This window comes from Actinomycetospora soli, from assembly GCF_021026295.1.
GTDB lineage: Bacteria > Actinomycetota > Actinomycetes > Mycobacteriales > Pseudonocardiaceae > Actinomycetospora > Actinomycetospora soli.
Genome location: NZ_JAJNDA010000012.1, coordinates 1 through 216,039 on the forward strand (window position 1 = coordinate 1; position 216,039 = coordinate 216,039).

The following is a 216,039-nucleotide window of genomic DNA, read 5'->3' on the forward strand; positions in this document are numbered from 1 at the left end:
ACATCGCTCCGCGCGTCCGGATCTCGGACCTCCACGACCCGTCGTCGTGATCACCGCGCACCTGCGCCCGGGTGTCGAGGGGGCTCGACGACCCTCGGCCGGCCGGTCGGGTGGGCCGCGCGGCCGTCGTCAGGACCCGGGATCGACCGCGATCAGGGCCCAGACGGTGTCGACGACGCGCTCGGCGAAGGGACGGCCCCCGGGATCGCCGCGCAGGAACGCCCCGAAGAAGCTGCCGAAGCACATCGTGGTGAGCGCGTCGGTGTCGAGGTCCGCGCGGACGTGCCCGCGCTCCTGCAGCCCGGTGAGCACGTCGAGGAGGAGCCGCAGCCGGGGTTCGACCGCCCGCTCCCGCAGCAGCTCCAGCAGCTCGGGCGCGCGCGGCTGCTCGCCCATGAACCCGCCCTGCAGGACGATCGCCTCGGGGTTGGCGTAGCAGGGATCGACCCGGCGCACGGCCTCGGCGAACGCCTCGCGGGGCGGGAGGGCCTCGAGGTCGAGCGGCGGGTAGCTGTCGAGCTGGGCCCGGAAGCCCCAGTCCAGAGCGTCGACGACCAACGCGAACTTGCCCGACCAGCGCCGGTAGAGGGTCGGCCGGGACACACCGGCGTCGGAGGCGATGTCCCCGAGGGTCATCTTCGAGTAGCCGTCGAGTACGAGCCGTCGACGGGTCGCACGGATGATCGCCTCATCGAGCGCCGGGTCGCGGGGGCGGCCGCCGGGGCTCGGTTCGCCGGCTGCCGCTCCGTCCACGGCCCGCACCCTACGAGCCGTGGAACGTGGCGAACGCGGAGACCGGCTCGCGGGGCGTGACCACGTCGTCGAGCGGGTGGTCGTGGTCGGCGTGGCCCAGGGCGAGGCCGCAGACCACGATCTCGTCGTCGGCGATGGGGAGGTGCCGGCGCAGCACGCGGTGGAAGTCGAGGAACGAGGCCTGCGCGCAGGTGTCCAGCCCCGCCTCGCGCGCAGCGAGCATGAGGCCCTGCAGGAACTGCCCGGCATCGACGAGCGCCCCGACGAGCGGGTGGGCGCTCACCGTCAGGATCATCCCGACCGGCGCGCCGAAGAACGCGTAGTTGCGCCGGTGGTGGCGGTCCCGGCCGTCGGCGTCGTCGTGCTCGACGCCGAGGGTGCGCCGGTAGAGCCGGTCACCGAACTCCGCGCGGCGGCTCCGGAACGGCTCGACCCACGCGTCGGGCGCCGGCTGGTAGGGGTAGCCGGGCTGCCGGTCGCGTCGGCCGGCGTCGAGCGCCGCCCACAGGTCCTCGGTCAGTCGCCGCTTCGCGTCGCCGGTCACCACGTGCACCCGCCACGGCTGGACGTTGGAGTTGCTCGCCGCGCGGGACGCCAGGGCCAGCAACTCCTCGATGACCTCGCGCGGCACCGGCGTCGGCCGGAAGGCGCGGACGCTGCGCCGGGTCCGCAGCGCGTCGGACACCGAGGCGGCGGTGCGCTGCGCCACGGTCACGAGGCGTCCGGCGCGTCGATGTCGTAGGAGATGCGCCCGGCCGGCAGGAAGAAGAGGGCGATCACGGCGCCGCCGCGGACCTCGGGGTAGTGGTGACTCGCGGGCTCCGGCGCGGTCCACCCGGCGCCCTGCCAGCCACGGGGGCCGCCCAGCTGCGCCCCCTCGTCGAGCGGGACCACCATGTTGATCTCACCGTAGGGGTGCTGGTGGTACTGGCCCCGGAACGCCTCGACGCTGTCCATGTAGACGGCGGTGACGCTGAACCAGCTCAGCCGCTCGCTCGGCTCCGAGATGCGGCTGCGCCGGTAGTGCGGCCCGTCCACCTCGACGTTCGCGGCCCAGCCCTGCTGCACGCCCTCGGTGATGATCGCCGCGAGGTCGTCCCACACGGGGTCGCCGGGCCCGTGGTGGGTGTTGAGGTACGCCTCGAGCTCCTCTCCCGCGGTCTCGTTCCTGATCGTCTCGAGGAAGGGGATGCTGCGGGCGATCAGGTCCTCGGCGGTGGCGCTCACGGGGGCTCCTCGGTGCTCGGCGGTCGCCTCACGGTAGGAGCCGGTTCCGTTACGTGCAAGTCATGTAACGTAACTGCCGCGACGGCGGCTGCCGCGCGACCCGTCGTCAGGAAGGAGTGGCCGCCAGCGCCGCGAAGCGCGTGACGTCGAGCTGCTCGCCCCGCGTGGTCGGGTCGATCCCGGCTGCGCGGAGCCGCCGCTCGGCCTCGGCCGGGGAGCCGGCCCATCCGGCGAGGGCGGCCCGCAGGCCCTTGCGGCGCTGCGCGAACGCGGCGTCGACGACGGCGAACACGGCCCGCCGGTCCCCCTCCGGCTCCGGGCGCCGGTCGAAGGCCACGAGCGCCGAGTCGACGCCGGGCACGGGCCAGAACACCCCACGCGGCACGGGCCCGGCGCGCCGGGCGTCGGCGTACCAGGCCAGCTTCGCGCTCGGCGCGCCGTAGGCGGCCTCGCCGGGTCGCGCGGCGAGGCGGTCGGCGACCTCCGACTGCACCATGACGAGGCCGCGCCGCAGCGACGGCAGCTCGGCCAGCAGGTGCAGCACCACCGGCACGGCCACGTTGTAGGGCAGGTTCGCGACGAGGGCCGTGGGCGCCACGGGCAGGTCGGCGGCGGTGATGCGCAGCGCGTCCGCCTGCACGACGTGCAGGGGGCGCTCCGGGGCGTGCTCGGCCGCCGTCGCGGGCAGCCGGTCGGCGAGCGCCGGGTCGATCTCCACCGCGACCACGGCGGCCGCCTCGTCGAGCAGCGCGAGCGTCAGGGAGCCGAGCCCCGGGCCGACCTCGAGGACCACGTCGTCGGGGGTGAGCTCCGCCAGCCGCACGATCCGCCGGACGGTGTTGGCGTCGTGCACGAAGTTCTGGCCGAGCTTCTTGGTGGGCCGCACGCCGAGCTCCGCGGCCAGGCCCCGGATCTCACCGGCCCCGAGCAGACGGACGGGTGCCGGGGTCACGCCGCCATGATCCCAGGCGCCGCTGCCGGTGAACGCGGACGGCCCCGGGACCACGTGGTCCCGGGGCCGTCCGACGATGTGGCGTCCCTGGCGTTCAGTGCCGGCAGTGACGCATTGCTTGCACCCGGAGGGTGCTACTTCTTGCCGCAGACCGGCCAGGCGCCGTAGCCGCCGCGGGCGTCCCGCACCTTCTCGGCGACCGCGATCTGCTCCTCGCGCGAGGCCAGGTCGGCCCGCGGGGCGTACTGGCCGCCGCCGTAGGCGTTCCAGGTCTGGCGGTCGAACTGCAGGCCGCCGTAGTAGCCGTTGCCGGTGTTGATGTTCCAGTCGCCGCCGGCCTCGCACTTGGCCATGCGGTCCCACTTGGCGGTGGAGCCGATGGCCGGGCCCGCCTTCTTGGTGCCCTTGCGCATCACGCCGCCGACCGGCGCCTTGGTGACGGTCGGGGCGCCCGCGGCGGTCCGGCCGGTCTCCTTGCCGTTCGTGGTGTTGACCGTGAACGTCTGCACCTGCTCGCCGGCCTGGCCGGGCTGGTCGACCTTGGTGGTGCCCGCGTCCATCGTCGCGTCCTCGATCGTCTGCATCGGGGGCGCGATGGGCTGGGTCTCGGTCACCTGGGTCGTGGCGTTGCGCACGACCGTGATCGCGGCGCCGTTCACGAGGTCGCCCGCGTTGACCGTGTCCAGCGGGCCCATCTGCAGACCGCGCTGGGCCAGGAACTCCTGGACCGAGCTGGCGGTCGTCGAGAGCTGCTGCGGGGCGTTGCCGCCGTCGGTGAAGGTGACGTTCTTCGGCAGCTGGACCGCGAGGTTCATGCCGCTCGACGGGATCAGCGAGCCCAGCGGCGCGGACGCGGCCAGCGCCTGGGTCGGCATGCCGAGCTGCCCGAGCGCCTCGGCGACCGTCGTGGCGGTCGTCGTGATGGTCTGCGGCTTGCCGTCGACGACCAGGTTGACCTGGCGCGAGTGGTTGACGACGAGGCGGTCGCCGTCGCGGATCGACGCGGTCGGCGAGGGGGACATCTGGTCGGCCGGGCCGACCTCGATGTCGCCGGAGGCCAGGGCGCCCGCGACGGTGCCGGAGAAGGTGTGCACGACCTGGTCGACGCCGTCGACCGTGACCGTGACCTCCTTGTCCAGCGCGACCGCGGTGCTGCCGCCGGCGGCGACGGCGATCAGGGCCGCGGCGACGCCGCCCTTGACGGCCAGCGAGTAGCGGCCGGTGTCGGTGAGGTCGCGCTCGCGGTAGGTCTCGGGGTCGAGACCGGCCGGCGCGGCGGCCGGGGTCGGCTCGGCGGTGACGGTGGAGCCGGTGCCGGTGAGCCCGGTCCGCGTCTCGAGGTCGTTCCACTCGTCCAGGTCCGGCACGGCGAGCGCACCGGTGCCGTTCGCGGGGCCGGGGCCTGCCCAGCCCGGCCCCGCGATCGGCAGCGGGCCGGTGATGTCATCGGCCCAGGTGGGGAGCGGACCCGTGCGGGGGGCGTGCGACGTGCGGCCGGCCTGCCACTCGGCGGTCCCGGCGTTCAGACCGTCCCAGCCGTCGTCCCAGCTCTCCTCGAGGGAGTCGAACCAGCCGGTGTCGGCGGTGCTGGTGTCGTCGGCGAGCGCGGTGCGCCTGGCGTCGGTGCTCATCGGGCGACCGCCGCCGGGTGAGCAGCGATCAGCGCGAGGGGGGAGCGCAGTACGGCCACAGAGGAATCCGCTTCATCCGTGCTTCCGGGCAGGAACCGCATCCGGGTCGGAGCCGACCGGAACCCTGGGGAAGGTTCCGGGTCATCCCGGATGCCGGGGGTTGGTTCCATCCCGGCGAGTCACAGCACGGTAACGACCCGGGTGTCAGAACCATCAAGCCGACACGAACGTGGTGCGCCGAACGGCAGGCCCACGACGACGAGCGCGGTCACCGCGTGCACCTTCGTTCCACGGAGGGTCACGGTTGAGGCTGTTCGGCCAGCCGGAAGGCCCGCTGGGCGTTCCGGGTGGCCGCTGCCGCCAGCTCCTCGACCGGCTCGTCACGGAGCTCCGCGAGGTCTCGGACCGTGTGGGGGACGACGTACGGCTCGTTCGGCCTACCGCGGTACGGGTGCGGGGTCAGGAACGGCGCGTCGGTCTCGGTCAGCACGAGGTCGGCCGGGGCGTGGGCGGCCGCCTCGCGGAGATCGACGGCGTTCGCGTTGCGGAAGGTCGCGGTGCCCGAGAACGACATGAGCCACCCGTGCTCGGCACAGATCCGCGCCAGCTCGGGCCCGCCGGAGAAGCAGTGGAAGACCACCGTCGCCGGGGCGCCCTCGGCCCGCAGGACGTCGACGATCCCGTCGTGGGCCTCGCGGTCGTGGATCACGAGCGGCAGGCCGGTCCGCTTGGCGAGGTCGACGTGCCACGCGAACGCCTCGCGCTGGACCTCCAGCGGCGCGCAGTCCGCGCGCCGCGTGGTCCAGTAGTCGTCGAGCCCGGACTCCCCGACGGCGACGACGCGGGGCAGCGTCGTGAGGCGCTCCAGCTCGGCGCGCGCGGCGTCGTCGAGGTCGTTCGAGCGGGTCGGGTGCAGCCCGACCGCGGCGAACACGCGCGCGTCGGTGCCCGCCGCCCACGCCGCCCACCGCGCCGAGGCGAGGTCGTCGGCCGTCGTCACCATCGCCGTCACGCCGGCCGTGGTGGCCCGGTCGAGCACCTGGGCGAGCACGTCCGGCTCGCTCGCCCCGCACGCGTCGAGGTGGGTGTGGGCGTCGATCACCCCGCCCCGGATCGGCTCCGGGACGGGGGGTGGGACGTTGCGGTCACCCTTCGGCATGGATGGGCGCCCAGGACGGGCCGGTCTCCCCCAGCGCGGTGTCGAGCTTCGCGAACAGCGGCGTCGGCCGCGACAACGGCCGCCCGACGGGGATCGGGGTCGACTCCCAGCGCGCCTGCTCGTGGGCGTAGTCGCCGGTGAGCACGGAGTGGGTGGTGCCGAGGTCGGTGGTCCCGCCCTCGACGCGCTCCGGCTGCGCCGCCCACACGCCGGTGCCGCCGAGGGCCTCGTGGACCTTCTGCGCGGCGTGCGGGAGGAACGGCGTCAGCAGCGTGTTGGCGTCCTGGACCACCTGCAGGGCCGTGTGCAGGATCGTGTCCCGCCGTGGCGGGTCGTCCTTGCGCTTCCAGGGCTCCTCGTGGCTCAGGTAGGCGTTGGCCGCCCCGACCACGCGCATCGCCTCGGACGCGGCCGCCTTGAACCGCGAGCGCTGCAGGTGCGCGCCGACCGTGGTGAACGCCGCCCGCGACTGCGCGAGCAGCTCGGCGTCGGCGGCCTCGGGACGCGTCGGCTCCGGGACCGCGCCGACGTTCTTCGCGGCCATGGACACCGAGCGGTTGACGAGGTTGCCCCACTCGTTGGCCAGCTCGAAGTTGGTGCGGCGGACGAACTCGTCCCAGGTGAAGTCCGTGTCCTGGTTCTCCGGGCCCGCGACGGCGATGAAGTAGCGCAGCGCGTCCGGGCCGAACTCGCGCAGGAAGTCCCCGACGTAGATGACGGTGCCGCGGCTCGTCGAGAACTTGGAGCCGGACATCGTCAGGAACTCGCTGGAGACGACCTCCGTGGGCAGGTTGAGGGTGCCGAACTCGCCGGGCGTCCCGCCCTTGTCCCCCGCGCCGTTCTGGCCGAGCAGCAGCGCGGGCCAGATCAGCGAGTGGAAGACGATGTTGTCCTTGCCCATGAAGTAGTAGGCGCTGGCCTCCGGGTCGCACCACCACTGCTTCCAGGCGTCCGGGTCGCCGGAGCGCTCCGCCCACTCGACCGAGGCCGACAGGTAGCCGATGACCGCGTCGAACCAGACGTAGAACCGCTTCATCGGCGCGTCCCGCCAGCCGTCGAGCGGGACCTTCACGCCCCAGTCGAGGTCGCGGGTGATGGCGCGGGGACGCAGGTCGTCGAGCAGGTTGCGGCTGAAGTTGAGGACGTTCGGCCGCCAGTTCGTCCGGGTGTCCAGCCACGACGCGAGCGACTGGGAGAACGCCGGCAGGTCGAGCATGAGGTGCTCGGTCTCGCGGAACTCCGGGACCTCGCCGTTGATCCGGCTGCGCGGGTCCTTGAGGTCGGCCGGGTCGAGCTGGTTGCCGCAGTTGTCGCACTGGTCGCCGCGCGCACTGGGGTAGCCGCAGATCGGGCAGGTGCCCTCGATGTAGCGGTCGGGCAGCGTGCGGCCGGTCGACGGGCTGATCGCGCCGAGGGTCTTCTCCCCGAACACGTAGCCGTTGCGCCAGAGCCCCTCGAACATCCCCTGGACCACGCGGTGGTGGTTGTCGGTGGAGGTGCGGGTGAACAGGTCGTAGGACAGCCCGAGGCCCACCAGGTCGTCCTGGATCACCCGGGAGTACCGGTCGACGAGCTCGCGCGGGGAGGTGCCCTCGGCGTCGGCCTGCACCTGGATCGGCGTCCCGTGCTCGTCGGTGCCCGACACCATGAGCACCCGGTTCCCGACCATCCGCTGGTAGCGGGAGAACACGTCGGAGGGCACACCGAAGCCGGACACGTGGCCGATGTGCCGGGGGCCGTTCGCGTAGGGCCACGCGACGGCGGTCAGCACGGACTCGCTCATGTCCTCATTCTCCCGGTGCGCGCCACCGGGCTCCGCGCGGGCTACATGGCGCCGAACTGCCGGTCCCCGGCGTCACCCAGGCCGGGGACGATGTAGCCGTACTCGTTGAGCCGTTCGTCGACCGTGGCGGTCACGACCCGCACCGTGGGGTGCGCCGCGCGGAGCCGCTCGACACCCTCCGGTGCCGCCACGACGCACACCGCGGTGACGTCGTCGGCGCCGCGCGCGGCGAGCAGGTCGATCGTGTGGGCCATCGAGCCGCCGGTGGCGAGCATCGGGTCGAGCACGAAGACCGGCCGACCCGCGAGGTCGCCGGGCAGGGACTCCATGTACGGCGTCGGCTGCAGGGTCTCCTCGTCGCGGGCCACCCCGACGAAGCCCATGAGCGCACCGGGCACCTGCGCGTGGGCCGCCTCGGCCATGCCGAGACCGGCGCGCAGCACGGGCACGAGCACCGGCGGCGCGGCCAGCGCGGTCCCGGCGGTGTCGGCGACCGGCGTGGTCACCCGCGTCTCGGTCACCGGCGCCTCGCGCAGCGCCTCGTACACGAGCATCGTCGTGAGGTCGCGGACGGCGGCGCGGAACGCGGCACGGTCGGTGCGGGCGTCGCGCAGCGCGGTGAGGCGCACGCGCGCGAGCGGATGGTCCACGACGAGCAGCATGTCGCCGCAACCTAGTCGCCGACGCGTCCCGGCACACCGCGGCCTGGCATCCTGCGGGCCGTGGTCGCCGCCGCCTACCGCTCCGGTCACGCCCGCGTCGTCGCGCTCCTCGAGGGCCTTCCCGACGACGGGTGGCGCCGGCCGGTGCCCGCCTGCCCGGACTGGACCGTGCGCGACCTCCTCGCGCACCTGGTCGGGACGTCCGCCGACGTCGCCGCCCGGCGGACGGCCGGCTTCGCGGGTCCGGACTGGACCGCCGGCCACGTCCGCGACCGGGCCGACGCCGACGTCGGGACCCTCCTCGCCGAGTGGGAGGAGAGTCTGCCGGCGACGGCGGAGGCGCTCGACGAGCGCCGGGTCCCCGCCGCCGTCGTCGGGGACCTGACCGTGCACGAGGGCGACCTCGTCGAGGCGCTCGGGGCGCCGCGGCCGCCCTGGGACGGGTGGGCGCCGACCGCCTCAGTGCTCGTCCGGCAGGTGGTGAAGGGCATCCGGGGGCCGCAGGCGCTGGTGGTGCGGGCCGGCGGGACCGAGTGGCGCAGCCCGGAGGACACGCGCGAGGACGTCGTCCGCAGCGTGTTGCGGGTCGACCTGTACGAGCTCTACCGCGGTCTGAGCAGCCGGCGCAGCCGGGCGCAGATGCGGGGCTGGGACTGGGAGGGCCCGACCGACCCGTGGGTCGACGGACTCCCGGTGCACGGCCCCCGTGACGACGAACAGCCGGTGCCCCCTCCTCCGGTCTGAGGAGCGGGCACCGGCTGCACGGTGTGGCGTGGGTCAGATCGGGAGCAGGCCCGTGATCGTCTCGACGATCGAGGAGGTCTCGGTGACGTCCGAGTTCTCGGTGCGGGTGTCGCCGTTGACGACGTCGCCGCCGGCCACGTTGTTCGCCGAGCCGATCTGGTTGCCGTTGAGGATGTCGCAGACGTTGCTGGCGTCGAGGGCCTGGTCGCCGCCCGTGGTGTCGCCGAGGCTACGGCCCGAGCCGTTCTCCGTGGAGGCGGCGACGGCGTTCGAGCAGCCCTGGGCGGCGTGGCCCGACTCGTGGGCGGTGGCCACCCCGGTGAGGGTGCCGAGGCCGGCGCCGACGATCAGGGTGCCGATGGCGGCGGAGCGGAAGATCGACATGGTGTCTCCTTGAGAGGTGGGCCCGGGACCGGGCCGCGAACCGTCCGGGATCGGGGCCCGGACGGGGAGGTCATCGGTGCGCGTCGCGATCGTCGGATCGCGTCGCGAGGGAAGCGGAGCGGCCGGCGGTGCCGGACCGCGCTCCGATGAACGACCGGGGTGCTCCCGCGCCGTCCGACCCGCGGGCCGACGCGTCGCGTCGGCCGTGGGACTCAGAGCCCGAGCAGGTCGCCGAGGATCGGCAGGCCGCCGCCCGCGCCGCCGTCGACCGGGGCGGCCGGGACGGTGGTGGTGCTCTCCTCGGTCGTGGTGGTGTCGCTGGTGCGCGTGATGTCGGTCAGGTCGCCGTTGCGGATGTCGCCGCCGGCCACGTTGTTGCCCGACAGGACCTCGTTGCCGTTCGCGATGTCGCAGAGGTTGTCGGCCGCGATGTCCTGGCTGCCACCGGTGGTGTCGCCGAGCGTGCTGCCGGCGCCGTTCTCGCTGGCGGCCTTGACGCTGTTGGAGCAGCTCTTGCCCGCGTCGCCGTGGTGGTCCCAGGCCAGCGCCGAGCCGGACATGGCGCCGAGGCCGGCGCCGACGACCACGGTCGCGAGAACGGTGTTGCGCAGGATCGACATTCTGATTGCCCCCGAAATGTGTCGGTCTGACGAAGAGCGCCGGTCCGCGGCAGTGCGCAGCACGGTCACATGGCGGTCAACGGACGGCCCAGGCGGTGGTCACGGGACAATCACGACGATCCCCCGTTCGTGATCGGCGAATCGTTCCGCTACCCGATCGCCAATTTTGGAACACCTTTTCACACACATTCTTTCGAGTGGCGGAACGACGACGGGCCGGCACCCGCCCCGGAGGCGGGTGCCGGCCCGTGGCGCGGCGGGGAGCGGTCAGCCGACCGTCGAGGTGCTCGTCTCCGTGGTGTCGGTGGTGACGGTGCGGGTCACCGAGCTCGTGTCGCCGTTGACGACGTCGCCGCCGGCGACGTTGTTGGCGCTCGCGACCTTGTTGCCGTTGAGGATGTCGCAGGTGTTCGAGGCCGACAGGTCCTGCGCGCCGCCCTCCGTGTCGCCGAGGCTGCGGCCGGACGAGTTGCTGCTCTCGGCGGAGACGCCGTTCGAGCACCCGCCGTCGTGGTGCGACGCGTGGGCGCTGGCGACGCCGGCGGTGGACGCGAGGCCCGCACCCAGGATCGCGCTGGCGAGGACGGTCTTGCGGAAGACGGACATGGTGTGTGGACCCCCGATGACGTGGTTGGACGGGCCCGGGGAGCGCCAGGTGGCGGACCGGGTCCGACCGGTTCAACGGGTCCCGGGCGCCGGTCGTGACGACCATCGACCCGACGTCGCCCGAAGGTGGACACGACGACGGCCGGCCCCCGGGATGCTCGGGGACCGGCCGTCGGAGGTGGCGCGGGTCGGGCTCAGAACGGGAAGTTCGGGCCGAAGAACGAGTCGAAGGTCAGGGTGCGGTTCACCGTGGTCGTGCGGTTCACGGTGGTGGTGCGGGTGGTCGTCCGGGTGTTCCCGTTGACGATGTTGCCGCCCGCGATGTTGTTCCCGCTGCCGATCACGTTGCCGTTCCCGTTGCCGCACGAGTTCGAGGTGCGGATGGTCTGCGACCCACCGGTGGTGTCGCCGAGGCTGCGGCCGGAGGAGGTCTTCGAGACCGCGGAGACGTTGTTGGAGCAGGAGCTCGAGCCGGCCGACGCATTCGGCGCGGCGGTCGCGATACCCGCGGTGGAACCGAGTCCGACACCGATGACGGCGGTGGCGAGAGCGGCGCGCGCAATGACGTTCTTCATGGTGGGTCCCCCCGGTGCGATGTGCCGGAGACGATGTCGTGCTCCGGACTCGTGCGGGGTATCGCCGCGTTCCGGCCGGCTGGTACGCGCATTTCCTGCGTTCCGCCGATCGTGTGACGGCACGAAAAAAAGCCGGACCCGGTCACCACGCCCTCGAGTGCGAGGGGAGCGAACCGGATGGCTCCCGGAGGAGCCGTCCGGCCTGGGCGTGGTGACCCGGTCCGGCGTCGTGCGGTGATCCCCGGAGATCAGAGGGGGAGCAGGTCCAGGATCGTCTCGGAGGTCTCCGTCGAGGTCCGCGAGTCGTTGCGGATGTCGGTGTCGCCGTTGACGATGTCGCCGGCGGCCGCGTTGTTGCCGCTCAGGACCTCGTTGTCGTTGAGGATGTCGCAGGTGTTGGAGGCCGACAGGTCCTGGTCGCCACCGACGGTGTCGCCCAGGGTGCGGTCCGCACCGTTGCTGCTCTTGGCGGCGATGCCGTTGGAGCAGCCCTTGCCGGCGTCGCCGTGCTCGTGCGCCATGGCGACACCCGCGGTCGAGGCGAGCCCGGCGCCCAGGATGACGGTGGCGACGGCGGCCTTGCGGAACATCTGCATCTTCGATTCCCCCGAATCGTGGAGCTTGCTCGGTCCGGCGGCGAAGGGAGTCGCTCGCCGGTCAGTCACAGTCGGCTCAACGCGAGGGGACGAACCGAGGTCACGGCTCCGTCACGACGTTCCCCCGTTCGTGACGAAACGATCCGCTGACCTGCAGCGATACGTCGGGGATCGAGCCAGGTCTCCGCTGGACGCACGTGGTGGCGATGACAGTGCGTCACCCTTCCGGGATCTTCAGGTGAACCTGCTCCGCGCCGGGAACCTCGCCTCGTGGGGCCCGCCTTCTCGCGAGGGGCACACCACGCATCCGCGGGCCGCCACGGACCTGCCCTGTGTGCACCTCGCGGACGGCGGCGGGCAGCCGCACCCCGGAACGACGAAACGGCCGGCCCGGAGCGGTGAGCTCCGGACCGGCCGTGGGTCGTGCGCGCGCTGCGATCTAGCCGATCGGCGTGGTCGTCGTGCCCTGGGGCACCGAGGACGGCGCGGCGAACGTCTGCGCGGGGGCCGCCTGCTGCACCGGCTGGGCCTGCTGGACCTGCGGGGCGCTCGTGCCACCGAGCAGGCCGCCGAGGCTCTGACCCACCGACACCGACAGGTGGTTGCCGTTGAGGTTGTTCTTGACGTTGTCGTTCAGGATGTTGCAGACGTTCGACGTGATCGGGGCGTCGAGGACGTTGCCGATCCCGATGAGACCGTTGCCCTGCTTGTGACCGGTGCCGACGCCGTTGGAGCAGCTCGAGTCCACGTCGGTGCCGTCGTGGTGCTTCGAGTGGCCGTGGTGGCCGGAGTCGTGGTGGCCACCGGAGGGAGCGTCACCGGCGAAGGCCGCGCCGGCGGTCGTCACGAGGCCGGCGCCGATGATGGCGGACGTCAGCACGGTCTTGCGGAACATGGACACGCTGTTCTCCTGCTCGCAGAACTCGGGGTGCGGGCCGCGACGAGCGCGGGCCGGAGCGTTCGGCTCCGGCCCGCGGGCCCGTTGTCTCACTGTCACCACCGGCTCGTCGGTACGAGCGGACGATCGGGGGTCGTCCGCGACGACGAGCCGCGAGGGCCTCAGAGGAGGTCGAGCGCCAGGGTGTTGCCGTTCAGGTTGTCCTTCACGTTGTCGTTCAGGATGTTGCAGATGTTCGAGGTGATCGGGGCGTCCGCGACGTTGCCGATCCCGAGCAGACCGCCGTTGCCCTGCTTGTCGCCGGTGCCGACGCCGTTGCTGCAGCTGTTGTCGACCTTCGTCACCGACTTGTGGTCGCCGTGCGACTTGTGGTGGTGACCGCCGTCGTGGCCGCAGTCGCTCGCGAAGGCCGAGCCGGCCGTGGACGCGAGGCCCGCGCCGATGATGGCGGTGGTCAGGACGGTCTTGCGGAACGTGGACACGCTTGGTCTCTCCCCTGGTCGTCTGGACACGCGCGCGACCGGACGGGTCGCACACCGTGCGTCGCGACGCGGTGACGCATCACGACTCGGTGACTCCAACGCCTCGATCGAGTGAAGGTCACGGTCGGATGTCGATCCGGGTGACGACGGCGTCCACGATCGGGTCTGGAGCAGGGGATCCGCGCACGATGTTCACCCGCTCGGAGCAACAACGGCAGCGACGACCGCGGGAGAAACGGTGTCGGGAACGACGACGGGCCGGCACCCGCGGGAGAGGTCTCCCGGGGTGCCGGCCCGTGGTCGTGCGGGTCGTGCGAGGTCGTACCGGTCGTGCGGTCGCGGCCGTCGGTGGCCGCTGACTGCCTGCCCGCAGTCGGGTGGCTCGGCTCAGCCGGCGGCGCCACCGATCGTGCTGGTGATGTCCTCGGTGACCGTCGAGGACGAGGTCCGCGTCGTGGTGTCGCCGTTGGTCACGTCGCCGAGCAGCGAGATGTTGTTGTTCGACAGCACCTCGTTGCCGGTCAGGATGTGGCAGAGGTTCGAGGCCGACAGGTCCTGGTCGCCACCGGTGGTGTCGCCCAGCGAGCGGCCGGAGCCGTTCTTCGACTCGGCGGCGACGTTGTTGCTGCAGCCGCTGTCCGAGGAGTTGCTGTAGTGCTTGTCGTGGCTGCCGTGGCCACCGTGGTGCCCGCCGTCGCCCGGGTCGTCCCCGGCGAACGCCGCACCCGACATCGAGCCGAGGCCGGCACCGATGATCGCCGTCGCCAACACGGTCTTGCGGAACATCGACACGTTCATTCCCCCATGGAAGTCGAGGTGTCCACGGGCCCACCGGTCGTGGGTCCGCGCCATCACGATCGACCAACGCGGGGGGACGGCGGTGGGGCACGGCTTGTCCGGTTACTTCATTCGTTCGAGCGTTCCTCGCTCGCCGGGCTCAAGCCTTACGCCGATCGCACTAATGGGCGACCTGACGGACCAGCCCGACGACCACCGAGCCCAGTTCGCTGCCCGCGTCCTCCTGGAGGAAGTGGCCGGCCCCGTGCAGCACGGGGTGGTCGAGCCCCGCCGCGCCCGGCACGTGTTCGCGCAGCGCCGGCGCCATCGGCCCGGTGATCGGGTCGCCGTCGGAGAAGGCCACCAGGAACGGCCGCGTGAACCGCCCCAGCGCCTCCCACGCGGTCCGGTTGGCCGCCGTCTCCGGGTCGTCCGGCCGGGTGGGCACCAGCAGTGGCATCGCCCGCGGCCCGGCGGTGTAGGAGTCGTCGGGGAAGGGCGCGTCGTAGGCGGCCCGCTCGGACGCCCCGAGCCCGCGCACGCAGCCGGACGCGACGAAGCGCCCGACGTCGAGCCGTTCCGCGCGTTCCACGGCGTGCCGGAAGCGCCACCACGGCTCGGGCATGTCGGTGTCGCCCGTGGGCAGCCCCGTGTTGGCCGCCACGACGGCCCGGAAGCGTCCCGGTGACGCGGCCACGAGCCGCAGCCCGATCAGGCCGCCCCAGTCCTGCCCGACGAGCACGAGGTCGTCGAGCCCCAGGGCGTCGAAGACCGCCTCGCGCACCCACTCCACGTGGCGCGCGTAGGAGTGGTCGCCGACCTCCGCGGGCTTGTCCGACCGGCCGAACCCGACGAGGTCGACCGCCACCGCGGGCACGCCGGCGCCGACCAGCGTGTCGAGCACCGAGCGGTAGAGGTAGGACCAGGTCGGTTCGCCGTGCAGCAGCAGCACGGTGGGTCCGGGGCCGGCGGGCCCGACCCGGTAGGTGGCGACGCGGATCGGGCCACCCCCGCCGTCGGGATCGGTGACCTCCACCCACGTGGGCTCGTGGCCGAAGCCCGCGAGCCCGGTGAACCGTTCGTCCGGGGTCCGCAGCAACCGCACGGGGGCAGGGTGCCGCATCCCCGCGCGCGAGGCGAGCCGTCCGGCGTCACCGGGTGGTGGACCGCCCCGAACGGCCTGGTCACCCCCGGGCCCCTAGGGTGGCCGCCGCACGTGATCACCCCGCAGGAGACACCGGAGGCCGACCGTGGCCCAGGACATCGTCCCCATCACCCTCGCGCTGACGGGCGGGGACCTGGTGACCCTCTGGGCGCCGCGGTGGCGCGAGGACGGTGAGGAGTGGGAGGCGTTCCTCGGCGACGACGACCACGTCTTCGCCTTCGCCGACGCCGCCGACCTGGCCGCCTGGATCCGCACCAGCGACGCCGACGGACTCGACCACGACCTCGTCGACCACCCCGCGTGGCCCGTGGTCGGCGGGCTGTCGGTCGACGAGCTGACGCCGGAGGACATCCAGCGCTACGACGTCGTGGGCGTCCCCGAGCTGGTCGCCGAGGAGCCGGACACCTTCTCGGTCGACGACCTCGCGGAGATCACCGCGATGACCCGTTCGCTGGCCGACGTGTGCGACCTCGAGGGCGTGCTCGCGGTCCTCGACTCCACGCCGGCCTTCGCCGCGCTGCCGGACGGCCTCGCCGTCTTCGGCGGCCGCGACGGCGCGGCGCTGTGGGCCGAGCTGGCCGACGTGGTCGCCGAGCGCTGGGACGAGGTCGTCGACGCCCTCGACGCCCTCGTGCGCGTCCCCGAGGTCGACGTCGAGCTGGCGGCCAAGCTGCGCGCCACGGCGACGCCGCCGGCCGGGGCCGACGACGACGAGACCGATCCCGACGACGGGTCGGGCGGCTCGGGCAGCGCCGAGGACGCCGAGAACCACCCGGCGGACCCGGCCGCCGTCGTGCAGGACCCGCAGGACTCCGCCGTGGACGGCCCGCTCGCCGACGCCCCGGAGGAGCTGCGGTCCGACGCCGCCGGGGAGTCGGTGCGCACCGACCTCGTCGACGCCGCCGAGGAGCCCGAGCCGGGGTTCTGGGAGGAGGTCGGCATCGACCCGATCTCGATCCTGTCGGCCGAGGGCGAGGTCATCACGCTGCGCTGCTTCCTCGACGACGAGCCCGTCTTCCTCGGGCGCGACGGCCGCATCGAGGTCTTCTCGAGCAGCCGCGCGCTGCGGACGTGGATCGCCGGCGAGGGGTCCGAGGGCCACGACCTCGCGGAGGTCTCGACCTGGGCCGACGTGATGACGGCGGCGGTCGGCGGTGACCTCGAGGTGGAGGTGGCCCCGGAGAACCGCTACGTGCTCGTCGGGCTCGGCGAGGACCTCCTCGAGGGTCCCGAGGCCGTCGACCCCTCCCAGCTCGAGCTCGCCGTCGAACTGCTCCTCGACGCCGCCGACTGGGCGGGCGACACGCTCACGCGGGAGGCCCTCGCCCCATCCGAGGCGCTCGGCTGGCTGGTGTCGTTCGTGCTGCGGCCCGACCCGAACCGGCTCACGCCGTCGCCGCCGTTCACGCGCGAGGCGGCCCGGTGGCGTGAGCTCGAGGACCGGCTGGTGGGACGCCTGCGTCAGCCGTGACCCGAGTGGCGCACGGGACGCCCTTCTCCCACCGGTGGTAGGGGCGCGTCCGAAAGGGTCACACCGCCTGGCTAGCCTCCGTGGTCGATGACCGAAGTCGAGATCGACCGCGCGGCGTCGAGCGACCTGGCCGTGTCCCCGCGAGGAGTGGGCTCCACTGTGATCGACACCAACCAGACCATGTCCTTCGACCGGATGCGCAGCATGCTCGTCCGGGCCGCCGAGGTCAGGGACTCCGAGCAGCAGCAGATCTTCGACTCGCTCGACGAGATCCACGGTCGGCTCGCGGCACTCGACGCGCTCGGCGCGATCCGCAAGCGGCTCGCCGAGGTGCCCGACCGCACCGAGATGAGCGTGCTCGCGGAGCGCCTCGACGAGACGGTCGCGAAGCTCGACGCCCAGGAGTCCGCGATCTCCTCGCTGGCCCGCCTCGTCGAGGGCGTCGTGGACCGGGTCGTCGACAAGCTCGCCGCGCCGTTCGCGCAGCTCGACGGCCGTCTCGACGGCGTCACCGGCCGGTTCGAGGGCGTCGCCGGTCGCATGGACGGCCTCGAGGACCGCATCGGCGGGCTGCACAAGCGCCTCGACGACCTCGACAACCGCCTCGACCGGCACGAGATGCGCCTCGACGGGATGCCCGCCGCAGTGACCGGTCCGGTGCGCGAGCGCCTCGAGGGCGTCGAGTCCTCGCTGCGCGGCCAGGTCGAGGAGACCTCCCGCGCCCTCGCCGAGACCTCCCGGGCGCTGTCCGAGGAGCTCGCCGCGACCCGCGACGCCGCCCGGACCGACGCCGAGACCTCCCGCACCGAGGCCGGCTCCACCGCCCGCGAGCTCACCGGACGGCTCGAGGAACTCGCCGGCCGCCTCGACGGGCTGAACACCCGCGTCGAGGGCGTCGAGCACTCCGTCGTCGGCCGGGTCGAGGGCGTCGAGCAGTCCGTCGGCACCCGCCTGGACGGCGTCGAGGGTTCGCTCGCCGGCACCCGGCAGGACCTCGAGACGTCGATCTCCGGGCTCGGCGCGCGCGTCGACGGCGTCGAGACCACCCTGCGCGACCGGGTGTCCTCGCTGGCCTCCTCGCTCGAGGCCTCGCTGGACAAGCTGGACGGCACGCTCGTGAACCGGCCCGACCACGAGGCCGTCGTCGCGCTGGTCAACCGCTCCAACGAGGAGTCCGAGCTGCGCCAGGCGGGCCAGCTCGACGAGGCGCTCTCCACCTTCGCCGAGATCATCCTCGGCTCGGGCGGGCAGCAGCAGGGCCCGGCGCCCCGCCCGGCCGCCCGCCGCGGCGCGCGCAAGCCCGCGCTCACCTCCGGCCGCGAGATCAGCCTGAACGGCGACCACGCCCCGGACGACGACGAGGGCTGATCCCCTCCCCCGACGACGGCCCGTCCCCGGCTGGGGGCGGGCCGTCGTCGTCGGGTCCGCCGCACCACCCGTTAGGGTCGGACACCGATGCTCCACCGCTGCGCAGCCCTGCTGGTCGTCGTCCTGCTCGGCCTGCTCGGCGCCGCACCGGCCGCCCTGGCGGCGCCGGCCTCCCCGGCCGCGCCCGACCAGACCGCGTGCCCGCAGGTGAACCAGCCGGGCCCGCCGGTCGACGCGTCCGAGGCACCGCGTCCCGGCGGGGCCGCGCCCGCGCCGCTGCCGGTCCCCGCCGAGCCCGTGGGCGGCGAGCAGATGGGCACCTGCGACGTCGCGGTGCCGTCCGGGGCGCCCGCGCCGCCCGAGGTCGGGGTGCAGTCCTACGTCGTCGCCGACCTCGACACCGGCGCCGTGCTCGCGGCCAAGGTCCCGCACGCGCGGCTGCGGCCCGCGTCGCTGCTCAAGACCCTCACCGGCCTGCTCGTCGCCCGGCAGGTGCCGATGGACCAGGTGCTCACCGGCACGCAGGACGACGCGAACCAGGAGGGGACGCGGGTCGGCATCGGGCCGGGCGGGCAGTACACGGTCCGGCAGCTGTTCGACGCGATGCTGATGGCGTCGGGCAACGACGCCGCCCACGCGCTCGCCGTCCGCCTGACCGGCTCGGTACCCGCGACCGTCGACCTCATGAACCGCACCGCGGCCCAGATCGGCGCCCTCGACACCCGCGCCGCCACGCCCTCCGGGCTCGACGGCCCGGGGCAGAGCTCGAGCGCGTACGACCTGGCCAGCATCTTCCGGCTCGGCATGCAGGAGCCGGCGTTCGCCCAGGCGGTCGGCACCCGGCAGATCCAGTTCCCGGGGTTCGGGCCGACCCCGCCGTTCGCGGTGGACAACGACAACAAGATCTTCCGGTACCCGGGCGCCCTCGGCGGCAAGACCGGCTTCACCGACGACGCCCGCCACACCTACATCGGCGCGCAGGAGCGCGGCGGGCGCCGCCTCGTCGTCGTGCTGATGCACGGCGAGCAGCGACCGGTTCCGATGGTCGAGCAGGGCCTCGCGCTGCTCGACTACGGCTACGCCCTGCCGCGCGACGCGTCCGTCGGGCAGCTCACCGAGCGGGGCCCCGGGAACGTCGCGGCGAGCTCCGACGCGTCCTCGACGACCACGGTGGACACCCCCGACTCCCCTGCCACCGGCGACACGAGCTGGGGCACCTGGCTCGCGCTCGGCGGCGTCGTGGTGCTCGGCCTCGTCGTGGTGGTCGCGCGGTACCGCCACCGGGTCTGAACCGGAGCCGGGGCGGGGTGGGGAGGCCCCCACCGATCAGCGGCGGCGCCGCATCCCGTTGATCCCCAGCACGGCGCCGAGCACGGCCCCCGCGCCGAGCAGACCCGCCGTCGCGCGGGCACCGGGGCCACGGGCGACGGTAACGGCCGGCCGGACGATCACCGGGGCGGGCTCGGGGAGGTCCTCGCGCTCGTTCTCCTTGAGCGTCGCCGCCCAGGCGGTGACGAACAGGATGAAGCGCGAGACGAAGTTGACGAAGACGAGCAGACCGATGATCGGCCCGAACGCCGCGCCGGCGGGCGAGCTGGTGACGCTCGTGATGTAGAAGGTCATGACCTGCTGGAGGATCACGAAGCCGACCGAGGCGAGGATCGCCGCCCGGCCCGCCGAGCGCAGCGTCACGGGCTCGCGGGGCAGCCGGGCGATCACCCAGAGGAAGACCAGCCAGTTCGCGACCAGGGTGATCACGAGCCCGGCGGCGAACAGCACGACCTTCACCCACGCCTGGTCGGCGAGCCCGAGGAACTCCGCCACGGCGTTGGAGGCGCCGGTGGCGATCGCGGTGATCGCGAAGGAGACCGCGAACGCCAGGCCGAGGCCGATCATCGCGACGAGGTCGCCGGCGTAGCGCTTGACGACCGTCGGCGGCTCGCCGCGCTGGTCCCACTGCTCCGAGAGCGCCTCGCGCAGGTTGCCCATCCATCCGAGCCCGGAGAACAGGGCACCGAGCAGACCGATGATCCCGACCGCGTTGCGCTGCTCGATGGCCTGCGAGATGACCTGGTTGAGCAGGTCGCCGAGCCCCGGAGGGGCGGCCTGGGTGATGCCGAGCGAGAACCGGTCGAGCAGGGCCTGGTTGTTGGCCAGCACGAACGCCAGGGCCGCGAAGGCGACCATGAGCAGCGGCACCAGCGCGAGGATCGAGAAGAAGGTGATCGCCGCGGCGTAGTGGTCACCGTGCTTCTCGGTGTAGCGCGTGGCCGCCCGGACCAGGTGGTCCAGCCACGGGTTCTGCTCCCGGATCTGCTCGAACTTCGTCTTCTGCGGCGGCTCCGCCGTGCCGTAGATGGTCGCGCTCATGCCCGCCTCGTCTCCCCGACGCCCGATACGGGGAGTGACCTACCCAGCGGGCCGGGCGATCACGCCGAGGCGGCCCCGGCCGTACCGAGATAGGGGCGGGGATCGAACTCGGCGTTGCGCTCCCGGAACGAGCGCGCCGACCCCGGCCACAGCAGCGTGAGGCGTCCGCTGGCCTCGTCGACGTACCAGCTGCGGCACCCGCCGCGCAGCCACACCGTGTCGCGCGCGGCCCGGTCGACGTCGCGCACGTAGGCGCGCTCCGCCGCGGCCGACACCTCCAGCGGGCCGCCGGTCGTCCCGAGGTGGGCCAGGGCGCCGAGCACGTAGTCGATCTGCGTCTCGATCATGTACACGGCCGAGTTGTGGCCGAGGCTCGCGTTCGGGCCGTCGAGCACGAACATGTTCGGGAAGCCGTGGACGGCGGTCGACGCGTAGGCGCTCATCCCGTCCGCCCAGTGGTCCTCGAGCGATCCGGTACGGCCGTGCACGCGTCCGGCGTAGGGCTGGCGCGTCGCGTGGAACCCGGTCGCGAGCACGAGCACGTCGAGCTCGTGCCGGCGGCCGGAGCCGGCCACGGCCGTCGAGCCGTCCACCGCGACGAGCGCCGAGTCCTCCACGGTCACGTGCGGCCGGTCGAGCGCCGGGTAGAGCTCGTCGGAGAGCACGATGCGCTTGCAGCCGATCTCGTAGCCCGGCGACAGGCGTCGACGCAGGTCGGGGTCGGTGACCTGTGCGTGCAGGTGGTCGCGGGCGCGGGTCCGCAGCTCGTCGATGGCGGGCCGCAGCCGCCGACGGGCGGCGATCCCGCGCTCGGCCTCGTCGAAGATGTCCTCGCGGTGACGGCGGGCGGCCACCGGGTCGCGGGTGAAGCGGGCGCGTTCCTCCGCGGTGTAGGCGCGGTCGCCGCGCGGCACGACCCACGTCGGGGTCCGCTGCAGCACGACGAGCTCGCGGGCCCGGTCGGCGAGCTGCGGGATCACCTGCGCCGCGGACGCGCCGGTGCCCACCACGCCGACGCGGTGCCCGTCGACCGGCGTCGCCGGGTCCCACCGGGCGGTGTGGACCACCGGCCCGTCGAAGGTGTCCAGGCCGGGGATGTCCGGCACCCGCGGGTCGGTCAGCCGTCCGGCCGCGAGGACGAGCACCCGGGCGCGGACGGTGCCGGCGTCGGTCCGCAGTTCCCAGCCGCGGCCGGTCCAGCGGGCCTCGCGCATCTCGGCCCCGAAGCGCACGTGACCGGCCACGCCCTCCTCGACGGCGGCCGTGCGCAGGTACTGCTGGATCTCCGCGCCCGGCGCGTAGATCCGCGACCAGTCCGGCGCCGGCCGGAACGAGAACGAGTAGAGGTGCGAGGGGACGTCGCACGCCACCCCGGGATAGCGGTTGTCGCGCCACGTGCCCCCGACGTCGTCGGCCCGCTCGAGCAGCAGGAAGTCGCGGTGCCCCTGTCGACGCAGCCGGATCGCGAGGCCCAGCCCCGCGAACCCGGCGCCGACGATGGCCACCTCGACGTCGGTCGTGCCGGCACGGCTCATGCCACCGTCACCCGCTCCGGTGCCACCTCGCCGTAGAGCGTCGTCCGCTGCCGCACGGGGCGGCCCAGCGCGGCGGCGAGGTCGTGCACGTCCGCGACCGCGAGCACCCGCCCGGCCTCCGGACCGGCCCCCGGGTCGAGCGTGCCGTCGAGGAGCAGGCCCCCGAGGTCGTCGGCGCCGCCGCGCAGCACCGCGGACACGGTGTCGCGGTCGAGCTTCGGCCACGCCGCCTGCACGTGGTCGATCCGGCCGGTCAGCAGGAGCCGGGCGACCGCGTGCAGCGCCCGTGTCTCGCGCGGCGTCGCACCCCGCGCGTCGACCCCGGGCGGCACGTCGACCAGCGGCATCGCGATCAGCTCGGTGAACCCGTGCGTCTCGTCCTGGATCGCCGCCAGGGCCCGCAGGTGCGCGACCTGCTGCGCGGGGGTCTCGACGTGGCCGTAGACGATCGTCGCGGTCGACCGGAGGCCCACCCGGTGCGCGGTGCGGACGAGCTCGGTCCAGCGCGCCGCGGGGATGTCGGTGCCGCCGCTCAGCAGCGCGCGGATGCGGTCGTCGAGGATGCGCGCGGCGGTGCCCGGCACCGAGCCCAGGCCGGCCGCGCGGGCCGCCGTCAGGAACGCCTCCGGGGACGACCCGCGGCGCACCGCGGCCGCCTCGACCTCGGCGGGACGGAAGGCGTGGACGTGCAGCGGCGCCCGGGCGGTGATGCGCCCGACGAGCTCCACCGCCGCGTCCGGACCGGCCTCGTCGGGCAGCGGGCCCTGCAGGCACACCTCGGTGGCCCCCAGCGACCACGCCTCGTCCACCAGCGCGTCCAGGTGGTCGGGCTTCGTGACGAGGCCCGGGTCGAGGTTGCGGTTGACCACGACCGTCAGGTCGTCGCCGACCGTCCGGCGCCGGACGGTGTCGGCGAGCGCACAGAGCTCCTCGAGCTCGTCGCCGTCGGCCCCCAGCAGCGCCGCGTACCCGTCGTCGGGAAGGCCCGCGGGGTCCTCCCGCGCGGCCCGGAGCCAGGAGCTCACCGCGGCGCCATTTCCACCGGTCGGGCTCCCCTGTCGGCGTGCTCCCCTCGATGCTGCGTCTCCCGCAGCCCGTCGGCGTCCGCCAGCTTCCCGACGACGGGCGCCACGGCCGGGTCGATCCAGCCCGCCTCGCGTTGGTAGCGCGGGTAGACGGTCAGGCGCGGGCGCAGGGTGAAGCCGGCCCGGGCGGTGACCGCGGCCAGCGCGTCGAGGCCCGGCCAGGGGCGCTCCGGGTTCACGTGGTCGGGCGTCACCGGGGACACGCCGCCCCAGTCGTCGATGCCGGCGCGCAGCAGCAGCGCCTGGTCCTCGGCCGCGTCCGCCGAGTCGCCCAGCTCGCCGGCGAGGTTCGGCGGCGCCTGCACCGTGACCCCGAGCGGCATCAGCAGGCGCGCGACCGCGACCGCGGCGACGAACTCGTCGAACTCCGCGTCCGGCTCGCCGCGCATCGCGGTGTCCGGCTTCGCGCGGAAGTTCTGGACGATGACCTCCTGTACGTGCCCGAACTCCTCCGCGAGCCGGGCGAGCGCGAGCAGGGACTCGGCGCGGTCGCGCAGCGACTCCCCGATCCCCACGAGGATGCCGGTGGTGAACGGCACGCGCGCGCGGCCGGCGTCGGCGATCGCGGCGAGCCGGACCGCCGGGTCCTTGTCCGGCGACCCGAAGTGGGCCCCGCCGGGCTCGATCAGCAGCGTCGAGGTCGACTCGAGCATCATGCCCATCGACGGCGCCACAGAGCGGAGCGCGGCCAGCTCGTCGGGGGTCATGACGCCGGGGTTGAGGTGCGGCAGCAGCCCGGTCCCGTCGAGGACGGCCTGTGCCGCGGCGCGCACGTAGTCGATCGTCGAGGTGTACCCGCGGGCGGCGAGCCAGTCGCCGGCCGCGCGCCAGCGGGCCTCCGGACGGTCGCCGAGGGTGAACAGCACCTCGGTGCAGCCCTGGTCGGCGCCGGCGCGCGCGATGTCGAGGACCTCGTCGAGCTCCAGGTACGCCGCGGGCAGCCGCCCGGGGACGGTGGCGAACGTGCAGTAGTGGCAGCGGTCGCGGCACAGCCGGGTGAGCGGCACGAAGACCTTCGGGCTGTAGGTCACCACACCGGGGCGGCCCTCGTGCTCCAGATGGGCTTCCCGCCGGCGGGTCGCGCGGCTCAGCAGCGCCTCCAGCTCGTCGCCGCGGGCGGCGAGGAGCCGGACGACCTCCTCTTCCTGCATGTGATCACCCACCACCCGAACGTACGCCCGCCCGGGTCGCGACCGCATCGACGGCGGCCGGGAGGCGCACCGTGACCGTCGTCCCCTCCCCCGGCGCGCTGGTCACCCCGACCGTGCCCGACATCGCCTCGACCAGCCCGCGCACGAGGGCGAGCCCGAGGCCGGACCCGCCGGCGTCCGCACCGAGCTGGTCGAACGGCACGAAGAGCCGGTCCATCAGGGTCGGGGCGATCCCGGGCCCACCGTCGCGGACGGCGAGCACGACGTCCTCGTCGTCCTCGTGCGCGGTGACCTCGACCCAGCCGTCCCGGTGGTTGTGCCGCACGCCGTTGGTCACGAGGTTGATCAGCACCTGCCGCAGCCGGCGGCCGTCGCAGAGCACCGCACCGCACCCGGCGTCGGGAACGGAGACCGTGATCCCGCGCTCCGCGGCGAGCGGCGCGAGCAGCTCGGTGACCTCGGCGACGACCGCGCCGGGATCGACGGGCGCGGGCGAGAGCGGCAGCGCACGCGCCTCGAGGCGGGCGAGGTCGAGGACGTCGCCGACGAGGTCGAGCACGTGTCGGGCGGCGGTGTCGATGTGCCCGAGGGCGGCGCCGCGGCGCTCCGGGGGCAGGTCGAGGGTCCCGAGCAGTTCCGAGAAGCCGATGATCGCCTGCAGCGGGGTGCGCAGCTCGTGGGAGAGCGTCGAGAGCAGCTCGGACTTCGCGCGGCTGGCGTCCTCCGCCACCCGCGCGGCGAGCTCGGCCTCGCGCCGGGCGACCCGGTCGCGCTGCGCGGCCCGGCGGGCGGTCACGTCGACGACGTTGAGGCTGAGGTGGCGCCGGGCCCCGGACCCGACCACGGACGCGGAGAGCGCCGCGATCAGCGTGCTGCCGTCGGCGCGCACGAGCGTGACCTCCAGCGGACCGGGCGCGGCGCCGAAGACCGTGGGGCCGCCGCGGCCGGCCAGGGACCGCAGCAGGAGGCGGGCACCGGCGCGGTCCTCCCGGCGCACGACCGCGGAGAGGTCGGCGGCGAGCAGGTCCGTGGCGTCGCGGCCGAGCATCCGGGCGAGGGCGGGGTTGACCTTGAGGAACCGGCCGTCGAGGTCGGTGAGCGCCATCCCCACGGCGTTGTCCTCGAACGCCCGGCGGAAGCGTTCCTCGCTCTGGGCGAGCGCGCCGTAGAGCCGGTCGTGCTCCAGCGCCAGCGCGGCGAGGTCGGTGAAGCGGGCGACCAGGCGCCGCTCGCGCTCGTCGGGCCGGTGCCCGGCCTCGTGGTAGACCGCGAACGTCCCGAGGACGGCCTCCTCCTGCGCCTCCGCCCGGCCGAGCCGGATCGGGCTGGACCAGCACGAGCGCAGTCCGTGCGGCAGCGCGAGGGCCTTGTAGCGCGTCCACCGGCCGTCGACGGCGATGTCCTCGGCGACCACCGCCTCGCCCGTGTGCGCGGCCGTGCCGCAGGACCCGGCGTCGTGCCCGATGGCCATCCCGTCGATCGCCGCCGAGTACGCGGCGGGCAGGGAGGGGGCGGCGCCGTGGTGCAGCGTCCCGGCGACGGGGTCGAGGACGAGGACCGAGCAGCGGCTGCCCGGGATCAGCTCCTCCAGCGACCGGGTGACGGCCTCGAGCACCTCCCCGCGCGTGGCCCCGCCCGCGAGCAGCTCGAGGACCCGGTGCTGGTGGCCGAGCAGGACGCGGGTGTCGTCCACGGGCGTCACGGGTCGAGCTGGTAGCCGACGCCGCGCACGGTGCGGATGCGCGGGCGGGCCGCCGGGTCGGGCCGCAGCTTCTGGCGCAGCCGGTGGACGTGCTCGGTGACGGTGGCCTCCCCCTGCCAGCCCTCGCTGCGCCACACCTGGGCGAGCAGCTGGGCGCGGGAGAACACCTGCCGCGGGTGGGCCACGAGGAACGCCAGCAGGTCGAACTCGCGGGCGGTCAGCTCCACGGTCTGGCCGTCGAGGCGCACCTCGCGGGCCGCGACGTCGAGGGCGAGGTCGCCCGCCACGACGGGCGCGGCGGGCCGCGAGCGGCGCAGCACCGACCGGACCCGGGCCGCGAGCTCGCCCGGCGAGAACGGCTTGACCAGGTAGTCGTCGGCGCCGAGGTCGAGGCCGACGATGCGGTCGGTCTCGCCGCTGCGCCCGGACAGGACGATCACCGGCAGCGCCTCGGTCGCGGGCTTCGCGCGGACCCGCCGCAGCACGTCGAGCCCGCCCACCCCGGGCATCGTCAGGTCGAGCACCACGAGGTCGGGCGGCGTGCCGTCGATGGCGGCCAACGCCGCCGCGCCGTCCCCGGCCTGGTCGACGGCGAACCCGTCGGACTCCAACTGCCACGACGCGACCGTCCGCACGGCCTCGTCGTCGTCGACGACGAGTACCCGCGGGGCGACGTTCGGGTCCACGGCGACCCCCTCCGCACGACTGATCGTCGATCGTGCCGGGCGGCACGGGCGGCGGACAAGTACCGGGCCGGGGCACCCGCCGCCGTTGTGCCGCCGTTGAGAAAGCGTTGTCGGTCTTGTGAGGCGGGTCACCCATGGTGTCCGCTGCAGGAGCAGCGTCGCGACCCCCTCGCGGTCGCCGCGCCCCCGCACCGACGTCATCCGACCCGGACCGACCCTCCAGGAGGACCCACGACATGAAGCTCGCCCTCTACCTCCCGAACTTCCGCACCGAGGTCTCGGTCAAGGAGCTCGAGGACCTCACGGCGCTCGCCGAGGAGCTCGAGTTCGACTCGGTCTGGACCCTCGACCGCATCGTGGTGCCCGCGGCCTCCGACCGCGAGGAGCTGCAGTACTCGTTCGGCATGATGGACGGCCTGCCCAACGCGCTGCCGGTGGCCTCCAAGGGCAAGTGGTTCCAGGGCTACCCGCTGCTGCCGTGGCTGGCCGCGAAGACCTCCAAGGTCCGCATCGGCCAGAGCATCATCGACACCCCGTTCCGCTCGCCGGGCGTGCTGGCCGCCGAGCTCGCCACGATCGACCACCTCTCGGGCGGCCGCCTGAACGTCGGCCTCGGCGCCGGCTGGATGCCCGAGGAGTTCGCCGCCGCGAGCGCCGCGCACATCTTCCCGAAGCGCCACAAGCACGTCCGCGAGACCATCGAGGTCCTGCAGGGCGTGTGGGGCAACGACCACTTCGAGTACCACGGCGAGTTCGCCGACTTCGAGCCCTGCGGCTTCGGCCACAAGCCGCTCCAGTCGCCGCGGCCGCCGATCTTCATGTCCGGCCTCAAGGACCCGCTGCGCTCGGCCAAGCGCATCTCGAAGTACGACCTCGACGGCTGGATCGGCATCCAGGACTCGCCGACCACCCTCGGCAAGTGGATCCGCGCGATCGACGAGCAGTTCGAGGAGATCGGCTCCGAGAAGCGGGCCTCCGACCTCGAGATCTGCTCGATGATCTGGACGGTCATCACCGACACCGAGACCGACCAGTCCGACGTCGGCGTCCCGTCGAACCTGCTCGTGGGCACCGAGGCGCAGCTGACCGACCGCCTCAAGGCCTACAAGGAGGCCGGCATGACGATGCCGCTCATCTGGCCGCCGTTCACCGACGTGCCCACGTCGAAGACGCTCGACGACCTCAAGCGCATCAAGAACGACATCATGCCGAAGGTCGAGGCCTCCTGATCTGACGCGCACTGTGGCACCGTCCGCGGGCGATGGACGCTCGCGGACGGGGCCTGGTGGCGCTCTGCGTCACCGAGATCACGAGCTGGGGCACCCTCTACTACGCGTTCCCCGTCCTGCTCGGGCCGATCGTCGCCGACACCGGCTGGTCGTCGACGGCGACGGTGGGCGCGTTCTCCCTCGGCGCGATCGTCTCGGCGCTGGCCGGCGTGGTCGTCGGGCGGCTGCTCGACCGGATCGGGCCCCGCCCCGTCATGACGACGGGCTCGGCGCTCGGGGTCCTCGGGCTCGTCGGCGTGGCGTCGGCGCCCGGGCCGGGCTGGTTCTACCTCGCGTGGGCGGTGACCGGCCTCGGGCAGGCCGCGACGTTCTACCCGCCCGCCTTCGCGGCGATCACCGGCTGGTTCGGTGCGGACCGGCTGCGGCCGCTGACCACGGTCACCCTGGTCGCCGGCTTCGCCTCGACCGTGTTCGCACCGCTCACCGCCGCGCTCGTCGGGTTCCTGACGTGGCGTGACAGCTACCTCGTGCTGGCGCTGGTCCTCGCCGTGGTGACGCTCCCGCTGCACGCGCTGGCCCTGCGCGTGCCGTGGACGCCGGTGCGGGTGCGGCCCGGCGCGGTGGACGACACGGCGCGGGCCGTGATCCGGTCCCCGCGCTTCGTCGGGCTCGCCGCGGCGCTCGCCCTGGCGGGGTTCGGGCTCTACTCGGCGACGATCAACCTCGTCGGGCTGCTCGAGGCCCGGGGCGCGTCGCTCGGGCTCGCGTCGGTGGGGCTGGGCCTCATCGGGGCCGGGCAGGTCGGCGGACGGCTGCTCTACGCGCCCCTCGCCCGTCGGACCTCCCCCGCCGTGCGGGTCGCGGCCGTGCTCGCCGTCGGCGGGGCGCTCGTGGTGCTGGTCGGGGTCCTGCCCGGCCCGCCGGGCCTCGTCATCGCCGTCGCGGTCCTCGCCGGCGCGTGCCGCGGGATGCACACGCTGCTGCAGGCCTCGGTGGTCGCCGACCGGTGGGGCACGGCCTCCTTCGGCCGCGTGAACGGCGTCTTCACCGCGCCGACCACCGTCGCGGTCGCGCTCGCGCCCGCCGGCGGGGTGCTCGTCGCGGAGCTCGTCGGCGGCTTCCCGACGGGCTACGTGGTGCTGGGCGGCGTCGCGCTCGTGGCGGGGCTCGCGGCGCTGCGCCTGTAGGCGGCCCGGCTCAGAGCCGGCGACCGACCGCCGGCGCCTCGCCGCGCACCCACACCCGCCGCACCGCGCCCTGCAGGGCCATCCCGGCGTAGGGCGTGGCCGTGTGCGGTTCGTGCAGGTCCGCGGGGTCGACCTCGGCGATCTCGTCGGGGGCGAACACGACGAGGTCGGCGTCGCGGCCGACCGCGATCGCGCCCTTCGCGTCGAGCCCGGCGAGCCGGGCGGGCGCGGCGGCGGTCCACGCCGCGACGTCGTCGAGCGTGTGGCCGCGCGCGGCCGCGGCGGACCACAGGACCCGCAGCGCGACCTCCAGCGACGCGATCCCGGGCCGGGCCTCGTCGTACCCGCCCCGCTTCGCCGCCGCGGGGAGCGGGGCGTGGTCGGCCACGACGGCGTCGAGCCGTCCGGCCCCGAGGGCGCCCCAGAGCAGTTCCCGGTTCGACTCCGACCGCACCGGCGGCCGGCAGGCCGCGACCGGGCCCGGCAGGGTCTCCGCGGCGAGCGCCAGGTGGTGCGGGCACGTCTCCGCGGTCAGGGGCACCCCGGTGTCGCGCAGCGCCCCGACCTCCTCGGCCGCCTCGAAGGCCGAGAGCCGGCGGACGTGGACGTGCGCGCCGGTCCGGGCGGCCACCGCGCCCAGCCGCAGCACCGCGGTCGTCTCCGCGCCGGGCGGCCGCGAGGCGAGGTAGGAGCGCAGGTCCGGCCCGGCGGGTGGCGCCTCGGAGAGCACGCCGTCGTCCTCGGCGTGCACCAGCAGCGGCAGGCCGAGCTCGGCGCACGTGGTCGCGGCCCGCACGAGCTCGTCGTGGGACAGCGGCGGCGAGCCGTCCCCGGCGTCGGTCAGGGTCCCGACGAAGCCGCGCACCCCCTCCTGCGCCGCCGTCCGCATCCGGTCCGGGTCGGCGACCGCGCCCCAGCGGGCGAGGTCGACGACCGGGCCGTCGCCCGGGGCGTCGACGGCGACGAGCGTGGTGACGCCGCCGGCCGCCGCCGCGGCCGTCACCGTTGCGAGGTCGTCGACGCACACGGAGGTGTCGACGAGCCCCGGGAGCAGGACCTCGTCGTCGGCGAGCTCGACGAGCGGCCCGTCCACCGGGGCCTCGTACGGCGCCACCGTCGTGATCCGGCCGGCCGAGACCGTCACGACGGCGGGTGCGGTGCCGCCGGGCAGGACGGCGCGGCGGGCGCGGATGACGAGGTCGGCTGGCATCGTCGCCCGACCCTAGGGGGACAGGGGCGGTGCGCTCGCCCCGACCCGCGCCCGGCCGCCGGGGCGGATCAGGGCTCGGCGGTCCCGTCGGCGGCGGGCGTGGGCTCGGGGACCCGGCGCCAGCGGGCGAACATCCCCGGACGGCGCCGCGGCGGTTCGGCCGCCAGCAGCTCCGCGTCCGTCGGTCGGGGGTCCTGCGACGGGTGCTCGTCGTCGGAGCGGGCGCGCAGGTCGATCTGCTCGTTGACATAGCGCAGGATCTCCGCGGCGACCGCGACGGCGGGCACGGCCAGGAACGCCCCCACGATCCCGGCCACGCTGCTCCCGCCCGCCACCGCGAGGATCACCACCGCCGCGTGCAGGCCCAGCCCCTTGCCCTGCACGAGCGGCTGGAGCAGGTTCCCCTCGATCTGCTGCACCGCGAGGATGAGCACCGCGACGATCAGGGCGTTGGTCAGCCCGTTGCTGACCAGGGCGATCAGCACCGACAGCACGCCCGCGGTCAGGGCGCCCACGATCGGGATGAACGCGCCGAAGAAGGTGAGCACCGCCAGCGGGAGCGCGAGCGGCACCCCGAGGATCACCAGGCCGACCCCGATGCAGGCGGCGTCGACGAGCCCGATGATCGCCTGCGAGCGGATGAACCCGCCGAGCCGGTCCCACGCGCGGGAGCCGACCTGGGCGAAGTGGACACCCGCCGTCGTGCCGACCTGGCGACGCAGCCAGGGCAGGAACCGGTAGCCGTCCTTGACGAACAGGAAGGCGAGGACCAGCGCGAGGACCAGGTCGATCAGGCCGTTCGCGACGACGGTCAGGCCCGCGAACACGGTGCCGGCGATCATCGTCGCCGAGCTCTGCAGCTGGTCGACGCCGGCCTGCACGGCCTGGCCGATCTGGCTCTGCCCGAGCCCGAACGTCCCGGTGAGCCAGCGCTGCACGTCCTCGATGCCGCTCGTGGCGCTCGAGACCAGCTCCGGGACCTGGTCGGCCACCGACGGCGCGATGGCGGCGATGATGCCGCCGACGACCGCCAGCGCCCCCACGACCACGATCACCGCCGCGAGCAGCGACGGCACCCGGTGGTGGCGCAGCCACGTGGCCGGGGGCTCGAGCACCGTCGCGATGATCAGCCCGAGCAGGACCGGCAGCACGACCGACCACAGCTCGCCGATGATCAGGCCCAGGGTCACCGCGCCCAGCGCGGTGAGGATCAGCCGCAGGCTCCACCGGGAGGTCCACGAGAGGCCGTCGCCGATGAGCTGCCCGCGGGTGCGTCGCGCGCTCGACCGGGCGGTCACGGCGGGGCCGGTGCTCTCCTGTGTCACGGTGGCGGTCCTTCCCGACCCGGAGGTCGGGGGACGTCCCCGCGGGCCGCGACCACGTACCCGGAACCGGGGGTCGGCCACCCCCCGATCGGGGACCGGCTCAGCCGTCGGCGCGTTCGGCGGAGCCCTGCTCGGAGGTCGGGGCAACCGGTTGCTCCGCGCGGCCCGCGTCGGGCTCGTGGGGCCCGCCGGACCCGCCGGACCCGTCGGACCCGTCGGACCCGTCGTCGGGATCGGCCCCTGGATCGCCCTCGCCGGTCCGCCGGGCGACCTGCTGGTCGAGGTAGCGGACGACCTCCGCGACGACGGCCGCGACCGGGACGGCGAAGAACGCCCCGGCGATGCCGAACAGGCTGCTGCCGCCGGCCACGGCGAGGATGACGACCGCCGAGTTCAGCCCGAGCCCCTTGCCCTGCACCAGCGGCTGGAGCAGGTTCCCCTCGATCTGCTGCACGGCGAGGATGAGGATCAGCACCCCGATCGCGACGGTGGGCCCCTGCACGACGAGCGCGATCAGGACGGCCAGCGCCCCCGCCACGAAGGCGCCGATGATCGGGATGAAGGCGCCGAAGAACGTGAGCACGGCGAGCGGCAGCGCGAGCGGCACCCCGAAGATCACCAGGCCGATGCCGATGAAGATCGCGTCGACGAGGCCGATCAGCGCCTGCGAGCGGATGAAGCCGCCGAGCCGGGCCCACGCGCGGCGGAAGACCTCCTCGAGGTGCGACCCCGCCGTCGTGCCGGCCCGGCGACGCACCCAGGGCAGGAACGACGGGCCGTCCTTGACGAACAGGAACGCGAGGATGATCGCGAGGACGGCGTTGATCACGCCGTTGGCCACGGTCGTCACGCCCGCGACCACGCCGCCCGCGATCTGCACCGCGCTCTGCTGCAGCCGCTGCACCGCGAGGTCGACGTACCCGCCGATCTGGCTCATGCCGAGGTTGAGCGGCGGCCCCTGCACCCAGGCCTGGATCTGCTGGATGCCGCCGACCGCGCCCTGCACGATCTGCGGGGCCTGGCCGGCCACCGAGGGCGCGAGCAGGACGACGATGCCGACGAGCACCGCGAGCCCGCCGACGACGACGAGCAGCGCCGCCAGCGTCGAGGGCACGCGTCGTGCCCGCAGCCAGGCGACCGGTGGCTCGAGCACCGTCGCGATGATCAGCCCGAGGAAGACCGGGAACATGATCGACCACAGCTGGCCGATCACGAGGCCGAGCACCACGAGCGCCGCGGTGACGACGAGGAAGCGCCAGCTCCAGCGGGCGGTCCACGCCAGGCCGTCGCCGATCACGTGGCCGCGGCTCGGGCGCTCGGGTTCGATCACGCCCGGGAGTCTCGCAGGCCCCGGAACGAGCGAACGGCACCCTCGCGGCATCGGTGTGCGCGGGGGTGCCGTCCGGTCGTGCCGTGTGTGGCCTAGGCCATCGCCTTCTGCAGGCCCTCGTCGATCGCGTCGAGGAAGTCCTGGGTGTTGAGGTACGGCGCGTCCTTGCCGATCAGCAGCGCCAGGTCCTTGGTCATCTTGCCGTCCTCGACGGTCTGGATGCAGACCTGCTCGATCTTCTCGGCGAAGTCGACGAGCGCGTCGTTCTTGTCGAGGCGACCGCGCTGGGCCAGACCCCGCGACCACGCGAAGATCGACGCGATCGGGTTGGTCGAGGTCTCCTTGCCCTGCTGGTGCTGGCGGAAGTGCCGGGTCACCGTGCCGTGGGCGGCCTCGGCCTCGACGGTGCCGTCCGGCGTCATGAGCACCGAGGTCATGAGGCCCAGCGAGCCGAAGCCCTGCGCGACGATGTCGGACTGGACGTCGCCGTCGTAGTTCTTGCAGGCCCAGACGTACCCGCCCTCCCACTTGAGGGCCGCGGCGACCATGTCGTCGATCAGGCGGTGCTCGTAGGTGAGCCCGGCCTTCTCGAAGTCCGCCTTGAACTCGGACTCGAAGATCTCCTCGAAGGTGTCGCGGAACATGCCGTCGTACGCCTTGAGGATGGTGTTCTTCGTCGACATGTAGACCGGGAAGTTGCGGTCCAGGCCGTAGCGCAGCGAGGCGCGGGCGAAGTCGACGATCGACTGCTTGAAGTTGTACATGCCCAGCGCGACGCCCCCCTCCTCGGGGAACTTCGCGACCTGGAACTCCATCGGCTCGCCGCCACCGTCGGGCTGGTAGGTGATGGTGACGGTGCCCGGGCCGGGGACCTTGAAGTCCTGCGCCAGGTACTGGTCGCCGTGGGCGTGACGGCCGACGACGATCGGCTTCGTCCAGTGCGGGACGTAGCGCGGGATGTTGGAGCAGACGATCGGCTCACGGAAGATCGTGCCGCCGAGGATGTTGCGGATCGTCCCGTTGGGCGAGCGGTACATGCGCTTGAGGCCGAACTCCTCGACGCGCGCCTCGTCCGGGGTGATCGTCGCGCACTTGACGCCGACGCCGTGCTTCTTGATCGCGTTCGCCGCGTCCACCGTGACCTGGTCGTCGGTCTGGTCGCGGTACTCGATCCCGAGGTCGTAGTACTCGAGGTCGATGTCGAGGTACGGGTGGATCAGCTTGTCCTTGATGAACTGCCAGATGATCCGGGTCATCTCGTCGCCGTCCAGCTCGACGACGGTGCCCTCCACCTTGATCTTCGCCACTCTTCGGGCTCTCCTCTCGCGCCTGGTCACGGCGCCGCACGGATCTCGGGGGCGCGCGCCGGGCCCGGCCAGATTGGGGAGGCCCGTGCGTTGCCTCTTCCCGAACGCTATCAACGCGACACGTCACGTGACCGCGCGTGGCGGGTCGTTCTCCTCACCCGTCTAGCGGGACGCGAGCGGACCGCCGGTGATGGTCAGCGACAGCAGGATGACCACGACCCCGAAGACGGCGTAGGTGATCACGTCGGTGCGCCGGGGCCGGACGGCGAGCAGGCCCGCGGTGCGGTCGGGCAGCGCGACCCGCAGCACGGCCGCGAGCAGCAGGGCGATCCCCAGGATCGTCGTGCCGTCGCGCCAGTGCTGCAGGCCGATCCGCACGAATGCGACCAGGGCGACGCCGAGCACCGCCGCCAGCGGCGCCTGCGCGCGCAGCCGGCGCAGCAGCGCGCGGCCGTAGTCGGCGACGGTGCGCGGGGGGCGCGCGTGGCGGGGTCCGTCGGCCTCCTGCTCCTGCCGTTGTGGCAGGAAAGCGTCGTTGCTGTCATCCAGTGGCAGGGACGCCGCATCGTCGGTCGTCGTTCCCGACGCCGGGTCGGGGCCGGCGTCCGGCGTCGACCCACCCGCCGTCATGAATCTCAGGCCCCCTCGGCGCGCTCGACCACGTTGGTGAGCAGCATCGCGCGCGTCATCGGGCCGACCCCACCGGGGTTCGGCGCGACGAAGCCGGCCACCTCGCGGACGTCCTCGGCGACGTCGCCGAGGATGCCGTCGGGGCCGCGGGAGACGCCCACGTCGAGGACGGCGGCGCCCGGCTCGACCATGTCGGCGGTGACGATGCCGGGGACGCCCGCCGCCGCGACGACGACGTCGGCCGCCCGGATCTCGGCGGCCAGGTCGCGGGTACCGGTGTGGCAGAGGGTGACGGTGGCGTTCTCGCTGCGGCGGGTGAGCAGCAGGCCGAGCGGGCGCCCGACGGTGATGCCGCGGCCGAGGACGGTCACCTTCGCGCCGTCGAGGGGCACGTCGTAGCGACGCAGGAGCTCGACGATGCCGCGCGGGGTGCACGGCAGCGGCGCCGGCTCGTTCAGCACGAGCCGCCCGAGGTTCGTCGGGTGCAGGCCGTCGGCGTCCTTGTCCGGGTCGATCCGCTCCAGCACCGCGTTCGCGTCGAGGCCCTTCGGCAGCGGCAGCTGGACGATGTAGCCGGTGCACGCCGGGTCGGCGTTCAGCTCGTCGACGGCGCGCTCGACGTCGGCCTGGGTCGCGTCGGCGGGCAGGTCACGGCGGATCGACTCGATCCCGACCTTGGCGCAGTCGCGGTGCTTGGCCCGCACGTACGACTGCGACCCCGGGTCGTCGCCGACCAACACCGTCCCGAGGCCGGGCGGGCGCCCGGCGGCGGCGAGCTTCGCGACCCGCTCGCCGAGCTCGGAGATGATCGTGGCCAGGGTGGCCTTGCCGTCCAGGATCGTCGCGGTCACGCGCCCATCATCGCGTGCCGGACGCCCGGCGTGCGAGTACGTGGTCCGCTCCGGCGACGCCCGCCGCGTACACGACGTGCTGCAGGACGCTCACCGTCATCAGCCGCGGCGTCCACCGCCACGGAACGGGCGTGTCGCCGAGGACGGGGAAGAGCGACAGGGCCATGGTCTGGCAGCCGACGAAGAAGGCGATCCCCGCCGTCGGCTCGCCGTGGCGGTGGCGCAGCTCGGCGTGCGCGGCGCCGACCGCCGAGCCGTACCCCCAGTGCACCAGCCAGAAGAGGGCGCGGCGGGCCCGCGGACGCTCCGGCGCCCGCCCGGTGACGGCGCGGAGCAGCGTCGACGCGGCGATCACCACGTGGTCGCTGTCGTCGTAGTCGAGGATCTCGGTGACCTCGGACGGCGCCTTCCCGCGACGACGGGCGTACACCTCGCGGTAGAGCCGCCCGGTGGTCGTCATCGCGGCGGTGCCGGCGGCGCCCGCGAGCACCCCGGCGAGGAGCCGGCGGGCGGGCGCCTGCCCGGTGCCGCGTCCCTCCCCGGCGCCGTGTCCCTCCCCCGTGCCGCGGTCCGACCGGGGGGAACGGGGCGCGCGACTCATGACCGCGAGCATGCCTGAACCGATGCACGGGCCGTCATGGCAGGCGCTTACCCCTACGGACGGTCGGTTCCGCGTGTGCGGTGCGTGAGATCACACTCGATCAGTCAGCGGGCAACCGTCCGACGTCCGGAACAGCCCGGACGTCGCGACTGTCCGTCACCAGCGGCACGAAGGAGTGGCGATGACCACGGTCGACGAGAGTACGGGGGCGCACGCCGCCGATACCCGGGCGGCTGACGCAGCGGCCGCCGAGGCGGCCGCCAACGCGGCGAACCCGGCCCTGGTGGGCGTTCCGACGTTCGTGATCGGGTCGGTCGCCCTCGGGCTGTACCTGATCGGCTTCACCGGGTCCTCGGCGAACGCGGCGATCGGCATGGTGCCGATCCTGATCATGTGCAACGGCATCGGGCAGCTCATCGCCTGCGTCTGGGCGATCCGGCTCGGAGCCGGACCGGTCGCGGCGATCTTCGGGATCTTCGCGGGCTTCTGGCTGAGCTTCTCGACGCTCGTGCTCGGCCTGGGCCACAACTGGTTCGGCGACGCCTCCGGCGACGCGGCGGTGGCCGCGCAGGAGACGTTCCTGCTGACCTGGCTGATCGGCGTCGTGGTGCTCACGCTGGCCTCGCTGCGGCTGCCGAGCGTGTTCACCCTGCTGTTCGTCCTGGTCGACATCGCCCTGCTGCTCGTGCTGCTCGGCACGTCGAGCGGGTCGACGGGCCTGCTGTTCGGCGGCGGGATCGCGGTGTTCGCGTTCTCCCTGGTCGGCGTCTACCTGTTCTTCGACGCGATGAGCGTCGCGAACGGTGGTTCGTCGCTGCCGATGGGCAAGCCGATCATCGGGGGCTGACCCGCCCCACCGCATCGATGGGGGTGTCCCCGGCCGTTCGGACCGGCCGGGGACACCCACATCAGTGTGCCGGGGGCGGACGATCTCCGGGCACCGACCGTGACAGGTGCCCCAGATCGACACATCTCGGGCTCGCGGCGGGCTCGCACCCACGCCGAGGTGCACATCAGGCGTGGCCCCGCGCCCACCGACCTGCCGGACGGACCTCTCGCGACACGCCCGAGCGGCGGGACGTCCGGGCACGGGAACGAGGCCGGCCCCGGGAGCGGGACCGGCCGCGGCGCGTCGGGTCAGCGGAAGTCGCGCGACCGGGACGGGACGACCAGGTCGAGGCGTTCGACGCGGTCGGCCACGAGGTTGATCACGCTCGGGGCGTCGTGCGCCCGCTCGACGCGGCCCCGGATCACCAGCGCCGCGCTGGTCCGGGCCACCACCCGGTGGCGCGCCCAGAGCCCCTCCGAGCACACGACGTTGAGCATGCCGGTCTCGTCCTCGAGGTTGAGGAACGTCGTCCCGCCCGCGGTCGCCGGGCGCTGCCGGTGGGTGACGACCCCGCCGACCTCGATCCGCTCCCCCTCGGGCACCGCAGCCACGCCGGCGACGCTGTAGGCGCCCCGCCGGTCCAGCTCCGCGCGCAGGTGGGCCACCGGGTGCCCGTCGGGCGTCAGCCCCGTGGCCCACACGTCGGCGATCGTCAGCTCCACCGCGGACATGCCGGGCAGCGCCGGGGCGTCGAGCCCGACCGCCGAACCGGGCAGACGGTCCTGCCGCGCCCCGCTGCGGACCACCGCCGTCCCCGCGGCCGCGGCGCCCGCCGCCCACAGCGCCTCCCGCCGCTCGAGCCCGAAGCAGGCCAACGCCCCTCCGGTCGCGAGGGCCTCCAGGTGGGCGGTGGTGAGGTCGGCCCGGCGGGCGAGGTCGGCCGGACCCTCGAACGGGGCGCCCGCACGGGCGGCGACGATGCGGTCCGCGACCTCGTCGCCCAGGCCCCGCACCGAGGCGAGCCCCAACCGGACGGCCACCCCGCCCGTGCTGTCGGGGTGCGGCTCCAGATCGGGTTCGGCCCGGCTGCAGCTGACGTCCGGGCCGTGCACGACGACCCCGTGCCGCCGGGCGTCGGCCACCAGGCTCTGCGGGGAGTAGAAGCCCATCGGCTGGGCCCGCAGCAGGGCCGCGCAGAACGCCGCCGGGTGGTGGAACTTGTACCAGGCCGACACGTAGACCAGGGACGCGAAGCTGATCGAGTGGCTCTCCGGGAAGCCGAAGTTCGCGAACGCCTTGGTCTTGGCGAAGATCCGGTCGGCCAGCTCGCCGGTGATCTGGTTGCGGGCCATCCCGGCGTAGAACCGGTCGCGCATCCGCTCGAGGCGCTCGGCCGAGCGCTTCGCCGAGAGCGCGCGCCGCAGCTCGTCGGCCTCCGCCGCGGAGAACCCGGCGACGTCGGTGGCCAGTTGCATGAGCTGCTCCTGGAACAGCGGCACCCCGAGGGTCTTGCGCAGCGCCGGCTCGCACAGCGGGTGGTCGTAGATCACGCGCTCGTCGCCGTTGCGCCGCCGGATGTAGGGGTGCACCGACCCGCCCTGGATCGGGCCGGGGCGGATGAGCGCGACCTCCACCACCAGGTCGTAGAACTCCCGCGGCCGCAGGCGGGGCAGGGTGGCCATCTGCGCCCGAGACTCCACCTGGAACACGCCCACCGAGTCGCCCTTCGCGAGCATCTCGAAGACCAGCGGGTCGGTGGGCTGCAGCTCGTGGAGCTCGATGCGCCGGCCGTGGTGGGCGGCCACGTAGTCGCTCGCGTAGTGCAGCACCGAGAGCATCCCGAGCCCGAGCAGGTCGAACTTGACCAGGCCGACCGCGGCGGCGTCGTCCTTGTCCCACTGGATGACGCTGCGCTCCTCCATCCGCGCCCACTCCACCGGCACCACCTGGTCCACCGGCCGGTCGCAGATCACCATGCCGCCGGAGTGGATGCCGAGGTGGCGCGGGAAGCCCGCGATCTCCTCGGCCAGGGTCGCCACCGCCCGCGGCATCCCGGGCACCTGGTCGCCGAGGTCGGCGCCCGGCCCCCACCGGTCGATGTGCTTGCTCCACGCGTCCTGCTGGCCCTGGGAGTGGCCCAGCGCGCGGGCGGCGTCGCGCACGGCCGAGCGCGGCCGGTAGGTGATGACGTTGGCGACCTGGGCCGCCCGGTCGCGCCCGTAGCGGCGGTAGACGTACTGGATGACCTCCTCGCGCCGGTCGGACTCGATGTCGAGGTCGATGTCGGGGTAGCCGTCGCGCTCCGGGGAGAGGAACCGCTCGAAGAGCAGGTCCATCCGGACCGCGTCGACGTGGGTGATGCCGAGGGCGAAGCAGACCGCCGAGTTCGCCGCCGACCCGCGGCCCTGGCAGTAGATGTCGGACTCGCGGCAGAAGCGCACGATGTCGGCCACGATGAGGAAGTAGCCGGGGAACCCCTGCCCCTCGATGATCGCCATCTCGTGGTCGATCACCTCCCAGGCGCGCGGGCTGTCGGCCCGGCCGCCGTAGCGCTCCCGGCCGCCGCGGTCGACGAGGTGACGCAGCCAGCTCGCCTCGGTCTCCCCGGCCGGGACCGTGAACGGCGGGAGCTCGGGCGCGAGCAGCGCCAGCTCGAACGCGCACTCCCGGCCGAGCACGGCGGCGTGCGTCACCGCCTCCGGGTGCCGGGCGAACCGCGTCGCCATCTCGGCCCCGGAGCGCAGGTGGGCGGTGCCCGGCGGCAGCCAGCCCTCCGCCTCGTCGAGGCTGCGTCGGGCCCGCACCGCGCCGAGGGCCGCCGCGATCCGCGCCCGGTCGGGCGTGGCGTAGTGCGCCGCGGTGCTCGCGACCGTGGGCAGCCCCGCCCGCGCCGCCAGATCCGCGAGCAGGTCGTTGCGCTCGACGTCGGCCGGCAGCCCGTGGTCGGTCAGCTCCACGGCCACCGACTCCGCCCCGAAGAGCCCCACCAGCCGGTCGAGCGCGGCGGCGGCCGCCTCCGGTCCCCCGGCCGCCAGGGCCCGGCGGACGTGGCCCTTGCGGCAGCCGGTGAGCACGACGACCCGGTCGCGCAGCGTCGCCGCGGTGCGCTCGAGGTCGTACACCGGGTGGCCCTTCTCCGCCCGCGGGTCCATCGCCGCGTCGGTGATCGCCCGGGAGATCGCGCGGTAGCCGTCGGGGTCGCGCGCCAGGACGAGCAGGTGCTCGCCCTCGGGGTCGGCCACCCCGTTCTGCGGCGCGGTCAGCCCCAGCGAGAGCTCGGCGCCGAAGACCGTGCGGATGTCCAGCTCGTGCGCGGCCTCGGCGAAGCGGACCACGCCGTACATCCCGTCGTGGTCCGTGAGCGCGATCGCCTCCAGCCCCAGCCGGTGGGCCTCCTCCACGAGCTCCTCGGGCTGGCTCGCACCGTCGAGGAAGCTGTACGTGGAGTGGGCGTGCAGCTCGGCGTACGGCACCGCGACCGTGGGCTCCGGACGGGACGTCCGCGGCGGCCGGTAGGGCGCCCGGGTACGGCTCCAGGCCGGCGAGTCGCCCCCGTCGCCGGGGTGCGTCTCGTCCCGCGAGGGCCGGCGCCGCACGGGGGCCGCGGTGACGTCGGCGGGGTGCACGGTGCCCGGCCCGTCGACCACCTCGCCGGTGCGCTCCCGTGACCGGGCGCCGCTCGACCGGACCGGCTTCCCCGCGAGGATCCGCTCCATCTCCGACCAGCTCACCGCCGGATTGCCCCAGCCCATCTCCCGGCCTCCCGACCTCGATGTCGAACACGTGTTCGATGCGTTCGACTGTAGCGGGAGGGTCCGACAACGTGCCGCGCGTTCACCGGATCCAGGATCGGTACGCTTGACCAACTCGATGGTCCTGTTACCGTACTGACCATGGCTCCGGTGATCCTGGCCCTGCCCACCGACGACCGCGTCCGGGCACACGCCTTCTACCGCGACCTGGGGTTCGCCACGGTCGGCACGCCCGCCGAGGACGGCGTCCCGGAGCCGTTGCAGGTCGTCGTCAACGACGGGCTGCACCTGATGTTCGTCCCGCGCGGCGGGTTCGGCTGGGTCACCGGGGGCCGTGCGGTGGCCGCCCCGGGGACCGTCGAGTGCCTGCTCGGGCTGTCCGCGGCCACCGACGCGGAGGTCGACACCGTGTTCGCCCGCGCGGAGGCGGTGGGCGCCGCGGTGGTCGAGCGGCCGACCGCACCGCCGTGGGGCGGGTACTCCGCCACGTTCGCCGACCCGGACGGGCACCTCTGGCAGGTCGCCACCCCGCCCGGTCAGTCGTAGATCCCCTCCACCGCCCACCGGTCGCCCCGCAGCACCAGCAGCAGCGCCAGCCCGGCGGCGTCCGCGGAGGACTCGACCGGATCGGGGGCGAGGTCGGCCGCCGGGTCGGGGTCGGAGTCGTCCTGCACGCACACGACCTGGATGCGCAGGCAACCGGCCGGCGCCGTCGGGTCCCACCAGCGCCCGTCCTCGGGCCACGGCCCACCCCACGCACGGACCGGGGCGTCCTCGCCGTCACCGATCCCGACGAAGGCCGGGGCCCCGCTCAGCCGCCCCCGCGCCGCTGCGCGCACCGGCCGTCCCGCCGCGTCGAGCACCCGGGCCGGCGCGGGCTCCGGCGGCACCGTCGACGGCGACGGGGCCGGGAGCGCCCCGGGCCAGGGTGCCTCCGGGTCGAGCGCCGGTGTGCGCTCGTCGCCCCACGGCACGGCCCGGATGCGCTCGGCGGGGCCGCGCCCGCCCCCGGGCACCCCGGTGAGCACCTCCTCCGGACCGAGCAGGCCCTGCACGCGCACCAGCGCCCGACCGGCGCGCTCGTCGGCCGCCCCGGTCTCGCCCCAGAGCCCGAGCTGCAGCCGCCCGGCGTCGACGACCTCCTCGGGCACCAGCCGCAGCACGGCCAGCCCGTCCCCGCTGCGCCCCGACCCGGCCCGCCGCGACAGCCACCCCTCGAGCTGCCAGCGCACCCGGTCGGCCGTGGCGGACGGGGTGAGCGGCTCGGCGCAGCGCCAGGTGCGCGCCAGCTCGTCCCCGCCGACGGTCCGGGCCTGCACCCCGAGCCGCGTGCAGGCCAGCCCCGCCTCGCCCAGCACGTGGTGCAGCCGCTCGGCCAGGGCCCGCGAGGCGAACGCGGCGGCGTCGACCCGGTCGACCGGCGGGTCGAGCGGCACCTCGACGGTGAGCTCGTCGGGGATGCGCCGCCGGGACGGCGGGCGTTCGTCGAGGCCGCGGGCGAGCCGGTGCGCCCGGACCGCCGCGGCGTCGAACCGGGAGGCGACGTCGACGGCGGGGAGCTCGGCGAAGGCCCCCAGTGTGGTCAGCCCGAGGCGGCGCAGCAGGCCGATGAGCTCGGTGCGTGCGGTGGCCGCCGGGACGTCGGCGCCCGCGGTGTCCGGCTCCACCCCCGGTTCCAGCTCCAGCTCGACGACCGGTCGCGGCGCGAGGAACGCCCGCGACCCGCCCGGCGGCACGATCACGCTGCGGCGGGCGGCGAGCGAGGCGGCGAACACCCCGTCGGCCACCCCGACCTGGCACTCCACCCGTGCCCGCGCGGCGACGTGGTCGACCAGCCGCTCGGCCACCGTCTCCTCGCCCCCGAAGTAGCGCGCCGGCCCCCGCGCGGCGAGCACCACGAGCCCCGGCCGGATCACCTCGACGCCGGGGGTGAGTTCCTCGACCGCCGCGGCGACCGTCTCGAAGGCCCGGGCGTCGCGGTCGGCGTCCCGCCCGAGCACCGCCAGGTCGGGGCACCGGGCCTGGGCCTCGCGGCGCCGCAGCCCGCGCCGGATCCCCTGCGCCCGCGCCGTCGCCGAGCACGCCACCACCCGGTGCCCGACCAGCACCGCCGCCGGGCGGTCGGCCGGGATGCCGGACTCCGCGCAGGCCGCGACGACCGGCCAGTCGGGACACCAGAGCGCGACGACCCGCAGCGGCCCCCCGGCGCTCACCCCGTCCTCGCGGGTACGAGATCCACCTCGACCGGACCCACCGCCTCGGCGGGAGCCGGCGCACACCCGCCGTCGGGACCCGGCAGGAGCACGTCGGAACGCAGGTCGCGCGCCCGCCCGCGGGCGGCGCAGCGCAGGTGCACCCGCCGCGACCGCAGCCGCCCCGCCCCGTCGCCCAACAGGCCCGACCAGGTGCCGCCGGTGGCGTGCAGCTCGACGTCCGCCCCCGGCCACGCCCCGACCGGGACGAGCACCGCCCCCTTCTGCCGGACCCGCGCGGCGAGCCGCTGCCGGTCCCCCGCCCGCCACGCCGACGCGCCCCCGAGCACGACGACGTCCACCCCGTCGACCAGCGCCGCCACCACCGTCGCCGGGCGTGGGCCGGGCCGCGGGACGAGGGCCGTGCGCGCGAGGTCGAGCCCCGCCTCGTGCGCGGCGGCCACCCCGACCCCCGGCAGCCCGACCAGCGCACACCACGAGCCCGCGCGCGACGCCGCGGCCACCAGCGCGAGCAGCAGGGCGGTCGACCCGTGCACCGACACCGTGGACCCGCGCCGCAGCCCGCCCCACGGGAGGAGCCCCGCGAGCGGCCCGGGCACGGGCAGCAACGCCTGCTCGGGATCGTGCGCGGGCTCCGGCGGCTCCGGTTCGGGTGACGGCGGACCCGACGCCGGGACCGGTGTCGGCCGGGTGTGCGAGGCTGCCGCCCGGGCACCCCGCGCGGGCAGCTCCGAGGCACGGACGAGCCCCAGCTCCGCAACCCGACCGGCGAGCAGGTCGTGGGCCACCGCCATGGGAACCTCCTCGATCATCGAACACCTGTTCGAACGAGGAGAACGGTAACCCACCCCACCGACAGTCCGCCACGACGCCGGGAGCGACACGGCCCACGTGCTCGGGTCGGGGGAACCCCGACCGGTGAGCGTCCCGGGCTGCGCCGTCCCCGGCTGCCGGGGTGCCGCGCCCTGCTGCTCCTACCGCTCCCGCCTCGTCGCGGCGGCTCCCCGCGGACGGGCCTGCGCGGCGGCCCCCGGACCGGCACCACCCGCCGTCGGGGAGGTGCACGGCCTGTGAGTACTTCTGACGGTGATAGCCGTCAGAAGTACTCACGAGGCCGAAGGCCACCTCAGTGCGCGAAGTGCCGCGTGCCCGTCAGGTACATCGCCACGCCCGCCTTCTCGGCGGCCTCGATCGTCTGCGCGTCGCGCACCGACCCGCCCGGCTGCACCACGGCGGCGACCCCGGCCTCGGCGAGCACCTCGAAGCCGTCGGGGAACGGGAAGAACGCGTCCGAGGCGGCCACCGACCCGCGCACCCGGTCCCCGGCCCGCGCGACGGCGAGCTTCGCCGAGTCGACCCGGTTGACCTGCCCCATCCCGACGCCGACGGTCGCGCCCCCGTGCGCCAGCAGGATCGCGTTGGACTTCACCGCGCGGCACGCCCGCCACGCGAACGCGAGGTCGGCGAGGACCTCGTCGGACACCGCGGAGCCGGTCGCGAGGGTCCACGACGACGGGTCGTCCCCCGGCGCGTCGACCGCGTCGCGCTGCTGCACGAGGACGCCGCCGGAGATCGGCCGCTGCTCGGTCGCGGACGGCGCCCACTCCGCCGTCAACACCCGGATGTTCTTCTTCCGGGCCAGCACCTCGACCGCGCCCTCGGCGTAGGACGGCGCCACCACGACCTCGGTGAAGATCTCCGCGATCTGCTCCGCCGCCGCGACCGTGACCTCGGCGTTCACCGCGATCACGCCGCCGAAGGCCGACGTCGGGTCGCACGCGTGGGCCCGGGCGTGCACCTCGGCCACGTCGGCGCCGACCGCGATCCCGCACGGGTTCGCGTGCTTGATGATCGCGACGCACACCTGGTCGTCCGCGTGGTCGTGCGCCGCCCGCCACGCCGCGTCGGCGTCGACGTAGTTGTTGTAGGACATCTCCTTGCCGTGCAGCTGGACGGCGCCGGCGATCCCCGAGGTCGACTCGGGGTCGGCGTAGAGAGCCGCGGCCTGGTGCGGGTTCTCGCCGTAGCGCAGGACCGAGCGGCGCCGCGCGGTCGTGCCCACCCAGCCGGGGAACGGCACCGTCGCGCCGTCGGAGGAGGTCGCCGGGTCGGGGGCGAGCACGTTGCCCATCCAGGAGGCGACCGCGACGTCGTAGGTCGCGGTGTGCCGGAACGCCTCGGCCGCGAGCGCACGCCGGTCGGCGAGCGTGACGCCGCCGTTCTTCGCCTGCTCCAGCACCCACGCGTAGCGGGTCGGGTCGGTGACCACGGTCATCGTCTCGTGGTTCTTCGCGGACGCGCGGATCATCGCGGGGCCGCCGATGTCGATCTGCTCCACGCAGTCGTCGGGCGAGGCGCCGGAGGCCACGGTCTGCGTGAACGGGTAGAGGTTGACCACCAGCAGGTCGAACGGCGCGATGCCGAGCTCGGAGAGCTGGCGCACGTGCTCGGGCAGCCGCGAGTCGGCGAGGAGCCCCGCGTGCACCCGCGGGTGCAGGGTCTTCACGCGCCCGTCGAGGCACTCGGGGAAGCCCGTCAGCTCCTCGACGCGCGTCACGGGCACGCCGGCGTCGGCGATGCGCGTGGCGGTCGAGCCGGTGGAGACGATCTCGACGCCGGCGGCGTGCAGGCCGGTCGCGAGGTCGAGCAGGCCGGCCTTGTCGAACACGCTGACCAGCGCGCGGCGAATCTGACGGCGGCCCTCGGTGGCGTCGCTCACGGGATCCTCACTGTCCGTCCGGTGGTGGTGGCGCCGTGGCGCACCAGCGCCGCGACGGTCTCGACGAGCATGCGGCGCTCCACGATCTTGATCCGCTCGTGCAGCGATTCCTCGGTGTCGTCCGGGTCGACGACGACGGCCTCCTGGGCCAGCACCGCGCCGGTGTCCACGCCGTCGTCGACGAGGTGCACCGTCGCCCCGGTCACCTTCACCCCGTACGCGAGCGCGTCGCGGACGCCGTGCGCACCGGGGAAGGCGGGCAGCAGCGCGGGGTGGGTGTTGATCGTGCGCCCGCCGAAGCGGGCGAGGAACGCCGGGCCGAGGACCTTCATGAAGCCGGCCGAGACGACGAGGTCCGGCGCGGCCGCGGCCACGGTGTCGGCGAGGGCGGCATCCCAGGCCGCGCGGTCGGGATGGTCGGAGACCGTCACGACGACGGGTTCGACCCCGGCGGCGCGGGCCCGGTCCAGGGCCACGATCCCGGCACGGTCGGAGACGACGGCGACGACCTCGACCCCGCACGTCCCGGCCTCGTCGAGCAACGCCTGCAACAGGCTGCCGGACCCGGAGGCGAGGACCACGACGCGCGCGGGCGCGGGGAGCTCGAGGCGGTGGTGCGTGCTCAGCGGGGACTCCTTGCCGCCGTGCACAGACCTGGGCTCCGGCGTCTCGACGATCCTCGCCGATCACCCTAGCCCTGCTCGGAATCCTCCGGCGTGTCGCCCTCGACACGCTCCGGCTCCTCGTCCTCCGGGGCCTTCCCGACGGCGGGTGCGGGCGTCGGGGTCCTCCCGACGGCGGGTGCGGGCGCCGGCGCCGCGAGGGCGGCGACCACCGCGCCGGGCAGCCCGACCCACGCGATCCCGGCGAGCAGCACCCAGCCGGCCGGGACGACGACGGGGTCGAACGGCCCCGTGCCGAGCCGTCCGCCGGCGAGCAGGGCCGCGACGGCGAGCAGGAGGCCCGTGGTGCCCGCGGCGACGGCGACGGAGCGCAGCCGGGTCGCGGTGTCCGGGCTCGAAGGCGCCAGCGTCCAGCCGACGAGGCTCCCGACGGCGAGCGGCAGCGCGAACACCAGACCCGCCCAGCTCGCGGGGGCCCCGGTGGGGAGCAGCGCGGCGAGCGGGAACGGGGGCACGAGACCGGCGACCGCCCCGGTCGGGGCCGCGCTGACGGCGCCGACCGCGTAGCCCGGGCCGAGCGCCCAGGAGACGGCGGCGACGACGGCGTTGGGCAGGTACGCGACGTCGAGCAACCACAGGCCGGCGCCGCTGCCCGCCTCCGGGGCGACGGTGGTGAACACCGCCGCGACGGCGTCGGCGTGCGCGAGCATCACGATCAGCAGCAGGGCCGCGCCGGTGACGACGAGTGCGGTGGTGGCGGCCAGGCCCGCGCGCAGTCCGCGGCGCAGCCAGGCGGGCAGGGTCGCGACGATCGCGGCGAGCCCGCACGGCCCGACGACCCCGGACGTCGCGGCGACCGCCGCCAGCAGCCCGGCGACCACACCCGCCGTCGCCGGCGAGGCGTCGGCGGGGACGGCGGCGGTGTCCGGGGTGAGCAGCGCGGCCGCGAGCACCCCGCCCGCGGCGTGCACGGCGGCGGACGCCGCGACCACGGGCACGGCGCACGAGGTCCAGCGGTGCGCCTCGGTCTCGGGGGTCCGGAGCCGGGTGACGCCGCGCCGGGCGACGAGGGCGATCAGGACCCCGACCCCGATCGCCGGACCCAGGGGCAGCACGCCGAGGGGCGCGCCGGAGATCGTGAGCGGCACGAGGTGCACGGCCAGCCAGAGCGGGACGCCGGTCGCCAGGGCCTGGCCGAGCCCGGGGTCGCCGCCGGGGGTGGTCCCCGAGGCGGCCGCGGTGATGAGGGCGGCGAGCACGACGACCGCCAGGTAGGAGACGACGACCGGGACCAGCGCGACCTCGGCCAGCACGGTCAGCCGGGGCCGCACCGCCCCGGGGCCGGCCGGGGCGTCCCCGGTCTCCTCCGTGTCGTCCCTCGCCGGAGCACTCACGCACGCCGACGATTCCAGGGCCGGGCGACCCGGTGGGGGCGCCACGCCGCACGTCGGCGGTGGCACATCACCGACATCGGACGCCAGGTCGCGCCCGGCCCCGGGTCAGCGGTGGCCCACCACTGACGTCTGACGTCAGCCCGGCGCCACGCTCGTGGCACATCGAGCGCGCGGCGGCGACGGCCCAGCACCGACAGCACCGACAGCACCGACAGCCCGGCGCCACCTCGCACGTCCCGGCGGGCCGACGACGTCAGCGCTCGTGCGCTCCCGGCCGGTCACCCTGCGGGCCCGCCCCGTCGGTGCGGTCCGGCACGCCCCAGCCGGTCGGCCGCTGGAAGCCCGACGGCGGGGTGTCCTCGGACTCCGCGCCCTGCTGCGCCGCGGGAGCCGTGCCGTCCATCATCGCGGTGGCGGGGAGGTCGCCGCCGCGGGCGGTGGCCCCGGGCGACCCGGACGGCGGGGTGGACGTCCCGGCCGCCGACGCGGCGCGGCCGTCGGTGACCGCCGGCGGGGGCGACGAGGAGGCTGCGGCCGCGGAGGGTGCACCCGACGAACCGGGAGACGAGGACGGCGCGGCCGGGACGGACGGGTCCGTCGACCCCGCCCCCGACCCCGACGACGGCGCGCCCGGTGAGCCCGGAGCCCCGGCACCCGCGGACGCGGCCGACGACTCGGGACCCGACTCCGACGGGCCGGCCGTCCGCGGCACCACCTGGGTGCGGGCGGCCGAGTCCTCCGGCGACGGCTGCCCGGCGCCCTGGGGCCCGGTCGACGGGCCCGTCATCGAGGCGGCCTGGGTGGTCGCCGCACTCTGCGGCCCGGGCTGCCCGGGCTGGCCCGGTCCCTGCGGACGCGGCCCCTGACCCGGCGCGGCGACGCGCTGCGTGGCCTGCTCCGACGGGGCCCCGAACGGCCCCGACGGCTGACCCGACGGCCCGGACGCCTGCCCGAACTGCTGACCGAACGGCTGGCCGGTCTGTTGCCCCGACTGCTGCCCCGACGCCTGGCCCGGGAACGCGCCGGAGGTCGACGACGACGTCGTCCGGCCCCCGACGATCCCCGCCGCCGACAGGGCCGCCACCACCGCGGCGGCGGCCGTCAGCACGGCGAGCACCACCACGACGACGTCGAACCCGTCGGTGACCGACAGGGTCTGCAGGCTGACCAGGGCGGCGGTGACCGACACGACCGCGCCCGGCACCACCGTGCGCGGGGCACCGGGGAGCACCGCGGCGCCCACCGTGAGGCCGCCGCCGACGACGAGCGCGGGCAGCAGGCCTGCCGGGTCGAAGCTGGTGAGGAACGTCGCGATGAACGTCAGGAGGCCGAGGCCCGCGGCGCCGAGCGCGGCGAGCCGTCCCGGCCCCGTCGGGATCCCGTCCGGACCGGGCGGAGCCGCGCCGGGGACGGACGACGGCGCGGCCGGCGCGGACGCCGGCACCGTCTGCGGCGTGTACGGGTTCGGCTGCGCGACCCCGCGCGCGGGCGTGGGCTGCGCCGGCGGCCGGCCCCACCCGGGGCCCTGGGACCCGCCGGGGGCGGGGCCGGACCCGGGGGCGCCCGCACCGGCCCACGACGACCCGCCGTAGGGCGAGACGCCGCCGAACGGCTGGGAGGGCGTGCCGACGGCGGGGTTGGGCTGCGACGACGGCGCCTGCCGCGGCTGCCCCGGGGCGGGTGCTGCGTAGGGCTGACCGCCCCAGCCGGGCTGGCCGCCCGCGTTGCCCCCTGCACTCGGTCCTGCACTCATGGACGAGCCCTCCCGGATGACGACGCCGTCGAGCCGACCGCGGAGATCGTCCCCGCGGTCGGCCCAGCCTGCCCCAGATCGAACCTAGGAGACCAGCGAACGCGCGAGGTCGGCGGTCTCGGTCGGCGTCTTGCCGACCTTCACGCCCGCCGCCTCGAGGGCCTCCTTCTTCGCCTGCGCGGTGCCGGCGGAGCCGGAGACGATCGCGCCGGCGTGGCCCATGGTCGTGCCCTCGGGCGCGGTGAAGCCCGCGACGTAGCCGACGACCGGCTTCGTCACGTTCGCCTTGATGTAGTCGGCGGCACGCTCCTCGGCGTCGCCGCCGATCTCGCCGATCATGACGATGGCCTCGGTCTCGGGGTCGTTCTGGAACGCCTCGAGCGCGTCGATGTGCGTGGTGCCGATGATCGGGTCGCCACCGATGCCGATGCCGGTGGAGAAGCCGATGTCCCGGAGCTCGTACATCATCTGGTAGGTCAGCGTGCCCGACTTGGACACGAGGCCCATCTTCCCGGGGCCCGAGATGTTCGCCGGGATGATGCCGGCGAGCGACTTCCCGGGCGAGATGATCCCCGGGCAGTTCGGGCCGATGATCCGGGTGCGGTTGCCGTTGGCGGTGGCGTGCGCCCAGAACCACGCCGAGTCGTGCACCGGGATGCCCTCGGTGATGACGACGGCGAGCCCGATGCCCGCGTCCACGGCCTCGACGACCGCGTCCTTGGCGAACTTCGGCGGCACGAAGATGACCGAGACGTCCGCCCCGGTCTCCTTCATGGCCTCCTCCACGCCGCCGTAGACGTTCACCGAGGTGCCGTCGACGTCGACCTGGGTGCCGGCCTTGCGGGCGTTGACGCCGCCGACGAGCTGCGTGCCCGCGGCGAGCATCTTGCGGCCGTGCTTCATGCCCTCGGAGCCGGTGAGCCCCTGGACGATGACCTTGCTGTTCTCGTTGAGGAAGATCGACATCTCACGCACCAGCCTTCGCGGCAAGCTCGGCGGCCTTCGCGGCCGCGTCGTCCATCGTGCCCACCACGGTGACGAGCGGGTGGTTCGCCTCGGCGAGGATCCGCCGGCCCTCCTCGACGTTGTTGCCGTCGAGGCGCACGACCAGCGGCTTGGTCGCGTCGTCACCCAGGATCTTCAGCGCCTCGACGATGCCGTTGGCCACCGCGTCGCACGCGGTGATGCCGCCGAACACGTTCACGAAGACGCTGCGGACGTCGTCGTCACCGAGGATGACGTCGAGTCCGGCCGCCATGACCTCGGCGGACGCGCCGCCGCCGATGTCGAGGAAGTTGGCGGGCTTCATCCCGCCGTGCGCCTCGCCGGCGTAGGCGACGACGTCGAGGGTCGACATGACCAGACCCGCGCCGTTGCCGATGATGCCGACCTGGCCGTCGTCGAGCTTGACGTAGTTGAGGCCCTTGGCCTTGGCCTTCGCCTCGAGGGGGTTCTCGGTCCGCTCGTCGACGAGGGCGGCGTGCGCCTCGTGGCGGAAGTCCGCGTTCTCGTCGAGGGTGACCTTGCCGTCGAGGGCGATGACCCGGTCCTGCGGGTCGCGCACCAGCGGGTTCACCTCGACCAGCGTGGCGTCCTCGCCGACGAAGGTGTCCCACAGCTTGACGATGACGTCGGCGGCCTCGTCGGCCACCTCGGCGGGGAGGTTGCCCTTCGCGACGATCTCCTGCGCCTTGGCCTTGTCGACCCCGGTGATCGCGTCGATCGGCACCCGGGCGAGGGCCTCGGGGCGCTCGACGGCGAGCTCCTCGATCTCCATGCCGCCCTCGGCGGAGCACATGGCGAGGAAGGTGCGGTTCGAGCGGTCGAGCAGGAAGGAGAAGTAGTACTCCTCCGCGATGTCGCTCGCCTCGGTCACCAGCACGCGGTGGACGACGTGGCCCTTGATGTCCAGCCCGAGGATCGCCTGGGCCTTCTCCTGGGCCTCCGCCGGGTCCTTGGCCAGCTTCACGCCGCCCGCCTTGCCGCGGCCACCGGTCTTCACCTGGGCCTTGACGACGACGGCGCCACCGATCTCACCGGCGGCGGTCTCGGCGTCGGACGCGGTGTCGACGGTGCGGCCCGGCAGCACCGGGACGCCGTGGGCGGCGAAGAGGTCCTTCGCCTGGTACTCGTACAGGTCCACTCGTGAACTCCTCCATCACTGACCGGCAGCATCCGTCGGTGGACTCCGGCGGTGGCCCCGCGGGTCGCACGGACGGCGATCTGCGCCATCGGCGACCGAGGGGCGGCGAGGGCGACCCTAGCGGCGTGTCGCGGTCCGGGGCCCGGTACCGGGGGCGACCCCCGCCACACCCGACCCTCACGGGCCGGGCTCAGCCGTCGTCGCGACCCCAGCGCTCCTCGCGGATCTGCATCACCGAGACCACGGCCGCTCCCAGCGCGACGACGAGGCACACGATCGCCGCCCACGTGCCGATGCCGACGCTCTCACCCGGACGGGGCGGGGTGAGCACCAGCGCGGAGAGCCGGACGACGAGCAGCGCACCCGCGGCGGCCAGCAGCGCGAGCGCCCGCGCGGGCCGGGCCCGCGGCGCGAGCAGCACCGCGATCGCCACCCCGACGACGCCCGCGAGCGAGCCCCACGCGGCGGCGCCCGGGTTCTGCCAGGCCCCGCCCGCGGCGTTCGCGGCCAGCGCGTCGCGGGCCAGCGGTCCGCCGAAGCCGGGGACGGCGAGCACGGCGGCGAGGGCGCACATCGGCAGCATCGTCGGGTCGGGCTCGACGGTGTCGGTGCCGTCGGCGGGCCGGGCCCCGAGCGGGGTCCGCGCCCCGGCGACGTCGCGCCGCTCGGCGAACCCGGCACCGACCGCGAGGACCGCGGTGAGCACCGCGAGCACGAGCGCACCCACGACGGCCCAGCCGCCCGCCCCGACGCCCACACCCGTCGTCGGGACCGGGACGACCGCGCCGAAGGCCGGGTCCGCCGCGGGGACCGCGCTGTCGACGGCGGAGAGGACGACGTCGAGCGCCGGTCCGGCGGCGAAGGGCACCGTCAGCCAGGCGACGGAGAGGGTCGGGCGGGCTCGGACGACGAGGCGCGGGGTCCCGACGACGACGAGCAGCGCCGGCAGGGCGAGCACCGCGGCGGCGGGCAGGAGGAGCAGGCCGGTGCCGGTCTCGACGGGCGCGCTGTCGGGCAGCGTGGTCGTCGGGAGCAGGGCGCCGAACAGGGCCGCCCCGGCCGCGAGCAGGGCCGCCACCCCGGCGGCACGCGAGCGCAGGACGGCGGTGCGGGCGGGGATGCCGATGAGGAGCAGACCGCCCGCGACGGCGAGGACGGCGCCGGGCGAGACGTCGAGGCCGACCCGGGCGATCGAGGCCGCGACGGTCGGGGCCACCAGCGCGACCACCCCGGCCCCGAGGGCGGTGTGCACCGCGCGACGGACCCGCATCCCGGTCTCCGGGTCGGCGGCGGGCTCGGCCGGCCGCAGTCCCGGCAGCACCGCGACGGCCACGAGGGCGACGGCGAGCAGGGCGACGCCGATCCCCGCGGGCGGGGCGGTGTCGAGGACCGCGTGCGGGGCGAAGCCGCTGCCCGGGCCCTCCATGCTGAACGGGGCGGCGGCGACGCCGAGCGCCGCGAGGACCGCGCCCGCGACCGGCCGCACCAGCGTGCCCGGCGGGTGGGCACCGAACACCGCGGCGCCGCCGGTCCGGCCCAGGCCACGCAGCGCGCGGCCGGCGACGAGGGCCGCCACCACCAGGGCGACGTCGGCCGCCACCACCAGCGCCGCGAGCGCCGGTGGGAGCACCGACGTCCCGGAGGTCAGGAGGTCAGGCCGGGCGGCCGCCACCGGGTCGACGAGCAGCGTGAGGTCGACGAGGAGACCGCCCGCCCCGAGGACGCCCAGGGCCGCGGGCGCGGCGAGCGAGGCGGCGCCGGGCCGGCGCCCGGCGCGGCGGGTCGCCAGGCCCGGCGCCAGCGCCGCCACGAGCGCGACGAGCGGGGCGAGGACCCCGGCCGCCCGCGTGGGCGCGCCGATGGGCCCGGGGGCGAGCACGACGACCAGGATCCGCAGCGCCGTGGCCACGACGACGGCCGTGGCGGCGACCCACCAGGCCGCGCCGACCCGTCCCGTGTCCGCCTGCGCGGCCGGCCCGGGCGGGCTCGTCCGCGGCTCGGCTCGTGAGGCCGTCATCGCGGGCAGAGTAAGCCGGTACCCGTTCGCCCCCTGCGCTCACCCGCCGATGCCCCGGACGATTCACCGAGATCGTCTCTGGATCGATCTGATGACGCGCCCGGGGCGACACGCCGGTGAACGTCGCCTAACGTCGAGCACATGGACGTGACCCCGGTCATGTCGTCGGCGTCGGAGCCGGCGGCGGGCCCCACCGGCTCCCTCGCCGCGATGGCACAGCAGGCCTGGGGCGCCCTGTCCTACGCCGCGCGCACCGTGGGCGTGCCCGCCGGTGTCCGCGGACTCGCCGTCGAGCTCGCCTACACGGCGGTGCACCTGTCGGTCTATCCGCTGGGACTGCTCGACGAGGCCCTGCGCCCGGGCGGCGTGCACGCCCACCACCGCACCGACACCCTCCCGCCGGGCGAGCGCTCGCTGCTGGTGTCCGACCTCGACGGGTCGGCGATCCCGGTGCTGCTCGTGCACGGCATCGTCGACAACCGGTCGATCTTCCACTACCTCGCGCGCACCCTGCGCCGGCGCGGCCACGGCACGGTCCAGGCCGTCAACTACAGCCCGCTGACCGCCTTCACCGGCGACATCCGCACCGCCGCGCGCGATCTCGGCGACCACGTGGAGCGGCTCTGCGCCGTCTCCGGCGCCGACCGCGTCCACATCGTCGGGCACTCGCTCGGCGGCCTGATCTCGCGGTACTACGTCCAGCGGCTGGGCGGCGACGCCCGCGTCGACACGCTCGTGACCCTCGGGACCCCGCACCGCGGGTCGGCGATCGCCCACCTGCTGCCGCCGACGCTCGTCCCCCGCCAGCTCCAGCCCGGATCGGACCTGCTGCGCGAGCTCGAGGAGCCCGCGCCCGACTGCCGCACGCGGTTCCTCGCGGTGTGGAGCCGCATGGACCAGCTGATCATCCCGCAGCGCAACGCCCGGCTCGAGCACCCGGACCTGCAGGTGGAGAACGTCCGCCTCGCCCACGTCGGGCACATGGCCATGACGATCGACCCGCAGGTGGTGCACCTCGTGGCCTGCCGTCTCGGCCGCACGCGCCCGCCGCGCGAGCGGATCGCGGCCGTCACCGCCGCCGCGGGCTGACGTCCCGCCGCGCGGCCGGTTGCCGCGCTCACCCGACCGTGTGACGACCGCTCGGCGCGCACGAGCGCTCACACGGCGTGCGAAGTGGGTGTTTCCGGGGCTGACGTTTGCCCAGCTTTGAACGACATGGCACCGTCCGGTCGTCCAGCATCACGGTGCGGTCACGAACGGCTCACGGATCGACCCCGACGATCCGTGACGGCGCCCCCACGCCACCGCCGTCGCGTCCGGCCCCGACCTGCGGAAGGAAGGTCTTGGCGCGTCACAGCTCCCCCCGCCCGGCCGTCCCCTTCGCTCCCCGGCTCGACGGATTCGCCGGCTTCGGCACGCCCGCTCTCGCGGGTGCCGGAGGCCCCGGTCTGTTCGGCGGCGGCCCCCGCTTCGCCCCGGCCCGCCCGGTCGCCCGCCCCGCGGACGACGGTCGGACCGCGGCCTTCGTCGGCGGTTCCGGCCGCGCCCCGGCCCTGCCGTCGCGCGCGCCGACCGGTCTGCGTCCGGCTCCCGCCGGCGCTCCCCGGCCCGACGACGGCTCCCGCGGCCCGCGCCGCGGGACTAACCCGCTGACCGGCCGGCTGGCCGTCGCCGCGGTCGCGGCCGGCGCGCTGGCCACCGCGGGTCACAGCGTCGTCTCCAGCGGCCTCGACGCCCCGACCGGCGAGACCCGTGCCGACCTGGCGCTCTCCGCCGGGACGAGCGCGGCCCCCGCCGGCACGAGCACGGCCGCAGCCCCAGCCGCTCCGGCCGCCGCGAGCAGCGCCCTCGACGCCGCCACCACCGGCGTCATGGCCATCGCGGCGACGCCCTCGGCGCCGAGCCAGGTCGAGTCGCTGTCGAAGTCCCGCAAGGTCGCCGACGCGGTCGCGGCCCGCGAGGCCGCCGCCCGCGCCCCGAAGTTCGTCAAGCCCGCCGAGGGCCGGTTCACCTCCGGGTTCGGCGCGCGCTGGGGCACCTCGCACCGCGGCATCGACATCGCGAACGCCATCGGCACCCCGATCGTCTCCGTCGCCGACGGCACCGTGCTCGAGTCCGGCCCGGCCAGCGGGTTCGGCATGTGGGTCCGGGTGCAGCTCGAGGACGGCACGATCAACGTCTACGGCCACATCAACCGCTCCTACGTGAAGGAGGGGCAGAAGGTGAAGGCCGGCGAGGAGATCGCCGAGATCGGCAACCGCGGTCAGTCGACCGGCCCGCACCTGCACTTCGAGGTGTGGACCCCGGGCGGCACGAAGATCAACCCGCTGCCGTGGCTCGCGGAGCGCGGCATCTCCCTCGGCGCGTCGGCCGACTAGCACCGTCCGGTCCGCACGGACGGGCCGTTCGTCACGATCCTCCGGGACGAACGGCCCGTTCGTGCCGGACGAGGGTCAGGCGCTCCGCACCAGGTCCCGCGCCCGCGCGGCGCGCGGCGGCATCGGCGGGTCGGGCAGCAGCGTCGTCGCGCCCCGGGTGAGGCGCAGCGCGGCCGTCGTCGCGGCGTCCGTGGTCGGCAGCCCGGGCAGACCGTACATCCGTCGGGCCCACCGCGGCAGCGTGCCGAGCGCCAGGCCCGCGATCGTCGAGAGTGCGACGGCGATACCGGCGGGGGCGTGCGGCTGCGGGCGCAGGAGGCCCCCGACGCCGAGCCGGGCCTCGTCGGTCATGCGGAGCCCGGGCCGCATCCGGTCGAAGTAGGCCGCCATCTCCGCGCGGGAGGACGGCACGATCGCCGGGTCGAGTCCCACCACCTCGGCGGCGCGCACGTTCTCCGCGACGTAGGTGTCGGCGTCCGCGTCGTCGAGCACGCGGGCGCGGCGGGCCACGTCGACGTAGGAGTCGATCTCGCAGACGTGCACCCAGAGCAGGTGCTCGGGCTCGTCGAGCCGGAACGGGGTGCCGTCGGGGTCGTACCCGCGCAGGGTGGTGTGCAGCCGGCGCACCCGGCCCGCGACGGCCTCGACCTCGGCGGTGCTGCCGAAGGTCCGGGTGCCCACGAACTCGACCGTGCGCTGGAACCGCGGCCAGGCCTTCTTCGGGTCGAACAGTGCCGAGTTCTGGTACGTCCCGCGCATCACGCGGGGGTGCAGCGACTGCAGCAGCAGGGCGCGCATCCCGGCGATCCACAGCACCGGTTCGACGTGCACCCGCCAGGTCACCGAACCGGGCCCGAACAGCCCCTCGTCGTGGACGTCCACTGCACTCCCGGGGGTCGACGGTCCGGAGCCGGCGGCACCGGGTTCGACCGCTCCCCTCCAGACCTACCCGTGGGTCGGCATCGCGGCAACCGGGCGTCGGCGCACCCCACCGCCGCGAGTGGCACACGGCGCAGGTCCGCCCTGTGCGGTCCCTCTCGCAGCAGGACGGGCCGGGACCGGCCGTCCTACAGCTTCTGCATCGGGACGCCGCCGATCAGCATCAGCCGCACCGTGCCCGAGGAACCGAAGTCGATCGTGGCGGTCTGCTTGCTGCCCACCCCGTCGACCACGGTGACCAGGCCGAGCCCGTACTTGTCGTGGCTGACGCGGTCGCCGACCTCGAGCGAGAGCGCCGGGGCGCTGGACGCCGAGCGCATCGGCGACGGGCGCGAGCGCGACCCGGTGAGGTCGCGGCCCCAGGACCGGCCCGACCCGAACCCCGTCGACGCCGACGGCGCGGACCGCTCGGGCGCCGAGCGCCGCCAGTCGACGACCTCGGTGGGCACCTCGTCGAGGAACCGTGACGGCGGGTTGGCCTGGGGCTGCCCGAACGCCGACCGCATGAGCGCCCGGGAGAGGTAGAGCCGCTGCTGGGCCCGGGTGATCCCGACGTAGGCGAGCCGGCGTTCCTCGGAGAGCTCCGCCGGATCGGCCAGCGCGCGCTGGTGGGGGAAGACGCCGTCCTCCCAGCCGGTGCAGAACACCACGGGGAACTCGAGGCCCTTCGCGGTGTGCAGCGTCATGAGCGTGACCACGCCGTCCCCGCCGTCGGGGATCGAGTCGGCGTCCGCGACGAGCGAGACCCGCTCGAGGAAGGCCTCCAGCGACCCGGGGTCGGTCGCGTCGTCCGCGGCCACCACCACGCCGGCCGGGACCTCCGCGGCCCCGTCGGCCTGGGCGGCCTCGGCGACGGCGGCGTTCGCCCGGGCGTCGCCGACGAACTCGCGGGCGACGCTGACGAGCTCGGTGAGGTTCTCCAGCCGCGACTGCTCCTGCGGGTCCTCGGAGTTCTCCAGCTCGGCGCGGTAGCGCGACATGTCGAGCACCGCGTCGAGGGTGTCGGCGACCTCCTGGCCGCCCGCCACGCCCGCGGCCAGGGCGTCCATCATCTCGACGAAGTCGGCGATGTTGCGCTGCGACCGCGTGGCCAGCCCGTGCACCTCGCCGGCCGCCGCGCGGCGCAGCGCGGCCGCGAAGGTCACGTGCTCGCGCTCCGCGTGGTCGGCCACCACGGCCTCCGCGCGGTCGCCGATCCCGCGCTTGGGCACGTTGAGGATGCGGCGCAGCGAGACGGTGTCCTCGGGGTTGGAGAGCACCTTGAGGTAGGCGAGCGCGTCGCGGACCTCCCGGCGCTCGTAGAACCGCACGCCGCCGACGATCTTGTAGGGCATGCCCAGACGGACGAACACGTCCTCGAAGACCCGGGACTGGGCGTTGGTCCGGTAGAACACCGCGACCTCGCCGAAGCGGACCTCGCCGCCGTCGACGAGCCGGTCGATCTCGGCCGCGACGAAGGCGGCCTCGTCGTGCTCGTTGTCCGCGACGTAGCCGACGATCTTCTCGCCGTCGCCCTGGTCGGTCCACAGCCGCTTGTCCCGGCGGTCGGGGTTGCGGGCGATGACGCCGTTGGCCGCCGTCAGGATCATCTGCGTGGAGCGGTAGTTCTGCTCCAGCAGGATCGTGCGCGCCTCGGGGTAGTCACGCTCGAACTCGATGATGTTGCGGATCGTGGCGCCGCGGAAGGCGTAGATCGACTGGTCGGCGTCGCCGACCACGCACAGCTCCGCCGGGGGCACCGACCCGTCGGGCGAACCGCTCGCCAGCGCCCGGACCAGCTCGTACTGGGCGTGGTTGGTGTCCTGGTACTCGTCGACGAGGACGTGGCGGAAGCGCCGCCGGTAGTGCTCGGCGACGTCGGGGAAACGCGTGAGCAGGTCGACCGTGCGGGAGATGAGATCGTCGAAGTCCAGCGAGTTCGACTCCTGCAACCGCTGCTGATAGGTCGTGTAGACGTCGGCGCAGCGGCGCTCGTAGTCGTTCGCCGCGGCCTCGGCCGCCGTCACCGGGTCGGTCAGCTCGTTCTTCCACGCGCTGATCTGGCCGAGCAGCCCGCGCGGCGGGAAGCGCTTGGGGTCCAGGTCGAGCTGCTTGGTGATCGTGGCGACGAGGCGCCGCGAGTCGTCCGCGTCGTAGATCGAGAAGGTGCTCGACAGGTCCAGGTGCTTGTACTCGCGGCGCAGGATCCGCACGCACATGGAGTGGAAGGTCGACACCCACATCGCGTTGGCGCGGCGACCGACCAGCGACGCGACCCGCTCCCGCATCTCGGCCGCGGCCTTGTTGGTGAACGTGATGGCCAGGATCTGCCCGGGGTGGGCCCCGTGGGCGAGCTGGTAGGCGATGCGGTGGGTGAGCACGCGCGTCTTGCCCGACCCGGCGCCGGCCACGATCAGCAGCGGCGACCCGCCGTGCGTCACGGCCTCGCGCTGCTGCGGGTTCATCCCCTCGAGCAGCTGCTGCCCGCGGTCGTCGCGGCGCTCGGGCCGTCCCGACGACGGGTGACCGGGCCGCGCCGTGCCGCCCTCGTCGCCCGGGCGCTCCTCGGACGATCCGGTGCGGCGCAGGGCCGTGGTGCCCGCCGCGCCCGCGAGCCGCGCCGCGAGCCCGGCGGCGGCGCTCGGCCGGGCCGTCCGTGGCGTGGACGGTCCCGTGTCAGTGCTACTCATCGCCTCGCCACGCTACCCGGCACCCCCGACAGCCCGGGGCCTCCTCGGGGTCGGGCCGGGTCGAGCGGTCCTGCTGACACACCGGCGCGGCCGGACTACGCTGCTCGGCGTGCACGCGACGCGGCGATTTCCCTACGGGACCCGGACCCCGGTTCCCGTGGACGTGCGCTGAGCCGCTGCCCACCCCATCCGCCCCGGAGTCCTCGCGACCCCGGGGTTTTCTCGTGTCGGGGTCGCAGCGCTCCGACACCCCCGGAGGACCACGACCGTGACCGACACGCCGACCAGCAGCGACGCGACCGGCGAACTCGCGCCCGCGAGCGCCGAGGAGATCCCCGACCTGCGGGTCGAGATCGACGCGATCGACGCCGAGCTCCTGCGCCTGATCAAGCGCCGCTCCGAGATCTCGCAGCGCATCGGGCTGGCGCGGATGGCCGCCGGCGGCCCGCGCATCGTCTACAACCGGGAGATGCAGGTCCTGGCCCGCTTCCGCGACCTCGGCAGCGAGGGCCGCGAGCTCGGGATGCTGCTGCTCCGCCTCGGGCGCGGACGCCTCGGCGGCGGCCGGTAGAGCCGCCCGTCCGGATCCGGCACGGACCACACCCCCGCGCTGGCATCCTGGAGCCATGGGAACGGTCATCGACCTCATCGCGACGATCGTCGCGATCCTGGGTCTGCTCGCCGCCGTCGGCTACGGCGGCTACCTGCTCATGCTGCGGTCGGTGGCCACGAAGCGTCCCGGCGCCTCGCACCTCGCGGCCGACGCACGCAAGCGCCTGCCGGCGGCGGCCGGGCTGACGGTCGGGGCGCTCGTCGCCCTGCTGTTCACCAACGGCGGCGTGACGCCGGACGTCATCGGGCTGCTCCTCGGCGGCGGCATCGGCCTCGCGTCGGTCAACCAGCTGCAGGGCGCCCGGAAACGGCTCGCCAACCCGCCGTCGTCCTTCTGAGACCACCCGTTCGGGCGCGTGCGGTCCACGGTGGCGCGCCCGGGCGGAGCCTCGCTCCGGACACCTTCGGTGAGCGACTGCTCCTCGTCGTCGCCGAGCGGCACGGAACCGGCGCCGAACGACCGTCACCGGCGCCGGTCGTCGTCGTTCGGAGGAGTGGAGAGCCGTCGCTCTCGTCGGTGCCCGCAACACGCCCGCACGGCGACGGAGAACGGTCGATCGGCGGCCGGGCCCTCCGGAGCGCTGGGCGTGCGTCACCCGTCCGAGTAGACAGTCACCTCACGACGAACCGTTGGCGGGGGCTGACTACGGGAGTGACGACGTGACTGTGTCCGCCTCGACGGGCCGGGACGACCGGCACCGCGGCTGGTACGGCCTCTCCGGCACCGCGGGCTCGCAGGACCCGGCGCTGCCGCCCCTGCCCGACGCCCCGCGGCAGCGCGGCCGGGACCGGGGCCGGCACTCCTCCGGCGTCCCGGTCACCGACCTGGTGCTCCGCGACGACACCGGGGAACTCCCGACGACGGGTGCGATCCTCACCTCCGGCGGGCGCATGCACCGGCACGCGGCCCCGCTGTCGATCCGCCGCGGCACCGCCGCCTCCCGCGTGACCACCGCCGCCGTCCTCGTCACCGGCACCGCGATCGGTGTCATCGGCGCCGTCGCGGGCCCGACCTTCCTCCCGCCGGTCGACGACTCGCCGCTCCACTCGCCCGTCGGTCCGGACGGCGTGACCCCGATCCCGGGCGCCCCGGGCTCCGCCGTGGTCGCCGCCCCCGGGTCGGTCGCGTTCGCCTCCTTCGCCACCTCGGCCGAGAGCCTCGGGCTCGGCGGTGGCCCCCTGGTCGGGGGCCCGCTGGCCGGAACGTCGTCGCTCCCCGGCGCGACCGCCGCCCCCGTCCCCGGTGTCGTGACGCCGGGGACGGGGGGCACGGCGCCCGGGATCGGCGGTGGAGCCGGTGGCGGGACCGGCGGCGGTGGGTCCGGTGGGGGCCTCGTCCCGACCCTCCCCGGCCTCCCCGGCGGAGGTGGCGGTTCCGGTGGCGGCTCGACCGGCGGCGGCACGACCTCCCCCGGCGGCGTCACCCCCGTCGTGCCGATCGTCGGCGGGGCCGTCGTCGACACCGGCAACACGGTCCGGCCCCTCCCGGTGGTCGGCCCCGTCGTCGGCGGGGTGACCGACGTGGTGGGCGGTGCCACCGACACCCTGCAGAAGGGCGTCGTCGCCCCGGTCGGCGCGACCGTCGGCGGCGTCGTCGACGGTGTGGGTGCCACCGCCGCCCCGCTCCCGCTGGTCGGCAACACGGCCCAGGGCCTGACGAACACCGTCACCGACGTGACCACGATCCTCACCGGCGGCGGCCAGACGCCGTCCGGTCCGGGCGTCGCCGGGGCCGCCGGGACGCTCCTCTCCGACACCGGCGCGACCGTCGGCGCCGTCGCCCCGCCGCTCGCGGGCACCGTGGCGATGACGACCAGCACCGCCGCGCAGTTCGTCGAGAAGACCACCGGCACCGTGACCGCGCCCGTCACGCAGACCGTCGAGGCGGTCGGGGACGCAACGGAGGACGTGCCGGCCGTCGGCCCGACGCTGAAGAAGACGACCGACACCGTCTCGACGACCGTCGGCACCCTGTTGAACGGGGCCTCCTCCTCCGGCTCGTCGTCCTCGTCCTCCTCCTCCTCGTCGTCCGGCGAGACGTCGCAGAAGAGCTCGACCTCGTCCGCGAAGGAGTCCTCGAGCTCGAGCGGCTCGTCCAGCTCGTCCAGCTCGGACGACTCGGAGGGCTCGTCCGACTCGGACGACTCGGACGACTCCGACAGCTCGTCCGACTCGAGCGACTCCGGCAGCTCCGGCAGCTCCGGCAGCTCCGACGACTCGGGCAGCGGGTCCTCGGACGGGGACGGCTCGTCGTCGGGCGGGGGCGACGTCGTCTCCGCCGCGACCGGCGCGGTGTCCGGCCTCCTCGGCCGCTAGGCGGAGGCGCACATCGCCGCCGTGACACGTCACCCGACCGTGGGACCGCACACGTCCCGCCCTCTACCCTGATGCCCCACGGGGGCCGTCGGGCCCGTGAGTCTCGGGCGGAGGGAGGCCGGTGACACCTCGTCGTGTCGTCGCCGGGCGGTATCGCCTCGAGGAACGCATCGGGTCGGGCGCGATGGGGGTCGTCTGGCGCGGGACCGACGAGCGTCTCGGCCGGGTCGTCGCCGTCAAGCAGGTCTTCCTCAACCAGGGGCTCGACGAGGCCGAGGCCGACGAGGTCCGCCAGCGCACCCTCCGCGAGGGGCGCATCGCCGCCCGGCTGCAGCACCCGCACGCCATCTCGGTGTTCGACGCCTCGATCGAGGGCGACGAGCCGTGGCTGGTCATGGAGTACCTGCCGTCGCGCAGCCTCTCCGCGATGCTCGCCGAGCAGGGCCCGCTCGACCCGCGGCTCGTCGCGCGGATCGGCCGCCAGGTGGCCGACGCGCTCGACGCCGCCCACCAGGCCGGCATCGTGCACCGCGACGTCAAGCCCGGCAACGTGCTCATCGGCAGCGACGGCACCGTCAAGATCACCGACTTCGGCATCTCCCGCGCCACCGGCGACCTGACCCTGACCCGCACCGGCATGCTCGCCGGCACCCCCGCGTACCTGGCCCCGGAGGTCGCGCGCGGGGAGGACTCGACGTTCGCCTCCGACGTGTTCTCCCTGGGCGCCACGCTCTACGCCTCGGTCGAGGGCATCCCGCCGTTCGGCTCGGACGACAACGCCCTCGCCCTGCTCCACAACGTCGCCGCCGGGGCGGTCAACCCGCCGGTCCAGGCCGGGCCGCTCACCGCCCTGCTGATGCGGCTGCTGCGCTCCGACCCCACCGAACGGCCCACCGCCGCGCAGGCACGCCGCGAGCTCGGCCGGATCGCGCACTCCGCGGGCTCGGCGTCGACCGCGAGCTGGGCCCGCGCCGACCTCGACGAGGCCCGCGTCCCCGACTCCCGCCGCTCCACGGAGTCCGACCCCGTCGCGTCGGGCTCCCGCGGCCGCTCGGGGAGCGTCCCCACGCCCACGTGGCGCGGCAGTCCCTTTCCCGACGCCGGGTCGGAGGACCCGGGCCCGACGCTCGGCGACGCCGACCGCGTCGGCCCGCCGCCCCCGCGGACGAACGGGTCCGGGCCCCGGAAGGTCGCGGCGGCCCCCTCCCGGGCGTCCACGGCACCTCGCCGCCGGCCCACGACGGCCATCGTCGTCGCGGTGCTCCTGGCCGCCGTGCTCGCCGGGGTCCTGCTCGCCGTGGCGCTGACCCGCGGGTCGACCGGCACCGAGGGCGCCTCGCTCGGCTCCCCCGTCTCCACCGGGGTGCCGGGACCGGCCGACGAGCGCACCCAGATGGTGGCCGCCGTCCGCGACTACTACTCGATCGTGACCGCCAACCCCGGCGCCGGCTGGGCCCGCCTCGGCGCGACGATGCAGGACACCGCCGGGGGCTTCGCCGGTTACCAGAACTTCTGGTCGACGATCGCGTCCGTGCAGGTCACCGACGCCACCGCGGTCGACGACGACACGGTGCGCGCCACGCTCGTGTTCTCCCCCCGCAGCGGCTCGACGATCCGCGAGACCCACGAGCTGGGCATGTCCCGCGGTACCGGCGGCGCCTGGCTCATCAACTCGGACCGACTCGTCTCCAGCGGCTGACGACGCGGCGTACGGTTCCCCCGTGAGCGCTCGGATCGTCGACGCGACGACCCTCCCGGTCGGACGTGGACCCCATCCCGCCGCGAGCCCGTTCGAGAAGCGCGTGGGCGAGGCCGTCGGGGTGACGGCCTTCGGGCTGTACCAGGTCGAGCTGCCCGCGGGCGAGGAGACCGTCCCGCACGACCACACCGACGATCACGCCGAGGACGCCTACGCGATCCTGCGCGGGACCGGCTGGGTGGTCGTGGACGGGGAGGAGATCCCGGTCGGCCCGGGGCGGTTCGTGGCCGTGACGGAGGGGTCGACGCGCTTCCTGCGGGCCGGGCACGAGACGCTGGTGTTCATCGCCGTCTGTGCCTGATCAGCGGTCGGCCGCCCCGGGCAGGACGACGATCTTCCCGACGTGGGCCGAGCGGGCGAAGTCGTCCTGGGCCGCGTGGATGTCGGCGAGGGCGTAGCGGGCGGCGATGCGCGGCGCGACCCGTCCGGCCACGGCGTCGGCGGCGAGCCGGGCGAAGTGCGCGGGGGTGTGCATCGACGAGCCGACGAGCGCGACGTTGTGCAGGTACAGCCGCCGCAGGTCGAACTCGACGACCGGGCCGCCCATCGCCCCGGCGATCACCCAGCGGCCGCCGTCGGTGACGAGCGGGAGCACCGTGGCCAGGACCGGGCCGCCCACGACGTCGGCGACGGCGTCGAGCCCGTCGGGGGCGACCTCGGCGACCGCCGCCGCCAGCTCCTCGGCGCCCAGGTGCCGGTCCACCGTCGCCGTGGCCCCGGCGTCCCGGACCGCCGCGGCCTGGTCCGGCGTGGTCAGGGCGAGCACGCGGGCTCCCCGCGCCGCCGCGAGCTGCACCGCGGCGAGGCCGACACCGCCCGACGCGCCGGTGACGAGCACGGTCTCCCCCGCGCCGATCGCACCGCGCTCGAGCATGCCCGTCGCGGTGCCGAAGGCGACCGGCAGGCACGCGAGGGCCTCGTCGTCGAGCGGGGAGTCGGTCATGTCGTGCACCCGGTCCGCGCCGACGACCACGGCGTCGGCGAACCCGCCGTCGGCCTCGCTGCCCAGCAGGCCGACGGGGCGGGCGTCGTCGCCGGGGCCGTCGTAGAACGCCGGGTCGACGAGCACCCGTCGTCCGCGCCACGCGGCGTCGACCCCCTCCCCGACCTCCCGCACGACGCCCGCCATGTCGCCGCCCTGGATGCGCGGGAACGTCACCGGGCCCCGCCATCCGGCGGGCGCGTCGGGGCGGCCGGGCAGGCCGTAGGCGCCCTGCCGCGTCCAGAGGTCGGTGTTGTTCACGGCCGCTGCGCGGACCTCGACCAGGACCTCGCCGCGGCCCGGGCGCGGTTCCGCGACCTCACGCACCTCGAGGACCTCCGGACCGCCGAACGCCGTCAGGACTGCTGCCTGCATCTCCCCGCACCCTTCACAGGTCTGTGAACCTCGGTCGGCGCTAGACTACACAGACCTGTGAAGGAGGGGCCCGTGATGCGGTCGACGACCTTGACGCCGGGTGCGCGGCGCATCCTCGACGTGGCGTCCGCCCTGTTCTACGAACGCGGCATCCACGCCGTCGGCGTCGACACGATCGCTGCGGAGTCCGGGGTCACGAAGCGCACGCTCTACGACCGCTTCGGCTCGAAGGACGCCCTGGTCGTCGCCTACCTCGCCGAGCGCGACCGGCGGTGGCGCGACCGCGTGGTCGCCGCCCTCGACGGCGCCCCGGACGACCCGGTCTCCCGGGTCGACGCGGTCTTCGCGGTGCTGGCGGCCGGGACGGCCGAGAGCTCACGCGGCTGCTCCTTCATCAACGCCGCGGCCGAGTTCCCCGACCCCGACCATCCGGCCCGCACGCTCGTCCGCGAGGAGAAGCAGTGGCTCCGGGAGCGCCTCGTCGAGGCACTGGCCGGCGTCGCGGACGCGGAGCGGGTCGCCACGACCCTGCTGCTCCTGCACGAGGGCGCCTTCGTCGTCCTGTCCGCCGCACAGGACCCCGACGCCGTCCCCGCGGCCCGGTCGGCCGCCCGGGCCGTGGTGCAGGACGCCGTCGGACGGTGAGGACGCCGACCGGAGGCGCTGGGGCGCGTCAGACCCGGCGGGTCGTCCCGGGCGCGGGATCGGCGGCGGGGAACAGGCGGCGGCGCAGCCCCAGCGAGACGTGGACCCTCCACGCGACGGACCGCGCCCACCCGGGCACGGCGGGAAGTACTGCTTGACGCCGCCCTCACGGTCGCCCTCTACTTGGTTGGTCTACCAGTCAAGATCGAAGGAGGCGGTGGTCGTGGACGACGTCCTGGTGATCGGGGCCGGGCCGGTGGGGCTGACCACCGCGTGCCAGCTCGCGCGGTCGGGCGTGCCGGTGCGGGTGGTGGACGCCCTGCCGGAGCCGACGACGGAGTCGCGCGCGGTCGGCGTCCACGCCCGGAGCCTGGAGATGCTCGCCGCGCTCGGGGTGCTCCCGGCCCTCGAGGCCCGCGGCCGGCGCATGGGGTCCCTCGCGATGGTCGACGGCGAGACCGGGGAGGACCGGGCACGGATCCCGCTCGACGGCGTCGCGAGCCGACACCCCTACGTCCTGGACGTGGCGCAGCCCGACACCGAGGCGGTGCTCGCCGACCGGGCCGCCGAGCTCGGGGTCCCCGTGGAGCGGGGCGTCCGGATGACGGCGCTGACCCAGGACCGCGACGGCGTGACCGTCACGCTGACGTCGGACGACCACGAGGACGTCGTGCGGGTCGGCTGGGTGGTCGGTGCCGACGGCGGCCACAGCACCACCCGGCACCTGCTCGGGACCCGACTCGAGGGCGACTTCCACGGGCAGCACTTCGCGATGGCCGACGTCGACATCGACACCGACCTCGCCCCCGACAGCATCCGCGTCTTCACCCACCCCGAGGGCCTGGGCCTGCTGTTCCCCCTCGTCGGCGCGCGCGCCCGCGTCATGTTCCTCGTCGACGACCCCGGTTCGGGTGCACCCGACCCGACCCTGGCGCAGATCCAGGACCTCGCCGACGCCCGCATGGCCGGACGGGTCCGGGTGCACGACCCGCGGTGGCTCACCTGGTTCGAGGTCCACCACGCCCAGGTCCCGCGCTACCGCCACGACCGGGTCCTGCTCGCCGGCGACGCCGCCCACATCCACAGCCCGGCCGGGGCGCAGGGCATGAACACCGGCATCCAGGACGCCGCGAACCTCGCCTGGAAGCTCGCCCTCGTCGCCCGGGGCGCAGCCGCTCCGCGCCTGCTCGACACATACCACGACGAGCGCCACCCGGTCGGCGCCGAGGTCGTGCGCACCACCACGCGGCTCACCGACGTCGGGACGGCCTCCGGCGCCTTCGGGGCGGTCCGCGATGCCGCCCTGTTCCTCGTCGGGCACGTCGGCCGCGTCCGCGACGCCGCCGCGACGCGCCTGGCCGAGGTGTCGATCGGCTACCGCCGCAGCAGCCTGTCGCAGCAGGCGGGCCGTCCCGGCCCGGTCCGGCCCGGCGACCACGCCCCCGACCCGCAGGGCCTGCGCCGGGCGGACGGGACGCCCGTCGCCGTCGAGGACCTCCTGACGCGTCCCGGCTTCCTCCTCCTGGTGCACGGCGACGGGCCGGGACTGTCCGAGGCGCTCGGGGACCTGGGCACCGTGGTGCGGCTCGGCGTGGACCTGGTCGATCCCGACGCCGCGTACGGGGACCGCGGGATGGTGCTCGTCCGCCCCGACGGCTACGTCGGCCTGACGGCCGAGGACGCCGACCCGGAGGTCCTGCGCCGCTACCTGACCGAGGCCCTCGGCATCCCGACCACCGCGGCGGTGTAGGCACCGTCCCGTGTCCGACAAGCGCACCGCCATCGTGGAAGCCGCTCTCGAGGTGATCGGCGAGACCGGTCCGGCCGGGTTCACCCAGCCCCGGGTCGCCGCCCGCGCCGGCCTCCGACAGAGCCACCTCACCTACTACTTCCCGACGCGCGACGACCTGCTCGTGGCGGTGGCCGAGGAGGCGGTGCGCCGACGGGTGGCCCTGCTCCGCGACGCGCAGGACGGCGCCGACGGCATCGACGGGCAGGTCCGGGCCCTGGCCCGCATCCTGACCTCGCCCGAGCAGACGCGCGTGCTGCTCGCCCTGACCCAGGCCGCCGACCGGAACGAGGCCGTGCGCGAGGCGTTCGGCGGCCTCGCCGCGGGCGTCGGTCCGATCGGCTCCCGCATGCTCGCCGACGCCGGTGCGCCGGTCGACCGAGCCGCCGTCGGCCTGCTCCAGGCCACCGCGACCGGCATCGCGGTCCTCGCCCTCGCGCGCGGCGGAGACGCCCCCGAGGCGGTCGTCGCCCTCGCCGAACACCTGATCCGCACCCTGCTCGACGGGCTCGCCCGGAAGGACACGTCATGACGCTGCAGATCCCGCTGAAGCGCTCCACCGCCGGTCCGCAGTACGCCGGCTGGACCCCGCGGGCGGTCGCGCGGGAGGGCCTGGGGAGCCGCACCCTCGCCGGGCAGCGCGTGCCCGTCACGGGCGGCGTCACCCTGAACGCCGACGTCTACACGCCCGCGACGCCGGGGCGGTACCCCGCCGTCGTGAGCTTCGCGGCCTACAGCACCGAGTGGCACACCGCGGGCATCCCCACCGGCTCGAACGAGATCGGATCGCCGCCGGTGTTCACCGACCGCGGCTACTGCCCCGTGATCGTCGAGCGCCGCGGCATGGGCCGCTCCGGGGGCGAACCCGGGATGTTCTTCGCCGAGCAGGACGTCGACGACCACGAGGCGGTCATCGCCTGGGCCGCCGAACAGCCCTGGTGCACCGGCGAGGTCGTGCTCTTCGGGACCTCCTACTACGGCATGACCCAACCCCTCGTCGCCGCGCGGAAGCCACCCGCGCTCAAAGCGTTCTTCGCCAACGAGATCTGCACCGACTTCGTGCGCCAGTTCCAGCAGTTCGCGGGCGTGCCCAACAGCTTCTTCCTGGCCCTCTGGCTGGGCGCGAACTTCACCGACGCACGCGACGCGGAGCGGATGTCGCCGAACCGCCGTGCCCTGATCAGCCGCCTGACCAACGGCCCGCTGCACCCGCTGCTGGAGAAGGTCGTCCACCGCAACGTCGGCACGATGTTCCGGCGGTTCATGGCCGCGACGCCCAGCGCGTGGGCCCGGGAGATCTACGCGCGCTGGACGTTCGACGAGAAGTCCCGCGAGTCCGCGACGATCCCCGAGGGCTCCACGGGCGTCCTGGGCGAGATCGACGTGCCGTTCACCGTCGTGCAGAACCTCGGGTACTTCAACTTCCACCAGTACGGCACCTACGACCTCGTCGAGAACGCCGGGACGCCCGCCGACCGGCGGTGGATGATCCTCGCGCCGGCCGAGTACGACCTGCCCGTGTTCGCGTGGCAGGGCGAGGCGCTCGCCTTCTTCGACCACGTCCTGCGCGGCACCGACAACGGCTACGGCGACCTGCCCCGGGTCCGCTACTGGGTCGACGGGGCTGACGACTACGCGACGGCCGAGGCGTTCCCCCGCCCGACGGCGAGCCGCGGCGGCTGTACCTGTCCTCCGCCGGCGCCGATCACGTGACGCACCGGCTCACCACGCAGACCGCCCCCGCCGGGTCGAACTCCTGGGCCGCCGTCCCGCTCGGCGTCCCGCTGCCGGGCGGGCTCGACGAGCTCGCCAACCAGACCCTGTCCTTCGAGCTCCCGGTCACCGAGGACGTCCGGTTCGCCGGGGCGGTCACGGCGCGGCTCTCCTTCAGCAGCACCGAGATCGACTCCTTCGTCCTCGCCCGCCTCAGCCGTATCGACGCGACCGGCACCGCGCACCAGCTCTCGCTCGGCGCCGTACGCCCCGTCGCCCGCGCCGAGGACACGGCACGGAGCACGTCGGTCGAGATCGCGATCGACCCCGGATCCCGCGAACCCCTCACCCCGCACGAACCCGTCGTCCTCCGGTTCAGCCTCACCCCCGGCCCGGTGCAGCTGCGCGCCGGCGAGATCCTGCGCCTCGACCTCGCCAGCCGCACCGACCTCGTCCGGAAGGGCCCCGAGGACGGCTACCCGCAGTTCGACCTCCCCGTCCCGCCCTACCTGGCGCGCAACACCGTGCACCTCGGTGGGGAGAGCTGGCTCGACCTCACCGCGGTGACGGTTCGTCCGTGATGACTGTTTCCGACGTCGTCCGCGGTCCTACGGTGACCGACGAGGGGGAGGGGGTGGGCCGCGCCGTGGCCGACGGGCAGGGGCTGCGCTTCCGGGATCTCGGCGCGGTCGAGGTCGACGCGGACGGCGTCGTCCGGGCGCCGGGCGGCGGGGTGCTGCGGCGCCTGCTCGCGCGACTGCTCGTCGACGTGGGTCGACGGGTCGACCCGGACGCGCTCGCCGAGGCCGCGTGGGACGACGGACGGCTCCGAGCAGCGTCGACGCTCGAATCCCACCTGTGGCGGGTGCGCCGCTTCCTCGAACCGGACCGCCCGCGGGGCGACGGCCCCGGGCTGCTCGTCGCGGACGCCGGCGGGTACCGGCTGACGCCCGCTCGGGGGCAGGTCGACTCGCTGCGCTTCGCGGACCTGATCCGCGAGGCGGAGGACCTCCTCCCGACGAGCCCGCGGACGGCGGTCGACCGGGCGACGGAGGCCCGGGCGCTGTGGCGCGGGCGTCCGTACGGCCCGTGCAGCGACGAGGCGTGGGCGCTCCCGGCCGTCGCGCGGCTCGAGGAGCTGCACGACCAGCTGCTCGACACCCTCGTCGGGGCGTTGCTGGCCGCCGGCCACCCCGACCGCGCGCTCGTCGAGCTGGAGCCCGTCCTCGCCGGCGCCCCGCTGCGGGAACGGCCCTGGGAGTACTACGTGCTCGCGGCGGCCAGGGCCGGCCGGGTCGACGAGGCACTCGGCGGGTATCGCCGCTTCGAGCGCCTGTTCCGCACGGAGCTGGGCGTCGACCCGAGCGAGCGGATGTGCACCCTGCACGCCGGCGTGCTCTCCGGCGACCTCGCCCCCCGGGCACGCGTCGACCTCGCCGCACCGGCGACCTCACCGCGCGACGTCCACCTGCCCCGCGAGCGAGCCCGCCTCGTCGGACGCGACGCCGACGTCGCGGGCGTCGTCGCGAGCCTGCAGCGACCGGGGCTGCACACGCTCGTGGGCGGCGCGGGCTGCGGCAAGACCGCGACGGCGGTGGCGGCCGCGCACCGGGCCGCGTCCGGCTTCGTCGACGGCGTCTGGTTCGTCGATCTCACGTCCGCCCTCGACGACACCGACGTCGCCCCCACGGTGTCCTCCACGCTCGGTCTCGCCGGGGACGGCGGCGCGATCGGGGCGGTCGCCGGGTTCGCCGCCCGGCGCCGGATGCTCCTGGTGCTCGACAACTGCGAGCACGTCCTCGACGGGGCCGCGGAGCTCGTCGAGCACCTGCTCACCGCCGCGGACGGCCTCACCGTGCTGGCTACGAGCCGCGAACCCCTCGAGGTCGCCGACGAGACCGTGGTCGACCTGCGTCCCCTCCCGCCGGGCCCGGCGGTCGAGCTGTTCACCGAACGTCTCGCCCAGGCCCGCGGCGGCACCGCGCCGAGCGACGACGAGGCGACGCTCGCCACCACCGTCTGCGCCGCCGTGGACGGGGTGCCGCTGGCCATCGAGCTGGCCGCCGCCCGCGGCCGGGCCTTCGCGGTGGCCGAGATCGCCGAGCAGGTCCGCGCCGACCCGAGCGCCCTCGCCCGGGTCGGCCGGGGGCGTCGCGGCCAGCAGACCGTCCGGGCCGCCGTCGACCGCAGCGTCCGGCTACTCGGGCCGGTCGAGCAGGAGCTGCACACGGCGATGTCCGTCGTGCCCGGCCCGATGACCGCCCGGATGGCCGCCGCGCTGGTCGACCGGCCGCCGGCCGAGGTCGACGCCCTGCTCGCGAGCCTCGTGCACCGCTCGCTCGTCGTGGCCGAGGGCCCGCTCCGCCCGGGCGGCCCCTCGCGCTTCGCCCAGCTCGCGATCGTCCGGGGCCACGGAGCGCACCAGCTCGACACGGACGACGCGGAGCGGATCGCCGACCGGCGCGACGGGGCCGTCGTGTCCCGCGTCGTCGCGCGCCCCCGGCTGGGCGCCCGGGGTGACCGGGCGTTCCAGGACGCCCTCGACGACGACCTCCCCGCGGTCCGGGCCACTCTGCACCGCACCCTCATCGACCGTCCGTCCTGGGGCGGCCCGACCCTCGCCGCCGGGCTGGGCATGTACTGGTACTACCGCGGGATGCTCCTCGAGGGCGGCCGCTGGATCGGCCTGGCCTTCCGGCACCGTGCGCTCGCCCGGCCCGTCGACGACGCCGTCCTGGCGTCGGCGGGGGTCGCCCTCGGCGTGATGTCGGGGGATCTGGACACGGCCCGCTCCCACCTGGACGCGCTGTGCCGGCTCGCCGACGGCCTCGAGGGCGAGGACCTGCTCCACGTCGGCGACGAGTTCACCGGGCTGGCACCGCCGGCCCTCCCGACCGCGGACCGCGCCCTGCTCGGGACGCTGGCCGACCGGGCCCGCGACGTCGCGGTCCGCACCGGCGACCCGACGTCGAGGCTGATGGCCCGCGCCGCGGCGCTCAAGGCCCACCCCTTGGAGCCGGTGGACCAGCTGGCGGAGGCGGCGGCGGTCCACGCGGCGGCGCTCGACCGCGACCACCACTACCTGGCGTGGATGGCCGCCTCCGACGCGATGCGGGCGTGTCTGGCGGAGGCCGACGTCGACGGCGCCTTCGCGTGGTCGGTCCGTGCGCTGGAGGGCGCGCTCGCCCTCGGGGCACGGGAGAGCCCCGCGCTGATGGAGCTGCACGGCACGCTGCACGCCCGCCGCGGTGAGGACGAGGCCGCGGTCCGGGTGCTGTCCGGCGCCCGCACCCAGAACCGGCGGGCCGGGATGCGCTGGCCCACCCGTCCGGAGACCGTCGCGGTGCTGGACGAGGTCGCCGCCCGGCTCGGCCCGGAGGCCTACGACCGGGCCTGGCGGGAGGGCAGCGACCTGCACCTCGCCGACCTGCACCTCCCGGACCCCCCGGCCGTGCCCGCCCCGCGGTCGGCCTCCTGACCCGCTCCGGAGCCGGTTGGAACGACATTGGAACGGACCCGGCGAGGGTGGTCGTACCGGTCGCCCGCAGGGGGCGGTCCGTCCGAAGGGCCAGGACATGGCGGTCGAGCAGCTTCTCCCCGGGCTTCCTGCCCCCCACCCGCACGCAGTCGGCACACGCCCGGCCCCGGTCGGGCCCGACGTGCACCTCACCGGCCCGTTCGCGCCGGTCGTCGCCGAGGTCGACGTCGCCGACCTGAGGGTCGAGGGTGAGCTGCCGGCCGACCTGGACGGGTCCTACGTCCGCAACGGCCCGAACCCCCGGTTCTCCCCCCTGGGGTCCTACGTCTTCCCGCTCGACGGCGACGGGATGCTGCACCGCGTCACCCTCGGCGGCGGGCAGGCACGGTACGACAACCGCTTCGTCCGCACCCCGATGGTCGTGGCCGAGGAGCGGGCGGGACATGCGATCTGGCCCGCCGGCCCGATGTCGGACTACCGGCCGGGTACCGACGAGGTCGGGCCGGAGCTGGCCGGGACGAGCCGCGAGCTGCCCGACATCAACGTCGTGCGCCACCACGGTCGCCTGCTCGCCCTCGCCGAGTGCGACCGGCCCTACCGGATGGGGCCCGAACTCGAGACGCTCGGGTACGAGACGTTCGGCGGGGCGCTGCCGGCCGGCATCTGCGCCCACCCCAAGATCGACCCGCGGACCGGGGAGATGCTCGCGTTCTCCTACCACTCCGGCCCGCCGTTCCTGACCTGGACGACGATCGCCCCCGACGGAACGGCGACGCCGCCGCGGGCGGTGCCCGGTCTCGACCGCGCGAGCATGATCCACGACATGGCGATCACGGCCCGCTACGTCGTGCTGGTCGTGTCGCCCCTGTACTTCGACGTCGCGGCCGCCCGCGACGGTGGATCGATGCTGGCGTGGCACCCCGAGGACGGGACCCGCATCGCCCTGGTACCGCGGGACGGATCGGCCGTGCGCTGGTGTGCCGACGAGACCTTCTGGCTCTGGCACACGGTCAACGCCCACGACGACGGGGAGCAGGTCGTCCTGGACTACGTCGAGTGGGCCCGGCCGAGCGGTCTCGCGCCCGGTCCTCCCGCGGACCCCCACCTGACCCGCGCCGTGATCGATCCCGTTCGGGGGCAGGTCCGACGTCGCCCGCTCGTGGACGACCTCACCGTCGAGTTCCCCCGGATCGACGACCGCCGGCTCGGGACCGGGTACGCCGTCGCGGCGACGGTCACCCGCACCGGACGCGACCTCCCGCACCCCGGGTGCTGGGACGCCCTGGCCTTCCACGACGTCCGCAGCGGCGACGTCCGCCGGTGGACGCCCGCCGACCTCGCGCTCGGCGAGCCCGTGTTCGCCCCCGATCCCCGGAGCAGCGACGACGGCGACGACGACGCCGGCTGGTGGCTGGTGCTGGGCAGCAGCTTCAGCAGCGGGACGAGCAGCCTGTTCGTGCTGCCGGCCGCCGACCCGGCCGCCGGACCCGTCGCGACCGTCCGGCTGCCCGTGCGCGTGCCGCTGGGGCTGCACGGCAGCTGGCTGCCGAGCTGAGCTGCGCCGCTCAGAGGGCCGCGAGGTCGACGAGGGTGAGGTCCCCACCGGAGCGCCAGGCGCGGTCGAAGACGGCCGCGCCCAGGCGGCGTGCCGCGCCCTCGAGGACCGTCGTGCTCTCGGCGAGGAACGGCCAACGCATCCCGTTGCGCTCGTTCTGCGCCCGCGCCCCGGCGAGGGCCCGGACCGCCGCGGCGTCGTCCCCGCGCCGCGCGCACAGCACGGCGTGCTGCTCCATCTCCGGTTGGGCCTGCCGGCTCCCGAGCGCGAGATGGTGGCCGATGCCGCGGCGGGACCACCGGAGCGCCTCGTCGAGGTCCTCGGCGGCCTCCGCCGCGTGTCCCCCGAGGATGGCCACCATCCAGCCGATCTCCCGGTTGTCGACCCGCTCGGCCTCGGTGTGCACGGCCTCGGCCGCGGCGAGCCGCAGCGCCGGGTCGGGATCCGGGGACACCGCCAGCGCGACGAGGCGGGTCTGCAGCGTCGTGATGGGGTCACCGGACCGCTGCGCGACCTCGCCGAGGCGCCCGGCGAGGCGGCGCCGGACCTCGTCCGCCGGGAGGCGGATCGTCGCCCACAGCGTCCCGACGAGGATGTCGCCGACGTGCAGCAGGTCGGTGCCCGACAGCTCGTCCACCGCGGCGCACAGCGCGTCGAGGTGCGGCTGTGCCCCGTCGAGATCGCCCGCGAAGAGCCGTCCGCGGGCGGCGGCCGCGTGCAGGTGCGCGGCGTCCACCGGTCGGGCGAGCGCCAGGTGGCCGAAGGCGAGCCGCACCCAGCGGGCCGCCTCGAGCAGCATCCCGCGGTAGTACCAGTAGTTGCCGAGGGCTCCGGCCAGCGCCGGGCCCCGCCACGAGGGCATCCCGACGAGGCTGCGCTGCAGCGTGGCCCGGACGGCGGGCAGGTCGTCGTCCAGCGACTCCCGGAAGTCGCGCAGCGCGGGGGATCCGACGCGCGGGCGGGCCGCGATCCACCGGGTCACCGACTCGTCGCGCCGCTCCGCGACGCGCTCCGCGTCGACGTCGCCGAGCTCGTGGGCGCCGTGGCCCCGGACGATCGCCAGCTGCGCGAAGCGGGACGGCCCCCCGGGACGCGTGATCGGGGCGGGGACGAGCAGCGAGCGGTGGACGAGCCCGGCGAGCGCGGTCTGGACCTCGACGCGAGGGGCGTCGACCAGGGCGGCCGCCGTCGCGACCGTCATCGGGCCCGGGACCGCGGACATCGCGGCGTGCAGGTCCCGTTCCCCGGCGGGCAGCAGCCGCACACTGCGGTCCACCGCGGCCCGGACCCCCCGGTGCCCGCCCCGCCGGCCGACCCGGGCGAGGGCGCTCGGGTCCTCGCGGACCTGGGCGTGGATCTCGGCGAGGCTGAACGCGCGACCGCGGGCGGCGGCCAGCTCGATGGCGAGCGGCACCCCGTCCACCGCCGCGCAGATCGCGCTCGCGGTCACGAGGTCGTCGGCCCCGAGCCTGCCGTCGGACCCGGTCTCCGCGTACCGCTCCAGGAACAGCTCGACGGCGGGCGCCGACGTCTGCCCGACCGCGAGGGGGACGACGTCGACCCGGACCTCGGACGCCACCTCGAGCGGCTCGCGGCTGGTCGCCAGGACTGCCGTGGCGCCGTCGGGCAGGTCGAGGCCCTCGACGAGGTCGGCGACGGCGTCGAGCACGTGCTCGCAGTTGTCCAGGACCAGCAGCATCCGGCGGGTCGCCACGAAGGACCGCACCGCCTCGACCGCGCTGCCACCCGCGAGCCCGAGGGTGGAGGTCACCGCCGTCCCCACCTGGTCGGCGTCGAGGGCGGAGGTCAGGTCCACGAACCGGACGCCGTCGGGGAACCGGTCCGCGAGCCGTTCCGCCGCGGCCACGGCCAGCGTCGTCTTCCCGCACCCGGCTCCTCCGACGAGGGTCGTCGTCGCGTGGCGGGGGATGCGGTCGACCAAGGCCGCGAGCTCGGTGTCCCGCCCGACGAGGCGGCCCCGGCGGGGCGGGAGGACCACGGTCGGCGCCGGCCGCCTGGCGGCCTCCGGCGGCGTCGCGGGCACGACCGCCGCGACCGACGCGACCGCCGCGGGCGCGGTCCGGCCGCCCCCGAGGAGCTGTCGGTGGATCTCCTGGAGCCCGGGCCCCGGCTCGACCCCGAGTTCGTCGCGGAAGAGCCGATCGGCGCGCCGGTAGGCCGCGAGGGCGTCCTCGATCCGCCCGACGGCGCCGGTGGCCCGCAGGTACTGCTCCCACGGCCGGTCGCGCAGCGGGGCCTCGGCGATCACCGGGCCCAGCTCCGCGAGGGCGGCCTCGGGCCGGCCCGCGGCGAGGTAGCCGTCGACCAGGGTCTCCGTGAGCTGCCGTCCCCGTTCCTCCAGGCCGGCGGCGGCCGCCTCCGCCCAGGGCTCGTCCGTGTACGGTGCGTAGGGCCGGCCCCGCCACAGCGACCGCGCCCGCTCCGCCTGCCCCACCGCCCCCGGGGCGTCGCCCGCGGCGAGGCGCTCGGTGGCCTCCCGGGCCGCCCGGGTGAACACCACCGAGTCCACCCGGTCCGGGTCCACCACGAGCCGGTACCCCTTGCCGCCCTCGGCGACCAGCCACCGCGACGGACGCCCCCGACCGCGGCCCGGCTCGAGGAATCCGCGCAGGCGGTGCAGGTGCGACTCCAGGGTCGACACCGCCCGGCCCCCGGCCCGATCGCCCCAGACCGCCTCGACCAGCTCGGAGATCTCCACGCGACGACCGGCGTCGACGAGCAGCCGCGCGAGGAGCCGGGTCAGGATCGCCCCGCCCGGCGTCGCGTCCACGCCGTCCCGCTCGAGGGCCACCGCCCCGAGGTCGCGGAACCGCGGTGCCCCGCCCCCGGCCTCGTCCACGCGTCCGATTGTGCCCTGGTGGTCCGGTCCCGGACGTACATACAGTGACCGGATTCGGCCGGAACCGCCCGGAAGGGGCTGGAGTGGACTCGACAGTGTTCTCGGTCGTCCTCCCGATCGTCCTCGCCCTGGTGATGTTCGGGCTCGGCCTCTCGCTCACCGTCGCGGACTTCGCGCGCGTGCTCACCGCGCCGCGGGCGGTCGCCGTCGCCCTGTTCTGCCAGATCGTGCTGCTCCCCGCGGTGTGTCTCGGCCTCGTGCTGGCGCTCGGTCTGTCCCCGGAGCTCGCGGTCGGGATGATGGTCCTCGCGGCCGCGCCCGGCGGGGCCATGGCGAACGTGTTCAGCCACCTCGCGGGCGGCGACGTCGCCTTCAACATCACCCTGACCGCGGTCAACTCCCTGCTCTCGATCCTGACGCTGCCGTTGGTCACCGTCGCCGCCCTGCGCTTCTTCGCCGGTGGCGAGGCCGCCCTCGTCCTGCAGCCCGGCAAGCTCGTCCAGGTCCTGCTCGTGGTGCTCCTGCCCGCTGCCGGGGGGATGCTCGTCCGGCGGGCCCGGCCCCACCTCGCCGCGCGCCTGGACCGCCCGGTCCGCGTCGCCTCGGTGGTGGCCGTGTTCCTCGCGATCGTGGCCGCGATCCTGCCGAGCCTGAACGGCTTCCTGGCGGGGCTGGCCGCGGTCGGCGTGGTCTGCGTGCTGTTCAGCGCCGCGAGCCTGACCCTCGGCTACCTGATCCCCCGCCTCCTGCGGGTCGCCCCCCGCCAGGCCGTCGCCGCCTCGATGGAGATCGGCATCCACAACGCCGTCCTGGCCATCACCGTCACCGTCACGGTGCTCGGGATGCCCCGGGCCGCCATCGCGCCCGCCATGTACGGGGCGATCATGTTCTTCCCGGCCGCCCTCGCCGCGCGCATCCTGGCGCGGCGGCTAAGGGCCACCTCGGCGGCCGTGCCGGCCTCGTCCTGATCAGCCGCCGGCCGGGCCCGGCGCGAGGGGGCCCGCGGCGGCGACGCCGGCCCGCATCCCGTCCGCCGCGGGCGAGCCCGCCCGCAGGAACACCGGCGGCTCGCCGAGCGGGCCCGGAACCTCCGTCCACCGGCCACCGGGGGCGGCGATCAGCGGCCGGGTGAGGATGCCCTTGATCCAGGTCCGCGCCGCCGGGTTGGAGAGATCGACGAGCCCGGCGCCGAACCCCGGCGTTCGGGATCGCCACCGGCGCGCCCGAGGCGGAGCGCACGAGATAGCCGTTCGCGAGGGCCTCGCGGTAGAGCTGGTCGTGGCCGGGCTGGTCGGCGAGGAAGGGGTTGACGTAGACGAGCATGCGGGCCCCACGCCGCGCGGCCAGCTCGCCGAGCAGGGCCGGCCAGCCGGGGTAGAGCGTCGTGTCGAGCTGCCAGTCCCACCACAGCTGACGACCGGCCGGGGTGGTGCGCTCGCCGACCCAGTCCTGGATCCACAGCGCGGCGAGGGGCACGTCCGCCGCGACGAGGGCGTCCAGCCGGGCCCGGGCCCGGTCGGTCCCGCCCTGCACCGCGACGACCGCCCCCTCGTGGAGCCAGTCGGGCAACGGCCGCATCCGGCCGGTGTAGGCGGTGTAGCTCTCGACCAGGCCGAGACGGGCGAAGCGGTCGGGGGCCTCGACGTCGACGAGGTGTCCGGCGCCCTCGACGGTGACCGCCCGGGCGTCCGGGATCCCGCGGCTCAGCATCGCGGTGTCCTCGGCGGTGACCAGCCGGTCCTCGGCGCCGCGGACGACGAGCGTGGGGGCGGCGATGTCGACGAGGCGGTCCCGGCCGTCGAACGCCTGCTGCGCGCGGTACTGCGCGAGCCAGCCCGCGGTCGGCTCGTCGTCCTCCGGCGCGGTCAGCCAGGCGGCGTTCGCCGGGTCCGCGAGGAAGTCGACGGAGAACAACCACGGACACACCAGGGGGAAGACCGGGCGCAGGGTCCCGCCGGCGACGACGACGTCCCGGACCGCGTCGAGGAACATCCGCGCCTGCGGGTTCATGACGGCGTAGGTCGAGGCGAGGACGAGCCGGTCGACGCGGCCCGGGTGCCCGGTCGCGAGAGCCTGGGCGACGAGGCCGCCCATCGAGAACCCGACGACGTGCGTCCGGGCCACGCCGGCCACGTCGAGGACGTCCCGCACGGCGTCCGCGAACCCCTCGATCGTCGCCGGCCCGTCCGGGACCGGCGACGATCCCGATCCGGGGAGGTCGACGGTCAGGACGCGGAACTCCGCGGCCCAGCGCGCGGCCCCGGCGGTCCAGAAGCCCGCATCCCCGCCGAGACCGTGCAGCAGCACCACGGGCGGGCCGTCGCCGGTCTCGCTCCACTCCAACGCCGTCACCGCGGGTCGGCCGGGACGGTGTCGTCGAGCCAGTCGAGGATGCGCTCGCCGCGGAGGGCGGGCGCGAGGGGTTCGCAGTGCCGGTCGGCCCCCTCCGCCGCGGTGAAGGGCAGCACGGTCACCGGGCAGGTCAGGGACCGGGCGAGCTCCGCCGACTGTCCGGGCCAGAACTGCTCGTGCTCCGGGTCGGTGATCAGCATCGGGCAGCGGATGCCGGCGAGGTCCTCGGGCGTCAGCCGGTACTGCTGGGACGCGGTGAAGAAGTCGTAGTACGAGTCGACGCCGTACGGCCGCATGCGCCAGGCCAGCGTCGTCGACAGGTTGCCGCGGGAGAACCGCAGACCCCAGGCCATCTCCTGGTCGAACTTCTCCTTGTCGCCGGCGTCGAGGGTCCTGCGGAGGAAACCGGGCAGGTTCGCGAGCGCGGCGGTGGAGACGTCGACGACGCCGGGGTCGGCGACCGCCGCGACGACCCGGTGCTCGTGCGCGACGGCGCGCGGCACCCAGAAGCCGCCCTGGCTCAGCCCCAGCACCGCGATCCGGTCGCCGTCGACGTCGTCGCGGGTGCTCACGTGGTCGATGAGCGGGGTGAGCACGGCCTCCCAGTCCGGGCGGAACGGGATGCCCTGGCGGACGAGGGCGGCGTTCTGGCCGGGGCCGTCGACGGTGACGACGGTCCAGCCCCGGGCGAGGGCGTCGGCGGCGCCGTCGGTCCAGGCGCTGACCACCGGGCCGTCGCTGCCGTTGACGAAGACCAGCGTGCGGCGGGCGCCCGCCCCGGGCCGGGTGAAGACGTAGCCGGGCAGGGTCGTGTCCTCGTAGGGCACCGTGATGCGCTCGATCGCGATGTCGCCGATCGCGGTGGTGAGGTCGCAGAAGCGGTCCCAGGCGTCGCGGTGGTGCTCCCAGAGGCCGGTGAAGACCTCGGTGGTGTCCGCGGAGTCCGTGGCCCGGGAGTAGTAGTTCGCGGCGCGCAGCCAGCGGGCGGCCGCGCTCCTATGGTGGCCGGTGGCCTCGGCGGCGCGGGCCTCGTCGGCCACGCGGTCGGCCGTGGCGGTCCACTCGGCGACCCACGCCTCGGGCCTGCCGTCGGGGATGCGGGCGATGGTGCGCAGGACGTCCCCCGGTTCCGCGGCGCCGTGGCGGACCCCGCCGAGGGTGACCTCGACGGCGAACTGGAAGCCGTCGTCGGAGAAGAAGGGGCGTCGGGCCGTCGCGTGGCTGAACATCCGGGGCTCGTCTCAGGTCGGGGTGGGAGGGTGGTCAGCGGTAGTTCGCCTCGTGGCGCGGCGAGTGCTGCGGCGCCGGGGCGCCGCCGGCGACGCGCTGGCTGTAGCGGACCGTGGCGAGGACCAGCAGGCCCGGGATGACCCAGTTCAGGATCAGGTCGCCGGGACGCTGGGTGAGGTAGCCGGCGGACTCGGCGGCGTTCGCGGCGAGGGCGCCGGCGATCAGGTGACCGACGGCCATGACGGCGATCGTGCCGCCCCAGGCGGCGCTGATCCGGCGGTTGATCGCGTGGAAGGTCGGGGTGTCCCAGTACTGCCGCGGGGTGGACTCGCGGGCGTACTGCTCGGTGAAGGGCCGGAACGGCAGCGTCACGAACACCAGGACCGCGAGGGCCAGGGCCGCGAGGCCGCGTCCGTAGAAGGCGAAGACCGCGTCGGAGGCGGGCTCGACCAGGGCGATCGCCCCGAAGACGGCGAAGACGCCGATCCCCGCGAGCTCGAGGAGCTTCGGCGACTCCCCGCGCCGCACCGTGCGGACGGTCAGGACCACGGCGACGACGAGGGCGAGCAGGGCGGCCATGCCGACCGCGCCCGGTCCGACGCGGGTGGCGATCAGGCTGAACGCGATCCAGGGCAGGAAACCGATGAGGATGCTCTTGGCGGACACGGTGACTCCTCGATGTTCCGCCGCCCCGGTCGGGCGGCGACGGCGACCACGGTCCGTCCCCTCCTTCCAATCCGGTTCCAACGCCGGCGGACCGGCGGTTGGAGAGACATTGCGGTGCCCCACGGCACGGTGGTGCCACGGGACGGAGCCTCCGTCCTGCGAGCACCGGAGCCGCCCCGTGGACACGATGAGCATCTGGACGTTCAACACCGCCGACGGCGCCGACAACGCGCTGCGGACGGTCGAGCGGCTGCAGCTGCGCGGGGTCATCGCCGTCGCCGACGCCGCCGTGGTCGCCTGGGCGCCCGGGTCGCCGCGGCCGCGCACCTACCAGGTCGGCTCCGTCGAGGGCACGGCCGCGCTGTCCGGCGCGTTCTGGGGCCTGGTGTTCGGCACCGTGTTCCTGCTGCCGATCACGGGCCGGGACGTCCCGGCCGGCGGGCTGCTCGACCACCTCGGGTTCTCCGACGCCCTGGTCGGCTCCCTGCGCGAGCGGGTGGTCGCCGGGCGCTCGGCCCTGTTCCTCGTCATCGGTCGGGCCACCGTGCCGGCGGTCGCGACCGCGCTCGCCGGGGACGACCCGGAGCACTGGGAGGCCGACGTGGCCCCCGAGCAGCGCGCCGGGTTGTGGCAGGTCTTCGCCGATGACCCGATGCTCCCCTGACCCCCACCCACCGACCCGGAAGGCGCAGACGATGACCGAGCCCACGACGACGACGGCGGACGCCCCGCCCGGACCCGAGGCCCGCTCCTCGGTCGAGCGGATCGTCTCCGCGTTGGAGGCCGCGGGCGACCGGGTGGTGCTCGAGCACCCCGACGGCGAGACCACCGGCGCGGCGCTGCTGGCGAGCATCCGCCGCTACGCGCGGGCGATGGACGGACTCGGGATCGGGACCGGCGACCTCGTCGCGCAGTACGGGCCGAACCGTCCCGAGGCACTGGCGGTGCGCTACGCGACCCACCTCGTCGGCGCGGCCGCGGTGTACCTGTCCGCCCCGCCCGGCGCCGACCGCCGCGCGCAGCAGCTCGCCCAGATCGACCCGCGCCTCGTCGTGGTCTTCCCGCAGACGGCGCACTGGCTGCCCGAGACCACGGCGCCGGTCGCCGCGGTCGGCGCGGTCGACGGCGTCCCACTGCGCCTCGACGAGCTCGCCGCGGACCTTCCCGACGACCCGTTCCCCTCCCGGGCCCGGCTCGGGGAGCTGGGCACGGTGCTGTCCTCGGGCGGCACGACCGGGATCCCGAAGGCCAGCATCCGCGACGGCGCGGCGTGGGCCGCCGCGGTGGCGACCCCGCCGCGGCCTGAGCGGCGCCAGCTCGCGTCCGGCGCCGAGGCCTACCTGACCCAGATCCTCGTCGCCCAGACGATCATCGGCGGCGGCACCGTGGTCCTGCGTGACGACTCCGACCCGGCCGCGCTGCTCGAGCAGATCGAGACCCAGCGCATCACCGACCTGTTCCTCGTCGAACCCCAGCTCGCAGCACTGATCGACCATCCCGACGTCGGGTCGCGCGACCTGTCGAGCCTGCGCACCCTGACCCACATCGGGGCCTCCGCGCCGCCCGCGCTGCGCCGCCGCGCGTACGAGCGGCTCGGCCCGGTGCTGCAGCACACCTACGGGGCCAGCGAGATGGGCATCGTCAGTGCCCTGCGCCCCGACGAGTACGACCCGACCGACCCGGAGCGCGCCACCAGCGCCGGTCGCATCCTGCCCGGCGTCGACGTCCGCTTGCGCGCCGCGGACGGCACCCTCGACCCGTCGTCGGGAAGCATCGAGGTCCGGTCTGCGGCGATGGCCCACGGCTACCGCAACCGCCCGCAGGAGCAGGCCGAGCACTTCGTCGACGGCTGGTACCGCACCGGCGACCTCGGCCGGCTCGGCGACGACGGCCACCTGCACATCCTCGGACGCGCGGCCGATTGCCGGGTCGTCGGCGGCTGGCTCGTCACCCCCACCGCCGTCGAGGACACCCTCATGCGTACTCCCTCGGTGCGGTACGCGGTGTGCGTCGTCGACGGCGACCGCCGCGTCATCGCGGCCCTGCCCTGGCCGGACGACGCGATCGACGCGCAGGCCTGCCGCGACGCCGTCGCGGCCGAGCACGGCGACGCGGTGGCGGACTCGCTCGTCGTCGTGCCGATGGCCGACCTCCCGCTCACCGAGCAGGGCAAGCCCGACCGTGCCGCGATCCTCGCCGCCGCCCCCGCCTGATCCCGACCCAGACCGTCGTCCGAGGAGAACCCCGTGCATCCCCGTGCCCTCGCCGCCACCCTGTGCCTGGCCGCGACCGTCGCCCTCACCGGCTGCTCCACCCAGCCCAGCGGCCCCGCCGCCGAGGACCTGGTCGACAACAGCAAGCCCTACTCGCTGACCCAGACCGTGCAGAACAACAGCACCATGGACCTCACCGTCCAGTCCGTCCGCGCCGACAACGGCGGCACCGTCACACCGGGCTGGCCCGCCGTGATCAGGGCCGGCACCTCCGGGACCTTCGCCGCCACCAACACCGGCAACGGCGTCCAGGTCTGGATCACCCTGCTCGGCACCGGCGGCCAGGTCGTCACCGTCGACACCGACGTCCATCGCGTCGACACCAACACCGGCACCGCGACGCTGAGCGGCTCGCAGACCCTGCTGAACATGGGCGCGATCTCCATCGGCGGCGGCGACAACCCGAGCGCCTCGTTCACCATCGACCCCTGCGCACCGAACGCCCGGTGCATCCCCGTCGCGCCGTTCGACGTCGGGCCGTAGCCGGACGTGCCACCGAACCGGACGTATCGTCGTGGGACGAGCGGACGACCCCGGTCGCCGCGGGAGGGAGGACGACCGTGCTGGCCGTGACCCTGGGAATCGTCGTCGTCGGACTCGTCATCGTCGCCGTCGCGACGGTGCGGCGCCGCCGCGGTGGCAACCCGCCCGCCCTCTCCTCCTACGAACCCGCCGAGGGATCCGCCGTCGGCCAGGTGCCCGGGTACATGCCGGGCATGCGCCGCAAGGTCGAACCCCACGACGAGACGGCGGCCGAACTCGTCGTGCCGCCCCGGGACCGCGGCATCGACCTGGACGCCAACCAGGTCCGCATCCGACGCGCCGACTGAGGACGACGCGCGCGGCCGACGATGGCGACCTGCTCCCACCGGGTGCGTGCAGACCGCCATCGACGCGGCGGGCGGCTGACGATCCGGCGTGTCAGACCAGGCGGCGGTCCGTCGCCCAGCGCGAGAGCTCGTGCCGGTTCGACGACTGCGTCTTGCGCAGCACGCTCGACACGTGGGTCTCGACCGTCTTCACCGAGATCACCAGCTCCGCCGCGATCTCCTTGTAGGCGTAGCCGCGGGCGAGCAGGCGCAGCACGTCGCGCTCGCGGCGGGTGAGCTGGTCGACCTCCGGGTCCACCGGCGGCGCGGCGCCCGGCCGGTCGGCGAACGCGTCGAGCACGAACCCCGCGAGGCGCGGGGAGAACACCGGGTCGCCGGCCTTCACCCGCACCACGGCGTCGGCGAGGTCGCGGCCCGAGATCGTCTTCGTGACGTAGCCGCGCGCGCCCGCCCGGATCACCGAGATGACGTCCTCGGCGGCGTCGGACACCGACAGCGCCAGGAACACCACGTCGGGGTACTCGGTCCGCGTCCGGGCGAGGACCGCCGCGCCGCCGCCGTCGGGCATGTGCACGTCGAGCAGCACGACGTCGGGCCGGTAGTGGCCGATCCCGGCGACGGCCTCGCCGACCGACCCGGCCTCGCCCACCACCGTGACGCCGCGGGCACCGGGGCCCTCGAGCTCCGCGCGCACCCCGCGGCGGAACAGGGCGTGGTCGTCGACGATGAACACCCGGGCGGTGTCCTCGGTCGGGCTGGTCATGCCACCTCACTCGGTCGTTCGGTCCGGGGCATCGTCAGCCCCACCTCGGTGCCCTCGCCCAGCGCGGTCCGCAGCCGCACCGTGCCGCCGTGGCGCTCGACCCGGGCGCGGACGGAGTCGGCGAGCCCGTGCCGGTCGTCGGGCACGGCGTCGGGCTCGAAGCCCTTGCCGCGGTCGCGGACGAAGACGCTGACCGTCCCGTCCTCGCACTCGGCGTACACGCTGATCTCGTCCACCCCGGCGTGCTTGGCCGCGTTGGTCATCGCCTCCCGCGCCGCGGCCACGAGCGCCGCGGTGCGCACGTCGAACGCGGCCTCCCCGACGATCACGGGGGCGACCGACACGGCGAAGGTGTCCTCGACCTCCCCGGCCGCCGCGCGGAGCGCCGTCCCGAAGCAGGTCGCCTCGGGCACGCCCTCGTCGTCCGACTCGCGGTAGAGCCAGTCCCGCAGCTCCCGTTCCTGACGACGGGCCAGGCGCCGGACCTCCCGCGCGGTCTCGTCCCCGGCGACCTCGGTGTGCCGCTGGATGAGCGCGAGCGTCTGGAGCACGGAGTCGTGCAGGTGCGCGGCGATCTCGGCGCGCTCCTCGCTGCGGATGCGCTCGCGCCGCTCCTCGGTCAGCTCGCGGGCCAGGCGCATCCACCACGGGACGGTGAGCACGACGACGCCGACGAACGTCGCGGTCGCCGCGAGCAGCCCGAACTGCACCGCACCGACGTCGGCGCTCCCGATGAGGAACGCCCCGATGCCGCCCGCGACGAGCAGGGCCCCGAGGATCGCCCGCAGGATCCCGCCCCGCCCCGCGACGAGCCTCGGACGACCCAGCCGGCCCGCGCCGCGCTTGCTGCCGTCGCTGTCGGCCTCCCGCCACACCACGGCCGCGCCGACCAGCGCGATCCCGAGCGGGCCGAGGATCCAGCCGGAGATCTGGTCGCCGACCGCGGAGAGCACCAGCCCGAGCGCCAGCCCGAGCGCGACCAGGCCGAACCCGCGCACCCGGTCGCGGTCGTCGACCTCCCGCTCGACCCCGACCGGCTCGATCGGGCAGCAGACCCACAACGCGCCGTACGCGAGCACGCCGGCGCCGCCGAGGGCGCAGAGCAGGGTGAACACGACGCGGACGCGCAGCACGGGCACACCGAGGTGCTCCGCGACGCCCCCGGCGACGCCCGCGACCACGGCACCGGTCCGGTGTCGGCGCACGCGCCGCTCGACGACGGCGGTCGTCGTCGGCTCCTCGGTCCGGGTCACGGGAGCCATCGTCACACGGCGCACGCCCCGCGAACCTCGGGTTCCCCGCCCCGGCGACCCCGAGAAATCCCGGGGTCGGTCGGGGTCGGTGACCGGGGTCGTCCCGGACGATCCGCGACCGGAGCGTCGGCAGGCTCGTGGACCATCACCACCGGCACGGAGAGGATGGGCCCATGAGCGGGGCTACCACCAAGGACGGGACGGACCTCGCCGCCGTCGCGCGAGCAGCCTGGGACACCCGGCCCGCGCGCCGACGTGAGGACGCGAAGATCGCCGGGGTCGCCGGCGCGGTCGCCCGACGCTACGACCTGGACCCGACGCTGGTGCGGGTCGCCGTCGTCGTCTGGGCGATCGTCGGCGGCGGGCTCCTGCTCTACCTGCTGGGCTGGCTGGTGCTGCCCGCGGACCCGGCGGACCCGCCGTCCCACGACCGGAGCGCCCACCGCGACCGGGGCAGCCCGGTCCTCCTGATCGTCATCACGGCCGTCGTCGGGATCGCGACCATCGGGAACGCCACCGACGGCCGGTGGGTCACGTTCGTCGCGCTCGTCCTCGCCGCGGTCACGCTCTACCTGCTGCACACCGCGCGTGCCGACCTCGGCGTCCCCGGCACCCCGGGCGTGCCGTCCGCCGCGGCCGTGACGGCCGACCTCGGGGAGCCCGTCGCCTGGGACGCGCTGGGCGCGGACCCGAAGGCGTGGGCCTACCCGGCCCCGACCCGTCGTCCGGAACCCGTCGGGCCCGTCGCGCGGGAGCCGCGGCGCCGCGGGGTGCTGACCCCGGTCACCCTCGCGCTGGCCCTGCTCGCCGCCGGCCTCGCCGCGGTCGGCGTCCTGCTCGGCGTCCCGGGCGTGACCGGCGTGTGGATCCCGGCCGCGGCGCTCGCCGTCGTCGGGCTGGGCCTGCTCGTCGCGGGCGTGCGCGGTCGCCCGCGCCGCGGACTCGTGTTCGTCGCGATCCCGCTGGTGCTCGCGACCGTGTTCGGCGCCTACGCCGCGACCCGTCCCGACGACAGCGACTTCGTCGGCGACCAGCGCGGCCTGGGCGACCTCGTCGCGACCCCGCTGACGACCGCCCAGGTCCTGCCCGGCTACCGCACCGGTTTCGGCGACGTCACCGTCGACCTGTCGCAGGTCGCCCCCGGCCCGCCGGTCCGCACCACCGTCGAGTCCGGCGCCGGCGACATCACGGTCACCGTCCCCGCGACCGCGGACGTGACCGTGACCTGCACCAACGGCGTGGGCGACGTCGACTGCCTCGGCCGGTCCGGCAACGCCGTGACGAGCCTGGTCGACCCCGGGCCGGACGGTCCGGGCGGGCAGGTCGTCGACCTGACCGTGCGCAACGGTGCGGGGGACCTGGCGGTGCGCCGTGGCTGAGTCCGGATTCGACCCGCGGGGCTGGGCGGCCCCGACCGACACGCCCACCGTCCACCCCGACGCCGAGCGGCCCGGCACGACGACCGCGCCCGCGCGGCGGGGCGCCGACCCGATCGCCCTGCTGGTCGGCCTCGTGTGCCTCGCGGTGGCGACGCTCGCGATGGTCAGCCCGGCCACCCTCGTGGCCGTCGACCCGCGCTGGGTGCTCGCCGGGGCCGCCGTCGTGATCGGGGGCGGCGCCCTCCTGACGACGGTCCGCCGCCGACGCTGACCGCGTGCCAGGGTGGGCCATGCGGATCGACCTGCACCTGCACGACGCGGCCGTCCTGACCCTCGACGGTGACGGCCCCGGCCGCCCCGCCCGCGGGTTGGCGATCCACGGCGGGCGGGTGCTGGCCGTGCTCGACGACGGGTCGCTCCCGGGCGGCTGGTCCGCGACGCGGACCGTCGGCTGCGGCGGCGCGACGGTGGTGCCGGGCTTCGGCGACGCCCACAACCACATGGCGTGGTTCGGACAGACCCTCGCCGAGATCGACCTGTCGGGGATGCGGACGCTCGACGAGGTCTACGCCGCGGTCGCGGAGCGGGCCGCGACGGCCGGTCCCGACGAGTTCGTGGTCGGGGCCGGCTACGACGACGTCGTGCTCGGCGGCTCCCCGCACCACGCCGCGCTCGACCGGGCCGCCGGCGGGCGACCGGTACGCCTGCAGCACCGCTCCGGGCACGTCTGCGCCGCGTCGACGGCGGCCCTGCGACGGGCCGGGATCCTCGGCGGGACGGCCGTCGTCCCCGAGGGCGGGAAGGTCGTGCTCGACGACGCGGGCGAGCCGACCGGCGTCGTCGAGGAGGCCGCGCAGCCGCTGATCGCCGACCTGATGCGGCCCTACGCCGTCGACGACGTCGCCACGGCCCTCGGCCGGGCCTCCCGCGTCTACGCCGAGCAGGGCCTCACCCACGTCACCGAGTGCGGGATCGCGGGCGGGTTCATGGGCCGGACCCCGCGCGAGCTCGCGGCCTACCAGGCGGCCCGCGACGAGGGCCTGCTCGCGCAGCGGGTGCAGGTGATGCCCGTGGACGCGGCCCTGCACGAGGTCGCCGGCGGCGAGGGCGTCGGGCTCGACCTCGGGATGCGCACCGGGTTCGGCGACGACCGCCTCCGGCTCGGCCCCATGAAGATCTTCTTCGACGGGGCGCTGAGCTCCCGCACGGCGGCGATGAGCGAGCCGTTCCACGACCGCGACCACGCGGGCTACTACCAGGACGACCCCGAGCACATGCACGCGATGGTCGTCGGTGCCCACCTCGCGGGCTGGACGGTCGCGGCGCACGCGATCGGCGACCGGGCCGTCGCCGCGGCCCTCGACGCGTTCGCCGACGCGCAGTCGCGGCTCCCCCGCCCGACCGTCCGGCACCGGATCGAACACGCGGGCGTGGTCACCGACGAGGGGGTCGAGCGCTTCGCCGCCCTCGGGATCACGCCGGTGCCGCAGGCCCGGTTCCTCCACGAGATCGGCGACTCCATGGTCGCCGCCGTCGGCGGGGAGCGTGCCGACCTGCTCTACCGGCACGCCGCGTTCCTGCGCGCCGGCGTCCGGGTCCCCGCCTCCTCGGACCGCCCCTGCGTCGCCGACGGCCACCCGCTGCGCACGATGCAGGCGATGGTGACCCGGCGCTCGTCGTCGGGTCGGCTGATCGGCCCCGACGAGCGCGTCGACCCGGTGACGGCCCTGCGCTCGCTCACCGTCGACACCGCGTGGATCGCCGGCGACGAGCACGTCCGCGGCTCCCTGACGCCGGGTCGCCACGCCGACCTCGTGGTGCTCGGCGACGACGTCACCGCGGTGGACCCGGACCGCATCGGCGGCGTCGAGGTCGTGGCCACCATGGTCGACGGCGAGTGGACGCACGGCGCTCTCTGACCTCCGCTGCCGCTCCCGCTCCCGCCCCCGGGTGGCAGGAAAGCGTCGTTGCTGTCATTTAATGGCAGGATCTCCCCGTCGTCGGTTCAGCGGACGCCGTCGACCGGGAGCGGTCCCCGGGAGAGCACCGTGCGGATCGCGAACGTCGACCGGGCGTCGACCACGGCGTCGATGGCGAGCACGTGGTCGAGCAGCAGCGACTCGTACGCCGCGAAGTCCGGGACGACCGCCTCCACGAGGAAGTCCGCCTCACCGCTCACCACGTGGCAGGCGATCACCGCCGGGATCGCGGTGAGCGCGTCCTCGATGCCGCGCGACGTCGCCCGCGAGTGCTGCGCCACGCGCAGCGAGATGAACACGGTCATCCCCAGTCCCGCCCGGGTCCGGTCGAGCTCGGCGCGGTAGCCGCTGATCAGCCCCGCCGCCTCGAGCGCCTTCGTCCGCCGCAGGCACGACGACGGCGAGAGCGAGACCCGCTCGGCGAGGTCGACGTTCGCGATGCGGCCCTCGCGCTGCAGGATCGTCAGGATGGCCCGGTCGGTCCTGTCGAATCCGTCGTCCGGCACGCGATGCAGGGTACGCCCGCTTTTCTGACGGATCGTTGCGCAAGATGGTCTCGATCGCGGCAGATTCGGCAGCGGATGCGCCGCGATCCGCGACATCGTTCGACGCATGGACGAGCTCACCACACCGCGGGCGGTCACGCTCTACGTCGGCGCCCTGCTCGGGCCCGGCGTCCTGCTCCTGCCCGGTCTCGCCGCCGAGGTGGCCGGACCGGCCTCGATCGTCGCCTGGGGCGGCCTGCTCGTGCTCTCGGGCCTGCTCGCGGCCGTCTTCGGCGCGCTGGGGCGGACGCATCCCGGACGGTCCGGCGCCGCCGGGTTCGCGGGGGCGGCGTTCGGCCCGCGGGCGGAACGGGCGGTCGCGGTCTGCTTCCTCGGCGGCGCCGTGCTCGGCGCGCCGGTGGTGTGCCTCATCGGCGCGTCCTACGCCGCCAGGCCCTTCGGCGGCGGCCCCGGCGTCACCACCGCCCTCGCCGCGGCCCTGCTCGTGCTCGTCGTGGCGTTGACCGCCTCGGGCGGCCGGTCGTCCGCCGGGGTGCAGCTGGGACTCGTCGGCGTCCTGGTCGCGCTCGTGGCCGTCGCCGTCGTCGCGGCGGCCCCGCACGCCCGGGCCGGGCACTGGACCCCGTTCGTCCCGCACGGCTGGGCCGCGGTCGGCGCCGCGAGTTCCGTCCTCATGCTCTCGTTCGTCGGCTGGGAGGCGGTCTCGCCGATGACGTCGCGCCTGCGCGATCCGCGCCGTCAGCTGCCCCGGGTGATCGCGGCGGCCTTCGCCGTCACCTCGGCGCTCTACCTGGCGCTGGCGGCAGCGACCGTCGGCGTGCTCGGCCCCGGCGCCGCCGGCCCGACCCCGGTCGCCGACCTGCTCCGCGTCGGCGTCGGGCCCGCCGGCGCGCTGGTCGCCGCCCTCGTCGCGGTGTGCCTCACGCTGGCCGCCACGAACGCCTACCTGACCGGGGCCGCCGCGATGACGACCGCCGTGTCCGGCCCGCGCCCGGCCCGCCGCCTCCCGCTCGGCGTCGGCGGCGTCGGCGTCGTGCTCCTGCTCGGCACCGGGCTCGGGTGGTGGAGCACGACGACGCTCGTCGCGATCCCGACCGTCCTCTTCCTCGCCGTCTACGTCGCCGCGACGGCGGCCGGGGCCCGGCTGCTCGCCGGACCGCTCCGCGTCGCCGCTGCCGTGGCGTGCGTGGCCGTCTCGGTCGTCCTGGCGTTCGCCGGGGCCGTGGCCGTGCTGCCGGTGCTCGTGGTCGCCGCCGTGGCCTCGGGCGGCCGCTCGCGGGCACCCGCGGCGGCCCGCCGCTGACACCCGCCGTCAGGAATGCGCGATCTCCGGCACCGGGGCGGCCATCGGCACCCGCGAGCGGCGCGCCGCGAGCTTCGGGAAACCCGGGATCGACGAGAGCACCCGCAGCGCCGTCGGCGGCCCGGTGACGCCCGCGGCGTTGCGCTTCGCGGCCGCCTGCTCGATGCGGACCTGCCCCCGTTGCTCCCTCTCGACGCCGGGTCGGCGCCGGCGCTCGAGCTCCGCCGGGTCCCGGCCCGTGACGACGAGGTTGGCCAGCTCGGCGGCGTCGGCCAGCGCGAGGTTGATGCCGTTGCCGCCGACCGGGCTCACCACGTGCGCGGCGTCGCCGAGCAGCACGAGGCCGGGGCGGGTCCAGGAGTCGACGGTGGTGATGCGGACCGGCAGCAGCGTGAGGTCGTTGACCGAGCGCACCGTCGCGCGGACGCGGTCGACGAGCCACGGCAGCACGGTGCCGAGCGCGTCGACCAGCGGCTCCACGCCGGCCGCGCGCACCTCGCCGAACGTCCCGGCCGGGACGGACCAGCCGATCTGCCACTGCCCCGTGCCCTGGTCGAGCAGGGCGATCGTGCCGCCGGGCCGGGCGAAGAGGTCCAGGCCGGACGACGGGGGGTCGTCGTCGTGCTGGTCGACCGCGGCCCAGAGCAGGTCGAGGCTCGCGCCCAGCTCGGTCGCCTCGATGCCGGCGGCGGCGCGTACCTTCGACGAGCGGCCGTCGGCGCCGACGACGAGGTCGGCGGCGATCTCGTGGGCCTCGCCGTCGACGGTGTAGCGGACGCCGGTGACGCGGTCACCCTCCCGCAACAGGTCGCTGAAGCGGGCGCCCATCCGCACGGCGGCGCCGTACCCCTCGGCGCGCGCGCAGAGCCACGGCAGGAACCGGGCCTGCGGGATCAGGGCGTAGAACGGGAAGCGCTTCGACGCGCCGCGGTAGTCGACGAGCCGGTAGGTGCGCTCCGGGGTGTGCCAGCGGAACGCGTCGGAGCGGGTGTGCGGCACCTCGGCGAGCAGGTCGGCGGCCAGGCCGAGGTCGTCGAGGTACTCCAGCACCCCGGGCGCCAGGGTGTCGCCGCGGAAGCGCCGCGCGAAGTCGTGCCGCGCCTCGAGCAGCGTCACCTCGATCCCGCCGCGGGCGAGCAGGTACGTCAGCAGCACCCCGCCCGGTCCCCCGCCGACCACCACCACGCGTGTTCCCATGCCCCCAGAATATCTCTTGGTGGCCAAGATAAAACCTCGTGAGTCACAGCTTCCGCAGCCGCAGCAGCGCGTCGGAGAGCACCTCGTCGCGCTTGCAGCACGCGAAGCGCACCTGCGTCTCGACGCCCTCCGGCGAGGCGTGGAACACCTGGTTGGGCACCGCCGCGACGCCGACCCGCGCGGGCAGCGAGCGGCAGAACTCCAGCGAGTCGGTCTCGCCGAGCGGCGCGATGTCGGCGGTCACGAAATAGGAGGCCTTCGAGTGGTAGACCTCCATGCCGAGCTCGCGCAGCCCCTCGGTGAGCAGATCGCGCTTGGCCTGGAGCTCACGGCCCATCGTCGCGAACCGCTCCTGCGGCAGCTCCAGCCCGACGGCGACGGCGTGCTGCAGCGGGGTCCCGGAGGCGAACGAGAACCACTGCTTGACGCCGAGCACCTTCTCGATCAGCTCCGCCGGCCCCGTGGCCCAGCCGATCTTCCAGCCGGTCACCGAGAAGGTCTTGCCCGCCGACGAGACCGTGATCGTCCGCTCCGCCATCCCGGGCAGCGTCGCGAGCGGGATGTGCACCTCGTCGTCGAAGAGCAGGTGCTCGTAGACCTCGTCGGTGATGACGATCAGGTCGTGCTCGATCGCGACCGCCGCCACCGCCTCCAGCTCGGCGCGCGAGAGCACCGCGCCCGTGGGGTTGTGCGGCGAGTTGAGCAGGATGACCTTCGTCCGGTCCGTGACCGCCGCGCGCAGGAGCGCCGGGTCGAGCGCGAAGTCGGGCGCGCTGAGCCGGACCGGCACCAGAGACGCTCCGACCAGCGTCGACGCGGCCTGGTAGAGGTCGTAGAACGGCTCGAGCGCGATGACCTCGTCGCCCGCGCCGACGAGGGCCACCAGGGCCGAGGACAGCGCCTCCGACGCCCCGGCGCACACCACGACCTGCGACGCCGGGTCCAGCTCCAGCCCGTAGAACCGCCGCTGGTGGGCGCAGATCGCCTCGCGCAGCGCCGGCACCCCGATCGCGGGCGGGTACTGGTTGAGCCCCCGGTGCATCGCGGCGACCGCGGCGTCCACGACCTCCCGCGGCCCGGGCGTGTCGGGGAAGCCCTGCCCGAGGTTGATCGCGTCGTACTGCACGGCCAGCGCGGACATCTCGGAGAAGATCGTCGTCGCCAAGGTGACCTCCGGTCTCGTGAGCACTAACGGTCGCTATAACAACACTTTCTGCTCACCTGCGAAGCACCTACTCCCACTCGATGGTGCCCGGCGGCTTGCTGGTCACGTCGAGGACGACGCGGTTGATCTCGGCGCACTCGTTGGTGATGCGCGTGGAGATGCGCTCCAGCGTCTCGTAGGGGACGCGGGTCCAGTCCGCCGTCATGGCGTCCTCGCTCGACACGGGGCGCAGCACCACGGGGTGGCCGTAGGTCCGGCCGTCGCCCTGCACGCCCACCGAGCGGACGTCGGCGAGCAGGACCACCGGGCACTGCCAGATCGTGCGGTCGAGGCCGGCCGCGGTGAGCTCCTCGCGGGCGATCGCGTCGGCGCGGCGCAGGGTGGCCAGGCGCTCGGCGTCGACGGAGCCGATGATGCGGATCGCGAGCCCGGGGCCGGGGAACGGCTGGCGCTGCACGATCGACTCGGGCAGCCCGAGCTCCGCGCCGACCGCCCGCACCTCGTCCTTGAACAGCGCGCGCAGCGGCTCGACCAGCGAGAACTGCAGGTCGTCGGGCAGCCCGCCCACGTTGTGGTGGGACTTGATGTTGGCGGCGCCGGTCCCGCCGCCGGACTCGACGACGTCGGGGTAGAGCGTGCCCTGCACGAGGAAGTCGACGCCCTCGCCCTCGGCCAGGTCGCGCGCGGCGCCCTCGAAGGACCGGATGAACTCGCGGCCGATGATCTTGCGCTTCTCCTCGGGGTCGACCACGTCGGCGAGCTCGCGCAGGAAGACGTCCTCGGCGTCCACCGTCACGAGGTCGACGCCGGTCGCGGCGACGAAGTCCCGCTCGACCTGGCCGCGCTCCCCCTCGCGCAGCAGCCCGTGGTCGACGAACACGCACGTGAGCCGGTCGCCGATCGCGCGCTGCACGAGGGCCGCGGCCACCGCCGAGTCGACGCCGCCGGAGAGCCCGCAGATCGCCCGGCCGGTCGGCCCGACCTGCGCGCGGATCGCCTCGACGGTGTCCTCGACGATGTTCGCGGCGGTCCAGTCGGCCCGGATGCCGGCGACGTCGCGCAGGAACCGCTCGAGCACGAGCTGGCCGTGCGGGGAGTGGCCGACCTCCGGGTGGTACTGCACGCCCGCGAGGCGCCGGTCGACGTCCTCGAACGCCGCGACGGGCGCCCCGGGCGACGACGCGGTCGTCGTGAAGCCCTCCGGCGCCGCGGTGACGCCGTCCCCGTGGCTCATCCACACCGGGTGCGCCTCGGGGATGTCCCCGTGCAGCCGGCCGGCGTCGGTGACCTGCAGCTCCGTGCGGCCGTACTCCCGGTCCCCGGTGTGCGCCACGGTGCCGCCGAGGGCCGAGGCCATGAGCTGGAAGCCGTAGCAGATGCCGAACACCGGCACCCCGGTGTCGAACAGCGCCGGGTCGACGCTCGGCGCGCCCTCGGCGTACACGCTGGCGGGCCCGCCGGAGAGGACGATCGCGGCCGGGTCCTTCGCCAGCATGTCCTCGACCGACGTCGTGTGCGGCACGACCTCGGAGTACACCTGCGCCTCGCGCACCCGTCGGGCGATGAGCTGCGCGTACTGGGCGCCGTAGTCGACGACGAGGACGGGGTGCTCACCACTGCTGCTCACGTCCCCATTGTGCCGAGCGATGAGTTCCGGGGCCGACGCCGGTCCAATCCTCGTGACCACCGTGACGACCGACCTCTGGCCCCTCGTCCACGCCGAGCGCGCCGCGCTCGCCGACGACCTCGCCGCCCTCTCCGAGCAGCAGTGGCAGGCCGGCTCGCTCTGCACCGACTGGACCGTCGAGGAGACCGTCGCCCACCTCGTGGCCGGCGCCTCGATCGGGCCGTGGCGCTGGATCCGCAGCGTCGTCGGCGCGCGCGGGGACGTCCATCGGCACAACGCCCGCCGACTCGCCGAGCACCGCGGCGCGACCCCCGCCGAGACGCTGACCCGCTTCCGCGCGGTCGTCGACAGCACCGTCTGCCCGCCCGGCCCGAAGGAGATGTGGCTGGGCGAGATCGTGGTGCACGGCGCCGACGTCCGGCGCCCGCTCGGACGGGTCCGCGACGTGCCCGTGTCGACGTCGACGCTGCTCGCGGCGTTCTTCGCGACGCAGAACTCCACGGTCCGCAGCCGGACGGTGAGCACGGGCCTGCGGCTCACGGCCACCGACGGGCCCTTCAACGCCGGTCCCGACGACGGGCCGCTCGTCTCCGGTCCCACCCTCGCCCTCGTCATGGCGATGGCCGGACGGACCACGTTCTGCGACGACCTGACCGGGCCGGGCGTCGACGTGCTCCGCTCCCGCTGCTGACCCACCCGCCTGGTAGGCACACGACGTGGACGTCCTGCACACCGACGAGGACGGTTTCCTCCTGCTCGTCGTCCGGGAGGCGTACGCGGGCTTCGTCGACCCCGACTGGACGCTCGCGCAGCTCCAGGCGCACGTCGCCCGCGAACGCGCGGCGGGACACGTCTTCGGCGTCCACCTCGGACCGGACGGGGCGGACCGTCCGGTCGAGGTGCGCGGTGCACCGTCCACCGCGTCGAGCGTGCGCGAGGAGCACGGTCGGCTGCTGGTGGGCGACGACGGTCTCTGGGTGCCGGACTACACGGCGTTGACCATGGCGGCCCAGTTCGCGGACGAGCCGGTCGTCCACCCCGACCGCACTCCGCACCTCCTCGTGCCGGCGGGCCCGGTCGCGGTCACGGCCCGGCAGCTGCGCGGGGACCACCCCGACTCCCCGGCGCTGGAGCTCGTGCTCTCGCCCGCGTCCGGCATCGGCTGGCTCGACGTCTGACCGCGGACGTCAGTGGCACCGGGGCGACTCAGGTGCACCCCGTGCCACTGAAGTCTGGGCACCCCGGCCGGTGCGACGTCAGTGGCAGCGGGCGACCACACGGGCGGTCCGTGCCACCGACATCGACGCGCACCCTCACGCCGGCCGGAACACCCCGTCGACGAGCATCGGAACGACGGTGCTCGTGTCCAGCTCGGCGGCCACCTCGACGTCGTCGGCGAACCCCAGCCCGATCAGCTCCCGCCCGCTGGAACACGCACGCATCTCGTCCCCGAGCCGCGGCCGGACCGACGCGAACGCCGCCGCGGCCACCCGCGCCTCCGGGGATGCACCCTCTCCGACCAGCGTCGACAGCACCGCGCCCGCACCCCACAGGTCCTCGACGGCCACGCGCAGCCCGCCGTCGGGCCACCGCTCCCCGGCCGGCACCACGGCCACCGTCAGCTCCGGGCGCGCCGCCAACCACGCCCCGACCGCGGACGCGTTGCGCAGGCACGCGGCCAGCACGGTCGGTACCGACGCGGCGAGCGCGGCACTGATCGTCGAACCGTTCGGCGACGGCAGCACCACCAGCCCGGGCGGCGGTTCCACGCGCCGCACCGAGCCGGGTGAGAGCGACAGCCCGCCCTCCGAGCGCCGCCCGGCGACGACCACGCCGGGCTCGACGTCGGCCGGACGGGACGCCGCCGGGATCACGGCGATCCCGCGGTCCAGGGCGACCGACGTCGTCGTCGTGAAGGAGCAGACGTCGACGACCACCGCCACGTCCGCGCCGGTGGCGACCAGGGACCCGCCGTCGGGACCCCACTCGCACCGGACGCGGTACGCACCCTGGTCAGCCGAGGACGTCACGCACCGCCGCCCGCGCGGAGGCCACGTCGCGCGACGCCACCGCCGCGCGCGCCGCGCGCTGCGCGGTGGCCAGGTCGACCGACGACACCCGCGCCGCGACCGCGGGCAGGGCGGAGGCGGCCGCGGACAGCGACGTCACGCCGAGCCCGACGAGCACGACCGCGAGCGCCGGGTCGGCCGCCGCCTCGCCGCACACCCCGACCGGCGTGCCGGTGACCTCGGCGGCGCGGCAGAGCTGGTCGAGCAGCCGCAGGACGGCGGGCTGCCAGGGGTCGTTGAACCCGGCGAGCGGGCCCGACTGCCGGTCGGCGGCGAAGACGTACTGCGTCAGGTCGTTGGTGCCGACCGAGACGAAGTCGACCTCGGCCAGCAGCTCGGGCGCGTTGAGCACGGCGGCCGGGACCTCGATCATCACGCCGACCTGCTCGACCCCGGCCTTGCGCGCCCGCGCGACGAAGCGGGCGGCCTCGTCGGCGGTGGAGATCATCGGGGCCATCACCTTGAGCGTCACCCCCGCGTCGGCGGCGCCGCCGACGGCCGCGACGAGCTGGCGGTCGAGCACGTCGGCCCGCTCCGCCCCGTCGTCGAACAGGCGCTGACCGCGGACGCCGAGCGCCGGGTTGACCTCGGGCGCCATGTCCAGGAACGGCACCGGCTTGTCCGCGCCGGCGTCGAGCGTGCGCAGGGTGATCGGCGTCCCGGCGAGCGGCGCCATGGTGGCGGCGTAGCCCGCGCGCTGCTCGTCGGCGGACGGCTCGCTCGAGGCCGACAGGAACGTGAGCTCGGTCCGCAACAGGCCGACGCCCTCGGCGCCGACCTCGGCCGCCCGGGACGCGTCCTTCGCGTCGGCGATGTTGGCGACGACCGCGATCCGGTGGCCGTCGGTGGTGGTGACCGGTCCGGACACCGAGGTCGGGCCGGCCGCGGCCAGGTCCGCGCCGACGGCCGTGCCCGCGGGCACCTCGACGACCTCGCCGGCGGTCCCGTCCACCCGCACCAGCGTGCCCTCGACGAGGCCCGCGGCGCCCCGGCAGCCGACGACCGCGGGGATGCCCAGCGACCGGGCGAGGATCGCGGTGTGGCTCGTCGGGCCGCCCTCCTCGGTGACCAGCGCGAGCGCGGTGGCCGGGTCCAGCGTGGCCGTGTCGGCGGGGGCGAGGTCCTTCGCGACCAGCACCGACGGCCCCTCGAGCACCGGGACCCCGGGCGCGGGCACGCCGAGCAGCTCGGCGACGACGCGGTCGCGGACGTCCTTGACGTCACCCGCCCGCTCGGCCATGTAGCCGCCCGCGGCCTGCAGGGCGGCGACGAACCGGGCGGCGGCCTCGAACACCGCGCGTGCGGCGGGCGTCCCCTGGTCGCGCACCAGACCCTCGGCGGCCTCCACGAGCGTGGGGTCCTCCGCCATCATCGCCGTGGCGTAGAGGACGTCGGACACCTCCTTCGCGAGGCCCGGCGTCCCGGCGGTGTCCATCATCCGGGACGACACGGCCGCGCCCGCGGGGGCGATGCGCGCGGCCTCGACCTCCCGGCCGTCCTCCGGCACGACGGGGCCCGCGGGCGGCTCCCCCAGGGGCTCGGGGACGCGCACGACGGGTCCGACCGCCGCTCCGGCGCTCGCCGGCGTCCCGGGCAGCGTCGCTGTCTCGGTGCTCGTCATGGAACCGCTCCCTGCCGTGTGGGTCTGTGTCTGCTCGTGTGGCTGTCTGTGGCCCTGTGTGGCGCTGAGGAGAACGTACGACGACAACCCCTTGACAGTCCACAGGCAAACCCACAAACTTCCAACCAGAACCACACGGGTTCGCCGAAGAACGGAGGTGATCGGGCATGTACGCCGCAGAGCGCCACCAGCTCCTGGTCCGCCGGGCTCGCGAGCTGGGCCGGCTCGAGGTCACCCAGGTCGCGGCCGAGCTCGGCGTCACCACCGAGACCATCCGGCGCGACCTGACCGCCCTCGAGCGCCAGGGCCTGCTGCACCGTGTGCACGGCGGCGCGATCGCCACCGACCGGCTGGAGATCGAACCCGCCGTCGGCGTCCGCGAGATCACGCACTCCGACGAGAAGGACCGCATCGCCAAGGCCGCCGTCGCCGAGCTCGGCGCCGCCACGACGATCCTGCTCGACGCCGGCACCACCACCGCGCGGGTCGCGGCGCTGCTGCCCGACGACGTCGAGCTCACCGTCGTCACCAACGCCCTGCCGATCGCCACCGCGCTGGCCGGCCGGAACCGCATCACCGTGCACCTCATCGGCGGCCGGGTCCGCGGCACCACGCTCTCCGCGGTGGACCGCTGGGCGCTCAAGACCCTCGAGAGCGTCAACTGCGACGTCGCGGTCCTCGGCACCAACGGCTTCTCCCTCGACCGGGGGCTCACGACGCCGGACGTGGCCGAGTCCGCCGTCAAGGGTGCGATCGTCAAGGCCGCCGCCCGCAGCATCGTCGTCGCCGACTCCAGCAAGTACGGCACCGACTCCTTCTCCCGCTTCGCCACCCTCGCCGACGTCGACACCCTGGTCACCGACGGCGCCCTGCTCGAGACCCACCCCGAGGCCGCCGACGCGATCCGCGGCGCCGGAACGGACCTGGTGATCGCCTGATGATCGTCACCGTCACGCCCAACCCCTCAATCGACCGCACCGTCGAGATCCCGGTCCTGACGCCGGGTGCGGTGCTCCGCGCGACCGGCCACCGGGTCGACCCGGGCGGCAAGGGCGTCAACGTCTCCCGCGTGCTCGCCCGCTTCGGGCGCCCCACGCTCGCCGTCATGCCCGGCGGGGAGGGCGAGCTCGCGGCCCTCCTGCGCCGCGCCGGCGTCCAGCCGGTGTGCACCCCTGCGAACGGCGGCACCCGCGTCAACACCGCGCTCGTCGAGCCGGACGGGACGACCACCAAGGTCAACGAGCCCGGCGTCGCGCTCACCGCGGACCAGGTCGACGCACTCGTCGACACCGTCCGCGCCCACGCCGCCCCGGCCGAGTGGGTCGTGACGGCGGGCTCGGTCCCCTCGGGCGCCACCGAGGACCTGCACGGCCGGATCACCCGGGCGGCCCGCTCCGCCGGCGCGAAGGTCGCGGTCGACACCTCGGGGGTCGCCCTGGCCCACGCGGTCGCGCAGACCCCGGACCTGATCAAGCCGAACGTCGCCGAGCTCGCCGAGCTGGTCGGGCACCCGCTGCCCGCGCTCGCCGACGTGCTCGCCGCCGCCCGGGAGCTCGTCGCCGGCGGCATCGGCACCGTGCTGGTCAGCATGGGTGCCAGCGGCGCGATCGCGGTCGACGCGGTCGACGCCTGGCACGTCGCGAGCCCGAGGGTGGCCGTGCGCAGCACGGTCGGGGCCGGCGACTCCACCCTCGCGGGCTACCTCATCGCCCTCACGTCCGGGGCCCAGGGCCCGGACGCCCTGCACCACGCGGTGGCCTGTGGTGCCGCCGCGGTCGGTCTGCCCGGCACCGCGGTGCCCGGGCCCGCCGACGTCGATCCCACCCTCGTCCGCCCGGCGACCGCCCCGGACTCGACCCTCGACCTCACCGGAGAGGCAGCATGAGCGACCTGATCACGGCCGACCTCGTCGACCTGGACCTGCCCGCGGGCGACCGCCGGGAGGTCGTGCGCTCGCTGGCCGAGCGTCTCGTCGAGGCCGGTCGCGTGACCGACCTCGACCAGTTCCTCGCCGACATCGAGGCCCGCGAGGCCCAGATGCCGACGGGTCTCGACGGCGGGATCGGGATTCCGCACTGCCGTTCCGCGGCCGTCACCGAGCCGACCCTGGGCTTCGGCCGCAGCTCGGCCGGCGTCGACTTCGGCGCCGAGGACGGCAACCCCGCCGACCTCGTCTTCCTCATCGCCGCGCCCGAGGGCGGCGGCTCCGACCACATGACCGTGCTGGCCGCGCTCGCCCGCCGCCTGGTCCGCAAGTCCTTCACCGGCGAGCTCCGTTCCGTCACCGACCCGGCCGCCGCTGCCGGCTTCATCGCGAAGGAGGTCTCGGCATGAGGATCGTCGCCGTGACCGCGTGCCCCACGGGCATCGCCCACACCTACATGGCCGCCGAGGCCCTCGAGGCCGCGGCCGAGGAGGCCGGGCACGAGATCGTCGTCGAGACCCAGGGCTCGGCCGGCTCCACCCCGCTGACCGCCGAGCAGCTCGCCGAGGCCGACGTCGCGATCTTCGCGGCCGACGTCGAGGTCCGCGACAAGGACCGGTTCGCGCACCTGCCGCAGGTGTCGGTCGGCGTCAAGAAGGCCATCTCCGGCGGTGACCTGCTGGTCGCGCAGGCCGAGGAGGCCGTGAAGAACCACGTCCCGGCCGCCGCCGGCGCCCCCGCCGCCGCGACCCCGGCAGGCGCGAAGGCCCCGACCGGGCCCGGCGCCGCCTCCAAGGTCCGCGCCTGGCTGATGACCGGCGTCAGCCACGTCATCCCGTTCGTCGCCGCCGGTGGCCTGCTGATCGCCCTGGGCTTCGCCCTCGGCGGGTACCAGATCAACCTCCCCGACGACTCGCCGCTCTACGAGCAGATTCTCGACGGCGGGTTCTCGGCCGGCTCGATCACGGCCTGGGGCGCGCTCGCCTTCGGCATCGGCTCGGCCGCGTTCGGCTTCCTCGTCCCGGTCCTCGCCGGCTACATCGCCTACGCGATGGCCGACCGTCCCGCCCTCGTCCCCGGCTTCGTCGGTGGCGCCATCGCGGTGACGACGGGCGCGGGCTTCCTCGGCGGCCTCGTCGCCGGCTTCGTCGCCGGTGGCCTGGTCATGTGGATCAAGACGTGGCGCGTGCCGCGGGCGCTGGCCGGGATCATGCCGGTGCTCGTCATCCCGCTGCTCTCGACCGCCGTGGTCGGCCTGCTGATGTACGTGATCGTCGGACGCCCGATCGCCCTCATCACCGAGGGTCTGACCAACTGGCTCAACGGCCTGTCCGGCACCAATGCCGTCCTGCTCGGCATCCTGCTCGGCCTGATGATGTGCTTCGACATGGGTGGCCCGGTCAACAAGGCTGCGTACACCTTCGCCGTCGCCGGGCTGTCCACCGGCTCCGAGGGCGCCCTGACGATCATGGCCGCGGTCATGGCCGCCGGCATGGTCCCGCCGCTGGCGATGGCGCTGGCCACCGTCGTCCGCAAGTCGCTGTTCAGCGAGGTCGAGCGCGAGAACGGCCGGGCCGCCTGGCTGCTGGGCGCCTCGTTCATCTCCGAGGGCGCGATCCCGTTCGCCGCGGCCGACCCGTTCCGCGTCATCCCCTCGATCATGGCCGGCGGCGCCGTCACCGGTGCCCTCTCCATGGCCCTCGGCGCCACGCTCCGCGCCCCGCACGGCGGCGTCTTCGTGGTGCCGCTGATGGGGAACCCGCTGGGCTTCCTCGTCGCGGTCGTGGTCGGCACCCTGGTGGCCACCGCCCTGGTCGTCGCCCTCAAGACGTTCGCCCGCCGTCGCCCGGTCGTCACCGAGGCCGCCGGCACCGAGACCGTCACCGAGCGCGAGACGGTGTCGGCATGAGCACCCCGTCCCACAGCACGGAAGGCACCATGATCGAGCGCACCGTCGTCGTCGCGACCGAGATCGGTCTGCACGCCCGCCCCGCCGCGGTGTTCTGCAAGGCCGCCGCGGCCCAGCCCGCCCGGGTCACCCTGGCCACCGCCGAGGGCGACTCCGCGGACGCCCGCAGCATGCTGGCGGTCCTCGGGCTCGGGGTGCGGGGCGGCCAGCAGGTCACCCTGTCCGCCGACCCGGACGTCACCGGGGCCCAGGCCTCCGTCGACGCCCTCGCCGAGCTCCTCGCCACGGACCTCGACGCCTGATCCCGCTCCCCGCGGTTGACCGAAGGGCCCCTTCGCTCGAGTAGATCGAGCGGAGGGGCCCTTCGTTCGCATCGGGGGGATGTGGCGGTGGGCGCCCACGGCCGGTCTATCCGACCGAAGGTGCCCTTCGCTCAACCACGCGTGGGCGCCGTCAGCGGCGGACCGACAGCCCCACGCGCTGGAACTCCTTGAGGTCGGAGTAGCCGGTCTTCGCCATGGCCCGGCGCAGGGCGCCGAACAGGTTGACGGTGCCGTCGGCCTGGGGCGCGGGCCCGCGCAGGACGGCCGCGAGGTCGCAGCCGCGCTGGGGCACGCCGACCACCGCGGAGCGGGGCAGGTTCGGGTGCGCGGCGGCCGAGGTCCAGTACCAGCCGCCGCCCGGGGCCTCGTCGGCCGCGGCGAGCTGCTCGCCGAGCATCACCGCGTCGGCGCCGCACGCGATCGCCTTCGCCATGTCGCCGGACGTCGCCATCGCGCCGTCGGCGATGACGTGCACGTAGCGGCCCCCGGTCTCGTCGAGGTAGTCCCGGCGGGCGGCGGCCGCGTCGACCAGGGCCGTCGCCATCGGCACGCCGATGCCGAGTACCGCGTCGGTGGAGGTCGACGCCGACTGGCCGTAGCCGACGATGACGCCGGCCGCGCCGGTGCGCATCAGGTGCATGGCGGTGCGGTAGTCGCCGACCCCGCCGGCGACGACCGGGATGTCGAGCGACTCGATGAAGTCCTCGAGGTCGAGCGGGGCCTCGCCGTCCTCGGAGTCCGAGGCGACGTGCTCCGCCGAGATGATCGTGCCCTGCACGACGAGGACCTCGACGCCGGCCGCGAGCAGCGTCGGCGTCAGCTCCCGCGCGTGCTGCGGGCTCACGCGGGCGGCGAGCGTGACTCCCGCGGCCCGCACCTGGTTCAGCGCCTCGGTGAGCAGGTTCGTCTGGATCGGGGCGGCGTGCAGCCGCTGGAGCTCGACGAGGGCCGCGGCCGGGTCCTCCGCCGCCCGCGCCACGATCTCGGCCAGCGCCTTGTCGGCCTGCGCGTGCCGCGCCCAGAGCCCCTCGGCGTTGAGCACCCCGAGCCCGCCGAGCTCACCGACCCGCGCCGCGGTCGTCGGGGAGACGACCGCGTCGGTCGGGTGCGTGAGCAGCGGCAGGTCGAAGCGGTAGGCGTCGAGCTGCCACGCGGTGGAGACCGCCGACGACGACCGCGTCCGCCGCGACGGCACGATGTCGAGGTCGTCGAAGGTGTAGCTGCGGTGGGCGCTGCGGCCCCGGCCGATCTCGACCTGCTCGCGCATGAGCTCTCTCTCGAATCGTCAGCGCCCGCCGTAGTTGGGCGCCACCGCCGTCATCGTCACGTGGTGGGGGTGGGACTCGGCGAGGCCGGCCGACGTGATCCGCACCATGTGCGCGGACTGCAGCTCCTCCGTCGTCCGGGAACCCGTGTACCCCATCGCCGCCCGGAGACCACCGACCAGCTGGTGGGTGACCTGCGCGAGCGGGCCCCGGAAGGGTACGCGTCCCTCCACGCCCTCGGGCACCAGCTTGTCGTCGGAGAGCACGTCGTCCTGGAAGTAGCGGTCCTTGGAGTACGAGCCCTGCTGGCCGCGCGTCTGCATCGCACCCAGCGAGCCCATGCCGCGGTAGGCCTTGTACTGCTTGCCGTCGACGAGGACGAGCTCGCCCGGGGTCTCGGCGGTGCCCGCGAGCAGGGACCCGAGCATCACCGACGAGGCGCCGGCCGCGATGGCCTTCGCGATGTCGCCGGAGGACTGCAGGCCGCCGTCGCCGATGACCGGGACGCCCGCCGGACGGGCCGCCGAGTCGGCCTCGGCGATCGCCGTGATCTGCGGCACACCGACGCCCGCGATGATGCGCGTGGTGCAGATCGAGCCCGGTCCGACACCGACCTTGATGCCGTCCGCCCCGGCGTCGACGAGCGCCTGCGCGCCCGCCCGGGTGGCCACGTTGCCGCCGACGACGTCGACGCGGTCGCCCAGCTCCTGCTTGAGCTTCGCCACCATCGCGGTGACCGCCCGCGAGTGCCCGTGCGCGGTGTCGACGATCAGCACGTCCACCCCGGCGTCGACGAGGCCCATCGCCCGGGTCCAGGCGTCGTCACCGACACCGACCGCCGCGCCGCACAGCAGCCGGCCGTCCGGGTCCTTCGTGGCCATCGGGTACTGCTCGGTCTTGACGAAGTCCTTGACCGTGATGAGGCCCTGCAGGAAGCCGGCGCCGTCGACCAGCGGCAGCTTCTCGATCTTGCGGCGGCGCAGCAGCCCGAGCGCGGCCTCCGCGGTGACCCCGACCTGCGCGGTCACGAGGTCCGAGGAGGTCATGACCTCGCGCACCTTGCGCGTGTGGTCGACCTCGAACCGCATGTCGCGGTTGGTGATGATGCCCACGAGCTTGCCGGTCTCGTCGGTCACCGGGAGCCCGGAGATGCGGAAGCGGGCGCACAGCGCGTCGACGTCGGCGAGGGTGTCGTCCGGCGAACAGGTCACCGGGTCGGTGACCATCCCCGCCTCGGAGCGCTTGACCACCTCCACCTGGGCGGCCTGCTGGTCGGCCGGGAGGTTGCGGTGCAGCACGCCCATCCCGCCGTGGCGGGCCATCGCGATGGCCATCCGCGCCTCGGTGACGGTGTCCATCGCCGAGCTGACCAGCGGGATCCGCAGCCGGACGTTCTTCGACAGCTGCGCCGACGTGTCCGCCTCCGAGGGCACCACGTCGGACTCGGCCGGGAGCAGGAGGACGTCGTCGAACGTCAGGCCGAGCAGCCCGAACTTCTCCGGCACGTCGGGGTCCGTCAGCACCATGTCCCCGATGCTAGTCGTGAACGGGTAGTGACCCGGGTCTCCGCAGGTCACGTCAACCCCGCGACGCGGGTGGGGACCCGTAGATCGACGTCGGAGGACCGGTAGGTTCGACACCGTGCCGTACGAAGCCCTGCCGCCCGACCCCTTTGCGGGCGACCCGTCGTCGGACCCCTCCCGCATGCTCGACGCGCTCCACGACGTGACCGCGCCGGAGGACCTCCCCCTCGACGAGGAGGAGCGCGAGGAGGTCGTCGCCGACCTCGGGGACCTGGCGGTGTTCCAGGCCCTGCTCGCCCCCCGCGGCATCCGCGGGGTCGTCGTCGACTGCGAGGACTGCGAGGAGCAGCACTTCCACGACTGGGACCTGCTGCGCGCGAGCCTCCAGCAGCTGCTCGAGGAGGGGCACATGCGCCCCCACGAGCCCCCGTTCGACCCGGACCCGGCCGCCTACGTCACGTGGGAGTACTGCCGCGGGTTCGCGGACGCGACGCTCGCCGAGCAGTAGGTCCCTTCCGGACGGCGGGTGCGCCCGCCGCTCCCCACGAACGACGACGGGCCCGGCTCCCCCTCGGGGGAACCGGGCCCGTCGTCGTGTGGTGCCTAGTTGCCGGACGACGTCGGCGTGGTCGTCGTCGTGGCCTCGCGACCCTGCTCGGACGTGGTGTCGGGCGCCGTCGTCCCTGCCTCGGGACTCGGGGAATCGACCGTCGGCGACGGCTCCACCGGAGCCGGCTTCACCGTCGTCCTGGCCTCCTCCGGCGACGCCGGAGCCGGGGCCTCCTGGCTCCCGCTCCCCGTCGACGGCTCGCTGGGCGCGGTCGGGTCGAGCGACTTGAGCGCGTCCTGACGCTGCTGCACGAGTGGCGGCTGGTCCTCGGGCAGCACGGCCTGGATCTGCCCCTGCACGGTCTGCAGCAGCGACTGCGCCGTGGCGCGGTCGCCCCGGGCGATGGCCTTGTTCGCCTCGACGATGGTGTTCCGGGCCTCCTCGGCCTTCACCACGTTGTCGGCGTGCTGCGAGAAGAAGACCTTGGTCAGCCCGAACATCGCGTCGCCGGGCTGCGCGGAGTGGATCGCGACCGTGAACCCGGACAGCGCGACCGCGATGGCCGCGGCGGCCACGGCGAACGGCATCCGGCGGCGGGCGCGACTGGCCCGCCGGTCGCGCGCGGCGTGGCCCGCCTCGACGGCCTCGGCGGCCTCGTCGAGGGAGACCAGCTCCGGCATCGGCTCGGCCTCGATGTCGGCCTTCCATGCGGCGAGGATGGCGGCCAGATGGTCGTCGTCCTGCCCGGGACGCCCGAAGACGTCCCCCGTCCCCACACCGCCGCTGGCCGCCCCGCCGGCGATCGCGTCGAGCAGGGCGTCGTCGGCCCGGACGGCGGCGAGGTCCACCGGTCCGTCGACCAGATCGTCACCCGCACCGAACGCGCGGTGACCACCCACCTAACTCACCTCTTCCGAGATCGCGGACACCGCGGTCCGCAGCTTCGACAGTGCGCGGTGCTGTGCCACCCGGACCGCTCCGGGTGTGGATTCGACCGCTTCCGCGGTCTCCTCCGCCGAGAGACCAACGACGACACGCAGCACGAGGATTTCCCGTTGTTTGGGAGGCAGCGTGTCGAGCAGCTGACCCATCTGGACGGACAGAGCACCGTTCATCGCACGCTGCTCCGGACCGTCGTGCGGGTCCAGTTCCTCGGGCAGCTCGGAGACGGGTTCGGATCGGTTCCGCGCCACCGAGCGATGGGCGTCGACCACCTTGTGCGCCGCGATCCCGTAGACGAAGGCGAGGAACGGGCGGCCCTGATCCCGGTAGCCGGGCAGTGCGGTCAGCACGGCGAGGCACACCTCCTGGGCCACGTCGTCGGCCGAGACCGACGACCGTTCCTGCCGGCCGATCCTCGCGCGGCAGTAGCGCACGACGAGCGGACGGATGATCGCGAGGACACGATTGAGAGCCGAGCGGTCGCCGTCGTTGGCGGCGGCCACCAGCCTCTCGAGGTCGTTCCCTGACTCGGTCATCGCTCCCCGTGGCCCCGGCGTTACGCGCGGCGGTGTGACCCGCAGGTCCACCTCGGTCCGACGGGCCGCGTCGTGCACGGTGGGAACCGACGCGGTCGGCGGCCCGGGAGAGTCACCGTACCGTCCCCCCGGACGGACCGCGCCATGTCCCGCGGACGGGTTCCCCCGATCCGGCACACGCCACCGGTCGGCGGCCCGATGGGCGGCACGGGGCGTGCCGATCGGGGGCGTGGGGACGTCGTCGGCGCGCGGCCCGTACGCCTCCGGGGGCGGCAGCGGCGAGCCCACGGGCGGGCTCTGCGGCGGCCCCTGCGGCGGCCCCGCCGGCGGGTGGGTGGGCGCGTAGCTGGGGTACGCCCCGGTGTCCCCGGGGGCCGCGGGCCGGCCGGGGTGGACGGGGCGGGGCCGCGCGGTCAGGAGACCAGGCCCCGGCGGAAGCCGTGCGCCACGGCCTGCGCACGGTCACGGACGCCGAGCTTGCGGAAGAGCCGGCGCGCGTGGGTCTTCACGGTGTCCTCGGAGAGGTAGAGCTCGCGGCCGATCTGGCCGTTGCTCTTGCCCTGCGCCATGCCGCGCAGCACCTGCAGCTCGCGCTCGGTGAGCTGGACGCCGGTGTCGGAGGGCGTGCGGGGCGCGGGCACCGAGGTACTGGCGAGGGTGTGGGCGAGCGCGGCGACCAGCTCGGGCCGGGAGGCGTCCCAGCGCAGGTAGCCGCGGGCACCGCCCGCGATGGCGGCGGCGATGCTGCCGGAGTCGTCCGGCGCACCGAACACGATGACGTTCGCCTGGGGGTGCGCGGCGACGAGCCGGCGGGTGGCCTCCACCCCGGTCGGCACGGCGCGCTGGGTCCCCACGAGGACGACGTCGACGCTCTGCCGGGAGAAGCGGGTGAGCAGCTCGTCGCCGTGGGCGACGCAGTCGATGCGGTGGACGCCCGGCACGGCCGACATGACGCGGGTCAGGCCCTCACGCACGCTGCGGCGGTCGTCGCAGATCAGGACCGTCGTCACGGAAGTTCCTCCCTGCAGCGTTCCTGCAGTCGCTTGGCGGGCACTACCGGTCATCGGCGCGCCGCCGCCCCGGCTTGAGTCGGATCCGCGGTTTTCCCGCGCCCGATCGACGACCGGTGCCATACCTGCTCCTCATCCGGAGTTCCTGCGGCGACCGGACGGCGTACCGCGCCGTACGACGTGGCTGCCACCGGACCCCTCTCCCCTGTCAACGCCGGCGGGGACGACCGGTCACGGCCGACCCTTCCGCTCCCCCGCCGTATCCGCCACCCACACGGAGCACCGGACACGGAGTGCTCAGGGAATGATCACGGATGGTGGTCGTTTGAGCAAGTCTTGTCACGCACCGGATTCGCCGACCGGTGCGACCGGCGCGGTGTGTCGCGCATCCGGACGACCGGCGGTCGGTTGCGAAGGGGGTGACGGCTCACAACCGGATGTCTTGTCCGCGCGTGTCCGGCGGTCATAGGGTCGAGCCACGGTCGCCCTGCGCGCGATCGCAGGCACGGACGGTGACGAATCGACCGGGCCCACCCTTCGTGGTGACGGTGACGCCGGACTTGGACACAGCAGAGCCCGGTGGCGCCGACACCCGCGTCAGGACGAGGAGGTGGTCGAGATGGCCGACGTCCGTCGACTCCCCGGCCCCAACGCCGATCTCTGGGACTGGCAGCTGCACGCCGCGTGCCGCGGCATGGACAGTGCGTTCTTCTTCCACCCCGACGGCGAGCGGGGTCCCGCTCGGGCGAGCCGCGAGCGGCGCGCCAAGGCGGTGTGCGAGGGCTGTCCCGTGATGGAGCCGTGCCGACGGCACGCGCTCGCCGCGGGCGAGCCGTACGGCATCTGGGGCGGACTCTCGGAGTCCGAGCGGACCGGGTCGCGCTCGCGCGGCCGGGTGCAGGACATCGTCATCCGCTAGGTCCGACCCCCGGGCACACGAACGGCCCGTCCGTCGCGCTCGAGCGTGACGGACGGGCCGTTCGTCGATCGGGGGCCGACCACGACGAGGACGGGCCCGCGCGCCACCGGCGTGCGGGCCCGTCGTCGTACCGGGATCGTCCGGGGATCAGTGCCCGTGGCCGTGCCCGTGGCCGTGGCCACCGGCGGCGGCGGGCGCCTCCTCCTCGGGCTTGTCGACGATCGCCGACTCGGTGGTGAGCACCATGCGCGCGATCGAGACCGCGTTCTCCAGGGCGGAGCGCGTGACCTTGACCGGGTCGATGATGCCGGCGGCCATGAGGTCGCCGTAGGTGCCGCTCGCGGCGTCGTAGCCGGTCTCCCAGCCGCCGTCGGCGACCTTGGCGGCCACGACGGCCCCCTCCAGCCCCGCGTTGGACGCGATGGCCTTCAGCGGCGCCGAGAGCGCGCGGCGCACGAGCGCGACGCCCGTGGCCTCGTCGCCGGTGCGGCCGAGGCCGCCCTCGAGCTCGGCCGACGCGTGCAGCAGGGCCGCACCGCCGCCGGGCACGATGCCCTCCTCGACCGCGGCCCGGGTCGCCGCCACCGCGTCCTCGATGCGGTGCTTGCGCTCCTTGAGCTCGGTCTCGGTGGCCGCGCCGACCTTGATGACCGCGACGCCGCCGGCGAGCTTCGCCAGCCGCTCCTGCAGCTTCTCGCGGTCCCAGTCGGAGTCGGTCTCCTCGATCTCGCGACGGATCTGCGCGACCCGGCCCTCGACGGCGGACTTGTCGCCGCCGCCCTCGACCAGGGTCGTGGCGTCCTTGGTGACCACCGCACGCCGGACGGTGCCCAGCGCGTCGAGGCCGGCCTCGGAGAGCTTGAGACCGATCTCGGGGTTGATCACCGTCGCGCCGGTCGCGGCGGCGAGGTCGTCGAGGAAGGCCTTGCGGCGGTCCCCGAAGAACGGCGCCTTGACCGCGCAGATGCGCAGCGTCTTGCGGATGGCGTTGACGACGATCGTCGACAGCGCCTCGCCCTCGAGGTCCTCGGCCACGACGAGCAGCGGCTTGCCGGACTCGACGACCTTCTCCAGCAGCGGGAGCAGCTCCTGGATCGAGGAGATCTTCTCGCGGTGCAGGAGGACGTGGGCGTCCTCGAGCACGGCCTCCATCGACTCGCCGTCGGTGACGAAGTACGGCGAGAGGTAGCCCTTGTCGAACTGCAGGCCCTCGGTCACCTCGAGCTCGGTCGCCAGCGTCGAGGACTCCTCGATCGTGATGACGCCGTCCTCGCCGACCTTCTCCATGGCCTCGCCGATGAGGTCGCCGATCTCCTGGTCGCGCGAGGCGACCGCGCCGACCGCGGCGATGCCGCGCTTGCCGTCGACCGGGGTGGCCTTCGCCCGCAGGACCTCGGTGACCTTCTCCGCGGCGGCGGCCATGCCGGCGCCGATGCCGGTCGGGCTGGCGCCGGCGGCGAGGTTGCGCAGGCCCTCGGCGACGAGCGCCTGGGCGAGCACGGTCGCCGTCGTCGTGCCGTCACCGGCGACGTCGTTGGTCTTGGTCGCGGCGGTCTTCGCCAGCTGCACGCCGAGGTTCTCGAACGGGTCGTCGAGCTCGATCTCGCGGGCGATGGTGACGCCGTCGTTGGTGATCGTCGGGCCGCCGAACTTCTTGTCCAGCACGACGTGGCGGCCGCGGGGACCGAGGGTCACCTTCACCGCCGCCGCCAGCTGGTCGACGCCGCGCTCGAGCGCGCGGCGGGCGGTCTCGTCGAACGTGATCTGCTTGGGCACTATCCGTCCTTTCGTGCACCGGACACACCACCGCCCCGGGACCCCGGAGGTTCGGGATCACCGGGGCGGTGGCTGGAGCCTGCGGTGCTTAGTTGACGACCGCCAGGACGTCACGCGACGACAGGATCAGGTAGTCCTCGCCGTTGTACTTGACCTCGGTGCCGCCGTACTTCGAGAAGATGACGACGTCGCCGACCGCGACGTCGAGCGGGATGCGGTTGCCGTTGTCGTCGACCCGACCCGGGCCCACCGCGAGGACCTTGCCCTCCTGCGGCTTCTCCTTGGCGGTGTCCGGGATGACGATGCCGGACGCGGTCGTGGTCTCGGCCTCGGAAGCCTGCACCACGAGCTTGTCCTCGAGCGGCTTGATGTTCACGCTCGCCACGGGATGACCTCCACGATCTGGGGTCCAGCTGGATTCTGGAATGGTGGGTGACGGCGCCCGGTGGGCCGACCCGTCGTCGCGGGTGCCGAGCCGGCTCCGGTGCCGTTCGATTGGCACTCTACCGCCGCGAGTGCCAATCCATCAACGAGGGTCGCGGGTGTGCGTCGCGGCATCCCGGCGCATGGTGTGCGCGTCCGCCCCGCTCGCGTAGTAGCGCCGCCGCGTGCCCACCACCTCGAAGCCCTCCGACCGGTAGAGCGCCAGCGCGGGGACGTTGTCCGTGCGCACCTCGAGGAAGGTGACGGCGCCGATCGCGTCGGCCCGCTCGAGCAGCGCGTGGAGCAGCCGACGCCCCACGCCGTGGCCCTGCACCACCGGGTCCACCCCGATCGTGTGCACCTCGGCCTCGGCGGGCTCGCGGGAGAACGCGGGCGCCGGCAGCAGCGCCACCCCGGCGTACCCGACCAGCCGTCCCCCGGCCCGCGCGGCGTAGTACGGGTGGCCGGCCTGCAGCTCGGCGCGGAACGCGCCCGCGCTCCACGGGTCGTCGCCGGGGAAGAGCAGCGCCTCCAGCCGGGCGCACTCCGCGGCGTCGTCGGGGGTCAGGGCGTCGAGGACGACGGGCACCCCCGGCTCCCCCTGCTCCCCGTCCCCGCTCCCGCCCCCTCGTGGCAGGAAAGCGTCGTTGCTGTCGTGCGGTGGCAGCAACGACGCTTTCCTGCCACGGGGGCCCGCACCCGGGCGCGGCGCGCCCTCCCCCGGATCGCTCACGCCCGTCGTCGGGACCGGCGCAGCCGCGACCGCCGCGCGGAGGTCCCGGCCTCCGGCGGGCGCAACCGGCGGAGCACCTGGCTGCGGTGCGTGCAGCGGCGCAGCAGCTCGAGCAGGGCGGCGTCGAACTCGCCGGGCTGCTCGAGCATCGCCATGTGCCCGGCGCCCTCGAGGGGCAGCAGCTCCGCGCGCGGCAGCTCGGCGGCGATCACCTCGGAGTGCGCGTACGGGATCATCACGTCGCGCGTGCCCCCGGCCACGAGCACCTCGCACTGCGAGAGCCCGCGCAGCGCCGCCTTGCGGTCGTGGGTGGACAGCGTGTTCGCGAACGACGTGAGGACGTCGAGCGCGGTGCTCGCGATGGTGCTGTCGACGAGGTCCACCAGGGCGGGGTCGACGTCGGGGTCGCCGAACGAGAACCGCTGCACCGCCGCCCACATGGCGTTGCCGCCGAGGCGCCGGATGCGGTCGACCGTGGCCGGGCGCCAGTGCGCGAGACGGCCGAGGACGTTCACCGTCGGGTTGCGGTGGGACAGGACGGCCCGCTGCAGGCCGACCGTGCCGACGTCGCCGGCCGAGGTCGAGACGAGGGCGACGCCGAGCACCCGGTCGCGGAACAGGGCCGGGTGCCGCTCGGCCAGCGCCATGATCGTCATGCCGCCCATGGAGTGGCCGACGAGCACGAGGTCGCCCTCGGGGGCCACCGTGCGGATGACGGCGTCGAGGTCGGCGCCGAGCTGGGCGATGGTGCACGCCCGCGCGGAGCACTGGCCGGAGCGGCCGTGCCGGCGCTGGTCGTAGAGGACGACCCGGACGGCCGGGTCGGTGAGCCCGGCGAGCATGCGGCGCTGGTAGTGCCAGCAGCGGCGGTCGAGCGCGAAGCCGTGGACGAGGACCACGGTGAGCTCGGGCTTCGCGCCGGGGGTGACCGGCTCGATCTCCTCGACGGCGAGCCGGGTGCCGTCGTCGGCCGCCACCGAGGACTCCCGGCCCTTCGGCAGCAGGCCGAGCTGCGACGGGTGCTCGGCCTCGTGCTCGGAGAGCTCGGCACGGGCGCGCACGACGCGGGACCGGGCCCGACCGGCCCCGACCGCCCCGGCGGCGGCCACGCCGCCCAGGACCGTGCCGGCGATCGCGCCGATGATGCCGCCGGTGTGCCGCCGGTCGTCGCTCATCGGAGCTCGCCCGCGGAGCGCGCCGTCGCCGCCGTCGTCATGACTGGCCTTCTACCACGTCCACGCCCGATTCACCCCGGAAGTCGCTCAGCCCACCACGGTCCGCCGCAGCCGCGGACGGCTCCCGACCCCGGTCACGATCTCGTAGTGGATGGTGCCCAGCAGCTCCGCCCACTCCGCGGCACTCGGTCCGCCGTCGGAGCCGTCGCCGAAGAGCAGCACGTCGTCGCCCTCGGCGACGCCGTGGTCGGCGTCGGCCGGGCCGAGGTCGACCACCACCTGGTCCATGCACACCCGCCCGACGACGGGTCGGCGCACGCCGCCGATCCCGACCGTCAGCTTCCCCGTCGAGCCGAGCAGCCGCGGCACGCCGTCGGCGTAGCCCACGGGGACGAGGGCGAGCGTGCGCTCGGTGGGCGTGGTCCAGATGTGGCCGTAGGAGACGCCCTCGCCGGCCGCGACCGTCTTGAGCAGTGCGACCCGGCCGTGCAGCGACATCGCCGGTCGCAGGGGTGTGGCCTCGCCGGGCCCGGCGACGGGGTCCAGCCCGTAGACCGCGATGCCCGGCCGGACGAGGTCGCGGTGCAGGTCGGGGCGGGTGAGGGTGGCGGCGGAGTTGGCGACGTGCGCGAGCAGCGTCCGGCCGAGCCGGGCCTGCGCGGCGGCGTGCGCGTCGTCGAACCGGCCGGCCTGCAGGTCGACGGTCGGGTGGGCCGGGGCGTCGGCGTGGGCGAGGTGGGTCCACACCGCGACCGGCTCGACCTCCCCCGCCGCGACGTGGTCCGCGACGGCGTCGAGCAGGTCGCCCCACGCGTGGGGCGGGCAGCCGTTGCGCGAGAGCCCGGTGTCGATCTTCAGGTGGACGCGCGCGGGACGGCCCACGGCTCGCGCGCCGGCCGCGATCGCCGCCAGGTCGCGCCGGGAGGCGACGCCGAGGTCGACCCCGGATGCGACGGCCGGCGCGAAGTCCTCGTCGGGGACGTGCAGCCAGGACAGCACCGGCGCGGTGATCCCGGCGGCGCGCAGCTCGGCGGCCTCCTCGAGAGTGCACACCCCGAGCCAGCCGGCCCCGGCGTCGAGGGCGGCCCGGGCGACGTCGACCGCGCCGTGTCCGTACCCGTCGGCCTTGACCACCGCCATCACCGCGGCGCCGCCGCCGAGGCGCGCGAGGTGGCGGACGTTGTGGCGGATCGCGTCGAGGTCGATCCGCACCTCCGCGCGGACGCTCATGCCGCCTCCCGCACCGAGCGAATGGCCTCGGGGAGGGCGGCCTGGACGTGCGAGGCGGGGACGGGCGCGCCGCGGGAGCCGGAGGGCAGCGGAGCCCGACCCGTCGCGCCGGCGCCGATCTCGGCGGCCCGGGCGTGGACGAAGGCGGCGCAGCCCGCGGCGTCGAGCGGGTCGAGCCCGGCCGCCAGGAGCGCCCCGGCGACGCCCGACAGGACGTCGCCCGAACCCGCCGTCGCGAGCCAGGAGGACCCGGCCGGGTGCACCAGCACCCGCCCGTCCGGCGCGGCCACGACGGTGGCGTTGCCCTTGAGCAGCACCGTCACGCCGAGCTCGGTGGCGGCGCGACGCGCGGCGGCGACGCGGTCGGCGGCGGGGTCGGGCGGGTCGCCGAACGAGGCGACGAGGCGGGCGAACTCCCCGGCGTGCGGGGTCACCAGCGTGGTCGTGGCGGCGGCGCGGGCGCGGAGATCGGCGTCCGCGCCGAGCAGGGTGATCGCGTCGGCGTCGGCGAGCACGGGCAGGCCCGCGTCGAGCACGTGGCGCAGCGTCGTCGCGCCGGCGTCGTCGGTGCCGAGTCCGGGCCCCACCGCCCAGGCCTGCACCCGCCCGGCCTCGGAGACGTGGTCGGTGGCGACGACCTCCGGCCACGCGGCCCGCACCTCGTCGGCGGCGGTCCCGGCGTAGCGGACCATCCCGCTCGTCGCGAGGGCGGCGGCGCCGCTCGCGAGCACGGCCGCCCCCGGGTAGGTCGCGCTGCCCGCGGCGATCCCGACGACGCCCTGGGTGTACTTGTCGTCCGCCGGGCCCGGGACGGGCCAGCGGGCGCCGACGTCGGCCGCCCCGAGCACGCGCACCGGCGGCTCGCCCAGCTCCGGGCCGAGGCCGATGTCGACGAGCGTCACCGGACCGCAGCGGTCGCGGTTCAGCACGTGCACCGGCTTGCGGGCCCCGAAGGTGACCGTCTCCGTCGCCGTCACCGCCTCGTCGTGCACCACGCCGGTCAGGGGGTCGACCCCGGACGGCAGGTCGATCGCGAGGACGGGGACGCCGGCGGTATCGGCCGCGCCGACGAGCACCGGCGCGGGCTCGCGCAGGCCGCCGCGGGCCGAGACCCCGACGATCGCGTCGAGCACGAGGTCGGCCCGCCCGATCGCGGTGACCGCCGGCTCGACCTCGGTGACCACGCGCGCGCGGGCCGCCCGGAGTGCCTCGAGCCCGGCCGGGTGGGCGCGGTCGGGGGTGAGCAGGACCGCGGTGACCGCGACCCCGCGCCGACGCAGTTCGACCCCGGCCCAGAGCCCGTCGCCGCCGTTGTTGCCCGCGCCGACGAGGACGACGACCCGGCGCCCGGTGACACCGCCCGCCCGCTCCCGCAGCATCCGCAGGGCGACCTGCGCGGCGCCGTACGCCGCGCGGCGCATGAGCGCCCCCTCCGGGGTGCGGGCCAGGACGGGTTCCTCCGCGGCCTGCACCTGCTCGGGCGTCCAGACGCCGTACACGATGTGCGCTCCTTCGTCGCGCCCGTGAGCACTGTCGTGGCACGAGCCGCGGACAGCGCGCACAGGGCGAAGCCACCTATTCGACGGTCACGGACTTCGCGAGGTTGCGCGGTTTGTCGACGTCGTAACCGCGCGCCCGGGCCACCTCGGCGGAGAACACCTGCAGCGGCACCGTGGCCACCAGCGGCTGGATCAGCGTCGGCACCACGGGGACCTCGATGAGCGTGCTCGCGAACGGCCGCACCGTCTCGTCGCCGCGCTCGGCGATGACGACCGTGCGCGCCCCGCGCGCCTGGATCTCCCGGATGTTCGACAGCAGCTTCGCGTGCAGCGTCGCCCGGCCCCGCGGCGAGGGCATCACGACGACGACGGGCAGGTCCTGCTCGATCAGCGCGATCGGCCCGTGCTTCAGCTCGCCCGCCGCGAAGCCCTCGGCGTGCATGTACGCGAGCTCCTTGAGCTTGAGCGCACCCTCCAGCGCCACCGGGTAGCCGACGTGGCGGCCGAGGAAGAGCACCGCCTTCGAGTCCGCGAGCTCCCGCGCGAGGGCCCGGGTCGGCTCGACCGCGGAGGCGAGCACCTCCTTCACGGCGTCGGCGGACGCGACGAGCTGGTGGTACTCACGCTCCACCTCGTCGGCGTACTTCGTGCCGCGGTTCTGCGCCAGCGCGAGCCCGACGAGGTAGCAGGCGACGACCTGCGAGGTGAACGTCTTGGTCGCGGCGACCCCGACCTCGGGGCCGGCGTGGGTGTAGAGGACGGCGTCGGACTCCCGCGGGATCTGCGCGCCGTTGGTGTTGCAGATCGCGAGGACGCGGGCCTTCTGCTCGCGGGCGTGGCGGACCGCCTCGAGGGTGTCGGCGGTCTCGCCGGACTGGGAGATCGCGACGACGAGCGTGGACCGGTCGAGGACCGGGTCGCGGTAGCGGAACTCGCTGGCGACCTCGACCTCCACCGGGATGCGGCACCAGTGCTCGATCGCGTACTTCGCCAGCAGCCCGGCGTGGTAGGCGGTGCCGCAGGCGACGACGAACACCTTGTCGATGTCGCGCAGCTCCTGGTCGGACAGGCGCTGCTCGTCGAGGACGATGCGACCGTCGACGAGGTGGCCGCGCAGCGTGTCCGCGAGGGCCGCCGGCTGCTCCTCGATCTCCTTCGACATGAAGAAGTCGTGACCGCCCTTCTCGGCGGCCGCGATGTCCCAGTCGACGTGGAAGGGACGCGTCGGCGCGAGGTCGCCGTGGAAGTCGGTGACCACCGCGCCCTCGCGGGTCAGCGTGACGATCTGGTCCTGGCCCAGCTCGACCGCGTCGCGGGTGTGGTCGATGAACGCCGAGACGTCGGAGGCCACGAACGTCTCGCCGTCACCGATGCCGACCACCAGCGGCGACGAGCGACGCGCGGCGACGATCTCGTCCGGCCGCTCCGCGTGGGTGAGCACGAGGGTGAAGGCGCCCTCCAACCGGTTGACGACGCGGCGCACCGCGGCGGTCAGGCCGGCGTCCGGCTCCTCGTCGAAGGCGCGGGCGACGAGGTGGGCGGCGACCTCCGAGTCGGTGTCGCTCGCGAGCTCCACCCCGGCGTCCTCGAGCTCGGCGCGCAGCGCGACGAAGTTCTCGATGATCCCGTTGTGCACGACGGCCACCCGGCCGGTCGCGTCCCGGTGCGGGTGGGCGTTGCGGTCGGTCGGGGCGCCGTGGGTCGCCCACCGGGTGTGGCCCATCCCGGTCCGCGCCGGGTGCTCGGCGTCCTCGGGGTTCGCGTCGGTGACCCGGACCAGGTTGTCCAGGGCCCCGGCCGCGCGGTGGACCTCCACCGTCGGCGCGTCGGGCCGCACGGTCGCGATGCCCGCCGAGTCGTACCCCCGGTACTCCAGCCGCCGCAGACCGCCCAGCAGGACGTCGCGTGCCGGGCGCCAGCCCACGTACCCCACGATGCCGCACACGGAGTCCGAGCGTAGGTGGGACGAAGTGGACCTTGACCGGTGGCCCGTGTGACCCGGCCCGCCGCGACGCACCCCGGCCGTGTTCCAGCAGGCCGGTGACGCTCCGGATGCACTACGGTCCGTCGCCATGGCCAGTGCGAAGCAGATCGTCGCGGAGCTCGGGCGCCCGGGCCCGCACCAGGTGCTGCGCGGTGACCTCGCGCTGGTCGGTCTGCCCGGGGTGGTCTTCACCCCGACGGCGGGTGAGCAGCTCCCCGCGGTCGCGTTCGGCCACGACTGGCTCAATCCGGCCACCCGCTACCTCGGCCTGCTGCGCCACCTCGCGTCCTGGGGCATCGTCGCCGCCGCACCGGACACCGAGCGCGGCCCGTTCGCCTCGCACCGCAAGCTCGCGAACGACCTGCGCACCGCGCTCGACGTCGTCTCGACCGTGCGGCTGGGCGGCACTGCCCGCGGCGCCGCGGTGAGCGTCGACCCGCGCAAGCTCGCGCTGGCCGGCCACGGCATGGGCGCCGGCTCGGCCGTGCTCGCGGCCGCGGCGCCCGCCCACGCCACGCGCGTCCAGGCCGCCGGCGAGCCCTACTGGGAGACCGGGTCGGAGATCGCCGAGGCGCGCGGCGACGTCGCGGCGGTCGCCACGATCGCGCTCTCCGAGTCCCGCCCCTCGGCCCAGGACGCGGCCCGCGCCGTGCACCGTCCCGGTCTGCACATCGCGTTCGGCAAGGACCTCGTGGCGCCGCCCGCGGCCGGCACCGAGCCGGTCGCCGCGGCGTGGGCCGGCCCGTCGGTGATGCGGACCGTGAAGAAGGCCAGCCACCTCGGCATCGTCGAGGGCAAGCACTGGAGCGACCTGGTGCTCGACGGCAAGGCCGACCTCGGTGTCCTCACCACGGTGAAGGCGCTGCTCACCGGCTTCCTGCTGCACCACCTCGAGGGCGAGAAGAAGTACTCCGACGTCGTCGACGGCGCGGTCAAGGGCACCGAGGTGCGGGTCTACCGGGAGTCGTCGACCGTCTGAGGCCGGCCGGCTCCCCGCCGGACGGCGCACCGCGGTGTCCGCGGCCCACCTTGTCGCGGGCTCCTGACACGCCCCGCCCGCCCTGTCGCGGCGACTCACCACGGCAAGGCACGCCGAGGACGACGAGGACCCGCGACAAGACACGGACCCGCCGGTCGGTCCACCTTGTCGCGGGCTGCCGACACGCCCCGCCACCTTGTCGCGGGCTCCCGACACGCCCCACCCACCCTGTCGCGGCGACTCACCACGACAAGGCACACCGAGGACGACGAGAACCCGCGACCAGACACGGACCGGCCGGCTGGGACGGACCCGCCGTCGAACCAAGATGGCCCGACACGGAACCGCCGACCGTGCCGCGGGCTCCCGACACGCCCCGCCGCCTTGTCGCGGCTCCCGGCACGCCCCGCCCACCCTGTCGCGGCGATCCACCACGACAAGGCACACCGCAGACGACGAGAATCCGCGACAAGGCACGGACCCGGCGAGAGCCCCGCCCGTCAGCGGTCCGCGTCCCCCGGGCGCGAGCCGTCCGCCGCGGGCTCGTTCGCCCCGCCGTCCGCCCCGCCGTCCACCCCGCCGTCGAGGCCTTCGTCGAGCCCGCCGAGCCCACCCAGCCCACCGAGCGCGGCGAGGATCTCCGGCAGCGCGAACAGGTCGGGCGGCAGCCCCCCGGTGTCCGCCGGGCCCACCCCGTCCCCGGACCCGGTCACGTCGGCCGCCGCGCCGGAGAGACGGCGCAGCATGCCGAGCCGGTCGGCGAGCGTGCGCCAGGTCTCGGCGATCGTGGCGTCGGTGCGGTCGGCCACGACGAGGTAGCGCTGCAGGCAGGCGTCCAGGGCGGCGGCCCACCCGCGTGCGGCGGCCGGGACGGCGCCCGGGCCGGGGGGCGGCCCGGGGTCGCCCGCACCGAGCGCGCGGGCCGCGGCGGCGCGGTCGGCGACGTCGTCCGCCACCGCCAGTCCGGCGGCCTCCACCGTCTCGGCGGTGTCCGCGAGCAGGGCGACGATCTCCTGGGCGGCCCGGCCGAGCGCGACGACCCGGTCCGCGACCTCCTCGGCCGACGGGCCCGACCAGCGCTCGTACAGCGTGCCGGCCTCCTCGGCGAGCGCCCGGTGTCGCACGCGGATGCGGTCGGCCGCGCGCCGCAGGTCCTCCGCACCGGCCGCGATCGCGGCGAAGCGGATGCCGCGCTGGGCGCCGTGCCGGGCCCGCAGCCCGGCGGCGTCGACGGGCGGTCCCGGCAGACCGGCGGTACCGGTGAGCGCGGCGCGGGCCGGGAGGGCCGCCACGATCCGGTCGACCGCGACGTCCCCCGCCGCGAGCAGGGCGTCCGACGTGTCGGCGCCGAGCTGGTCCAGCCGCCGCGGCGGCGGGACCGCGGAGAGCGGTCCGCCCCTGCGTCCGCCGTCACGCCGTGTCACGGGTCCCAGGGTCCCCCACGGCGTCCAGCGGTTCCACACCGGCCCCGTCCGCGGGGCCGGTGCGGCACGGCGCTACGGGCGCACGTCGGCGACGAGCACGGCCAGGCGGTCCGCGACGTCGCGGGCCGTGTCCTCGGTGGGTGCCTCGACCATCACCCGCACCACCTGCTCGGTGCCCGAGGGCCGCAGCAGCACGCGCCCCCGGCCGGCCAGGGCGGCCTCCTCGGCGGCCACCGCGTCGGCGACCCGGGACGACGAGCCCACCGCGGCCTTGTCCGCCACGGGCACGTTCACCAGCACCTGCGGGAGCCGCTCCACCACGCCGGCGAGCTCCGCGAGGGAGCGCCCGGTCGTCGTCATGCGGGCCATCAGCCGCAGCGCGGTGAGCAGACCGTCCCCGGTGGTGGCGTGCGAGGGCAGCACCACGTGGCCGGACTGCTCGCCGCCGAGCGAGAACGAGCCCGCCCGCAGCTCCTCGAGGACGTACCGGTCCCCGACCGCCGTCGTGCGGACCGCGATCCCGGCCTCCTGCATCGCCAGGTGCAGGCCCAGGTTGCTCATGACGGTGGTGACGAGCGTGTCGCCGGCGAGCTCGCCGTCGGCGTGCAGCGCCAGCGCGAGGACCGCGAGGATCTGGTCGCCGTCGACGACCGACCCGTCCGCGGCGACCGCGAGGCAGCGGTCCGCGTCGCCGTCGTGGGCGATCCCGAGGTCGGCGCCGTGTTCGACGACGGCTTTCGTCAGCCCCTCGAGGTGGGTGGAGCCGACGCCGTCGTTGATGTTCCAGCCGTCCGGCCCGGCCGCCAGCGTCGTCACCCGAGCACCCGCGCGCTCGTAGGCGCGGGGGGCCGCCAGCGAGGCCGCCCCGTGCGCGCAGTCGACGACCACGTGCAGCCCCTCGAGTGCGTGCGGGGTGGCCACGAGCAGGTGGTCGAGGTAGCGGTCGAGCGCGTCGGGCACGTCGGTGACCCGCCCGATGCCCCGCCCCGTCGGACGCCGGTCGGGCTGTGCGACCCCGTCGAGGTGCGCCTCGATCTCGTCCTCGAGCGCGTCGGGCAGCTTGTGACCCCCGGCCGCGAACAACTTGATGCCGTTGTCGGGCATCGGGTTGTGCGAGGCGGAGATCATGACGCCGAGGTCGGCGCCCAGCGTCGCGGTCAGGTGGGCGACCGCGGGGGTCGGCAGCACGCCGACCCGCCGGACGTCGGCCCCGGCCGCGGAGAGGCCCGCGCACACCGCGGCCTCGAGCATCTCGCCGCTGGCCCGCGGATCGCGGCCAACCACGGCCACCGGTCGCGCCGCGGCCTCACCCGGGTCCGACGCTCCACCCGCCCCGTGCACGACACCGCCCGCGTGCTCGACGAGCACACGGGCGGCGGCGGACGCGACGGAGAGCGCCAGCTCGGGGGTGAGGTCCGCGTTCGCGAGGCCGCGGACACCGTCGGTCCCGAACAGGCGACCCATCAGCGCTTCGAGTACTGAGGGGCCTTCCGGGCCTTCTTGAGGCCGTACTTCTTGCGCTCCTTCGCCCGGGCGTCCCGGGTGAGGAAGCCGGCCTTCTTCAGGCCCGGACGGTCCTCGGGGTCGACGATCGTCAGCGCGCGGGCGATCGCCAGGCGCAGCGCGCCGGCCTGGCCCGACGTCCCGCCACCGTGGAGGTTGGCGTAGATGTCGAACTGCTCGGTGCGCTCGGTGTTGACCAGGGGCTCACGGATGAGCTGCTGGTGCACCTTGTTCGGGAAGTACTCCTCGAACGCCTTGCCGTTCATCGTCAGCTTGCCGGAACCCGGCACGAGACGGATGCGGACCACGGCCTCCTTGCGGCGGCCGACGGTCTGGATCGGGCGGTCGAGCGAGGCGAACACCGGGGCCGGGGCGTCGCCGAAGACCTCGGCGCCCAGCTCGTCGTCGGTGTCGGCGAAGTCGCCGGAGGTCAGGTCCGCGGCCTCGGCGAGCGACTGCCCGCCCTCGGGGGCCTCGGACGTGACCTCGTAGGAGGTCTCGTTCTCGACGTTGTCGTCGGGGGTGGTCACTGGCTCACCTGTCGGATCTCGTACGGCACGGGCTGCTGGGCGGCGTGCGGGTGCTCGGGGCCCGCGTAGACCTTGAGCTTGGACGCCATGGCCCGGCCCAGACGGTTCTTGGGCAGCATGCCCTTGATGGCCTTCTCGACCAGGCGGTCCGGGAAGCGCTCGAGCTCCTCGCCCACGGTGCGCTTCTTGAGGCCGCCGGGGTAGCCGCTGTGGTGGTAGACGAAGCGGTCGTCCCGCTTGCCACCGGTCAGCGCCACCTTCTCCGCGTTCACGATCACCACGAAGTCACCGGTGTCGACGTGCGGGGCGTAGGTCGGCTTGTGCTTGCCCCGCAGCAGCTGGGCGGTCTGGCTGGCCAGCCGGCCGAGCACGACGTCGGAGGCGTCGATGACGTGCCAGGCGCGGTCGATGTCGCCGGGCTTCGGACTGAACGTGCGCACGGAAGCTACCTCGTCACGGTCATACTGGGTCTGCGGTACGTCAGGTGGCGGCACACGCGGAGGCCGTACCACGGCCGGATCCGCTGACTGTGTCGCCTCGCGGCAGGCGTCCACCGCGCAACGACTCTCCAGGGTACGCGGCTGCCCGCGAGGACCCGGCACCCACCCCCGTCAGTACCGGGCGGCGTTGCGCGCCTCCACCGCGCGATAGGTCTGCTCGGCCTGCCCCAGCCGTCCCCCGACGAGGCCGAGCACCTGCGCGAGGTCGGCCCACGCGGTGTCGATCTCCCGTTGCCGGGCGCGGTACTGCTCGGCCGCGGCGCCGGTCCAGCCCGCGACGAGCGGCGCGAGCCGCCGTTCGAGGTCGTCGAGCTGGCCGCGGATGCGCGCGGCCGTGGCCGTCACGTTCTGCTGCGCGGCGGACAGCTCGCCGAAGGTCACGCGGATCTCGTCCATGTCGTCCTCCTCAGCCCAGTGCCCGGCCGATGCGCGAGGTCGTCGCCGCGACCTCGTCCTCGGCCGCCCGGTACCCCACGGCGGAGGCCTGCACGGACTCCGCGATGGCCCCGAGAGCGGCGTTGATCCGGTTCGCGTCGTCGTTCCAGCGCGCCATCAGCTGCGTGAAGGCCGTCGACGCGTCGCCGCGCCAGGTCGCCTCCAGCGGGACCAGCTGGGCGCGCAGCTGCGCCAGCTGCGCGCCGATCTGGTCCCGCACCTCCAGGACGTGCCGACCGGCGCCCTGCATCAGCTGCGTCTCGGTCCCGAACTGTCCCGCCATCGGAGCTCCCTCCCGTGTGTCGCCCTCGACGGTGACATCCCGACGGCGGGTGCGGGTGCGGTTCGGGAGAACTCGTGCGAGCCCGTGCTCAGGGCGGGCTGCGCAGTGTCCCCACCACCCGTTCGCAGGCCGCGAGGACCGCGTCGCGGGAGGCGTCGTCGTGGCGGCAGCCGACCGAGATCTGCGTGGCGCCGAGGAAGAGCACCACCCAGTCCACGGTCGTCCCGGGGACCGGCACCTGTCGGTAGGTCGCCGCGTCGCGGCCGGCGAAGGTCGTCTCCGGCCGCAGGTCGGAGACGCCGCCGCCCGCCGACCGCGCGGCCTCGAAGCCGGCGAGCAGCTGGGAGCGCGCCGCCACCGGGTCCGGCGTGGCCAGCGCGCTCTCCTGCACCGCGATCAGGTTCGGCCCGGTCGGCTGCCCGGCCGGGCGGATGCGGCTGCGGCGCGACTCGGCGTCCGACCCGTCGGTGGTCCACCCGGCGGGTAGCTCGTAGGCGTGGGCGAACACCGAGACCACGGTCGGCGGGGTCGCCCCCGCCGACGGGGTGTCGCCGCCGCGCAGCCCGGCCACGGCGAGGATCACGACGACGACCGCGACGGTCGCGGCCGCGACCAGGCCCGCCCGCCGGCGGGCGCTCCACGCCTCCGGGCCGCCCTCGGGGGTCTCGATCCGGGCCGGGAGCCGGCCGGCGGGCACGAGCTCGTGGGCGATCCGCACGGTCGGGCCGTCCGGGTCGGACCGGGGCGCCGCCGCCGACGGGGGCGGTCCGCCGGGCACGGGCGGCGCGGACGATGCCGGCCGGGGGCCCGGGTCCGGGCGTCGCGGCGGGGCACCGGCCGGGACCGCGACCGGCCAGTCGGGCAGCAGGACCGGGCGCGCGGGCGGGGCGGCGGGTGGCGCCGGGGCGACCGCGGGCGCCGGGGCCGCGGCCAGCAGGGCGCCGCGGGCCACCACCGTGCGGGGGTCGGCCGGCACCACCGGGGGCACGCCGAGCGCGCGGTGCACGAGCGTGGCCAGCAGCGGCGTCCGGGCGAGCCCGCCGACGAGGCGCACGTCCAGCCGGGACGCGGCGACCCCCGCCTCGGCGACCACCCCGGAGAGCAGCGCGACCAGGTCGCCGCACGAGTCCCGGAGCAGGTCCTCGAGCTCGCCGCGCGAGCACCACGCGCTGCCCGCCGCGCCCGGCAGCGGGATCTCGGCCTGCTCGGACTCGGACAGCCGTTCCCGGGCGTCCCGGACGTCCTCGACGAGCACCTGGCGGTGGCGGCGCTCCGGCAGGTCCACGCCCGCCACCACCGCGCGCACCCGGTCGGTGCCGGGGCCGTCGTCGGGCAGTCCGGCGACGAGGTGGGCGAGGACCAGCTCGTCGGCGTCGTCCCCGCCGAAGTCCCCGGAGGCGCGGTGCGCGAGCACCGTGCCGTCCCCGTCGACGACCGCGGCGCTCGCCCCGCGCGCCCCGACGTCGAGCACGGCGGTCGGCCCGCCGCGGCCGGCGGGACGCATCCACCGGGCGTGCGCCGCCGCGGCGACCGGTTCGGGCACCAGGACGAGCTCGGCGGCGAGGCCGGTGCCCGCCCGGCGCAGGACCTCACGACGACGCCCGCCCCAGCCGGGCGGGTGCGTGAGCACGAGGACGTCCGGGCGTTCGCCGCGCAGCGCCGGGGCGGCCCGGTCCACGGCCGCCGCGAGGACGGCGCCGAGCGCCTCGACGACGCCGACCGTGCGGGTGCCGAGCAGCAGGGCGTCGGCGTCGATGTGGCGGCGCGGGCGGGGTTCGAACCGGCTCGGGTCGGCGGCGGCCCGCGCCCGCGCCTCGGCCCCGGTCACCAGGGCGGCGCCGTCCGGCGCGAACACCGCCGCGAGGTCCGGGGCGAGCTCGACCGCCTCGGCGCCGCCGCCGGGGTCGACCACCGCCACGACCGCGGTGTCGCCGAGGTCGACCGCGATCCGGCGGCTCACCGGTCCCCACCCCCGGGCGCCCGGATCGGCTCGTCGGGATCGCGCCAGGCGAGCTGGACGAGCGTCTCGCCGTGGCGGCGGGTCACGAGCACCGCCCGGCCGGGCGGCCGCGGTCCGGGCCGGGCCGTCCCGACCAGCGGGCCCTCGTCGCGGCTGCCGTGGCCGACGAGGCCGGGTGTGGCGAGTTCGCGCAGGCGGGCGAGCACCGGCTCGAACATCGCCCGCGACGTGCCGCCGACGCGCCGCGCGAGGACGACGTGCAGGCCGATGTCCTTGGCCTGGGCGAGGAGGTCGAGCAGGGCCGTGAGCGGGTTGCCGGCGGCGGTGGCGACCAGGTCGTAGTCGTCGACCAGCAGGAAGACCTCCGGCCCGGTCCACCACGAGCGCGCCCGCAGCTGCTCGGGGGTGACGTCGGGCCCCGGGAGCCGGCGGCGCAACGACGCGACGAGATCGGTCATCGCCTCGGTGAGCGCGTCCGCGGTGGAGGTGTAGCTGATGAGGTGCTCGGCGTCGACGGCGCCGAGCAGGCCGCGGCGGTAGTCGACGATCATCAGCCGGGCCTGCGCGGGCGTGTAGCGGGTGACCACCTGGTGGGCCAACAGCCGCAGGAACGACGTCTTGCCGGACTCGCCGTCGGCGTAGACGAGCAGGTGCGGGTCCGCCGCCACGTCGAGCAGCACCGGCGCGAGCCGGTCCTCGTCCACCCCGATCGGCAGCAGGTGCCGTTCCCCGTCGTCCGGCCCGGGCAGCGCGGCGACGTCCACCCGGTCCGGCAGCAGCTCGACCGGCGCCACCCCCGGCCCGGGCCACGCGGCGGCGACCCCGGCCACCAGGTCCGGCTCCGGGAGGGCGACGAGGACGTGGCTGCGGTCGGGGGCGATGCCGTGCCCCGGACGCCCGGCGGGCACCGCGGCCGCCACCCGCCGGTCCACCTCGGACTCGCCGGGATCGCCGAGCCGCAGCTCGATCCGGGTGCCGAGCAGGTCCTTCAGGGCGGGGCGTAGGTCGGCCCAGCGGCCCACGCCGATCGCCACGTGCACGCCGTAGGACAGACCGGTCGTCGCCAGCGTGAGCACCGTCGACTCGAGCGCGTCGTGGTCGGTGCGGAAGGCGTGCCAACCGTCGATCACGAGAACGAGGTCGCCGGACGGCTCGGGCAGGTCCTCGCCCCGCCGACGCCGCTCCCGCAGGTCGGCCACGGAGGCGATGCCGCGCTCGCGGAACCAGCGTTCCCGGGCGCGGGCCACCGCGGCGACCTCGGCGACGACCCGGCGCACCAGGTCGGTGTCGCCCCGCCCGGCGACCGTGCCCACGTGCGGGAGCGCCGCCAGCCCGGCGAGCGTGCCGCCGCCGAGGTCGACGACGTGGAAGCCGAGCTCGTCCGGGGTGTGCGTGAGCGCCGCGGAGCAGACCAGGGTCCGCAGCAGCGTCGAGGTCCCCGCCCGCGGACCGCCCGCGACGCCGACGTGGCCCGCCGCCCCCGACAGGTCGGCCCAGAGCACCTCGCGGCGCTGCTCGTAGGGCCGGTCGACGAGGCCGAGCGGCAGGCGCAGCGTGCCGTTGGCGGGGAAGCCGGGGGCCTCCCGGCCGCGGTCGGTGTCCTCGAGCGGCGGCAGCAGCGACGTCAGCCCGATCGGACCGGCCAGCGGCGGCAGCCACACCTCGTGCGCGGGCGGTCCCGCGTCGCGCAGCCGGTCGACCACCGTGTCCAGCACGCTGGGCGCCGCGTCGTCGACCTCGCCCGGGCCGTCGTCGGCCCGCGGCGCGGGCGCCCCGCCCGGCGGGTCGACCCAGCCCCCGTGGAACGGCCGGGGCTCGGGCGGGCGCGCCTCCGCGCCGGTGTCCGCGGCGAGCGCGGTGCGCCGTCCGACCGGGCGCCGGACCGGGCCCGACACGTAGCCCGCGGTGAACCGGACCATCGTCGAGGTGTCCGAGCGCAGGTAGCCGGTGCCGGGGACGGCGGGCAGCGACGCCGCGTCCGGGACGCCGAGCACGGCGCGGGAGTCGGCCGCGGAGAAGGTCCGCAGCCCGATCCGGTATGAGAGGTGGGACTCCAGGCCGCGCAGCCGCCCCTCGTCGACGCGCTGCGAGGCGAGCAGCAGGTGGATCTGCAGCGAGCGGCCGAGGCGCCCGATCGCGGTGAACAGGTCGGCCAGGTCCGGCTTCTGGTGCAGCAGCTCGGAGAACTCGTCGACGACGACGAACAGCGCGGGCAGCGGGGTCAGGTCGGCCCCGCGCTCCCGCGCGCGTTCGTAGTCCGCCACGCTCGCGAGGTTCCCCGCGGCCCGCAGGAGTTCCTGACGACGGGTCATCTCGCCCGCGAGGGCGTCCTGCATGCGGTCGACGAGCGCGAGGTCGTCGGCGAGGTTCGTGATGACCGCGGCGACGTGCGGCGCCGCCGCGAGCCCGGCGAAGGTGGCGCCGCCCTTGAAGTCGACGAGCACGAGGTTGAGCGCGGCCGAGGAGTGCGTCGTGATCAGCCCGAGGACGAGGGTCCGCAGGAGCTCCGACTTGCCCGAGCCGGTGGCGCCGACGCAGAGCCCGTGCGGGCCCATCCCCTCCTGGGCGGCCTCCTTGAGGTCGAGCTCGACCGGCTCCCCGTCCTCGCCGAGCCCGAACGGCACGCGGAGGCGCTCCCGCGGCGCCCGGGGCCGCCAGGCGGTGCCGACGTCGAAGGTGTCGGGGGTGCCGGGGACCCCGAGCAGGTCGAGCAGACCCGGCGTCGCCGGCCCGGGTCCCTCGGGCGCGGAGGCGGGCGTGCGGCACGGGGCGAGCCGCCGGGCGAGGGCCTCGGCCTCCGGTGCGCGCAGGACGTCCGGCCGCCCGAACCACTCGACGCCGACGTCGGTCGCCGCGCCGATCCGGTCGAGGCCCGGGTGCTGCGGGTCGGGCGCGACGACCAGCCGCAGGCCGCGGCGGGCGACCAGCGCGTCGAGCCGTCCGCCCAGGTCGATCAGGGTGAGCCCGGCGAGGCCCTCGTCGCCCGGGTCGTCCGGGGCGCCCGCCCCGTCGCCGACGTCGCCGCCGTCGCAGACCACCACCACGTGCGGCGCGACCGGACCCGCGTCCCGGCTGAAGCGCGCCCGGTCGGCGAGCTCGGGGGCCAGCCACGTCCGCACCGTGGCGAGCGACGAGGCGATCATGCGGACCGGTCCGGCGCCGTCGTGCAGGCGCGGGTGGGCCACGTGCGGGAGCCACTTCACCCACTCCCAGTCCGCGCGTGCCCGGTCGCCCGCCACGACGGCGAGCCGCAGGTCGTCCGGCGAGTGCAGCGTGACCAGCTGGGCGACGAGCGCCCGGACGAGCGCGCGGCGCCGTTCCCGCCCGACCGGGCTCGCGTCGGGCCCGGTGACCGCGACGGCGGCGAAGGCCCGCAGCGACACCGCCGTGGGCAGCGCCTCGACCACCGAGTGCGCCCGCACGAAGCGGCGCAGGGCCGCCGTCGTCACCGGCTCCAGGTCGGCGACCGGGCCGGTCTGCGGCGGCACGAGCGCGGTGGCCAGGCGCTGGGCGCCGCGGCCGACCCGGACGTGGCCGAAGTCGGGGTCGCCCGGCCGCCGCTCCCAGGTGCGCGGTCCACGGGCGAGGCCCACGAGCGCGTCCGGGTCGGGGTGGGTCCACTCCAGGCTGGCGCGCTGCTCGGCGGCCACCGTGCGGGTCCGGCGGCGGACCTGGGCGAGGTAGCGCAGGTAGTCGGCCCGCTCGGCGTCGGCCTCGGCCCGGCGCTGGGCGCCGCCGCGGGAGAACCCGCCCGCGACCATCCCGAGGGTCGACAGCGCGATCATGCCGCCGAAGAGCCACGACGTCGGGTTGTCGATGCCGAGCACCACGATGAAGCCGACCGAGGCGAGCAGCATCACCACGGGCAGCAGACGCGGCAGCAGACCGGCGGGCGCGAGGCGGGGTTCCTCCGGCGGCGCCTCGAGCGCGAGTTCGCCGCCGGGCATGGCCGGGGCGGCCTCGCGCGGCCCGCGCCGGACGACCTGCGTGCCCACACCCCTCCTCCCGCGACCGGCCGGTGCGGATCTCCGTGTTCGCCCCACCACGGCTCGGCGTGCTGGCCATACTAGGGAGCCGATCACCCGGTCGGGGCCGGTTCGGCCGGGTCGGCGGCAGGTCCGGGACAGGGCCGGGAGGACACGGAGGTGGCCGGGGTGAGCACCGGGAACGGCCGCACGACGGCGCCGGTCCGGCGGGAGGAACCGGCCGGGGACCGCACCCCGGCCGTGCCCGCCGTGCCGGTCGGCCCGTCGTCGCCGTCGGTGTCCGGCCCGCCGGCGACGGCCGTCACCCGGGTGTCGGTGCTGGCGCCGACCACGCGGGCCGACCTCGCGCTGCCCGGCGACGTCCCGGTCGGCGAGCTGCTCCCGGTGCTGGTCGACCTCACCGACGCCGCCGGCCCCGGCCCCACGCCCCGGGCCCGCGGCCGGCACGTCCCGGTGCGCAGCGCGGACCGCGCGGGCGCGACCGGGTGGACGCTCGCCCTGCTCGGCCAGGCTCCCGCCGACCCACGGTCCTCCCTCGACGAGCTGGGGGTGCTCGACGGCGACCAGCTCGTCCTGCGCCGCCGCGAGGACGCCGCGCCCGCGCCGCTCTACGACGACGTCGTCGACGCCGTGGCCGAGTCGCGGCCCGCCGGGTTCCGGGCCTGGGACGCGGGCTGGGCGCACCGCTGCGGCCTGGTCGGCGCGGTCGTCGCCGGTGCGACCGTGCTCGGGGCCCTCGTCGCGGCCGGACGCGGCCCGGGTACCGGGGGCGGTGCGCTCACCGCGGGCGCGGCCGGGGTCGTCGCGCTCGCCGGGATCGTGCTGGCGGTGACGGCGGCGCGGTTCGCCCACCGCCCCGGACCGGCCGCCGTGCTCGTCGCCCTCGCGGCCGGCGCCGCCGCGGTGTGCGGCCTGGCGGTCGTCGGCGGCCCGGACGGCGCGCCGCTGACCGCCGGGCTCGGTGCGGCCCACCTGCTCGTCGCGTCCGCCCTCGCGCTCGTCGCCGCAGGCACCGTGCTGCTGGCCGCGCCGCGCACCGACCGGGTCGCCCTCGCCGTCGGGACCGCGCTGGCGACGGCCGCCGCCCTCGGCACCGCCACCGGGGCGGTCGCCACCGTCGCGGCTGCCGTGGCGGCCGCCCGCGGGGCCGGTCCCGTCGAACCCGCGGCCGTCGCCGCCGGGGCGGGCGCCCTCGCACTCGTCGCGCTGTCCGCGCTGCCCCGGCTCGCGGTCGCGCTCGCGCGGCTCCCGCTGCCCGAGGTCCCGCTCTCCGCCGCCGAGGACGACGCCTCCGACGCCTCCGAGGCCGCCGCCGACGGCCCGGCCGCCGGGGCCGGCGACCCCGTCGCGCTCGACCGCCGCACGGACCGGGCCCACGCGCTCCTGACGGGGCTGGCGGGCGGCACCGTCGCGGTCCTCGTCGTGGCGGTCGTGGTGCTCGGCCTCGCGCCGGCGCCCGGCTGGCGGGGCACCCTCGGGGCCGTCCTCGGGGTGCTGCTCGTGGCGCTCGCAGCGCTGCGCTCCCGCAGCCACGCCAACGCCGTGCCCGCGGCGGTCCTGCTGCTCGGGTCGCTCGTCGGGGCCGCGGCGCTCGGGATCGGTGCGGTGGCCGCCGCGCCCTCGGGGGCCGCCCGGCTCGGCGTCGGGCTGGCGGCGGCGGTCGTCGGGGCCGCCGTCGTGCTCCTCGGCGCGCTCGGTCCGCGCCGCCGCCCCGGGCCGGGGGTCCGGCGGGCGGTGGACCTCGCCGAGGGCGTCGCCATCGCCGCCGTGGTACCCCTGGCCTGCGCCGTGGCGGACCTGTTCGCGGTGGTGCGGCTGCTGTGACCCCGACGGCCCGTCGGCGGGCCCCGCTCCCGGCCCTCCTCACGACGGTCCTCCTGACGGCCTTCCTGACGGTGGCCCTGCTCGCGCCGGGCCTGCCCGCGGCGGGCGCACCCGCCGTCGGGACCGGGACGGGCACCGCGATCGAGGTCGCCCCGCCGGCCCCGCCGGACCCCGACCCGGCCGCGCTCGCCGCGCTGCCGCGGGCCCCGGCGGCCCTCCCCGGCCTCGCACCGCTCGGCGCGTGCCCCGCCGGGATCGCCCCCGCCGGGTTCGACGCCCTGCTCCCCGAGCCCGCGGCCGTGCCCGGCGCGAGCGGGACCGGTGTGCTGGTCGCGGTGGTCGACTCCGGGGTCGCCCCGCACCCCCGGCTCACCGGCGGCGTGGCGGACGGCGGGGACTTCGTGGCGGGCCGCTCGGCGCGCACCGACTGCGACGGCCACGGCACCGCGGTGGCGGGGGTGGTCGCCGCCGCCCCGGGACCCGACGACGACGGCGTCGTCGGCGTCGCCCCCGGCGCCCGCGTGCTGTCGGTGCGGGCGGACACGGCCTGGTCCCGCACCGCCGCCGGCCCCGCCGGCGACGAGTCCGTGCTCGCCCGCGCCGTGCGGGCCGCGGTGGCGACCCCGGACGTCCGGGTGCTCACGCTCGCCCTCGCCGCGTGCCGACCGGCCGCGGGCCTCGTCGGCGGGGCCGGGGCACCGCTCGGGGCCCTGCGGGCCGCGGTGCGCGAGGCCGTGGCCCGCGACGTGGTGGTCGTCGCCGCGGCCGGCAACGTCGGGAGCGCCTGCCCGGCGAACGACCCGGCGACCGCGGCGCAGCGGGTCTCGACCGTCCCCGTCCCCGCCTGGTTCGGCCTCGACCCGTCCGAGGTCCTCACCGTCGGCGCGCTCGACGACGACGGCGCCCCCGACCGTGCCTCGCTCGCGGGGCCGTGGGTCGGGATCGCAGCGCCCGGACGGGTCCCGGCGGCGCTCGACGCCCGCTCGGCCGGGCTGACCGCCGACCTGACCCTGCCGGGGTCGGCGCCCGCGCCCGTCGTCGGGACGAGCTTCGCGGCAGCGCGGGTGGCCGGCGCCGCGGTCCTGCTGCGGGCCCGGTTCCCGACGATGCCGACCGCCGACGTCGTCGCCCGCCTGCGCGCGACGGCGGCCCCGGTGCCCGGCGCGGCGTCGACCGCGGTCGGCGCGGGCGCCCTCGACGTCACCGCCGCGCTCTCGGGGGCCCGGCCCGCGCCGCCGCCCGCCGCGACCGCACCCGCACCCTCGTCCGACGGCACCGGGTGGGCCCTCGTCGCCGCCGGCGGCGTGCTCGTCGCCGTGGCGCTGGCGGCGCTCGTCGTCCGGCGGCGGAGGCGGGCGTGAGCGCCCCGGAGGCCGGCGGGCCCACGCTCGGACGGCTGCCGCTGACCGGGGTGCTGGTCGCCGAGGCCGGGCTCGCCCTGGCCCTCGCCCTCGTCGCGCTCGGCGCGGGGCTCCCCCTCGCGGGCGTCGTCCTGTCGCTGGCACTCGTGGTCGGGCTCGTCCGGGTCCGCGGGGAGCTGCTCGGGACCTGGGCGGTGCTCGCGCTGCGCCACCGCACCCGGCCGCGGGAGGTGCCGGTGGCCGATCCCGACGACGGGCTCGGGCTCCCGGCCGTCGACGCGGCGGTGGGACCCGTCGAGGTCGTCGCGGCCGTGGACCACGACGGCCGCCCGGTGGCGTTGCTCGGCGGCGAGGACGGCGCCTGGAGCGCGGTGCTGGCGCCCGCCACCGAGGATCTGCCGCTGCTGCTCGACGCCGCCGACGACACGTCTCCCTCGGACGACACCCTCGACACCCTCGACACCCTCGACACCGTCGAGGCCGTCGACGCCGTCGGCGCCGCGCCCGGCGGGCTGCCGCTCGGGGCGCTGGCGGGCACGTTGTCCGACCGCGGCGTCGTGCTCGACGCGCTGACCGTGGTGCGCCACGTGCGTCCCGGCGGGGCCGACGGTCCGGCGCGGGCCGCCCACCGCGAGGTGCTGGGGCCCCTGTCCGACGCGGCGCACCGCAGCCTGTGGCTCGTCGTCCGGTTCGACCCGCGGCGCTGCCCGGACGCGGTGGCCGACCGCGGGGGCGGCACCCTCGGCGCCCGCCGGGCCCTCGTCGGGTCGCTCGCCCGCATCGGCCGCGTCCTCGCCGACCACGGCGTGCCGGTCCGGCCGCTCGACCCGGACGGGGTGCGCGACGCCGTGGCCGTCGCCGCGGGGTCGGACCTGGACCGCACGCCCGGAGGCGTCCAGGAGCGCTGGGACGCCGTGGTGCTCGGCGAGGTCGGGCACGCCACGTGGTCGGCCACGACCCTCGGTCCCACGGTGGACCTCGACGCCCTGGTCGCCCCGGACGCCGTCTCCACGGTCGCCCTGGCCCTGGTGGCCGACGACGGATCGGCCGAGGTCGGGCTCGACCTGCACGTCCGCGTCACGGGCCTCGGACCGGCCGACGTGGTGGCCGCCGGGCGGGACCTCGTCGCGGCCGCCCGCGCCCGCGGCGTCCACCTGGAGCCCCGGCACGGGCGGCAGGCGGCGGGTCTGCGCGCGACCCTGCCCCTGGGCGGGCCCCGGTGACCCGCCGCGCGCCCGGGCCACGACCGGCGCTGCGCCGCCCCGTCCACGACCTCGACGACATCCGGGTGCCGGTGACCCCGGCCGGCGTGGTCCTCGGTGCCGACGCCGCCGGGGCCCCGGTCACGCTGGCCGTCCTGCGGCCCGTCGGCACGCGGGTCGTCGTCCTCGGCGCGCTGCACCTGGCCCGCCAGATCGCCCTGCGGACGGTCGCGCAGGGGGCCCGGCTCGAGGTGACCACGGGTCGGGCCGCGGTGTGGGAGCCGGTCGGGCGGGCCGCCGCCGACCCCGCGCGCGTCCGCGTGACCGCCGGGGAGACCACGCCCGAGGACCCCGACGAGCGGACGCCCGGGGACACCGACGCCGTCCTCACGGTGCGGGACCGCGGCGCCGCCGCGCCGGGACCGGGGACCACACCGGACCGGCCCTGGCGGACCACCCTGCTCGTGCTGCCCTCCCTCACCCCGGCGGTGGCCGACGCCGCCGACGACGCGGACGTGGTGCTGCTCGGGCGGATGCCGCCGCAGGAGGCCGACCTGGCGACCCGCCTGTGGCGGCTCTCCGAGGCGATGGCCGAGACGCTCCGGACGCTGCCCGACCACGGCGTCGTCGCCCTCGGGCGCAACCTCTGGCGCCGCCTCGACCTGGTCACCGCCGAGCGGGAGACCGCCATCCTCGGACCGGTCCGGCGCGCCTGACGGGTCAGCGGTCGAGGGAGCGGACGTTCCGGGTGACGGCCGCGCGGGCCGCGAGCGACCCGTCGTCGGGGTAGTCGACGCCGACGAGCCGCAGCCCGTGCGCGGCGACGACGTGGATCTCCGAGGACCGCCGACCGGCGGTGAGCAGCGAGGCGGGCCAGGCGACGGGGCGGCGCCCCTCCCCGACCGCGAGCAGCGCGCCGACCAGCGAGCGCACCATGGAGTGGCAGAACGCGTCCGCCGAGAGCCGGACCTCGACGACGTCCCGCTCGTCCGGCGAGGGGTGCCAGCTCAGGTGCTGCAGCTCGCGGATCGTGGTGGCGCCGGCCCGGGGCCGGCAGAAGGCCGCGAAGTCGTGCTCGCCGAGCAGGGCGCGGCTCGCCCCGGCCATCGCCGCGACGTCGAGCGGCCGGGGCCAGCGGAGCGTGTCGCGGGCTCGCAGCGGTGCCGGACCGGAGGGCGCGGTGCAGACACGGTAGGCGTAGTGGCGCCGCACGGCGGAGAACCGGGCGTCGAAGCCGGCGGGGGCGGGCGCCGCCCGGTGGACCCGGACGTCCGGCGGCAGCATGCGGGCGAGCCGGCGGACCAGCCCGTCGGGCACGGTCCCGTCGGCGGCGAGGAGGGCGTTGCCCGGCGTCAGGTCGGTGTGGACGACCTGGGCGTCGGCGTGCACGCCGGCATCGGTGCGCCCGGCGACGGTCAGCGCGACCGGCTGCCGCGCGAGGGTCGTCAGCGTCTCCTCGAGCACGCCCTGCACGGTGCGCAGGTCCGGCTGCCGGGCCCATCCGGCGAAGTCGGTGCCGTCGTAGGCGAGGTCGAGCCGCAGCCGGACCGGGGCCGGAGACACCCCGGGCCCGCCGTCGTGGTCGACGGCGGGCCCGGGGTGGTCGTGCTCGGGAGCGGGTCCGGTCAGGACTCGTCCTTCTTGTCGGTCGCCAGACCGGCGGCGTCCGCGGCGTTGTCCGCCATCGGCTCCGGCACCTCGTCGGTCGAACCGGTGGCGTCCGCCTCGGCCTCGGCCGTGGTGGCCTCCGACTCCAGCACCGGGGTGTCGGCGTCGGTGCCCACGGCCTCCTCGGCCGCCGCACCGTCGGCGGTGGTGTCCTCGGACTCGGCCGCGGCGATCGTGGCGGCGGTGGCCGCCGCACCGGTGGCCGCGCCGCCGACCTCGGTCTGCCGCGAGGCGGCCGAGCGGGTGGCCGCCGACGCCTCGGTCGAGGCCAGCTTCTCGTTGACCAGCTCGATGATCGCCATCGGCGCGTTGTCGCCCTTGCGGGGCAGCGTCTTGATGATCCGGGTGTAGCCACCCGGCCGGTCGGCGAAGAACGGGCCGATCTCGGCCATCAGGCGGTGCACGACGTCCTTGTCGCGGATCTGCTGGGAGATCTCGCGGCGGTTGTGCAGGTCGCCCTTCTTCGCCTTCGTGATCAGGCGCTCGGCGTACGGGCGCAGGCGCTCGGCCTTGGCGCGCGTGGTGTGGATCCGGCCGTGCGTGAAGAGCGACGTGGCCAGGTTGGCCAGCAGCAGCTTCTGGTGCGCGGGGGATCCGCCGAGGCGGGGGCCCTTGGTGGGCTGGGGCATGCTCGTGCTCCTGTCTCAGGCGCCTTTCCTCCCCGGCCCGCGAGCGGGCCGGGGAGGGGGCAGTACGTCAGAGCTCTCGACGGTCTCTAGAGCTGCTCGGTCTCGGCGTAGTCCTGGCCGTCGTCGTTGCCGAACGACCCGTACCCGCCGCCCTCGCCGTAGGACTCGTAGCCCTCCGACGGGTAGTCGGACGCGGCCGCGCTCGGGTCGAACCCGGGCGGGCTGTCCTTCAGGGCCAGCCCGAGGCCGGCCAGCTTCATCTTGACCTCGTCGATGGACTTCGCACCGAAGTTGCGGATGTCCAGCAGGTCGGCCTCCGACCGGCCGACGAGCTCGCCGACCGTGTGGATGCCCTCCCGCTTGAGGCAGTTGTAGGACCGGACCGTGAGGTCGAGGTCCTCGATGGGCATCGCGAACGCGGCGATCGAGTCCGCCTCGGCGGGCGAAGGCCCGATCTCGATGCCCTCGGCGTCGACGTTGAGCTCGCGGGCCAGACCGAACAGCTCGACGAGCGTGCGGCCGGCGGACGCGATGGCGTCGCGCGGAGTGATCGAGGGCTTGGTCTCGACGTCGAGGATCAGCTTGTCGAAGTCGGTGCGCTGCTCGACGCGGGTCGCCTCGACCTTGTAGCTGACCTTGAGCACCGGCGAGTAGATCGAGTCGACCGGGATGCGGCCGATCTCGGCGCCGGAGGCCTTGTTCTGGGCGGCGGGGACGTAGCCGCGGCCACGCTCCACCACCAGCTCGACCTCGAGGCGGCCCTGGTCGTTCAGGGTCGCGATGTGGAGGTCCGGGTTGTGCACGGTGACGCCGGCGGGCGGGACGATGTCCCCCGCGGTGACCGTGCCCGGGCCCTGCTTGCGCAGGTACATCGTCGCCGGCTCGTCCTCCTCGGAGCTCACGACGAGCTCCTTGAGGTTCAGGATGATGTCGGTGACGTCCTCCTTCACCCCCGGGACGGTGGTGAACTCGTGGAGGACCCCGTCGACCCGGATCGAGGTCACGGCCGCGCCCGGGATGGACGACAGCAGGGTCCGCCGCAGCGAGTTGCCGAGGGTGTAGCCGAAGCCCGGCTCGAGCGGCTCGATGACGAACCGCGACCGGGTCTCGTCGACCGGCTCCTCCGAGAGGGCCGGGCGCTGGGAGATCAGCACTCTGGTCTTTCCTTCCGATGCTCGGGCATCCGCTATTTGATGCCGAACGGTGGAACCCGGGAACGCCGGGACGGCGTCCCCGGGTGGGTCGAGCTACTTGGAGTAGAACTCGACGATCAGCTGCTCGGAGACGGGCGTGTCGATCTGCGACCGCTCGGGCAGCTGGTGGACGAAGATGCGCAGCGTCTCCGGGACGACCTGCAGCCAGCCGGGGACCGGACGGTCACCGAACGACTCCTTCGCGTCCACGAAGGGCAGCATGTTCCGCGACTTGTCGCGGACGTCGATGATGTCGTACTGCGTCACCCGGAAGCTGGGGACGTCGACCTTCTGGCCGTTGACCAGGAAGTGGCCGTGCCCGACGAGCTGGCGGGCCGCACGGCGGGTGCGGGCCAGGCCGGCGCGGTAGACCACCGAGTCGAGGCGCGACTCGAGCAGGCGCAGGAACTCGTCGCCGGTCTTGCCCTCGCGACGGTTCGCCTCCTCGTAGTACTTGCGCATCTGCTTCTCGAGGACCCCGTAGGTGAAGCGGACCTTCTGCTTCTCCTGGATCTGCATGAGGTACTCGGATTCCTTGATGCGGATCCGACCGTGCTGCCCCGGGGGGTACGGACGGCGCTCGAAGGACTTGTCGCCGCCGACCAGGTCGACCTTGAGGCGACGGGACTTGCGGGTGACGGGACCGGTGTAGCGAGCCATCTCTCTTCTCTCCTCTCGCCCTAGACCCGGCGCCGCTTGGGCGGGCGGCAGCCGTTGTGCGGCTGCGGGGTGACGTCGGAGATGGTCCCGACCTCGAGGCCCGCGGCCTGCAGCGAACGGATCGCGGTCTCACGACCGGACCCCGGGCCCTTGACGTAGACGTCGACCTTCTTCATGCCGTGCTCGGCCGCCTTGCGGGCCGCGTTCTCGGCGGCCATCTGGGCGGCGAACGGCGTCGACTTGCGCGAGCCCTTGAAGCCGACGTGGCCGGCGGAGGCCCACGCGATCACCGCACCGGTCGGGTCGGTGATCGAGACGATGGTGTTGTTGAACGTGCTCTTGATGTGGGCCTGGCCCTGGGAGATGTTCTTCTTCTCCCGGCGGCGCACCTTCTTGGCGCCCGCGGCGCCGGCACGAGTCCTGGGTGGCATACGAAAGCTCCTGGTGAGGTGATCGGGCCCCGCTTACTTGCGGGTGGCCTTCTTCTTGCCGGCGACGGTCTTCTTCGGGCCCTTGCGCGAGCGGGCGTTGGTCTTCGTCCGCTGGCCGTGGACCGGGAGGTTGCGCCGGTGACGCAGGCCCTGGTAGCTGCCGATCTCGACCTTGCGCCGGATGTCCGCCTGGACCTCACGCCGCAGGTCACCCTCGACCCGGAGGTTCTGCTCGATGAACGCGCGGATCGCCGCGGCGTCCGAGTCGCTCAGGTCCTTGCTCCGCAGGTCCGGGTCGATGCCCGTCTCGCGGAGGATCTCCTTGGACCGGCTGCGGCCGATCCCGAAGATGTAGGTCAGCGCGATCTCCATCCGCTTCTCGCGGGGGAGGTCGACGCCGGAAATGCGTGCCATGTGGCGCGTACTCCTCGTGTCATGTCAGGGAGGTGTCGGACCCCGTCCGTCCCGACGACCGCTGTCGCCGGGCCCCGGCCTCCCGCCGGGGGTGGTTCCGCCGGGACGATGCCGGCGTAGGTACGGGGGTGTGCTCACCCGGGAGTCCCCGGGCGTGGGGGCGTCAGCCCTGACGCTGCTTGTGCCGCAGGTTGTCGCAGATGACCATGACCCGCCCGTGACGGCGGACCACCTGGCACTTCGCGCAGATTCGCTTGACGCTCGGCTGGACCTTCACGATCTCGTCCTCGCTGCCTGGTTACTTGTAGCGGTAGACGATGCGGCCGCGCGACAGGTCGTACGGCGAGAGCTCGACCACGACCTTGTCCTCGGGGAGGATTCGGATGTAGTGCTGCCGCATCTTGCCGCTGATGTGGGCCAGGACCTTGTGCCCGTTCTCGAGCTCGACCCTGAACATCGCGTTGGGCAGGGGTTCGACGACCCGGCCCTCGACCTCGATGGCGCCGTCCTTCTTCGCCATGTCCTCCGCACTCTCGCGCCGCCGTGGATCCCGCGTCCCCCGGTCTCGTCCGGGGGGCACACTCACCGCGGCGGCTTCGTCGTCCCGCCGTGCCACCACCGCGCGGGTGCGCGGCGGATCGGGTGCGAGCCGAGGTGCCGGACCCCACCGGCCCGGGAAGGCACACGCGAGACTCGGCACGACACGCGCACCAGCTCCTCAGTGTACGCGGGGCGTGTCGACGGCCCGGAGGGCGGGTGCGTCCCCCGTCAAGGAGTCAGCATTGACCGTTTCTCCCCGCGGCGCCACGATGTCGACCACCGAGGAATCGAGGAGGAGTACGTGGACGTCGACGGTGTCGTCGCACTGGTGACCGGCGGGGCGTCCGGCCTGGGCCGGGCGACCGTGGAGAAGCTGCACGCGCGGGGCGCGTCGGTGGTGATCGTGGACCTGCCGTCGTCGGCGGGGGCCGACGTGGCGCAGGAACTGGGCGAGCGGGCGGTGTTCTCCCCCGCCGACGTGACCGACCCCGAGCAGGTGTCGCAGGCGATCGACGCCGCGGCCGGCCTGGGCACGCTGCGGGTCGCGATCAACTGCGCGGGGATCGGCAGCGCGCATCGCACCGCGGGCCGCAAGGGACCGTTCCCGCTCGAGGACTTCACCCGGGTGCTGAACGTGAACCTGGTCGGCACGTTCAACGTCATCCGGCTCGCCGCCCAGGCCATGAGCGAGAACTCCGCGCTCTCCGACCCGGGCGTGGACACCGGGGACCGCGGCGTCATCGTCAACACCGCCTCGGTCGCCGCCTTCGACGGCCAGATCGGGCAGGCCGCCTACTCGGCCTCCAAGGGCGGCATCGTCGGGATGACCCTGCCCATCGCGCGCGACCTCGCCTCGATCGGCATCCGGGTCTGCACGATCGCGCCCGGCCTGTTCCACACCCCGCTGTTCGCCACGCTGCCCCAGGAGCACATCGACTCCCTCGGCGCGCAGGTCCCGCACCCGTCGCGCCTCGGCGACCCGGCCGAGTACGCGGCCCTCGCCGCGCACATCGTCGAGAACCCGATGCTCAACGGCGAGACGATCCGGCTCGACGGCGCCATCCGCATGGCCCCGAAGTAGGCCCGGTCCGGCCCGCCCTCACGTCCGGGGGCGGGCCACCGCACGGCCGACGCCGCCGAGGGCCAGCGCGACGCCCCACGGCCCGGCGACCCAGATCCACCACGGGTACACGACGGCCGCGCTCCCGAGCGACACGGCCAACCAGATCAGGACGTTGACCGCGCTCACCGTCGCCCACGCCGCGACCGCGCCCCGGCCGGAGCCGCACGGTCCCGGGAAGGCCGGGAGCGCCGGGACACCGGGCGGGACGGGCGCGAAGGCCCGCAGCCCGTCCGGACGCCGGGTCGGCGCCGGTCGCTGCACCGGCACCCGGGCCGGCGGGACCGCTCCCGCCGGCAGGTCGGTGAGCAGCGGCACGAGATCGTCGCGCACCACCGCCGCGTGGGCCGCGCGGACGCGCTCGTCGTACTCGACCAGCGTCAGTCGGCCCTCGCCGTGCGCGGTCAGGAGCCGCCGCGCGACCTCCTCGCGCTCGGCGTCCGACACCCGCACCGCACCGTGCTCCGCCATCCCGGCCTCCCCGGTTCGTCCCGTGAAGGCAGAGTACCCGGATAGCGGAGAGTTCAGCTATCCGATCCTGTGGTGAGCACCCGAGGTCCCTCGTCGGTGACCGCCACGGTGTGCTCCCAGTGCGCGGCCCGCCCGCCGTCGAGGGTGACCACGGTCCACTCGTCGTCGAGCTCGTCGGTCTCCGGGTCGCCCGCGGTGAGCATCGGCTCGACGGCGAGGACCATGCCCTCGCGGAGCCGCAGCCCGGTGCCGGCGCGGCCCACGTTCGGCAGGAACGGCTCCATGTGCATCTCGGTGCCGATCCCGTGGCCGCCGTAGTCGGCGACGATGCCGAACGGTCCGCCGTCGGGGGTTCGATGGCGCGCGACCTCGCTCTCCACCGCGTGCGAGACGTCCCCGAGCCGGTTGCCCGGACGGACCTCGGCGATCCCGGCCCACATCGCGGCCCGGCAGGCGGCGGACAGCGCCTCGTCGCCCGGACGCACCGTGCCGACGTGCAGCGTCACCGCGGCGTCGCCGTGCCAGCCGTCGAGGATCGCCCCGCAGTCGACCGAGAGCAGGTCGCCGTCCGCCAGCACGGTCGTGGCGGCCGGGATGCCGTGCACGACCTCCGCGTTCACCGACGCGCAGATGCTGCCCGGGAAGCCGTGGTAGCCGAGGAAGGAGGGCACCGCCCCGGCCTCGCGGATCGTCGTCTCGGCGAGCTCGTCGAGCTCCCGGGTGGAGACCCCGACGGCCGCCGCCGCGCCGACCCGCTCGAGCGTCGCGGCCACGACCAGGCCGGCCGCCCGCATGGCCTCGATCTCGCCGCGGCTCTTGAGCTGGACGTCCGTGCCGAAGCGGCCGCCGGACAACCGTCCGGCGACCCGACCGAGACCGGCGGTCACCTCCGCGAGACGTCCTCCGGAGAGACCACCGGCACCCACGCGGCTCAGTCCTCCGGCTCGTCGGCCAGCGCGTCCATGGCGCGGTCGGTGACCTCGTCCATGCTGCCCATGGCGTCGACCTTGACGAGGATGTCGCGGTAGTACTCGATCAGCGGGGCGGTCTCCCGGCGGTAGACCTCCTGCCGGTTGCGGATGACGTCCTCGGTGTCGTCCGACCGGCCGCGCGCGGTGAGGCGCTGGATGAGCTCCTCGTCGTCGACCTCGAACAGGAGGACGGCGTCCAGGCGCTGATCGAGGTCGGAGAGCACGGTGTTCAGCTCGTCGGCCTGCGAGGTGTTCCGCGGGAAGCCGTCGAGCAGGAAGCCCTCGGCGGCGTCGGACTGCGCCAGGCGGTCCTTGACCATCGCGACGGTGACCGCGTCCGGCACCAGGTCGCCCGCGTCGACGTAGCGCTGGGCCTCCTTGCCGAGCTCGGTCTCGTTCTTCATGTTCTCGCGGAAGAGATCGCCGGTGGAGATGTGCGGGGCGGCGAGCCGCTCCGACAACCGCGCCGCCTGCGTGCCCTTCCCGGCCCCGGGCGGTCCCACCAGAACGATCCTCATGTCCACTCTCCTCTCCTGCGCCGACCCACGTCGGCCACCGACCCATCCTGCCCGGAGGGCGCCTGGGGCGCTCCCCGTCGAGGGGGCGGGACCGTACCCGGTCGTCAGCGCAGGAAGCCCTCGTAGTTGCGCTGCATCAGCTGGCTCTCGATCTGCTTCACCGTGTCCAGGCCGACACCGACCATGATCAGCACCGCGGTCCCGCCGAAGGGGAAGTTCTGGTTCTGACCCTGGCCCGTGATGCCCAGGAAGAAGTTCGGGAGGACAGCGATGATGCCCAGGTAGATCGATCCCGGCAAGGTGATGCGCGACAGCACGTACTGCAGGTACTCCGCGGTCGGCCGACCCGGACGGATGCCGGGGATGAACCCGCCGAACTTCTTCATCTCGTCCGCCCGTTCCTCCGGGTTGAACGTGATGGCCACGTAGAAGTACGTGAAGAAGATGATCAGTGCGAAGTACAGGACGATGTGGACCGGGTTCGACTGGTTCGCGAGGTAGTTCTGCACGAACACCGCGAAGCCGGACGTCGAGTTGCCCACGAGCCGCGACAGCAGGTCGGGCAGGTAGAGCAGCGACGAGCCGAAGATGACCGGGATGACACCGGCCTGGTTGACCTTGAGCGGCAGGTAGGTCGACGTCCCGCCGTACATGCGCCGCCCGACCATGCGCTTGGCGTACTGCACGGGGATGCGCCGCTGACCCTGCTCGACGAACACGACGCTCGCGATGATGGCGAGGCCGAAGAGGCAGACGACGGCGAAGACGAGGCCGCCGGAGCTGGAGAGGATCTGCTGGCCCTCGGCCGGGATGCGGGCCGCGATCGAGCAGAAGATGAGCAGCGACATGCCGTTGCCGACGCCGCGCTCGGTGACCAGCTCGCCGAACCACATGATGACCGCGGTGCCGGCCGTCATGACCAGCACGATCACCGCGAGGTCGAAGATGCCCGCGTTCGGCAGGATCGGGAACTGGCTCGGGTCGCAGTTCTGGAACAGCTGTCCCCGGTCGGCGAGTGCGACGATGCCGGTGGACTGCAGGATCGCCAGCGCGATCGTCAGGTACCGCGTGTACTGCGTGAGGGTGCCCTGGCCGGACTGCCCCTCCTTCTTCAGCTGCTCGAACCGCGGGATGACCACGGTGAGCAGCTGCACGATGATGCTCGCGGTGATGTAGGGCATGATGCCCAGCGCGAAGATCGACAGCTGGAGCAGCGCCCCGCCGGAGAACAGGTTGATCAGGGCGTAGACGCTCTGCGAGTCGCCGCCCTCGACCTGGCGCAGACAGGCCTGCACGTTCGTGTACGAGACGCCGGGCGCCGGGAGGGTGGCACCCAACCGGTACACGGCCACGATGCCGAGCGTGAAGAGGATCTTCTTGCGCAGGTCCGGCGTCGCCAGCGCGGACCGCACGGGGCCGAGCACTCGGACCTCCAGCTGGTTCGTCGATGTCCGGCCCCGCCGCGCTACCGGGTGTCCCGGCCGGCACGGCCGACGCCCCGACGTGGTGCGGGGCGGTCCGACGAGACGCGGATCGGCCTGCAGGCGAGCGTAACAGCAGACGAGAACGGGCCCGGAGGTGCTCCGAGGGAGCTCCTCCGGGCCCGGTGGCGCGGTGGGGTGCGGACTACAGGACGGTGGTCGTCCCGCCCGCGGCACCGATCTTCTCGCTGGCGGCGCCGGAGAACGCGTGCGCGCTCACCTGCAGCGTCACCGAGCCGAGGTCGCCCTCCCCGAGCACCTTCACCGGGTGCCCGGCGCGGACGGCGCCGGCGGCCACGAGCTCGGCCGGGCCGACCTCGCCGCCGTTCGGGAACAGCCGCGCGAGGTCGCCGATGTTGACGACCTGCGCCACGACCTTGTTGCGGTTGCGGAAGCCCTTGAGCTTCGGCAGGCGCATCTGGAGCGGCATCTGGCCGCCCTCGAAGCGCGCGGGCACGTTCTTGCGGGCGCCCGTGCCCTTCGTACCGCGACCGGCCGTCTTGCCCTTCGAGGCCTCACCGCGACCGACGCGGGTCTTCTCCGTCCTGCTCCCGGGAGCGGGACGGAGGTGGTGGAGCTTGAGCGGGGACTCGCTCATGTCAGACCTCCTCGACCGTGACGAGGTGCCGCACGGTGTGGATCAGCCCGCGGTTCTGCGGGTCGTCCGGCCGCGTGACCGTCGCGCCGATCCGGCGCAGGCCCAGCGTGCGCAGGGTCTCGCGCTGGTTGCGCTTGCCCCCGATCACGGACTTGATCTGCGTGACCTTGAGGTCGGCCATGGGTCAGACCCCCTGACCGGCGCGCTGGCGCAGCATCCGCGCCGGCGCGACCTCGTCGAGCGGCAGACCCCGGCGGGCCGCGACGGCCTCGGGCACCTGCAGCGCCTTCAGGGCCGCCACCGTGGCGTGCACGATGTTGATGGCGTTCTGGCTGCCCAGGGACTTGGACAGGATGTCCTGGATCCCTGCGCACTCCAGGACCGCGCGCACCGGGCCACCGGCGATGACACCGGTACCGGGGCTCGCGGGGCGCAGGAGCACGACGCCGGCGGCGTCCTCACCCTGCACCGGGTGCGTGATGGTGCCGCCGATGCGCGGGACGCGGAAGAAGTTCTTCTTCGCCTCCTCCACGCCCTTGGCGATCGCGGCCGGCACCTCCTTGGCCTTGCCGTAGCCCACCCCGACCTCGCCGTCGCCGTTGCCGACGATGACGAGCGCGGTGAAGCTGAAGCGGCGGCCGCCCTTGACGACCTTGGCCACGCGGTTGATGGCGACGACGCGCTCGAGGTGCGGCGTCCTGTCCTGGGCGCCGCCGCGGCCGCCGCCCTGACGGTCGCGGTCGCGCCCGCCCTGGCCGCCGCCCTCGCGGCGCTGAGTGCCCGGCATCAGGCGTCCTTCCCTTGCGTGTACGTGACGAGGCTGGCCATCAGAACGTCAGGCCCCCCTCGCGGGCCGCGTCCGCGAGCTGCGCGATGCGGCCGTGGTACCGGCGCCCGCCGCGGTCGAACACGACCGCGTCGATGCCGGCGGACTTGGAGCGGGAGGCGACGAGCTCGCCGACCTTCGCGGCCTGCGCCTTCTTGTCGCCCTCCAGCCCGCGGACGTCGGCCTCCATGCTGGAGGCGTGGGCCAGCGTGTGTCCCGCCAGGTCGTCGATGACCTGCGCGGTGATGTGCCGCGAGGACCGGGTGACGACGAGGCGCGGACGCTCCGGCGTGCCCTCGACCTTCTTGCGGAGGCGGGCGTGCCGACGGACGAGGCCGGCGCGGCGGGTCTGCGAGACGCTCTTGCCGACCGTGGTGCGCTTCTGGGTGGTCGCTTCAGCCATCACTTACCCGTCTTCCCGACCTTGCGGCGGATCTGCTCGCCGGCGTACCGGACGCCCTTGCCCTTGTACGGGTCGGGCTTGCGCAGCCGCCGGATGTTCGCGGCCACCTGGCCCACGACCTGCTTGTCGATGCCCTGCACCGAGAAGCGGGTCGGGTTCTCGACCGCGAACGTGATGCCCTCGGGCGCCTCGATCCGGACCGGGTGGCTGTAGCCGAGCGCGAACTCGAGGGTCGAGCCCTTGAGCTGCACGCGGTAGCCGACGCCGTGGATCTCGAGCTTGCGCTCGTAGCCCTGGGTCACGCCCAGGACGAGGTTGTTCAGCAGCGAGCGCGAGAGCCCGTGCAGCGCGCGGTTCTCCCGCTCGTCGTTCGGGCGCGAGACCGACAGCACGCCGTCCTCGAGCTGCACCGAGATCGGACGGTCGACCGTGTGGCTCAGGGTGCCCTTGGGCCCCTTCACCGTGACGTTCTGGCCCTCGACCGCGACGTCCACGCCGGACGGCACGGTGATCGGGGCCCTACCGATGCGAGACATGGTTCGGTTCCCCTCTCCGCTACCAGACGAAGGCGAGGACTTCCCCGCCCATCCGTCGCTGGTGGGCCTGACGGTCGGTCAGCAGCCCCGAGGACGTCGAGATGATCGCGACGCCGAGGCCACCGAGCACGCGCGGCAGCTCGGTCGACTTCGCGTAGATGCGCAGGCCGGGCTTCGAGATGCGCTTGAGGCCGGCGATGCTGCGCTCACGGTTCGGCCCGTACTTCAGGTCGATGACCAGGGACTTGCCGACGGCCGCCGGCTCGTCGCGGTATCCCGCGATGTAGCCCTGCTCGAGCAGGACCTGGGCCACGTGGGCCTTCAGCTTGCTGTGCGGCATGGTCACGCTCTCGTGGAACGCCGAGTTGGCGTTGCGGATGCGCGTGAGCATGTCCGCGATGGGGTCGGTCATCGTCATCGCGACCAGGTCACCTTCCTCGCCGTGGTACCCCGGGTCGTCCGGCGGACGGACGACCTCGTGGCGGGCCTGCGGCGTCCGGGGCGGGTCAGAGAAACAGAGGGGTGCGTCGTGCCCTGGGAGTCCTGTCCGAGCAGGTGCTCCCGGTGGGCGACGCGCTGGATGAGCTCGAGCAGCTGCGGGTCGATCGGACGACCCGGCAGCTCCTCCTCGGTCACGGTCTCGGCCGTGTCGGGCGCGCTCACCACGAGGACTTGCTGACGCCCGGGAGCTCGCCCCGGTGCGCCATCTCGCGCAGGCAGACGCGGCAGAGCCCGAACTTGCGGAGCACCGCACGCGCGCGCCCGCAGCGGTTGCAGCGGGTGTAGCCGCGGACCTTGAACTTCGGGGTCGCGGCGGCCTTGTTGACCAGTGCCTTCTTCGCCATGCTCAGTTCTCCCTGAACGGGAAGCCGAGGGCGCGCAGCAGGGCCCGGCCTTCCTCGTCGGTGGTCGCGGAGGTGACCACGGTGATGTCCATCCCCCGCGGCCGGTCGATCGAGTCCTGGTCGATCTCGTGGAACATCGTCTGGTCCGACAGACCGAACGTGTAGTTGCCCGCGCCGTCGAACTGCTTCGGCGAGAGCCCACGGAAGTCGCGGATACGCGGCAGGCTGATCGAGACCAGGCGGTCGAGGAACTCCCACATCCGCGCCCCGCGCAGCGTGGTGCGCGCACCGATCGGCATGCCCTCGCGCAGCTTGAACTGCGCGATGGACTTGCGCGCCCGGCGGATCTCCGGCTTCTGGCCGGCGATGAGGGTGAGGTCGCGGACCGCGCCCTCCATCAGCTTCGAGTCGCGCGCGGCCTCGCCGACGCCCATGTTCACGACGACCTTGACGACGCCGGGCACGAGCATCGGGTTCTCGTAGTGGAACTGGTCCGTCAGCTCCTGACGGATCGCGTCCCGGTACCGCTGCTGCAGCCGGGGACGGGCCTCGGTGCTGGTCACGAGATGTCCTTCCCGTTGCGGCGCGAGACGCGCACGCGCTTCTGCTCGCCCTCGCCGCCGTCGCGGTAGCCGACGCGGGTCGGCTTGCCGTCCGAGTCGACGACCATCACGTTCGAGACGTGGATGGCGGCCTCCTGCGTGACGATCCCGCCGGACTGCGCGCCCCGCTGGTTGGCGGACTGGGCGGTGTGCTTCTTGACCCGGCCGACGCCCTCGACGAGGACCTTGTCGCGGTCGGGGTAGGCCTGGATGACCTTGCCCTTCGCGCCCTTGTCCTTGCCGGCGATGACGAGGACCGTGTCGCCCTTCTTGACCTTCATCTGGCTACAGCACCTCCGGCGCGAGCGAGATGATCCGCATGAACCGCTTGTCGCGGAGCTCACGGCCGACCGGGCCGAAGATGCGGGTCCCGCGCGGCTCGCGGTCGTTCTTGATGATCACCGCGGCGTTCTCGTCGAACTTGATGTACGAACCGTCCGGGCGGCGCTTCTCCTTGACGGTGCGCACCACGACGGCCTTGACGACGTCGCCGCGCTTCACGCCGGACGCCGGGATGGCCTCCTTGACGGTGGCCACGATGACGTCGCCGATGCCCGCGTAACGGCGGGACGAGCCACCGAGCACACGGATGCACAGGATTTCCCTGGCACCCGTGTTGTCGGCGACCCGGAGTCGCGACTCCTGCTGGATCACTGCTTCTCTCCTGACCTTCCCGGCGGCGAGCGCCGGATGGTTTCGACGTGGCCCTCGGCGAGGGGTATTACTTGGCCTTCTCGAGGATCTCGACGAGGCGCCAGCGCTTCGTCGCCGAGAGCGGCCGCGTCTCCATCAGCAGGACGCGGTCGCCCGGGCCGGCGGTGTTGTGCTCGTCGTGCGCCTTGACCTTCTTGGTCCGGCGGATGACCTTCGAGTAGCGCGGGTGCTTCACCCGGTCCTCGAGGCTCACGACGATCGTCTTGGACATCTTGTCCGAGACGACGAGGCCCTCGCGGGTCTTGCGCAGGCCGCGCTCGTCGTTCCGCTCGCCCGGCTTCTGCTCGGCAGGGGCGTCGGCCTTGACCTCGCTGCGCACCTGCTCGCTGTCAGCGGCGCTGGTCATGCCGCCCCTTCCTCGTCAGGGGCCGCGGACAGTCCGAGCTCACGCTCGCGCATCACCGTGTAGATGCGCGCGATGTCGTGGCGGACGGTCCGCAGCCGGCGGTTGTTGTCGAGCTGCCCGGTCGCCATCTGGAACCGGAGGTTGAACAGCTCGGCCTTGGCCTCACGGGCACGCGCGACGAGGTCCTCGGCGGACAGCTCGCGCAGCTCGCTGGCGGGGGTTCCCGCTGCCATCAGAACGCCTCCTCGCGGGTGACGATGCGGCAGCGCATCGGCAGCTTGTGCTGCGCGCGACGCAGTGCCTCACGGGCGGTGGCCTCGTTGGGGTAGCTCATCTCGAACATGACCCGGCCCGGCTTCACGTTCGCGATCCACTTCTCCGGCGAGCCCTTGCCGGAACCCATGCGGGTCTCGGCGGGCTTCTTGGTGAGCGGACGGTCCGGGAAGATGTTGATCCAGACCTTGCCGCCACGACGGATGTGGCGGGTGATGGCGATACGGGCCGACTCGATCTGGCGGTTCGTCACGTAGCCGTGCTCGAGCGCCTGGATGCCGTAGTCGCCGAACGACATCTGCGTGCCGCCCTTGGCGGCACCGGACCGGTCCGGCCGGTGCTGCTTGCGGAACTTGACCCGGCGGGGCATCAGCATGGTCAGGCCTCCGATCCGGTGGTCGCGGGCGCGTTCGCGGCCTGCTCGGCGGCGGCGCGCCCGGCCTCGGTGCCCGAGCCGGTCGTGCCGGAGGCGCCGGAGCGCCGGCCACGCGGACGGTCGTTGCCGCCCCCGCGGTTGCCGCGGCGCGGCTCGCGGGTCGCGGCGTCGAGCGCCGCCTGGCGCTCGGCCTCGCGCTTGCCGCCGACGACGTCGCCCTTGTAGATCCAGACCTTCACGCCGATGCGGCCGAAGTTGGTCCGGGCCTCGAACAGGCCGTAGTCGATCTCGGCGCGCAGCGTGTGCAGCGGCACCCGGCCCTCGCGGTAGAACTCCGAGCGGGACATCTCGGCACCGCCGAGTCGGCCGGAGCACTGCACCCGGATGCCCTTGACGCCCGGCGAACGCATGGCCGACTGCATGGCCTTGCGCATCGCGCGGCGGAACGAGACGCGGTTGGACAGCTGCTCGGCGACGCCCTGCGCCACGAGCTGCGCGTCCGCCTCCGCGCCCTTGACCTCGAGGATGTTCAGCTGGACCTGCTTGCCGGTCAGCTTCTCGAGGTTGCCGCGCAGCCGGTCCGCCTCGGCGCCGCGGCGGCCGATGACGATGCCCGGACGGGCGGTGTGGATGTCGACGCGGACCCGGTCCCGGGTGCGCTCGATCTCGACCTTGGAGATGCCGGCCCGCTCCATGCCCTTGGAGAGCATGCGGCGGATCTTGACGTCCTCGGCCACGTAGTCGGCGTACTGCTTGTCGGCGTACCACCGGGACTTCCAGTCCGTGGTGATGCCCAGACGGAACCCGTGCGGGTTGATCTTCTGACCCATCAGCGGGTCCTTCCCTTCGAGCGCCGGCGACCACCCTTGTCCGCCTCGGTCACCGAGGTGACCTCGACGGTGATGTGGCTGGTGCGCTTGCGGATGCGGTACGCACGCCCCTGCGCCCGGGGCTGGAACCGCTTCATGGTCGGGCCCTCGTCCACGGTGATCGTCGAGATCACGAGCGTGGCGGGGTCCAGCGCGAAGTTGTTCTCGGCGTTGGCCACCGCGCTCGCCACGAGCTTGGCCACCGGCTTGGCGGCGGCCTGCTCGGCGAACTGCAGCACCGAGGCGGCCCGGTCCACGGGCATGCCGCGGACCAGGTCCACGACACGGCGGACCTTCATCGGCGACATGCGCACGTAGCGCGCCCGAGCCACGGCGCTCCGGGGCGTCGTGCCGGTGTCGGCTGGTGCAGACATCGTTCGTCTACCTTCCTGGTTTCGCGGGTCGTGACCGGCGGGTGCGTGCCTAGCGGCGACGCGACCGACGGTCCTCCTTGACGTGCCCGCGGAACGTGCGGGTCGGGGCGAACTCGCCGAGCTTGTGCCCGACCATGGCCTCCGAGACGAAGACCGGGACGTGCTTGCGCCCGTCGTGCACGGCCAGCGTGTGGCCGAGCATGTCCGGGATGATCGTCGAGCGGCGCGACCAGGTCTTGATGACCGACTTGCGGTTCGAGTCGTTCAGCGCGTCGATCTTCTTGAGCAGGTGGTCGTCGACGAACGGCCCCTTCTTGACACTGCGTGGCATCGCTGTCTCCCTCCTGCTCTATCGCTTCTTGTTCTTGCCGGTACGCCGGCGGCGCACGATCATGCGGTCGCTCTCCTTGCGGCCGCGGGTGCGGCCCTCCGGGGTACCCGCCGGGTTCACCGGGTGGCGGCCACCGGACGTCTTGCCCTCACCACCACCGTGCGGGTGGTCGACGGGGTTCATCGCGACACCGCGCACCGTCGGGCGCTTGCCGCGCCAGCGGTTGCGGCCCGCCTTGCCCCAGTTGATGTTCGAGTGGTCGGAGTTGCCGACCTCGCCGATCGTCGCGCGGCAGCGCACGTCGACGTTGCGGATCTCGCCGGACGGCATCCGGAGCTGGGCGTACGGCCCGTCCTTGGCCACCAGCTGCACCCGGGCGCCGGCGGAGCGCGCGATCTTGGCGCCGCCACCGGGGCGGAGCTCGATCGCGTGCACCACGGTGCCGGTCGGGATGTTGCGCAGCGGGAGGTTGTTGCCCGGCTTGATGTCGGCGCGGACGCCGCTCTCCACCGCGTCACCCTGGCCGAGACGCTCCGGCGCGATGATGTAGCGCTTCTCGCCGTCGGCGTAGTGCAGCAGGGCGATGCGGGCGCTGCGGTTCGGGTCGTACTCGATGTGCGCGACCTTGGCCGGCACGCCGTCCTTGTCGTTGCGGCGGAAGTCGATCAGCCGGTAGGCCCGCTTGTGGCCGCCACCCTGGTGCCGGGTGGTGATCCGGCCGGTGGCGTTGCGGCCGCCCTTGTTGTGCAGCGGGCGGATGAGCGACTTCTCCGGGTGGTCACGCGTGATCTCGGCGAAGTCCGAGACGCTCGCGCCACGCCGCCCGGCGGTCGTCGGCTTGTACCTGCGAATTCCCATGGTTGCTGACTCCCCTAGGCCCCGGGCCCGCCGAAGACGTCGATCGTCCGGCTCTCGGGCGTCACGGTGACGACGGCGCGCTTGGTGTCCTTGCGCTTGCCGTAGCCGGTGCAGGAACGCTTGCGCTTCCCCTCACGGTTGAGCGTGTTCACGCTCGCCACCGTCACGTCGAAGATCTCCTGCACGGCGATCTTGATCTGGGTCTTGTTCGCGTCCGGGCGCACCAGGAACGTGTACTGGCGCTCCTCGAGAAGGCCGTAGCTCTTCTCCGAGATCACCGGCGCGATGATGATGTCGCGCGGGTCCGCGATCACTGGTCGACCTCCTCGGCGCGCGCGGTGCGGGCGCTCACGAACGCGTCCAGCGCCGCCGACGTGAAGACCACGTCGTCCGCGCGGAGCACGTCGTAGGTGTTCAGCTGGTCCGGCGTCAGCAGGTGCACGGCCGGCAGGTTCGCGACGCTGCGGCGACCGGCCTCGTCCTCCCGGGCCACGACCGCCAGCACCGTGCGGTGCTCCCGGTCCGCCGTGATGACGCCGGCGAGGGCCGTCCGGGCGCCCTTGGTCGAGGGCGTGGCGCCGTCGACGAGCGCGGAGAAGACGTGGATCCGCTCGTGGCGGGCCCGGTCGGACAGCGCACCCCGGAGGGCGGCGGCCTTCATCTTCTTCGGGGTCCGCTGCGAGTAGTCCCGCGGCGTCGGCCCGTGCACGGTGCCACCGCCGGTGAACTGTGGGGCGCGGGTCGAACCCTGGCGGGCGCGGCCGGTGCCCTTCTGGCGGTACGGCTTCTTGCCGCCGCCCCGGACCTCGCCGCGGGTCTTCGTGTCGTGCGTGCCCTGGCGGGCCGCGGCGAGCTGCGCGGTGACCACCTGGTGCATCAGCGCGGTGTTCGCGGGCGCGTCGAAGAGGTCGCCGGGGAGCTCCGCGGTGCCGTCCGTGCCGCCCGTGGGCGTGTGGACGGTGACCGTGCGGGTCTCGCCGGTCGCGGCGCTCAGCTGCGCCTCGCGGCGCGCGGAGCGGCGGGCGTCGCCGGCGGAGAACCCGCGGCGGCGGGCGACCGCCAGCGTCGAGGTCGCGGCCTCGGTCGCCGACGAGGTGCCGGCGTCGACCGACTCGCCCGCGTCGGGGCCCTCGGTGTCGCTCACGCCCGGGGTGTGGCCGTCAGGCGTCGTCACTGCTGGTCACCGCCCTTCTTGGCAGCAGAGGTGACGAGGACCAGGCCGCCGCGCGGGCCGGGGACGGCGCCGCGGATCAGCAGCAGGCCCGCGTCGGCGTCCACGCCGTGGACGGTCAGGTTCTGCGTCGTGGTCTTGACGTTGCCCATCCGGCCGGCCATGCGCGTGCCCTTGAAGACACGGGCCGGGGTGGCGCAGCCACCGATGGAGCCGGGCGAGCGGTGCTTGCGCTGGGTGCCGTGGCTGGCGCCGAGGCCGTGGAAGCCGTGGCGCTTCATGACACCCGCGGTGCCCTTGCCCTTGCTGTTCGCCGTGACGTCGATGACGGCACCGGCGGAGAACACCTCGGCGGTGACCTCCTGGCCGACCTCGTAGGACGAGGCGTCCGAGGTGCGGAGCTCGACGAGGTGGCGCCGGGGCGTCACGCCTGCCTTGGCGAAGTGGCCGGCCTCCGGCTTGTTCACCTTGCGGGGGTCGATGGCGCCGAAGGCGATCTGGACCGCGTTGTAGCCGTCCACGGAAGGGGTCCGCACCTGCGTGACGACGCAGGGGCCCGCCTTCACGACGGTGACGGGGACGACGCGGTTCGCCTCGTCGAACACCTGGGTCATGCCGACCTTGGTGCCGAGCACGCCGCTCAGGCGCCGCTCGTTGCTGCGGAGAGGATCTGCAGACATGCCGGGCCTCACTGGATGTTGACGTCGACGCTGGCCGGCAGGTCGATGCGCATGAGCGCGTCCACCGTCTTGGGCGTCGGGTCGACGATGTCGATCAGTCGCTTGTGCGTGCGCATCTCGAAGTGCTCGCGCGAGTCCTTGTACTTGTGCGGCGAGCGGATGACGCAGTACACGTTCTTCTCCGTCGGCAGCGGCACCGGGCCGACGACGGAGGCACCGGTGCGCGTCACGGTCTCGACGATCTTGCGAGCCGACGCATCGATGGCCTCGTGGTCGTAGGCCTTGAGCCTGATGCGGATCTTCTGTCCCGCCATGGTGGCTTGCCGTTCCTCTTCTCGTCCTCGAACGATGCCGCACCGGCCCCGCGGCGGTCGTCCCGCGCGGCGACCCCGCGGACCTCCGGTCCACGCGGTCGGGCGTGTCGACGCCTCCGGCCGGTGCGCCCCGGACGCTCGTCGCTCCGCGGCCTCAGGCCCTCGCTGTGCGCTGACCCTCGCTGTTCATGGTGTGTCCGTCCCGCGGTCGCCCCTCCCGGGGCTCGCACGGCACGGTGGACGACGCCCTGGGGTGACGTCCGGTTCGTGCCCGGGTCCTCGACGGACCCCGCTCACGCCGGGGCGGTCGGCTCGATACCGATTGAGCCGACCGCCCGGGCAAGCAACCCCACCAGTGTCGCACGCGCCCGTGGGCGCCCCGACACCGGGGTGAGGGTCCTACTTGTGGATCTTCGTGACCTGGCCCGCGCCCACGGTCCGGCCACCCTCGCGGATGGCGAACTGGAGGCCCTCCTCCATGGCGATGGGCTGGATCAGCTGGACGGACATCTCGGTGTTGTCACCGGGCATGACCATCTCGGTGCCCTCCGGCAGCGTCACGACACCGGTGACGTCCGTGGTCCGGAAGTAGAACTGCGGGCGGTAGTTGTTGAAGAACGGCGTGTGCCGGCCGCCCTCGTCCTTGCCCAGGATGTAGACCTGGCCGTCGAACTCGGTGTGCGGGGTGATCGAGCCCGGCTTGCAGATGACCATGCCGCGCTCGACGTCCTCGCGCTTGATGCCGCGGACGAGCAGGCCGACGTTGTCGCCGGCGCGCCCCTCGTCGAGGAGCTTGCGGAACATCTCGATGCCGGTGGCGGTGGTCTTCGTCGACTTGGCCTTGATGCCGACGATCTCCACCTCCTCGTTCACCTTGACGATGCCGCGCTCGACGCGACCGGTGACGACGGTGCCGCGGCCGGTGATCGTGAAGACGTCCTCGACGGGCATGAGGAACGGCTTCTCGGTGTCGCGCTCCGGCGAGGGGATGGCCTCGTCGACGGCGTTCATCAGGCTGACGATGGCGTCGGCCCACTCGGCGTCGCCCTCGAGGGCCTTCAGGGCCGAGACGCGGACCACGGGGAGGTCGTCGCCGGGGAAGTCCTGCGAGCTGAGCAGCTCACGGACCTCCATCTCGACGAGCTCCATGATCTCCTCGTCGTCGACCATGTCGGCCTTGTTCAGCGCCACGACGATGTAGGGCACGCCGACCTGGCGCGCGAGCAGCACGTGCTCGCGGGTCTGCGGCATGGGGCCGTCGGTGGCGGCGACCACGAGGATCGCGCCGTCCATCTGCGCGGCACCGGTGATCATGTTCTTCACGTAGTCGGCGTGCCCGGGGCAGTCGACGTGCGCGTAGTGCCGGTTCTCGGTCTGGTACTCGACGTGCGCGATCGAGATCGTGATGCCGCGCTGACGCTCTTCCGGCGCCTTGTCGATCTGGTCGAACGCGGACGCCTGGTTGAGGTCCGGGTACTTGTCGTGCAGGACCTTGGTGATCGCGGCCGTCAGCGTCGTCTTGCCGTGGTCGATGTGACCGATGGTGCCGATGTTGACGTGCGGCTTGGTCCGCTCGAACTTGGCCTTCGCCACTGCTCTCGTCCTCCTGGACTTTCTGGGTCTGTCGTCGCCGGGCTCGGCGGTACGTCGGTCGTGCGGTCCTCTGGGTGGGCTGACGCCGGGCGGAGGACCCGAGGTGACTCCACGAGGCTAACGGGGACGGATCCCCCGCCTCACCGCGCCCCGTCGTCCCGGTCCGGGACGACGGGCCACGGCCGGGGTCACTCGCCGGTCGCCTTGGCGATGATCTCCTTGGCCACGCTGGCCGGGACCTCGCCGTACGAGTCGAACTGCATGGAGTAGTTCGCCCGGCCCTGGGTCTTCGACCGCAGGTCACCGACGTAGCCGAACATCTCCGAGAGCGGCACCACGGCCTTGACGATCCGGTTGCCGCTGCGCTCCTCCATGGCCTGGATCTGGCCACGGCGGGAGTTCAGGTCGCCGATGACGTCGCCCATGTAGTCCTCGGGCGTCGACACCTCGACGGCCATCAGGGGCTCGAGGATGGCCGGGTCCGCCTTGCGGGCCGCCTCCTTGAGCGCCATCGAGCCGGCGACCTTGAACGCCATCTCCGACGAGTCGACCTCGTGGTACTGACCGTCGAGCAGCGTCAGGCGCAGGCCCGTCATCGGGTAGCCGGCCAGCACGCCGTACTGCATGGCGTCCTGGGCGCCGGCGTCGACCGACGGGATGTACTCGCGCGGGACGCGACCACCGGTGACCTTGTTGACGAACTCGTAGAGCGCGCCGTCCTCGGACTTCTCCATCGGCTCGAGCGCGATGATGACGCGCGCGAACTGGCCGGAGCCGCCGGTCTGCTTCTTGTGCGTGTACTCGTACTTCTCCACCGGGCGGCGGATGGTCTCCCGGTAGGCCACCTGCGGCTTGCCGATGTTGGCCTCGACCTTGAAGTCGGACTTCATCCGGTTGACCAGCACCTCGAGGTGGAGCTCGCCCATCCCCTTGATGATGGTCTGGCCGGTCTCCTCGTCGCGGGCGACCTGGAAGGTCGGGTCCTCGTCGGTGAGCCGCTGGATGGCGGTGGAGAGCTTCTCCTGGTCGGCCTTCGACTTCGGCTCGATCGCGACCTCGATGACCGGGGTCGGGAACACCATCGACTCGAGGATGACCGGGTTCTGCGGGTCGCAGAGCGTGTCACCCGTCGTGGTGTCCTTGAGCCCGACGACCGCGTAGATGTGCCCGGCCATGGCCTCGTCGACCGGGTTCTCCTTGTTGGAGTGCATCTGGAAGACCTTCCCGATGCGCTCCTTGCGGTCCTTCGTCGAGTTGATCATCTGCGCGCCCGAGGCGATCTTGCCCGAGTAGACGCGGATGTAGGTGAGCTTCCCGTAGAACGGGTGGCTCATGATCTTGAACGCGAGCGCCGCGAAGGGCTCCTCGGTCGTCGCGTGGCGCACGACCGGGGTCTCGCCGTCGAGCAGCGTCCCCTCGACCGGCTTCACGTCGACCGGCGCCGGCAGGTAGGCGATGACGGCGTCGAGCATGGGCTGCACGCCCTTGTTCTTGTACGCCGTCCCGCAGAGCACCGGGTTGTACTCGCTGGTCACCGTCACGGCGCGGATGCCGTGCTCGATGTCCTCGACGGAGATCTCCTCGCCGGCGAAGTAGCGCTCCATGAGCGACTCGTCGTTCTCGGCGATGGCCTCCATGAGGGCCTCGCGGTACTCGGCCGCCTTCTCGGCGTACTCGGCCGGGATCTCCTCGACCGTGTAGTCCTCGCCCTTGGAGACCTCACCGCGCCAGGTGAGGGCGCGCATGCGGACCAGGTCGATCACGCCGTAGAAGTCGGACTCGACCCCCATCGGCAGCTGCAGGACGAGCGGCTTCGCGTGCAGCCGGTCCTTGATGGTCTGCACGGTGAAGTAGAAGTCCGCGCCGAGCTTGTCCATCTTGTTGACGAAGCAGATGCGCGGGACGTCGTAGGTGTCGGCCTGGCGCCACACCGTCTCCGACTGGGGCTCGACACCCTCCTTGCCGTCGAACACGGCGACCGCACCGTCGAGGACGCGCAGGTTGCGCTCGACCTCGATCGTGAAGTCGACGTGGCCGGGGGTGTCGATGATGTTGATCTGGTGGTCTTTCCAGAAGGTCGTCGTCGCGGCCGACGTGATCGTGATGCCGCGCTTCTGCTCCTCCTCCATCCAGTCCATCGTGGCCGCGCCGTCGTGGACCTCACCGATCTTGTAGTTGATGCCGGTGTAGTACAGGATGCGCTCGGTCGTGGTGGTCTTGCCCGCGTCGATGTGGGCCATGATCCCGATGTTGCGGACCTTGCCCAGGTCGGTCAGCACGTCGCGTGCCACGGAATTCCTCTTCCTTGTCGGATCGTCGCCGCGGGTCTGGCGCGGCGGACCTGCGCGACATCGGGCGGCCCCCGACGGTTCTCACCGGGGGCCGGCCCGCGTCACCAGCGGTAGTGCGCGAAGGCCTTGTTCGACTCGGCCATCTTGTGGGTGTCCTCGCGGCGCTTGACCGCGGCACCGAGACCGTTCGAGGCGTCGAGGAGCTCGTTGGTGAGCCGCTCGACCATCGTCTTCTCCCGGCGCGCGCGCGCGTAGGTGATCAGCCAGCGCAGGCCGAGCGTGGTCGAACGACCGGCGCGCACCTCGATCGGCACCTGGTAGGTCGCGCCACCGACGCGGCGGCTGCGGACCTCGAGGGCCGGCTTCACGTTGTCCAGCGCCCGCTTCAGCGTGACGACCGGGTCGGCGCCGTTGCGCTCGCGGCAGCCCTCGAGGGCGCCGTACACGATGCGCTCGGCGAGCGACCGCTTGCCGTCGACGAGCACCTTGTTCACCAGCTGCGTCACCAGCGGGGCCCCGTACACGGGGTCGGACACCAGCGGACGCTTCGGAGCGGGTCCCTTGCGCGGCATGTCAGCCCTTGTCCTTCTTCGTCCCGTAGCGGCTGCGGGCCTGCTTGCGGTTCTTGACCGCCTGCGTGTCCAGCGCACCGCGGATGATCTTGTAGCGAACGCCCGGCAGGTCCTTCACACGACCGCCGCGCACGAGCACGATCGAGTGCTCCTGCAGGTTGTGGCCCTCGCCGGGGATGTACGCGGTGACCTCGATCTGGTTCGAGAGGCGCACGCGCGCGACCTTGCGGAGCGCGGAGTTCGGCTTCTTCGGGGTGGTCGTGTAGACGCGGGTGCAGACACCGCGTCGCTGCGGGCTGCCCTTGAGGGCCGCGGTCTTGGTCTTCTCGACCTTGTCCTCGCGGCCCCGGCGGACCAACTGCTGGATGGTGGGCATTCGTTCCTCTGGCTCGTGTCCTGCTTCGCTGTCTCGTCGGTGTCGGACCCCGGTCGCGGGGTCGGGCGTGTCGCTGAGAGCGTCCACGGCCCTCACACTCGACACCGCCGGCGCACCCGGTCGTCGTCGGCGACGCCCGGACCGGGCGCAGCGCAACGACCCGATCGCGTCGGGCACCGGGTACGACGATACCCGGCGTTGACACGCGGGTTCGCAGGTGGGTCCGGATCCGCGTCCTCCCGGTGGAACCGGGGCGCCCTCGACGGACCCTGCGTGCCCTCGAAGACCGACGGTGGATCTCCATATCGGGTCGCCGTACACGCGACTCCGAACGGGCTCGCCGCAGACTACACCAACGGCGCCTCGAGCAGCCACAACGCCGGCCCGCCGGTCGGCATTCCCCGGACCCGACCGTCCCCGGACAGCAGGACGCCCCCGCCCGGCGGTGCCGGACGGGGGCGTGGGTCGTGCGGGGTGCGCTCCGTCAGCGGTACTGACCGAAGTCGTAGTCGTCGAGCGGGACGGCCACGCCGCTGCCGCCGCCGAAGACGTCGGGCGAGTAGTACCCGTCGTCGTAGCTCGGCAGCGCGTACGCCGCGGCGCGCGCCTCCTCGGTGGGCTGCACCTGGATGTTCCGGTACCGGTTGATGCCGGTGCCGGCCGGGATGAGCTTGCCGATGATGACGTTCTCCTTCAGCCCCACGAGGCTGTCGGACTTCCCCTCGATCGCGGCGTTGGTCAGGATCCGCGTCGTCTCCTGGAACGACGCGGCCGACAGCCACGACTCGGTGGCCAGCGAGGCCTTCGTGATGCCCATGAGCACCGGACGCCCCGCCGCCGGGTCGCCGCCCTCGGCGACGACCTTGCGGTTCTGGCCCTCGAACTCGGCACGGTCGACGACACCGCCGGGCAGGAACTCCGTCGCGCCCGAGTCGATGATCGTCACCCGGCGCAGCATCTGCCGGACGATGACCTCGATGTGCTTGTCGTGGATCGACACACCCTGCGAGCGGTACACCTTCTGGACCTCGTCGACGAGGTGCAGCTGCACCTCGCGCGGGCCCATGACGCGCAGGATCTCGTGCGGGTCCGCGGTGCCCTCGAGCAGCTGCTGCCCGACGTCGACGTGGTCGCCGTCCTGCAGCGGACGCTCGGTGCCGTCCACGGTGAGGGTGGCGAGCCGCTGCCGCTTGGACAGCTTGTCGTAGACGACCTCCTCCGACCCGTCGTCCGGGATCAGGGTGATCTTCCAGAACTTCTCGCCGTCCTCGAGCTGCACCCGGCCGTCGACGTCGGCGATCGGCGCCTTGCCCTTCGGCACGCGGGCCTCGAAGACCTCCTGCACACGCGGCAGACCGGTCGTGATGTCCTCGCCGGCCACGCCACCCTGCTTGAAGGTACGCATGGTCAGCTGGGTGCCGGGCTCACCGATCGACTGCGCGGCGACGATGCCGACCGCCTCGCCGACGTCGACGAGCTGGCCGGTCGCGAGCGAGCGGCCGTAGCACATCGCGCAGACACCCTGGGCCGAGTCGCAGGTCAGGACGCTGCGGACACGCACCTTGTCGATGCCGTGGGCGATGAGCGAGTCGATCGCCTGCTGGCCGATGTCGCCGCCCTTGGCGAGGACGACCTCACCGCTCGCGTCGGTGACGTCGGACGCCGCGGTACGGGTGTAGACGCTGGTGTCGACGTGCACGTCGCGCTGCAGGGTGTCCCCGACGCGCTCCGCGATCGGCATCGGCACGCCACGCTCGGTCCCGCAGTCGACCTCGCGGACGATGACGTCCTGCGAGACGTCGACCAGACGACGGGTCAGGTAGCCCGAGTCCGCCGTGCGGAGCGCGGTGTCGGCCAGACCCTTGCGCGTGCCGTGGGTCGAGATGAAGTACTCGACGACCGTCAGGCCCTCGCGGTAGTTCGCCTTGATCGGGCGCGGGATGAACTCGCCCTTCGGGTTCGCGACCAGACCCTTGATGCCCGCCAGCTGGCGGATCTGGGTCATGTTGCCGGCCGCGCCCGACTCGACGATGCGGCGGATGGAGTTGTCCTCGGGGAACTGGTCCTCCATCGCCTTCGCCACCTCCTCGGTGGCCTGGCCCCAGATGCGCACCATCTCGTCGTTGCGCTCCTGGTAGGAGAGCGCACCGCGCTGGTAGCGCTTGTTGACCTGCTCGGCCCGCTCCTCGTAGCCCTCGAGGATCTGGGCCTTGTTGGCGGGCACGACGACGTCGTCCATGGCGACCGTGACGCCCGAGCGCGTGGCCCAGTGGAAGCCGGCGTCCTTCAGCCGGTCCAGCGTCATGGCGACCTCGGTCATCGAGTACCGCTCGGCGAGGTCGTTGATGATCGCCGCCTGCCGCTTCTTGGGCAGCAGGTCGTCGACGAAGGGGTAGTCCTCCGGCAGGAGCTCGTTGAAGAGCACCCGGCCCAGCGTGGTGTCCGCGAGCCAGGGCGTGCCGGGCTCGTGGTCCTCGCCGACCATCCCCGGCCCCGGCACGACGTCCGCGGTCAGGCGGATGCGGCAGGGCGCCTGCAGGTGGAGGGTCCCCAGGTCGTAGGCCATGATCGCCTCGGCCGGGGACGAGAACGCCCGCCCCTCGCCCTCGGCGCCCGGACGCTTGGTCGTCAGGTAGTAGAGCCCCGTGACCATGTCCAGACGCGGCATGGCGAGCGGCTTGCCCGACGCCGGCGACAGGATGTTGTTGGCCGACAGCATGAGGATGCGGGCCTCGGCCTGCGCCTCGGCCGACAGCGGCAGGTGGACCGCCATCTGGTCACCGTCGAAGTCGGCGTTGAACGCCTCGCACACCAGCGGGTGCAGCTGGATGGCCTTGCCCTCGACCAGCTGCGGCTCGAAGGCCTGGATGCCGAGGCGGTGCAGCGTGGGCGCCCGGTTCAGCATGACCGGGTGCTCGTTGATGACCTCCTCGAGCACGTCCCAGACCTGGCCGCGCTGACGCTCGACCATCCGCTTCGCGGACTTGATGTTCTGGGCGTGGTTGAGGTCGACCAGGCGCTTCATGACGAACGGCTTGAACAGCTCGAGCGCCATCTGCTTGGGCAGGCCGCACTGGTGCAGCTTGAGCTGCGGGCCGACCACGATGACCGAGCGGCCCGAGTAGTCGACGCGCTTGCCGAGCAGGTTCTGCCGGAAGCGGCCCTGCTTGCCCTTGAGCAGGTCGGACAGCGACTTGAGCGGGCGGTTGCCCGGCCCGGTCACCGGCCGGCCGCGGCGACCGTTGTCGAACAGCGCGTCGACGGCCTCCTGCAGCATCCGCTTCTCGTTGTTGACGATGATCTCGGGCGCGCCGAGGTCGATCAGTCGCTTGAGGCGGTTGTTGCGGTTGATGACCCGGCGGTACAGGTCGTTGAGGTCCGAGGTGGCGAAGCGGCCACCGTCGAGCTGCACCATCGGGCGCAGGTCCGGCGGGATCACCGGCACGCAGTCGAGCACCATGCCGCCGGGACGGTTGCCCGTCGCCTGGAACGCGGCCACGACCTTGAGCCGCTTGAGCGCGCGCAGCTTGCGCTGCCCCTTGCCCGAGCGGATGGTCTCGCGGAGGTTCTCCGCCTCGGCGTCGATGTCGAAGGTGTCCAGGAGCTTCTGGATCGCCTCGGCACCCATGGCACCGGTGAAGTAGTCCGCGTAGCGGTCGTAGAGCTCGCGGTAGAGCGACTCGTCCTGGATGAGCTGCCCGCGGTCGAGCTTGGCGAAGGTGTCCCACACCTCCTGGAGGCGGTCGAGCTCGCGCTGCGCGCGGTCGCGCAGCTGACGCATCTCGCGCTCGCCGCCCTCCTTGACCTTGCGGCGCACGTCGGACTTGGCGCCCTCGGCCTCGAGCTCGGCGATGTCGGTCTCGAGCTTCTGCGCCCGCGCCTCGAGGTCGTTGTCGCGCTGCGACTCGAGGCGCTTGCGCTCCCCGGCGATCTCGTTCTCGAGGGTCGAGAGGTCGTTGTGCCGCTGGTCCGCGTTCACGTCGGTGATGACGTAGGCCGCGAAGTAGATGATCTTCTCGAGGTCCTTCGGCGCGAGGTCGAGCAGGTAGCCCAACCGCGACGGGACGCCCTTGAAGTACCAGATGTGCGTGACGGGTGCGGCCAGCTCGATGTGGCCCATCCGCTCACGACGCACCTTGGCGCGGGTCACCTCGACGCCGCAGCGCTCACAGATGATGCCCTTGAAGCGGACGCGCTTGTACTTGCCGCAGTAGCACTCCCAGTCCCGGGTCGGACCGAAGATCTTCTCGCAGAAGAGTCCGTCCTTCTCGGGCTTGAGCGTGCGGTAGTTGATGGTCTCGGGCTTCTTGACCTCGCCGAAGGACCACTGCCGGATGTCGTCGGCCGTAGCCAGACCGATCCGGAGCTCGTCGAAGAAGTTGACGTCGAGCAAAGGTTCTCCCCTGGATGGGTGAGCTGTTTTCTAGAGGGTCCGCGTGCGTCGCCCGGGCCGACCGGTGTGGCCGGCCCGGGCGACGCAGCGAGGCGTCAGTTGACGACGTCGTCCACGGAGGGCGACTCGTTGCGCGAGAGGTTGATGCCGAGGTTGGCCGCGGCACGCTCGAGGTCCTCGTCGTCGCCGTCGCGCATCTCGATGGCGGCACCGTCCGAGGACAGCACCTCCACGTTGAGGCAGAGCGACTGGAGCTCCTTGAGGAGCACCTTGAAGGACTCCGGGATACCGGGCTCCGGGATGTTCTCGCCCTTGACGATCGCCTCGTAGACCTTGACGCGGCCGAGCACGTCGTCGGACTTGATCGTCAGCAGCTCCTGCAGCGTGTACGCCGCGCCGTAGGCCTGCATCGCCCAGCACTCCATCTCACCGAAGCGCTGACCACCGAACTGCGCCTTACCACCCAGCGGCTGCTGGGTGATCATCGAGTACGGGCCGGTCGACCGGGCGTGGATCTTGTCGTCCACGAGGTGGAGCAGCTTGAGGATGTACATGTAGCCGACCGCGATCTGGTGCGGGTAGGGCTCACCGGTACGTCCGTCGAAGATCTGCGCCTTGCCGTCCGGACCGACCAGCCGCACGCCGTCACGGTTCGGCAGCGTGGAGCTGAGCAGGCCCGAGATCTCGGTCTGGCGGGCACCGTCGAACACCGGGGTGGCGGTGTTCGTGTCGGGCTCGACCCGGCGCATGTCGTCGGGCATGTTCACGGCCCACTCGGCGGTGTTGTCCGCGTCGACGTCCCAGCCGCTCTTCGCGATCCACCCGAGGTGGGTCTCGAGGACCTGGCCGATGTTCATGCGTCGCGGCACACCGTGGGTGTTCAGGACGATGTCGACGGGGGTCCCGTCGGCGAGGAACGGCATGTCCTCGACCGGCAGGATCTTGCCGATGACGCCCTTGTTGCCGTGACGGCCGGCGAGCTTGTCGCCCTCGGAGATCTTGCGCTTCTGGGCCACGTAGACGCGGACCAGCTCGTTGACCCCGGGCGGCAGCTCGTCGTCGTCGTCGCGCGAGAACACGCGGATGCCGATGACCTTGCCGGTCTCGCCGTGCGGGACCTTGAGCGAGGTGTCGCGCACCTCGCGCGCCTTCTCACCGAAGATCGCGCGGAGCAGGCGCTCCTCCGGGGTCAGCTCGGTCTCGCCCTTGGGCGTGACCTTCCCGACCAGGATGTCGCCGTCGGCCACCTCGGCGCCGATGCGGATGATGCCGCGCTCGTCGAGGTCGGCGAGGACCTCCTCGGAGACGTTCGGGATGTCCCGGGTGATCTCCTCGGCGCCGAGCTTCGTGTCGCGCGCGTCGATCTCGTGCTCCTCGATGTGGATCGAGGTCAGGACGTCGTCCTGGACGAGACGCTGCGACAGGATGATCGCGTCCTCGTAGTTGTGCCCCTCCCACGGCATGATCGCCACGAGCAGGTTCTTGCCCAGGGCCATCTCACCGTCCTCGGTGCACGGCCCGTCGGCGAGGACCTGACGGGCCTCGACGCGGTCGCCCTCGGAGACGATCGGCTTCTGGTTGATGCACGTGCCCTGGTTGGAGCGCGTGAACTTGTGCAGCCGGTGCGTCGTCCGCTGGCCGTCGTCGTCCATGATCGTGATGTAGTCGGCGCACAGCTCCTCGACCACACCCGGACGGTCCGCGGCGATGACGTCGCCCGCGTCGACCGCGGCGCGCAGCTCCATCCCGGTGCCGACCAGCGGCGACTCGGAACGCAGCAGCGGCACCGACTGACGCTGCATGTTCGCGCCCATGAGGGCGCGGTTGGCGTCGTCGTGCTCGAGGAACGGGATCATGGCCGTCGCGACCGACACCATCTGGCGCGGCGAGACGTCCATGTAGTCGACCCGCGTCGGCGCGATGAGGTCGACGTCGCCACCCTTGCGGCGGACCAGGATGCGGTCGTCGAGGAAGCGGCCGTCCTCGTCGAGCGGCGCGTTGGCCTGCGCGACGACGAAGCGGTCCTCCTCGTCGGCGGTCAGGTAGTCGATCTGGTCGATGACGACCCCGTCGACGACCTTCCGGTACGGCGTCTCGATGAAGCCGAACGGGTTGACCCGCGCGAAGCTCGACAGCGACCCGATCAGGCCGATGTTCGGGCCCTCCGGGGTCTCGATCGGGCACATGCGGCCGTAGTGCGACGGGTGGACGTCCCGGACCTCCATGCCCGCACGCTCACGGGACAGACCACCCGGGCCGAGCGCGGACAGCCGGCGCTTGTGCGTCAGGCCCGCGAGCGGGTTGGTCTGGTCCATGAACTGCGAGAGCTGCGAGGTGCCGAAGAACTCCTTGATCGCCGCCACGACGGGACGGATGTTGATCAGGGTCTGCGGCGTGATCGCCTCGACGTCCTGGGTCGTCATGCGCTCGCGCACGACGCGCTCCATGCGGGAGAGACCCACCCGGATCTGGTTCTGGATGAGCTCGCCGACCGTGCGCAGGCGCCGGTTGCCGAAGTGGTCGATGTCGTCGGTCTCGACCGGGATCGTGTCGCCGTTCTCGGCCGCCACCTCGGTCTCCCCCGCGTGCAGGCGCACGAGGTAGGAGATCGTCTGGATGATGTCGTCCTCGGTCAGCGTGCCGGTCGACGGCTCGACGCCGACGCCCAGCTTCTTGTTGACCTTGTACCGACCGACCTTCGCGAGGTCGTAGCGCTTGTCCTTGAAGAACAGGTTCTCCAGGAGCGTCTGCGCCGACTCGCGCGTCGGCGGCTCGCCGGGACGCAGCTTGCGGTAGATGTCGAGCAGCGCCTCGTCCTGGCCGGCCGTGGCGTCCTTCTCGAGGGTGGCGAGCAGCGTCTCGGAGAAGGAGAACTTCTCCTGGATCTGCTCGGTGGTCCACCCGAGGGCCTTCAGCAGCACGGTGACCGGCTGCCGGCGCTTGCGGTCGATGCGCACACCGACCGTGTCGCGCTTGTCGACGTCGAACTCGAGCCACGCCCCGCGGCTCGGGATGATCTTGACGCTGAAGACGTCCTTGTCCGTCGTCTTGTCGACGGTGCGGTCGAAGTACACGCCGGGCGAGCGCACGAGCTGCGAGACGACGACGCGCTCCGTGCCGTTGATGATGAACGTGCCCTTGTCGGTCATCACGGGGAAGTCGCCCATGAAGACCGTCTGGGACTTGATCTCACCGGTCGTGTTGTTCGTGAACTCGGCCGTCACGAAGAGCGGGGCCGAGTAGGTCATGTCCTTGTCCTTGCACTCCTCGACGGAGGCCTTCACCTCGTCGAAGCGAGGGTCGGAGAAGGACAGCGACATCGAACCGGAGAAGTCCTCGATCGGAGAGATCTCCGCGAGGACCTCCTCCAGACCACCGATCGGGGTGTCCTCGCCCGCTTCCACGCGGCGCTCGAACCACTCCTCGCTGCCGACCAGCCACTCGAAGGACTTGGTCTGCAGGTCGAGGAGGTCAGGGACCTCCAGCGGCTGGTCGAGCTTGGCGAAGGAGACCCGGAGGGGAGCTCCGGGGAACGACGCGTGGTGATTCGAGGACCTGGTGGCGCGGGTAACTGCCAAGATGCGTCCTTCCGGAACAACGCTGTCTGACGCTGTCAGTAGCTCGTCCGCTCGAGACGCAGCGCAGTGCCCCGGGCGGCCGACTCGCGCGGCCTGCGGGGTGCCCACGGGTGACGTGGGGACACGTGAAGGCAGCGCGATCCGACAGTCTAGCCATGGCTGGACGCACGTGTCGAACACCCCCCTCCGTGACGCGCCTGCGGGGGCCGGTCCGTGAGGGCCGGGCCCGACCGCGGGGTCGGACGTGGGGGTCTCGCGCTGGGAACAGCGTGACCGGTGACCACGCCGCAGTCAAGTCCGACGCGCAGCCGATCGCGGCGCGTCGCGACCTCCCGCCGCAGGTCAGAGCCGTACCTCGTGCGAACGGGCCCGGGAGGGACCCCCATCGTGGGGTCTCTCCCGGGCCCGTCGTCGTGCCGGCCCGCGCCGCGCCTACAGCGGCTTGAGCTCCGTGATCTTCCAGCGGCCGTCCTGCCTGACCACCTGCACCGACAGGAGGCCGGGGGCGTTGGTGGTCTGGTTGTTCGTGGTGCGCTCGGCCGTGAACTGCACGAAGGCGATCAGGCTCGCCCGGTCGGTCGTGAGGTCCTGCACGCCGATGTTCAGCACGCTCGCGGTCTGGCGCAGCTTCTGCTCGGTGGCCGGCCCGCGGATCGTCTGGTCGAAGACCTGCAGGTAGTTCGTCGTGAACTCCCCGGTCGACTGCGTCTTCGCGGCGTTCACCGAGTCGTCGAGCTTGGTGAAGTCGTAGGACAGGATCGACTCGAGGGCACCGCGCGTCTGCCCGACGACCTCGGCGGTCCCCGCGACGTCGACCACGGCGGCGTTGGCGTAGGGCTGGCCCTCCGCCCGGTCACCGCGGGCGGCGACGAACGCCAGCGTGGCGAGCGCGAGGCACACCACGATCACCACGGCGAGCACCGCGATCAGCCGCTTCGGGTTCGCCCCGAGCGCGGCGAAGGGACGGGTCACCGCGGCGGCGACCCGCGCCCCGCGCGACTCCCCCGGCTCCGTCGGGCGCGACGCGGCCGGCGCGGGGGCCGGACGGGCCGGACCCGGACGGTCGAGCACCGCGGTGCCGCCGCGGCGCGAGGACGCGCCGGCCGGGGTCATCGCCCGGGTGGGCCGGCGCTTCGGCTCGGGACGCTCCTCCGTGGGGCGACCGTCGGCCTCGATGTCATCACCGGGGCCGGCGGGTACCGGGGCGGCGGCCACCTCGTCGTCGGGTGCGGCGGCCGGGGCCGTACCGGCGGCGGGACCGTCGGCCGGGGTGACCGGCGTCCCGGCGGCCGGGGCGTCGACCACCGGGCCGGCGGGGGCCGTCCGGCCGGGGTCCGTGACGGCCGCGGTGTCCCGCGGCTTGGTGGTGTCGGCGGCGGGGACCGGGGTCGGCTCGTCGGCGCCGGTCCGGCGCGGGTCGCGCAGACCGGCGACCTTGGGGCGGCGGCCCGCCGGGGACGTGCTCGGGGTGGTGCGGCTACGGGGTGGCACGGGGCTGTTCCCTTCCTCAGCTCTGACCGGCGGTCGGGGCGGCCTTCGAGGCCTTCCAGCCGTCCGGGGTGCGCTGCATCTCGACCTGGAACAGCTGCTGCTTCTGGGTGGGCTGCTGGTTGGAGCTCGACGCGGTCACGTTGATCGCGACGATCGCGGAGGCCGTCCCGCGGTCGTCGTCGAAGGCGGTGAGCGAGGCCCCCGCCGGCGTGGCGACGACGGACGCCTGGGCCTTCTTCAGGCTGTCGGCGAACTGCTGACGGACCTTCTGGTACTCGGTGAGCATCGGGTCGGTCAGCGACGACTGCGCGGCCTGGAGGTCGGCGTCGATCGTCTGCGGGCGCACCGTGTTGATGTTGACGACGATCTGCTCGGCGGCGTCGACGGCCACGTCGCGGTCGGCGGCCTGCGTGGCGGTCGTCCCGTGGGACCCGATCCACCAGTAGACGCCGGCGGCGACGGCCGCCGCGAAGGCGAGCACAGCCAGGACGGCCAGGATGCGGATCGTCGTCCGCTGCGACGGGACCTTCAGGCGGCCCCGTCGCGTGGACGGCTCGAGCGTGTCGGTGGAGGGCAGGGTCCTCAACTCCTCGGGGTAGGAGCCCGCCCCGTCGCGCTACCCCAGGCCGGGGATGACGACGGGCGGGGCACCGCGCCCGGAGTCCGCCAGGACATCGGCCGGAGACGACGAGAGTCCGGAGAACGCGGTGGTCTGGTCTGCATTCTGCGACCCGGCCCGTGACGCGGACGACCCGGGGTTGCTACCGGGGGTCTGCGCCGGCTTCTGGCCGGGCGTGAACGGCGTGGCGGGCACCGGGGTGACGTTGCCGAAGTTGCCGGGGGGCGGGTTGCCCGGGGCGTAGTAGTACTGGTTCGGGTCGAGGATCTCGCCGTACGGCCGCTTGCTGCCGTCCAGCTCCGGGGTGTGCTGGAGGCCGCGGGGGTTCACGGCCCCTCCCTGAGCACAGAACGCCCGGGTGTCCAGCGGAGGGAAGTCCAGCGCGGTCGCCGGTCGCCAGCCGTCGTTGGGCTGCAGGTAGCCGTCCCGGCAGTAGGGCGGGTCGGCGACGTTGAGGACGAGGCCGAAGTGCACGCGGCCGTCGCCGGGGAGCACCGCCGGGGCCACCGCGGACAGGCCCGGGTAGGTGACGAGCAGCTGCTCGACCCCGGCGAGGCGCGGCTGGATGATCCGCACCGTCGTCAGGACGTTCGCGAGGACCCGCGACAGGTCGGGACCCGTCTCCCGCAGCAGGCCCTCGAGCTGCGTGGCGGCCGGGGGCGCGGCGCGCACGAGCCGGCGCAGGTTCGGGTCGTCGGCCTTCAGCTGCGCGGTGAAGAGGTTGAGGTCGCGGCTGAACGAGAGGATCTGCGGCCCGAGCGAGGCCTGGGTGTTCAGCACGACCCGCCCGTCGGCGAGCAGCTGCCGGGTCTGCGGCAGGTTGCGGATGGCGTCGCCGACCAGGGCGTTGGAGCTGTCGAGCAGGCGCTGCAGGTCGGGACCCGTGCGGTCGAACGCCGTGTAGAGCTCGTCGACGGTGGTCCGCAGCTCCGGGAGGGGCACCGAGGTCGCCAGGGAGTTCAGGTTGGCGAGCAGGCCGTCGACCTGGGTGGGCGTGCGCACCCGGTCGACCGGGATGACGTCGCCGTCCTGGAAGTACGGCCCGCCGTCGCGCGTCGGCTGCAGGTCGACGTACTGCTCGCCGACCGCGGACCGGTTGGCGATGACGGCGATCGCGTTCGCCGGCACCTCGGGCGCGTCGTTCTCGATCTCCAGCTCGGTCTCGAGGCCACCGGGGGTCACCCGCATGTCGCCGACCTTGCCGATCTCGACGCCGCGGTAGCTCACCGACGCCTTCGGGAAGATGCCGCCGGAGTCCTTCATCTCGACCCTGACCGTGTACGGGCCCAGGCCGATGAGGGAGTCGGCGCCGACGTAGCGGAACGAGATGTATCCGATGCCGACCACCGACAGGATGACGAAGATGATCAGCAGGTTCCGGATCTGCTTCGTCATGTCAGTTCCCGCCTTCTGGCTCGGCACCGGGGGTGCCCTCGTCGCCGGTGGCGCCGGCCCCGTCCGCGGTCCCGCCCGTCGTGCCGGTCCCGCCCGTCGTGCCGGTGCCGCCCGTCGTGCCGGTGCCGCCCGTCGTGCCGGTGCCGCCCGTCGTGCCGGTGCCGCCCGTGGTGGTCGTCGTGCCCGTCCCGGCACCGGTGCCGCCTGTGGCGGACGTGCCCCCGAGCAGACCCCCGACGCCGGGGAGGTTGATCGCCGGCGCTCCCGTGGCGGCCCGCTGGTTCTGCAGCAGCGCCAGGATCTGGTTGAGGTTGGCGTTCTGCGGGTTGACCCCGAGCAGGTTCTGCAGGATGCCCGACAGCGAGAGCTCGACGTTGACGTCGATGTTCACGAAGTCGCCCTTCGCCGCGTTCAGGGCGTTGTCGGCGAACGGAATCGTCACGAGGAGCTGCAGCGAGCCGGGCAGGGCGTCGCCGGAGGCGACCAGGTTCCCGAGGATCGGCTGGAGCGCCGCCAGGTCGGCCACCGTGTTGGCGCCGGCCCGGTTGATCACGTCCGTGCCGACCACCGACAGCCGCTGCAGGGCCTGCAGGGTCCCGACGAGCAGACCGCGCTGCTGGTTGAGCACGTCGAGCCCGGGCTGCAGGTTGTCGATGACGTTCGCGATCTTCGCCCGCTGGTCGACCAGGGTGCGCGAGAGCCGGTCGACGGAGTCGAGGGCCCGGACGATGTCGCTGCGCTGCTGGTCGAGGGTCCCGACGAAGACGTTGAGGTTGTCGATGAGGGCCCGGATCTGGCCCTCGTTGCCGTCCAGCGCGGCGTTGAGCTCGCGGGTGATCGTCTGGATCTTCTCCACGCCGCCACCGTTGAGCAGCAGCGAGAGCGCCCCGAGGACCTCCTCGACCTGCGCGCCGACGTCGGTCCGGTCGACCGGGATGACCGCGCCGTCCTGGAGCCGGCCCTGGGGCGCCCCGATGGCCGGGTTCCCCAGCTCCACGAACTTCTCGCCGAGGAGGCTCGTCTGGCGCAGCTTCGCCATCGCGTTCGCCGGCAGGATCACGCTGCCGTTGACCGCCATCGTGACCTCGGCGGTCCAACCGTCGGGGGCGAGGCGCACCTCGCGGACGACGCCCACGGGGACGTCGTTGGTGCGCACGCTGGCGTTCGGCACGAGGTCGACGACGTTGGTGAGCAGCGCCGTCACGGTGTACGGCGAGTCGCCCAGGGCGGCGCCGCCGGGGAGCGGCACCTCCTGGACCGACTGCAGCCCACAGCCCGACAGCCCGACCGCCGCCACGAGCGCGACGACCACCAGGCGCCAGCCCCGATGGGTTCTCCCGGTGGTCGTCACCGTCCTCCTCCTGCGGTCAGTCCCTTGATCAGTTCCCCACCCGGCAGGGTCGGCGACGCGTCCGGGCCGGACGTGGCGTCGCGCGGGGTCGGTTCGGCCTGGGGTGTCAGGTTCTGCACCAGGTTGTTCGCCAGCGGCGCGACGGTCTGGTTCGCGTTGAGCAGGGCGGACAGCTGCTGGAACGGCGCCAGCGCGGAGTTGAGCGCCGTCACCCCCGCCTGGGTCTGCGTGGCGCACTGGACCTGGCCGGCGGCCAGCAGCGGCGGCAGCGGGACGTTCTGCGGGATCGGCAGCAGGCCGCCGCTGAGCAGACCGCAGAGGAGCTGGTTGCGGCTGATCGGCGGCAGGTTCAGTCCGGGGAAGAGCACGGGCCGGACGTCGAGGCTGTCGCTGCTGGCGTTGAACGCGTTCGTCAGGTTGTTGAGCGCGACCGGGGCCGCGTCGGTGAACTCGGTGAGCGCCCGGCTCTGGCGGACCAGGATGTCGGTGATGCTCGCCAGCTGGCCCACGTCGACCCGCAGGCCGTCGCGGTTGTCCCGGACGAACGACGCCACGTCCTCGAGGGCGGGCGGCAGCACCTGGAGGACCTGCGAGAGGTTGCCCCGCTCGGCGGCCAGGAAGCCGGAGATGTCGGCGAGCTGGTTGTTGAGCAGCTGCACCTGGCCGTCGTTGCGGGCCAGCATGTTCGTGAACTGCCCGAGGTTGTCGACCGTGGCGAACAGGTTGCCGCGGTTGTCCGACAGCGTCCCCACCGCACCCGCGAGCTCGGTGATCGTCGACTTGAGCGCCTCGCCGTTGCCGCCGAGGGCGCCCGCGGAGGAGCGCAGCAGGTCGTTCAGCGCGCCGGCCTTGTTGATGCCGTTCGGGCCGAGCGAGGTGGCGATGGAGTCGAGGCTCTTGTAGACGCGGTCGAGCTCCACCGGGACCGACGTGCGCTGCACGGGGATGACGGCGCCGTCGTTCATCAGCGGCCCGCCCGTGTAGTTCGGGCCGAGCTGGACGTAGCGGTCGGACACCAGGGTCGGCGCGACGATGACGGCCTGCGCGCCGGCCGCGATCGGGATGCTGTTGTCGACCTTCAGCTCCACCCGCACGACGTTGCCCTGCGGGACGATGTCCTCGACGGTGCCGACGGGCACGCCGCTGACGTTGACGGTGTTCTTGGTGTAGAGGCCGACCACCGAGGTGAAGTACGCGGTGATGGTGCGGGAGCTGCCCCGCTCGAGGGCGTACCAGAGCCCGGCCGTCGCGACGAGCGCGACGACCACGACGATCGCCAGGGTCCGGGCGAAGCTGTCGAACAACAAGGAGACACGGGTCGTCACGGGTCAGCCCCCTCCCTGGGTCGGCTGCTGGGCCGGCGCCTGCTGCTGGGCCGGTTGCTGGGTCTGGCCGATCGCGGCCGGGTTGATGAGCGGGATGCCGCCCGGGAACAGCGCGCCGAGGTCGACGCCCTGGGTCTGGCCGGCCTGGAGCAGCGGCTGCCCGAGCGAGTTGACCGCCCCGGAGATGACGGTCGGGTCCACGTTGCCCAGGAGGTCCGTGAGGAACCCGGCGGGGTTCCCCGTGGCCGCGCCCGGGTTGCAGGGCGCGTCGATCGGCGGGTCGATGTTGCAGATGTAGGCGTCGAACCAGCGGCCGTTGCCGACCACGTTGCCGAAGACCCGGATGAACGGCGAGAGCAGCCGGATGCCGTTCTCGAGGTTCGCCGAGTTCGCCTGGAGCGTCGTGAGGACGCCGTTCAGGCTGGCCAGCGTCGGTCCGAGGGTCGCCCGGTTGTCGGCGACGAGCCCGCGCAGCTGGTTCGACAGCGCGATCGTCCCGTTGAGCAGGTCGTCGATCGCGGCCTTGCGGCCCCGCAGCTCGCCCAGCAGCAGGTTGCCGTTCTGGATGAGCTTCTCGACGTCGCCGTTGCGGTCGGCGAGCACCTGGGTGGTGGCCCGGGTGTTCGCCAGCAGCTTCGCGAGCTCCTGGTCGCGGGAAGAGATCGTCCGGGAGAGACGGGACAGGCCGTCCAGCGCCGGCCGGATCGGCCCGGAGGCCCCGTCGAGGGTCTCCGAGAGCGTGCCGAGGCTCGCGCCCAGCTGGTCGGTGTTGAGGCCCTCGACGGTGGTCGTGAGGTCGGAGAAGGCCTGGATGACGTCGAACGGCGCGGTGGTGCGGCTGCGCGGGATCGCCACGTCGGGGTCGAGCACCTGGGAGCCCTCGGGGTCGAGGGCGATGTACTTCTGCCCCAGCACCGTCTTGATCTCGATCGAGGCCCGCGTCTGGTCCCCGATCCAGGCGTCGGGCGCCTTGAAGGAGATGACGACGTCGTTCCCGTCGAGCGTCACGTCGGTGACCGTGCCGACCCGGATGCCGGCCACGCGGATGTCGTCGTCGGGCTGGACGCCCGCCGCCTCGCCGAAACGGGCCGTGTATGTCGCCCCCTGCCCGATGAGGGGCAGGTCGCGGATGTTGAGCGACGCCAGCACGAGGAGCACCAGGACGAGGAGGCTCACCGCACCGATGACGATGGGGTTCCGTTTCCGGAACGGCTTCAGCCGCTGCATCGGTAACCCCCACCCGGAATCGGGAGCTGCACCTCGATCTGCGGCGGCAGCGGCAGCTGGATCGGCCCGGGCAGCGTCGTGTCGAGCTTCAGGCCCGCCGAGCAGAGGTAGAAGTTGAACCAGGACCCGTAGGTGCCGGCGCGGCCGATGTTGTTGGCCTTCTGCGGGGTGTTCCGGAGGAAGTTCTCCACGAGGCCTCGGTTGCGGTTGAGGATGTCGGACAGCTGTCCGAGCTTGACGATGTCGTCGCGCAGCGGCGGGCGGGCGGCGCCGAGGAAGCCGGCCGTCACCTGCGTCAGGTCGGCGATCGGCTGCAGGGTGGACCCGATCGCGACCCGGTCCTGGGCGAGGCCGGTGACCAGCTGCTGCAGTGAGACGATGAGGCTCGAGAGCTTCTCGTCGCGGGCGTTCACCGTGTCGAGGACCAGGTTCAGGTTGTTGATGACGCTGCCGATCACCGCGTCCCGGTCGGCGATCGTCGAGGTCAGCGAGGCCGTGCTCGCGAGCAGCTGGTTGATGTTGCCGCTCTCGCCCTGCAGCACCTGGATGATCTCGAACGACAGCCGGTTGACGTCGTCGGGGCTCAGGGCCTGGAACAGCGGCTTGAAGCCGTTGAACACCACCGTGAGGTTGAGCGGCGGCGTCGTCTGCGTCACCGGCACGGTGTCGCCGGGCTGCAGGTACTGGTTCATCGGGCCGTTGCCCCGCTGGATGTCGAGGTACCGCTGCCCGATGAGGTTCTGGTACTTGATCGCTAACCGCGCGCCGGTGGGTAGCTTGCGGGCCTCGTCCACGGAGAACGACACCTCGGCCACCGACCGGTCGGCCACCTGGACGTCGGTGACCTGCCCGACCCGGACACCGGCGATGCGCACGTCGCTGCCGGCGATGAGACCCGAGGCGTCGACGAACCGCGCCTTGTAGTCCTGCGTCGATCCGAAGTACTGGTTCTGGATGGTGCTGAGCAGCAGCAGTACCGACAGCACCGTGACGACCGCGAAGATTACGAGCTTGATCAGCGGTGCGAGGACGCCCCTCATGAGACCTCCACCGTCGTGCCGCGCATGGTGGCGGCCGTGAGGTACGGGGCGAAGGCCGGGACCTGCCCGGGCGCGAGGCCCATCTGCAGCCCGGTCAGCTCGGTCACCAGCGATCGCTCCTCGGGGGAGTTCGGCGTGTTGGGCAGCCCGATGTTGGCGGGGTCGATCCGGGCCGCTCCCTGGCCCTCGGTCGGTTGCGCGTCGGAGCCCCCGGCGGGCGGGGCGGACGGGGCGCCCGCGGTTCCCGGGGCGGCGACCCGCGACTGGACGCCCCCGTTGTCGCCCCCGGTGGAATCCATGTCCGCGTTGGTCGCGGCGGGCGGGGAGAACGAGCCGTCCTGGAACGGGCCGCCCGGCGGGTACTGCGGAGCCTTGCCGTTGACGATGTAGCAGCGCGGCCCGCGCTTGTCCCGGAAGGCCGGGGAGTCGCTCGGGAGGTACTTGCCGCGGTCGATGTTGATCTCGGCCGCGATCTTGAGGCCCGTCGTCGGCGTGAAGACGTCGTTGATCTTCGGGGTCAGGTCGGTCAGCTGCTGGAGCAGGCACGGGAACTCCGGGCTGTACCGGCGCAGCAGGTCGAGCACCGGGTACGACCGGGCGCTCAGCTCGATGATGTTCGGCCGGTTGGCGGCCAGGAACGTCGTCGTGACGTCCGAGGCCGACGTGACCGTGCGGAACGTCGACTCGAAGGCCGCCCGCTCCTCGACCAGGGTCCGGCTCGTGGTGACGAGGTTGTCCAGCGCCGAGAGCAGGTCGGGCAGGGCCGCGTTGTAGATGTCCGCGGTCGGCGTGAGGAGGCGCAGGTCGTTGATGAGGTCGGGCAGCGAGGGGTTGAGGCCGCCGACGAACTGGTTGAGCTGCACCAACGTCGCGCCGGTCTGCTGACCTCGCCCCGACAGCGCCTGGGAGACGGCCCCGAGGGTGTCGGAGAGCTTCTGCGGCTCGACCGCCTGGATCACGGGGAGCAGGTTGTTGAGCACGGTCTCGGTCTCGGTCGCATTCTGCGAGCGGTCCTGGCCGATGAAGTCGCCCTCCTGCAGGCGCCGCGGGCTCGGGTTCGGCGGCTCCTCCAGGGACACGAAGCGCTCACCGAACAGCGTCTTCGGGACGAGGCGCGCGGTGACGTTGCTCGGGATGGCCGTCAGCGCGTCGGGGTCCATCGCCATCTCGATGGTGGCCTTCTGGCCGTCCGACTCGACCGAGGTGATCTCGCCGACGATGACGCCGCGGACCTTGACGTCACCCTGCTTGGAGAGCTGGTTGCCGACCGAGTCGGTCTGCAGCGTCACCATCTCGACGGGCTTGAAGAACTTGTTGAACTGCAGCAGGCACAGCGTGACGATCAGCGCGATGATCAGCAGGAGCGCGGCGCCGGCGAGGCGTCGACGGGTCGACGAGAGCGGCGGGCGGAGGTCCTTCGTCGGGGCGGTCATCCCGCGATCCGGATCGAGGTCGTCGTGCCCCAGATGGCCAGGGTCAGCAGGTTGTCCAGGACCGTGAACACGACGATCGAGTTGCGCACCGCGTTACCGACGGCGACGCCCACCCCGGCCGGCCCGCCACCGGCGTTGTAGCCGTAGTAGCAGTGGATCAGGATGATCGCGAAGGCGAAGGCGAGCACCTTGAGGAACGAGTAGACGACGTCCTCGGGCGGCAGGAACAGGTTGAAGTAGTGGTCGTAGGTGCCCGAGGACTGCGTGTAGAAGTTCGTGACCAGCAGCCGGGACGCCAGGTACGAGGCCACCAGGCCGAGGACGTAGAGCGGGATGACGGCGACGAAGCCGGCGATCACCCGGGTCGTCACGAGGTACGGCAGCGAGGGCACGGCCATGACCTCGAGGGCGTCGATCTCCTCCGACACCCGCTGCGCGCCGAGCTGGGCGGTGAAGCCGGCGCCGACCGTCGCCGAGAGGGCGAGCGCGCTGACCAGCGGCGCCACCTCACGAGTGTTGAAGTAGGCGGTGACGAAGCCGGAGAAGGCCGACGTGCCGATCTGGTTCAGCGCCGAGTAGCTCTGCAGGCCGACGACCGAGCCGGTGAAGAACGTCAGGGTCGCGACGATGACGACCGTGCCGCCGATCACCGCCAGGGCGCCCGAGCCGAAGGCGACCTCGGTGAGGAGGCGCAGCACCTCACGCTTGTACCGACTCAGGGTGCGGGGGATCCAGCCGATCGTCTTCGCGAAGAACGTCGCTTGGTCGCCCAGGGTGTCGAGGACGCCCAGGGGGCCGTCCACGAGCGCGCGGGCGCGACGCGTGATCACTGCCATTTAGTGGTCTCCGGCCGGGTGGGGAGCGATCCGCATGAGGAGCGCGTGCCCTAGAACTTGTTCGGGGGGATGAGGTTCAGGTACACGGCCGTCACGATCACGTTGATCGCGAACAGCAGGATGAACGTGATGACGACGGCCTCGTTGACCGCGTCGCCCACGCCCTTGGGCCCGCCCTTGGGGTTCAACCCGCGGTAGGCCGCGACCACGCCGGCCGCGAGGCCGAACAGTGCCGCCTTGACGAAGCCGACGACGATGTCGGTCGGCTTCGAGAGCGCCGAGAAGCCCTGCACGTAGGCGCCCGGGGTGACGCCCTGCAGCACGACGTTGAAGTAGTAGCCGCCGGCGACACCGACGATCGAGACGAGCCCGAAGAGCAGGGCCGACACGAGGATGGCCGCGAGGACGCGGGGGACGACGAGGCGCTGGATGGGGTTGATGCCCAGTACCTCCATCGCGTCGATCTCCTCACGGATGGTGCGGGCGCCGAGGTCCGCGCAGATCGCCGACCCGCCCGCACCCGCCACCAGGAGCGCGCAGATGACCGGCGCGGCCTGCTGGATGACGGCCAGGGTGCTGGCGGCGCCCGAGAACGACTGGGCGCCGAACTGCCGGATCAGCGACCCCAGCTGCAGCGAGATGACCGAGCCGAAGGAGATCGACACGAGCGCCGCGGGCAGGATGCAGACCCGGGAGATGAACCAGCACTGCTCGATGAACTCCTTGGTCTGGAACGGCCGCTGGAAGATGCCGACGAAGATGTCCAGACCGAGGGCGAAGAGCTTGCCCGTCGCCGAGAGGGCGCCGGCGCCCGGGAAGCGCCCGGCGGTGATGCGAGAGGTCACGAGTCGCTCCGGCGGAAGAGTCGGCGGAGCCCGCCCTCGGAGCGCTTGCGCTCCGGGTCGGACCCACCCTGCGCGGGGCCGTTCTGCGGGTTCGCGCCGCCGGCCAGCTGGTCGGCCGCGGACTGCTCACGGCCCTCGGCGCCCGTCGCCGCGGGCATCGCCCACCCGGAGCGCTCGTCACCCCGGTCGGAGGCTGCCGGCTGCGTCGCGACCAGCTGCGTCGGCCCCTCGTCGGGCCCCGAGGTCGCCGACGAGCCGCCGTCCTGGGACACCGGAATCTGCTCGGTGCGCGGCTCCTCCTCGGAGTCCGCGTCCTTCTCCGGCGAGGTCGCGGTGTCGTCCTCGGCCGTCTCGGTCATCTCCGAGCTCGAGTCGGAGCCGTCCTCGGGAGCGACGCCGCTCTCGTCGGACTTCTCCTCGTCGGACTTGGTGTGCTCGCCGGCCTGCGGGAGCACCACGGTGCCGCCCGCGTAGTCGTCGACCGGGACGCCGACCAGCGGCTCGTCGGACTCCGGGGGCTCCGGTGGCGCCTTGCGGGCCTCCGCGTCGCCGTCGGGGTCCCCGGCGCCGGGCTCGCCCCCGGCCTCCTCCGGCGACCCCTCGGTCATCGACTCGGTCTGGTTCTCCTCCATCGCCTGGTAGCCGAACGGGTCGGCGTCCTCGGGCGGGTTGTCCCGCGTGAGCTCGATCAGCTCCGTGCGGTCCTGGTCCCTGGAGATCCCGTAGCGCTCCATGTCCTCGTCGGTCAGCGACTCGAGGATCGCGGTCTGCGCCTTCTCCGGGAGCGTGTGGAGGATCTGCATGACCCGGTCCTTGCGGCGCTGCACCGCCTTGCGCTCGCCGAGGCCCTCGGTGGGGTTGAGCTGAGGGTCGATGAACGACTCCTCGGACTCCGCCGAGCCGCCCTGCTTCTTCAGCTCCTTCATCTCCGCCTCCATCTGGGCGGTGTCCTTCTCCTCGGACATCCCGATGGGACCGATGCGGCGGCCCTGGAGGAACTGCTGGACCACCGGCTCCTCGGAGGTCAGCAGGACCTCGCGCGGGCCGAACATCACCAGGTTGCGCCGGAACAGCATCCCGATGTTGTCCGGGAGCGACCGCGCGGTGCCCAGGTGGTGGGTGACGATGAGGATCGTCGCATCGAGCTGGGTGTTCAGGTCGACGATGAGCTGGTTGAGGTACGCGGTGCGCACCGGGTCCAGGCCCGAGTCGGGCTCGTCGACCAGGATGATCTCGGGGTCGAGGACCAGCGCGCGGGCCAGCCCGGCGCGCTTCTTCATCCCGCCGGAGATCTCGCCGGGCAGCTTGTCCTCGGCGCCGCCGAGCCCGACCAGGTCGAGCTTCTCCATGACGATGTCCTTGATCTCGGACTCGCCCTTGCGGGTGTGCTCACGCAACGGGAACGCCACGTTGTCGTAGAGGTTCATCGACCCGAACAGCGCGCCGTCCTGGAACAGCACCCCGAACAGCTTGCGGATCTCGTAGAGCCGCGACTCCGAGCACCGCACGAGGTCGGTGTCGTGGATGAAGATCGAGCCCTTCTCGGGCTTGAGCAGACCGATGATCGACTTCAGCAGGACCGACTTACCGGTACCCGACGGGCCCAACAGGACGCTCACCTCACCGGCCGGCAGCGTCAGCGTGACGTCGGACCAGATGTTGGAGCTGCCGAAGGACTTCGAGAGGTTCTTGATCCCGACCTCGACGCCACCCATTGAATGCCTCCCGGCCTGATGTCCTACCTCGCCGTGGGACGGACCGGGTCGTTCTGGTCACCCGTCCGAACTGTGCGCCCGACCACTGCGCGACGGCCCGAGGAGTCGGGCATCACAGCGACAACGACCTGCGCGGCGAAAGGTTACTGGACGGGTAACGCGGGTTACCCGTCAGGGATACCCCCGCGTAGTACGTCGGCCGGATCGCGGCGTCCGGGTGAGCCGGACCCGGAAAGTACTGCTCCGAACGGTCCAGAAACGCCGATGGGGCGGGGTCCGTGTCGGACCCCGCCCCATCGTGGGCGTGATAGCGCGCCTCCCCCGTCCGGGGGGAGGCGCACCGGCTACGGCCGGATCAGCTCAGGCTGACCTTGGCGCCGGCCTCCTCGAGCTTCGCTTTGGCGGCCTCGGCGGCCTCCTTGGCGACACCCTCGATGATCGGCTTCGGCGCGCTCTCGACGAGCTCCTTGGCCTCCTTGAGGCCCAGACCCGAGACGACCTCACGGACAACCTTGATGACCTGGATCTTCTTGTCGCCGGCGGCCTCGAGGACGACGTTGAACTCGTCCTTCTCCTCCTCGACCGGGGCGGCGGCACCACCGGCGGCGGGCGCGGCGGCGGCGACCGGGGCGGCGGCGGTGACCTCGAAGGTGTCCTCGAACTTCTTCACGAACTCCGAGAGCTCGAGCAGCGTCATGTCCTTGAAGGCGTCGAGCAGCTCGTCGGTGGAAAGCTTAGCCATGGTGGCGTTCCCTCTTTCTGCGTTCAGGGGGTGGTGTCGGGGATCAGGACTCGCCAGCGGCGGCGTCGGCCGACTCGACCGCGGCGACGGCCTCCTCGGTGCTCCCGCTGCCTTCGGCGGCGCGCTTGTCCTGCAGGGCCTGGGCCAGGCGGGCGATCTGCGAGGCCGGGGCGTTGAACAGGCCGGCGGCCTTCGCGAGGTTGCCCTTCATGGCGCCGGCGAGCTTCGCCAGCAGGACCTCGCGGGAGTCCAGATCGGCCAACTTGGTGATCTCGTCGGCGGAGAGGGGACGCCCCTCCATGTAGCCGCCCTTGACGACGAGGGCCTTGTTGTCCTTCTGGAAGTCGCGCAGCGCCTTGGCGGCGTCGACGGGCTCCCCGGACACGAAGGCGATCGCCGTCGGACCGACGAGCAGCTCGTCGAGTCCCTCGACCCCCGCCTCGGCGGCGGCCAGCTTGACCAGCGTGTTCTTGGCGACCGTGTAGTTCACGTCGTCGCCCAGCGACCGACGCAGCTGCGTGATCTGCTTCGTCGTCAGGCCCCGGTACTCGGTCACGACCATGGCCGAGGCGTCGCGGAACTCCGCGGTGATCTCGGCGACGGCGGCCACCTTGTCGGCGGCCGGTGCACGTTCAGCCATCCGCGCCTCCTCTCCTCACTCGGGCGTTCGGACGGTGTTCCCCCGAGAACGACACGGGCCCGGAAACGACGGGAGCCCCGTGCGCAGGCGCACGGGGCTCGGTGACGCGGGCGGCCCGGGGCCACCCACACCGTTCCTCGTTCTCCTGCGCGGGCCGTCCGCCGGGGCGGACCTTCGTCTCCCCGCACCGTCCGTGGTGGACGCTCCGGGGGGAGACCAGCGGTCTCGGGTGGAACTCGGTGACAGTGGTGGTGCTCGCCGACGGGCGGACCCGTCGGGCTGTCGTAGCCAGGATACGCGACGGCCCGGGACCCCCCGTCGAGCGGGGTGTCCCGGGCCGGTACGACGTGCCGCGGGTCAGGCCTCCGTGGAGGTGAGGTTCCGCGTGCGGTTCGGGTCGACCGGGATGCCCGGGCCCATCGTCGTGGTCACGGTGATCTTCTTGACGTAGCGACTCTTGGCGGCGGACGGCTTCGCCCGGAGGATCTCGTCGAGGGCTGCCCCGTAGTTCTCGACGAGCTTCTCGGCGTCGAAGCTGGCCTTGCCGATGACCAGGTGCAGGTTGGCCTGCTTGTCGACGCGGAAGTTGACCTTGCCGCCCTTGATGTCGGAGACCGCACGGGTCACGTCCGGGGTGACCGTGCCGGTCTTCGGGTTCGGCATCAGGCCGCGCGGGCCGAGGATGCGGGCGACCCGACCGACCTTGGCCATCTGGTCGGGCGCGGCGACGGCGGCGTCGAACTCCAGCCACCCGCCCTGGATGCGCTCGATCAGGTCGTCGGAGCCGACCACGTCGGCGCCGGCGGCCTCGGCCTCGGTGGCCTTGTCACCGGTGGCGAACACGATGACGCGGGCCGTCTTGCCGGTGCCGTGCGGCAGGTTGATCGTGCCGCGGACCATCTGGTCGGCCTTGCGGGGGTCGACGCCGAGCCGCATGGCGACCTCGACGGTCGCGTCCATCTTCGTGCTCGACGTCTTCTTCGCGAGCTCGACCGCCTCGAGGGGCGCGTAGAGGTGCTCCTCGTCGATCAGCTCGGCGGCCTGGCGATAGGCCTTGCTGCGCTTCATGCTCTGTCCTTCGTGAGATGGCGGATCAGGTGTGGTGACGGGCGGCGCACGCCCTCCCACGGAGCTCCGGCGGGGTGGGTCAGCCGGAGACGGTCAGGCCCATCGACCGGGCGGTCCCGGCGATGATCTTGGCAGCCTGGTCGAGGTCGTTCGCGTTGAGGTCGGCCATCTTGGTCTGCGCGATCTCGCGGACCTGCGCGTCGGTGACCGAGCCGACCTTCTTCGTGTGCGGCGTCGGGCTGCCGGACTGGATCCCCGCGGCGGCGAGGAGCAGCTTGGCGGCCGGCGGCGTCTTCAGCGCGAAGGTGAAGGAGCGGTCCTCGTAGATCGAGATCTCGACCGGCACGACCTGACCGCGCTGCGCCTCGGTGGCGGCGTTGTAGGCCTTGCAGAACTCCATGATGTTGACGCCGTGCTGGCCCAGCGCGGGGCCGACCGGCGGGGCGGGCGTCGCCGCGCCGGCCTTGATCTGCAGCTTGACGACCGCGGACAGTCGCCTCTTCTTCGGGGGCATGCCTGGGACTTCCTCACGTTCCTGTTCGGGACCCGCCCCGCGGACCGGACTCCGCGGGGACGACTAAATCTTCGAGACCTGGTTGAAGCCGAGCTCGACCGGGGTCTCCCGGCCGAAGATGGACACCAGGACCTTGACCTTCTGGGCGTCGACGTTGACCTCGGAGATGCTCGCCGGGAGCGTGGCGAACGGGCCGTCCATGACGGTGACCGACTCGCCCACCTCGAAGTCCACCTCGACCGGCGCGGGCCCGCGGGTGTCGGCGGTCGCCGCGGCGGTGTCGCCGCCCTTGGCCTTCTTCGCCGGCGCCTCCTGGCGCGGCAGCAGGAACTTGGTGACCTCGTCGAGGGTGAGCGGCGAGGGCCGCGACGTCGCCCCGACGAAGCCGGTGACGCCCGGCGTGTTGCGCACCGCGCTCCACGAGGCGTCGTTGAGCTCCATCCGCACCAGGATGTAGCCGGGCAGCACCTTGCGCTGGACCTGCTTGCGCTGCCCGTTCTTGATCTCGGTGACCTCCTCGGTGGGCACCTCGACCTGGAAGATGAAGTCCTCGACGTCGAGCGTCTGCACGCGCGTCTCGAGGTTGGTCTTCACCTTGTTCTCGTAGCCGGCGTAGGAGTGCACGACGTACCAGTCGCCGGGGGCGAGCCGCAGCGACTCCTTGAGCGCCTTGACCGGGTCCTCGGGCTCGTCGGGCTCCTCGGGCTCGGTCGGCACGACCACCGGGGCGCCCTCGGCCTCGACGACCGCGGCGTCCCCGGTCCCGGCCGCCTGCGAGGGCAGGTCCTCGGCCTCCTCCTCGGGGGTGCCCCCGAGAGCCTCGCGGGCCGCGGCCAGGTCGGCCTCCGGGTCGACCTCGTCGTCGCCCTCGGGGACCTCGCCGTCCGCACGCGCCTGCGCGGCGGCGCGGGCGACCTCGGCGTCGTCGAGGGTGGCCGGGGCCTCCTCGGTGCTGAGGTCGGAGCCCTCGCGGATGATCACACCGCGCGTGCGGGCCTCGCCCACGAGTTCGGGCTCACCGCCCTCGGGGCCGGTGGCGGGAACATCTGCGGAGGTCACTTCTCTTCTCACTTCCTTCAAGGTGCGCGGCGTCGGACCGCACGGCGGGTGCCGGCCGTGGCCGGTGGGCGGGCGGTCAGCCGAACAGCGTGAAGGTCAGCTTCTGGAACCCGACGTCCAGGAGCCCGACCAGGGTGACCATGAAGGCCACGAAGACCAGGACCACCGCCGTGTACACGACGATCTGCCGGCGCGTTGGCCAGTGCACCTTGCGCAGCTCGGCGACGACCTCCCGCAGGAAGCGGCGCAGCCGCGCGACGACGGAGCCCTCGGACCCCGTCGACCGGCCGTCCCGGGCCGGGGTGGCCCCGCCCTTCGTGGCGACCGAGCCGGTCCCCGACTCGTCACCCGCACCACGACGGCGTCGACCCGCGGCCGTGGTGGGACGGGCGTCGGCACGCGCGTCGTCGCCGTCGGGCCGATTGGCCCCGCGGCCGCTGCGCTCCTCGCTCACTGTTCCGTCCTCACCCGGCCCTCCGGCCGCCGAACGCTCGGCGGCCGGCAACCGGGCGCCGTCTCGATGTCTGCACCGTTCGCAGTGCAGGGGCGACAGGACTTGAACCTGCAACCTGCGGTTTTGGAGACCGCTGCTCTGCCAGTTGAGCTACGCCCCTGTGGCGACCCGTCGGGGGCCGCCGGGTGACGGGAACCCCGGGGCCGGACGTGCACGTACGCACGCCGGACCGAGGACTCATCGCCCTTCACCGACCATGCTACGGCACCCCGTCCACGCCGATCGCGACGACCCCGCGGGCCGGGCGCACCGGCCGGACCTCCCGGCGGAATCGGCGTGCGCGTGCGTGGGAGAATCCCATGACATGACCGCAGTCACGTCCTCGTCCTCGGGGGGCTCCTCCCCCGCCGCCACCGATCGGCGCATCTCCGAGCGCATCGGAGGGATCGCGGAGTCCGCGACGCTGGCCGTGGACGCCAAGGCGAAGGCGCTCAAGGCGGCGGGCCGCCCCGTGATCGGCTTCGGTGCCGGCGAGCCCGACTTCCCCACCCCGCAGCCGGTCGTCGACGCCGCGATCGCCGCGTGCAGCGACCCGAAGAACCACCGCTACTCCCCGGCCGGCGGGTTGCCCGAGCTGCGCGAGGCGGTCGCCGCCAAGACGCTGCGCGACTCCGGCTGGGAGGTGTCCGCCGCGCAGGTGCTCATCACCAACGGCGGCAAGCAGGCGGTCTTCGAGGCCTTCGCGACCGTCGTCGACGAGGGCGACGAGATCCTGCTGCCCGCGCCGTTCTGGACGACCTACCCGGAGGCCGCCCGGATGGCCGGCGGCGTCCCCGTGCAGGTGGACACCGACGCCACGACCGGCTTCCTGCCCACGGTCGAGGCCCTGGAGGCGGCGCGCACGCCGCGGACGAAGGTCCTCCTCTGGTGCTCGCCGTCCAACCCGACCGGTGCCGTCGCCCCGCGCGAGCTCGTCGAGGCCGTCGGGCGCTGGGCCGAGGAGCACGGCATCTCGGTGATCGCCGACGAGATCTACGAGCACCTCGTCTACGACGGCGCCGAGCACGTGTCCATGCCGGTGGCGGTCCCCGGGATCGCCGACCGCTGCATCGTCGTGAACGGCGTCGCCAAGACCTACGCGATGACCGGCTGGCGCGTCGGCTGGCTGATCGGGCCGACGGACGTCGTCAAGGCGGCGGCGAACATGCAGTCGCACGTCACCTCGAACGTCTGCAACGTCGCGCAGCGGGCCGCGCTCGCCGCGGTGTCCGGGCCGCTCGACGCGGTCGAGGAGATGCGGACGGCCTTCGACCGTCGTCGGCGCACGATCGTCGAGATGCTCTCCGCCATCGACGGCGTCGAGTGCCCGACGCCGAAGGGCGCCTTCTACGCCTACGCCGACGTCCAGGGACTCCTGGGCAAGGAGCTGCGCGGGGAACGCCCGAAGACGTCGGTCGATCTCGCCGCGGCCATCCTCGAGCACGCCGAGGTCGCCGTCGTCCCCGGTGAGGCGTTCGGGACGCCGGGCTACTTCCGGCTCTCCTACGCCCTCGGCGACGACGACCTGCGGGCCGGCGTCAGCCGCATGGCCGATCTCCTCGCCGAGATGTCCTGAGCCCACGACGGACCGGCACGGGGGGACGGCCCCTCGTGCCGGGACCGCGGGATGGGCGTCCGCTCAGCGGCCGCGGACGACCGCGAGGGCCTTGCCCAGGACGGCCTTGCCGTCCGGACCGACGGCGGTGACCCCGAGGGTGACCGACCCGTCGTCGTCGACCGCCTTCACGGTGGCGCCGAGCGTGACCGTCGCGCCCTCGTCGTCGTCCGGGACGACGACCGGGCGGGTGAAGCGGGTGCTGAACGACCGCACGGCCGCGGGGTCGCCGGCCCAGTCCGCGACGAACTGCGCGGCGAGCGCCATCGTCAGCATCCCGTGCGCGATGACACCGGGGAGCCCGACCGCCGTGGCGGTGCGCTCGCTCCAGTGGATGGGGTTGAGGTCGCCCGACGCGCCGGCGTAGCGGACGAGGTCGGCGCGGGTGAGCGTGACCTCGCGGCCGGCGATCTCGTCACCGGTGGTCACCGCGGGGAGCGTCATGCGTCCTCCCCGGCCCGCCCGACGAGGGTGGCGGTGCTGACCAGCACCGACCCACCGTCGGGGTCGGTGACGTCGCAGCGGAAGGTCACGACGTCGTTGCCCGCGAGTTCCTTGATCTCGGCGACGCTGACGACGGTGGTCAGCACGTCGCCCGCGACGACCGGCCGGTGCAGCTCGAAGGCCTGATCGCGGTGCACGACGCGGGTGAAGTCCAGGCCGAGGGCGGGGTCGTCCACGACCTCGCGCGTGGCCTCCCAGGTGAAGACCACCGGGAAGGTCGGCGGGGCCACGACGTCGGCGTGCCCCGCCGCCCGCGCCGCCTCGACGTCGGTGTGGACCGGGTCGGTCGCCCCGACGGCCCGGGCGAACTCACGGACCTTCTCCGCCCCCACGCGGTAGGTGCGGGGCGGCCAGGAGCGACCGACGAACGACGCGTCGAGAGCCACGGCGCGGGACCCGCTCCTAGCGGGTCTCGCGGTGCCCGCGGTGGGTGCCGCAGTTCGGGCAGAACTTCTTCAGCGTGAGCCGGTCGGGGTCGTTGCGCCGGTTCTTGCGCGTGATGTAGTTGCGGTTCTTGCACTCCTCGCACGCGAGCGTGATCTTCGGGCGCACGTCGGTTGCGGCCATGGGAGTGTCCTTTCGAGAACTACGACTGCGTCTGTCCTGGTAGCGGTGGCCGGACTTGAACCGGCGACACAGCGATTATGAGCCGCTTGCTCTGCCACCTGAGCTACACCGCCACGGCATGACGAAACCGGCGGGAATCCCCCGCCGGTCTCCTCTCGCCGAGCCCCTTTACGGAATCGAACCGTAGACCTTCTCCTTACCATGGAGACGCTCTGCCGACTGAGCTAAAGGGGCCAGTCATCCCGCCGGTTCAGGCCGCCCCGGGGGTTCCGGGCGCCGTCTCTGCGGGCGGTGACCAGCGTACAGGGCCTCCCTCCGCACCCTGCGCGGCACCCCCTGCCTCGGCCAGCGCGTCCAGCCACCGCTCCAGGCTCCCGACCGGCAGCGGCTTGGAGACCAGGTAGCCCTGCGCCACGTCGCAGCCCATCTCGGCCAGCGCGGTGCGCACGGCGGCACTCTCGACGCCCTCCGCGACCACCGTCAGCCCGAGGGTGTGCCCCATCTCGACGATGGCCCGGACCACCGCGACGTCACCGGACTCGGTGCCCATCCCGAGCACGAAGCTCTTGTCGATCTTCACGGTGTCCACCGGCAACCGCCGCAGGTGCGCGAGCGAGGACTGCCCGGTGCCGAAGTCGTCCACGGCGAGCCGGCAGCCCAGCGCGTGCAGCCGGCGCAACGCCGGCAGGGCGTGGTCGCGCTCGACCGACACCCCGCTCTCGGTGACCTCGAGGGTCAGCAGTTCGGCCGGGACGCCGTGCCGGGCGAGCGCGGCCGCGACCAGCTCCGGGAAGTCGTCGTCCAGCGAGCCGACCGAGAGGTTGACCGCCACCGAGAGCCGGCGGCCCCGGTCGAGCCAGCGGCGGGCGGCCGCGAGGGACTCGTCGAGCACGAACTCGGTGAGCCCGCCGATCTGGCCGGTGGCCTCGAGGACGGGCACGAACTCGTCGGGCAGCAGCGCGCCGAGTTCCGGGTGCTCCCAGCGCGCGAGGGCCTCCACCCCCAGCACCGTCCGACCCTCCAGCGAGACCGTGGGCTGGTAGTGCACCCGCAGGTGCCCGCCCTCCACGGCCCGCCCGAAGCCGCGGATCACGGCGAGCCTGCGGTCCGCCCGCTCCCCCATGCTCGGGTCGTAGCAGCGGACGGGCCCGCCGTCGCGGGCCGCGGTCAGCGCGACGTCGGCGCGGGCGAGCAGGCGGGACGCGAGCACGTGCGGGTCGTGCTCCCCGGCGAGCCCGGGGACGCCGGCCGCGGCGACCCCGACCAGGACGGGCGCCTCGAACGGGATGCCCTCGAGCACCAGCGGGCGGGCGAGGGCCTCGCGCATCTCCTCGGCGCTCGCCTTCGCGGTCGGCGGGTCGACCCCCGCGACGAGGACCGCGAAGGTGTCGCCCTCCAACCGGGCCGCGAGCCGGGCGCCCGGGGCCACGCTCGCGGCGCGCTCGCTGCCGCACACGGCGTCCAGGCGCCGGGCCGCGAGGGCCACGAAGTGCTCCCCACCGGCGTGTCCGAGGGTGTCGTTGACCTGGTCGAGCAGGCCGAACGAGATGACCGCGACCGCGCCGGCACCGGCGTGGACCTCGCGCGCGCACGCCTGCAGGAAGCCGGACCGGTTGAGCAGTCGGGTCTGCGGGTCGCGGTGGGCGTCGCGGCGCAGGCGGGCCTCGAGCCGGGTGTTCTCCACCTCGGCGCCCACCTGCCGCGCGATGGTGGCGAGCAGGGCGAGCTCGCCGCGGACCACGGCGCGACCGGGCCGGCGACGGGCGCCGGACCGGCGTGCCCGGCCCCGTCCCGGGTCGTGGATCTCGACGACGCCGCGCCGCGCGCGCACCACCTGCGAGGAGAGCGGCTCGCCCGCCGCGTCGTGGATCTCGGGGGCCGCGACCGGCGCGACGAGCACCTCGGTCGCGCGGCGCGCGGTCATCCACCCGCGGACCTCGTCCGGGGCCGTGCGCCGGTGCCACCGGGACGCCCCGCGCGCCGTGAACGCCTCGTCCGGGGCCACCAGGTCGACGGCGCGCAGGTCCTCGGGCAGGGGGGCACCCGCGTGCTCCACGACCGAGGCGACCGCGAGCACCACCCGCCGCGCGTCGTAGCGCGCCCGCAACGCCTCGGCGACCGCCCGGGCGGCGACACGACCGTCGTCGGTGCCGCGGCGGCCGGCGTGGGCGGCGAGCGCCCGCCCGACCGCCCCGAGGGTCCGCAGGTCGGACGAGCGGCGGCGGCGGGCGCCGCGCAGCAGCAGGGCGACGACGACGAGCAGCCCGACCACGGCGACCGCGACGGCGACCGCGACGAGACCCGCGCTCACCGCCGGGCCCGTCCGGTGGGTCGGGTGCGGGGCCGCCGCGTCGTCGCCGTCATGGCCCTCACCTCCGCCCGCGCTCGGGACGTCATGCAGTCACCCCATCAGGTACCCGCTCACTCTACGCAAGAATCCTGATGGATCTGGGGCGCCGTATATCACCCGTCCGTAGCAATCGTGCGCGATCTCCGGGGGAACCATCGGATTCAGTCACCGTCCGGGACAGGATCGACACGACCCGGCACCGGGCTCACGCCGACCGGCGGACCGCGCCCGGTCCTGGTGGGATGGACCGGACGCACCGTCGTGGACGAGGAGGAGCGGATGGCCGCGGGAGCACGGGTCACGGCGGGCATCGTCGCCACCGGCAGCGAGTTGCTCGCGGGCCGCGTACGGGACGCGAACGGGCCCTGGATCGCCGAGCGCCTCGGTCGGCTCGGGATCGACGTCACCGAGATCGTCCTGGTCGGCGACCGGCCGGAGGAGATGGAGGCGGCGCTGCGCTCCCTCGCCGGGCTCGACCTGGTGGTCACCAGCGGCGGCCTCGGCCCGACCGCCGACGATCTCACCGCGGCCGTGGTCGCGGACCTCACCGGCCGACCGCTCGAGCTCGACGAGCACATGGAGAAGGTGGTCGGCGACATCATCGCCCGCTTCGCCGACCGTCTGCGCTGGGACGCCGACGCGCTCGCGGAGGCCAACCGCAAGCAGGCGATGGTGCCGCGCGGGGCCTCCGCCATCCCGCCGGTCGGCACCGCCCCCGGCCTCGCGGTCCCGCCCGGCGACGGCTTCCGGCCCACGGTGCTGGTGCTGCCGGGACCTCCGCGCGAGGTCCAGGGCATGTGGGACGACGCGGTCGCCTCCGCGCCGATGCAGGCGCTGCTGGCGCGCACCGAGCCGTTCGCGGAGACCCACCTGCGGCTGTTCGGTGTCCCGGAGTCGGAGATCGCGGCCACCCTGCGCGCGGTCGGCGGCCGCATCGACCTCACCCCGCTCGAGATCGTCACCTGCCTGCGCGACTTCACCCTCGAGGTCGACCTGCGCCGCGCCCCCGGCGACGAGGCCGCGGCGACCGCGCACGACGCGGTCGTCGCGGAGATCGACGCCCGCCACGGGTCCGCGGTGTTCTCCCGGACCGGCGAGACGATCGACGAGATCCTGTTCGACCTGCTCTCCGGACACACCATCGCGACCGCCGAGTCCTGCACCGGTGGCCTGCTCGCCGGGCGGCTCACCGCACCGGCCGGCGCCTCCGCCCACGTGCAGGGCGGCATCGTGTCCTACTCGAACGAGGCGAAGGCGCACCTGCTCGGCGTGCCGCAGGAGGTCCTCGACACCGACGGCGCCGTGTCCCCCCGCGCCGTGCAGGCGATGGCGCGGGGGGCGATCGAGGCCTTCGGCGTGGACGTCGCGGTGGCGATCAGCGGGATCGCGGGCCCCGGCGGTGGCACCGAGGCGAAGCCGGTGGGCTACGTCTGCTTCTGCGTGCGCACCGCCGACGGCGCCGAGATCGTCCGCGACCCGGTGCTGCCGGGCGAGCGCGGCGACGTGCGCGAGCGCTCCGTCGTGCTCGCGATGCACCTGGTGCGGCGGATTCTCACGCCGCGCGATCAGGCGGTGAGCTGACGGAAGAAGCGGATGATCTGCTCGACGGCGTCGCCGATCGCGGCGAGGACGGTGCGCACGAGGGCGGCCGCGTTGTCGGGCTGGGCGATGACGAAGTAGAGCACGATCGCGACGACGACCAGGATGATCAGGAGTCGCACACGCGGGTTCATCGCGTCCTTCCGCCGGTCGGTGCACCACCCGGATCGGGCGCGGGCCGACCGTAACGTGAGCACGCCCGCACACGGTGCGTTCGCCGCACGTGTCGCGTGCGTCCTGCGGCACGATGTGGACCATGACCCGGCTGACCGCGTTCACCCACGGCTCCCTGCGCTTCGACGTCGTCGACGCGGGGCCACGGGACGCGGACGGGACGGTGCTGCTCCTGCACGGGTTCCCGCAGACGTCGGCGTCGTGGGGCCCGGTCGCCGCGCGGTTGCACGACGCCGGCCTGCGCACGCTCGCACCGGACCAGCGGGGCTACTCCCCCGGCGCGCGGCCCTCGGGTCGGCGCGCCTACCGGGTGGAGCACCTCGTCGAGGACGCCGCCGCGCTCGTGGAGTCCTCCGGGGCCGGCTCGGTGCACGTCGTCGGGCACGACTGGGGCGCCGTGGTGGCCTGGGCGCTCGCGGCGCACCGCCCGGAACTGGTCCGCACCGTGACCGGTGTGTCCGTGCCGCACCCCGCCGCGTTCCTCCGCGCGATGTACGCGGGCCCGCAGCTGCCGCACTCCTGGTACATGGGCGCCTTCCAGCTGCCGTGGCTGCCGGAGCGTCTGCTCGGCGACGAGGCCCGCTTCGCCGCGATCCTGCGCCGGACGGGCGCGTCCCGTGACCAGGCCGCCCGGGACGCGGCCGCCGTCTCCCCGTTCCCGACCGGCCCGCTGAACTGGTACCGGGCCCTGCCGTTCGCGGCGCCGGGCTACACCCACCGGCCGGTGCAGCGGCCGGCCCTGCAGGTGTGGAGCGACGGCGACGGCTTCATCACCCGCGCCGCCGTGGAGCACAACGACCGGTTCGTGCTCGCCCCGCACCGGCTCGTCGTGCTCTCCGGGGTCTCGCACTGGATTCCGGACGAGGCCCCGGACGACCTCGCGGACCTCGTCCTGGAGCACGTCGGCGAGCACGTCTAGGGCTGGATCGACTCCAGCTCGACCAGCGCGGTGTCGAGGTGGCCGAGCAGGCGCTGCAGGTGCGGCACCGCCCGCGGGCAGCCGGTGAGCCCGAAGGCCATCTCGTCGGCGTAGCGCACGAGCGTGATGTTGAGGGCCTGCCCGTCGGCCACCATGGACACCGGGTAGTTGTCGGTCACCTCGGCACCGTCGAAGTACTGCCGCTCCTCGGTGGAGGGCACGTTCGAGATGATCAGGTTGACCACCGGCCGCGGCGGCATCGGCAGCATCCGCAGGGTCGGCAGGGCCGCGAGACCCATGGTCGCGACGTTCAGCGCCACCGACGTGACCGGGTCGAGCGAGCGCAGCGCCGCCTTGCCCTGCGTCATCGAGGCGTGCACCTTGGCCAGCCGGTCGGCCGGGTCGGCCAGATCGGTGCCGAGCACGCAGAAGACCGAGCCCCAGGCGTTGCCCTGGGTGGCCTCGCCCCGGGTGTCCGTCCCGCGCAGCGACACCGGCACCATCGCCACCAGCGAGCTCGGGGGCAGTTCCCCGAGGTCGTCGAGATAGGCCCGCAGCGCGCCCGAGGACATGGCGAGCCCGACGTCGTTGACGGTCACCTCGTGGCGCTTCGCCACGTCGGCGAGCCGGGCGTACGGCCAGCTCTCGCCCGCGAAGCGGCGCTGCCCGGAGAGCCGCTCGTTCAGGCGGGTGTGCGGGGCCTGGAAGGCGACCCCGACGTCGCCCGTGGCGACCTGCGCGAGCGCCCTCGCCAGGGCCGGGAGACCACCGACGACCCCGCCGGCCATGCCGGCGGCGCTGCGGATCAGGTCGCCGACGGTGCCGCCGTCCTCCTCGCCCGACGACCGCCGGGGTCGGGTGGTGCTGCGACGCCAGGGCGGTCGGCACCCGCGGGTCTCCGGGTCGAACGCCAGCCCGGAGACGATGTGCCGGCTCAGCGTGATGCCGTCGAACAGCGAGTGGTGCAGCTTCGTGACCAGTGCGAAGCGACCGTCCGCGAGCCCGGTGACGAGCTCGGCCTCCCACAGCGGGCGGCTGCGGTCGAGCAGCCGGGCGTGCAGCGCGGACACGTGCTCGAGCAGTTCGCGCACCCGGCCGGGGGCCGGGAGTGCCGTCCGGCGCACGTGACTCGCGAGGTCGAGGTCCTCGTCGGGCTCCCAGGCCCAGGCCCCCGCGGTCGTGAGCGACCGGACCGGCCTGCGCGCGAAGGCGCTCTTCAGGTCGGTGGGGTCGACGAGGGTCGCGTACAGCTCGTCGAGCCAGTCCTCGCCGGCGTCCGCGGGCGGCCGGAGGATCTGCAGGGCGGTGACGTGGGTCGGGTTCTCGCGGGACTCGCCGAGGAGGAACAGCGCGTCCTGCGGTGGGACGAGGGTCGTCATGCGTGCGGGGCGAGCGGAGCGACGGGGATCATGCGAGGGCTCTCCGGGAGGAGTCGACGGTGCGGGTGACGCCGAGGACCGCGTCGACGACGAGGGCGGGGTCGTCCCACATCGGCACGTGGCCGACGCGGGGCAGGCGGACGAACTCGGCGTCGGGGACGACGCGGCGCATCGGGGCGCCGTAGGACCGCCAGGGGATCATCCGGTCGTGCTCGGCCCAGGCGATCCGGACCGGGCAGGACAGGTCCCGGAGCACGCGGGTCGCCCCGTGCGCGACGGCGGCGTCGAGCAACGGCAGCAGGACGTCGCACTGCCGGACGTCGGCGATCATGTCCGGTACCAGCTCCGGGCCGACCCGGTCGCCGTGCTCCATGGTCTTGCGCAGCAGCGCCCGACGCAGGCGCGGGTTCCCGGCGAGCACCGGGGCGAACGACGGACGCGCCACGGCCCGCAGCACGCGGAAGGTCCACAGCAGCCGCCGCAGGTCCCAGCCCGACCGCCACGCCCCGGCGGGCGACAGCGCCACCGCCGACCGCGCCCGGCCCCGCCGGACGAGCTCGAGGGCCACCCACCCGCCGAGGGAGTTCCCGACGACGTGGGCGGTGTCGATCCCCTCCGCGTCCAGCTGGGCGCAGACGCCGTCGACGAGGCGGTCGATCGTGAACGGGCCGAGGGCGGTGTCCCACACCGGTCCGCCGCGGTGACCGGGCATCGTCGGGGCGAACACGCGGTGCTCCCGCTCGAGCGGGGCGAGCACCGGCTGCCACGAGCGCCAGGACACCGAGGCGCCGTGCAGCAGCACCAGGGGCGACCCGGTGCCGCCGCGGTGCGCGTCGGTGCTCACGCGGCGTACCGCTCGCGCAGCTGCCCCTTGACCAGCTTGCCGGTGGGGGTGCGCGGCAGGTCGTCGTCGAACACCAGCCGCTTCGGCACCTTGTAGCCCGCCATGCGGCCCCGCAGGTGCGCGAGGAGTTCCTCGGCCAGGTCGTCGGACGGCTCGCCCGCGGGGCTGACCACCGCGAGGACCGACTCGCCCATGTCCTCGTCGGGGACCCCGACGACGGCGACGTCGAGCACCTTCGGGTGCAGGGCGAGGGCGTCCTCGATCTCCTGCGGGTAGATGTTCACGCCACCCGAGATGATCATGAAGCTCTTGCGGTCGGTGAGGTAGAGGAAGCCCTCCTCGTCGACCCGGCCGAGGTCGCCGGTCGTCGTCCAGGTGGGGTGCTCGGGATGCTGCGCGGCGCGGGTCTTCTCGTCGTCGTTGTGGTAGGCGAACGGGACCTCGTCGCGCTCGAAGTAGACCGTGCCCACGTCCCCCGTCGGGACCTCGCGCCCGTCGTCGTCGCAGATGTGCAGGACGCCGAGCGCCGCGCGGCCGACCGAGCCGGGGTGCTCCAGCCAGGTCGCCGAGTCGATGAGCGTGACGCCGTTGGCCTCGGTGGAGGCGTAGTACTCCTGCAGCACCGGGCCCCACCAGTCGATCATGGCGCGCTTGACGTCGACCGGGCACGGCGCCGCGGCGTGGACCACGACGCGCAGGCTCGACACGTCGTAGGCGTCCTTCGTCTCCTGCGGCAGCTTGAGCAGGCGCACGAACATCGTGGGCACGAACTGGCCGTGGGTGACGCGGTGCTCCGCGATCGCCGCGAGGGCGCCCTCGGGGTCGAAGCGCTGCATCAGCACCACGGTGCCGCCGGTCGACTGGATCATCCCGCAGTAGCGCAGCGGCGCGGCGTGGTAGACCGGCGCCGGCGACAGGTAGACCGTGTCCTCGTCGAACCCGTAGAGCTTGCCGAACACGGCGAGCAGGAGGTCACCGGGCTCGTCGACCTGGCGGTCGGGCAGCGGCGGCTTGATCCCCTTGGGGCGGCCGGTGGTGCCCGAGGAGTAGAGCATGTCGGAGCCGCGGGGCTGGTCGGCCAACGGCTCGGCGGACGTCCCGGCCAGCAGCGCCGCACCGTCGGCGTACCCGTCGAGGTCCCCGTCGAGGGAGATCCGGTGTGCGACCCCCGGGGTGCGGTCGACCAGCGCGACGGCGAGCTCGCGCAGCGCCGGCCGCCGACCGGCGACCACGAGCACGCGCGCGCCGCAGTCGTCGACGATGTAGGCGGCCTCGTCCGGCGAGAGGTGGTGGTTGATCGCCGTGATGTAGAGGCCCGAGCGCTGCGCGGCCCAGTACACGACGAACGCCCACGGGGTGTTGTCGGCGAGCATGGCGACGACGTCACCGCGGCGCAGGCCCTGCTCGTGCAGGGCGCGGGCCAACCGGGTCGACTCGCGGTCGAGCTCGGCGTAGGTGAGCGTCTGGCCGGTCTCGGCGACGACGACGGCGGGCCGCTCCGGGGCGGAGGCGGCAATGGTCCCGGGGTACACGGCAGGTCCTCCTAGAAGATCTTCCGGAGCAGCTTCCTCGTCGACTCCGCGTACGGCGGGTAGACGAGCGACGGGTCCGGCCAGGTCGGCTTGATCAGGGTCGGGCGGCGGTGACTGAGGGCCTCGAAGCCCCACTTGCCGTGGTAGGCACCCATCCCGCTGCGCCCGATGCCGCCGAAGGGCAACTGCGGGACGAGGACGTGGAACATGGTGTGGTTGGTGACGATCCCGCCGGTGGCGATCCGGTCCCGGACCGACTCGATCGTCGCGCGGGTGCGGGAGAAGACGTAGGTCGCGAGCGGGCGGGGGCGCGCCTCGACGAAGGCGATCGCCTCGTCCGTCGAGTCGACGGTGAGCACCGGGAGCACCGGCCCGAAGATCTCCTCGCGCATGAGGGCCGAGTCGGGGTCGGGATCGAGGACCACGGTGAGGTCGACGCCCGGACCCGCGAGCTCGCCGGTCCCCGCCGTCGTGACCGTGGTGTCCCCGCCCAGGACCACCCGCCCGCCGTGGTCGGCGAGCAGGCCGCGCACGCGGTCGCCGTGCCGGTCGTCCACCACCCGCATGGCGAGGTCGCCCGCGCGCATCTCGCGGGCCGCGCTGCCGAACTCCTCGAGGAACTCGTCGACGACCGCGCGGTGTACCAGCACGTAGTCCGGTGCGACGCAGGTCTGGCCCGAGTTCATCAGCTTCGTCCAGGCGATGCGGCGGGCGGCGACCGCGACGTCGGCGCTCGCGTCGACGATCGTCGGGCTCTTGCCCCCGAGCTCGAGCGTGACCGGCGTCAGCGTGCGCGCCGCGGTCTCCATGACCTTCGCGCCGACCTCGGGACTGCCGGTGAAGAACACGTGGTCGACCCCGGCGCCGATCAGCTCCTGCGTCTCGGCGGGCCCGCCGGTGACGACCGTGACGGCCTCCGGGTCGAGGTGGCGGGGGACGAGCCGGTGCAGGGCGGCGGCCGTGGCGGGCGCGTACTCGCTGGGCTTGAGCACCGCGGTGTTGCCGGCCGCGAGCGCCGCGACCAACGGCGCGAGCGTGAGGTAGACCGGGTAGTTCCAGGGCCCGACGATCGCGACGACGCCGAGCGGCTCGGGCCGCCAGGTCCCGACGGCGGGTGCAACGCCCAGGGGGACCCCGGTCACCCGGGGGCGGGCCCACCACCCCAGGTACCGGCGGGCGTAGCGCGCCTCCGCGGCGGTGGACGACAGGTCGGCGAGCCACGCGTCGACCGCGGGACGCCCGAGGTCGGCCGCGAGGGCGGCGACGAGCTCGTCCTCGGCCTCGACCAGCAGCCGTTCGAGGGCGGCGAGCTGGGTCCGCCGCCAGCGCAGGGACCGCGTGCGGCCGGAGTCGTAGGCCGCTCGCGCCGTGGTCACGGCCGTGGCCACCGGGGTCGTGGTCGCGGAGCCCCGTGCGGCCGTGTCCGTCGACATCGTTCCTCCTCGGCGTCCTCGCGTCGGCGAGAACACAACGTATAGTGCGTTACGGTCGGCGATCAAGACCGTGGAGAAGGAGCCCGGCATGTCCCGCACGGCGTCTCCCGAGACCTACTTCGCCGCCGCGATGCGACTCCTCGCGGGCCCGGGCCTGCCGGCCCTCCGGATCGGCCGGCTCTGCCGTGAGGTCGGCGTGACCAGCGGCAGCTTCTACCACCACTTCGGCAACTGGGACGGCTTCGTCGCGGCCCTGCTCGAGCACTGGTCCCAGGAGGAGGTGGATCGGATCGTCGAGCTGGTCCGCCGCGAGCCCGACCCGGTCGGGCGGGTCGAGCTGATGAAGCGCCTGGCCCTGACCGTGCCGCACGCCGCGGAGACCGCGATCCGCCGGTGGGCGGGCACCGACGAGCTCGTCGCCGCCGCGCAGCAGCGGGTGGACGACCGGCGGCGCGAGGCGCTCCGCGAGGTCCTCGGCCCGCTGCTCGACGACGACGCGCTCACCGCGACGCTCGCCGAGGTGGCCCTGAGCCTGCTCGTCGGCCACCAGCAGCTCCACCACTCCGGCCCGTCCGTGGGCCTCGGCGCGCAGCTGGACCAGTTCGAGATCCTGGTGCGTTCGCACGCGACCGCGGCGCTGGAGCGCCGGGTCCGCGGTTAGCGGTTCAGCTGGATCGGCAGCGACTTCACCGCGTTGACGAAGTTGCTGGTCAGCCGGTTCGGCTCCCCGACCTCGAAGTCCGGCGCCGCCGTGAGCAGGCGCCGCCAGATCTCGCGCAGCTGGGTGCGGGCCAGCATGTTGCCCATGCAGAAGTGCGGACCGCCCCCGCCGAAGCCCTGGTGCGGGTTGGGGTCGCGGCCGACGTCGAAGCGCAGCGGGTCGGCGAACACCTCGGTGTCGCGGTTCCCGGACTCGTAGAACATGACGACCTTGTCCCCGGCCGCGATCCGCTGCCCCCGGAGCTCGGTGTCCTGCGTGGCCGTCCGGCGGAACGTCAGCACGGGCGAGGCCCAGCGCACCATCTCCTCGACCGCGGTGGGCATCAGCCCGTCGAGGTCCGCCGCGAGGCGCCGGCGCTCGTCGCGGAACTCGGTGAGGGCGACGGCGGTGTGGGCGATGGTGTTCCGGGTGGTGTCGTTGCCCGCCACGGAGAGCAGCACGAAGAAGGCGCCGATCTCCTCGTCGGTCAGCCGCTGCCCGTCGACCTCGGCCTGGACCAGGTTGGTCATCAGGTCGTCACGCGGATCGCTGCGGCGCTCCTCGGCGGCCTGCAGGCCCGCTCCGAGCAGGGTGAACATGGCCTGCCCCATGAGGTCCAGCGGGTCCTCGACGCCGTGCGCCGCCCGGACCTCGGGGTCGTTCGCCGCCACGAGCAGGTCCGCGGCCTCGGCCAGGGAGTCCTGCTGCTCCCCGGACACCCCCATCATGTCGTAGATCATCATCATCGGGAGGCGACGGCAGACGAGCTGGACGAAGTCGCCGTCACCGTGCTCGAGCAGCTCGTCGACGATCGTGGCCGCCCGCGTCGCGATCGTGTCCTCGAGCTTCGCGATCCGCTTCGGGGTGAAGGCCGAGCCGACGATCTTGCGGAGCTGGGTGTGCCGCGGGGAGTCCATCGCGAGGAAGGACTGGCTCGCCTCGAGCAGCTCCTCCGGCGCGTCCTGGAACTGCACGCCCTGCCCCGAGCAGAACAACGCGGGGTTCTTCGAGACGGAGGCGATGTCCTCGTGGCGCACGAGGGCCCAGAAGCCGCCCTCGCCCTCCGGCGTGCCCATCACGCCCTCGGGCGCCGGGTGCCAGGTGACCGGGCGCTCGCGGCGGAGCTCCGCGAAGCTCTCCTCCCGCTCGGCGGTCGACCGCGACCAGAACTCGAGCGACGACAGGTCGAGCGGGTCGCGCCCGGGCCGGTCGGGGGCAGCAGCGGCGGCGGTCATGGTGGTGTCTCCTCGCGTCCGTCGACGATGGCGGGCCCCCGCCGCGAGGTCGTGGTGGCGGGGCGACGGGGGCGCCGGCGGGCGGTGCCGCCGGTCAGTCCTGCAGCGAGAGCGCCTCGGTGGGGCAGGCCTCGCAGGCCTGCCGGAGCTCGTCCTCGCGCCCCTCGGGCACCTCGGTGAGGTGCAGGGTCAGCGACCCGTCGTCCTCGACCTCGAAGACGTCCGGGGCGACGGACTCGCACATGCCGAGTCCGCTGCACTTGTCGTAGTCCACGACGATCTTCATGGCTGGGGCCCTCCCGTTCGCGACGACGACGTCGAGCCGACCGTAACATACTATACGCTACGGGGGCGAGCGACGTCACATCTCGGCTCTGTACCCAGGAGGGCGCCACGGAAGCGCCCGGGCCGCGCCCGATCGGGGCGACCCGGGCGACGCGGGAGTCAGGAGCCCTGGCCGCCGTACTGCGCGCGCAGGTCCTTCTTGAGGATCTTCCCGGTCGCGTTGCGCGGCAGGGCGTCGACGACGTCGACCGAGCGGGGGCGCTTGAACCCCGCGATCCGCTCCCTGGTCCAGGCCACGAGCTCGTCGGGGTCGATCGACTGGCCCTCGTTCGCGACGACGACGGCCTTGACCTCCTCGCCCCACTTCTCGTGCGGGACGCCGATCACGGCGACGTCCGCGACGGCCGGGTGCTGGGCGACGACGTTCTCCACCTCGATCGGGTACACGTTCTCCGCGCCCGTGACGATCATGTCCTTGATCCGGTCGGTGAGGAACAGGTAGCCCTCGTCGTCGAGGTAGCCGCCGTCGCCGGTGCGCAGCCAGCCGTCGGCGGTGAGCGCCTTCTCGGTCTCCTCCGGACGTCGCCAGTAGCCCGCGGTCACCTGCGCGGAGCGGATGTACACCTCGCCGATCTCGTTCGGCCCGACCGCCTGCTCGTCGACGACGACCTTGAGCTCGACCCACGGGTAGGCCTTGCCGGCCGAGCGCATGAGGTGGGCGCGCGGGCCGTCCGGGTCGTGGTCCTCGGGGTCGAGCTGGGTGATGGCGCCGGTGGTCTCGGTGGCGCCGTAGACCTGGAAGAGCGGGGCCTTGAACGTCTCGAGCACCCGGTTCAGCACCGCACCGGTGATCGGGGAGGCCCCGTAGGCCACGGCGCGCAGGCGCGACCAGTCGCGGTCGGCCGCCCCCGGCACCGCACACAGCATCTGCAGCACCGCGGGGACGAGGAAGGCGTTCGAGACGCGCTCGCGCTCCATGGTGTCGAGCAGCTGGTCGGGGACGATGTCGGCGACGAGCACCGTGCGCGCCCCGAACGCGAGACAGACGAGGGCGAAGCCCGACCCGCCGATGTGGAACAGCGGCATCGCACACAGCCCGACCGAGTCGTCGTCGAAGCCCCAGTGCCCGCCGACCGAGAGCAGCGCCGCGAAGTTGCGGTGGGAGAGCAGCACGCCCTTGGCCCGCCCGGTGGTGCCCGAGGTGTAGAGCTGCAGCACCGCGTCGTCGTCGGTCGCGTCCGACGACGGCTCCACGCGCTCGGTCAGGCCGTCCACCCAGCCCTCGTAGTCCTCGCCGACGACGAGAACCTTCCGGTCACCGAGCTTCTCCCGCAGCCCCGCGAACTCCGGACCGAGCACGACGAGCCCCGCCTCGGCGTCCTCCGTGAGGTCGATCAGCTCGGCCGGGGTGAGCCGCAGGTTCAGCGGCGCGACGGCGGCGCGCACCGCGGCGGCGCCGAAGAGGAGCTCGAAGAAGGGGATCGCGTTCTTGCCGATCCACACCACGCGGCCGCCCTCGCCGAGACCGAGGTCGCGCAGGCCGCCCGCGACCCGGGCGGACCGCTCCTCGAGCTCGGCGTAGGTGAGGCGGTCGTCGCCGGCGGCCAGGGCGACCCGGTCGCCGTGCTCCCGGGCGTGGTCCCGGACGACGTCGGTCAGGCGGAACGGGGCGGACGCGGTCACGTCGTCTCCTCGAGCGGGGGGAAGCGGACGAAACGGGTGTCCGGTGACTGCCGACACACCGCGAGGCGGCACGCTAGCCGGACGCGCGGAGAGCAGGGAAGGACACGTAGGAGTCAGGCTTGACTGTTACCGGTCGGTCCGTCCACGCTGTGGGTGGCTGTCCGCCCTGAGAGGAGCTTGCTCGTGGAGCGCACGATCTTCACCGACGAACACCACGCGTTCCGGGAGATGGTGCGCGACTTCCTGGAGAAGGAGGTCGCGCCCCACCACGAGGAGTGGGAGGCCCAGGGGCACGTCAGCCGCGAGGTGTGGCTGCAGGCCGGCAAGACCGGCCTGCTCGGCCTCGACGTCCCGGAGCGCTTCGGCGGTGGCGGCTCCGACGACCTGACGTTCCTGTGGATCCTCTCCGAGGAGATCGCCCGCGGCGGCTTCTCCGGCCTCGGCTTCCCGCTCGCCAACGACGTCGTCACGCCCTACCTCACCGAGCTGACCACCGAGGAGCAGAAGGAGCGCTGGCTGCCGCGCTTCTGCTCCGGCGAGATGATCACCGCGATCGCGATGACCGAGCCGGGCACCGGCTCCGACCTGCAGGGCATCCAGACCCGCGCGGTCCGCGACGGCGACGAGTGGGTCATCAACGGCGCGAAGACCTTCATCACCAACGGCATCATGTCCGACCTGGTGATCGTGGTCGCGAAGACCGACCCCGACGCCGGGTCGAAGGGCTTCTCGCTGATCGCGGTCGAGCGCGACACCCCCGGGTTCGAGCGGGGCCGCAACCTCGACAAGATCGGCATGAAGGCGCAGGACACCGCGGAGCTGTCGTTCACCGACTGCCGCGTGCCCGCCGGCAACCTCATCGGTGAGGAGGGGCAGGGCTTCATCTACCTGATGCAGAACCTGCCCCGCGAGCGGCTCTCGATCGCCATCGCCTCGACCGCCGGCGCCGAGAAGGTCCTCGAGGACACGATCGCGTACGTCAAGGAGCGCACCGCGTTCGGTCGCCCGATCGCCTCGCTGCAGAACACGCGCTTCGTCGTCGCCGAGCTGACCACCAAGCTCGCCGTCACCCGCGCCTTCGTCGACCGGTGCATCACCGAGCTGAACGCGAAGAAGCTCGGGCCGGCCGAGGCCTCGATGGCCAAGTACTGGGCGTCGGAGACCGCCAAGGAGGTCATCGACCGGTGCCTCCAGCTGCACGGCGGCTACGGCTACATGCGGGAGTACCCGGTGGCCAAGGCGTTCCTGGACAACCGCGTCCAGACGATCTACGGCGGGACCACCGAGATCATGAAGGAGATCATCGGGCGGATCACCCTCGCCTGACGGGTCAGCCCCGACCGTTTCTCTCTCCAGCACCGGGAAGGACACTGCAGTGAAGATCGGGATGAGCCTCGCCTACAGCGGCGAGGGGTTCCGCGAGACCGTCGACCAGCTCGTCGAGCTGGAGAAGGCGGGCCTCGACGCGGTCGCGGTCCGCGAGGCGTACACCTTCGACGCCATCAGCCAGATCGGCTACATCGCGGCCCGCACCGAGAACCTCGAGCTCGCCAGCGGGATCATCCAGATCTACACCCGCACGCCGTCGCTCACCGCGATGACGGCGGCCGGGCTGGACTACGTGTCGAACGGGCGGTTCACGCTCGGGATCGGCGCCAGCGGCCCGCAGGTCATCGAGGGCTTCCACGGCATCAAGTACGACGCCCCGCTGGGCCGGACCCGCGAGATCGTCGACATCTGTCGGCAGGTCTGGCGCCGGGAGAAGGTCCAGTACTCGGGGAAGTACTACGAGGTGCCGCTGGCCCCGGAGAAGGGCACCGGCCTGGGCAAGCCGCTCAAGCTGATCAACCACCCGGTGCGCGCGGACATCCCGATCCTGCTCGCCGCGCTCGGACCGAAGAACGTGCAGCTCGCCGCGGAGCTCGTGCAGGTGTGGGAGCCGCTGTTCTTCCACCCCGGCAAGGCGCACGAGGTGTGGGGCGAGTCCCTCGCGGCCGGGAAGGCGAAGCGGGCGCCCGAGCTCGGGGAGCTGGGCATCTCGACCGCGGTCGGCCTGGCGATCGGGTCGGGCGCGGGCGCGATGCTCGACCGGGTGAAGCCGACCGTCGCGCTGTACGTCGGCGGCATGGGCGCGAAGGACAAGAACTTCTACAACCAGCTCATGCAGCGCTACGGCTACCTCGACGAGGCGGAGGAGATCCAGAACCTCTACCTCGCCGGCAAGAAGGACGAGGCGGCCGCGGCGGTGCCCGACGAGCTGGTGCACGCGATCTCGCTGGTGGGCACCGAGGACGAGGTCGCCACGCAGCTCAAGCAGTTCGCCGAGGCCGGGGTCACGCAGCTCAACATCATGCCGCTCGACCCCTCGCACGAGGCCGTGAAGTCGCAGCTGGAGACGCTCAAGTCGCTGGTGTAGCGGCCTCACCTCCGTGGCAGGAAAGCGTCGTTGCTGTCATCCGATGACAGCAACGACGCTTTCCTGTCACCGGGAAGGCCCTGAGGCCGACCAGCGCGGGTCCCGGCCGGACACGGCGACCAGCCGGTCCAGCGCGGGGGCGTCGTCGGGGACCAGGACGCGCGGCGCGAACGGTTTCCCCTCGCCCTGGTAGTCGTCGGTGAGCATCATCGGCGCGAAGGCGAGCGAGGCCTCGAGCCCCTGCTCGTCGGGGGACCACGGCCGGCCGAGCGCCACCGCCAGGTCCCACCCGTGCACCTGGTACTCCCAGAGGATCATCGACAGCGCCATGTCGCCGGGCATGGCCGCCTCGCCCAGGGACAGCGGGCGGTCCGCCGCACCGCCCGCGAGCGCCTCGTCGAGGGTCGCCGCCGCCGCGCGGATCGCCTCGGCGCGGTCGCCGTCGACGCTCGTCGGGCCTGCGGGGGCCTGCCCGTCCGGATCGGCGTAGCCGGCCGCGAAGGTCGTCGACCACCCGACGACGTGGTCGGTCAGCGCCGTGACGTCGAAGTCGGTGCACGGGGTCGGGGCGTGCCACCGGTCGCCGTCGATGCCGTCGACGAGGGCGGCCAGGTCGGTGAGCACGGCGTGCAGCTGCTTCCGGGTGTCGGTCATGGGCACCAGCCTGGCCGGGGCACCCGCCGTCGGGATTGAACTTCCGCGACATCCCGGGCGGCGGACCGACGGGGCGGTGGACACTGGCGCGATGACCGGCCCGGCCCCCGTGGACCGCGACAGCCGCGGCATCCTCGACCCCTGGCTGCTGCAGCAGCGGGTGTCGTTCACCCGCCACGCCGTGCCGCCCGGCCTGCACGGGATCGTCGACTTCGTGTGGGCCGTCCGCTGGGTGCTGCCGCCCGGCGGCAACCACCGCCAGGAGGTCCTCCCGCACCCGTCGTTGAACGTCACGGTCGGCACCCCGGACGCCCGCACCGGCCGGACGGCCCCGGAGGCCGTGCTCAACGGCGTGTTCCTCGACCTGATCGACCGCGAGCTCGCCGGGACCGGGTGGACCGTCGCGGCGAAGTCCACGGTCGGCGGGTTCGGGGCGCTCGTCGACGACGTCTCGACCCTGCGCGATCGCGTCGTCGAGGTGGACGTCGTCCCCGGACTCGAGGGGTCGACGCTGCTCGCGGGCATGGGAGCCGACTCCGACGACGCCACGGTCGCCGAGCCGGCGCGCGTCGCCGTGCTCGTCGAGGCCCTGGAGGGTGCACTCGCGCGGGCCGCCCCGGGCCGGATCGAGCAGGCCCGTGAGGTGGCCGCGGTCGCGCGCATCGCCGAGACCGACCGCGAGGTGCGCCGCCTCGAGGACCTGGCGACCCGCTCCGGGATCGGCGCCCGGAGCCTGCAGCGGTCGTTCGCCCGCTGCGCCGGGGTGTCGCCGACCTGGGTGCTGCGCCGCTACCGGTTGCTGGAGGCCGCGGAGGCGGTGCGGGACGGGGCCCGGGTCCGCTGGCCGGAGGTCGCCGCGGCCCTGGGCTACGCCGACCAGGCCCACCTCGTCCGGGACTTCCGGGCGGCGCTCGGCCGCACCCCCGAGGCCTACGCGCGAGCGGTGCGCCGGGTCCGCTGAGGGATCAGAGCAGCAGGGCCCGGCAGAGCTGCTTCCACTGGGCGACGTGCGGGTCGGTGGCCGCCTCGCGGGGGTCGAAGCCGTAGGTCAACGCGACGCCGCGCATGCTCGTGAGCAGCATCTCCCGCACCATCGGGTAGTGCTCGTGGTCGGCGTACGCCGCGAACACGGCGTCGAGGGTCTGTCGGATGGCGGCGCCGAGCCGGCGCTCGGCGGGCAGGAGCGCCGCGGCCAGCGCCGGGTCGGTCCGGGCCGCGGTCCACAGCTCCACCGAGGCCCAGAAGTAGGGCTGCTGGTAGGTGACCCACATCTCGTCGACGACGCGGTCGAGCCGCCCGACCGGGTCGACCGCGGGGTCGGGCAGGACCGCGGCGGCGAGCCCGTCGGCCGCGAAGCGGGTGGCCGCGAGGTGCTGCGCGGCGGCGACCAGCAGCGTCTCCTTGGACGGGAAGTGGTGCAGCAGCCGCCCGCGGGACACCCCGGCCCGGGCCTGGATGGTCAGCGTGGTCGTGCCGGTGTAGCCCGACTCGACCAGGCACGCGACCGCGGCGTCGAGGATGCGCACCCGGCTGTCGGAGGTCCGCTGCTCGCGGGAGCGACGTGCGGTGGCGCCGAGACGGGGGCCGGTCTCGGCGGCCCCGGACGTCGACGGTGCGGCACTCGCCCCGTTCCCTGCAGCCATGCGGTCCTCCCCTCGGCGACGCGGCAGCGACAGATCGTCGCCGACCGTACGCCTGACGGTCAACGTTGACCGTCAGTGCGGCGTGGCCGGGCCGGTCGACACGGAGGCCCCCTCCCCCGCAGCCCTACCGGTCGGTAACGTCACCGGGCACCCCGTTGACACCGGCCACAAACAGTCCATCATGACTGTCAGGAGCACGGAGCGACGCCCGGTGCTCGACGCCGTACGAAGGGACTCCACCCGTGACCGAGGCATTCATCTACGACGCCATCCGCACGCCGCGCGGACGGGGCAAGGCGACCGGGTCCCTGCACTCGGTGAAGCCCGTCTCGCTCGTGGTCGGCCTGCTCGACGAGCTCAAGGCGCGCAACCCCGAGATGGACGTCGAGCAGATCGAGGACGTCGTCCTCGGCTGCGTCTCCCCGGTCGGCGACCAGGGCGGCGACATCGCCCGCACCGCCACCATCGCCGCCGGTTACCCCGACACCACGGGCGGCGTGCAGCTCAACCGCTTCTGCGCCTCCGGCCTCGAGGCCGTGAACCAGGTCGCGCAGCGCGTCGCCTCCGGCTGGGAGGACCTCCTCATCGGCGGCGGCGTCGAATCGATGTCGCGCGTGCCGATGGCCTCCGACGGCGGCCCGTGGGCCATGGACCCGGAGACCAACCTCAAGACCGGCTTCGCCCCGCAGGGCATCGGCGCCGACCTGATCGCCACCCTCGAGGGCTTCTCCCGCGAGGACGTCGACGCGTACGCGCTGGAGTCGCAGACCCGCGCCGCGAAGTCCTGGGCCGACGGCGCCTTCGACCGGTCGATCGTGCCCGTCAAGGACCGCAACGGCCTGACGATCCTCGACCACGACGAGCACATGCGTGAGACGACGATGGAGGGCCTCGCGGGCCTCAAGCCGTCGTTCGCCGGCATCGGCGAGATGGGCGGCTTCGACGCCGTCGCGCTGCAGAAGTACCACTGGGTCGAGCAGATCAACCATGTCCACCACGGCGGCAACTCGTCGGGCATCGTCGACGGTGCCGCCCTGGTGCTCGTCGGCTCCGAGGCCGCCGGCAAGAAGAACGGCCTGACCCCGCGGGCCCGCGTCGTCGCCACCGCCGTCTCCGGCGCCGACCCGACGATCATGCTCACCGGCCCGACGCCCGCCTGCCACAAGGTGCTCGCGAAGGCCGGGCTCACGGTCGACGACATCGACCTGCTCGAGATCAACGAGGCCTTCGCCGCCGTGCCGATGAAGCTCATGAAGGACCTCGGCTTCCCGCACGAGCGCACCAACGTCATGGGCGGCGCCATCGCGCTGGGCCACCCGCTCGGCGCCACCGGCGCGATGATCATGGGGACGATGGTCGACGAGCTCGAGCGCCGCGACCTGCGCCGCGCCCTCGTCACGCTGTGCATCGGCGGCGGCATGGGCGTCGCCACCATCATCGAGCGCGTCTGAGCCCGCCCCACCACCTCGTAGCGAAGGAGCACGAAGAGCAGTGAGCGACAACATGTTCCGGTGGGAGCAGGACGGCGACGGCATCGTCACGCTGACGATGGACGACCCCGACTCGTCGGCGAACACCATGAACGCCCGGTTCGGCACCGACCTCGAGGCGACCCTCGGCCGTCTCGAGGCCGAGAAGGACTCGATCACGGGCGTCGTGCTGACCAGCGCGAAGAAGACCTTCTTCGCCGGCGGCAACCTCGAGGACCTGCGCAGCTACGGTCCGTCGGAGGCCCAGAAGGCCTACGACCAGTCGCAGGCCATCAAGACCGCGCTGCGCCGCCTCGAGACCTTCGGCCGGCCGGTCGTCGCCGCCATCAACGGCGCGGCGCTCGGCGGCGGGCTGGAGATCGCGCTGGCCACCCACCACCGCATCGCCCTGGACGCCAAGGGCTCCAAGATCGGGCTCCCCGAGGTCACCCTGGGCCTGCTGCCCGGCGGCGGCGGCGTGGTCCGCACCGTGCGGCTGCTCGGGATCGCCGACGCCCTGCTGCAGGTCCTGCTGCAGGGCCAGCAGCGCAACCCGAGGGCGGCGCAGGAGGCGGGCCTCGTCGACGAGGTCGTCGACAGCCCCGAGGAGCTGATCACCAAGGCCAAGGAGTGGCTGAAGGCCAACCCCGAGGCCGTGCAGCCCTGGGACGTCAAGGGCTACAAGATCCCCGGCGGCACGCCGTCGGTGCCGAAGTTCGCCGCCAACCTCCCCGCGTTCCCGGCCAACCTGCGCAAGCAGCTCAAGAACGCCCCGATGCCGGCGCCGTACAACATCATGTGCGCCGCGGTGGAGGGCTCGCAGGTCGACATCGACAACGCCGCCAAGATCGAGTCGCGCTACTTCGCCGACCTCGTCGTCGGGCAGGTCTCGACGAACATGATCAACGCGTTCTTCTTCGACCTGCAGTCGATCAACAAGGGCGGCTCCCGGCCCGACGGCTACGAGAAGTACACCGCGCAGAAGGTCGTCGTCCTCGGCGCCGGGATGATGGGCGCGGGCATCGCCTACTCGTGCGCCGTCGCGGGCATCGAGGTCGTCCTCAAGGACGTCTCGCTCGCCAACGCCGAGAAGGGCAAGGACTACTCGAAGAAGATCCTCGACAAGGCGGTCTCCCGGGGCAAGCAGACCCAGGAGAAGGCCGACGCGATCCTCGCCCGGATCACGCCGACCGAGAAGCCCGAGGACGCGCAGGGCGCCGACCTCGTGATCGAGGCCGTCTTCGAGAGCCCCGACCTCAAGAAGAAGGTCTTCGCCGAGATCTACCCGTACCTCGCCCCGGACGCGGTGCTCGGCTCGAACACCTCGACGCTGCCCATCACCGACCTCGCCACCGGCGTGGAGCGGCCCGAGGACTTCGTCGGCCTGCACTTCTTCTCGCCGGTCGACAAGATGCCGCTGCTGGAGATCATCTCCGGCGAGAAGACCTCCGACGCCACCCTGGCGAAGGCCGTCGACATCGCCCTGCAGATCCGCAAGACCCCGATCGTCGTCTCCGACTCGCGCGGGTTCTTCACCAGCCGCGTCATCGGCACGTTCATCAACGAGGCCGTCGCCATGCTCGGCGAGGGCGCGGCGCCGGCGGCCATCGAGCAGGCCGGGTCGCAGGCGGGCTACCCCGCGCCGCCGCTGCAGCTGATGGACGAGCTGACCCTCACGCTGCCGCAGCACATCCGCGAGGAGACCCGCAAGGGCGTCGAGGCCGCGGGCGGCACCTGGGTGGGCCACCCCTCGGACGCGATCGTCGACCGGATGGTCGAGCTCGGCCGCAAGGGCCGCTCCTCGGGCGCCGGCTTCTACGAGTACGACGAGGCCGGCAAGCGGACCCGCCTGTGGACAGGACTCGCCGATGAATTTCATGGCGCGACGGACTCGGACGGCCTGCCGTTCGAGGACATGAAGGAGCGGATGCTCTTCGCCGAGGCCCTCGAGACCGTGAAGTGCTTCGACGAGGGCGTGCTGCACACCGTCGCCGACGCCAACATCGGCTCGATCATGGGCATCGGCTTCCCGGCGTGGACCGGTGGCGTGGCGCAGTACATCGACGGCTACCCGGGCGGCCTGCCCGGCTTCGTCGAGCGGGCACGCATCCTCGCCAAGGGCTATGGCGACCGGTTCCTCCCGCCGGCGTCGCTGGTCGAGAAGGCGGAGAAGGGCCAGAACTTCCGCGACTCGATCGGCTGATCGGCCCAGCACCACCCTGAGCGAACGGCACTCTCGCGCACATAGATGCTGCGAGGGTGCCGTTCGTTCGTTCCGGGGCGGAACACTTCCGGTCAGCGCTGACTGTCACTAGGGTGCACGCCATGGGTGTCCTGGACGGCGTGAAGGTGATCGAGGTGGCCGGCATCGGCCCGGGCCCGTTCGCGGCGATGCTGCTCGCCGACCTCGGGGCCGACGTGCTCCGTGTCGACCGCACCAAGGCCGGCGGTCTGAAGCTCGGCGACCCCGCGAAGGACGTGCTCAACCGCAGCCGGCGCTCCGTCGCCCTCGACCTGAAGTCCCCCGAGGCCGTCGAGGTGCTGCTCGACCTCGTGGCGGAGGCCGACGTGCTGCTCGAGGGCTTCCGCCCCGGCGTGGCGGAGCGCCTCGGCATCGGGCCGGACGTCTGCCACGAGCGCAACCCGCGCCTGGTCTACGGCCGGATGACCGGCTGGGGTCAGGACGGTCCGCAGGCGCAGCGCGCCGGCCACGACCTGACCTACCTCGCGACGGCGGGCGTGGTCGGGCACGTCGAGGGCCCCGACGGCTCCCCGGGCATCCCGATGAACCTCGTCGGGGACTTCGGCGGCGGCGGCATGCTGCTCGCGGTCGGCGTGCTCGGGGCACTCGTCGAGCGGGGCACCAGCGGGCGGGGCCAGGTCGTCGACGCCGCGATCGTCGACGGCGGCGCCCTGCAGATGGCCATGATCTACGGGATGCGCGCGCAGGGCCTCTGGCCGGGCGGTCGCGGGCGGAACCTGCTCGACGGCGGCGCCCCGTTCTACGAGACCTACCGCTGCGCGGACGGGAAGTACGTCGCGGTCGGCGCGATCGAGCCGCAGTTCTACGCCGCGCTGATGTCCGGGCTGGGGCTCGACGGCGAGGACATCGCGACGAACCAGTGGGACATCTCCCGCTGGCCCGAGTTCACCGCGCGGCTCGCCGAGGTGTTCGCGGGTCGCAGCCGCGACGAGTGGGCCGCCGACCTCGAGCCGACCGAGGCCTGCGTCGCGGCGGTCCTGGAGATGGAGGAGGCCGCGGAGCACCCGCACATCGCGGCCCGCGGCACGATCACCGAGGCGTTCGGGGTGCGCCAGCCCGCCCCGGCCCCCCGCTTCGACCGCACCCCCAGCGCCGCGCCGACGCCCCCGCCGGTGCCCGGCCAGCACACGGTCGAGGCGCTCACCGGGTGGGGCCTCGACGCCGACCGCGTGGAGAAGCTGCTCGCGGCCGGGGTGGTCGCCCAGGCCTGATCCGTCTCGTCGGGCGTGATCCGTCAGGGGGATGGCACGATCACCGCGACGACGGCGACGGGGGGACGGACGTGATCGGTCCGAGGACGTTCGCGCGGGCCCTGACGAACGTCCGGGACCGGGTGATCGAGGGTCCCCTCGCCGACCTGCGGCGGATGCCGCGGGTCGCGATCGACACCGGCCCGGCCGACCCGGACGCGTGGGCGGTCGGGCGGGCGCACGGGCTCGCCCGCTCGGGCCAGGTCAGCACCTATCGCTACGCCGTCCACCCCACCGCGCGTCTGCGGGGCGCCCCCGTACTGCTGGTGTCACCGCTCGGGGCCTGCGGGGTGGCGTTCGACCTGCGGCGCGGGTGCAGCCTCGTCGAGCACCTCGTCGGCGAGGGGCGCCACGTCCACCAGGTCGACGACGAGGACCTGGTCGGCCACGACGCCCCGGTCGCGGCGTCCCCGGCCGACCTCGCCCGCTGGGTGGAGGACATCCTCCCGCACGTCGTCCGCACCGTCTCCGCGCATCACGACGGCGCCCCGGTGCACGTCGTCGGGTGGTCGATCGGTGGTCTGGCGACGCTGCTCGCCGCCGCCGACGACCCGGCCCTGCCGATCGCCTCGGTGACCGCGATCGCGACGCCGTTCGCCCTCGACCAGGTGCCCGAGCGGGTCCCGGTCCGCCCGCTCGCGCTGGCCGCCGGCGGGCCGGTGCTCGCCACCACCCAGACCCTGCTCGGGCTGCTGCCCACCCTGCCTGGCATCCCGCCGGCGCTGTCGGTCGCCTCGGTCGGCACGTTCCTCACCACCCCGCTCACCGTGCTCTCGCACCTGGCCGACCGGGACTTCCTCGCCCAGCTCGAGGCCATCGACGACGTGCGGGCCGTCGTCGGCGCGCAGGCCGGCCTCGTCGGGTCGTCCTTCCACGCGATGGTCGACGGGCGGGAGCTCGCCGCCGGGCGGGTCCACGTCGCGGGGCACGAGATCGACCTCGGCGCGCTCGCACGGCCCGTGCTGCTCGTGGCCGGGGAGGACGACACCGTGGTCCCGCCCCGCTCGGTCCGGGCGGGCTCCACCGTGCTGGCCTCCGCGGACGCGTCGTTGATGACCGCCCCGGGCGGACACCTCGGTGTCCTGTGCGGTCGGGCGTCGCGAGACCGGCTCTGGCCCGCGCTGTGCGCCTTCCTCGACCGCCACGACCCGCCCGCGCCGATCGAGTCCGGCCTGCCGTCGACCCGGCCGCGTCGGGCCTCCCGACGTCCGCTGCCCGCCGTCGGGAAGACCACGGGCACCCCGGAGTCGAGCCCGGATCCCGCCCCCGCACCGGCCGCGCGAGCGGGGCGACGGCCTCGGCCCGCGCCGAAGCGGGCGACGCGCACCCGCGGCCGGGACTGACGACGACTCGTCTACGCTCGCGATCGTGGTCACCCTCCGCGAGGCCCGTCGCGACATGGGCTGGTCGCAGACCGCGGCGGTGGCCCGGCTCCGGGCGCTCGCCGAGGCCGGCCGGGTGGACGTGGCCTCGGCCGCGAGCCTGAAGACCCAGCTGTCCCGCTGGGAGAACGGCACCGTGCCCGAGGAGCCCTACCGCACCCTGCTCGCCGAGCTCTACGGGCGGGACCTCGCCGACCTCGGCATCGACGTCACCCCGCACTGGGAGCGCAACCACGAGCTGCCCGGGCTGCTCGTGGAGATCCGCGACGAGCTGCGGGCGATCCGGGAGCTGCTGGAGAAGGGCTGAGACGCCGGACGCCCGCCCGGACCGGGAGGTCCGGACGGGCGTCCGTGGGCGGTGCGTGCGCTCAGGAGCGGGGACGCTCGACGGAGTGCAGCGGCGGGTAGTCCTCGTCGTCGGAGGCGAGCAGCAGGCTCAGCGCTCCGACCGACAGCGTGCCGAGGGCGAGGACGGCCTCGGAGGTGAGGTCCAGGACGTCGGCCAGTGGTCGTAGCGGGGCGGTCAACAGGGTCACGCCTCGGTGCCTCCTGCACGGATCGGGGGTGGTCGGCGGGCGTGGCAGTGGCCGCCGCGGACACACCCCATCGTGTCGGACAGGGCCCGTCCTGGCCAGACCGGCCGGACAGAGTTCACACCCGTGTTTCAGAACGTTGCGACGAACGGGCTCTTGCGTGCGACGGATGGCCCCGAACGTCCGTTCGGCGGTAACCCACGGCTTCCGGACGGCGCCCGAGGCGGTCCGGCTCGTAGGGTCGCCGTCGTGCGCTTCCGCAAGCTGGGATCCAGCGACCTGCAGGTGTCCGAGATCTCCCTCGGCTCCTGGCTGACCTATTCCGGCGGGGTCGAGGCCGACGCCACCGCCGCCTGCACCCGCGCCGCCTTCGACGCCGGCATCACCTTCTTCGACACCGCCAACGTGTACGGCCGCGGCGCCGCCGAGACCGCCTGGGGCGACATCCTCGCCGACTACCGCCGCGACGAGTACGTGCTCGCGACGAAGGTCTACTTCCCGATGTCGGACTCCGACTCCGGCCTCTCGCCCGCGCAGATCGCGAAGCAGATCGACGCCTCGCTGCAGCGTCTGCGCACCGACCACGTCGACCTCTACCAGTGCCACCGGTTCGACTCCCGGGTGCCGATCGAGGACACGATGGAGGCGCTCGCCGAGGTCGTGCGCGCCGGCAAGGCCCGCTACCTCGGGTTCAGCGAGTGGACCCCGGACCAGATCCGCGCCGGGCTCGAGGCCGCGCCGGACGACGTCACCTTCGTCTCCTCGCAGCCGCAGTACTCGATGCTGTGGCGCTCGCCGGAGGACGGGGTCTTCCAGACCTGCGCCGAGCACGACATCTCCCAGATCGTCTGGTCACCGCTCGCCGAGGGCGTCCTCACCGGGAAGTACCGGCCCGGCGAGGAGGTCCCGGTCGACTCGCGCGCGGCGTCCGACGAGATGAACGGCTTCATCAAGCAGAAGCTCACCGACCGCACGCTGGAGGCGGTGCAGCGGCTGCGCCCGGTCGCCGACGGCGCGGGCCTGTCGATGGCCGAGCTCGCCCTGGCGTGGGTGCTGCGCCGGCCCGAGCTCGCGTCGGCCATCATCGGCGCCTCGCGGCCCGAGCAGGTGCACGCGAACGCGAAGGCGGCCGGGATCGAGCTCTCCGCCGACACCCTCGCGGCCGTCGACGAGGCCCTCGGCGACGTGCCCGTGACGACGCTGCAGCTCGGTCCGGGCGCGTCCGCGGACATCACGCACCGGTCCTGACGTCCCCGCCGCCCTCGCGGCTCGCCACCCCCTTTGGCAGGAAAGCGTCGTTGCTGTCACGGCGTGAC

Annotated in this window: 204 protein-coding genes, 3 tRNA genes and 1 pseudogene; 59 read left to right on the top strand and 149 right to left on the bottom strand. The window is 74.0% G+C overall.

All coding sequences use genetic code 11. The features are described from left to right. Positions 1–129 precede the first annotated feature (129 nt). From LN037_RS19400 to upp, 8 genes are all read right to left on the bottom strand, one after another. On the bottom strand, positions 130–753 hold the full coding sequence (locus tag LN037_RS19400; RefSeq protein WP_230755684.1) for a TetR/AcrR family transcriptional regulator: 624 nt from the start codon (positions 751–753) through the stop codon (positions 130–132). 10 nt (positions 754–763) lie between these two features. Beyond that, positions 764–1,468 carry a nitroreductase gene (locus LN037_RS19405; protein WP_230755686.1) on the bottom strand — a complete coding sequence of 235 codons (705 nt, stop codon included), beginning with the start codon at positions 1,466–1,468 and terminating at the stop codon, positions 764–766. Continuing rightward, positions 1,465–1,980, bottom strand: coding sequence for a 4-hydroxylaminobenzoate lyase (locus LN037_RS19410; RefSeq protein WP_230755688.1), 516 nt, complete (start codon positions 1,978–1,980; stop codon positions 1,465–1,467). The genes LN037_RS19405 and LN037_RS19410 overlap by 4 nt, the downstream gene beginning before the upstream one ends. Positions 1,981–2,086: 106 nt before the next feature. After that, the gene (gene rsmA, locus LN037_RS19415; protein ID WP_230755690.1) at positions 2,087–2,932 is read right to left on the bottom strand and encodes a 16S rRNA (adenine(1518)-N(6)/adenine(1519)-N(6))-dimethyltransferase RsmA; all 846 of its coding nucleotides are present in this window, start codon (positions 2,930–2,932) and stop codon (positions 2,087–2,089) included. Positions 2,933–3,066: 134 nt separating this feature from the next. Next, positions 3,067–4,563 (bottom strand): resuscitation-promoting factor, encoded by a 1,497-nt coding sequence (locus LN037_RS19425; RefSeq protein WP_305058963.1) that lies wholly within the window; start codon positions 4,561–4,563, stop codon positions 3,067–3,069. Positions 4,564–4,861: 298 nt separating this feature from the next. Beyond that, a complete protein-coding gene (locus LN037_RS19430; protein WP_230755692.1) occupies positions 4,862–5,722 on the bottom strand; it encodes a TatD family hydrolase in 861 nt (286 codons plus the stop codon). Next, positions 5,709–7,505 carry a methionine--tRNA ligase gene (metG, locus tag LN037_RS19435; protein ID WP_230755700.1) on the bottom strand — a complete coding sequence of 599 codons (1,797 nt, stop codon included), beginning with the start codon at positions 7,503–7,505 and terminating at the stop codon, positions 5,709–5,711. The genes LN037_RS19430 and metG overlap by 14 nt, the downstream gene beginning before the upstream one ends. Positions 7,506–7,546: 41 nt before the next feature. Then, entirely contained in the window at positions 7,547–8,167 is a 621-nt protein-coding gene (gene upp / locus LN037_RS19440; RefSeq protein WP_230755702.1) for a uracil phosphoribosyltransferase, read from the bottom strand. Positions 8,168–8,227: 60 nt separating this feature from the next. Here upp and LN037_RS19445 point away from each other — a divergent pair, with 60 nt between their 5' ends. Then, positions 8,228–8,911 (top strand): maleylpyruvate isomerase family mycothiol-dependent enzyme, encoded by a 684-nt coding sequence (locus LN037_RS19445; protein ID WP_230755704.1) that lies wholly within the window; start codon positions 8,228–8,230, stop codon positions 8,909–8,911. 33 nt (positions 8,912–8,944) lie between these two features. On the opposite strand, the gene LN037_RS19450 is transcribed toward LN037_RS19445, so the two are convergent. The 9 genes from LN037_RS19450 to LN037_RS19490 form a co-directional block, all read right to left on the bottom strand. Continuing rightward, positions 8,945–9,295 (bottom strand): hypothetical protein, encoded by a 351-nt coding sequence (locus LN037_RS19450; RefSeq protein ID WP_230755706.1) that lies wholly within the window; start codon positions 9,293–9,295, stop codon positions 8,945–8,947. Positions 9,296–9,507: 212 nt separating this feature from the next. Next, a complete protein-coding gene (locus LN037_RS19455) occupies positions 9,508–9,915 on the bottom strand; it encodes a hypothetical protein (protein ID WP_230755708.1) in 408 nt (135 codons plus the stop codon). 267 nt (positions 9,916–10,182) lie between these two features. Next, positions 10,183–10,521: a hypothetical protein gene (locus LN037_RS19460; protein ID WP_230755709.1), complete on the bottom strand. Its 339-nt coding sequence runs from the start codon at positions 10,519–10,521 to the stop codon at positions 10,183–10,185. A 194-nt stretch (positions 10,522–10,715) separates the two neighbouring features. Beyond that, positions 10,716–11,096, bottom strand: a complete 381-nt coding sequence (locus tag LN037_RS19465) for a hypothetical protein (protein WP_230755711.1) — start codon at positions 11,094–11,096, stop codon at positions 10,716–10,718. A gap of 248 nt (positions 11,097–11,344) precedes the next feature. Beyond that, positions 11,345–11,692 carry a hypothetical protein gene (locus LN037_RS19470; protein WP_230755713.1) on the bottom strand — a complete coding sequence of 116 codons (348 nt, stop codon included), beginning with the start codon at positions 11,690–11,692 and terminating at the stop codon, positions 11,345–11,347. 439 nt (positions 11,693–12,131) lie between these two features. Next, positions 12,132–12,587 (bottom strand): hypothetical protein, encoded by a 456-nt coding sequence (locus LN037_RS19475; protein WP_230756071.1) that lies wholly within the window; start codon positions 12,585–12,587, stop codon positions 12,132–12,134. Positions 12,588–12,751: 164 nt separating this feature from the next. Next, on the bottom strand, positions 12,752–13,072 hold the full coding sequence (locus tag LN037_RS19480) for a hypothetical protein (RefSeq protein WP_230755715.1): 321 nt from the start codon (positions 13,070–13,072) through the stop codon (positions 12,752–12,754). Between the two features lie 387 nt (positions 13,073–13,459). After that, a complete protein-coding gene (locus LN037_RS19485; protein WP_230755717.1) occupies positions 13,460–13,870 on the bottom strand; it encodes a hypothetical protein in 411 nt (136 codons plus the stop codon). Between the two features lie 160 nt (positions 13,871–14,030). Continuing rightward, complete coding sequence (locus LN037_RS19490) at positions 14,031–14,954, bottom strand: haloalkane dehalogenase (RefSeq protein WP_230755719.1); 924 nt, start codon at positions 14,952–14,954, stop codon at positions 14,031–14,033. A 145-nt stretch (positions 14,955–15,099) separates the two neighbouring features. Here LN037_RS19490 and LN037_RS19495 point away from each other — a divergent pair, with 145 nt between their 5' ends. The 3 genes from LN037_RS19495 (at position 15,100) to LN037_RS19505 (ending at position 19,143) form a co-directional block, all read left to right on the top strand. After that, the gene (locus LN037_RS19495) at positions 15,100–16,485 is read left to right on the top strand and encodes a SatS C-terminal domain-containing protein (protein ID WP_230755720.1); all 1,386 of its coding nucleotides are present in this window, start codon (positions 15,100–15,102) and stop codon (positions 16,483–16,485) included. An 87-nt stretch (positions 16,486–16,572) separates the two neighbouring features. Beyond that, entirely contained in the window at positions 16,573–17,853 is a 1,281-nt protein-coding gene (locus tag LN037_RS19500; RefSeq protein ID WP_230755722.1) for a coiled-coil domain-containing protein, read from the top strand. Positions 17,854–17,940: 87 nt separating this feature from the next. Next, positions 17,941–19,143: a D-alanyl-D-alanine carboxypeptidase family protein gene (locus tag LN037_RS19505; RefSeq protein WP_230755730.1), complete on the top strand. Its 1,203-nt coding sequence runs from the start codon at positions 17,941–17,943 to the stop codon at positions 19,141–19,143. A gap of 36 nt (positions 19,144–19,179) precedes the next feature. Here LN037_RS19505 and yhjD read toward each other — a convergent pair whose 3' ends face one another. From yhjD to LN037_RS19535, 6 genes are read right to left on the bottom strand one after another with little or no spacing between them, the layout of a single operon-like run. After that, the gene (gene yhjD / locus LN037_RS19510) at positions 19,180–20,223 is read right to left on the bottom strand and encodes an inner membrane protein YhjD (protein WP_230755738.1); all 1,044 of its coding nucleotides are present in this window, start codon (positions 20,221–20,223) and stop codon (positions 19,180–19,182) included. Between the two features lie 59 nt (positions 20,224–20,282). Continuing rightward, a complete protein-coding gene (locus LN037_RS19515; RefSeq protein ID WP_230755740.1) occupies positions 20,283–21,758 on the bottom strand; it encodes a flavin-containing monooxygenase in 1,476 nt (491 codons plus the stop codon). Beyond that, positions 21,755–22,783: an FO synthase gene (locus tag LN037_RS19520; protein ID WP_230755742.1), complete on the bottom strand. Its 1,029-nt coding sequence runs from the start codon at positions 22,781–22,783 to the stop codon at positions 21,755–21,757. Before LN037_RS19520 ends, LN037_RS19515 begins: the two co-directional genes overlap by 4 nt. Then, a complete protein-coding gene (gene cofG / locus LN037_RS19525; protein ID WP_230755744.1) occupies positions 22,780–23,994 on the bottom strand; it encodes a 7,8-didemethyl-8-hydroxy-5-deazariboflavin synthase CofG in 1,215 nt (404 codons plus the stop codon). Before cofG ends, LN037_RS19520 begins: the two co-directional genes overlap by 4 nt. A gap of 4 nt (positions 23,995–23,998) precedes the next feature. Continuing rightward, positions 23,999–25,696, bottom strand: a complete 1,698-nt coding sequence (locus tag LN037_RS19530) for a sensor histidine kinase (protein ID WP_230755746.1) — start codon at positions 25,694–25,696, stop codon at positions 23,999–24,001. After that, positions 25,693–26,382, bottom strand: coding sequence for a response regulator (locus LN037_RS19535; RefSeq protein WP_230755748.1), 690 nt, complete (start codon positions 26,380–26,382; stop codon positions 25,693–25,695). The genes LN037_RS19530 and LN037_RS19535 overlap by 4 nt, the downstream gene beginning before the upstream one ends. Positions 26,383–26,618: 236 nt before the next feature. Between LN037_RS19535 and LN037_RS19540 the strand changes: the two genes are divergently transcribed. Beyond that, a complete protein-coding gene (locus LN037_RS19540; RefSeq protein WP_230755750.1) occupies positions 26,619–27,611 on the top strand; it encodes an LLM class flavin-dependent oxidoreductase in 993 nt (330 codons plus the stop codon). Positions 27,612–27,643: 32 nt separating this feature from the next. After that, positions 27,644–28,798 carry an MFS transporter gene (locus tag LN037_RS19545; protein WP_230755752.1) on the top strand — a complete coding sequence of 385 codons (1,155 nt, stop codon included), beginning with the start codon at positions 27,644–27,646 and terminating at the stop codon, positions 28,796–28,798. Between the two features lie 10 nt (positions 28,799–28,808). Here the strand turns inward: LN037_RS19545 and LN037_RS19550 are convergent, their stop codons facing one another. The 7 genes from LN037_RS19550 to LN037_RS19580 all read right to left on the bottom strand — a co-directional run bounded on the left by LN037_RS19550 (position 28,809) and on the right by LN037_RS19580 (position 36,052). Then, positions 28,809–30,008, bottom strand: a complete 1,200-nt coding sequence (locus LN037_RS19550; RefSeq protein WP_230755754.1) for an amidohydrolase family protein — start codon at positions 30,006–30,008, stop codon at positions 28,809–28,811. 68 nt (positions 30,009–30,076) lie between these two features. Then, complete coding sequence (locus LN037_RS19555) at positions 30,077–31,333, bottom strand: AI-2E family transporter (RefSeq protein WP_230755756.1); 1,257 nt, start codon at positions 31,331–31,333, stop codon at positions 30,077–30,079. Positions 31,334–31,433: 100 nt separating this feature from the next. Then, positions 31,434–32,663, bottom strand: coding sequence for an AI-2E family transporter (locus LN037_RS19560; RefSeq protein ID WP_230755758.1), 1,230 nt, complete (start codon positions 32,661–32,663; stop codon positions 31,434–31,436). Between the two features lie 92 nt (positions 32,664–32,755). Beyond that, positions 32,756–33,970, bottom strand: a complete 1,215-nt coding sequence (locus tag LN037_RS19565) for an NADP-dependent isocitrate dehydrogenase (protein ID WP_230755760.1) — start codon at positions 33,968–33,970, stop codon at positions 32,756–32,758. Between the two features lie 162 nt (positions 33,971–34,132). Next, the gene (locus LN037_RS19570; protein WP_230755762.1) at positions 34,133–34,600 is read right to left on the bottom strand and encodes a DUF3017 domain-containing protein; all 468 of its coding nucleotides are present in this window, start codon (positions 34,598–34,600) and stop codon (positions 34,133–34,135) included. A 5-nt stretch (positions 34,601–34,605) separates the two neighbouring features. Then, the gene (locus LN037_RS19575; protein ID WP_230755764.1) at positions 34,606–35,451 is read right to left on the bottom strand and encodes a bifunctional methylenetetrahydrofolate dehydrogenase/methenyltetrahydrofolate cyclohydrolase; all 846 of its coding nucleotides are present in this window, start codon (positions 35,449–35,451) and stop codon (positions 34,606–34,608) included. Between the two features lie 7 nt (positions 35,452–35,458). Then, positions 35,459–36,052: a hypothetical protein gene (locus LN037_RS19580; protein WP_230755766.1), complete on the bottom strand. Its 594-nt coding sequence runs from the start codon at positions 36,050–36,052 to the stop codon at positions 35,459–35,461. A 181-nt stretch (positions 36,053–36,233) separates the two neighbouring features. Here LN037_RS19580 and LN037_RS19585 point away from each other — a divergent pair, with 181 nt between their 5' ends. Continuing rightward, positions 36,234–36,899 carry a GPR1/FUN34/YaaH family transporter gene (locus LN037_RS19585; protein ID WP_230755769.1) on the top strand — a complete coding sequence of 222 codons (666 nt, stop codon included), beginning with the start codon at positions 36,234–36,236 and terminating at the stop codon, positions 36,897–36,899. Positions 36,900–37,189: 290 nt separating this feature from the next. Here the strand turns inward: LN037_RS19585 and LN037_RS19590 are convergent, their stop codons facing one another. Further along, complete coding sequence (locus tag LN037_RS19590) at positions 37,190–40,633, bottom strand: error-prone DNA polymerase (RefSeq protein WP_230755770.1); 3,444 nt, start codon at positions 40,631–40,633, stop codon at positions 37,190–37,192. A 141-nt stretch (positions 40,634–40,774) separates the two neighbouring features. On the opposite strand from LN037_RS19590, the gene LN037_RS19595 reads away from it, so the two are divergent. Continuing rightward, on the top strand, positions 40,775–41,179 hold the full coding sequence (locus LN037_RS19595) for a VOC family protein (protein WP_230755772.1): 405 nt from the start codon (positions 40,775–40,777) through the stop codon (positions 41,177–41,179). Here LN037_RS19595 and LN037_RS19600 read toward each other — a convergent pair. The 9 genes from LN037_RS19600 to LN037_RS19640 all read right to left on the bottom strand — a co-directional run bounded on the left by LN037_RS19600 (position 41,170) and on the right by LN037_RS19640 (position 53,495). Beyond that, a complete protein-coding gene (locus LN037_RS19600; protein WP_230755774.1) occupies positions 41,170–42,846 on the bottom strand; it encodes a DNA polymerase Y family protein in 1,677 nt (558 codons plus the stop codon). The genes LN037_RS19595 and LN037_RS19600 overlap by 10 nt on opposite strands. Next, a complete protein-coding gene (imuA', locus tag LN037_RS19605; RefSeq protein ID WP_230755776.1) occupies positions 42,843–43,640 on the bottom strand; it encodes a DnaE2-dependent mutagenesis accessory factor ImuA' in 798 nt (265 codons plus the stop codon). Before imuA' ends, LN037_RS19600 begins: the two co-directional genes overlap by 4 nt. Positions 43,641–43,972: 332 nt before the next feature. Then, positions 43,973–45,565 carry a bifunctional phosphoribosylaminoimidazolecarboxamide formyltransferase/IMP cyclohydrolase gene (gene purH, locus LN037_RS19610; RefSeq protein WP_230755777.1) on the bottom strand — a complete coding sequence of 531 codons (1,593 nt, stop codon included), beginning with the start codon at positions 45,563–45,565 and terminating at the stop codon, positions 43,973–43,975. Further along, positions 45,562–46,215: a phosphoribosylglycinamide formyltransferase gene (gene purN, locus LN037_RS19615; RefSeq protein ID WP_230755779.1), complete on the bottom strand. Its 654-nt coding sequence runs from the start codon at positions 46,213–46,215 to the stop codon at positions 45,562–45,564. The genes purH and purN overlap by 4 nt, the downstream gene beginning before the upstream one ends. A 41-nt stretch (positions 46,216–46,256) precedes the next feature. Further along, entirely contained in the window at positions 46,257–47,582 is a 1,326-nt protein-coding gene (locus LN037_RS19620; RefSeq protein ID WP_230755781.1) for a cell division protein PerM, read from the bottom strand. Positions 47,583–47,835: 253 nt separating this feature from the next. Beyond that, the gene (locus tag LN037_RS19625; RefSeq protein ID WP_230755783.1) at positions 47,836–49,335 is read right to left on the bottom strand and encodes a DUF5336 domain-containing protein; all 1,500 of its coding nucleotides are present in this window, start codon (positions 49,333–49,335) and stop codon (positions 47,836–47,838) included. Positions 49,336–49,419: 84 nt separating this feature from the next. Further along, entirely contained in the window at positions 49,420–50,301 is an 882-nt protein-coding gene (gene sucD / locus LN037_RS19630; protein WP_230755785.1) for a succinate--CoA ligase subunit alpha, read from the bottom strand. A 1-nt stretch (position 50,302) separates the two neighbouring features. Continuing rightward, complete coding sequence (gene sucC / locus LN037_RS19635; RefSeq protein WP_230755787.1) at positions 50,303–51,478, bottom strand: ADP-forming succinate--CoA ligase subunit beta; 1,176 nt, start codon at positions 51,476–51,478, stop codon at positions 50,303–50,305. 190 nt (positions 51,479–51,668) lie between these two features. Beyond that, positions 51,669–53,495 (bottom strand): hypothetical protein, encoded by a 1,827-nt coding sequence (locus LN037_RS19640; protein ID WP_230755789.1) that lies wholly within the window; start codon positions 53,493–53,495, stop codon positions 51,669–51,671. Positions 53,496–53,636: 141 nt separating this feature from the next. Between LN037_RS19640 and LN037_RS19645 the strand changes: the two genes are divergently transcribed. Both LN037_RS19645 and LN037_RS19650 read left to right on the top strand, forming a co-directional pair. Next, positions 53,637–54,584 (top strand): esterase/lipase family protein, encoded by a 948-nt coding sequence (locus LN037_RS19645; protein WP_230755791.1) that lies wholly within the window; start codon positions 53,637–53,639, stop codon positions 54,582–54,584. 572 nt (positions 54,585–55,156) lie between these two features. Then, complete coding sequence (locus LN037_RS19650; protein WP_230756073.1) at positions 55,157–55,873, top strand: M23 family metallopeptidase; 717 nt, start codon at positions 55,157–55,159, stop codon at positions 55,871–55,873. 75 nt (positions 55,874–55,948) lie between these two features. On the opposite strand, the gene LN037_RS19655 is transcribed toward LN037_RS19650, so the two are convergent. Beyond that, the gene (locus LN037_RS19655) at positions 55,949–56,755 is read right to left on the bottom strand and encodes an oxygenase MpaB family protein (RefSeq protein ID WP_230755793.1); all 807 of its coding nucleotides are present in this window, start codon (positions 56,753–56,755) and stop codon (positions 55,949–55,951) included. 185 nt (positions 56,756–56,940) lie between these two features. Then, the gene (pcrA, locus tag LN037_RS19660; RefSeq protein WP_230755795.1) at positions 56,941–59,481 is read right to left on the bottom strand and encodes a DNA helicase PcrA; all 2,541 of its coding nucleotides are present in this window, start codon (positions 59,479–59,481) and stop codon (positions 56,941–56,943) included. 268 nt (positions 59,482–59,749) lie between these two features. On the opposite strand from pcrA, the gene LN037_RS19665 reads away from it, so the two are divergent. The 5 genes from LN037_RS19665 (at position 59,750) to LN037_RS19685 (ending at position 64,469) form a co-directional block, all read left to right on the top strand. Continuing rightward, positions 59,750–60,052, top strand: a complete 303-nt coding sequence (locus LN037_RS19665; RefSeq protein ID WP_230755797.1) for a chorismate mutase — start codon at positions 59,750–59,752, stop codon at positions 60,050–60,052. A gap of 55 nt (positions 60,053–60,107) precedes the next feature. After that, entirely contained in the window at positions 60,108–60,431 is a 324-nt protein-coding gene (locus LN037_RS19670; RefSeq protein ID WP_230755799.1) for a hypothetical protein, read from the top strand. 322 nt (positions 60,432–60,753) lie between these two features. After that, positions 60,754–62,409 carry a hypothetical protein gene (locus tag LN037_RS19675; protein WP_230756101.1) on the top strand — a complete coding sequence of 552 codons (1,656 nt, stop codon included), beginning with the start codon at positions 60,754–60,756 and terminating at the stop codon, positions 62,407–62,409. A gap of 121 nt (positions 62,410–62,530) precedes the next feature. Further along, entirely contained in the window at positions 62,531–64,108 is a 1,578-nt protein-coding gene (locus tag LN037_RS19680; RefSeq protein WP_230755801.1) for a serine/threonine-protein kinase, read from the top strand. A gap of 22 nt (positions 64,109–64,130) precedes the next feature. Then, positions 64,131–64,469, top strand: coding sequence for a cupin domain-containing protein (locus tag LN037_RS19685; RefSeq protein ID WP_230755804.1), 339 nt, complete (start codon positions 64,131–64,133; stop codon positions 64,467–64,469). Here the strand turns inward: LN037_RS19685 and LN037_RS19690 are convergent, their stop codons facing one another. Next, positions 64,470–65,525, bottom strand: coding sequence for a zinc-binding dehydrogenase (locus tag LN037_RS19690; protein ID WP_230755806.1), 1,056 nt, complete (start codon positions 65,523–65,525; stop codon positions 64,470–64,472). 75 nt (positions 65,526–65,600) lie between these two features. Here LN037_RS19690 and LN037_RS19695 point away from each other — a divergent pair, with 75 nt between their 5' ends. From LN037_RS19695 to LN037_RS19725, 7 genes are all read left to right on the top strand, one after another. Further along, on the top strand, positions 65,601–66,170 hold the full coding sequence (locus LN037_RS19695) for a TetR/AcrR family transcriptional regulator (RefSeq protein WP_230755807.1): 570 nt from the start codon (positions 65,601–65,603) through the stop codon (positions 66,168–66,170). A 223-nt stretch (positions 66,171–66,393) separates the two neighbouring features. Then, complete coding sequence (locus LN037_RS19700) at positions 66,394–67,920, top strand: FAD-dependent monooxygenase (RefSeq protein ID WP_308286164.1); 1,527 nt, start codon at positions 66,394–66,396, stop codon at positions 67,918–67,920. A gap of 10 nt (positions 67,921–67,930) precedes the next feature. Next, positions 67,931–68,491, top strand: a complete 561-nt coding sequence (locus LN037_RS19705; RefSeq protein ID WP_230755809.1) for a TetR/AcrR family transcriptional regulator — start codon at positions 67,931–67,933, stop codon at positions 68,489–68,491. Beyond that, complete coding sequence (locus LN037_RS19710) at positions 68,488–69,672, top strand: CocE/NonD family hydrolase (RefSeq protein ID WP_230755811.1); 1,185 nt, start codon at positions 68,488–68,490, stop codon at positions 69,670–69,672. Before LN037_RS19705 ends, LN037_RS19710 begins: the two co-directional genes overlap by 4 nt. Beyond that, positions 69,669–70,253 carry a CocE/NonD family hydrolase C-terminal non-catalytic domain-containing protein gene (locus LN037_RS19715; protein WP_230755814.1) on the top strand — a complete coding sequence of 195 codons (585 nt, stop codon included), beginning with the start codon at positions 69,669–69,671 and terminating at the stop codon, positions 70,251–70,253. Before LN037_RS19710 ends, LN037_RS19715 begins: the two co-directional genes overlap by 4 nt. 32 nt (positions 70,254–70,285) lie before the next feature. After that, positions 70,286–73,150 (top strand): AfsR/SARP family transcriptional regulator, encoded by a 2,865-nt coding sequence (locus LN037_RS19720; RefSeq protein WP_230755816.1) that lies wholly within the window; start codon positions 70,286–70,288, stop codon positions 73,148–73,150. Positions 73,151–73,331: 181 nt separating this feature from the next. Next, positions 73,332–74,705: a carotenoid oxygenase family protein gene (locus LN037_RS19725; RefSeq protein ID WP_230755818.1), complete on the top strand. Its 1,374-nt coding sequence runs from the start codon at positions 73,332–73,334 to the stop codon at positions 74,703–74,705. Between the two features lie 10 nt (positions 74,706–74,715). On the opposite strand, the gene LN037_RS19730 is transcribed toward LN037_RS19725, so the two are convergent. After that, positions 74,716–77,565, bottom strand: coding sequence for an AfsR/SARP family transcriptional regulator (locus tag LN037_RS19730; RefSeq protein WP_230755824.1), 2,850 nt, complete (start codon positions 77,563–77,565; stop codon positions 74,716–74,718). Positions 77,566–77,648: 83 nt separating this feature from the next. Between LN037_RS19730 and LN037_RS19735 the strand changes: the two genes are divergently transcribed. Further along, positions 77,649–78,533 carry a bile acid:sodium symporter family protein gene (locus tag LN037_RS19735; protein WP_230755826.1) on the top strand — a complete coding sequence of 295 codons (885 nt, stop codon included), beginning with the start codon at positions 77,649–77,651 and terminating at the stop codon, positions 78,531–78,533. Here the strand turns inward: LN037_RS19735 and LN037_RS19740 are convergent. From LN037_RS19740 to LN037_RS19750, 3 genes are read right to left on the bottom strand one after another with little or no spacing between them, the layout of a single operon-like run. Further along, entirely contained in the window at positions 78,448–79,917 is a 1,470-nt protein-coding gene (locus tag LN037_RS19740) for an alpha/beta fold hydrolase (protein ID WP_230755827.1), read from the bottom strand. The genes LN037_RS19735 and LN037_RS19740 overlap by 86 nt on opposite strands. Beyond that, on the bottom strand, positions 79,914–81,146 hold the full coding sequence (locus LN037_RS19745) for an alpha/beta hydrolase family protein (RefSeq protein ID WP_230755829.1): 1,233 nt from the start codon (positions 81,144–81,146) through the stop codon (positions 79,914–79,916). The genes LN037_RS19740 and LN037_RS19745 overlap by 4 nt, the downstream gene beginning before the upstream one ends. 34 nt (positions 81,147–81,180) lie before the next feature. Then, positions 81,181–81,813 carry a hypothetical protein gene (locus LN037_RS19750; RefSeq protein WP_230755831.1) on the bottom strand — a complete coding sequence of 211 codons (633 nt, stop codon included), beginning with the start codon at positions 81,811–81,813 and terminating at the stop codon, positions 81,181–81,183. A gap of 187 nt (positions 81,814–82,000) precedes the next feature. On the opposite strand from LN037_RS19750, the gene LN037_RS19755 reads away from it, so the two are divergent. From LN037_RS19755 to LN037_RS19770, 4 genes are all read left to right on the top strand, one after another. Beyond that, positions 82,001–82,477, top strand: a complete 477-nt coding sequence (locus LN037_RS19755) for a DUF1269 domain-containing protein (RefSeq protein WP_230755833.1) — start codon at positions 82,001–82,003, stop codon at positions 82,475–82,477. Positions 82,478–82,508: 31 nt separating this feature from the next. Further along, the gene (locus LN037_RS19760) at positions 82,509–84,026 is read left to right on the top strand and encodes a class I adenylate-forming enzyme family protein (protein ID WP_230755835.1); all 1,518 of its coding nucleotides are present in this window, start codon (positions 82,509–82,511) and stop codon (positions 84,024–84,026) included. A gap of 33 nt (positions 84,027–84,059) precedes the next feature. Continuing rightward, positions 84,060–84,569: a hypothetical protein gene (locus tag LN037_RS19765; protein ID WP_230755837.1), complete on the top strand. Its 510-nt coding sequence runs from the start codon at positions 84,060–84,062 to the stop codon at positions 84,567–84,569. 86 nt (positions 84,570–84,655) lie between these two features. After that, the gene (locus LN037_RS19770) at positions 84,656–84,916 is read left to right on the top strand and encodes a hypothetical protein (protein WP_230755839.1); all 261 of its coding nucleotides are present in this window, start codon (positions 84,656–84,658) and stop codon (positions 84,914–84,916) included. Between the two features lie 91 nt (positions 84,917–85,007). On the opposite strand, the gene LN037_RS19775 is transcribed toward LN037_RS19770, so the two are convergent. Both LN037_RS19775 and LN037_RS19780 read right to left on the bottom strand, forming a co-directional pair. Further along, the gene (locus LN037_RS19775; protein ID WP_230755841.1) at positions 85,008–85,679 is read right to left on the bottom strand and encodes a response regulator; all 672 of its coding nucleotides are present in this window, start codon (positions 85,677–85,679) and stop codon (positions 85,008–85,010) included. Next, positions 85,676–86,932, bottom strand: a complete 1,257-nt coding sequence (locus tag LN037_RS19780) for a PspC domain-containing protein (RefSeq protein ID WP_230755843.1) — start codon at positions 86,930–86,932, stop codon at positions 85,676–85,678. Before LN037_RS19780 ends, LN037_RS19775 begins: the two co-directional genes overlap by 4 nt. Before the next feature lie 173 nt (positions 86,933–87,105). Between LN037_RS19780 and LN037_RS19785 the strand changes: the two genes are divergently transcribed. From LN037_RS19785 to LN037_RS19795, 3 genes are read left to right on the top strand one after another with little or no spacing between them, the layout of a single operon-like run. Further along, positions 87,106–88,311 carry a PspC domain-containing protein gene (locus LN037_RS19785; RefSeq protein WP_230755845.1) on the top strand — a complete coding sequence of 402 codons (1,206 nt, stop codon included), beginning with the start codon at positions 87,106–87,108 and terminating at the stop codon, positions 88,309–88,311. After that, positions 88,304–88,582: a hypothetical protein gene (locus LN037_RS19790; protein ID WP_230755846.1), complete on the top strand. Its 279-nt coding sequence runs from the start codon at positions 88,304–88,306 to the stop codon at positions 88,580–88,582. Before LN037_RS19785 ends, LN037_RS19790 begins: the two co-directional genes overlap by 8 nt. 19 nt (positions 88,583–88,601) lie before the next feature. Continuing rightward, complete coding sequence (locus LN037_RS19795; RefSeq protein WP_230755848.1) at positions 88,602–90,230, top strand: amidohydrolase; 1,629 nt, start codon at positions 88,602–88,604, stop codon at positions 90,228–90,230. A gap of 86 nt (positions 90,231–90,316) precedes the next feature. Here the strand turns inward: LN037_RS19795 and LN037_RS19800 are convergent, their stop codons facing one another. Next, the gene (locus tag LN037_RS19800) at positions 90,317–90,796 is read right to left on the bottom strand and encodes an Lrp/AsnC family transcriptional regulator (protein WP_230755850.1); all 480 of its coding nucleotides are present in this window, start codon (positions 90,794–90,796) and stop codon (positions 90,317–90,319) included. 106 nt (positions 90,797–90,902) lie between these two features. On the opposite strand from LN037_RS19800, the gene LN037_RS19805 reads away from it, so the two are divergent. Beyond that, positions 90,903–92,099, top strand: a complete 1,197-nt coding sequence (locus LN037_RS19805; RefSeq protein WP_230755851.1) for an amino acid permease — start codon at positions 90,903–90,905, stop codon at positions 92,097–92,099. A gap of 9 nt (positions 92,100–92,108) precedes the next feature. Here LN037_RS19805 and LN037_RS19810 read toward each other — a convergent pair whose 3' ends face one another. From LN037_RS19810 to guaA, 3 genes are all read right to left on the bottom strand, one after another. Then, a complete protein-coding gene (locus LN037_RS19810; RefSeq protein ID WP_230755852.1) occupies positions 92,109–93,296 on the bottom strand; it encodes an FAD-dependent monooxygenase in 1,188 nt (395 codons plus the stop codon). 43 nt (positions 93,297–93,339) lie between these two features. Further along, positions 93,340–94,437 carry an aminotransferase class I/II-fold pyridoxal phosphate-dependent enzyme gene (locus LN037_RS19815; protein ID WP_230756075.1) on the bottom strand — a complete coding sequence of 366 codons (1,098 nt, stop codon included), beginning with the start codon at positions 94,435–94,437 and terminating at the stop codon, positions 93,340–93,342. Between the two features lie 91 nt (positions 94,438–94,528). Then, the gene (gene guaA, locus LN037_RS19820; protein ID WP_230755854.1) at positions 94,529–96,088 is read right to left on the bottom strand and encodes a glutamine-hydrolyzing GMP synthase; all 1,560 of its coding nucleotides are present in this window, start codon (positions 96,086–96,088) and stop codon (positions 94,529–94,531) included. Between the two features lie 19 nt (positions 96,089–96,107). On the opposite strand from guaA, the gene LN037_RS19825 reads away from it, so the two are divergent. After that, a complete protein-coding gene (locus tag LN037_RS19825) occupies positions 96,108–96,779 on the top strand; it encodes a maleylpyruvate isomerase family mycothiol-dependent enzyme (RefSeq protein WP_230755856.1) in 672 nt (223 codons plus the stop codon). A gap of 25 nt (positions 96,780–96,804) precedes the next feature. Continuing rightward, a complete protein-coding gene (locus tag LN037_RS19830; RefSeq protein ID WP_230755858.1) occupies positions 96,805–97,266 on the top strand; it encodes a hypothetical protein in 462 nt (153 codons plus the stop codon). A 135-nt stretch (positions 97,267–97,401) separates the two neighbouring features. Here the strand turns inward: LN037_RS19830 and LN037_RS19835 are convergent, their stop codons facing one another. Beyond that, positions 97,402–98,118, bottom strand: coding sequence for a 2-phosphosulfolactate phosphatase (locus LN037_RS19835; protein ID WP_230755861.1), 717 nt, complete (start codon positions 98,116–98,118; stop codon positions 97,402–97,404). Next, a complete protein-coding gene (locus LN037_RS19840) occupies positions 98,102–99,778 on the bottom strand; it encodes a putative PEP-binding protein (protein ID WP_230755863.1) in 1,677 nt (558 codons plus the stop codon). The genes LN037_RS19835 and LN037_RS19840 overlap by 17 nt, the downstream gene beginning before the upstream one ends. Positions 99,779–99,945: 167 nt before the next feature. Between LN037_RS19840 and LN037_RS19845 the strand changes: the two genes are divergently transcribed. From LN037_RS19845 to LN037_RS19865, 5 genes are read left to right on the top strand one after another with little or no spacing between them, the layout of a single operon-like run. After that, the gene (locus LN037_RS19845) at positions 99,946–100,716 is read left to right on the top strand and encodes a DeoR/GlpR family DNA-binding transcription regulator (RefSeq protein ID WP_230755865.1); all 771 of its coding nucleotides are present in this window, start codon (positions 99,946–99,948) and stop codon (positions 100,714–100,716) included. Beyond that, the gene (gene pfkB, locus LN037_RS19850; protein ID WP_230755867.1) at positions 100,716–101,663 is read left to right on the top strand and encodes a 1-phosphofructokinase; all 948 of its coding nucleotides are present in this window, start codon (positions 100,716–100,718) and stop codon (positions 101,661–101,663) included. Before LN037_RS19845 ends, pfkB begins: the two co-directional genes overlap by 1 nt. Continuing rightward, the gene (locus tag LN037_RS19855) at positions 101,660–102,112 is read left to right on the top strand and encodes a PTS sugar transporter subunit IIA (RefSeq protein WP_230755869.1); all 453 of its coding nucleotides are present in this window, start codon (positions 101,660–101,662) and stop codon (positions 102,110–102,112) included. The genes pfkB and LN037_RS19855 overlap by 4 nt, the downstream gene beginning before the upstream one ends. After that, complete coding sequence (locus LN037_RS19860; RefSeq protein WP_230755871.1) at positions 102,109–103,611, top strand: PTS fructose transporter subunit IIC; 1,503 nt, start codon at positions 102,109–102,111, stop codon at positions 103,609–103,611. Before LN037_RS19855 ends, LN037_RS19860 begins: the two co-directional genes overlap by 4 nt. Beyond that, on the top strand, positions 103,608–103,913 hold the full coding sequence (locus tag LN037_RS19865) for an HPr family phosphocarrier protein (RefSeq protein ID WP_255694536.1): 306 nt from the start codon (positions 103,608–103,610) through the stop codon (positions 103,911–103,913). Before LN037_RS19860 ends, LN037_RS19865 begins: the two co-directional genes overlap by 4 nt. Positions 103,914–104,064: 151 nt before the next feature. Here the strand turns inward: LN037_RS19865 and LN037_RS19870 are convergent, their stop codons facing one another. Together LN037_RS19870 and guaB are read right to left on the bottom strand one after the other, a co-directional pair. After that, on the bottom strand, positions 104,065–105,201 hold the full coding sequence (locus LN037_RS19870; RefSeq protein WP_230755873.1) for a GuaB3 family IMP dehydrogenase-related protein: 1,137 nt from the start codon (positions 105,199–105,201) through the stop codon (positions 104,065–104,067). Between the two features lie 18 nt (positions 105,202–105,219). Continuing rightward, on the bottom strand, positions 105,220–106,725 hold the full coding sequence (gene guaB, locus LN037_RS19875; RefSeq protein ID WP_230755875.1) for an IMP dehydrogenase: 1,506 nt from the start codon (positions 106,723–106,725) through the stop codon (positions 105,220–105,222). Positions 106,726–106,840: 115 nt separating this feature from the next. Here guaB and LN037_RS19880 point away from each other — a divergent pair, with 115 nt between their 5' ends. Continuing rightward, positions 106,841–107,230, top strand: a complete 390-nt coding sequence (locus LN037_RS19880) for a DUF5319 domain-containing protein (protein WP_230755877.1) — start codon at positions 106,841–106,843, stop codon at positions 107,228–107,230. A gap of 95 nt (positions 107,231–107,325) precedes the next feature. Here the strand turns inward: LN037_RS19880 and LN037_RS19885 are convergent, their stop codons facing one another. The 3 genes from LN037_RS19885 to LN037_RS19895 form a co-directional block, all read right to left on the bottom strand. Continuing rightward, the gene (locus LN037_RS19885) at positions 107,326–108,171 is read right to left on the bottom strand and encodes an anti-sigma-D factor RsdA (protein ID WP_230755879.1); all 846 of its coding nucleotides are present in this window, start codon (positions 108,169–108,171) and stop codon (positions 107,326–107,328) included. Next, on the bottom strand, positions 108,172–108,750 hold the full coding sequence (locus LN037_RS19890; protein ID WP_230755881.1) for a sigma-70 family RNA polymerase sigma factor: 579 nt from the start codon (positions 108,748–108,750) through the stop codon (positions 108,172–108,174). A 413-nt stretch (positions 108,751–109,163) separates the two neighbouring features. Further along, entirely contained in the window at positions 109,164–109,760 is a 597-nt protein-coding gene (locus tag LN037_RS19895; RefSeq protein ID WP_018330962.1) for a response regulator transcription factor, read from the bottom strand. A gap of 619 nt (positions 109,761–110,379) precedes the next feature. Here LN037_RS19895 and LN037_RS19900 point away from each other — a divergent pair. Further along, positions 110,380–110,679: a WhiB family transcriptional regulator gene (locus LN037_RS19900; RefSeq protein ID WP_179795226.1), complete on the top strand. Its 300-nt coding sequence runs from the start codon at positions 110,380–110,382 to the stop codon at positions 110,677–110,679. 147 nt (positions 110,680–110,826) lie between these two features. Here LN037_RS19900 and groL read toward each other — a convergent pair whose 3' ends face one another. The 7 genes from groL to glmS form a co-directional block, all read right to left on the bottom strand. Continuing rightward, positions 110,827–112,455: a chaperonin GroEL gene (groL, locus tag LN037_RS19905; protein ID WP_230755883.1), complete on the bottom strand. Its 1,629-nt coding sequence runs from the start codon at positions 112,453–112,455 to the stop codon at positions 110,827–110,829. Positions 112,456–112,543: 88 nt separating this feature from the next. Further along, entirely contained in the window at positions 112,544–112,840 is a 297-nt protein-coding gene (gene groES, locus LN037_RS19910; protein ID WP_018330959.1) for a co-chaperone GroES, read from the bottom strand. A gap of 141 nt (positions 112,841–112,981) precedes the next feature. Beyond that, a complete protein-coding gene (gene rimI, locus LN037_RS19915) occupies positions 112,982–113,467 on the bottom strand; it encodes a ribosomal protein S18-alanine N-acetyltransferase (protein ID WP_230755885.1) in 486 nt (161 codons plus the stop codon). A 140-nt stretch (positions 113,468–113,607) separates the two neighbouring features. Beyond that, on the bottom strand, positions 113,608–114,786 hold the full coding sequence (locus LN037_RS19920) for an alpha/beta fold hydrolase (RefSeq protein WP_230755887.1): 1,179 nt from the start codon (positions 114,784–114,786) through the stop codon (positions 113,608–113,610). Positions 114,787–114,873: 87 nt separating this feature from the next. Then, a complete protein-coding gene (gene alr / locus LN037_RS19925; protein ID WP_230755889.1) occupies positions 114,874–116,016 on the bottom strand; it encodes an alanine racemase in 1,143 nt (380 codons plus the stop codon). Then, positions 116,013–117,515, bottom strand: a complete 1,503-nt coding sequence (locus LN037_RS19930) for an NAD(P)H-hydrate dehydratase (RefSeq protein ID WP_230755891.1) — start codon at positions 117,513–117,515, stop codon at positions 116,013–116,015. Before LN037_RS19930 ends, alr begins: the two co-directional genes overlap by 4 nt. A 76-nt stretch (positions 117,516–117,591) precedes the next feature. Further along, positions 117,592–119,460 (bottom strand): glutamine--fructose-6-phosphate transaminase (isomerizing), encoded by a 1,869-nt coding sequence (glmS, locus tag LN037_RS19935; RefSeq protein ID WP_230755893.1) that lies wholly within the window; start codon positions 119,458–119,460, stop codon positions 117,592–117,594. Between the two features lie 127 nt (positions 119,461–119,587). On the opposite strand from glmS, the gene LN037_RS19940 reads away from it, so the two are divergent. Further along, positions 119,588–120,478, top strand: a complete 891-nt coding sequence (locus tag LN037_RS19940; protein WP_230755896.1) for a dienelactone hydrolase family protein — start codon at positions 119,588–119,590, stop codon at positions 120,476–120,478. 500 nt (positions 120,479–120,978) lie between these two features. Here the strand turns inward: LN037_RS19940 and LN037_RS19945 are convergent, their stop codons facing one another. From LN037_RS19945 to eccCa, 8 genes are all read right to left on the bottom strand, one after another. Then, the gene (locus tag LN037_RS19945; RefSeq protein WP_230755898.1) at positions 120,979–121,902 is read right to left on the bottom strand and encodes a WXG100 family type VII secretion target; all 924 of its coding nucleotides are present in this window, start codon (positions 121,900–121,902) and stop codon (positions 120,979–120,981) included. A 72-nt stretch (positions 121,903–121,974) separates the two neighbouring features. Beyond that, positions 121,975–123,366, bottom strand: a complete 1,392-nt coding sequence (gene glmM / locus LN037_RS19950; RefSeq protein WP_230755900.1) for a phosphoglucosamine mutase — start codon at positions 123,364–123,366, stop codon at positions 121,975–121,977. Next, positions 123,366–123,935: a 30S ribosomal protein S9 gene (rpsI, locus tag LN037_RS19955; RefSeq protein ID WP_230755902.1), complete on the bottom strand. Its 570-nt coding sequence runs from the start codon at positions 123,933–123,935 to the stop codon at positions 123,366–123,368. Before rpsI ends, glmM begins: the two co-directional genes overlap by 1 nt. Further along, positions 123,932–124,375, bottom strand: a complete 444-nt coding sequence (rplM, locus tag LN037_RS19960; protein ID WP_230755904.1) for a 50S ribosomal protein L13 — start codon at positions 124,373–124,375, stop codon at positions 123,932–123,934. Before rplM ends, rpsI begins: the two co-directional genes overlap by 4 nt. Positions 124,376–124,546: 171 nt before the next feature. Beyond that, on the bottom strand, positions 124,547–124,831 hold the full coding sequence (locus LN037_RS19965; RefSeq protein ID WP_230755906.1) for a WXG100 family type VII secretion target: 285 nt from the start codon (positions 124,829–124,831) through the stop codon (positions 124,547–124,549). A 10-nt stretch (positions 124,832–124,841) separates the two neighbouring features. After that, positions 124,842–125,153 (bottom strand): WXG100 family type VII secretion target, encoded by a 312-nt coding sequence (locus tag LN037_RS19970; protein ID WP_230755908.1) that lies wholly within the window; start codon positions 125,151–125,153, stop codon positions 124,842–124,844. A gap of 88 nt (positions 125,154–125,241) precedes the next feature. Further along, complete coding sequence (locus LN037_RS19975; RefSeq protein ID WP_230755910.1) at positions 125,242–127,113, bottom strand: type VII secretion-associated protein; 1,872 nt, start codon at positions 127,111–127,113, stop codon at positions 125,242–125,244. Continuing rightward, complete coding sequence (gene eccCa, locus LN037_RS19980) at positions 127,110–131,108, bottom strand: type VII secretion protein EccCa (protein WP_372460503.1); 3,999 nt, start codon at positions 131,106–131,108, stop codon at positions 127,110–127,112. The genes LN037_RS19975 and eccCa overlap by 4 nt, the downstream gene beginning before the upstream one ends. A gap of 159 nt (positions 131,109–131,267) precedes the next feature. On the opposite strand from eccCa, the gene eccD reads away from it, so the two are divergent. From eccD to LN037_RS20000, 4 genes are read left to right on the top strand one after another with little or no spacing between them, the layout of a single operon-like run. Continuing rightward, entirely contained in the window at positions 131,268–132,923 is a 1,656-nt protein-coding gene (gene eccD / locus LN037_RS19985) for a type VII secretion integral membrane protein EccD (RefSeq protein ID WP_230755912.1), read from the top strand. Further along, the gene (locus tag LN037_RS19990; protein WP_230755914.1) at positions 132,920–134,284 is read left to right on the top strand and encodes a S8 family serine peptidase; all 1,365 of its coding nucleotides are present in this window, start codon (positions 132,920–132,922) and stop codon (positions 134,282–134,284) included. The genes eccD and LN037_RS19990 overlap by 4 nt, the downstream gene beginning before the upstream one ends. Further along, positions 134,281–135,507: a type VII secretion protein EccE gene (locus LN037_RS33765; RefSeq protein WP_230755916.1), complete on the top strand. Its 1,227-nt coding sequence runs from the start codon at positions 134,281–134,283 to the stop codon at positions 135,505–135,507. The genes LN037_RS19990 and LN037_RS33765 overlap by 4 nt, the downstream gene beginning before the upstream one ends. After that, positions 135,504–136,202, top strand: a complete 699-nt coding sequence (locus LN037_RS20000) for a hypothetical protein (protein ID WP_230755918.1) — start codon at positions 135,504–135,506, stop codon at positions 136,200–136,202. Before LN037_RS33765 ends, LN037_RS20000 begins: the two co-directional genes overlap by 4 nt. 4 nt (positions 136,203–136,206) lie before the next feature. On the opposite strand, the gene truA is transcribed toward LN037_RS20000, so the two are convergent. The 8 genes from truA to infA form a co-directional block, all read right to left on the bottom strand. Beyond that, the gene (truA, locus tag LN037_RS20005) at positions 136,207–137,049 is read right to left on the bottom strand and encodes a tRNA pseudouridine(38-40) synthase TruA (RefSeq protein ID WP_230755920.1); all 843 of its coding nucleotides are present in this window, start codon (positions 137,047–137,049) and stop codon (positions 136,207–136,209) included. A gap of 62 nt (positions 137,050–137,111) precedes the next feature. Further along, a complete protein-coding gene (gene rplQ, locus LN037_RS20010) occupies positions 137,112–137,783 on the bottom strand; it encodes a 50S ribosomal protein L17 (RefSeq protein ID WP_230755922.1) in 672 nt (223 codons plus the stop codon). Positions 137,784–137,869: 86 nt separating this feature from the next. Next, on the bottom strand, positions 137,870–138,937 hold the full coding sequence (locus LN037_RS20015) for a DNA-directed RNA polymerase subunit alpha (protein WP_018330938.1): 1,068 nt from the start codon (positions 138,935–138,937) through the stop codon (positions 137,870–137,872). 93 nt (positions 138,938–139,030) lie between these two features. Next, positions 139,031–139,636, bottom strand: coding sequence for a 30S ribosomal protein S4 (gene rpsD, locus LN037_RS20020; RefSeq protein WP_230755924.1), 606 nt, complete (start codon positions 139,634–139,636; stop codon positions 139,031–139,033). A 20-nt stretch (positions 139,637–139,656) separates the two neighbouring features. Beyond that, a complete protein-coding gene (gene rpsK / locus LN037_RS20025; RefSeq protein WP_230755926.1) occupies positions 139,657–140,067 on the bottom strand; it encodes a 30S ribosomal protein S11 in 411 nt (136 codons plus the stop codon). A 33-nt stretch (positions 140,068–140,100) separates the two neighbouring features. After that, complete coding sequence (rpsM, locus tag LN037_RS20030) at positions 140,101–140,481, bottom strand: 30S ribosomal protein S13 (RefSeq protein ID WP_018330935.1); 381 nt, start codon at positions 140,479–140,481, stop codon at positions 140,101–140,103. Positions 140,482–140,644: 163 nt separating this feature from the next. After that, positions 140,645–140,758 (bottom strand): 50S ribosomal protein L36, encoded by a 114-nt coding sequence (rpmJ, locus tag LN037_RS20035; protein WP_018330934.1) that lies wholly within the window; start codon positions 140,756–140,758, stop codon positions 140,645–140,647. A 21-nt stretch (positions 140,759–140,779) separates the two neighbouring features. Next, positions 140,780–141,001 (bottom strand): translation initiation factor IF-1, encoded by a 222-nt coding sequence (gene infA, locus LN037_RS20040; protein WP_018330933.1) that lies wholly within the window; start codon positions 140,999–141,001, stop codon positions 140,780–140,782. 321 nt (positions 141,002–141,322) lie between these two features. Between infA and LN037_RS20045 the strand changes: the two genes are divergently transcribed. Continuing rightward, on the top strand, positions 141,323–142,102 hold the full coding sequence (locus LN037_RS20045; RefSeq protein ID WP_230755928.1) for a 3-hydroxyacyl-CoA dehydrogenase: 780 nt from the start codon (positions 141,323–141,325) through the stop codon (positions 142,100–142,102). A gap of 18 nt (positions 142,103–142,120) precedes the next feature. Here LN037_RS20045 and LN037_RS20050 read toward each other — a convergent pair whose 3' ends face one another. The 49 genes and pseudogenes from LN037_RS20050 to LN037_RS20290 all read right to left on the bottom strand — a co-directional run bounded on the left by LN037_RS20050 (position 142,121) and on the right by LN037_RS20290 (position 186,415). Beyond that, positions 142,121–142,612 carry a DUF1707 SHOCT-like domain-containing protein gene (locus tag LN037_RS20050; RefSeq protein WP_230755930.1) on the bottom strand — a complete coding sequence of 164 codons (492 nt, stop codon included), beginning with the start codon at positions 142,610–142,612 and terminating at the stop codon, positions 142,121–142,123. A gap of 53 nt (positions 142,613–142,665) precedes the next feature. Continuing rightward, on the bottom strand, positions 142,666–143,499 hold the full coding sequence (map, locus tag LN037_RS20055) for a type I methionyl aminopeptidase (protein WP_308286167.1): 834 nt from the start codon (positions 143,497–143,499) through the stop codon (positions 142,666–142,668). A gap of 44 nt (positions 143,500–143,543) precedes the next feature. Next, the gene (locus LN037_RS20060) at positions 143,544–144,101 is read right to left on the bottom strand and encodes an adenylate kinase (protein ID WP_230755931.1); all 558 of its coding nucleotides are present in this window, start codon (positions 144,099–144,101) and stop codon (positions 143,544–143,546) included. Positions 144,102–144,205: 104 nt separating this feature from the next. Further along, positions 144,206–145,525, bottom strand: coding sequence for a preprotein translocase subunit SecY (gene secY / locus LN037_RS20065; protein ID WP_230755933.1), 1,320 nt, complete (start codon positions 145,523–145,525; stop codon positions 144,206–144,208). A gap of 202 nt (positions 145,526–145,727) precedes the next feature. Then, positions 145,728–146,180 carry a 50S ribosomal protein L15 gene (rplO, locus tag LN037_RS20070; protein ID WP_230755935.1) on the bottom strand — a complete coding sequence of 151 codons (453 nt, stop codon included), beginning with the start codon at positions 146,178–146,180 and terminating at the stop codon, positions 145,728–145,730. 1 nt (position 146,181) lies between these two features. Continuing rightward, positions 146,182–146,361, bottom strand: coding sequence for a 50S ribosomal protein L30 (gene rpmD, locus LN037_RS20075; RefSeq protein ID WP_230755937.1), 180 nt, complete (start codon positions 146,359–146,361; stop codon positions 146,182–146,184). A gap of 3 nt (positions 146,362–146,364) precedes the next feature. Further along, a complete protein-coding gene (gene rpsE, locus LN037_RS20080; RefSeq protein WP_018330924.1) occupies positions 146,365–146,967 on the bottom strand; it encodes a 30S ribosomal protein S5 in 603 nt (200 codons plus the stop codon). 40 nt (positions 146,968–147,007) lie between these two features. Next, complete coding sequence (rplR, locus tag LN037_RS20085; protein WP_230755939.1) at positions 147,008–147,409, bottom strand: 50S ribosomal protein L18; 402 nt, start codon at positions 147,407–147,409, stop codon at positions 147,008–147,010. Continuing rightward, the gene (gene rplF, locus LN037_RS20090; protein ID WP_230755942.1) at positions 147,409–147,945 is read right to left on the bottom strand and encodes a 50S ribosomal protein L6; all 537 of its coding nucleotides are present in this window, start codon (positions 147,943–147,945) and stop codon (positions 147,409–147,411) included. The genes rplR and rplF overlap by 1 nt, the downstream gene beginning before the upstream one ends. A gap of 19 nt (positions 147,946–147,964) precedes the next feature. Beyond that, positions 147,965–148,363 carry a 30S ribosomal protein S8 gene (gene rpsH / locus LN037_RS20095; protein ID WP_230755944.1) on the bottom strand — a complete coding sequence of 133 codons (399 nt, stop codon included), beginning with the start codon at positions 148,361–148,363 and terminating at the stop codon, positions 147,965–147,967. 241 nt (positions 148,364–148,604) lie between these two features. Further along, the gene (locus tag LN037_RS20100) at positions 148,605–148,790 is read right to left on the bottom strand and encodes a type Z 30S ribosomal protein S14 (protein ID WP_018330919.1); all 186 of its coding nucleotides are present in this window, start codon (positions 148,788–148,790) and stop codon (positions 148,605–148,607) included. 2 nt (positions 148,791–148,792) lie between these two features. After that, a complete protein-coding gene (gene rplE / locus LN037_RS20105; protein WP_230755946.1) occupies positions 148,793–149,353 on the bottom strand; it encodes a 50S ribosomal protein L5 in 561 nt (186 codons plus the stop codon). Continuing rightward, positions 149,350–149,673: a 50S ribosomal protein L24 gene (gene rplX / locus LN037_RS20110; protein WP_230755948.1), complete on the bottom strand. Its 324-nt coding sequence runs from the start codon at positions 149,671–149,673 to the stop codon at positions 149,350–149,352. Before rplX ends, rplE begins: the two co-directional genes overlap by 4 nt. Positions 149,674–149,677: 4 nt before the next feature. After that, positions 149,678–150,046 carry a 50S ribosomal protein L14 gene (gene rplN, locus LN037_RS20115; RefSeq protein ID WP_018330916.1) on the bottom strand — a complete coding sequence of 123 codons (369 nt, stop codon included), beginning with the start codon at positions 150,044–150,046 and terminating at the stop codon, positions 149,678–149,680. Between the two features lie 67 nt (positions 150,047–150,113). Next, positions 150,114–150,452, bottom strand: coding sequence for a 30S ribosomal protein S17 (gene rpsQ, locus LN037_RS20120; RefSeq protein WP_305058992.1), 339 nt, complete (start codon positions 150,450–150,452; stop codon positions 150,114–150,116). Then, a complete protein-coding gene (rpmC, locus tag LN037_RS20125; protein ID WP_230755955.1) occupies positions 150,449–150,685 on the bottom strand; it encodes a 50S ribosomal protein L29 in 237 nt (78 codons plus the stop codon). Before rpmC ends, rpsQ begins: the two co-directional genes overlap by 4 nt. Next, entirely contained in the window at positions 150,685–151,101 is a 417-nt protein-coding gene (gene rplP, locus LN037_RS20130; protein WP_230755957.1) for a 50S ribosomal protein L16, read from the bottom strand. The genes rpmC and rplP overlap by 1 nt, the downstream gene beginning before the upstream one ends. Before the next feature lie 2 nt (positions 151,102–151,103). Next, a complete protein-coding gene (gene rpsC / locus LN037_RS20135; protein WP_230755959.1) occupies positions 151,104–151,931 on the bottom strand; it encodes a 30S ribosomal protein S3 in 828 nt (275 codons plus the stop codon). Beyond that, on the bottom strand, positions 151,931–152,344 hold the full coding sequence (rplV, locus tag LN037_RS20140; RefSeq protein ID WP_230755967.1) for a 50S ribosomal protein L22: 414 nt from the start codon (positions 152,342–152,344) through the stop codon (positions 151,931–151,933). The genes rpsC and rplV overlap by 1 nt, the downstream gene beginning before the upstream one ends. Before the next feature lie 49 nt (positions 152,345–152,393). Beyond that, the gene (gene rpsS / locus LN037_RS20145; RefSeq protein ID WP_018330910.1) at positions 152,394–152,675 is read right to left on the bottom strand and encodes a 30S ribosomal protein S19; all 282 of its coding nucleotides are present in this window, start codon (positions 152,673–152,675) and stop codon (positions 152,394–152,396) included. 18 nt (positions 152,676–152,693) lie between these two features. Next, positions 152,694–153,533 carry a 50S ribosomal protein L2 gene (gene rplB / locus LN037_RS20150; RefSeq protein WP_230755970.1) on the bottom strand — a complete coding sequence of 280 codons (840 nt, stop codon included), beginning with the start codon at positions 153,531–153,533 and terminating at the stop codon, positions 152,694–152,696. A gap of 14 nt (positions 153,534–153,547) precedes the next feature. Next, positions 153,548–153,847 carry a 50S ribosomal protein L23 gene (gene rplW / locus LN037_RS20155; RefSeq protein ID WP_230755972.1) on the bottom strand — a complete coding sequence of 100 codons (300 nt, stop codon included), beginning with the start codon at positions 153,845–153,847 and terminating at the stop codon, positions 153,548–153,550. Continuing rightward, positions 153,844–154,527, bottom strand: a complete 684-nt coding sequence (gene rplD, locus LN037_RS20160; RefSeq protein ID WP_230756095.1) for a 50S ribosomal protein L4 — start codon at positions 154,525–154,527, stop codon at positions 153,844–153,846. The genes rplW and rplD overlap by 4 nt, the downstream gene beginning before the upstream one ends. Before the next feature lie 176 nt (positions 154,528–154,703). After that, positions 154,704–155,384, bottom strand: coding sequence for a 50S ribosomal protein L3 (gene rplC, locus LN037_RS20165; protein ID WP_230755974.1), 681 nt, complete (start codon positions 155,382–155,384; stop codon positions 154,704–154,706). An 8-nt stretch (positions 155,385–155,392) separates the two neighbouring features. Beyond that, positions 155,393–155,698 carry a 30S ribosomal protein S10 gene (gene rpsJ, locus LN037_RS20170; RefSeq protein WP_018177839.1) on the bottom strand — a complete coding sequence of 102 codons (306 nt, stop codon included), beginning with the start codon at positions 155,696–155,698 and terminating at the stop codon, positions 155,393–155,395. 399 nt (positions 155,699–156,097) lie between these two features. Further along, on the bottom strand, positions 156,098–157,291 hold the full coding sequence (gene tuf, locus LN037_RS20175) for an elongation factor Tu (protein ID WP_230755976.1): 1,194 nt from the start codon (positions 157,289–157,291) through the stop codon (positions 156,098–156,100). A 188-nt stretch (positions 157,292–157,479) separates the two neighbouring features. Next, positions 157,480–159,582, bottom strand: coding sequence for an elongation factor G (fusA, locus tag LN037_RS20180; protein ID WP_230755978.1), 2,103 nt, complete (start codon positions 159,580–159,582; stop codon positions 157,480–157,482). A 101-nt stretch (positions 159,583–159,683) separates the two neighbouring features. Continuing rightward, the gene (gene rpsG, locus LN037_RS20185) at positions 159,684–160,154 is read right to left on the bottom strand and encodes a 30S ribosomal protein S7 (RefSeq protein WP_230755987.1); all 471 of its coding nucleotides are present in this window, start codon (positions 160,152–160,154) and stop codon (positions 159,684–159,686) included. Position 160,155: 1 nt separating this feature from the next. Continuing rightward, the gene (gene rpsL, locus LN037_RS20190) at positions 160,156–160,530 is read right to left on the bottom strand and encodes a 30S ribosomal protein S12 (RefSeq protein ID WP_018330902.1); all 375 of its coding nucleotides are present in this window, start codon (positions 160,528–160,530) and stop codon (positions 160,156–160,158) included. A 484-nt stretch (positions 160,531–161,014) separates the two neighbouring features. Next, on the bottom strand, positions 161,015–164,923 hold the full coding sequence (locus LN037_RS20195; RefSeq protein ID WP_230755989.1) for a DNA-directed RNA polymerase subunit beta': 3,909 nt from the start codon (positions 164,921–164,923) through the stop codon (positions 161,015–161,017). A 95-nt stretch (positions 164,924–165,018) separates the two neighbouring features. Further along, positions 165,019–168,501 (bottom strand): DNA-directed RNA polymerase subunit beta, encoded by a 3,483-nt coding sequence (gene rpoB / locus LN037_RS20200; protein ID WP_179795279.1) that lies wholly within the window; start codon positions 168,499–168,501, stop codon positions 165,019–165,021. Positions 168,502–168,933: 432 nt separating this feature from the next. Then, complete coding sequence (locus LN037_RS20205; RefSeq protein ID WP_230755991.1) at positions 168,934–169,992, bottom strand: hypothetical protein; 1,059 nt, start codon at positions 169,990–169,992, stop codon at positions 168,934–168,936. Between the two features lie 16 nt (positions 169,993–170,008). Then, a complete protein-coding gene (locus tag LN037_RS20210; protein WP_230755993.1) occupies positions 170,009–170,578 on the bottom strand; it encodes a hypothetical protein in 570 nt (189 codons plus the stop codon). Positions 170,579–170,608: 30 nt separating this feature from the next. After that, a complete protein-coding gene (locus tag LN037_RS20215; RefSeq protein WP_230755995.1) occupies positions 170,609–172,006 on the bottom strand; it encodes an MCE family protein in 1,398 nt (465 codons plus the stop codon). Position 172,007: 1 nt separating this feature from the next. After that, positions 172,008–173,357, bottom strand: coding sequence for an MCE family protein (locus LN037_RS20220; protein WP_230755997.1), 1,350 nt, complete (start codon positions 173,355–173,357; stop codon positions 172,008–172,010). Next, positions 173,354–174,682, bottom strand: coding sequence for an MCE family protein (locus LN037_RS20225; protein ID WP_230755998.1), 1,329 nt, complete (start codon positions 174,680–174,682; stop codon positions 173,354–173,356). The genes LN037_RS20220 and LN037_RS20225 overlap by 4 nt, the downstream gene beginning before the upstream one ends. A gap of 3 nt (positions 174,683–174,685) precedes the next feature. Beyond that, entirely contained in the window at positions 174,686–175,858 is a 1,173-nt protein-coding gene (locus LN037_RS20230; RefSeq protein ID WP_308286168.1) for an MCE family protein, read from the bottom strand. 38 nt (positions 175,859–175,896) lie between these two features. Then, positions 175,897–176,949 (bottom strand): MCE family protein, encoded by a 1,053-nt coding sequence (locus LN037_RS20235; RefSeq protein WP_230756000.1) that lies wholly within the window; start codon positions 176,947–176,949, stop codon positions 175,897–175,899. Further along, complete coding sequence (locus LN037_RS20240; protein ID WP_230756002.1) at positions 176,946–178,382, bottom strand: MCE family protein; 1,437 nt, start codon at positions 178,380–178,382, stop codon at positions 176,946–176,948. Before LN037_RS20240 ends, LN037_RS20235 begins: the two co-directional genes overlap by 4 nt. Beyond that, positions 178,379–179,218: an MlaE family ABC transporter permease gene (locus LN037_RS20245; protein ID WP_230756004.1), complete on the bottom strand. Its 840-nt coding sequence runs from the start codon at positions 179,216–179,218 to the stop codon at positions 178,379–178,381. The genes LN037_RS20240 and LN037_RS20245 overlap by 4 nt, the downstream gene beginning before the upstream one ends. 50 nt (positions 179,219–179,268) lie before the next feature. Continuing rightward, entirely contained in the window at positions 179,269–180,063 is a 795-nt protein-coding gene (locus LN037_RS20250; RefSeq protein ID WP_230756006.1) for an MlaE family ABC transporter permease, read from the bottom strand. Positions 180,064–180,779: 716 nt separating this feature from the next. Beyond that, positions 180,780–181,778 (bottom strand): annotated as a pseudogene (locus LN037_RS20255) (ABC transporter ATP-binding protein); the annotation flags it as partial. Positions 181,779–182,133: 355 nt separating this feature from the next. Beyond that, complete coding sequence (gene rplL, locus LN037_RS20260) at positions 182,134–182,520, bottom strand: 50S ribosomal protein L7/L12 (RefSeq protein WP_230756008.1); 387 nt, start codon at positions 182,518–182,520, stop codon at positions 182,134–182,136. A 43-nt stretch (positions 182,521–182,563) separates the two neighbouring features. Further along, positions 182,564–183,160, bottom strand: coding sequence for a 50S ribosomal protein L10 (rplJ, locus tag LN037_RS20265; protein WP_230756009.1), 597 nt, complete (start codon positions 183,158–183,160; stop codon positions 182,564–182,566). 357 nt (positions 183,161–183,517) lie between these two features. Further along, positions 183,518–184,228 (bottom strand): 50S ribosomal protein L1, encoded by a 711-nt coding sequence (gene rplA / locus LN037_RS20270; RefSeq protein ID WP_230756011.1) that lies wholly within the window; start codon positions 184,226–184,228, stop codon positions 183,518–183,520. 79 nt (positions 184,229–184,307) lie between these two features. Continuing rightward, complete coding sequence (rplK, locus tag LN037_RS20275; RefSeq protein WP_018330885.1) at positions 184,308–184,742, bottom strand: 50S ribosomal protein L11; 435 nt, start codon at positions 184,740–184,742, stop codon at positions 184,308–184,310. A gap of 63 nt (positions 184,743–184,805) precedes the next feature. Continuing rightward, positions 184,806–185,747 carry a transcription termination/antitermination protein NusG gene (gene nusG / locus LN037_RS20280; RefSeq protein WP_372460505.1) on the bottom strand — a complete coding sequence of 314 codons (942 nt, stop codon included), beginning with the start codon at positions 185,745–185,747 and terminating at the stop codon, positions 184,806–184,808. 130 nt (positions 185,748–185,877) lie between these two features. Beyond that, the gene (gene secE / locus LN037_RS20285) at positions 185,878–186,255 is read right to left on the bottom strand and encodes a preprotein translocase subunit SecE (protein WP_230756012.1); all 378 of its coding nucleotides are present in this window, start codon (positions 186,253–186,255) and stop codon (positions 185,878–185,880) included. Between the two features lie 87 nt (positions 186,256–186,342). Next, positions 186,343–186,415 (bottom strand) — tRNA-Trp (locus tag LN037_RS20290). A 204-nt stretch (positions 186,416–186,619) separates the two neighbouring features. On the opposite strand from LN037_RS20290, the gene LN037_RS20295 reads away from it, so the two are divergent. Continuing rightward, positions 186,620–187,870, top strand: coding sequence for a pyridoxal phosphate-dependent aminotransferase (locus tag LN037_RS20295; protein WP_230756014.1), 1,251 nt, complete (start codon positions 186,620–186,622; stop codon positions 187,868–187,870). A 63-nt stretch (positions 187,871–187,933) separates the two neighbouring features. Here LN037_RS20295 and LN037_RS20300 read toward each other — a convergent pair whose 3' ends face one another. The 6 genes from LN037_RS20300 to LN037_RS20325 all read right to left on the bottom strand — a co-directional run bounded on the left by LN037_RS20300 (position 187,934) and on the right by LN037_RS20325 (position 191,291). Next, positions 187,934–188,353: a MaoC/PaaZ C-terminal domain-containing protein gene (locus LN037_RS20300; RefSeq protein ID WP_230756016.1), complete on the bottom strand. Its 420-nt coding sequence runs from the start codon at positions 188,351–188,353 to the stop codon at positions 187,934–187,936. Next, positions 188,350–188,799 (bottom strand): MaoC family dehydratase N-terminal domain-containing protein, encoded by a 450-nt coding sequence (locus LN037_RS20305; protein WP_230756018.1) that lies wholly within the window; start codon positions 188,797–188,799, stop codon positions 188,350–188,352. The genes LN037_RS20300 and LN037_RS20305 overlap by 4 nt, the downstream gene beginning before the upstream one ends. A gap of 16 nt (positions 188,800–188,815) precedes the next feature. After that, positions 188,816–188,980, bottom strand: a complete 165-nt coding sequence (rpmG, locus tag LN037_RS20310; RefSeq protein WP_230756020.1) for a 50S ribosomal protein L33 — start codon at positions 188,978–188,980, stop codon at positions 188,816–188,818. Between the two features lie 37 nt (positions 188,981–189,017). Continuing rightward, positions 189,018–189,093, bottom strand: a tRNA-Met gene (locus LN037_RS20315). 48 nt (positions 189,094–189,141) lie between these two features. Further along, positions 189,142–189,214, bottom strand: a tRNA-Thr gene (locus tag LN037_RS20320). A 16-nt stretch (positions 189,215–189,230) separates the two neighbouring features. Then, on the bottom strand, positions 189,231–191,291 hold the full coding sequence (locus LN037_RS20325; protein ID WP_230756022.1) for a putative bifunctional diguanylate cyclase/phosphodiesterase: 2,061 nt from the start codon (positions 191,289–191,291) through the stop codon (positions 189,231–189,233). 318 nt (positions 191,292–191,609) lie between these two features. On the opposite strand from LN037_RS20325, the gene LN037_RS20330 reads away from it, so the two are divergent. Next, on the top strand, positions 191,610–192,911 hold the full coding sequence (locus LN037_RS20330) for a competence/damage-inducible protein A (protein ID WP_230756025.1): 1,302 nt from the start codon (positions 191,610–191,612) through the stop codon (positions 192,909–192,911). Here LN037_RS20330 and LN037_RS20335 read toward each other — a convergent pair. Further along, entirely contained in the window at positions 192,896–193,063 is a 168-nt protein-coding gene (locus LN037_RS20335) for a hypothetical protein (protein ID WP_230756027.1), read from the bottom strand. The two genes, LN037_RS20330 and LN037_RS20335, sit on opposite strands and share 16 nt — an antisense overlap. Before the next feature lie 122 nt (positions 193,064–193,185). Here LN037_RS20335 and LN037_RS20340 point away from each other — a divergent pair, with 122 nt between their 5' ends. Then, a complete protein-coding gene (locus tag LN037_RS20340) occupies positions 193,186–194,022 on the top strand; it encodes an alpha/beta fold hydrolase (RefSeq protein WP_230756029.1) in 837 nt (278 codons plus the stop codon). Here LN037_RS20340 and LN037_RS20345 read toward each other — a convergent pair. The 4 genes from LN037_RS20345 to LN037_RS20360 are packed head-to-tail and all read right to left on the bottom strand — an operon-like array spanning position 194,019 to position 199,210. Next, complete coding sequence (locus LN037_RS20345; protein ID WP_230756031.1) at positions 194,019–195,401, bottom strand: WS/DGAT/MGAT family O-acyltransferase; 1,383 nt, start codon at positions 195,399–195,401, stop codon at positions 194,019–194,021. The genes LN037_RS20340 and LN037_RS20345 overlap by 4 nt on opposite strands. A 28-nt stretch (positions 195,402–195,429) precedes the next feature. Beyond that, entirely contained in the window at positions 195,430–196,245 is an 816-nt protein-coding gene (locus tag LN037_RS20350; RefSeq protein WP_230756033.1) for an alpha/beta fold hydrolase, read from the bottom strand. Next, entirely contained in the window at positions 196,242–197,777 is a 1,536-nt protein-coding gene (locus tag LN037_RS20355; protein WP_230756035.1) for an acyl-CoA synthetase, read from the bottom strand. The genes LN037_RS20350 and LN037_RS20355 overlap by 4 nt, the downstream gene beginning before the upstream one ends. Positions 197,778–197,788: 11 nt before the next feature. Further along, complete coding sequence (locus LN037_RS20360; protein WP_230756037.1) at positions 197,789–199,210, bottom strand: aldehyde dehydrogenase family protein; 1,422 nt, start codon at positions 199,208–199,210, stop codon at positions 197,789–197,791. Positions 199,211–199,298: 88 nt separating this feature from the next. Between LN037_RS20360 and LN037_RS20365 the strand changes: the two genes are divergently transcribed. After that, on the top strand, positions 199,299–199,871 hold the full coding sequence (locus tag LN037_RS20365; protein WP_230756039.1) for a TetR/AcrR family transcriptional regulator: 573 nt from the start codon (positions 199,299–199,301) through the stop codon (positions 199,869–199,871). On the opposite strand, the gene LN037_RS20370 is transcribed toward LN037_RS20365, so the two are convergent. The 3 genes from LN037_RS20370 to LN037_RS20380 all read right to left on the bottom strand — a co-directional run bounded on the left by LN037_RS20370 (position 199,868) and on the right by LN037_RS20380 (position 203,113). After that, positions 199,868–201,145: a cytochrome P450 gene (locus tag LN037_RS20370; RefSeq protein WP_230756041.1), complete on the bottom strand. Its 1,278-nt coding sequence runs from the start codon at positions 201,143–201,145 to the stop codon at positions 199,868–199,870. The two genes, LN037_RS20365 and LN037_RS20370, sit on opposite strands and share 4 nt — an antisense overlap. Before the next feature lie 94 nt (positions 201,146–201,239). Then, positions 201,240–201,431, bottom strand: coding sequence for a ferredoxin (locus tag LN037_RS20375; protein WP_230756044.1), 192 nt, complete (start codon positions 201,429–201,431; stop codon positions 201,240–201,242). A gap of 158 nt (positions 201,432–201,589) precedes the next feature. Further along, complete coding sequence (locus tag LN037_RS20380; RefSeq protein WP_230756046.1) at positions 201,590–203,113, bottom strand: long-chain-fatty-acid--CoA ligase; 1,524 nt, start codon at positions 203,111–203,113, stop codon at positions 201,590–201,592. Between the two features lie 183 nt (positions 203,114–203,296). On the opposite strand from LN037_RS20380, the gene LN037_RS20385 reads away from it, so the two are divergent. After that, entirely contained in the window at positions 203,297–204,439 is a 1,143-nt protein-coding gene (locus LN037_RS20385) for an acyl-CoA dehydrogenase family protein (RefSeq protein WP_308286169.1), read from the top strand. Between the two features lie 49 nt (positions 204,440–204,488). After that, positions 204,489–205,529, top strand: coding sequence for an LLM class F420-dependent oxidoreductase (locus LN037_RS20390; protein ID WP_230756048.1), 1,041 nt, complete (start codon positions 204,489–204,491; stop codon positions 205,527–205,529). Positions 205,530–205,595: 66 nt separating this feature from the next. On the opposite strand, the gene LN037_RS20395 is transcribed toward LN037_RS20390, so the two are convergent. Next, positions 205,596–206,183, bottom strand: coding sequence for a TIGR03086 family metal-binding protein (locus LN037_RS20395; RefSeq protein WP_230756050.1), 588 nt, complete (start codon positions 206,181–206,183; stop codon positions 205,596–205,598). Positions 206,184–206,274: 91 nt separating this feature from the next. On the opposite strand from LN037_RS20395, the gene LN037_RS20400 reads away from it, so the two are divergent. Next, entirely contained in the window at positions 206,275–207,144 is an 870-nt protein-coding gene (locus tag LN037_RS20400) for a helix-turn-helix domain-containing protein (RefSeq protein ID WP_230756053.1), read from the top strand. A gap of 4 nt (positions 207,145–207,148) precedes the next feature. Here LN037_RS20400 and LN037_RS20405 read toward each other — a convergent pair whose 3' ends face one another. Further along, positions 207,149–207,826, bottom strand: coding sequence for a TetR/AcrR family transcriptional regulator (locus LN037_RS20405; RefSeq protein ID WP_230756055.1), 678 nt, complete (start codon positions 207,824–207,826; stop codon positions 207,149–207,151). 242 nt (positions 207,827–208,068) lie between these two features. On the opposite strand from LN037_RS20405, the gene LN037_RS20410 reads away from it, so the two are divergent. The 5 genes from LN037_RS20410 (at position 208,069) to LN037_RS20430 (ending at position 214,497) form a co-directional block, all read left to right on the top strand. Then, positions 208,069–209,277, top strand: coding sequence for an acetyl-CoA C-acetyltransferase (locus LN037_RS20410; protein ID WP_230756057.1), 1,209 nt, complete (start codon positions 208,069–208,071; stop codon positions 209,275–209,277). 52 nt (positions 209,278–209,329) lie between these two features. Further along, positions 209,330–211,498: a 3-hydroxyacyl-CoA dehydrogenase NAD-binding domain-containing protein gene (locus LN037_RS20415; RefSeq protein ID WP_255694589.1), complete on the top strand. Its 2,169-nt coding sequence runs from the start codon at positions 209,330–209,332 to the stop codon at positions 211,496–211,498. Between the two features lie 122 nt (positions 211,499–211,620). Next, positions 211,621–212,769, top strand: a complete 1,149-nt coding sequence (locus tag LN037_RS20420) for a CaiB/BaiF CoA transferase family protein (protein WP_230756061.1) — start codon at positions 211,621–211,623, stop codon at positions 212,767–212,769. 71 nt (positions 212,770–212,840) lie between these two features. Beyond that, complete coding sequence (locus LN037_RS20425; protein ID WP_230756063.1) at positions 212,841–214,151, top strand: alpha/beta fold hydrolase; 1,311 nt, start codon at positions 212,841–212,843, stop codon at positions 214,149–214,151. Positions 214,152–214,176: 25 nt separating this feature from the next. Then, a complete protein-coding gene (locus LN037_RS20430; protein ID WP_230756065.1) occupies positions 214,177–214,497 on the top strand; it encodes a hypothetical protein in 321 nt (106 codons plus the stop codon). Positions 214,498–214,558: 61 nt separating this feature from the next. On the opposite strand, the gene LN037_RS20435 is transcribed toward LN037_RS20430, so the two are convergent. Next, positions 214,559–214,726, bottom strand: coding sequence for a hypothetical protein (locus LN037_RS20435; protein WP_230756067.1), 168 nt, complete (start codon positions 214,724–214,726; stop codon positions 214,559–214,561). 246 nt (positions 214,727–214,972) lie between these two features. Here LN037_RS20435 and LN037_RS20440 point away from each other — a divergent pair, with 246 nt between their 5' ends. Further along, complete coding sequence (locus tag LN037_RS20440) at positions 214,973–215,971, top strand: aldo/keto reductase family protein (protein ID WP_230756069.1); 999 nt, start codon at positions 214,973–214,975, stop codon at positions 215,969–215,971. The last annotated feature ends 68 nt before the right edge of the window (positions 215,972–216,039 follow it).

Bases quoted from the DNA above. Each gene is read 5' to 3' on its own strand.
- LN037_RS20340 (WP_230756029.1), top strand. From the start codon at position 193,186: ATGACCCGGCTGACCGCGTTCACCCACGGCTCCCTGCGCTTCGACGTC.
- rplR (WP_230755939.1), bottom strand. From the start codon at position 147,409: ATGGCTGAAGCGACCACCCAGAAGCGCACCACGGTCGGCAAGAGCGTC.
- LN037_RS19970 (WP_230755908.1), bottom strand. From the start codon at position 125,153: ATGGCGGGACAGTTCGGGACCGAGACGCAGCTGATGCAGGGCGCCGGT.
- rpmD (WP_230755937.1), bottom strand. From the start codon at position 146,361: ATGGCCGACCTCAAGGTCACGCAGATCAAGTCCGTGATCGGGGGCAAG.
- LN037_RS19785 (WP_230755845.1), top strand. From the start codon at position 87,106: ATGAGCGGGGCTACCACCAAGGACGGGACGGACCTCGCCGCCGTCGCG.
- LN037_RS19755 (WP_230755833.1), top strand. From the start codon at position 82,001: ATGAGCATCTGGACGTTCAACACCGCCGACGGCGCCGACAACGCGCTG.
- LN037_RS19860 (WP_230755871.1), top strand. From the start codon at position 102,109: ATGAGGATCGTCGCCGTGACCGCGTGCCCCACGGGCATCGCCCACACC.
- rpsE (WP_018330924.1), bottom strand. From the start codon at position 146,967: ATGCCGGGCACTCAGCGCCGCGAGGGCGGCGGCCAGGGCGGGCGCGAC.
- yhjD (WP_230755738.1), bottom strand. From the start codon at position 20,223: ATGAGCGCGACCATCTACGGCACGGCGGAGCCGCCGCAGAAGACGAAG.
- rplP (WP_230755957.1), bottom strand. From the start codon at position 151,101: ATGCTGATGCCCCGCCGGGTCAAGTTCCGCAAGCAGCACCGGCCGGAC.
- LN037_RS20415 (WP_255694589.1), top strand. From the start codon at position 209,330: ATGTTCCGGTGGGAGCAGGACGGCGACGGCATCGTCACGCTGACGATG.
- LN037_RS19965 (WP_230755906.1), bottom strand. From the start codon at position 124,831: ATGGACGAGATCCGCGTGACCTTCGGCGAGCTGTCCGCCGCGCAGCAG.
- LN037_RS19825 (WP_230755856.1), top strand. From the start codon at position 96,108: ATGAGTTCCGGGGCCGACGCCGGTCCAATCCTCGTGACCACCGTGACG.
- sucD (WP_230755785.1), bottom strand. From the start codon at position 50,301: ATGTCGATCTTCCTCAACGAGAACAGCAAGGTCATCGTCCAGGGGCTC.
- alr (WP_230755889.1), bottom strand. From the start codon at position 116,016: ATGAGCGTCCGCGCGGAGGTGCGGATCGACCTCGACGCGATCCGCCAC.
- pfkB (WP_230755867.1), top strand. From the start codon at position 100,716: ATGATCGTCACCGTCACGCCCAACCCCTCAATCGACCGCACCGTCGAG.
- LN037_RS19890 (WP_230755881.1), bottom strand. From the start codon at position 108,750: ATGACCGAGTCAGGGAACGACCTCGAGAGGCTGGTGGCCGCCGCCAAC.
- LN037_RS20235 (WP_230756000.1), bottom strand. From the start codon at position 176,949: ATGAGGGGCGTCCTCGCACCGCTGATCAAGCTCGTAATCTTCGCGGTC.
- LN037_RS20060 (WP_230755931.1), bottom strand. From the start codon at position 144,101: ATGAGGATCGTTCTGGTGGGACCGCCCGGGGCCGGGAAGGGCACGCAG.
- imuA' (WP_230755776.1), bottom strand. From the start codon at position 43,640: ATGGCGGTGGCCCACGACCTGCTCGCCGGTCGGGTTGCGGAGCTGGGG.
- LN037_RS19795 (WP_230755848.1), top strand. From the start codon at position 88,602: ATGCGGATCGACCTGCACCTGCACGACGCGGCCGTCCTGACCCTCGAC.
- LN037_RS19450 (WP_230755706.1), bottom strand. From the start codon at position 9,295: ATGTCGATCTTCCGCTCCGCCGCCATCGGCACCCTGATCGTCGGCGCC.
- rpsD (WP_230755924.1), bottom strand. From the start codon at position 139,636: ATGGCTCGCTACACCGGTCCCGTCACCCGCAAGTCCCGTCGCCTCAAG.
- rplO (WP_230755935.1), bottom strand. From the start codon at position 146,180: ATGAGCGAGTCCCCGCTCAAGCTCCACCACCTCCGTCCCGCTCCCGGG.
- LN037_RS20405 (WP_230756055.1), bottom strand. From the start codon at position 207,826: ATGGCTGCAGGGAACGGGGCGAGTGCCGCACCGTCGACGTCCGGGGCC.
- LN037_RS19870 (WP_230755873.1), bottom strand. From the start codon at position 105,201: ATGCGCGAGCAGGTCGAGATCGGCCGGGGCCGCAGCGCCCACCGCAGC.
- LN037_RS19760 (WP_230755835.1), top strand. From the start codon at position 82,509: ATGACCGAGCCCACGACGACGACGGCGGACGCCCCGCCCGGACCCGAG.
- LN037_RS20360 (WP_230756037.1), bottom strand. From the start codon at position 199,210: ATGTCGACGGACACGGCCGCACGGGGCTCCGCGACCACGACCCCGGTG.
- LN037_RS19815 (WP_230756075.1), bottom strand. From the start codon at position 94,437: ATGTCCGCGCTGGCCGTGCAGTACGACGCGATCAACCTCGGGCAGGGC.
- LN037_RS19475 (WP_230756071.1), bottom strand. From the start codon at position 12,587: ATGTTCCGCAAGACCGTGCTGACGTCCGCCATCATCGGCGCCGGCCTC.
- rpsG (WP_230755987.1), bottom strand. From the start codon at position 160,154: ATGCCGCGCAAGGGACCCGCTCCGAAGCGTCCGCTGGTGTCCGACCCC.
- LN037_RS19545 (WP_230755752.1), top strand. From the start codon at position 27,644: ATGGACGCTCGCGGACGGGGCCTGGTGGCGCTCTGCGTCACCGAGATC.
- rpsQ (WP_305058992.1), bottom strand. From the start codon at position 150,452: ATGACCAGCGCCGCTGACAGCGAGCAGGTGCGCAGCGAGGTCAAGGCC.
- glmM (WP_230755900.1), bottom strand. From the start codon at position 123,366: ATGGGTCGCCTGTTCGGGACCGACGGTGTCCGCGGCCTCGCGAACGCG.
- rplX (WP_230755948.1), bottom strand. From the start codon at position 149,673: ATGAAGGTCAAGAAGGGCGACACGGTCCTCGTCATCGCCGGCAAGGAC.
- LN037_RS19695 (WP_230755807.1), top strand. From the start codon at position 65,601: ATGCGGTCGACGACCTTGACGCCGGGTGCGCGGCGCATCCTCGACGTG.
- LN037_RS20100 (WP_018330919.1), bottom strand. From the start codon at position 148,790: ATGGCGAAGAAGGCACTGGTCAACAAGGCCGCCGCGACCCCGAAGTTC.
- LN037_RS19580 (WP_230755766.1), bottom strand. From the start codon at position 36,052: ATGAGTCGCGCGCCCCGTTCCCCCCGGTCGGACCGCGGCACGGGGGAG.
- rpsM (WP_018330935.1), bottom strand. From the start codon at position 140,481: ATGGCACGCATTTCCGGCGTCGACCTCCCCCGCGAGAAGCGGATGGAG.
- LN037_RS19425 (WP_305058963.1), bottom strand. From the start codon at position 4,563: ATGAGCACCGACGCCAGGCGCACCGCGCTCGCCGACGACACCAGCACC.
- LN037_RS19455 (WP_230755708.1), bottom strand. From the start codon at position 9,915: ATGTCGATCCTGCGCAACACCGTTCTCGCGACCGTGGTCGTCGGCGCC.
- LN037_RS19920 (WP_230755887.1), bottom strand. From the start codon at position 114,786: ATGAGCGACGACCGGCGGCACACCGGCGGCATCATCGGCGCGATCGCC.
- LN037_RS19900 (WP_179795226.1), top strand. From the start codon at position 110,380: ATGGCCGACGTCCGTCGACTCCCCGGCCCCAACGCCGATCTCTGGGAC.
- rpsS (WP_018330910.1), bottom strand. From the start codon at position 152,675: ATGCCACGCAGTGTCAAGAAGGGGCCGTTCGTCGACGACCACCTGCTC.
- LN037_RS19470 (WP_230755713.1), bottom strand. From the start codon at position 11,692: ATGCAGATGTTCCGCAAGGCCGCCGTCGCCACCGTCATCCTGGGCGCC.
- rplL (WP_230756008.1), bottom strand. From the start codon at position 182,520: ATGGCTAAGCTTTCCACCGACGAGCTGCTCGACGCCTTCAAGGACATG.
- rpsH (WP_230755944.1), bottom strand. From the start codon at position 148,363: ATGACGATGACCGACCCCATCGCGGACATGCTCACGCGCATCCGCAAC.
- LN037_RS19585 (WP_230755769.1), top strand. From the start codon at position 36,234: ATGACCACGGTCGACGAGAGTACGGGGGCGCACGCCGCCGATACCCGG.
- pcrA (WP_230755795.1), bottom strand. From the start codon at position 59,481: ATGAGTAGCACTGACACGGGACCGTCCACGCCACGGACGGCCCGGCCG.
- rpsK (WP_230755926.1), bottom strand. From the start codon at position 140,067: ATGCCACCCAGGACTCGTGCCGGCGCCGCGGGCGCCAAGAAGGTGCGC.
- rpsL (WP_018330902.1), bottom strand. From the start codon at position 160,530: ATGCCCACCATCCAGCAGTTGGTCCGCCGGGGCCGCGAGGACAAGGTC.
- LN037_RS20295 (WP_230756014.1), top strand. From the start codon at position 186,620: ATGACCGCAGTCACGTCCTCGTCCTCGGGGGGCTCCTCCCCCGCCGCC.
- LN037_RS19940 (WP_230755896.1), top strand. From the start codon at position 119,588: ATGGCCAGTGCGAAGCAGATCGTCGCGGAGCTCGGGCGCCCGGGCCCG.
- upp (WP_230755702.1), bottom strand. From the start codon at position 8,167: ATGCTGCTCGTCGTGGACCATCCGCTCGCGCGCGTGCGCCTCACCGCG.
- LN037_RS19570 (WP_230755762.1), bottom strand. From the start codon at position 34,600: ATGACGGCGGGTGGGTCGACGCCGGACGCCGGCCCCGACCCGGCGTCG.
- LN037_RS19590 (WP_230755770.1), bottom strand. From the start codon at position 40,633: ATGGGCTGGGGCAATCCGGCGGTGAGCTGGTCGGAGATGGAGCGGATC.
- rplA (WP_230756011.1), bottom strand. From the start codon at position 184,228: ATGAAGCGCAGCAAGGCCTATCGCCAGGCCGCCGAGCTGATCGACGAG.
- LN037_RS20240 (WP_230756002.1), bottom strand. From the start codon at position 178,382: ATGACCGCCCCGACGAAGGACCTCCGCCCGCCGCTCTCGTCGACCCGT.
- LN037_RS19645 (WP_230755791.1), top strand. From the start codon at position 53,637: ATGGACGTGACCCCGGTCATGTCGTCGGCGTCGGAGCCGGCGGCGGGC.
- LN037_RS20300 (WP_230756016.1), bottom strand. From the start codon at position 188,353: ATGACGCTCCCCGCGGTGACCACCGGTGACGAGATCGCCGGCCGCGAG.
- LN037_RS20375 (WP_230756044.1), bottom strand. From the start codon at position 201,431: ATGAAGATCGTCGTGGACTACGACAAGTGCAGCGGACTCGGCATGTGC.
- LN037_RS19515 (WP_230755740.1), bottom strand. From the start codon at position 21,758: ATGAGCCGTGCCGGCACGACCGACGTCGAGGTGGCCATCGTCGGCGCC.
- LN037_RS19500 (WP_230755722.1), top strand. From the start codon at position 16,573: ATGACCGAAGTCGAGATCGACCGCGCGGCGTCGAGCGACCTGGCCGTG.
- LN037_RS19775 (WP_230755841.1), bottom strand. From the start codon at position 85,679: ATGACCAGCCCGACCGAGGACACCGCCCGGGTGTTCATCGTCGACGAC.
- LN037_RS20335 (WP_230756027.1), bottom strand. From the start codon at position 193,063: ATGAACCCGCGTGTGCGACTCCTGATCATCCTGGTCGTCGTCGCGATC.
- LN037_RS19845 (WP_230755865.1), top strand. From the start codon at position 99,946: ATGTACGCCGCAGAGCGCCACCAGCTCCTGGTCCGCCGGGCTCGCGAG.
- LN037_RS19460 (WP_230755709.1), bottom strand. From the start codon at position 10,521: ATGTCCGTCTTCCGCAAGACCGTCCTCGCCAGCGCGATCCTGGGTGCG.
- LN037_RS19670 (WP_230755799.1), top strand. From the start codon at position 60,108: ATGGGAACGGTCATCGACCTCATCGCGACGATCGTCGCGATCCTGGGT.
- guaB (WP_230755875.1), bottom strand. From the start codon at position 106,725: ATGGTGCTGACGGACCCCGACGTGCCGGAGAAGTTCGGGCTGCTCGGC.
- LN037_RS19810 (WP_230755852.1), bottom strand. From the start codon at position 93,296: ATGGGAACACGCGTGGTGGTGGTCGGCGGGGGACCGGGCGGGGTGCTG.
- LN037_RS19745 (WP_230755829.1), bottom strand. From the start codon at position 81,146: ATGTTCAGCCACGCGACGGCCCGACGCCCCTTCTTCTCCGACGACGGC.
- LN037_RS20245 (WP_230756004.1), bottom strand. From the start codon at position 179,218: ATGGCAGTGATCACGCGTCGCGCCCGCGCGCTCGTGGACGGCCCCCTG.
- rplV (WP_230755967.1), bottom strand. From the start codon at position 152,344: ATGTCTGCACCAGCCGACACCGGCACGACGCCCCGGAGCGCCGTGGCT.
- LN037_RS20050 (WP_230755930.1), bottom strand. From the start codon at position 142,612: ATGGCGGAGCACGGTGCGGTGCGGGTGTCGGACGCCGAGCGCGAGGAG.
- rplC (WP_230755974.1), bottom strand. From the start codon at position 155,384: ATGTCTGCAGATCCTCTCCGCAGCAACGAGCGGCGCCTGAGCGGCGTG.
- cofG (WP_230755744.1), bottom strand. From the start codon at position 23,994: ATGCAGGAAGAGGAGGTCGTCCGGCTCCTCGCCGCCCGCGGCGACGAG.
- LN037_RS20370 (WP_230756041.1), bottom strand. From the start codon at position 201,145: ATGACCGCCGCCGCTGCTGCCCCCGACCGGCCCGGGCGCGACCCGCTC.
- LN037_RS19505 (WP_230755730.1), top strand. From the start codon at position 17,941: ATGCTCCACCGCTGCGCAGCCCTGCTGGTCGTCGTCCTGCTCGGCCTG.
- rplF (WP_230755942.1), bottom strand. From the start codon at position 147,945: ATGTCTCGCATCGGTAGGGCCCCGATCACCGTGCCGTCCGGCGTGGAC.
- LN037_RS19840 (WP_230755863.1), bottom strand. From the start codon at position 99,778: ATGACGAGCACCGAGACAGCGACGCTGCCCGGGACGCCGGCGAGCGCC.
- rpsC (WP_230755959.1), bottom strand. From the start codon at position 151,931: ATGGGTCAGAAGATCAACCCGCACGGGTTCCGTCTGGGCATCACCACG.
- LN037_RS19540 (WP_230755750.1), top strand. From the start codon at position 26,619: ATGAAGCTCGCCCTCTACCTCCCGAACTTCCGCACCGAGGTCTCGGTC.
- LN037_RS19550 (WP_230755754.1), bottom strand. From the start codon at position 30,008: ATGCCAGCCGACCTCGTCATCCGCGCCCGCCGCGCCGTCCTGCCCGGC.
- LN037_RS19865 (WP_255694536.1), top strand. From the start codon at position 103,608: ATGAGCACCCCGTCCCACAGCACGGAAGGCACCATGATCGAGCGCACC.
- rpsJ (WP_018177839.1), bottom strand. From the start codon at position 155,698: ATGGCGGGACAGAAGATCCGCATCAGGCTCAAGGCCTACGACCACGAG.
- LN037_RS19710 (WP_230755811.1), top strand. From the start codon at position 68,488: ATGACGCTGCAGATCCCGCTGAAGCGCTCCACCGCCGGTCCGCAGTAC.
- rplK (WP_018330885.1), bottom strand. From the start codon at position 184,742: ATGCCCCCGAAGAAGAGGCGACTGTCCGCGGTCGTCAAGCTGCAGATC.
- LN037_RS20365 (WP_230756039.1), top strand. From the start codon at position 199,299: ATGTCCCGCACGGCGTCTCCCGAGACCTACTTCGCCGCCGCGATGCGA.
- LN037_RS20330 (WP_230756025.1), top strand. From the start codon at position 191,610: ATGGCCGCGGGAGCACGGGTCACGGCGGGCATCGTCGCCACCGGCAGC.
- LN037_RS20420 (WP_230756061.1), top strand. From the start codon at position 211,621: ATGGGTGTCCTGGACGGCGTGAAGGTGATCGAGGTGGCCGGCATCGGC.
- rplB (WP_230755970.1), bottom strand. From the start codon at position 153,533: ATGGGAATTCGCAGGTACAAGCCGACGACCGCCGGGCGGCGTGGCGCG.
- LN037_RS19595 (WP_230755772.1), top strand. From the start codon at position 40,775: ATGGCTCCGGTGATCCTGGCCCTGCCCACCGACGACCGCGTCCGGGCA.
- LN037_RS20215 (WP_230755995.1), bottom strand. From the start codon at position 172,006: ATGACGAAGCAGATCCGGAACCTGCTGATCATCTTCGTCATCCTGTCG.
- LN037_RS19485 (WP_230755717.1), bottom strand. From the start codon at position 13,870: ATGAACGTGTCGATGTTCCGCAAGACCGTGTTGGCGACGGCGATCATC.
- LN037_RS19855 (WP_230755869.1), top strand. From the start codon at position 101,660: ATGAGCGACCTGATCACGGCCGACCTCGTCGACCTGGACCTGCCCGCG.
- rplJ (WP_230756009.1), bottom strand. From the start codon at position 183,160: ATGGCTGAACGTGCACCGGCCGCCGACAAGGTGGCCGCCGTCGCCGAG.
- LN037_RS19625 (WP_230755783.1), bottom strand. From the start codon at position 49,335: ATGAGTGCAGGACCGAGTGCAGGGGGCAACGCGGGCGGCCAGCCCGGC.
- LN037_RS19690 (WP_230755806.1), bottom strand. From the start codon at position 65,525: ATGCAGGCAGCAGTCCTGACGGCGTTCGGCGGTCCGGAGGTCCTCGAG.
- LN037_RS20345 (WP_230756031.1), bottom strand. From the start codon at position 195,401: ATGACGACCCTCGTCCCACCGCAGGACGCGCTGTTCCTCCTCGGCGAG.
- LN037_RS20400 (WP_230756053.1), top strand. From the start codon at position 206,275: ATGACCGGCCCGGCCCCCGTGGACCGCGACAGCCGCGGCATCCTCGAC.
- infA (WP_018330933.1), bottom strand. From the start codon at position 141,001: ATGGCGAAGAAGGACGGCGCCATCGAGGTCGAGGGCCGGGTCGTCGAA.
- rplQ (WP_230755922.1), bottom strand. From the start codon at position 137,783: ATGCCCCAGCCCACCAAGGGCCCCCGCCTCGGCGGATCCCCCGCGCAC.
- LN037_RS19640 (WP_230755789.1), bottom strand. From the start codon at position 53,495: ATGACGGCCTCACGAGCCGAGCCGCGGACGAGCCCGCCCGGGCCGGCC.
- rpmC (WP_230755955.1), bottom strand. From the start codon at position 150,685: ATGGCAGCGGGAACCCCCGCCAGCGAGCTGCGCGAGCTGTCCGCCGAG.
- metG (WP_230755700.1), bottom strand. From the start codon at position 7,505: ATGAGCGAGTCCGTGCTGACCGCCGTCGCGTGGCCCTACGCGAACGGC.
- LN037_RS19805 (WP_230755851.1), top strand. From the start codon at position 90,903: ATGGACGAGCTCACCACACCGCGGGCGGTCACGCTCTACGTCGGCGCC.
- LN037_RS20395 (WP_230756050.1), bottom strand. From the start codon at position 206,183: ATGACCGACACCCGGAAGCAGCTGCACGCCGTGCTCACCGACCTGGCC.
- rpmG (WP_230756020.1), bottom strand. From the start codon at position 188,980: ATGGCCGCAACCGACGTGCGCCCGAAGATCACGCTCGCGTGCGAGGAG.
- LN037_RS19465 (WP_230755711.1), bottom strand. From the start codon at position 11,096: ATGAAGAACGTCATTGCGCGCGCCGCTCTCGCCACCGCCGTCATCGGT.
- LN037_RS19430 (WP_230755692.1), bottom strand. From the start codon at position 5,722: ATGCCGAAGGGTGACCGCAACGTCCCACCCCCCGTCCCGGAGCCGATC.